Source organism: Halalkalibacter alkalisediminis, assembly GCF_028610705.1.
Classification (GTDB): domain Bacteria; phylum Bacillota; class Bacilli; order Bacillales; family Bacillaceae_D; genus Halalkalibacter; species Halalkalibacter alkalisediminis.
This window is the reverse complement of sequence record NZ_JAQQWT010000001.1, coordinates 173,015-403,700: the sequence shown is the minus strand read 5'-3', so window position 1 is coordinate 403,700 and position 230,686 is coordinate 173,015. Positions and strand designations below refer to the sequence as shown.

Here is a 230,686-nt window from a genome sequence, read left to right as displayed (position 1 = left end):
CCATTCGCTCTTTAACAATGAGAGCCGTTTCATGAGCAATTTCTTGCTCGACCTCACTACGAATGGTTTCACGAGCTTCTTCGCGGGAAAATCCAGAAATACGTTCAAGCTCAGCTTGTTGTCTATTCAAGATTTCCTCCACTTTGCTATCCATCTCTTCAATTTGTCGTTGTTTTTTGGTGAGAGATTCCTCCCTTTTATCCAAAGATTCTTCCTTCTTATCTAAGGTTTCACTCTTTCGGTCAAGAACCTCTTCTTTTTGAACCAAACGATTCTCTTGTTTTTGAATCTCATTTCTACGTTCACGAACCTCACGCTCTGCCTCTGTACGAATTTTATGAGCCTCATCCTTGATTTCAAGAACAGCCTCTTTTTTATTCGCTTCTGCATCACGCTTCGCATCTTCAACAATTTGTTTAGCTGCATGTTCCGCACTCGAAATTTTCGCTTCTGCAATGGATTTTCGAACAAGATATCCAACAACTGCACCAATACCTGCAGAGACAACAAGCAAAATGGAGATGATTAATATATCACCCATACTCTTTCACCTCCCCTTGCTATCTAATTGTTGGTTTCAATTTTGTCATACTTTCACAATTATTAAATACAAACGCATATTACCTTTGATCGCGGAAAAAATAAATATGACATAAAACTCTACCGCACTCTATTTAATTTTAAAGCTCGTTTTCTTTAATGTCAAGTGTTGTCAATTTTAGTAACCTCACTTACACCGTCTCTAATTGACACCTCATAAGCAAGATCCCCTGATTGAGCTAAGTGGTAATTATGAGTAATCATAATAATTTGTCGATTAAACATTGTACTCAACGACTTAAGAAACTCGTATAAATAAAGAACATAGTCGCCTGAAACGTGTTTACCAGGCTCATCTAATAGAAGGGGGCCTTCTCTTCTCGGCTGTACCGTCTCTATCAACGCTACCCTTAAAGCAAGAGTCACTATATCAACGACACCTCCTCCTCTTGAGTCTTGTGGTCTCGTTTTTACTTTTACACCTTCGTATTCAGATACTACATAAAATTCCGCAACCGCTTTGTTTCCGTGCTCTTCAAGTTCAATTTGAAACGAAAAAAGTGGACCAAATACGTATTGCAAGGCATTCGTTACTAAGGTCTCTATTTGTTGTTTTGCTTGTTCCCTCGCATACTCGGCAGATTGTTGCAATAATACCCTTGCTTTTTCATATATGTCAATTGTTTCAAAATAAGAGTCGAGCTCTGAGATTTTCTCCGCCAATTGTTCTTCGAGTAACGCTCTTTTGGCATCTAATCGAGTCCATCTGTTTTCAGCTTTCTTGAAGCGGGACTTAACCTGTTCCAACCGAACGAGATAATTATTCATTTTCAATCAATTCCTTTGGAATCAACTCCCAAGTTTCTTTTAAAGATAAATCTATCTCTCTTTCCAAGCGTTGGATTTCCTGATCTAATTCCTCTGGTTTGACTCCAAGTTCATTCAATTCTGCCAGCAATCGATTCTTTTGATTTTCTAGTTCTTCAAGCTTTGCCTCTGCACGGTAACGCATGTCGCGTGCCTTATCAATCGCTTTTTTAATTTGAGTCAATTGTTGTTCTACAGACATTTATAACACACCTCATTTAGTTATTCTCATGTTTACAGATGGATTGACCGCATGTTGGACAAGTTCCAGCCGTCAACAGCAACTTGTGTAACTCTATTTCAGCTAGTTCTTGTTCCTTCATTTGCTTTTCCATAAAACGTTTACCTTCTTGTATTCTCATCTGGTAGTCTTGTAGTTGGGCCTGGATCGTTTTAATACGTAAAAAGCGCTCTGACGTTTGCTCAACGATTTCTTGTTTTCTTGTAACCTCATTAACATCTGGTAGTTTTTGATAAACTTGTTTAATTTTCATTCTTTGAGTCTGAATCTGTTGTATACCTTCTCGGAGGTGAAGCAATTGTCTTTGAATAACTCTTTTTTTCTCAATTTGGGCCAAGGAGTCAAGGTTAACCGAATGAACAAATGCTGACTTTTTCATGTGGGTCTTTTCTCGATTCATGGAGTAGGAGAGCTCTTTCATTCTCTTATTATTTAAAACCAATTGCCTCAAAAGAGATACATTTTGGTTCGTTCTCTCGTACTGGTCAATAATTCGTTCTATGTGTTTTGTTTTCGCAACCCAATTAAGACAGATCTCAATAGAACGTGTTAACTCTCGCATTCTATTATCTTTCTGCTTAAACATTACATATTGTTGAACCATCGTTTTCATTTCGTCCACTTTTTTTTGCCAGCTTTCGACGTCTTTCACAAGTAAACTTATCTTGATTGTGCGTTCTTCTTCTTGTTTTAATTGTTGCCATTTTAATTTCAAAGCCTCAAGCTTATCTCTCTTAGTAACCTGTGCCTCTACTTTTTTTATCCTAAACTCAGATTCTATAAGTTTTGTTTTTTGCTCATCTAACATCGCATAAGGCTCAAGCTCTACCTTTACCTTCTCAATCACTTCTTGCTCCTGTTTCATTTTAAGATTCAGCTGAGAAAGGTCCTTCGTTGTATTTCGAATGGCCATATCTAAAAAATGTGCTCCACTGATCCTTCCGAGTGTTTTGGCACGAATCGAACTTGTTTGTTCTAACAAGAAAGGTCCATCCAATTGTTGAGATAAATGAATCATTATTTCATTATCTTGGTCAATTCGCATATGCCCCATTCCATGAGCTGCCATTACTTCTTCAGGAACATGGATCCCAAATCCTTCAAGAACCAATTCTTCTTGGTCTGGTCTTTGAACGGTATAACGGTTTTTTGAACCTGTTCGTTCACGGATAATAACGGTTTCATCTTCAAAACGAACCGTTACTCTTACAAAGTCTCCTGACACACGTATGAAATCAGTTCCCCTAGGTTGGTTATATAAGGCCCATCGAATTCCTCTTAAAATCGCTGTTTTCCCACTATCTGACTGACCAACAATTACATTTAATCCCTGATTAAATTCAATATACGTATCTAAGTGTGATTGAAAGTTTTCTAATCTAACAGCTTTAATATTATTCATAATCCTCTTCCTTCCAAAACTCCTCTACAATCGTCATTCTCCTGAGTGCTTCTTGTTTTACTTTTTCTTCTACATTTTTAAGAGAAGCAATTTCTAAAATAATGTCACTCATGTTCAATGATTGAAACTGAGAAGACTCTTTCACTTGTTGCACGAAACTATGCAATTTCTCTTCTTGATGAACAGCTTTTTCTAAAAATGTACGGTCTAGTACTTCTTCCCCCAAACGTGCACATTTAATTGAGACTTCTTTTAATGAGATGTCTCGACCTTTAATTTCACCAATGACCACTTTGGGTTTTCTGCTTATTTCTGACCAGTGATTATTTACACGTGCAAGTGCACCTGGATTGCAAATATATTTACCATTTCGTTCTTTAATACCGAAGCCCCCATGAAAATGACCAGTGAATAAAATATCTGCAGTAGTTCCCCAAATATGATCAATCATCGTATGTGGAACGCCTTCAGGTAAGGCTTTTTCCACCAACATGCTATGAACCATATGAATCAATATATCAGCATCTGTCACATTGGACGGATAATAATCAAGCTTTGGATCTCTTTGGTCTAGATCATAATGATAAGGTTGTCCAGTTATTTGAACACGTAACCCATCTTTTTCAATGAGAACTGGAGTGTTTTGATCTATGACCGTCATGACACCAAACGAATCCATCAATCCAAGCATCGTTCTTGAAATCGTTTCTGGGTTATGTCCAAATGTGTCATGATTGCCGGCCACTACATAAATAGGCATCTTTGCCTTCATAAAAATCTTAGCAAATTGTCCAACAACATTAGGGGACAAGTCAGGTCGGTCAAATACATCTCCTCCATGTAAAATCAGATCAACCTTCTCACTATTTGCTAGATCAACGACTTCCACTAATTTTTCTTTTAATGTATCTACATAGACATCTAAACGATTCTTCGGTGTCGTTCCTCGAATATGCGTATCGGTCACATATAAAAACTTCATCATACACACATCTCCTACTCCCCTTTTACAATTCATTGACTCTAGCCAACTTTTGGCATTATACAGGACGAGCCGATCTTCTCTCCAACCACTTTTGGTTTGCAGATTCTCAAAAACCATTGTCCTTTTATTTTACCCTAAAAAGGAAATAAGCACCTTTAATAAGGTGCTTACTCTTTCCTATTTTACTTTAAGTCAAATGGAACTTCCTCAAATTCTTCGTCTGTTGCAACCGGTACTTCAATCTCTCCGTTCAATCCATGATGATCACGGATAAGTGTCTCGATCTGCTTAGTAAGATGCGGATTTTCTTTCAAGAATTGTTTCGAATTTTCACGACCTTGACCTAAACGCTCTTCATTAAAAGAATACCAAGCCCCACTCTTTTGAACAATATCAAGATCGGAAGCGATATCTAAGATAGAACCTTCACGTGAAATACCTTCTCCATACATGATATCTACTTCTGCCACCTTGAATGGTGGTGCCACTTTATTTTTCACTACTTTAATTTTTGTTTTGCTACCAACAATGTCATTTCCTTGCTTCAGTTGCTCGGCACGACGTACTTCAAGACGAACAGAAGAATAGAATTTTAGAGCTCGACCACCAGGTGTTGTTTCTGGATTTCCAAACATAACACCGATTTTTTCACGAATTTGGTTGATGAAAATCGCGATGGTTTTTGATTTATTAATTGAACCTGAAAGCTTACGTAATGCTTGTGACATTAAACGGGCTTGTAAACCAACATGGCTATCACCCATATCCCCCTCGATTTCTGCTTTTGGAACAAGAGCAGCCACACTATCGACGACGATAATGTCAATTGCTCCACTTCGTACAAGTGCTTCCGCAATTTCAAGCGCTTGCTCACCCGTATCTGGTTGTGAAAGCAATAACTCATCAATGTTTACACCTAATTTTTGTGCATAAACAGGATCAAGCGCATGCTCAGCATCAATAAATGCTGCCTGCCCTCCATTACGTTGAACCTCAGCAATCGCATGTAGAGTTACCGTCGTTTTACCTGAAGATTCAGGGCCGTACACTTCAATAACACGTCCCTTTGGATATCCCCCAACCCCAAGCGCAATATCAAGTGCTAGAGCACCACTTGAGACAGTTGATACTCGTCGCTCTGCTTGTTCTCCTAGCTTCATAATTGAACCTTTACCAAATTGTTTCTCGATTTGACGTAGCGCCATATCAAGGGCAGCCTTACGATCACTCATTTAAATCTCTCCTCTATTATAAAAAAATATTATATATAAATTGGAAAAGCGAATCTATGTTTCCTTCTTTTCTATCATACCTTGTTTTTTCGCTTTTGCCAATAGTTTTTACGAACATTTATTCGCTAAAATGAGTTAAGAAATATAAGGGAAAGGAAATAAGAAAGAGCCCGAGGTGTTAGACTCTTTCTGTTGCAGATTAACTACGCGTAGAGGTTGGGCGACGATCTCCAGTTGGTGGACGTTCTCTTTTCGGACGTGGTTTTGCGGGTTCGAGATTGACTCTCGCCCCATTAATTCTTGAGTAACGGAGAGCCTCGTAGACAAACGGAGCTGCTTCTTCAGGAACTTCAACAAAAGTAAAGTTCTCAAAAATATCAATTTTCCCAACTGATTTACTAGGGATACCAACTAGGTCTGAAATGGCTTCTATTAAAATCTTAGGTGTCATATTTACATTTCGACCTACATTAATAAAGAAACGAACCATACCTTTTGCCGCGCCGGTATCGCCAAAGTTATATCCAGATTCATCTGTTGATGAGGAAGGAGAGAAGTTCATTTTCAAAAGAGCTGAAACTACATCTCGTGCTGAAAATTCATCAAGTACCTCATCTACAAGTGGAGAAAACAATTCCATTTCCTTCCCACCTGTTTCGATTGCATCAGAGATCAACTTTTTCCATGAACCTTGCTGCTTGACCACAACTTCTTCGATCGTCGGGACATCTTGTGATGGGATAGTCATTTTAATTTCTTGTTCAATTGAACGTAAATGCTTCATTTCTCGAGGAGTCACAAGTGTTAATGCTAATCCTTTACGACCCGCGCGCCCTGTCCGCCCAATTCGATGAACATAACTTTCTGGATCTTGGGGGATATCATAGTTAATGACATGCGTTACATTATCTACATCAATACCACGAGCCGCTACATCTGTTGCAATTAAAAACTCAATAGAGGAATCGCGGAACTTTTTCATGACAGAATCACGCTGAGACTGTGTTAGATCCCCATGTAGACCATCCGCTAGATAGCCCCTAGCCTGCAAAGCTTCAGCTAGCTCCGCAACTCCTTTTTTTGTACGGCAAAATAAAATTCCGAGTTCAATATCCTCACTGTCAATGATCCGACAAAGCGACTCAATTTTATTACGTTCAAGAACTTTATAATACATTTGATCAATTAACGGTGCCGTCACCTCACCTTTATTAATTGTAACCATTTTAGGGGTGGTCATATATTTGTGAGATAATTTTTTAATGGCAGGAGGCATGGTTGCTGAGAAGAGAAGTGTTTGTCTGTCCGTGTTAACTTGACGAAGAATAGCCTCAATATCATCAACAAACCCCATATCTAGCATTTCATCAGCCTCATCAAGCACAATCGTATGCACACGATCTAACTGTAATGTTTGACGGCGTAAATGATCTAAAATACGACCTGGAGTTCCAATAACAACCTGTACACCTTGCTTTAAGGCGCGGATTTGATGACCAATTGATTGTCCACCATAGATAGGTAGTGTTCGAATCGGTTTATGAACAGATAGTTTTTGTAATTCTCCTGAAACTTGAATGGCTAGTTCTCTTGTTGGCGTGAGGATTAGCGCTTGGACGAAACGATCCGATGTTACTTTATCAACAACTGGAATTCCAAATGCAGCAGTTTTCCCAGTCCCTGTTTGCGCTTGACCAATTACATCTCCCCCCTCCAATATAACAGGAATTGCTTTTTCCTGAATCGGAGATGGCTCCTCAAAACCCATATCTTTTATAGCTTTTTTAACTGATTCTGAAATCTGAAAATCATTAAAATACATTGTCATTCTGATTTATTCCACCTTTTCAATTCGTTCAATAAGTAAAAACAACCATATTTCACAGCACGGTCTCGGACTGCTTCACGCCCACCAGGTAATTTCAGTTCATAATAAATGGACTCTGCTGCTAAGCCAGCAATACCAATATAAACTAATCCAGGATCTTTATTCTCTTGCTTATTAGGACCAGCAACACCCGTAAAACTTATTGCTATGTCCGCACTATATTGTTTTTTGGCCGCTATTGCCATCTCCATTGCACATTGAAGACTAACAACACCATACTCTCTAATCGTTTCATTCGACACACCCAGAACGTTTTCCTTCACATCTGTCGCATATGATACAATACCACCTCTGTAAACAGAAGACGATCCAGAAAAGGATGTAAGCCCCCCTGAGAATTTGCCTCCAGTTAAGCTTTCAGCTGTAGCGATTGTACAGCCTTTTTCTTTTAATTGCAAAAAGAGTTGCTCCATTAAAGACGTATCGTCATACCCGTATAAATATTGACCTACACGCCCCTTAATAAGCTCCTCGGTTTCATCTAGCAAACGTTTTTGCTCATTTTTATCAGCATGTTTCACCGTAAGCCTTAACGTTACTTCCCCTTCACTTGCAAGTGGTGCTATAGTAGGGTTCGTTTGAGCTTCAATTAAATCTAAAACATCGGTTTCTAATTGAGATTCCCCAATATCAAAAAAACGTAATACCCTTGATGTAATTGCTTCACGCCCTCCGAGTTCTTCTACTAAATAAGGTAGTAACTCATTTTGAAACATAGGTTTCATCTCTTTAGGAGGACCGGGAAGCAAAACAAACTTAACGCCATTGGAGGAAACGACCATCCCTGGTGCCATCCCGTAATGGTTAGGTAACACATGACTTCCTTCGATTACCAATGCTTGTTTTCGATTGTTTTCAGACATTGGACGATCCCTTTTTTTAAAAAAAGCTTCAATATTATGTAGCGATTGGGCATGATGAACGAGCGGCTTACCTACTAAAGCTCCTACTGATTCTTTTGTTAGGTCATCCTTTGTTGGGCCTAACCCTCCAGTTAATATTACTAAATCAGATCTAGATTGTGCTTGTTCTAGTGCAGAAGTTAACCTTAAATGATTATCCCCTACCGTAGTCTGGTAATACACATTCACACCAAGAATAGCCAATTCCTGTGAAAGAAAAGCTGCATTTGTATTGACAATTTGCCCAAGTAATAGTTCGGAACCTACAGAAATAATCTCCGCATTCATCTTATCTACCACCTACTATTTCGATTTAAGAAGGATATGTTGATTCTTTTGAAAATACTCTACTCCAGACACGATTGTTAAAATGGTTGCTACCCATACAGCCATCATATCAAAAGGCAAAGAAATCGCTTGAAAAGGCCAGTTATGTAACATTAAAGCTGAAATTGCCACAATCTGCGTTACTGTCTTTAACTTACCTAATTTACTTGCAGCAATGACGTCCCCATCGGCGGCTGCGACTAGACGTATCCCTGTTACTGCAAACTCGCGACTAATAATAATAATCGCAATCCATGCAGCTAGTAACTGTAACTCAACAAGTGCGACTAGCGCTGCCGTAATAAGTAATTTATCGGCAAGTGGATCTAAAAACTTCCCTAGATTAGTAACAAGTTGATATTTCCTTGCATAGTACCCATCTAAAAAGTCAGTTACTGCTGCAATGATAAAAATGATAGCTCCAATTAAATGAGCAATTGGAATCATTGTCCCTAAAAAGTTCACTTCTCCAAACGAAAAAGGCACCAATAAAAAAATCATAAACAATGGAATAAGAAAAATTCGTGAGATCGTTATTTTATTTGGTAAATTCAACAAGGTTCCCTTCCTTCATTAACGATGATAGCTTTACAATAGTGAAAAAATGATTGGATTGGAATGGCTACATTTGTACAGCTAGTTCTACTTTCCAATACTTTAGACCACATAAATGATTTTATAAACGTACTTTAATAGCTTAGGTTGTTCATTAAACAACCTCTAAAGGATATTGTACCATAATTGCTAGTAATTGATAAATTGAACCAATTATTTATCTTATCAAAAAAAGGACTCGATCACTTACAACGTCATACAAAGTAATATATTAGCCCCTAGCTAGGCTAGGAGCGTCAATTCTTTGTTTGATCGTGCAAGGAATTATGAGTCCCTCTTTACTCTGAAGCTTCATCTAAGATTGTGATATCGACTTTTTGATGCGTAATGTCTAGAGGAAACTCAAATGGTTCCCCATTAATCAATAAGTCAACGTGTTGAGACGCACCGAAGTTAAAGATAACTCGTTCTTCCGCCTCAAGGTCAAGCGTCGGTATATCTTCGGTATTTGAAGGCTCACCACTAAAGAAGACTCTACCTAGAGCATTTTTCACATCAATATAAGTTCTACCTGATAACTCAATACGGACATCTGTCAAACGTCCATTTTCTAATTCATAAAAAGAAGTATTCCCTTCACTCCTAGTAAATGAAAGAGTCGAGCTTGGTTCAGGTACTTCTTCTACTGGTTCCGGCTCAATAGTCTCAACCTCTTCTTCTTCTTCTTCTTCTTCAAGACCTTCTTCAAGTTCGTCTTCCGAATCAGTTCCTACTCCTAGAGAGAATTCTGCATCTAAATTCTCGCTATCATCAGGAGCAATAGCATCGTCGTCCCTCGTTCCACTTCCTTGAGCCATTACCCAAATTCCTACAACAATGAGTACAATAAAAAGAATCGCTACTATTGCTGGTACAAAAGATCCTTTTTTCGTTCTTTTCTTCGGAGACGGTTTCGTTCGTGCTGCACGAGACGGTAAATTTGCAGCTTCTCGTTGAGGGTTGGGAAGCTCGTCTCGATATTGATCAAATAATGGTTCTGGATCTAATCCAATTGCCTCTGCATATGTCTTAACAAATGCCCTCGCATAAAAAATACCTGGCAACGTATCAAATCGACCTTCCTCTATTGCAATTAAATAACGCTTTTGAATTTTCGTCGTTTGTTGAAGATCATCTAATGAAATCTGTTTTTGTTCTCGGGCTTCTTTTAAATGTTGACCTAATTCTGACAATCCTAACACCTGCCTACACCTTTAACTTATATCAAAAGAGGAGAAACCTGATTCCACTACTTCATATGTAATCTCTTCTCCATCATCATTCCTCAACTCAATAATACAATCAAAATCATCTAATTCATATTCTGTTTCACGGACAAAAATATCTGGATGTTCAACTACCTTAACAGCTGGTAATCTCATGATATCACTCACAAGCGTTCGGTGCTTTTCTGTTGACCTCATCGTTGTGACAATTCCATCTATAATAAAAATATGATCTTCACTCATCTCATCTTCCGCCAATGTGCTTCTCACGGTTTGCCTTAATAGTGTTGATGAGATGAACGACCATCTTTTATTTGCACATACACTAGCTGCTACAATGGATTCTGTCTTTCCAACTCGAGGCATTCCTCGAATCCCTACTAAAAAGTGACCTTCACGTTTAAATTGTTCAGCCATGAAGTCTACAAGTAGACCAAGTTCATTCCGTATAAAACGAAACGTTTTCTTATCATCTGCATCCCGCTCAATGTAACGACCATGCCTAATCGCTAAGCGATCACGCAATCTTGGTTCTCTCACTTTTATGACGCTAATGTCTTCAATTGTTTCAACAATCGCTTGAAATCTAGCTACTTGCTCATCGCTAGAACTTCTAATCAACATACCACGTCTCATATTATCAACACCATTTATCGTTACAATGTTAATAGCTAACATACCAAGGAGAGACGAAATATCTCCAAGTAAACCAGGTCTATTTTTATGAATTTGATATTCTAAATACCATTCCTTTAAACTCATTTGCGTCACCCTCTGTATGTATTCAACTATCATGATAATTGATTTTGAATATAAATGAAAGAACTTTGTCGGAAATAATTGTAGGTTGACAGATGAATCATACATATGTTTTACAATCATCATTAAACAGTTTGCTTCCTTGAGGCTAGATTATGTAAAAACAGTATAAATAAAAAACGTCGCGATAGCGACGTTTTTATCATGTTAGCCTTCATTTTGAACAAGCTTTACCATCATGTTTGCAATAGCATGTTGTTCTTGTTCATCTGCCACTTTCCATAGTTCAGCTAGAACACGCTCTTGCTCGTTTTTAGGTTCAACTTGCTGTGCTAGGTACTCACCAACTTGATAAGCAACATCAGACACAACATTTGAGCTCATTCCTTCATTTTCAGCTTGGTTTAATCGGTTACCTAAAAAATCTTTCCATTGTTCCCAATTGTCGAGTACAGACATATTTAGCCCCTCCTTGATAATGTACTTCGCTTTTATTTTTTCTAATTTCAACGAGATTATTCATCATTTCAATTTTTAGGGACTTTTTAAAAATGGCAGGATACAACTTCAGATCTTTTTGTAAAGTTGAAGAGTCATAAATCGTTTACACTTGAAAATGTACAAGTCATTCAGTTCCGATTAACAATGCCAAGCTCCGTTTACGGAGAGAATTTGTCCATTTATATAATGAGCTTTATCTGAAGCTAAAAACATCACTGCATTGGCCACATCTTCTGGGGTTCCTAAAACATTGGCAGGAATCTCATCGATTAATTGCTCATAATCTTCCACGTTTAACATATTTGTAGCTATTGCTCCTGGAGCAACACCATTCACTTGAATACGACTCGGAGCTACTTCCTTTGCTAATCCTTTAACAAAACTATTCAATCCGCCTTTTGCTGCGGAGTAAATTACTTCACAGGAAGCTCCTGTTAATCCCCATATGGATGAAATCATCACAATTTTGCCTTGTTGCTGTTCGATCATCATAGGCAAGAGGTTTCTTGTTACTTTCATTGGATTGAGTAAATGTATATTCATTATCTCAGTTAAATGTTGATCTGTAACATCTGTAAACAAACCAAAGTGAGAGATTCCCGCATTATGTACAATGATCTCGAAGGGAGTGATTGGAAGTTGACTAAGGAGCTCTTTATCACCTTCATCATTAGTTAAATCTGCCTTGACTAAAGTAACTGTTGCTCCTTTTTGACTACATTCATTTGCCACCTTTGTTACAGCTGCCTCGTTCTGACCATAATGCAAAAAAAGAGAGCAGCTAGGAGAAGCCAGCTCTTTTGCAATGGCTGAACCAATCCCTCCTGATGCCCCCGTAATTAAAATTTGTTTCATTCTATTCTTCAAACCCTTCCGCTTTCACTTGACAAACCGTGAATCGATCAAATTGAAAATGATCTTCTAACACTTTCTGCAAATGATCTACTTTAAGGCTTTCTAACATGGAAACGACATCAAATAGATTCATCTCGTTAAACTCATAGCGAGTAAACTGGTTCGCTATATATTCAGGTGAATTTAATGAACGTAAAAATGAACCAATTTTCTTCTTAATTGCACGTTTCACTTGCTCCTCTGTAAGTTTAGTTTCCTTAAATGTTTCAACCATTTCTTTAATTCGTTGAGATAGTTTATCTGGATACATCGTATCTCCACCAATAATGGTGAAACCAAACCCCGCCTCTGCTGAATGGTCAAAAGAAAACGAATCATCGATAAGTCCTTCATCAAATAAGGCTTGATAATTATCTGAACTCTGTCCAAACATGAGATCTAGAAGGATATTCAGTGATAATTCCCTTTCCAAAAGTTCGTTACCTTGACGTGATGCTCCTTTTTCTTTAAATCCCATCAAACATTTCGGAGTCTGTACAGGCATCGTAATGACATTTTTTTCTTTTGCTACAGTATCCGGTTCTTCATCAAAGAAACGCTCGATCTCTACTAACTTCGAAAATTCTTTCTGCGATTGGTTCTTTTTAACTTGAGCCATCACTTCTTCGGGATCAACTGGACCAATAACAAATAATAACATATTTGCAGGATGATAGAAGGTTTCATAACATGTATACAATAGATCCTTTGTAATATGAGAAATAGATTCAATTGTACCTGCAATATCAATCTTTACAGGGTGTGTGTGGAACATATTTTCAATTACGCCAAAATAGGCTCTCCAATCAGGATTATCATCATACATTGTAATTTCTTGATTTATTATTCCCTTTTCTTTTTCAACACTCTCTTCCGTAAAATAAGGATGTTGGACAAAATCTAACAAGGTTTCAAGATTTTTTTCTACGTTCGTCGTACTAGAGAACAAATACGCCGTACGAGTAAAACTCGTGAAGGCATTAGCCGAAGCCCCTTGTTTACTGAAATCTTGAAATACATCTCCTTCTTCATCTTCGAACATTTTATGTTCAAGAAAATGGGCAATCCCGTCAGGAACTTGAACAGGATCCTTTTTCCCTAGAGGTGTAAATTTTTGATCAATTGACCCGTATTTGGTTGTAAAAGTAGCAAATGTTTTGTTGAACCCTTCTTTCGGAAGGATATATACATCCAAACCATTATCTAACTTCTCATGATAAAGAGTTTCTTCTACTTGTGAGAATTGAACTGGTTTCATTGGTTCGCCTCCTTACCTGTTAAGAAATAAATCGTATCCAAACGAACTTTTTCAGCCACTTTTACAATATCTTCTTTTGTTACTGCATCAATTTGTTGCATCCATTCTTCAATCGTTCGTTTTTTTCCACTAACAACTTGATGGTAGGACAATTCAACTAAGCCTCGCGCAACATCGGCTGTCTCGAGAATTTGATTTTTCAACATCGCTTTTGTTTGTTCAACCTCAGCTTCTGTAAAATCACCTTTTTTCATTGCTTCAAATTGTTCTTTTATAATCTCAACCGCTCGGTCATATTTACTAAACTCAATCCCTGACATAACCATCATGACGCCTTTATGGCTTTCAAATCTGGAAGCTGCGTAGTACGCTAGACTTTCTTTTTCACGTACGTTCATAAAAAGCTTCGAATGAGAAAAGGCTCCATAAAGCCCATTGCACACTTGCATGGCTACATAATCATCATCACCATATGTCGTATAAGTACGAAAACCCATATGAAGCTTTCCTTGTTTGACGTCCTGTTCTTCATTTACGATATTAACCTCTGTTACATTCGGACTTGGAGATGTTTGATTAGGTACTACTGCTTGTTTATCTGCTAGCTTTTTAAAGTGGGTTGTAACCAAATTAGCTGCTTTGTCCTCATCAAAAGCTCCTACCATATAAAGGTCGAATTGATTCGTTTGTAGTACATTTTTGTAATATTCGTATATCGATGTAGACGAAACGGCTTCTACTTCCTCTTCTGTTCCAAACGCAGTTAGAGCAAAAGGCTCATTTTTGCACATTTCTTCTGTCACACGGACATTTGCATAACGCATCTTATCATCATACACCGATTTAATCCGTTGCTTTAGCGATCGCTTCTCACTCTCTACCACTGAGTTAACAAACGAATCCCCTTCTACGTTTGGATTAAAAACGACCTCAGCTAATAACTCGATAGCTTTCTCAAATAGTGGAGTAGAATCCGAGAGAAAACGTTCATTGGCTACGTCTAGGCGAATGGTAATTACATGTTCTTCACCTTTTTTCTGGACATCCGTAGCAAGCATAGCTCCGTACATATCATCAAGTCGTTCACGTAACTTTTTTCTCGTCGGGCTTTTTGCCGTACCATTCTGCAAGAGATGGGGAAGTAATGCTCGCATCGCTACAGTTTCTTTCATTAACGGTGCTTTTATCATTAAAATGAGTGAATTGGTTTTGTACTTATTCGTATGCATCGAATGAACGGTTAATCCTTTCAATTCATGAACACGCTCAATTAGTTGTTCCACGTTCATCATCTCCTTTTTACCAATCTTGCTTAGGTTATGCTTACACTCTTTTTCTTACTACGTGAAACTTAAATTTATCTGCACGAAAATAATTTAATGAGTATAACAAAGGCTGTTCTGATTGATCATAATGCATTTGTTTCAGTAACAATAGTGAGGAACCAGGCTCACATTCGAGTAGCTCTGATACGTGTTCATGGTAGCCAATTGGTTCAATATACGTAATCGCATATGTAATGGAATGACCAATTTCTTCTAGGAAGTGAAAGATCGATTTTGTTTCATGGATCGAATGATTTTTTAGTAGATCATTCGGAATTCTGTCCAAACAGTAGACAACAGGTGAGCCATCCGCGGTTCTCACTCGTTCAATTTCCATAATTTCTGCTAATTCCTCTTTTAAAAATTTCTTTCGATCTTCATCTGTCGCCATTTGTACGGCTGATGATAGGAAAATCGTTCCTGGTTCCATATTTGCTTTAACAATCATATCAGTAACACTGTATAATTCTTCAATACCTGCTGAAAATAGTGGTTTAGAGTGAACAAATGTCCCTACTCCATGCCTACGAACGACAACATTTTCTTCTTCTAAAAGTCGTAATGCCTCTCTCAACGTAGCACGACTTACCCCTAAAATTTTTGAGAGCTCAAACTCTGAAGGTAACTTCTCTCCCTCTTCATAAACTTTCTTTTCTATATCGTCCTTTATACGGTCTATCACCTGTAAATATAAAGGTCTGTGGTCTGCTTTGATCACACTCTCCACCCCTTCCACGGTTCCCCAATTTACTTAAATGGAAGCCTCATCTTCTCTAGGTTTTTCAATAAGTACTTCCCTCGGTTTACTGCCTTCATATGGACCAACAATCCCTCTAACTTCCATCTCATCAATGAGTCTTGCTGCTCTTGTATAACCAATTCTAAACCTTCTTTGTAACATTGAGACAGAAGCAGTGTTCATTTCCGTTACAAGCTCAACAGCAGCATCATATAAATCATCTTCTACTTTCTCAGCAACAACTTTTTCTTCCGATGGAGCCATATCTTCTTGATATTGAGCTTTTTGTTGGGAAATAACAAAATTAACGACTTCTTCAACTTCACCATCAGACAAAAATGCCCCTTGAATTCGCTTAGGTTTCGTTGCACCAACTGGCATGTAAAGCATATCTCCACGGCCGAGCAATTTTTCAGCTCCCCCTGAGTCTAAAATAGTCCTTGAGTCGATTTGCGAGGACACCCCAAACGCAATTCTTGAAGGAATATTAGCTTTTATCACACCTGTGATGACATCAACTGAAGGGCGTTGTGTAGCGATAATCATATGAATTCCTGCAGCACGCGCCATCTGTGCAAGTCTAGCAATAGAATCTTCTACATCTCCAGAAGCTACCATCATTAAATCTGCTAACTCGTCCACAATGACAACAATATAAGGTAGTAATGGTTGTTTTGCTTCTTCTGTTTCATTTTGGCGTTTTACGAGATCATTATACCCTTCAATATTTCGAGTTCCACTATGTGAAAATAAATCATACCGTCTTTCCATTTCTGCAACGACCTTTTTCAAGGCTTGTGATGCCTTTTTAGGCTCTGTTACAACAGGGGTTAACAAGTGAGGAATTCCATTGTATATCGTTAACTCCACCATTTTCGGATCAACCATCATTAGTTTTACTTCATGTGGTTTCGCTTTTAATAAAATGCTCGTGATTATGCCATTAATACAAACACTCTTTCCGCTACCGGTTGCTCCAGCAACAAGTAAGTGAGGCATTTTATTTAAGTGCGCTAATACAGGTTCTCCTGAGATGTCACGTCCAAGACCAACAGAAAGGACATTTTCATCCTTCTCAGATTCAGGTGAATCAAGTACTTCTCTTAAAGTTACAATAGCAACTTCTTGGTTAGGCACTTCGATACCAATAGCTGACTTACCAGGAATTGGCGCTTCAATTCGAATATCTTTAGCGGCAAGGGCTAAAGCTAGATCATCTGCCAAATTGACAATTTTACTTACCTTGACCCCAACACTTGGATTCACTTCATATTTTGTAACCGCTGGTCCTAAATGAACTTTTGATACTCGCGCTTTAACACCAAAACTCTCTAACGTCTCTTCAAGTTTTTTTGCATTTGCAGTCAAATGTCTTTTTTCATTTATTTGACTTGGATTATTAGGTAGTTTCAGAATATCAACACTTGGTAGTTTATAAGCCTTATTAGTCTCCTGTGCTGTTACAAGTGGCTGTTGAACATCAACATCCCCTTCTTCAGGTTCACCTTCTATCTGTTGTTTATCTCCTTGCACAGTTTGCTTTTTCTCTTGTTGCACAGCTCGGTAAGCCTTTTGAGTAAAATCTACAATTTCAGGCTCAATTTTATTAGGTGGCTCTTCTTCAACTTCTACTTCATTAAATGACTGCTTTTTTTCTTCTTCACGAGCTTGTTTTTTTGACTTTTGTGCCTCTCTTTCTTCTTGAATTCGTTCTTTAGCTTTCTCTCGCATATGGTTCAATTCTTGAAATAGACTACTGAACGTATCATGTACAAATAAATAAAACTTCCTAAAACCTTTACCAACCAATTCTGAAATAGATTTTCCTGTCATTAAAATGAATCCAACAATGAAAAGAATGAAACATAAAAAGTATGTACCCATTTCCGCAAACAAAAAATGGCTGACAGCAAATGCGATGGAGCCAACCATTCCACCACCTAAGTCTGCAGGAGGCGTTTCTCCTCTCATCTCCATCCAAAACAAGCGCCAAGTATTACGAATAACAGATTGATCAGAGAAACCCTCTCGCCCGCTCAATTGATGAAAAAGCCCAACATGACTAAAGAGAACAAATGAAAGGATTAAAACATATAACCCTGAGATTCTCCTCGACCAAAGCTTTGGATTTTGTCGTTTGATCATTATGTACAAAGAAACAACTAGAAGCCCTATTGCAAGCACGATAAACCATTCACCTAAAAAAAATCGAAATAACCTGACGATCGTTTCCCCGACGGTGCCTATTCGTGCAAATGTTACAACGGCAATGACTAGTAAGCCGAGACCGATCAATTCATACGTTAGCTGCGATTTCCACTCGGTTTTTCTTTTTTTCTTTCGCCTAGCCATACATTTCACCCTTTGCTACTAAATCTAACCAACATATATAAGAAGCAGCCAAAATTGGCTGCTTCGACCATGCTTGGATTAAATTAATTATAGCATAAGACATTCCTTGTCTACATAGCTAAAGTTGAGGTTTTGCTTGAATTATTGACCCTGGTGAATATTTTTCATCGAGATAATTCATTGCATTTCCACTAATTAGTCGAACAACTCGATACTGTGTATGATTTATTTGTTCAACGACTAAATGCCCTGCTTCACATGAGATCACTTGTTGAGAACTCCAGTTGTTTTCATCTTCAGGAAATATATATTCAGGTGGCATCATCGTATAGAGAATCATTGAACAACATCTCCTTGGGGATTAGGTTTATTTTGATCAATTAATTCATTTAGCTTTTTCAGTGCTTGACCAATTCCACCAACTTCATTAATAAGCCCATACTCTACTGCATCTGTCCCAACGACATTCGTACCAATATCTCTAGTCAAATTGCCTTTTGAAAACATTAATTCTTTAAATTTCTCTTCTGTAATACCAGAATTTTTTGTAACAAAATTAATCACACGTTCTTGCATTTTATCTAAATATTCAAACGTTTGCGGTACGCCTATTACTAATCCTGTTAGTCTGACTGGGTGAATGGTCATCGTTGCTGTCTCCGCTATAAAGCTATGATTCGCTGCCACAGCAATAGGTACACCAATAGAATGACCACCTCCTAAAACGAGAGTAACGGAAGGTTTAGACATTGATGCAATCATTTCAGAAATAGCTAATCCAGCTTCTACATCTCCACCGACTGTATTTAGCACTAATAAGAGTCCTTCAATTTTAGGATTCTGTTCAATAGCAACTAACTGAGGAATAATGTGTTCATATTTGGTTGTTTTGTTTTGTGGTGGGAGTTGCATATGACCTTCAATCTGTCCCACTACTGTCATACAATGTATATTAGAGTGTCCCATATCGGGTACATTTGTCTGACCTAATTCTTGAATCTTCTCAATGATTCCTGAGTTTTTTGTATCCTTTTGTGGCATGGCAGGTGCTGGTTGTTGTTCCGGGTTCGGGTTATCCATCGTCATTCACAACTTCCTCCTTTAACATATCTAGGAATAGTATGAACGCGTTCCACCTTTATCATCCAAAAGAAAGATCAACTTCTCATAAAGTTTTCTTATTTCTCTAGTGAAACGCCCATGCATTTCACTAGCCACGTGTTATGTACCTACTTAACAAATTAAAAAAACAAAAAAATCGGATATAAAAATATCCGATTTCTTAGCATTGTACTTTATACTTCCATAATAATTGGCAAAATCATTGGACGTCTCTTTGTTTTTTCAAACAAGAATCGACTTAGTCCTTCTCTGACATTGCTCTTTAATGAAGACCACTCATTCACATTTTCATTCACACATTTTTTCAAAATAACACTGACTAATTCATTTGCATCTTCAAGTAATTTCTCTGATTCTCTCACATAGACAAATCCACGAGAAATAATGTTTGGCCCCGATACAAATTCACCTGTCTTCTTGTTTAGCGTAACAACGACTACAAGTATTCCATCTTTTGAGAGCAAGCGACGGTCTCTTAATACGATATTCCCAACATCGCCAACACCAAGCCCATCAATCAGTACATTGCCAGAAGGAACTTTACCCGTTTTCCTAGCTTGTCCATTCGTGAACTCAACTACTTCTCCTTTGTCCACTAAAAAGATATTTTCCTGCGGAACACCAGTTTGAATGCCAAGCTCGCGATGAGCATGTTGCATTCGGAATTCTCCATGGATTGGAACAAAATATTTAGGCTTCATTAAGTTTAACATGAGCTTTAATTCTTCTTGACTACCGTGTCCAGAAGCATGAACACTTTGCGATCCATAAACCACTTCTGCCCCTAGTCTATACAATTTATCAATAACCGCAGAGACAGAGCGTTCATTACCAGGAATCGCAGAAGCGGCAATAATAACCGTATCTTCAGATGTTATTCTAATTTGGCGATGTGCCCCTTTTGCCATACGTGTTAAAGCAGACATTGGTTCACCTTGTGAGCCAGTTGTCAATATAACTAAACGTTCATCACGATATTTACCAACCTCATCAATTTCAATAAATAAATCCTTTGGAGCATCAATATATCCAAGTTTTGTAGCAATCGTTATCACGCGAATCATGCTTTTTCCTACAATCGCCATTTTACGATTAGCTTTTACTGACGCTTGAATCACTTGTTGAATTCTATGAACATTTGAAGCAAATGTTGTGACAATGATACGCCCTTGTGTATGTTCAAACACTTCAGAAATACCTTGTCCAACTTCTGTTTCAGACTTTGTTAAGCCTGGTCGCTCTGCATTTGTACTATCTGACAAAAGACATAGGACTCCACGCTCACCGATTGCAGCCATCTTACCAATATCAGCTTGTTTCCCATCAACAGGAGTTTGATCAAATTTAAAGTCCCCTGTATGGACGATTGCCCCTTGTGATGTTTCAAAACATACACCAACGGAATCAGGAATACTATGATTTGTACGGAAAAAGCTAACCGATGTCGATCCAGCTGTAATTTTTGAATTTTCATCTATCAATCTTAATGTAGTTTGACGGATAATTCCTGCTTCTTTTAACTTTTCTTCTACTAAGCCAAGGGTTAGTTTTGTTCCGTAAACCGGAACATTAATTTTCTTTAATACATAAGATAGCCCACCAATATGATCTTCATGCCCATGTGTCAGGAAAATTCCTTGTACACGATCTGCATTTTCAACTAAGTAAGATACATCTGGAATAACAATATCAACACCCAACATGTCGTCATCTGGGAACATTAACCCAGCATCTACCACGAGGATATCTTCATCAACCTCAACTACGTACATGTTTTTACCTATTTCACCGACTCCACCTAAGGCAAAAACACGAACTTTCTCTATATAATCTTTTGACAATGGACGTTCCTCCTACTATATGAACTTAACTCATACCGAATTAGCTTTCACTATTACTCTTACTAACGTTCACTCATCCTTGGCATAGATGATCTAACTATCGCTAAAATAACAGACGACCGTATATAAAAAGCCTACGATCAAATCCAACCCGAACAAATCAATTACATTTAGTATACCTTATCAGGTAAACGAAAAACAAGACTGAACTTCCTCGAATGTAAACCTAAGACAAACACTATAAAATTTTCTATTTTTTGAAATAAATAACAATTATTCATATTTGAAAAAAATTTTTCTTAGTACAACAAAAAAAGCTAATCCTATTGGATTAACTTTTTTGTAATAGCTTCTTTACTTCATGTTCTTGACTTACTTTTAAAGGTGTAAGCGGGAGGCGGACCCCTCCAACTTGAATCCCAATTGTATTTAGAGCATATTTGATACAAGTCGGGTTGGGCGCAAGAAACATGGCTTTCATAATTGGTAGCAGTGTCCTATGACACTTCCCTGCTTCATTCACACTTCCACTCTGGAAAAAAGTAATCATTTCTTGCATTTCATTCCCTATCACATGTGCCGCAACAGAAACGACTCCATGCGCACCAATTGCCATTGCCGGTAGCGTATTGGCATCATCTCCTGTGTATAACCGGAAATCAGAATCAGTCGCAGAGACAATGGCTGCCATCTGCTCCAAATCCCCACTTGCCTCTTTAATCGAAACAATGTTTGGTACTTTTGCTAACGCAATAGTTGTTTCAACTGCAAGGTGTGAACCTGTTCTTCCTGGCACGTTATAAAGCATTACTGGCAGTTTTGTTGACTCTGCAATCTTTTTAAAGTGTTCATACATCCCTTCCTGAGAAGGCTTATTGTAATAGGGAACAACGAGCATGATGCCATCTACACCAATGTCCGTTGCTGCTTTTGTTAACTCAATCGATGCCTGCGTATTATTGCTCCCTGTTCCAGCAATAACAGGGACGCGATGATTTACGTAGTCCACACATAACTGAAAAAGCTCTAATTTTTCTTGTGTTGAAAGTGTAGGTGACTCTCCAGTCGTTCCGGCTACAACAAGCGCGTCGGTTCCGTTTGCTATCAGGTGATCAATAAGACTCTTTGTTTTTTCAACATCTATTAAGCCTTTTTGGTTAAAAGGAGTAACCATCGCAGTAAGAATATGGCCAAAGTCCATAACCCTTCAGCTCCTTGTTTTAGGGTATTCTAATCAACTAAAGTCTTGTTGGTGCCCTAGTTGTTCCAAATGAAACATTTGATGGAGTGCGTTTACTGCTTTAACCATATCTTCTTCTTTTACTAAGACCCAAATGGTCGTATGCGAATCTGCTGATTGAAGGATTTGGATGTTGTTCTGCGAGAGTGCACTAACGATTTTCGCTGTTACACCGGGAACCCCAGTCATTCCTGCTCCAACAGCTGAAACTTTTGCACAGCCTCTTGCTACAACAGGTTCATATCCCATTTGGTGAAGGACTTCAATTGCTTTATCTGTTACTTCTTCCATTACGGTATAGACAACACCACGAGGATTAATATTAATAAAGTCAACACTAATCTCCGCTGCTGCCATCGCTTTAAATACTTTTTCTTGTAAGTGATACTCGCCATCTTTGGCAAAAATCTTAATTTGAGAGATGTTCGCTAAGTTTGTTATTCCAGTAATGAGTCGGTCTCTAACTTCTGCGGTCCTCTCTGTAACCTTCACGGTCACAAGAGTTCCTCTACTTTCAGAATACGTCGACCGAACATGAATAGGAATTTTCGCTTGCATGGCAACTTCCACAGCTCTAGGGTGGATTACCTTTGCTCCTTGGTAAGCCATATTACAAATTTCTTCGTAAGACATTGTGTCTAGCGGCTGGGCGTCTTTTACAATACGCGGATCGGCAGTCATAACCCCTTCAACATCAGTAAAAATATCAACCCACTCAGCTTGAAGAGCCGCACCTAGAGCTGTTGCTGACGTATCACTACCACCTCTTCCAAGTGTTGTAATTTCTCCGGTGGAGGTTTGACCTTGAAAGCCAGCAACCACGACAACATCTTGTGTAGTCAGTTGCTCTTTAACAAACTCACAATTCATATCGATGATCTTTGCATTTGCAAAATCGTTATTTGTTTGAAAACCCGCTTGAGCTCCTGTACAAGCTATAGAGGTTAACCCCATTTCCTTTAGGAGATTGGAAAAAACAACGGATGAGATTACTTCTCCACAAGAAACAAGAAGGTCTTGCTCTCGTTTAGTTATATGCTTTTCATTAATCAATTCAAGTAAAGTATCCGTTGCATATGGTTCACCTTTACGTCCCATAGCTGAAACAACAACCACCACTTTATAACCATCTTCTACAGCTTTTTTTACATGATTAGCTGCAAGCGATCTACTTTTTTGATCGCGTACAGAAGTACCGCCAAATTTCTGAACAATAATTTTCATAAGACACCTACTTTGATTACGATAGAAGCTCTAATTTAGCAAGACTTTCAGCAATTTGAACTGAATTCCACGCTGCACCTTTTAGTAGGTTATCTGACACAATCCACATGTGATAGCCGTTATCACGATCAAGGTCATGACGAATACGTCCAACAAATACATCATTTTTGCCTACACACTCTGAAGCAAGTGGGTACACTTGATTCGCTGGATCATCTTGAAGAGTAACTCCAGGAGCTAATGATAGAAGGTCTTTAATTTCAGCAACTGTAGCTCCACCTTTTTCTGTTTCAATATAAACAGATTCAGAATGTCCTGTTTCGATAGGAAGGCGTACACAAGTTGCTGCAACTTCAAGCTCTGCCATATGCATAATTTTCTTTGTTTCGTTAATCATTTTAAGTTCCTCAAATGTATACCCATTGTCTTGGAACAAATCGATTTGTGGAATCGCATTAAAAGCAATTTGATAATGCTTTTTGTCTCCACCTACTGGCAAAATTTCAGGTGTGAATTCATTTCCTTCTAAAATGTCTTTTGTTTGTTGTTTCATTTCTTCAATAGCTTCAAGCCCAGCACCTGAAACAGCTTGATATGTTGAAACGATTACTTTTTTCAGTCCATACTTTTCACGAATTGGTTCTAATGCAACAACCATTTGAATCGTTGAACAATTTGGATTTGCAATAATCCCATTATGAGTGCGTAAGTCTTCTTCATTCACTTCTGGCACGACAAGTGGCACATTAGGGTCCATTCTAAACGCACTCGTATTATCTACAACGATTGCTCCACGCTTTACAGCTTCTGGTGCTAACGCCTTTGAAACAGACCCACCTGCTGAAAACAGAGCAATTTGCACACCCTCAAATGATTCAGGTGTCGCTTCTTCTACTGTATATTCTTTCCCTTTGAAAGTTAAAACCTTCCCCGCTGATCGTTTTGAAGATAATAGTTTTAAACTAGCAATCGGAAAATCTCTTTCTTCTAGTGTTTTTAACATTTGTTGACCAACTGCTCCAGTTGCACCAACTACGGCTACATGATAATTTGACATTTGTCAGTCTCCCCTCGTCTACTTCCAATTTAATAGAGTTTTTTTCTTTAAGATGGAATGATTATAGCACATCCATCTTATTTTGTATCTGCTGTTTCCTCTATTAAACTTTAAGGGAAATATTTCTTTTATGCAACCACGTGAATTGCTTAATCTCTGAATTTTTCAACTAGTACAGGCTGTAATTGCTTACCAGCTATAGCAGACTCAACCGTTTCCACTAATGCTTCCATTCTGGCTACTAACGAGTTCGGTTTTTTAATAGGATCATCTTGACCAAAAGGAATAAAATAAATATTTTTTGTAGCCATGAGCTTCATAATGTTTACACCATTAAGCCCTAATGCATCATTTGTTGAGATCCCAAGAACGACTGGATTGCCACTACGTAATGTCGCTTTTGCGCCCATTAGAACAGGACCATCAGTCATTGCATTTGCTAATTTACTAGTTGAATTACCTGTAATTGGAGCAAGAACCATGCAATCTAATGGGGTTTTAGGACCAAAAGGCTCTGCTTTAACAATGGTATCAACAATTGGTTCTTTTGTAATCTCTTCAATTCTCTTTAACCAGTACGCACTCGTTCCAAATTTTGTATCTGTAGATTTTACATTTCCCGAAACAAATGGAGTAACCTTTGCACCGTGCGCGATTAACTTTTCAATCTGAGGCATTACTTCTTCATAAGTGCAATGTGACGCTGATATACCAAACCCAATATGTTTACCTTTTAAAGACATAACTCATCCTCCTCTAATGATTCGACTCTTTTGTTAATAACACAGCTAAAACATCCGCTAATATTTGACCAGCTGTTTTAGGTGCAACAATACCTGGTAACCCAGGAGCCAAGAGCGCCTTCATTCCCCTTTTTTCTGCATAACGAAAATCAGTTCCACCTGGCTTAGAGGCTAGATCAATAATAAGAGTGTGTAGAGGCATTTCCGCTAACACATTTGCCGTTATAACAAGGGATGGTATCGTATTAATACATAAATCAATGTCTCTTAACTCATCTTTTAAATTGGCTGTGTCAAAAGGCTGCATTCCCATTTCTGTGATTCTAGCTAGTTGATGCGAGGTGTTAGCACCCACTTTTACCTTTGCACCTAGTGCACTAAATGTTCTTGCTACTGACATTCCTACTCTTCCTAACCCTAGAACAGCTACTTTAGCACGATGAATGGTTATATCTGTATGTTGAATCGCCATCATAACGGTTCCTTCCGCTGTCGGAATTGAATTGTAAATAGCCACATCGTCTCGTTCCATTAACTTCACAAGGGACCGATTGGCCTTTTCAATACAATCGTCAAGATAATCATTACTGATCCCGGAATAAACTACACAATGCTTTGGCGTCTCTTTTAATTGGTCTAGTTCGAGTTCTATCGTTTCATTTGAGAAGATGGTTTCAATTTTCCCATCCGTACTCATACCACTAACAGGTAACAAGATAGCATCTACGGTTGACCAATCGATATCATTCATCGTTTGTTTCGATGCACCAATAAAACCATCATTTAGTTGATCGAACCCTACCATTGAGATTTTAGCATCAAGGGTGGATAATTTACGGATGATTTCTAATTGCCGTGCATCTCCTCCAATAATGACTACGTGTTTGTCTGTTAACATCTGCTCTTGTTCTCCTTTCTTTCATGCGAATCTGATATCATCGCAGGCTGCTAAAATAGAAAGAGGTACTTTGATACAAGCCCTAATCCTCTTAAGCAAAGGATGAACAGCAACGATTCACCATAGCATATGTGTTAGGTAATCGATAGGTGAATACCATTTTATATAGACATGAGTCTAATTTATACACACCACAAAAAAGCAGCCTTTAAATAGGCTGCCTGCTTACTTATCCTTTTTAAAAGAAAACTCTCAAAAAGGAAAAACGCTTATTCTTACCGGTTAACATACAAAAATTTCATCCCAACTTATGAGAGAACGGCTGTTATTCATAAGGATCAAGATTAATAATAATCATATCTTCTCCAATTTTTTTAATTTGTTCCCAATAAACCGTTACTTCTCTGTCTTTTTTTCCAAATCCAAACCATTTCATTGTTGGTATAATAAAAGCTTCAATTTCTCCTGTTTCTTGATTGATTAACAAATCCGTCTGACCTAGTATCCCTAATCTCTCACCTTTTTGGTAGTCAATAATTTCTTTGCTACTTATTTCACTTAGTCTCATTATTAAACCTCCCTGACCTGCTTTGTAGTAAAAGAGTATGTGAGAAAAAAGTAAAAAAGACCAGGCTACCGATAAATAGTCTAGTCATTTTCAATTTTACTATTCAGCTAACGTCTTAGGACGAAGATTCTTTAGTTATTCTACTCCAAGGCAGTCGGAAGGATACCTGTAGTGTTAATTAACGAAATAGAAGGCTTTTCTTTAAGGATAGATAATGCTAATTGGTTCACATCAGATAGTGTCACTTGGTCAATTTCATTGACGATATCATCTAAAGTGCGATGCTTCTTTAGCAGCAATTCATTTTTTCCATTTCTACTCATACGGCTATTCGTACTTTCTAGACTAAGCATTAAGCTTCCTTTAAGTTGTTCTTTTCCATTTCTTAATTCTTTGTCTGTCATTCCTTCCTCCGCTAACACAGAGGCCGTTTCTAACAAGGATTTCGTTAATTCATCTAGTTGAGCATGAGCTGTTCCAGCATAAATGGTTAACATTCCACTGTCTTGATAAGAAGAATGGTAGGAGAAAACGGAATAACATAAGCCTCTCTTTTCACGGATCTCTTGAAATAAACGGCTACTCATGCTTCCTCCGAGTAGGTTATTTAAAAGAACAAGTGCATAGACATTTTTTTCTCCAATTGCGAGCCCTGGGTACCCTAGGCAGAGATGTGCTTGTTCCGTTTCTTTTTTTCGAACCATAGTGTTGGCAAGAAACGTTGGACGTTCACCTTGATGTTGGTACGTTGTTGGCTTGACCATTGAAAATGTTTCTTTTAACTGATCTATTACTTCCTCTGTGATGTTTCCAGCAATCGAGATCACGACATGATCTCCTGTATAAAAGCGTGCCATATAATCCCTAAGAGCGTCTCCATTAAACGTTTCTAACGTGTCGACTGTTCCTAAAATAGGATAGCCTAACGCATGATTTCCATAGCTGGCTTCACTAAGTAAGTCATGAACGATATCATCAGGAGTATCATCAACCATTTTTATTTCTTCAAATACAACATTTTTTTCTTTTTTTAATTCTGTTTCATCAAACACAGAGTTAAAGAACATATCCGACAGGACATCAACTGCGTATTCCGCATGATCGTCAAGAACTTTTGCGTAGTAACAAGTATACTCTTTCGACGTAAAGGCATTTACCTGTCCACCAATTCGATCGAAGGATTCTGCAATCTCAGCTGCCGTTCTCTTTTTTGTCCCTTTAAAAAACATATGTTCCAAAAAATGCGAGATCCCATTCTCTTCTTTTTTCTCAAAGCGAGAACCCGTTCCAATCCATACTCCTATGGAAACTGAACGAACGGTTGGAATATTTTCCGCCAAGATTCGAACACCATTATCTAATTCTATTCTAGTTATCAAAATTAGTCCCCCTATTGTCATCAAGGGTTACACCTAACGTGACTCGCTCTTCTGATAAAACTTCAGAAACGGTACCAATCCTATATCCTTTTTCCTGAATACCAGTTATTAAGGCTTCTAGACCTTCTGCTGTTGGTTCTGTTGGATGCATTAAAATCATTGCACCGTTGTGCACTTTCGATAAAACACGGTTCACCATTTCACTAGGATTAGGTTTCCGCCAATCAACGGTGTCAACAGACCAAAGAATGGTATGCATCCCGTGTTTACGAGCTTGATCGACCACTGTCTGGTTAAAACTCCCACTTGGTGGGGCAAACCACTTAGGTGTAACATCTATCGTTGCTTCAATGACAGAATTTGTTTTTTCGATCTCTTCTTGAATCCGACTTACTGTTAACTTGCTCATATCTGGATGAGAATAAGCATGATTCCCAATCTCATGCCCTTCTTCTTTTAGCATCGTGGCAAGGTTAGGATTATTTTTAACCCATGAACCATCTAAAAAAAATGTTGTATGTAGTTCATGCTTTTTCAATGTTTTAAGAATGTCTGGTAAATACTCATTTCCCCATGCAACATTCACAAGGAAAGTCACTACCGGCTTATGTTCATTCCCCTTATATATTGGTGAGGGGGCTAAATCATCTAGATGGACGTTCGGACTCGTTTCTTTAAAGACAAGTCTCTTCTCGTCAAATACATTAAGCTTTTTCATCTTATCATACGAAGCCTCTACGTCAACCTCTAAGCCATTATATCCTGGTATAGCTTTCCATACTTTATCAATCCTTGCATCTCTAGCTGGTTGAAGATAAGACTCAGATCTGGCTACTATCTCCTCGTATAGAGAGTCCTGTTCTTTCAAAACCATTTGACTTTCACTCTTTAGCTCGCCGATATAATTGAGAGTAAATGGATTTTGGACTGCTCCGAACGAGAGGATGATAATGAGACAGAACACACTTACATGAATCACCTTTTTTTTCATCACCTGTCCCTCCTCTAGTGCGATTGTATGCAAATTTAGGACAGGTTAGAACGGGAAATGGATGTTCATATAAACAAGGCTCGTAGACGATAAGTAGTTTATGCAAGACATATAAAGTTTGGTACACATTTCATCCAATATGATTCAAAAAAAGAGACTAGGTCCATTCCCCAGTCTCCTCTTTTTACTTCTGTGCTTGCTGCTTGCGTTCTTTTTCTTCTTTTAGGATGACCTTGCGTGAAAGGTTTACTCTTCCTTGGTTGTCTACTTCTGTAACACGGACAAGCATTTCATCGCCTAGCTTCACTACATCCTCAACTTTTTCAACACGTTCTTCAGCTAATTGAGAAATGTGAACTAAACCATCTTTACCCTTGAATAATTCAACAAAGCAACCAAATTTTTCAATTCGTTTTACTTTACCTAGGTAGGTTTGTCCAACCTCAACTTCACGCACAATATCTTCAATAATTGAACGAGCCTTTTCATTCATTGACATTTCTACAGAAGAAATGTAAACAGTACCGTCTTGTTCAATATCAATTTTAACGCCTGTTTCTTCGATAATCTTATTGATCATTTTTCCACTTGGTCCAATGACATCGCGAATTTTATCAGGGTTAATCTTCATTGTCATAATTTTAGGAGCATAAGTTGAAAGTTCTTTTCTCGTTTCTCCTATAGCCGAAAGCATGTTTTCGAGAATAACCATACGACCTCTTTTAGCTTGCGCTAGTGCTTCTTCTAAAATCTCACGATTAATACCAGAGATTTTAATATCCATTTGCAGTGCTGTAATTCCTTCACTTGTTCCTGCCACTTTAAAGTCCATATCTCCTAACGCATCTTCCATTCCTTGAATATCCGTTAAAACAGAGACATGTTCTTCGTGCTTAACAAGACCCATTGCAATCCCGGCAACTGGCGCTTTAATAGGTACCCCCGCATCCATCATAGCTAACGTACTTGCACAGATACTCGCCTGAGATGTAGAACCATTTGATTCTAACACTTCTGACACTAGTCTAATCGTGTACGGGAAATCATTTTCATTTGGGATTATTGGCTCAAGAGCACGTTCACCTAGTGCACCATGTCCAATTTCACGACGACCTGGGCCACGAATAGGACCTGTTTCCCCAACACTGAATTGAGGGAAATTATAATGATGCATGAATCGTTTTGATTCTTCAATCCCAAGACCATCTAAAATTTGAACATCACCAAGAGCACCTAGTGTACAAATACTTAAAGCTTGAGTCTGACCTCTTGTAAAAAGACCCGATCCATGTGTACGTGGAAGAAGATCTACTTGTGACGCAAGAGGACGAATTTCATCAACTCTACGTCCATCTGGACGAACTTTATCAATTGTAATAAGACGACGTACTTCTTCCTTTACAATTTTATGTAATACTTCTTTCACGTCACCTAGATTAATGTCTTCACGCTCTTCAAATGATTCAACAGTTTTGTTCTTGACAGCATCAATCGCTTCAGCACGTGCATGCTTTTCTTGTACTTGTACCGCTTCTTTTAATTCAGCTTCAGCTAAAGTTCGAACCTCTTGCTCAAGTTCAGAATCAACTTGCTTTAATTGGACTTCTGATTTCTCTTTCCCTACAGCTGTGGCAATTTCCTCTTGGAATGCGATAAGCTTTTTAATTTCTTCATGCCCAAACATAATAGCTTCTAACATGACTTCTTCTGTTACTTGGTCTGCTCCAGCTTCAACCATGTTAATCGCTTCTTTTGTTCCAGCTACTACTAAGTCGATATCACTTTGTTCAAGCTGCTCTGTTGTGGGGTTAATAATGTATTTACCGTCCAATCGTCCCACCGTTACTCCTGCAATTGGTCCATCAAAAGGGATATCTGATACAGAAAGAGCTAATGACGAACCAATCATAGCTGCCATTTCAGACGATGCGTTTGGATCTGAACTCATAACGATACTAATAACTTGCACTTCGTTACGGAAACCATCTGGAAATAGAGGTCGAATAGGACGGTCAATTAGACGGCTTGTTAAAATAGCACGTTCACTAGGACGTCCTTCACGCTTAATAAAACCACCAGGGATTTTCCCTGCTGCATAAAGTCGTTCCTCGTAATTAACCGTTAGAGGGAAGAAATTAAGATCTTTTGGTTCTTTAGAGGCAGTTGCAGTTGATAATACAGCTGAATCACCATAGCGGACTAGGACAGCACCATTAGCTTGTTTAGCTAATTGACCTGTTTCGACTGTTAATTCTCGTCCAGCCCATTCCATTTTAAATACGTGTTTTGTTTGTTCCATTTACGCGTACTCCTCTCGTACACCATTATTCATTTTCATACCTATCATGTATTATTACCTAATTCAATAGAATTTAAAATATTGAACGTTCATTGGTTAGATTTAGAGAAATTTCCAATGTTAAACAATCAAGAAAAAAGCGGGATTATCTCCCGCTTTTATCACGATTATCGGCGTAAGCCAAGCTTGTCAACTAGGTTACGGTAACGTGTTACATCCTTATTACGTAAGTATGTTAACAGATTACGACGTTGACCAACCATTTTTAGAAGACCACGACGTGAATGGTGATCTTTCTTATGAGTACGTAAATGCTCATTTAATGTGTTGATTTGCTCTGTTAGGATAGCAACCTGAACCTCTGGAGAACCAGTGTCCGTGTCATGCGTTTTAAAATCAGCGATTAACTCATTCTTGCGCTCTTGTGTTAAAGCCATCCTATTCACCTCCCTTTTCTTTAACTCCTATTCCCTAGCAAACGTCGGTGACTCGATCTGCCAAGAAACGGATGTGTACTTGACGTACAAGGAATACTATACATTCTTTTGTTGTGAAATGCAAGTTACAATTAAATCTTATAGTGGCAATAAAGACATAGCCTTCTCTTTATCTAGATTAATTTGCTTAATGAGGTCATCTACATTAAGGAATTTTTGTTCATCTCTTATACGATAATGCCAACTTAAACTAACATCTTCTCCGTATATATCTCGATCAAAAGAGAAAAGATGCACCTCAATGGTCGGTTCGTTCGCCTCATTATGGAACGTAGGCTTAAATCCTACATTACAGACTCCAGAAAATTCTTCATCTCGTACCGTTAATGTGACAGCGTATACCCCCGTTTTTGGTATAATGAAGCGATCCTTCGGCTGAATATTTGCTGTTGGAAAACCAATGGTTCTTCCTCTCTTCTCGCCATCCACAACCGTACCCCTAATAAGATAAGTCTCACCTAATAATTCTGTTACTGCTTCGACTTCTCCATTACTTAATAGTTGACGTATTCGAGATGAGCTAACCTTTTCATTATCAGCTTCTAACTTTTCCACAATTGTAGAACGTAGACGATTACGTGCATGAAAAGGAAGAGTCTCCATCGTGCCTTTTCCTAATGAACCATATGTAAAATCAAAACCAGCCACCGCATGAACCACATTCATATCGATTAAATAGTCGTCTACAAATTCCTGTGGAGTTAAATCCGCAAACTCCTTAGTAAAATGCACAATATATAATGTATCCACACCAAGTTGCTTAATCTTTTTTATTTTCTCAGGTAATGGCGTTAAATACTTCATTTGATTTTCTTGTTTTCTTAGTACTTCTTTTGGATGAGGGTTAAAAGTCATCACAGAAGCGGTTGTTCCTAACTCCTTCGCTTTATCGATTGCTGCACTGATAACAGCTTGATGGCCTTTGTGAACGCCATCAAAGAATCCTAATGCCATTACAGTTGGAACAATCTTTAATTTGCCTTTATCTATAGGATGATTTAAATAAATGGTATCCATAAAGAATCCCCTTTTCATTGCGTTTTCTAGACTGACTCGCCAGTCCAAAACATTTTTTCCGGTTTAATGAGCCCCTCCTTTGTTGGATGACGCTTATAAACAGCTAAACATTCTCCTTTTTCATTATAAACGGTAAATCGATTTTGTTCTAATCCTTTCTTGACTGGAATCACTGAACCATTCTTTATTTTCCTCTCTGTTTCCGAATCTACAACTACTTTAGGCAAATAACCAACCGCAGTATCGAATGGAATTAGTACTTCTGTTAATGTGCCTAATTCCTTTTTCAACTCTAGATCTTCAAAAGTAAAACTGTCTTCAAGTTGATATGGTCCAGATAACGTCCGAACTAAATCAGACATATGAGCTGGATAACCCAGTTTCCGACCAATATCAACCGCTAATGTCCGAACATACGTCCCTTTGCTACAATGAACACGAAAACGAAATGACGCAGTGTCGTTTTCATACGTGAGTTCCGAAAGCAATTCAATTGAATGGATCGTTATATTTCTTTCTGGACGTTCTACTTCTTTACCAGCACGAGCATATTCATACAGTTTTTTCCCATTTACTTTTACAGCTGAGTACATAGGAGGTATTTGAACAATGTCACCTTCAAATTCTGCTAATATACCTTTAATAAATGATGTTGACCATTGTTCCACAACTTTCTTCGACTCAACTTTCTCGCCACTCTTATCTTCAGTTGTCGTTGAGAATCCAATCGTCACTTCACCTTCATACTGCTTTGAATAACCGGACATATACTCAACGACTTTTGTTGCTTTTCCGATACAAATCGGAAGCACCCCATTTACATCAGGATCCAACGTACCTGTATGTCCAACTTTCTTTGTTTGAAATAATCGTCTTATTTTCATTACACAATCATGTGAGGTCATTCCTCTTGGTTTGTGAAGAATTAAAATGCCATTTGGGTTCATGTTTTCCTCCGAATTTAATTATGTACGTAAATTGTTAGTATAGTTTAACGCTACACGAATCTGCCTGCAATAGGCTCCGCTCAGTGCATAGCTTTTTTCCAAAAGGGAAAACCACCCTTCTGCCATGATTTCTGCGTACATGGTTTGCACTGGCTACACTCGCCGCGCGCTAGTTACGAAAAGACCACTCGTAACTGGCTTGAAATCCTGCGGCGGCTCCGCTCAGTGCATAGCTTTTTTTCCAAAAGGGAAAACCATCCTTTTGGAAAAAAGCTAAAAGGATAGAAGAGCTTTAGCCCTCCTATCCTACCATTACCTTTGGTTTCTATTTAGATCTTGTAAAAGCGTTTCTATTCGGTTACCGTATTCAATCGATTCATCAAATTCAAAAAAGATATCTGGTGTTTTACGAAGTCGAATTCTTTTTCCGATTTCAGAGCGAATAAATCCTTTGGCTTTTGACAAAGCTTGAAGAGTTGCCTCTTTTTGTTCATCACTTCCAAGCACCGTAATAAATACCTTTGCTTGTTGAAGATCTCCAGTAACATCTACACCTGTTACTGTCACAAAGCTAACACGAGGATCCTTTAATTCACGCATAATAATATCGCTTAGTTCTTTTTTCATTTGTTCACCGACACGGTGTGCTCGAACATTACTCATCTCATTCACCCCTGCTCTTTTGCATTACAGCCATTCATAGTCTGTGACCGTTCTTTCCGCCTCAGGTTGGCTGTCAATCAACGCAAGTGCTTTTTGTAGTTCTCGCTCACAAACAGCACGGTCATTAGAGACAGTCACCATCGTTAGCTCAGCACGTTGCCAAACATCATGATGATCCGTTTCAGCAACTGATATATTAAATCGTTGCTTTAATCTAGTTTGAATACTTTTTAAAACGGAACGCTTTTCTTTTAAGGATTGAGCATCGTAAATAAGAAGTTCTAGACGGACAGAACCTATGATCATTTACGTTCGATTTCCTCCATCACATACGCCTCAATGATGTCGCCTTCTTTAATATCGTTATAGTTCTCAAGCGTGATTCCACACTCGTAACCAGCAGCGACTTCCTTAGCATCATCTTTAAATCGTTTAAGCGCATTGATTGAACCCTCATACACGACAATTCCATCGCGAATAAGACGAACCGTAGAATCTCTAGTTACCTTACCCTCTGTAACATAAGCACCAGCAATTGTACCAACCTTTGATACTTTAAAAGTGGTTCTTACTTCAACTTGACCAATGACTTTCTCTTCAAATTCAGGATCAAGCATTCCCTTCATCGCAGCTTCAATCTCATCGATCGCATTGTAAATGACACGATGAAGTCGGATGTCTACTTTTTCAGCTTCAGCTGTCCGTTTTGCATTAACATCAGGACGTACGTTAAATCCAATCACAATTCCATTCGATGCAGATGCAAGCATAACGTCATATTCAGTAATGGCTCCTACACCCGTATGAATGATATTGACTTTAACACCTTCAACATCAATCTTTTCTAGTGAACCGCGCATAGCCTCAACTGAACCTTGCACATCTGCTTTAATAATGATGTTAATATCTTTAACCTCACCTTGCTGAATCTGATTAAAGAGATCATCTAAGCTAACTTTAGAGTTCTCAGCAAGGTTTGCTTCGCGTTGACGAGAAGACCTAGCTTCACCAATTTGGCGAGCTTTTTTCTCATCAGCAAATGCTTGGAATTGATCACCAGCAAGCGGCACCTCATTAAGTCCTGTAACTTCAACAGGAGTTGATGGCCCTACTTCTTTCACACGACGACCAAGGTCATTAACCATTGCACGAACGCGTCCGAAAGATGATCCAACCACAATTGGATCTCCTACTTTCAACGTACCACTTTGAACGAGAAGTGTTGCAACAGCTCCGCGCCCTTTATCAAGCTCTGCTTCAATAACAGTACCACGAGCTAGTCGATCAGGATTTGCTTTTAATTCTTCTACTTCAGAGACAAGTAGAACCATCTCAAGAAGCTCATCAATACCAGTTCCTGCAAGAGCTGACACATTTACAAAAATCGTTTCACCGCCCCAAGCTTCTGGGACAAGTTCAAATTCTGTTAATTCTTGCATAACTCGATCTGGATTTGCAGCTTCTTTATCAATTTTATTCACAGCTACAATAATTGGTACACCTGCAGCCTTCGCATGACTAATTGCTTCTTTCGTTTGAGGCATCACACCATCATCAGCAGCGACAACAAGAATCGTAATATCGGTAACTTGAGCTCCACGAGCACGCATTGTTGTAAAAGCTGCGTGTCCAGGTGTATCAAGGAAAGTAATTTTCTTACCGTTTGATTCAATTTGATAGGCACCGATGTGTTGCGTGATTCCTCCAGCTTCGCCTTCAGTTACTTTAGTATGACGAATCGAATCAAGTAACGTAGTTTTACCATGGTCAACGTGACCCATAATCGTTACGACAGGAGGTCTCTCTTGTAAGTCTTCCTCTTTATCTTCATCTACATAACTTTCGAAATCCATTTCATCTATAACAATTTCTTCCTCAACTTCAACACCGTAATCACCGGCAATCAATTCAATCGAATCTTTATCTAACTCTTGATTGATCGTAGCCATTACACCAAGGAACATTAATTTTTTAATTAATTCAGATGGTTCCTTATGTAGTTTCTTCGCTAATTCTCCCACGGTTAATGAGCCTACATACGTAATCTTATCCGGTAGTGGTTTTGGTTTTGGTGGCTCTTGCTTCTGTTGTACTTGACCTCCACGTTGTTGTTTATTTCCGCGGTTTTGTTGGCCTTTTTTGTTGTTATTATTATTGTTATTGTTAAACGGCTTTGATGGATTACGTTTCCCATCATTTTTTTGTTGCTTTTGAGGACGAGTGTCGCTCTTGTCTGTTTTCTTTGTATCAGTGGCAACATTAGAATTTGATTTTGTTCCTTCTAACGTTTCCATCATCTTCTCATCAATCACTGACATATGATTGGAAACAGAAAATCCTGAATCAGTCAACTTATCAATAATTACTTTACTCGCCACGTCTTTTTCTTTAGCATACTCATATATTCGCATTTTTTTCATATATTTACCTCCAGAATCATTGGTCCAGTAATGCGTTCATTTTCTTCGCAAATCCATCATCCATTACACCAATGACGACTCTCTCCGCTTTTCCGATAGCTTGCCCTAGCGTTGTACGATCAGACACTATCCGAACCGGTATATTGTAATGAGCGCATTTGTCCAATACCTTTTTCTTTGTTTGTTCTGCAGCATCAGAAGACAAAAGGACAAGCCTTACCGATTTCCTTCTGACCTCTTTTAAGACGAGCTCTTCCCCTGTTACAAGCTTTCTTGCTCGCGCTGCAAGTCCTAGTAATGAAATCCATTTTTCGATCATTTGCGACTCCGTTTACTAGCCGCGTGCAATTCATCGTAAATATGTGGGTCTACTTTGACTTGTAATTGCCTTGATAAAACATCTTTCTTCTTAGCTAATTCAAAACTTTCATCATTATTGCTAATATAAGCGCCTCTACCGTTCTTCTTTCCAGTTAAATCAATAGATACTTCTCCTTCTGGCGAACGAACGATACGAATTAATTCTTGTTTAGGCTTCATTTCATTTGTTACAATGCATTTTCGAAGAGGAACTTTACGTTGTTTCACTTGCTCCATCCCCTTTTTATTCTTCTTCGTTTGAAACAAATACAGCTTCAGACGATGAGTCAGTTAAAATCTCGTCTTCTTCACTCAACAAACCTAGTTCACGTGCATCTGATTCACTCTTAATATCGATTTTCCAGCCTGTCAACTTTGCCGCTAATCTGGCATTTTGACCGCGTTTACCAATCGCAAGCGACAATTGATAATCAGGAACAATAACTTGAGTCATTTTCTCTTCTTCATTCACGTTAACTTTAAGCACCTTTGAAGGACTTAACGCGTTTGCAACATATTCAACTGGATCTTCAGACCAACGAACAATGTCAATCTTTTCACCTTTAAGTTCATTAACAATCGTTTGTACTCGTTGACCACGAGGTCCAACACAGGCACCTACAGGATCTACCTCAGGATTATCTACATGTACAGCTATCTTTGAGCGATCTCCAGCTTCACGAGATACAGACTTAATTTCGACTGTTCCATCATAAATTTCAGGAACTTCAAGTTCAAACAGACGCTTTAACAGACCTGGATGTGTACGTGAAATTAAAATTTGTGGCCCTTTCGTTGTTTTCTCAACTTTTGTAATATAGGCTTTAATCCGGTCATTATGCTTATAGGTTTCATTTGGCATTTGCTCACTTAATGGTAGTAATGCTTCTACTTTCCCTAAATCGACATATATAAAACGATGATCTTGGCGCTGAACAATCCCTGTCATAATATCTTCTTCACGGTCAATAAAGTCCGAGTAAATGATACCACGTTCCGCTTCTCGAACACGTTGTGTAACAACTTGTTTCGCTGTTTGAGCTGCAATTCGGCCGAAGTCCTTAGGTGTCACTTCGATTTCAACAACATCATCAACCTCATAACTCGGATTGATTTTTTGTGCCTCATCAATTGAAATTTCAAGCCTAGCGTCGAACACCTCTTCAACTACAGTTTTTCTTGCAAAGACGCGGATACTTCCGTTGTCTCGATTCACATCAACACGTACATTTTGAACTTGATTAAAGTTGCGTTTGTATCCTGAAATAAGGGCAGCTTCAATAGCCTCAATAATAATATCTTTCTTAATCCCTTTTTCTCTTTCTAACGTTGCTAATGCATCCATAAATTCGCTATTCATGGATTTCGTTTCCCCCTTTCAATTGCCAAGACCTTTAATAACGTCTTGATCTAAAAGATAATCGCTAATCTAGCGTTTGCTACTTTTTCATATGGAATTGAATAAACTTTTTTGCGGGTCTTAATCTTCACTTCTACTTCTAACGTTTCACCATTAAAGCTAACTAATTTGCCTTCAAAGGCTTTTTCGCCATCAATTGGCTCGTATGTTGAAATGTAAACATTTTTCCCAACAGCTTTTTGCAAGTCTTTTTCTTTTTTTAATGGTCGTTCTGCACCTGGAGAAGAAACTTCGAGAAAATAGGCTTGTGGAATTGGATCTAATTCGTCAAGCTTTTCACTCAACTTCTCACTTACTTGTCCGCAGTCCTCAAGATCGACTCCTTTTTCAGAATCAATGAAGATGCGAAGAAACCAATTAGGTCCTTCTTTTTTGAACTCAACATCAACTAACTCCAAATGAAGTTCTTCTAATATCGGTGTAACTATTTCACTTGTTACTTCGGTTACTTTCGTACTCACTCTGTACCCTCCTCGCTGTTCTACTATTCAATATATAAATTAGTAACTGCTAACAGCCAAAGGCTTGTCTTTAGCTACATCTCTTTAAACAAAAAATAAAGTAGAGCGAACAACGAAAGAGTGGGTTCCCCCACTCTTATTGTTTACCATATTCTAAGTATTACCATAAACACAATACCATACTCTGCTATTCATTGCAACAAAGCTACTGTGTTCACAAGCTCTGTAGAGGCAAGGTTTAGAGTATACTTAAACTAAAATAAAGATAGCTGATTGGAGTCAGGCATCCCCTCTAAACAGCCATGCTCATCAAGATGTTCAAGCACTGTTTTTGTTAATTTGCTTCGCTGTTGTAAGTCCTCTTTTGATAAGAATTCTCTTTCCTGTCTCGCTTTAACAATATTATGAGCCGCATTCGTCCCTACCCCAGTCATCGCATTAAATGGAGGAAGCAGTGAATTACCTTCAACGATGAATTCTGTTGCACTTGATCTGTAAAGATCAACTTTTTGGAATGAATAACCTCTCTCACACATTTCTAATGCTAATTCGAGAACCGTGAGGACTGCTTTTTCTTTAGGAGCAGCATCCAACCCTTTTGCATTAATTTCTTGGATCTTTGCTTTGATAGGCGCGGACCCTTTAATCATTGTGTCTAGATCAAAGTCATCGGCCCGGACCGTAAAATAAGATGCATAATACAAAATAGGATGATGTACTTTGAAGTACGCAATTCTTACTGCCATTAATACATAGGCGGCAGCATGGGCTTTTGGGAACATGTACTTAATTTTCAAACATGAGCCAATATACCAATCAGGGACATCTTGTTTCTTCATTTCTTCTATCCATTCTGGCGGCAGCCCTTTCCCTTTACGAACTGATTCCATAATCTTGAAGGCCAATGAAGGTTCTAATCCTTTGTAAATAAGATAGACCATAATATCGTCACGACAACCGATTACGTCTTTTAATTCACACGTACCGTTATAAATCAATTCATTTGCATTGTTAAGCCAAACGTCCGTTCCGTGTGAAAGGCCCGAAATCTGAACCAGTTCTGAGAATGTACTCGGTTTCGTTTCTTCAAGCATTTGACGAACGAACCTTGTACCAAATTCCGGAATACCTAACGTCCCAGTCTTACACATAATCTGTTCTTCATCTACCCCCAACACATCTGGTCCGCTAAATATTTTCATTACTTCAGGATCATCTGTCGGGATCGTTTTCGGATCAATTCCACTTAAATCTTGCAGCATTCGGATAACGGTTGGATCATCATGGCCTAAAATATCAAGTTTTAAAAGATTGTCATGAATCGAATGGAAGTCAAAGTGTGTTGTTTTCCATTCTGAATTTTTATCATCGGCCGGAAATTGGATCGGACTAAAGTCATGAATATCCATATAATCTGGGACAACAATAATTCCCCCTGGATGTTGACCAGTCGTACGTTTAACACCTGTACAACCAGACACTAATCTATCAATTTCTGCACCACGCATTTGTAAATTATGATCATTTTGATAGCCTTTTACGTATCCATAAGCTGTTTTCTCTGCAACCGTTCCAATCGTTCCGGCACGGTACACATATTCTTCACCAAACAATTCTTTTGTATAGTGATGCGCTCTCGGTTGGTATTCCCCTGAGAAGTTCAAATCGATATCTGGTACTTTGTCACCCTTGAACCCTAAGAACGTTTCAAACGGTATATCTTGACCATCTTTTACATACGCGGTTCCACACTCAGGGCAGTCCTTATCAGGCAAGTCAAACCCAGATCCAACAGAACCATCATCAAAGAAATAAGAATGGTGACAGTTCGGGCAAACATAATGTGGTGGCAATGGATTTACTTCTGTTATCTCAGTTAATGTCGCTACAAGAGAAGACCCAACCGAACCACGAGAACCTACTAAATAGCCATCAATCAGTGATTTTTTAACAAGTTTATGAGAGATTAAGTAGATAACAGCAAACCCGTGGCCGATGATACTCTTTAATTCTTTCTCAATTCTAGCCTCAACAATTTCTGGTAACTCTTCACCGTAAATGCTTCTAGCACGCTTGTAACTCATCTCTCTAACTTCTTCATCGGCACCCTCAATTTTTGGAGTGTACAACTGATCTGGAATCGGGTGAATTTCTTCTATTAAGTTTGCCACTTTCTGCGTGTTGGTTACTACCACTTCCTTGGCTTTTTCTTCACCTAAAAACGAAAAGGCTTCTATCATTTGATCCGTCGTCCGGAAATGAACCTCAGGTAACGTCTGTTTATTAAGAGGATTTGCCCCTCCTTGAGAAGCAATTAGTATTTTCCGATAAATATAATCTTCTTCATCGAGGTAATGGGCATTTCCAGTAGCCACAACTGGTTTATTTAGTTTGTCACCTAGCTGTAAAATATTTAAAACAATTTCTTTTAGAGATTCTTCATTTTTAACTAATTCTTTCTCAATTAAGTGTTGATAAGTGGCCAGTGGTTGTATCTCTAAGTAATCATAAAATTTAGCGATTTCTTCCACTTCTTCAGGAGATTTTTGCATCATCCCTTCAAAAACTTCTCCCTTATCACATGCAGAACCTATTAATAGGCCTTTTCTAAGCTTTTGTAATTGAGACCTTGGAATCCTAGGTGTTCGGAAAAAATAATCAACATGAGACATTGAAACAAGTTGATAGAGATTCTTCAACCCCTCTTGTGTCTGTGCTAAAATCGTACAATGAGCGGGACGTTGACGATGAAAATTCCCTTGGCCCATATGCTCATTTAATTGGTCATGATACTCGATCTCTCGTTCATTCGCATCTTTGACCATTTTCCAAAGCAAATAGCCTGTCGCTTCGGCATCATAAATCGCTCTGTGATGACTAACTAGTTCAATATCAAACTTTTTACATAGCGTATTTAGGCGGTGATTTTTAAATTCAGGATATAAAAATCGGCCTAATTCAAGCGTATCAATGACCGGATTCTTGGCTTCTTCTAAGCCAATTTTCTGATACCCTACATTTAAGAACCCCATATCAAAACTAGCATTGTGCGCTACTAATATTGCATCGCCTGTAAATTCTTTGAATTTACGAAGCACATCTCCTACTTCTGGCTGTCCTTTAACCATATCGTCTGTAATACCAGTAAGTTCAATGATTAAATTGGTTAACGGTTCATGTGGGTCTGCAAACGATTCAAACCGATCAATAATTTCGCCACCTTTTATTTTCACAGCTGCAAGCTCAATAATCGTATTATAAACAGCAGATAAGCCCGTGGTCTCAACGTCGAAAACGACATACTCTTCTTCCATTAATAAGCGGTGTGCTTCGTTGTAGACAATAGGAACACCATCGTCCACCACATTGGCTTCAAGACCATAAAGAACCTTAATTCCATGCTTTTTCCCAGCAGAATAAGCCTCAGGGAAAGCTTGTACAATTCCATGGTCTGTAATAGCGACGGCAGGGTGCCCCCATTTGGCTGCTTGCTCAACATATCTCCCCGCTGAAACAATTCCATCCATTTGACTCATTGTCGTATGCAAATGAAGCTCAACACGTTTTTCTCCCTCATCTGCAGTGTCCACTCTTTCTACCGGGCTCAACTGATTAACATCATTTCCAATCATAACCAAATCACGAACGAATGTGTCGTTTTGAATTCCTCCACGAACCTTTACCCACATACCTTTTTTAATGGCTTGTAAAAGAGGAATATCTTCTTTGTCTCGAGAAAACATCTTAACTAAAATAGAATCGGTATAATCTGTAATTTTAAATGTTAGCAACGTTCGTCCACTTCGAAGTTCTCGTGTTTCAGCATTAAATACAAGACCTTGTACTGTAACACGTCTTTCCTCATCCACAATGGCTTCAAGAGGCATCGGATCATCCTTAATCGGATAACCAATCACTAATGGCTTCCCACTTAATTCTTTTTCAGCTTGATTTTCTGCTTTCTTTTTCTCCAATATTGCTTCGACAACTTTCGAGTGATCTTCTTCATTTCGTTTCTCAACAAACTTGTCAAACTCTTGCTTTGATTCTCGAATGTCTGTATCCATTTTAACTATAGGTAAACTTAATGTAGAAAGAGTTTCTTGAAATGGTTCTGAAAGTTTTCGTTTCAAGGCGACTGCTTCTGTTTCATTTCTCACTTGGATAACTAGTCTTTTGCCATCAAACGAAGGAGATTGTTTTGACAATAATTCTCTGATTCCTGTAGATATATTTGAAAGCCTTGAAATAATTAAAGGCCAATACTCAATCCAACCAGCTTCGTTTAGGCTAACGTTCTCGTAATGAAACGAAAATGAAGCACTAGCAATGTGTTCAAATGTTACGCGTAAACGCTCTGAGAACAATTCATACACGGTTGCAGGCACCACAACTGGTAACTCAATATGAAAATGCCAAGCTCTTTTTTCCTTAGAAATGACAAGCTTTCTTATCTTCGCTTCTTGGAAATGTGCTTTTATTATTTGTTCAGGCATTTGTAATTGTTGGAGAAGTAATTGAAGCCGCTCTTTCCTGAGCTGTTCATCTTGTGACATATTTACATTCCTCCCCAATAACTTTCTAGTATTTATTTTAAATCGGATTTCTCCCCATGAAAAGAGATGGTACCTCATTTACATGAGATACCATTCATACATTATAAAGGAATTATCTTAATTCAGTAAGAATATGTTTCAATTTATCCTGCAATTCAGAAACATGTACTTCGAGCATTTCACCTGTTTTACGGATTTTCACTTCAACAACTCCTTCAGAAGCTTTTTTCCCTACTGCTATTCGAACAGGTAAGCCTATTAAATCAGAATCTTTAAATTTAACACCCGCACGTTCAGGACGATCGTCATAAAGAACCTCATATCGCTCCTCTGATAACGTTTGATAAAGTTCTTCACTAAGCTGCTTTTGATCTACATCCTTAACATTAATTGTGACTAAATGCAGATCAAATGGAGCTACTGATGTAGGCCAAACAATACCATTGTCATCATGATTTTGCTCGACAATAGCTGCAATGGTTCTTGTTACCCCAATTCCGTAACATCCCATAATCATTGTTTGAGATTTTCCATTCTCATCAAGGTATTTAGCACCAAGAGCTTCACTGTATTTTGTGCCTAACTTAAATACATGTCCAACCTCGATCCCCATCGCAAATTGAATCGTACCTTTTCCATCTGGGGAAGGGTCACCTTCCTGAATTAATCTCAAATCTTCATAACGACTCACTTTAAAGTCACGATCTGGATTGACATTTTTCAAGTGTTTGTCTTTCTCATTAGCACCACAAACACCATTAACGATCGATTCTATCGCTTTATCAGCAATGACAGTAACTCCTTCAGGAATACCAATTGGTCCAATAAATCCTGTTTCACACCCCAAAATTTCAGCTGTTTGTTCAGGCGTAGCTAATTCTGCTGTTGCCTTATTAAAAGCATTTCTCACCTTAATTTCATTGACTTCATGGTCTCCTCGTACTAGTACAAGGACAGGTTCTTCATTAACTATGAAAAGAAGTGATTTTATTGTAGCCTCCGACTTTATGTTTAAAAAAGCCGTTAATTCTTTAATCGTTTTCACATTTGGCGTCTCAACAGTTTCAAGCTCTAAAGGAGAAACATCTGATTTAATATAGTCTACAAAAACAGGCGCTATTTCCACATTTGCAGCGAAATCAGACGAATCTGAATAGGCAATTGTATCTTCACCAATATCGCTTAGAACCATAAATTCATGGGTGTCCGTACCACCAATTGCTCCTGAATCAGCTTCAACCGCACGAAAATCTAATTGGCACCTTGTAAAAATGTTTTGGTATGCTTGATACATGGATTGATAGCTTTCATTTAAGCCTTCCTGTGAAGTATCAAAAGAATAAGCATCCTTCATGATAAATTCACGAGAACGAAGAACTCCAAATCTAGGTCTGCGTTCATCTCGGAATTTTGTTTGAATTTGATATAAATTCATCGGCAGTTTTTTATATGTTTGAACATCATCACGAACTAAAGTCGTAATGACTTCTTCATGAGTCGCTCCAAGAACAAAATCACGATTATGACGATCCTTTAACCTCATTAATTCGGGACCATAATCCCCTAAACGTCCAGACTCTTCCCAAAGTTCAGCTGGTTGAATCGCTGGTAACAAAACTTCTTGTCCACCTGCTGAATCCATCTCACTACGTATAATGTCTTCTATTTTTCGTAAGACTCTTTTCCCAAGAGGTAAATATGAATAAATACCTGATGCAGTTTGTCTAATAAATCCAGCCCGTAACATCAGTTGGTGACTTGTAATTTCTGCATCTGCTGGGATTTCTCTTAGTGTTGGCGTTAAAAAAGTACGTTGTCTCATTGTTAATGTCCTTTCCAACTCTTCTTTTTTGTTCAAACTTTACCTTTCACAATAAAAAAGAAGATAAAAGTTCGAGCTTTTTTGTTTATAATGGCTGTGCTTTTGCACGCTCATTATTCGAGCAAGTTCAAAAAGGTAAAGTTCAACCTTTTTGAACTTGCTCTTACATAAAGAACTTATTAATGTCGTTCCAGGTAACTACAATCATCAGTAGCATCAGTAAAGCAAACCCAACGAAGTGAACAAGCCCTTCTTTTTGTGGATCCATTGGTTTACCACGAACAGCCTCAATCCCAATAAATATTAGACGTCCTCCATCCATTGCTGGAATCGGCAATAAATTAATAATTCCTAAATTTACGCTTAGCGCAGCAGCCCATTGCATGAGGACAAAAATCCCCATCGCAGCGGCTTCTCCCGTATAATTATATATCCCTACAGGACCTGCAACATAATCTAATGAAAATTGACCTGTTACGATCATGCCTAACACTTCAAAGATCATGGTCATAAATGCATATGTTTGAGTAAAACCAAAAACGATAGAACCTAATAAGGAAAATTCAGTCGGTCTAGCAATTCCTACAAAACCTTCTGGATCTCCAAATTGTCCAATTCTCTCCTCCGGTGTTATAGGAATTGTAACTTGTTGTCCGTTCCGTTCAACTTCAAATACAATAGGTTCGTTGGGATTTTGTTGAATAATGCTTGTCATCTCTTCCCATGTATCAATCGGCTGACCTTCAATCGCGAGTACACGATCACCTTCTAATAATCCCGCTGTAGAAGCCGCGCTATTTGGAGATACATCCCCCACTTGTGCTTCATCAACTGGCATACCTTGAAATAAAGCAAATGCGATTAAAATAACAACAGCTAATACAAAGTTCATTAAGGGACCAGCAAAAATAGCTAATGCGCGCTGTCCTACAGTCTTTGAACCAAATTGTCTATTCCAAGGAGCAATTTGAGTTTCCTGTTCATCTTGAACTAATTTAGCTTGTTCATCAACTTGATACTGGATTCTTTCCCCTTCATCATTGTAAGCTTCAATCGTCAATTTATGTTCAAGATCTATTTTCTCCACTTGTACTACAAGAGCTTCAGGATGTTTTGACTTATTATTTACAATAATTTTGCTTACTTTCCGTTGTTGGTTAAATACAAGCCCAATTTCAAATCCTGGTTTAATATCAATCATTTCAGGATCTTCACCCGCCATTCGAACAAATCCACCTAATGGCAGAAGTCGAATTGTGTAAACTGTTTCATCTCTTTTCCAAGAAAAAATCTTTGGACCAAATCCAATTGCAAACTCTCTACACAAAATTCCTGCTCGTTTTGCAAAGTATAAATGTCCCCATTCATGTATGAACACAAGAAGACCAAATATGATAATGACTGATAATAGAGTTTCCATCGGTTTATCCTTCCACCTTTCCTATTTCATACTAGAGTGGATAAAAGCTCTTGTTTCTGCATCAACTTCTATGATATCTTTTAGAGTTGGTTCTGAAATAGCTTGATGTCTCTCTAGAGCTTGTTCAATTTTTTGTTCAATCTGTAAGAAAGAAAGTTCATTATCAAGAAAATAAGCTACTGCTACCTCATTTGCTGCATTAAGAACTGTCGGCATCGTTCCACCTATTTTACCAGCTTCATAAGCAAATGACATACAGCGATAACGTTCCGTATCTAACTTACTAAAATTCAAAGTCCCTATCTCCCATAGATTTAGACGCTCATTAGAAATAGATTCTAAGCGGTTTGGATAGGTTAACGCATATTGAATAGGGACACGCATATCCGGTGTTCCTAACTGAGCAATCACACTTCCGTCTATGTATTCGACCATCGAGTGGATAATACTTTCTTTATGTAAAACAACATCAATCTTCTCATATGGAATATCAAAAAGCCATCGTGCTTCAATAACTTCTAATCCTTTATTCATCATGGTCGCTGAATCAATCGTTATTTTTGCTCCCATCGACCAATTAGGGTGATTTAAAGCTTCATGAACGGTCACATTTTCTAATTCAGCTCTCGACCGATCCCTAAAACTCCCTCCAGATGCAGTTAAAATCAATTTTTCAATCTCAGTTCTTTTCTCCCCGTTTAACGCTTGAAAGATGGCTGAATGCTCACTATCTACAGGGAGTAGTGGTACACCAAAATCCTTAGCAGCAGATGTCACAAGATGTCCCGCTGTTACCAACGTTTCTTTATTAGCTATTGCTATTGCTTTTCTTTCTTTAATCGCAGCCAATGTAGGTGAAAGTCCCACACTTCCAAGCACCGCATTAACTAGTATATCAGATTTGGGATCAGTTGCGACTTCAACCAAGCCTTCTTCTCCATAAACCACCTTTGTCTGACTCGGAACGTCATGTATGACTTTGTCATAGTCCTCTTTTGTCTGGACTGATAAAAGGTTCGGGGAAAATTCATGAACCTGTTGCAAAGCTAAATCTATATTTCGTCCTACTGACATCGAGTCTAATTTGAAGTGACTCGGATGCTTTCTAATCACATCTAAAGTCTGGGTTCCAATTGAACCTGTTGCCCCTAACAAACTAATATGCTTCAACTTACTCACCTACAATTCAAATTATCACTAAAAGATCGAACTGATGTCATTATGAAAAAAGACACCTGTTTAGTTGCTACTTCACACTAGGTTACTCATTAAATTAATTGTAGCAAGTGAAGAATCGGCATGACATAAATAAGACTGTCAAAACGATCAAGAATTCCTCCATGACCCGGGAGAACGTTCCCCGAATCTTTAACTGCATAATGCCTTTTCAATGCAGATTCTACTAAATCCCCTAGTTGTCCAAAGATAGACGCAACCACAATGACGAATAAAGCTGTCAAATAACTTGGAAAGATCGGTAGAAAACTATAAAAAATGGTTCCCACCACAATTGCAGCTATAATTCCACCAATCGAACCTTCAATCGTTTTCTTTGGGCTTATATCAGGCCAAAGCTTATTTTTCCCCCACTTACGCCCTACAAAATATGCACCAGAGTCGGTTGTCCAAATGAGTAGTAAAACAAAAAAGACAAGATATAAACCATGTTCAGGGATGTCTCGAGTTATAATTAAATAATGAAAGCCAAACCCTACATAAACTGAAGATAAAATAACAAACCCTACCTGGTCGAAAGTAAACGTATTTTTCGTAATAACCGTAAACATTAACAATACCAATATAACAAATATAAAAACTTCTACTTTAGTGAAACTTAGGGGTACAACTAGTTCAAACCAATGAGTAGGTACAAGAAGTAACCACATCGATAATAGACTAACAATCCCCATTAACGAAACAGGTGCTATCTTTTTCATTCTTAAAAGTTCAATCATAGCCACTGAAGCTAGAATAGAAATAAATAATGAAAACACCCATCCTCCAAGTAGAACCATTGTAATGAAAGCAGCCCCACCTATTATTCCAGTAATAATTCGTTGTTTCATGTTACATCGCCCCTTCTAAACGCCACCGTACCTACGCGCTCGTTTTTGATAGACGGCAATGGCTTCCGTTAAGTGTTTTTCATTAAAATCCGGCCACAAAACATCAGTAAACCAAAATTCACTATAGGCTACTTGCCAAAGCATAAAGTTACTCAACCGAATTTCTCCACTTGTGCGGATTAACAAGTCAGGATCCCGTAACTCTGCAGTCATCATATTTTTTTCAAGAATTGACTCGTTTAATTCTTCCGGTGTCAACGTTCCCATCTCAACTTGTTTTGCAATTTTTTTAATTGCATTCATTAATTCAAAGCGGCTTCCGTAATTTAAAGCAAAATTCAAAATCAAACCAGTGTTATTCTCTGTCTCTCTCACTGCTTTCAAAACAGCTTTTTTCGTATGCTCCGGTAATTCTTCAATACTTCCCATTAAACGCACTTTCACATTTTCTTCCATTAATTTAGGCAACTCGTTGTTTAAAAAGCGTTCTGGGAGCTTCATTAAATAGTCCACTTCCGTCTTTGGACGCTTCCAGTTTTCCGTTGAAAATGCGTATAATGTTAAGACCTCCACACCGAGATCATTTGCTTTTTGAACCACTTTATTAACGACTTTCATTCCTTCACGATGCCCGGCAATACGAGGTAAACCTTTGTTTTTCGCCCAACGTCCATTCCCATCCATTATAATGGCAATGTGCTTCGGAATATTCGCTTGATCTAGTTCATCTTTTATTTCTTGGGAAGATAAACTCGATTTCCATTTCGATAACTTTTCAAGCATGTTGACGCCCTCCATCTATCTAGCAGCAGGTTCTCTTACATGTAGCTTTTCCTTTTTTTCTAAGACTCATAACATCTGTGTGTCGTACAATCCGCTAAACTACACATTTAATACATAATCGCTACTAATGTGCTGTTTCAGCATTGCTTATGATCGCTAAGAAAAGGGTAAGTTACTGACTTAGGCAATTCACAAGTAAGAAAGTGTAAAAAACCCCCTAGAAAAAGAGGGTCTTTTTACTATGTCTATTTTACATGGAACTGGCTTATACTTCCATGATTTCTTTTTCTTTCTTTTCAGCTACATCATCAACTCTTACAATCGTCTTATCTGTAAGCTTTTGAACGTCATCTGTACTACGACGAAGTTCGTCTTCAGTCATTTCTCCGTCTTTTTGGAGTTTTTTCAAATCATCATTCGCATCACGACGAACGTTTCGAATCGCAACCTTCGCTTCTTCACCTGCTTTTTTCACAAGTTTAACAAGGTCTTTACGACGCTCTTCTGTTAAAGGCGGTATCGAAATACGAATCACAGTTCCATCATTTGAAGGCGTTAACCCAAGGTCTGACATTTGAATAGCCCGTTCAATGTTTGCAATAGATGATTTATCAAAAGGTTGAATTAATAGCAACCGTGCTTCAGGTACAGAGATGGTAGCCAATTGGTTAAGAGGCGTTTCTGCCCCATAGTACTCAACAGTAATACGATCAAGTAAAGATGGATTTGCTCGTCCCGCTCTTAATTTAGCTAATTCACGAGTTAAGGCATCAATGGCTTTTGACATACGCTGTTCGGTATCTTTTAAAATTTCTGCTGACATTATGAATTCCCCCTTACTAATGTTCCAATTTCTTCACCTAATACGGCCCGTTTAATGTTACCTTCTTCCATAATTGAGAAAACAATAAGTGGAATATCGTTATCCATGCAAAGCGATGATGCTGTTGAGTCCATAACAGCCAATCCTTCTTTTAAGACATCCATATAGGAGATCTTTGTATACTTCTTCGCGTTCGCATCCACAGAAGGGTCAGCACTATAGACGCCGTCTACTTTGTTCTTAGCCATCAAGATGACTTCGGCTTCAATCTCAGCCGCTCTTAGTGCAGCAGTTGTGTCTGTAGAGAAGTAAGGATTTCCTGTTCCTGCAGCGAAGATGACAACTCTCTTCTTTTCTAGATGACGAATGGCTTTTCTACGAATATACGGTTCAGCTACTTGACGCATTTCAATCGATGTTTGAACTCTTGTCTCAACCCCAATGTCTTCCAAACTGTCTTGTAGGGCTAATGAATTCATAACGGTTGCAAGCATCCCCATATAATCCGCTGTAGCACGATCCATTCCTTTGGCGCTACCTGCCATTCCACGCCAAATATTTCCTCCACCTACTACAACAGCTACTTCTACATCTAGTTCCACTATTTCTTGTACTTGCTTAGCTACTGATTGAATCACAACTGGATCGATTCCATAGCCTAGTTCACCTGCTAATGCTTCACCACTAAGCTTTAAAATCACTCGTTTATATGTTTGCATGAAAACCTCCGACATCAGATGAAGTTTTGATTTATATTTCAGGAAAAAAGCAGGACTTACCCACGAGTCTTACCACCTTCTACTTAGAACATCTTCAAGCTATAAGTATAGTTGACTCAAGGTAGAGGCCTAGCCTTTCCTCTATTATCAAAGCCTTTATTCACTCCTCATCAATGAGACGAGGAGGTTTAGATACTTCCGAAAAAAGGGACACATTGTGCCCCTCACTAGTTATTACTTCTTCACTTGAGACATTACTTCTTCTGCAAAGTTGTCTTCACGTTTCTCCATGCCTTCTCCTACTTCATAACGGATAAAGCTCTTTACTTCTGCGCCTTTATTCTTTACATATTTACCAACTTTTTGATCTCCATCTTTAACAAATGCTTGATCTAGTAAGCAAACTTGTTCAAAATATTTACTTAAGCGACCCTCTACCATTTTCTCAACGATGTTTGCAGGCTTTCCTTCATTAAGTGCTTGTTGAGTAAGAACTTCACGCTCACGCTCTACTTCTTCTTGTGATACTTCATCACGAGTTACATATGTTGGGTTAATAGCAGCTACGTGCATAGCAACATCTTTAGCTAATTCAGCATCATTTGAACCACCTACAACAGTTAAGACACCGATACGTCCGCCCATATGTAAGTATTCTCCAAATACGTCTGCATCTGTTTTTTCAACGATTTCAAAACGACGCAATGAAATTTTTTCACCAATTTTAGCAATTGAAGCATTAATGTACTCTTGTACAGTTTGTCCATTTGCAAATGGTTGAGCCAAAGCTTCTTCAACTGATGCCGGAGAATTTGCAAGAACATGTGAAGCTAATTCTTTAACTAAGTTTTGGAAGTTTTCATTTTTTGCAACGAAATCTGTTTCAGAGTTAACTTCTACGATAACGGCTTTATTCCCTTCAGACACAACTAGAGCTAAACCTTCTGCAGCTACACGGTCAGCTTTTTTAGCAGCACTTGCAATTCCTTTTTCGCGTAAGAAATCAACTGCTTTTTCCATATCACCATTTGTTTCTGTTAAAGCCTTTTTACAATCCATCATTCCTGCGCCCGTTTTTTCACGTAATTCTTTTACCATGCTTGCTGTTACTGCCATTAAAAACGCCTCCTTAAAGTGTAAGTATGTACAGGTAAATCATCATATAAACCAAAATCACTTGACAAAGCTATTAGTTTCATAAAAAAAGGTGGTAAAAGGGTAATCCCCCTTTACCACCCTTAGAGTAAATGAAATTAAGCTGTTGTTGTTTCTTCAACTTCCGTAACTTCTTCTTCTTGAGAAGTAGCTTCGATTACTGCATCAGCCATTTTACCAGTTAAAAGTTTAACGGCACGGATTGCATCATCGTTACCTGGAATCACATAATCAATTTCATCAGGATCACAGTTTGTATCTACAATCGCAACAATAGGGATGTTCAACTTGTGAGCTTCCGCAATTGCAATGCGTTCTTTACGTGGGTCAATAACAAAAAGTGCGTCAGGAACACCTTTCATGTCCTTGATACCGCCTAAGAACTTTTCTAAACGATCCATTTCTTTCTTAAGAAGAATAACTTCTTTCTTAGGAAGAACATCAAATGTACCGTCTTCTTGCATTTTTTCAAGGTTCTTAAGACGAGTAATACGCTTTTGAATAGTTTCAAAGTTCGTTAATGTACCACCTAACCAACGTTGATTGATGAAGTACATTCCACAACGCGCAGCTTCTTCTTTAACAGAATCTTGCGCTTGTTTCTTTGTTCCAACGAAAAGGATTTTCCCTCCGTCAGCAGCCAAGTCACGAACAAAGTTATACGCTTCCTCAACCTTTTTAACTGTTTTTTGTAAATCGATAATGTAAATACCGTTACGCTCTGTGAAGATGTAGCGATCCATCTTAGGGTTCCAACGACGAGTCTGATGACCGAAATGTACCCCAGCTTCTAATAATTGCTTCATGGAGATTACTGCCACATCAAACACCTCCTTCAATTTGGTTTTTTTGTTTTCCTCCGCGTTCATCATTTTTGTATAACACTGACAATGTCAGCACCCTCATACAAATTAGAATGCGTGTGTGATTAACACCGTTGTTTAATATATCATATCAAAAAGATGGTTGCAAGCAGATTTAGACATTATTGATGAAATTTCAACATTAATTCTACTTCACCTTTTCCAAGCTTTAATCTTTTTGCAATGTCAGTCGTTGACAAGCCTTGTTTGAAGAGCGCCATAACCTTTGCTGAGTCTGATTGTTCGTAAATAAGTTCTTCATCCATATCAAGAAGCGGAGGTTGATACGCTGTATAATCTTCCTCTACCTTACGCTCATGCTTTGACTCTATATCGTTGATCTTGTCTGGATTTCTACTCAAGTTTCTCGTCAAACCTTTATCGACGGAAGCCTGTTGATTAGCCTTTGTATCTCGATGTTTGACCTCTTGAATTTGTTTTAAGAGGAGTTCATTTTCCTCTTTCATTTCTGCTGTATAAGAGATCAACAAATCTTCTATTTCATTTTTCACCTTTTTTAAATCGGTATCCTGAACTGGTTGTTGTTTCTGTAATAGCGTCATAATCCACAAAAACGTAACTCCATGTAAGAGGAGACTAATGGTCACCAATAATGTCGTCATTCATTAATTCCTTTCCTTAACCAGAAAAATCGATAAATTTACCTTTAAAGGGATGTTTAGAGTCTGACTCGATCTCATTTTCTTCCTTATCACTGGACTTTTGTTCCCTTTTTTGACCTTGTCGATTCTCCCCCTCTTTATTAAACCTAGCTTGGTCTTTCGATTTCGTTTCATGAACTCGCTTTTTTTGTTTCCGTTCTTCTTATAGCTGCTGCTGACCGATTATTTCTTGACTTACTTGCCCTCTTTGTTGCAATTGCTCTTGTAATTTCCCTGTTTTTTGAGAGATTGGAAATGACCCTTGTGCTTCAATTGGACGTAAACTCAATCAACACCTCTCCTCTCGAAAGAACACTACATTAATTTGTATTAATTTTTATCTCAAAGTCAATTAGCGCAATTTGAGCCCTATGAAATTCAGATAAAATCCTTCTTCGGTATTTACCAAAATGGACATCTACATTTTGATAAATCGTACGTGTAAAACTGATAAAACCTTCTTCTTCTTGGCTTTCATCGTCTTCATATACCTTTAACTCTTCCGTCAACTGGTCAATCTTTTGTTTTGCTAGTTGGAATGCATTCAAAATCTTTAATTTGGACAGCTTATCACGACCAACTAATTCACCTGTTTCTTTCTCTTTATCTAACAAAAGTTTTAGCAGTCTCCCTAACTTCGCTAAATCATCTTGTGCTTTCTTTAATTCGGCTTCCATTTCCTTTTGTTGCTTAATAGCATATTCATGCATTCCAATGAATAAGTTCGTCTTTGTATGCATATCATTACCAACTTCGTTCACTTGAATGCTTCGTTTCGCTGAAATAGACCCACCTACTATTAACCCCTTACCTCGTGTACAATTTACAGTAGTCCCAGCTGTACAAGAACTATGTAATATTGCTTGTGCGACTTCAATTGCTCCCTCAACAACAACACTACCTTCATTAATAAAAGTCGTTTGAAGATCCCCGTTCGCTTCAATAAATGAACGATTTTGTCCAACAATTCCAGCTCCTATAAAAATAGACCCACCAGCTTTCAGCTTAGCTGCTTCAACAGTGCCAGATACTCTAATATCCCCACCCGCTTCCACTTCAAAGCCGGTAGGGACATTCCCTGTAATGTTAACGTTACCAACAAAAGATATATTTCCTGTTGCCAGCGATAGATCGCTATTGATCCCATAAGTAGGCTGGACATGGACTGTATATTTATCAATACTGATTTGACCATCAATTAATGAATAGAGGCACTCTTCTTCTTCATCAAGTCGTGTATTCTTTCCTTTTCGTAACGTGAAATCCCTACCCGGTTTTGCAGGCACTTCTTCGCCAAAGACATTATAGCCTGGTTCACCTAATGTCGCGTTTATTTTAGTCGCCACTTTATCTCCAACTGTAACTGAGGGGATCTCTAAAAAATCTTTGAGATTCATATTTTGAACGGATTGATATGGCCGATCTTTTTTCTGAAATATGATGAGCTGAATATAAGACCTTTCTCCCTGAACTGGCTCTTTGCCAGAAGCAATCTTCACCCTCGATTTTAACGTTTCTTTATCAGTTGAAATTTCAGCAACGACCATGTTATCCATTCCATAAGTAACCCCATGTTCGTGAATAAATTGAAGAAGAGATTCCTTTGTTAACACGATCTCCTCTCTAAGTTTTTATGTTGAACGATCGTTGCTTCCATTTTATTTGATGCTACTTGAATTTCGAAAAATCGTTCTAACTCAGACATCACAATCAACCCCATCTACTACTGATATTTTTCGGTTTTTTTCATTTCTTGTTGGAGTCTGAACAATGACTTAGAATGAATTTGTGAAATACGTGATGTGGAAAGGTTTAAGATCTGCCCAATTTCAGTCAAAGTCAATTCTTCATAATAAAATAAACTAATGACTAGTCTTTCTTTCTCAGGTAATTGATCGATCATTTTCGCTAATTCTTTCTTCGTCTCTAAATCACTCGAATGTTGTTCTGGGGTTCTAGTTACTTTATCTTCAATGGTCGCTGCATAAGTCTCGTTTCGTTCTGTATCGTGAGACTGTTCGTCAATAGACAGTGAGCTTGAACTAAAATAATCAGCCTTAATCTTTTCAACTTCTAAAGAATCAATCTCTAGCTCCTTAGCTACTTCTTCACTTTTAACATATCGACCATTTCGCTGTTCAAGCTTTTCCGTAACAGCTTCAACCTTTTTAATCTTGTCGCGCATCGACCTCGGGAGCCAATCCTCCTTCCTTAGCCCATCAATGATAGCACCTCTTACTCGAAAAGAAGCATACGTATCAAATTTCAAATCTCGTTCTGGCTGAAACTTCTCTAATGCATCATATAATCCCACTAATCCATGGCTTGTTAGGTCATCTTTTTGAACATTTTTTGGTAGACCTACTGAAATACGTTGAACATGGTAATGAACGAGTGGCATATAGCGCCTAATTAACTCATCACAAGCATCATGACTTCTCTCTGCAAACCATTTATCCCAGAGTTTTCTGTCTTCTACCGCTGTTACATGTCCCATAATTGCCCCCCGCTTAACTGTTTACTATAAATGAATGAATAATTAGTTTATATTCTATAAAACATTAAATTTCCGTCGTACCTTTGTTCACTGTTCTTATTTGCAACAGTTGAGAGATCGGGTTAAATTCTATCGTACGACCACTTTTACCTCCGACATCTTCTGCTATAATCGGGATACCAAGTTCCTTCAGTTTGTCTTTTGTTGCTTCTACATTACGCGGTCCAATTCGCATCAAATCATTTCCCGTAGAAAACGAAAACATCTGCGCTCCGCCAGCCAATTTTGCTTTTAATGAATATAAGCGAGCCCCTCGTTTTTCTAGTTGTGTAAGTAAAGCTGGAATAGCAGTATCCGCATACTTCGCTTCATTTGTCATAAGGTGTTTACTCAGAGAAGAGCTCGGTAGCATAATGTGCGCCATTCCCGCTATTGCACGTTTGTCATCGTAGATCACAACTCCAACACATGAGCCAAGACCTGATGTTCGAATGGTATCAGGAGCAGAAACGACATTAAGGTCTGCCATTCTGACTTTAATGACGCTACTCATCTTAGATCCACTCCTAAAGCTGTAAAAATTTCTTTAAATGACTGAGGATCAGGCAATAATAAAAAGTGCCCTCGGATTCGCCCTTCTTTAGCATCTAGTTCCATCATCTCTGTATCAATTACTATCGCATAATCACCAACCTCAGAAAGAGGAATTAGACCATAACTTAATATTGCACCTGCCATATCAACACTGAAACCCGGTACAGATGGTTGTAAGGACAATTGGGTGAAATCTGCAAGGGAGCTAAGATACGAACCCGCAAGGATATTTCCTACTTCTAAAAAAGCAGATGTTCCTAATTCATCATACGGTGGTTCTTGTAGTTGAAAGGTCAATTCGTTCGTTAGGTGCTGAATCAGTTTTTCAGTTTCTTCTATATGAGAGATATAAAAAATACTTCCAGGTGCATCTCCTTCTATTCTGAGAAAAATAGCCGCCACCTTTTGATCAGCACCTCCAATTTGATCAGGTAAATCCTGAAAAGAAACGAGCCTGACCGCTGGTACACTCATATCAATCTTTTTATTTAGCAATTTTGATAAAGCAGTAGCTGCATGCCCTGCTCCGATATTTCCTATTTCCTTTAATGCATCTAAATGATGCGGTTTAAGCTTTTGAAAAAACTCCATCATCCATCCCCCCTAGACGTTTCGGCTAAAGTAGTCCCACCCCATTATTCCTTAGTGAGTGGAATCGGACAGAATGCTATTAAAGATGTCTCCCTAATCTACCTTTAAAAAAGCCTGACGATACTATCACTTATTTGTTGTACATGTGCAACCTTATTGACTAATTTCGTTTTAATCGCAGCTTTAGGCATTCCGAAAACAACGCATGATTCTTCTGCTTCTGCTATAGCATAACAATTAGGGGTTTGTTTAAGCTTCATTAATCCTTCTGTGCCGTCTGCTCCCATTCCAGTCATAATAACCGCAATCGTCTCTATCTCTTTTAGTTCGGCAAGGGATTCAAACATCACATCCACAGACGGTCTATGTCCTCTTCTTGGTTCCTCTTTATGTGTATGAATAACATATTGATTCCCCTGTTTTTTCACACTTAAATGAAAGCCTCCTGGTGCAATATAAGCTGTTCCATTTTGTAAAACCTCGCCGTCTTTTGCTTCTTTCACCCTCACATTCGAGAGGGTGTTTAATCTTTCTGCAAGTGAAAGTGTAAAACCAGGTGGCATATGTTGAACAATCAAAATAGGTGCGTTAATTGATGCAGGCAACTTGGGAATAACATCCTTTAGAGCCCGTGGTCCTCCCGTTGATGTACCAATAGCGATTATTTTTTTATTTTTATTTGTTTTCTTTATCTTTTGATTACCTTGATTATTACCCTGTACAGGAGCAAATTTACCTTGCTGACGACAAACATTTGCTTTGGAAGCCTGAATGACTTTATCAACAATTTGCTGCTCCACTTTACCAATATCTAAAGAAATAGCTCCAGATGGTTTAGTGACAAAATCAACCGCACCATACTCCATCGCTAAAAGCGTGTTTTTAGCACCTTCCTTTGTCGTACTACTAACCATCACTACAGGACATGGATCATCCATCAAGCGCTTTAAGGTTTCTAGACCATCCATAATTGGCATCTCAATATCTAGCGTGATGACATCTGGTCTTAATTCTTTTCTTTTACCTAAAGCATCTTGTCCATTACGTGCTGTAGCAATTACTTTGATTCCTGGATGTTTATTGAGCATATCAGATATGACTTTTCTCATAAAAGCTGAATCATCTACAACAAGTACTTGAATCGTATTTCCCACGAATATCCCTAACTTTCTGTCCTGTTCTATTTCCTTAAACTTACCATTTTTCGCATTTTAGAGAGAAATTGGCCATATTTTGTTGACGTTTCCTGTTTCCTTCCTATATAGACGGATGCAAGCCCGGCAACAGCTTTACTCGCCTTCGCAAACTGATCGTATATAACAAACGGGGTTTGTGCTTTAACTGCCTTTGACACGGTTGGATCATTGGGAATGTAACCTAACGCTTTAATGTCCTTTTGTAAAAACTTTAAGGCTACTTTTTTAAAATTCTCAATCGTTCTGTCTCCTTCTTTTTCAGAATCGACACGGTTAACAATAAGATACATCGGTTTATAATCGTCTCTAAGAAAAATGAATTTTATCATTGAATAGGCATCCGTAATAGCTGTAGGTTCCGGAGTCGTTACGACAAACACATCATGTGCTGCCATTACCAATTCAATACTTTCTTTTGTAGCACCAGCACCCATATCTAAAAAGATATAGTCAAAATTTTCTCCAATTAGCTCTAGTTGCGAAAAGAATTTTTTAAGACGTTCATCATTTAATTCGACAAATGACGAAAAGCCAGATCCACCTGCAATATAAGAAATTCCAGCAGGTCCTTCCTCCATAATATCCCAAATGGATAACTGATTATCTAGCAAGTCCATCAAATGATAATTAGGCGTCAACCCCATTAATATATTTAAATTGGCCATTCCGATATCTAAGTCAAAAATGGCAACTTTTTCCCCCAATTTGGAGAGGCTAATCGCAAAATTCAAACATACATTGGATTTACCTACCCCACCTTTCCCACTTACAACAGCAATAACCTTGGCATCTTTTCGTTGATCATTTTGTAACAAACGTCTCAAATTTTCTGCTTGATCATTCATTTATTATTCACCTCGAAAACAAGCAGTCTAATATATAGGAAACGGAAGCTTCCACTATATCATCAGGTACATTTTGTCCAATCGTTACATAAGCAATGCCTTTACCGAGTTCAAGTGGGATGTTTAACATCGCTCCATATGTACTCGTTTCATCCTTTTTCGTTAAGATCACCTTTTTAATCGGAATAAGATCAAATTGGTGTACAATATCTTTCATGTCTTCATATTTAGAAACAAGTGATAAGACTAAATAAGTCTCTGCATTTTCTTTGAAGTCAATTACTTTATTTAATTCCTCTACATACAATTGGTTTCTAAAGTTTCTTCCTGCAGAATCAACTAACACCAGATCATAATGTTCAAATTGACTAATCGCACGCTTGAAATCATCAATCGAGTAAGCAACCTCTAAAGGAATATTTAATATTTTTGCGTATGTTCTTAATTGTTCAACAGCCGCAATCCGATAAGTATCTGTAGTAATTAGCGCTACTTTTTTTTGTTTTTTCAAAACACAGTGAGCAGCTAATTTAGCGATTGTAGTCGTTTTGCCGACTCCGGTTGGACCAACAATATTAATAACCTTTTTATCAAATCCAAGCCCGCCCATAGGCATACTTTCTAGAAAATTTTTAAAATAGGCTATTAGCTCTTGGTTCACATCTACTTGATCGTGTTTTGATGATGTTTGCTCATACCAGTTCTTCATCAGGTGTTTTAAAGCTTTTAGACGTATGGTTGATGTAACACCTTGACTACTCAAATAGTTGTTTATTGTTTGGAAAGGTTCTGGATATTCCTTTTCAACCGTATTACCATTAGCATTAAGTCCTTGTACAAGTTCTTTTAGTTGATTGATTTCCTTGATTAGACTATTTTGAGTTTCAGCGGCAACTGTTTTTTGAACACTAGGTTGAATCGTTTTTTCAAGAATGACCGGTTCTTTTTTTCGAACCGATCTTCTATTTATTGTTGGATCAATAGCTGCAATCACTTCCGTTTGTTTCTTTGTAAAGAAACCTAGAAAACCACCAGTCTCGATTTCTTTTGAGTTTAGGATAACCGCGTCATTACCTAATTCTGACCGAATGGTTTTCATTGCATCATGCATTGTATTTGCTATATATTTCTTTACCTTCATACTACGTTCACCACTCCTACACTTTGCACTTCGACATCTGCTTCAAGCTCGTTATAAGACAAGATCGGTACATGAGGCAAATAACGTTCAAGTAATTGTCTAACATACATTCGTACAGCAGGAGAACAGAGGATAACAGGTACTTGTCCCATTTGTGACAGACGGTCAGTTTCGGATGCTGCCGACTCCAAAATACGTTGCGAATCATTAGGGTCCATAGAGATGAAATTCCCGTGTTCTGTTTGCTGAACCGAATCTGCTACTTTCTTTTCAACTGTTCCACTTAACGTAATGACGTACATTGGTTCTCCAGGTGTCGTCATTTGCTTTGAGATTTGACGAGATAAAGATTGACGAACGTATTCGGTAACCAAATCCATATCTTTTGTCATATGTCCATAATCAGCAAGTGTCTCAAAAATGATTGGTAAATTGCGAATGGATACATTTTCTTTTAGCAAGTTTGTTAGAACTTTTTGAATCTCACCTGTGGATAAAGAACCTGGTGTTACTTCTTCAACAAGTGCCGGATATGTTTCTTTTAGATGATCAACAAGCTGTTTTGTTTCTTGTCTACCTAACAATTCATGAGCGTGACGTTTAATTATTTCAGTTAAATGCGTTGAAACGACAGACGGTGGATCGACAACTGTATATCCTGACAATTCAGCCTGTTCTTTCATCTCTTCTCCAATCCATAGAGCTGGCAACCCAAAAGCTGGTTCTATCGTATCTATCCCGATAATGCTATCATCCTCAACACCTGGACTCATAGCCATATAGTGATCTAAAAACAGTTCACCTTTCGCTATTTCATTACCTTTAATCTTAATTGTATATTCATTTGGTTGAAGCTGTATATTGTCACGAATCCGTATCACTGGCACAATCATTCCAAGTTCAAGTGCCATTTGACGACGTATCATAACGACTCGATCTAATAAATCACCACCTTGATTGGCATCAGCTAACGGAATTAACCCATAACCGAATTCAAATTCAATCGGATCAATCTGAAGAAGATTAACGACACTTTCAGGAGATTTCATCTCGTCAGGTTGTTCTTCCTCCTCCACCAGATCTTCTTCAAGTAATGCTCTTTTTTCATTTCCCCCAAGATAATAGCCACCAAAAATAAGAGCAAATGCAATCGGAAACGTAAATACAGGAGAGATCGGTGTGATGACTCCTAATAAAAAGATCGTTCCTCCTGCAATATATAACATCTTGGGATAAGCAAAAATCTGTTTCGTGATATCGTGTCCTAAGTTTCCTTCTGATGCTGCACGAGTTACAACAATCCCTGTTGCCGTTGAGATTAATAATGCCGGAATCTGACTAACCAAACCATCTCCAACTGTTAATAACGTATAAGTTGCTGCAGATGTAGTCAAATCCATACCCATTTGAGTCATCCCAATAATTAAACCAAAAAGGAGATTAATAATAACAATCACGATTCCTGCGATGGCGTCTCCTTTAACAAATTTACTTGCACCATCCATAGATCCATAAAAGTCAGCTTCTTGCTCAATTTTCTCACGACGCGCTTTTGCTTCAGCATCAGAGATCATCCCTGCATTTAAATCTGCATCAATACTCATCTGCTTCCCTGGCATTGCGTCAAGTGTAAAACGTGCCCCAACTTCAGATACACGTTCAGCTCCTTTTGTAATAACAAGAAACTGAATGACAATCAAGATGAGGAAAACAACAAAACCTACTAAAGCATTTCCCCCTACAACGAAATTTCCAAATGTATCAATGACATTTCCAGCATTCGCCTCTCCTAAGATGGAGCGTGTAGTAGATACATTCAAACCTAGTCTAAATAAGGTGACTAATAATAAGAGCGTTGGAAAAATTGAGAATTGCAATGGTTCTCTCGTATTCATCGCAACAAGAATAATGATTAATGCAAGAGATATATTAATAATAATTAAAAAGTCCAACATCGCCGTAGGTAACGGGATGATGAGCATAATGACGATTAAGATAACACCTAGTAATACAGATAGGTCTCTTATTGCCACACAACTTCTCTCCTATCTTAAGGTACTTATTTTACCTGTTTGTTTTTTTAGACGATACACATAAGCAAGCACTTCTGCTACCGCTTTGAATAGCTCTTCAGGAACTTGATCCCCTATGTCCGCCTGAGCGTATAAAGCTCTAGCTAAAGGTTTGTTCTCAACGGTTATGACTTCGTGGTCTGCCGCGATCCCCTTCATTTTTTGAGCTACAAAATCAAGACCTTTTGCAACTACAAATGGCGCATCCGCCTTTTCTTCATCGTAACGTAAAGCCACCGCGAAATGCGTAGGATTGGTAATAACTACATCCGCTTTCGGAACTTCCTGCATCATCCTTTGCATAGCCATTTCCATTTGTTTCTGCTTACGTTTTGATTTTATTCTAGGGTCCCCTTCCATATTTTTATGCTCATCTTTAATATCTTTCTTTGACATCTTAATTTGCTTTTCATGGTCATATTTTTGATACAAATAGTCTGGTATCGATAAAATTAGTAAAAGAATCGCAACTGAAATCCCCAATGTCACAACGAGCTGTGCAATGATATAAAAGCCATCAGCTACACTTTTTTGCGAAAGAAGCATAACATCCTCAAGCTTATAGTAGATGATTACAAAGACGACTAAGCCAGCTAACCCTATTTTTAATAAAGATTTAACTAATTCGACTAAAGCTCTAACAGAAAAGATACGTTTTGCTCCCTTGATTGGATCAAGTTTTGACAGCTTCATTTTAATCCCCTCAGGTGCAAATAAAACCCCTACTTGCATATAGCTTGAGGCAACACCAGCGAGCAGTGCAATTAACATAATTGGTAATAAAACAATTGCCGCTTCCAATACCAATTCTGTAAATATCCCTGCAAAGTTACTTTCTGTTACATCCATAAGTAAATACGTTTGAAACGTATGTTTTAAAAGATTAAGTAAGGTCCCACCAAGCATGCCACCAAAAAGCCATAAAAATAAAAACACTAACAATAAAATAATCGCTGTGTTTACGTCTGTACTTTTCGCTACTTGTCCTTTTTTTCTTGTGTCTTGGCGTTTCTTCGGGGTTGCTTTTTCAGTTTTTTCTTCAGCAAAAAATTGAAGATTTACTAATAATTTGAACTGACTCAATTTAAGCACCCCCGAGTAATTGTAATAAAGTTCGCATTGCCAAAACCATCTGATCAAATAAATTTTGAACAACCATAAAGAAAACACTCATAAATACCGTTAATAATAGTAGACCAACAAGAATTTTCAATGGCATACCAACAACGAAAACATTCATTTGAGGTACAGCCCTTGATACCATCCCGAGTCCTACATCGACTAAAAATAGAGAACCTACAATCGGTAAAGCCATCTGAAATGCAATAATAAACATAGCATTGAATGTCTTAGCCGCATAGCGGATAATATTTTCCTGTCCGAACGGGAGATGCACTTGATCCATTGGTACAAACTGATAGCTATAATAGATCCCATCTAATAGTAAATGATGGCCATTGACAAGTAGAAGGAACAATAAAGCAAATGTATATAAATAGCTTCCTGTTAAAGGTGTTTGTGCACCCGTCTGTGGATCTACAACGTTCGCAATCATAAAACCCATACTATAATCAATGAACCCTCCTGCAACTTGAATCGCATATAAAAGAATCGCTGCAATGAGACCAACTAATAAGCCTACCATTGCTTCTTTTATAATAAGGAAGTAATACAAGCCATCAATGACTACAACTGGCGATTCGAGTGTAAATACCATAATGTATGCTAAAAAAAGAGCTAGGCCTATTTTCATTGAATTAGGAATAGACCTATGGGCATATATGGGTAATACTGCAAAAAAGGCTAAGACTCGCACAAATACAAGCAAAAAAGCAGGAAATATGTTAACAAACTCCATCATTATCCAATAAACCTATGAAGATTACTAAATATTTGATGTGTAAAATTCGTTACATTAGAGAGCATCCAAGGACCAAAGATAATTAATGCTGCAAAGACACCGACAATTTTGGGAATAAAGGCCAAAGTCTGCTCTTGAATCTGGGTCGTCGCTTGGAAAATACTGACTAATAAACCAAGACCAAGTGCTACAATTAATAGCGGTCCAGCTACAATTAACACCGTCCAAATCCCATTTTCTGCCATACTTATTACAAATTCAGGACTCATCATAATCCCCCATCCTCTAATTAAAGCTAAGAAGCAATGATTGTACGATCAGATACCAACCATCCACCAAAACAAACAATAAAATTTTAAAAGGCAAAGCGATCATAACAGGTGGCAACATCATCATCCCCATCGACATCAGAACGCTTGCTACAATCATATCAATCACTAGAAAAGGAATGAAAATGAGAAATCCAATTTGAAAGGCTGTTTTTAACTCACTAATCGCAAAAGCAGGAACTAAAGCGGTCAATGGAATATCGTCTAATGTTTCTGGTCTTTCTAATCCGGCATACCCCATAAACAAAGCCAAGTCCTTCTCACGTGTGTGATTGGCCATGAACTCTTTCATTGGAAGGGCAGCTAAATAAAAAGCTTCTTCTTGGTCGATTTCTTCATTAATAAATGGAGTAATAGCCGTCTCATTTACTTCAGCGAAAACAGGTGCCATTATAAAAAAAGTAAGAAAAAGAGCTAAACCTATTAGCACTTGGTTCGGAGGCATTGATTGCGTAGCAAGCCCTTGCCTTACAAACGATAAAACAATCACAATTCTTGTAAAACTTGTCATTAAAATCAAAATAGATGGAGCTAAAGATAGAACCGTCAAAAGAATAAGCAATTGAATAGTAGTTGCTACATTTTCAGGTTCATTATTTATAAAGTCTAAATCAACACCAGGGATTGTCGTGACAGCTGAAAGAATGAGTGAATCGAGCATTATTTGTCACGCTCCCTTACAGCATCATATAGTTTCTCTTGTGACTTAGAAACATCTTCTAATTGCTTAGATAGCAAGTTTTTAAATGCGTCCTCGTTTGATTTGCTTGTAAAAGATGGATATGCTTTATTCAAACCTATCTTTTTACTTACAAATGTAAATAATTTATTGATAGGTTGATCCAATTGCTCAAATTGTTCCTTTTGTTGGTTCACAATTAGATTAACTTCCTCTGCATCCTCAATTTCCCTTAACAAATGAATGCTTTCCCCCACCCCTACAACTAAAACGCGATTTCCGACTTTTACTAACTGTACCGACCGGTTCGCTCCAAGGGGGACACCACCTATATTTTGTAACATTTGAGTTGAACGAAATGATTGTGACCTTTTATTTAAAAAACGTAAAAGCAAATAAATCAGAACGATTACAAGAGCTAAGGCACTAATCATCTGCGCAAAAATTAAAAAGGTATTTTGTTCTGGAATGATCTCATCTGATACCGGCTCCGTATCATTTGTCCATGGGTCTGTAACGGCTGGAGCCTCCTCATTGACATTCTCTACAGTAGAATCGTTACCTTTTAACGTTTCATTCACCCTTCGATTCTCATCAGGTGTTTCAGCTGCTACATGTTGCTGCAGTCCGAGTAGACTGCTAAGAATTAGAGCTATAATTAGAAATCTTATCCGCATAGATGATTAGCCCCTCCACTCCTTATATATTAGTTAACTAATTGCTTTTTGAATGGCTTCTAGTACTCGATCTGCCTGAAATGGCTTCACAATGAAGTCTTTTGCACCAGCTTGGATGGCATCAATAACCATAGCCTGTTGCCCCATCGCTGAACACATGATTATCTTAGCACTCGGGTCAATGGTTTTGATTTCCTTCAAAGACGTAATTCCGTCCATTTCGGGCATAGTGATATCCATTGTGACAAGATCTGGTTTTAATTCTTTATATTTTTCAATAGCTTGCGCTCCATCATTTGCCTCGCCAACCACATCAAAACCATTTTTGGATAAAATATCTTTGATCATCATTCTCATAAAAGCAGCATCATCAACAATTAATATTCGTGCAGACATCAGTACTCACACCCTATTTCAAATTTCTAATTCTATCTTCTTGACTAACGATATCCGTGACACGAACACCAAAGTTTTCATCAATGACAACCACTTCGCCTTTAGCAATCAATTTTTGATTGACGAGAATATCCACAGGCTCACCAGCTAATTTATCTAATTCAATGATCGAACCTTGAGTAAATTTAAGTATTTCTTTAATTGAACGTTTCGTACGCCCTAATTCGACTGTTACTTGAAGTGGAATATCTAAAAGCATATTTAAGTTATTTGATTCATTTGGATTCAACTGTGGAGTTTCAAATGTAGAAAATGCTGCAGGTTGAACGTCTACATCACGCTGAGCAAACGTTGACGCCTGTCCTAAATGTTGCTGACCACGTTGTTCATAATGAGGAGGAGCCATCTGTTCTCTTGGCATTTGTTGACTAGCCTGATTCGATTGGTTATGCTGAACAGGCACAACAGGATCAACTTTACCCTCTAGTTTAGGTTGAGGTTCTTCCATATACATGGGAATGTCTTCTTCCATTTCTCCACCTGGATTCATTAATTCATTAACCAAATTCTTTGCAAAGGTAACAGTGACTAACTGCATAATATTTGAGTCAATTAAGTCTCCTACTTTTAAACGGAAAGAAATTTTAACCAACGTATCTTCTTCTGGTAAATTCGTTGTTCCTTCGTCTTTTTTCACATCCATTAAATCAATACCAGGAGGTGAAATATCGACTCGTTTATTAAAGATTGTAGACATTGAAGTAGAAGCAGAACCCATCATTTGGTTCATCGCCTCTTGAACAGCACTTACATGCATTTCAGTCAAATCTAGTGATGGGTTGGTGCCATCTCCTCCAAGCATTAAATCTGCAATAATCGCTGCATCCGTTGTTTTGATAACAAGGAGATTCATGCCTTCGAAACCTTCTGTATACTCTACATGAACAGCCACATGCGGTTGTGGAAAAGCTAGTTCAAGTTCTTTTCTTGTAATAATAGAAAGTAAGGGCGTAGTAATGTCAACTTTCTGATTTAATAAAGTCGACAAGGCTGTAGCTGCACTTCCAAATGATATATTTCCAATTTCTCCTAATGCATCTTGCTCAATTTCAGAAATATAATCAGAAAGCCTTAGAAAGCTATTATCTTCATCCGTTGTTTGTACATCATCATCTCCACCACTGACACCTGCTAAAAGAGCATTGATCTCATCTTGGGAAAGCATATCATCATTCATTTTCTTCTGCCTCCTCAATTATTTCTGTCACCTGGACAGCAATTTGATTCTTCATTTTTCCTGGTTGTGCATTGTATTTATGTTCGCCACCAACGGTAATCGTTAGTGGACGATCAATAGATTGATTTAGTTCAATCACATCTCCAATTCCAAGATGTAAAAATTCTTGAATTGAAATTTCAGATCGCCCTAGTTCGGCCTGAATTATCAATGGTGCTTTTCTGATCTTTTTTTCAATCTTTTCAATTTCATCAGGTTGTCTTTGCTTTTTCTTTTCTTGCATCCAATAATGAATCGAAAGTTTTGGCAAAATTTCTTCTAAGACAACGTGCGGAAGACAAATATTAATCATCCCAGATGTTTCTGCAATGGTCGTTGAAAGGGAAATAACAACAACCGTCTCATTAGGAGAGACCATTTGCAGAAATTGAGGGTTCACTTCTAAATCTTCCATTACTGGATCTAGTTCAATAATGGAACTCCATGCCTCTTGGAAACTATCCAATGTATGTTGAAACAATTGTGACATAATACGTGTTTCTATCTCAGTTAAATTTTCGACTTTATTAACACTGTCACCCTTACCACCTAATAATCGATCAAGCATTGCATAGGCGATATTCGGATTAACTTCCATTAATAACCTTCCCTCAAGGGGATATGGTTCAAATACATTTAAAATCGTCATTTTAGGAATCGAACGGATAAATTCCTCATATGGTAACTGATCAACTGATGTGACAGAAATTTGCACATAGGTTCGAAGTTGAGCTGAAAAATAAGTTGTCAGTAACCTTGCAAAATTCTCATGAATTCTAGACAAACTTCTAATCTGATCTTTTGAAAAGCGAAGAGCTCGCTTAAAATCATATACTTTTACTTTTTTTTCAGTTTCTTCTTTTTTGAGTTCATCAGCATTCATTTCACCAGTAGAAAGTGCCGATAACAGGGCATCAATTTCTCCCTGTGATAAAACGTCAGCCAAGATCTTCACCTCTCAATCTCATTAAACACATACCGTTACTGGATAACCCATGCAGTTGTATAAACCTGAATGACTTCTCCGTCTTGCATGAGTTCGTTAATCTGATTTCGTATATCAGCCTCAAATGCTACTATCCCTTCTGGGCCCGCTAACTCAGATGCCCTTTTACCCGACAGTGCACGTAAAATAATATTATTTACCTGGAAATCTCTTTTTTGTATTTCAGCTAATGCATTTTTATTATCTACATGAATTCGAAAAGAAGCCCTAACAAAATCATTAGAAAGCAAATTGGTTGTGATTTCTTTCGTCTCAAATGATTGAGTTATAATCTCGTCAATTGTTGGTGGAGCGTCGGGGTTAGGTTGGTTTGTATAATTTTTCACTAAAACAAACGCTACCACACCGACAAGGGTCAAAGAAATTAGTATAATTAGCATAATATTAACAAGTTTATTCTTGAACAATCATGACCCCTCCACTTCATTATGAATCCCTATAAGTCCAATTTGTGAAAATTGTTGATTAATTAATAATTTAATCTCTTTCATGTCATTACGTACAACAATTTTTTTACCACTTACTAATGTAATCGTCGCATCTGGGAAAGCTTCTATTTGTTCAATTAACATAACATTTAATAAAAATGGTTGCCCATTTAAGCGAATGAGTTCAATCATAATTTGATTGGACTAGGGGTATTACCCTAGCCCAAACCTCCTAGAAAATTAGTAATATTAATAATTAATAGTGTAGCCAAAGTTGATTATCGTTTTAAGTTAACTAGCTCTTGGAGGATTTCATCTGATGTTGTAATAATTCTTGTATTTGCTTGGAAACCACGTTGCGCAACAATCATCTCAGTAAATTCTTGAGAAAGGTCAACGTTAGACATTTCCAATGTACCAGCAACAAGTGAACCTGTTCCAGCATCACCAAATTGAGGGATTGAAATGTAAGCATTTAAACCTGGTTGATTAAAATCATTAAGAGTGAGATTTGCCCCTTGTAAATTTCCTGAGTTAGCTGATGCAGCATACAAATTATTCCCTACTTTTGCTAAACCTTCAGAATTCGAAAATTTCGCTAATCCAACTTGTCCAGCAACTTGAAGACCGGCATTATTTATAAACATTACCTTACCGTCTGCCCCAATACTAAAACTTTGGGCGTCAGAAGGGATTTTAATCCGACCAAAATTATTTGGGTCCACATTAAAATCATCTACCCCAATATAACCTCCATCCGCTCCTGGTCTTGCTCCCATAAGGTAAAGACCGTCCGAATTAACAATAAATCCTTCTTGGTCTAAATAAAAGTTACCTGCACGAGTGAAAGATAAGTCACCTACACCCGTTGCATTACCTGCAGCATTCGTCGGACTTACAACGAAATAACCATCGCCTGAAATACCTAAATCTAATTCTCTGTTTGTATTTTGCAAACTCCCTTGTGTATGAATTGTATCAATTGAAGCTAACTGCATTCCTAGACCAACTTGTCTCGCATTTACTCCCCCAAGGTTTTGTCCTGGACCAGTAGCACCTGCAATCTGTTGACTGACCATATCTTTAAATGTTGTACGCCCTTTTTTAAAGCCAAACGTATTAACATTTGCTATATTATTACCAATCGTATCTAACTTCGTTTGCATATTTTGCATACCTGAAATACCAGAATACATTGAACGTAACATTTGACATTTCCTCCTCATATTAGCTGCTTCTATCCGTCCACAGCTTCAGACCTCCCCTACGGGTCCAGTCTTATTAATCAATTAATATCGTTCCGTTAATATTGGTGAATATTTGTGATTGCGCTTCATCTCGATTAAGGACTGTAATCACCGTATCATTTTGAACACTTACTACTAGAGCTGCATTATTGGTGATTACAAGAGAATCTTTTACTCCCTTTTGTTTTGCTTCTTTAACCTTTTCTTGAATAGTCAACCATTTCTCCGGGGAAAACTCGATTCCTCTCGTGTCCATCCGATGCTTGGCATGTTTACTTACCTTTAACTGAACTGTGTTGTATATTTCGTTTTTCAGTAAATGATTAAAGGGTTTAGTTTGTATTGGATTGACATTCTTTCGAATCGGCTTTGGAAACGAATGAAGAGAATGAGCAGAAATTCTTGGTTCCATCATACATCATCCTTCCGTAAAGCCATTTTTTAATCGTTTTTCGGATCTGACTCACTAACTTGGACGAGCTGTTCATTACTAATCCAACGGCCATCATCTAGTTGAACTCTTAATTGGCCATCGCTTTCTAGCTTAACGGACGTTACCATGTTCTCAACATATTCCGTTCTAGAACGATACTCATCAATAGGCACTTCCCTTTTCCACTGCACCTTTTTTCCGATTAATTCACTATGTTTCACTAAATTCTGACTGGATTGTATCGATACAAACTTTTGGATAGCTTGATTCATATTCGTCATTTGCTCTAATGAAGAAAACTGAGCCATTTGTGCAATGAATTCACGGTCATCCATTGGATTAGATGGATCTTGGTTTTGAAGCTGTGTAATAAGAATTTTAAGAAAATCATCTTTTCCTAATATCCCTTGATTTTGTGTCTGGGTTGGATTCAGTTGCGTATTTAACCGTAAACCATCATGTATGTTTGTCATTTCATCACCTACACCTGTTCATTAAATAAAGCTTCTTCTAAAAGTACTTGGAAATCACTTTCACTTTCCTGTTTACTTTCTTCTTGCAGAGCCTCATCTTCTTTTGTATTTCTACCAGAAGATTCCTCTTCTTTTTCTTGTCCAAGATAGTGGTGGGCAATTTCAATTTTCTCTACTTGGATTTGTTGCTGATTAAAGGCTTGACGTAATTGAGTAAGTTGCGCTTCAATCAGATCCCTTGCAGTGGTAGATCCCGTCAGAATCCTGGCTGTGATAACTCCATCTATTTGCGTAAGCTGAATATCTAAACGGCCTAGGTGAGCAGGGAACAATTTAATCGATAAGGTATTCATACCTGAAGGACTTTGACTAAGAACACTTCGCTGTATCAAAGTTTGAAGCTGTCTTAAAAATTGCTGTTGCTGCATTTCTTTCGGCAAACGGTCGCCTATATGAATGACTGCTTGTTCAACCTTAGACATTGCTTGACCTAATTCTTGGCCCGTTTGACTAACGTGTAATCCCTGTGACAGGGAATTCTCATGGAATAAAGGAAGTTTCGCTTGTTGAGTTGCTTTATCTGTTTCGTTATTCATCGTTAAATTTAATACTAATTGACCTTCTGCTTTTTTCTGATCTACGAGCTGCTTAAACTTCATAACTAGATCTTCTGTCAAATCAGACTCCACTACATTCCATTCAGTAAAAGCTGTTGCGAACTTATAAAGATGGTCATCTAGCTTAGGAGACTGATCTGCCAAAGCATTCATTAAAACCAACACCACTTGCTGTATCGGTGGCCATGTAAAGACCATATGTAAATCCGGTTCATCCTCTTGAACGAAAGCCATCATTTCTTCTTGTTGCTCAATTGGAAGTACATACAATAACTCTTTTAATTCATCTTTATCATTTAACTCTTCTTCACTAAAGTTAAAATGAGCGAGTAACTTCATTAGTAAGTCTTCATTACTTACCTCCCCTTGAGCGACTGCGGCTTCTTCTGAAACGAACTGTCCAAGGAGTTTTGAGAAATTAGATTCTCCAGTTGTTTGGGACGCATCACTCCTAGACCTAGCTACTACTTGTGGACTACTTGTTAAAAGTACGAGTGTGCTCATTCCAGACATGATTTCACCTCCCTTCCATATACAGCCTTTATTGATTTGCCAACCTCGAAAGCAAATCGGCCGCAACTTCACTATCCATCTTTGATAAAATTCCTGCCCTAACTTCGATTGAAACTAAAGATAAATGCAATAATGCATCTTCGGTATTTAACTGTGAGATAATACCCGCTGCATTTTTCGTCGACATTGACTCATACGTTCTTGCTATATCTTTAAGATCACGCGCTTCCTCTGCATAGAGTTCTTCTTCAATAGACGCTTTATGTTGAGCCTGAGCTTGTTCATTTTTAAGAGATTTAATTTCTTCCTCTCGTTGACTGATGATCACTTGCAGTCGCTCAATTTCAGCTTGTTGTTCCTGTATTGTTGCATCAAGGAGTTGAACATCAACCTCTTCCGCTTCTATTTCCTCCTCTTCAACAAACAATGAAGACACAACTGGAATGCTGCCACCGTATTCCTTCGCTTTATCCATCACATTAATTCCAAGAAAAGATAAAATGACACTGAATAAAATGATAGCAAAGATGACTGGGATGCAAATAACAAGAAAAAACCATTGTAATTTGCTATGTGTTTTTTCATTTTCACTCATAGAATCACCTTACCTCATCTGTTTGCAAATAATCGGATGGACACCTCATCCATTTGCAAGAGTTCAACTCGCTTTATTTCTTCTTTATATTGTTCTTGTTTCAATTGTTTCATTTTTTCATATTTTTTAAGCTCAATAGATTTCAAAATGAAATCTTCTTGTTTTTTGTTCATTTTTTCTCGCGCAAGCTGAGTAGCTCGTTGCTTCACTTGAATTTCATGTTGTAATTGCAAAACTTTCGTTTGGTTTTGTTGTAAATCATAAATCGATGTTCCAGTCGAAATCTGTTCACGCGCATGTGTTTCCAATTCCTCTTTACGCTTAAGTAACTCATATAATTGGGAAGCTACTAGTTCAAACTGATCAACTGCTTCTTGGTATTGAGCTTGTGTCGTATTCTTCTCTTGTTCCTTAAACTGCATGACTTTCTCAAGCGTAAATTGGAATGACATGCTTAACGTTCACCTCTTCCGAACTCATTCAATAGTCTTTGAACCGATTCATCGACATTGGTTGCTTCATCCGTTGCTTGCTTTAGGAAAGAAATAATCTGTGGATGCATTTGAATGGCCTCATCAATCTCTCGTGATGCTCCTCTTTTATAAGCACCTATATTAATCAAATCCTCATTCTCATCAAAGATAGATAATAGGGTTCTCACTCTATCAGCACAAGCACGATGTGTGTCATCTGTGATATCAGCCATTACACGACTAACACTTCTTAATACGTTAATCGCAGGGAATTGCCCTTTATTGGCTAATTTCCGGTCTAGCACCAAATGTCCATCTAAAATGCCTCGGACAGCATCTGCAATAGGCTCATTCATATCATCGCCATCCACTAAGACTGTATAAAATGCTGTAATAGAACCTAATGCATCCGTACCTGATCGCTCTAATAGTTTGGGAAGCATAGCAAAAACAGATGGGGTATACCCTTTTGAAGTAGGAGGTTCTCCAACAGCTAATCCGATTTCTCTTTGTGCCATAGCAAATCTAGTCACAGAATCCATCATTAAATTAACATGAAGCCCTTGATTTCGAAAATACTCAGCTACCGCCGTTGCCGTCATCGCTCCCTTTATTCGCATTAACGCAGGTTGGTCTGACGTCGCAACAACAAGAACCGTTTTCCGTAAACCTTCTTCTCCTAGGTCTCGTTCTATAAAATCTTTCACTTCTCGCCCACGTTCACCAATCAGAGCAATCACGTTGACGTCAGCAGCAGAATTTTTTACCAACATTGAAAGCAGTGTACTTTTACCGACCCCACTTCCTGCAAAGATCCCAATTCGTTGACCTTTACCAACAGTAAAAAGAGAATCAATTGCTCGCACGCCAAGTGACATCTTTTCATGTATACGCGGTCTAGCTAAAGGATTAGGTGGGGTGTTATCCGTTGGAAATGAAGTAAGTCCTTTAGGAAGCGGCCCCTTTGTCATTAGCTCTCCACATCCATCAATGACATGTCCTATTAATCCATTTCCTACTTTTATTTCCAAAGGCTTTCCAGTGGCCTCTACAAGGCTTCCCGGAGAAATTTCCATAGTCCCATCAAGGGGCATTAAGAGAACATTCTCATCTCGAAAGCCTACCACTTCTGCTTTTACCTTTGTTTGTTTTGTTTTTCCAACAATGATGTAGCAAAGGTCTCCAATTGAAGCTTGGGGGCCTTTTGATTCAATTGTTAATCCCACAACCCGTGTAACTTTTCCGTACCATTTATATGGAGATAAAGAAGGGACAGAATTAATAAGAGCTTGTGCCTTCATGATCCCCCTCCTTTAATTTCTCAAGTAACTGCCTTTTCAATTCTTCAAGTTGTTTATCTATCGTTGCCTCAATCCGACCATATTTAGATTCAATGACACAACCGTTTTTCATCAGACCCGCATCAGGATAGATAAAAAGATTCTCCGTATGACTCAATAGTTGTTCAAGTTCCTCTTTTTGGTGTGTTGTTCTTTCAAACCAATCTGGGTGAACATAAATTCTAACATTCTCATGCTCACGTACTTCTGTCATCACTTGCTTTAAAAGAGATGACCAAATTTCTTGATTCTCCGTTAATTGCACATCTATCATACGCCTTGCAACCGCCGTTGCTAGTTCAACAATAACAGGTTCAGCTGAATCTAATGTCTTCTCATATTCCTGTTCAGATTGAGCAATAATAGCTCGAGCCTGTTGAATTAAGTTACTGTAAGATTGAAAGCCCTCACTTTGCCCATGTTCTAAACCTTCTTGGTACCCTTGGTTCATTGCTTCTGCTCTAGCTTCTTCTATTTTCAAATGCGCTTGTTGCCGCTCTAGTTCCGCTTGCTCCAATACCCTACTAGCTTGTTCTTTTGCCTCTGCTAATACCTGTTTTGCTTTTTTTTGAGCTTCTGCAATTTCTATTTCTATTTGTTTCTGACGTTCCTCTAGAATAATCATTTTTTCTGAATCTTTCTTAGTTTCACTATTTATTTCAAGCTTATTGAAAATACCCTCTTCAAAAAGATTTCGAATGGTAATTTGCTTAGTTTCCGTTGAGGCATGAGGAGAATGTAGTGATTTAATAATTTTAGACAATAATATCGTCTCCTCCACCACGAGCTATAACAATTTCACCAGCTTCTTCTAAACGACGAATCACCGCAACAATTCTAGATTGAGCTTCTTCAACATCTCTTAATCTGACAGGACCCATGAATTCCATCTCGTCTTTAAATGTCTCTGCCATACGTTGCGACATGTTATTAAAGACAATTTCCTTCACTTCTTCACTAGCAACTTTTAACGAAAGCTGTAGATCTTCGTTCTCTACATCTCTGATGACACGTTGAATTGAACGATTATCAAGCGTAACAATATCTTCAAAGACAAACATACGCTTTTTAATTTCTTCTGCAAGCTCTGGATCTTGAATTTCTAAGGCATCCAAAATAGTTCTTTCTGTACTACGATCTACACTATTTAACACTTCTACAACTGCCTCAATTCCACCAGCATCTGTATAGTCTTGTGTCACCGTTGACGATAACTTTTGTTCCAAAATAGATTCAACCTCATTCACGATTTCTGGCGATGTACTATCCATTAAGGCAATTCTTTTAGCTACATCTGCTTGTACTTCTTGAGGCAATTCTGATAAAATTTGCCCTGCTTGAACGGACTCTAAATAAGATAAGATAAGAGCAATTGTTTGCGGGTGTTCATTTTGAATAAAATTCAAAATTTGCGATGGATCGGCTTTACGTGCAAAGTCAAAAGGACGCACTTGTAGCGTTGATGTCAGACGGTTTATAATGCCCATTGCATTTTCTTCACCTAACGCTTTTTCAAGAATGCTTTTTGCGTAACCAATCCCACCTTGTGCAATATAGTCTTGAGCTAGCACTAAAGAGTGAAATTGCTCAAGTATTTCCTCTTTCATCCCACTATCCACTTTTCGAACATTTGCAATTTCAAGTGTGAGTTGTTCAATTTCTTCTTCTGACAAATGCTTGTACACTTGTGCTGAAACATCAGGCCCAAGAGAGATGAGGAGGATTGCCGCCTTTTGTTTACCTGTTAATCCTTTGTTTGTTGCTGTAGCCATACTATCCCTCCTAATCTTCAGATAACCATGTTCTTAATAGTTTTGAAAACTCATCTGGCTTTTCCTTTGCCATCTTTTCTAATTGTTTACGCTTTGTCGCGGATAATCCAGTGTCTTCATTTGGAAGGTCTGGTATTTCATAATTAACCTCTTTTACAAACATTTCCTCTGCTGCATGATCTTGTTTCTTCTTTCTTAAAAGCAAGAATATTAATAGCAGTATAACAACTACTAATACTCCACCTACCACATACATCCACATCGGGATCGCCTCGATTGGTTGTTGATAAAATTCCATTTTCCCTTCAAAAGGTTGGGAAGTGATAGCAATCTTCTCATTAATCAATTCAGGAGTAAGCTCATTGGCATAAACTCCTGAAATACTAGTTCTCACAATTGTGCCTAATAGTTGTTGAATATCATCTATACGTTCTTGCGGAAGGACATCTAAGCCTTCTGGCGGCTCTACCATTACTTGAATTCCTAAATCACGTATTTTATAAGGACTTTCCACAATATCTCGGTTAATCCGATTTACTTCATTATTAATTCGATCTTCCGTACGTTCCCATTCAGAAGGTCCTTGTCCCACAGCCGCTGGGAAGTTAGGAATTTCATCACCTACTCCAACTACTCCACCGTCCACGGTTCCCTCTCCGCTATATGTCTCAGCAATTCGTTCAATACTAACCGCAATCCCTTCCATATTCTCAGGATCAACCGGTTCCACTAAAGCTTCTGTACGATTTTCTTGTGTGAAATCAATATCAGTTGTGACTGAAACAAGAACCTTATCTCTCCCAACAACAGTTCCTAGCATTTGTTGTAAGTTTCTCGTTAAATCACGTTCAATATCTCGTTGAATAGCACGTTGCTGTTCATAGACTGAGAGAGTTGAATCACCAGTATTTCCATTATCATATAAATAATCGTTAAACATTTGGTCAGAAATGACGATATTTTCTATTGGAAGGTTCGGAACACTTTTTGAGACTAAATGAAATAATGCTTTAACTTGCGCCGGCTCAAGTTGATAACCCGGAGCTAGATCTAAAACAACTGCAGCTGTTGAGGCTTCTTTAGTTGCGCTTAGCCACACACTCTCTTCTGGTAACGTAATCATGACATTCGCATGATTAACCCCATTAATGTTACGAATTAAACTACCAAGCTCTGTTTGCATCGCAGCACGCTCAATAACTGAGAATTCATTATCAGTCATCCCAAAACCCATTTGATCTTGAAAGAAACTATAATCAATGCTTCCGCTTTTCGGTAAACCCTCTGCAGCTAAATCCACCTTAAGTGAGTCCACAAGTGCCTCTGGAACTAAAATAGCCGTGCCATTATCTGAAATCGTTGATGATATTCCGCGCGCATCTAGTGTTTCTTTTATCTGTCCTGTTTCTTGAAGTGTTAAATTGCTATATAAAGCAGCGTAACTCTGTTTAGTGCTCATAAAAGTTATAAGTATAAGGACCAATAAAATTGCCAAAAAAGTACCGATAAAGATCCCCTTTTGTTTTGCATTCCGCCCATCCCAATATTCTGCCCATTTCGCTTTGTAACTTACTAATTTTTCGTTCATGTGACCTCCCCTTAGAAACGACAATCAAAAAGAGAAAAGCCTAGTCAACTAGACTTTTAAACTTGCATTCGCATAATTTCTTGGTAAGCTTCTACTACTTTATTTCTGACTTCGACTGTTGCCTGGAGAGTAATGCTGGCTTTATGACCAGTTATCATTACATCATGAAGATTATCTATTTCACCTTTTGCAAGTAATTCAGTCTTTTCGGCTGAAGCTTTTTGTAAATGATTAACGTCTTTAATCGCTTGGCTTAAAGCTGATTTAAATGTATCTTGAGCTGCCGCAGGTGTTATTTTAGTTTTAGCGCCGTTAACAGCCGTTTGATTTATTAAAAATGGTAATTGAATGCCTGATATATTCATTTATGATATCCCCTATCTTCCGATTTCTAAAGCTTTTAGAAGCATATTTTTTGATGCATTTAAGGTTGTCACATTCGCTTCATATGACCTTGTTGCACTCATTAAATCAACCATTTCTCTAAGAGGGTCCACATTGGGCATTTGAACATATCCTTCCTCATTAGCATCTGGATGTTCCGGATTGTAAACTAATTTAAATGGAGTTTGATCATTAATGATTCCCGATACCTTCACACCATTTCCAACAGATGATGACTCATTAGACATCGCTTTATTTAGGAAAGGAGCAAACGATTGTTTTTCGTTTGGTTGCATAACGACCATTTTTCTTTGATACGGTTGCCACTCGCCATTTACCATAGTTCCTCTAGTTGTTTCTGCATTAGCCATATTAGCTGATATTACGTCCATACGTAATCGCTGAGAGGTTAATGCTGAGGCACTTGTGTTAAAACCGTGAAATATCGTCATCTTTTATCTCCCTCCTTTTATTACTGTTTGTAGGCTATTAAAGCTTCCATTTATTCGATCAATCAATGCATTATAATAAATTTGATATTTAGCTAACTCAGCCATTTCTAAATCAATATCGACATTATTTTGATTATGGTTGTACATCGTACCCCTATTCGTCACTACAACAGGTGATCGTTTAGTTGTAGTAAATTCAACATGTTGATCATTTGTACGATGTGCTTTCATATTAGAAGCGTTCATTGCTTCTGATAATGTATGTTTAAAGCTAACTTGCTTCGCATTGTAATTCGGTGTATCTACATTTGCAATATTATTAGATATTGCCTTTTGACGTAATTGAGCTCCTTCTAATCCACGTTCTAAAGATTTGATGGTTGAGCTACCAAAAAGATCCAAAAAAATCACCTTCCGACATCATACTTCATTTCGACATTTTTCGCACTCATTACTAACTTTTACACACTTTTTCAAAGTCTCTACGAGAATTGTATTAAAAGTCACGTAAAAAGTCTAACACCGTTTCATGGAATTACAGATTCAAGATAAAAGAACTATAAAACAATGTAGACTTTTGTCTCATTTTACTGCAAGTATGATGTTAATCACCCTAAATTTCGACATTATTCCACGAAATTCATCAGTTGATTTTTGAACTAAACTCATCAGATGAAGTGGAAATCATCGGTCATTCCACTTCATTATCAATATAAAAGTAATTTATCATATTTTTATGCCAAAGTCATTCTTTCTTCCTAGGAAGATCAGAGTGGATCTTGCATAACTTACCTTTAACGTTCTGACTAATACGTTAGCATTGGAGAAAGCGCATTTTAAAGAATGCATATAAAAAGCCGCGCCAAATCGTCAAGTGACTTTGGCGCAGCTTTTATTTTCTTATTTCGTTTTTAATTTATCTAATTCAAGCAAGAACTTGTCATTTAACACTTTAATATAAGTTCCTTTCATTCCAAGGGAGCGCGACTCGATCACACCAGCACTTTCTAGTTTACGAAGGGCATTTACAATAACAGAACGTGTAATCCCTACTCGATCGGCAATCTTACTTGCTACAAGTAATCCTTCTTTTCCATCTAATTCATGGAAGATATGCTCAACAGCTTCTAACTCACTATAAGATAATGAACTGATAGCCATCTGAACAACAGCTTTACTACGTGCTTCTTCTTCAATTTCTTGAGTTTTTTCATGGAGAATTTCCATCCCAACAACAGTTGCACCATATTCAGCTAAAATCAAATCGTCATCACTAAATGATTGATTTAACCTAGCAAGAATTAGAGTACCAAGGCGTTGACCTCCACCTTGAATCGGCACTACTGTTGTAAGACCACTTTTAAATAGATCTTTGTTCTCAACAGGAAACGCCGTATATTCACTTTCAATATCAAGGTTAGCCGATGTTTCTTCAATTTTGAAAAGGCCATCCGTATATTCTTCTGGAAAACGTCGATCTTCTAACATCTTCTTCATTCTTTCATTTTCAATCTCTTGTTTAATTGCAAAACCTAGTAATTTTCCACGACGACTAACTACAAAAATGTTGGCACTAATAGTGTCACGAAGTGTCTCGGCCATATCTTTGAAATTTACGTGTTGTACCCCAGTCTTTTGTAACATTTCATTAATTTTTCTTGTTCTTGATAATAAATCCATAATTCTTTCTCCTCCTACAACTTCACAGAATATATTGGCTAAGATCTCGATTCTTTGCAATAGAAGCTAATTTTTCTTCTACATATTCTGGCGTTATCACAATTTCTTCTAAATTTATATCCGGTGCCTCAAAAGAAAGATCTTCAAGTAACCGTTCAAGTATCGTGTGTAGCCGTCTAGCTCCAATATTCTCGGTCTCTTGATTGACTTCCGTTGCAATAGTCGCAATCTTATGAACAGCTTTGTCCGAAAACGTAACTTTTATACCCTCTGTTTCTAGAAGAGCCACATATTGTTTAATCAAAGCATTATTCGGTTCAATAAGAATACGTACAAAGTCATCGACCGTTAAATTGGAAAGCTCAACACGAATGGGAAAGCGTCCCTGTAATTCTGGTATAAGATCAGAAGGTTTAGCCATATGAAAAGCTCCAGCTCCAATAAAAAGGACGTGATCCGTCTTAACAGGTCCATGCTTCGTTACAACTGTGGAACCTTCAACGATTGGCAATATGTCACGTTGAACGCCTTCCCGAGACACGTCTGCTGACTGCTGACCTTTGCTAGCTACTTTATCAATTTCATCAATAAAGATGATTCCTAATTGTTCAGCTCTCGTTACAGCTTCTTGCGTCACTTCGTCCATATCAATGAGCTTTTGTGCCTCTTCTTCAATTAAAACTTTTCTAGCATCCGATACAGGCAATCGTCTTTTCTTTCTTTTTTTTGGTATCATACCACCGAGCATTTCTTGCATATTCATGCCCATCTGCTCCATACCCGCCCCTTGAAACATATCCATGAAATTTTGAGACTGTTCATCTACTTCAATCGTAACTAGGTGATCCTCAAGTTCACCTAAAGCAAGCTTATGAGCTGTTTGTCTACGTCTTGAGGCAATGTTGGATTCTTCTACTGGTTCAGTTTCCACTTCTTGTGTTCCCTGTTGACCAAAAATCATCTCAAAAGGATTTTTATAATTGGTTTGTTTCTTTGATGTGGGTACAAGCAATTCAACGATGCGTTGATTGGCATTTTCTTCAGCTTGACCACGCACTTGGTGCATTTTCTCTTCCTTTATCATTCGAAAACTTGTTTCAACAAGATCACGAACCATAGATTCTACATCTCGCCCTACATAACCAACCTCAGTGAACTTGGTTGCTTCGACTTTCACAAATGGAGCTCCTACTAATTTAGCAAGTCGACGGGCGATTTCTGTTTTCCCTACACCTGTTGGTCCAATCATTAAAATGTTTTTGGGTGTAATTTCATCTCTCATTTTTTCATCTAGTTTACTACGTCTGAAACGATTACGTAATGCTATTGCAACTGATTTTTTCGCTCCTTCTTGACCAACAATAAATTGGTTAAGGCGATCAACAATTTCACGAGGAGTTAAGTCTGTTCTCACTATCTTCACTCTCCATTTCTGAATCGTTCAATTAGTTAAGTTCTTCTACCACGATATTTAAGTTTGTATATACACAAATTTCACCAGCTGTTTCTAACGATGCCTGCGCGATTTCTTTTGCAGAAAGTGAGGGGGCATGTTTCTTAAGTGCTCTTCCTGCAGAAAGGGCATAGTTACCTCCAGACCCTATAGCTAAGATCCCATCATCAGGTTCAATCACTTCACCTGTTCCAGAAACTAGTAATAGATGATCTTGATTCATAACAATAAGCATGGCTTCAAGTCTTTTTAGAACTTTGTCACTACGCCATTCCTTCGCCAACTCCACTGCTGCTCTTTGCAGGTTACCGTTATACTCTTCCAACCTCGCTTCAAATTTCTCAAATAATGTAAAAGCATCTGCTACAGATCCAGCAAATCCAGCAATAACTTTACCTTGATAAATTTTACGAACTTTTTTTGCTGTATGTTTCATCACAACGGCGTTACCAAACGTAACTTGGCCATCACCGGCCATTGCACATTTACCGTTATGTTGTATAGCAAAGATTGTTGTGGCATGAAATGTATGATTCATTATAAATCCTCCCTTACAAATCCTCTAAGCCCGAGGATGAGCATGTTTGTATACATCACGTAATCGATCTTTTGTAACATGTGTGTATATTTGGGTCGTTGAAAGATGTTCATGACCTAAAAGTTCTTGAACAACCCTTAAATCAGCTCCATTGTTTAACATATGCGTGGCAAACGAATGTCTAATGTCATGCGGTCTTAAACGTTTATTTGAGGATACTTTCTCCATACGCTTCTGAACAATCGTACGAATGCTCCTGTCAGATAATTGTCCCCCACGATAATTTAAAAATAAAGCGGTTGAGCGGTTGTTCGTCTTTGTTAAGAGTTTTTTTCTGCCATCTTCAATATACTCGTGTAATGCGTCACATGCAAAAGCACCCATTGGATTGTAGCGTTCTTTTCGTCCTTTACCGATTACTAGAGCTGTACCAATCGTTAAGTCGATGTCATGGATAGATAGATGTCTACACTCACTTACCCTCATTCCAGTTGCATATAACAACTCTAAAATTGCTCGATCTCGTTGATCAAGTGGTGTTTGACCGTCTAAAGACTCAAATAACTCTTTCATTTCTTCTTCGTACAAAAAAGTGGGCAATCGTTCCCCACTTTTAGGCAGTACTACCGTAGCAAATACATTCTCATCCACGTGCTTTTCTCTCAGATGAAACATGTAAAAGCTTCGTAGTGCAGAAATTTTTCTTGAAACCGTTTTTCTTGCGTATTCTTTTTCGTATAAACACGTTAAATAATCACGTACATCTTGTGTCTTTACGGTCGCAAAGTCATTTATATTTTTTCTTTTTATAAACGATACAAAGTCAACTATATCACGGGAGTAATTACTGATCGTATGTATAGAGCTATTCTTTTCCAACTGTAAATATGTAAGAAATTGATCGATCCAAGCCTGTTCATTCACTATAAACACCACCAATACTCGCAGAGCTACTAAATTCTATCATGATTTAGTAGCTCTTGACAACTGAATTTACGTTTTTTTCACAAAATTCTGAATTGCGCTCAATGCTCGATCAGCTAGTTGTTCGTATCTCTCTTTTTTGTCTTTAATGCGTACCTCAAGAGGTGGTAATAAACCGAAATTGGCATTCATTGGTTGGAAATTCTTCTTAGCAGCTGTTGTGATATAAGAAGCCATGCTACCAATGACTGTCGTTTCAGGAAAAGTGATTAATTCCTTATTTTGTACATAATTAGCTGCGTTTATTCCCGCGACTAGTCCTGCAGCAGCTGATTCGACATACCCTTCAACACCTGTTATCTGACCTGCAAAGAATAGATCATCCCTTCCTCTATACTGGTAAGTTGGATTTAACAGATTAGGGGAATTAATAAATGTATTTCGATGCATCACACCATAACGAACAATTTCTGCATTTTCTAGACCAGGAATTAATTGTAAAACTTCTTTTTGTGGGCCCCATTTCAAATGTGTTTGGAACCCAACAAGGTTATACAACGTTCCTGATGTATTATCTTGCCTTAGCTGAACGACTGCATAAGGACGCTTTCCCGTCTCTGGATGTTCAAGTCCCACTGGCTTCATAGGTCCAAACAACATCGTTTTGCGACCACGCTTTGCCATAACTTCAATTGGCATACATCCTTCAAAAAATACTTCCTTTTCAAACTCTTTTAGAGGTACCGTTTCAGCAGAGACAAGTGCGTCGTAAAATTGATTAAATTCCTCTTCTGTCATTGGACAGTTTAAGTATGCCGCTTCACCTTTATCATACCTTGACTTCAAATAAACTTTATCCATATTTATAGATTCTGTTTCAATAATAGGGGCTGCTGCATCGTAAAAATACAGATATTCTTCTCCTGTTAATTCTTTAAGTTGCTTCGATAAATGTTCCGAAGTTAGCGGTCCGGTTGCAATGATCGTTGGGCCATCAGGAATTGCCGTTATTTCTTCATTAAACACAGTAACATTTGGGTGATTCCTTACACGATCTGTCACTTTGTCAGCAAAATCATGTCGATCAACAGCTAAAGCTCCACCGGCAGGAACCGCGGCATCATCTGCTGAACGAATAATCACTGAGTCTAATTTCCGCATTTCTTCTTTTAAGACGCCAACAGCATTCGTTAACGCATTTCCCCTTAATGAGTTACTACAAACCAATTCTGCAAATTTATCTGTGTGATGTGCCGGCGTTTGTTTAACTGGGCGCATTTCATATAAGTGAACTGTAACGCCTCTCTTAGCAAGTTGCCAAGCTGCTTCGCTGCCTGCTAACCCTGCACCGATAACGTTAACATGTTGATGTGACAAAATAAATCCCTCCAAGTACTTCCATACTATACATTAGAAATGCCTTCACCCATAACAGGTGAAGGCTTTATATATATTATCATAATACGTAAGCAAACTACAAACATTTGTATCAGACTAAAAGTTTTATACTAAATTCTTTGTGTGTACTAGTCACATTTTTTTCACTAATTGCTTCGAAATGTTTCAAAAAGGTAAAAACCGACCTTTTTGAAACATTTCTTCAGTTAGATTCTTCTTTATAGTCGCATGAGGAGCATTCTACGTTGACGCCTTTTTTTGATTTTTTTTCGACTAACATGCTATTACATTTTGGACATGGTCTTGCAATTGGTTTGTCCCACGATAAGAATTCACATTCTGGGTAGCGGTCGCAACCGTAGAAAATTCGGCGCTTTTTACTTTTACGTTCTACGATATTTCCTTCTTTACAAGATGGACACTTCACACCAATGTCTTTAACGATAGCCTTAGTATTTCGACATTCTGGAAAATTAGAGCAGGCCATAAATTTACCATAGCGTCCCATTTTATAGACCATTTCGTGCCCACATTTATCACAATCTTCGCCGGCAGGCTCATCTTTTATTTCTACTTCCTTCATTTCTTCTTCAGCAACTGCTAAGCGCTTTTCAAAGCCGTTATAAAAACCATCGATAATGCGAATCCACTCTTGTTGACCTTCTTCAATGGAGTCTAAATCATCTTCCATTTTAGCGGTGAATTCCACATCGAGGATTTCCGGAAAGAACTCAACAATTAATTCTAAAACGATTGATCCAAGTTCAGTTGGAATAAAACGCTTATCCTCAAGTGCTACATAACCGCGACGTTGAATCGTATCTAAAGTTGGTGCGTAAGTAGAAGGTCTACCTATACCAAGCTCTTCCATTGTCTTAACAAGACGAGCTTCGGTATATCTTGGTGGTGGTTGAGTAAAATGCTGATTCGGTTCGATTTCTAACCTCTCAACCTTTTGACCTTCTTCTAAATTTGGTAACAATCGATCTTCCTCTTTTTTCCCATCATCATTGCCTTCAATATAGACTTTCATGAAACCGGCGAACTTCACTTTAGAGCCTGTCGCTCTGAATTGAACTCCATTTTGTTCTATATCTACTGTCATTGTATCCATTATAGCTGGGGCCATCTCACTTGCTACCATACGTTCCCAAATTAACTTATACAATCTCAGTTGATCACGGGATAAATAACCTTTGACCATTTTCGGATCTTTAAACACTGATGTCGGACGAATTGCTTCATGGGCATCTTGCGCTTTTTTATCTTTCTTAACAGCCCTTTTTTCTTTACGTGTATATTCTTCACCATATGTTTGTTCAATGTATTGCTTTGCTTCTTCTTGAGCTGTTTCTGATATACGCGTTGAATCTGTACGCATATACGTAATGAGACCAACGGCTCCTTCTTTCTTATCAAGTTCAATACCCTCATATAGTTGCTGAGCAATCATCATCGTTTTCTTTGCTCTAAAGTTTAATTTACGAGCAGCCTCTTGTTGCAACGATGACGTGGTAAATGGAGTTACCGGATTTCGTTTGCGCTCCTTCTTTTTTACTGAAGTAACATCAAATTGGCCGTCCTTCAATTTGGAGAGTACTTGCTTCACTTCTTCTTCTGATGAAAGTTCTTTTTTCTTGCCTTCAATCCCATAGAACTTTGCATCAAAAGCTTCACCTTCTAGCGCAAACTGCGCTGGAATACTCCAGTATTCTTCTGGAATAAAACTTTGGATTTCTTTTTCACGTTCAATAATCATTTTAACCGCAACCGATTGAACACGCCCAGCACTTAGTCCTTTTTTTACTTTCTTCCATAATAATGGACTAATGTTATACCCAACTAATCGATCTAAAATTCGCCTTGCTTGTTGAGCATCTACTAGGTCCATATTTATAGGACGTGGGGTTTTAAAAGCATCTTTAATTGCTTGTTTTGTTATTTCGTTAAAAACTACTCTACAATCAGAGTTTTCATCGATATCGAGACTGTGAGCAAGATGCCAAGCGATTGCTTCACCTTCTCTATCGGGGTCAGCCGCGAGATAAATCTTTTTAACTTTTTTGGCAGCTGTTTTTAATTCTTTTAAAACGGGACCTTTTCCACGTATTGTAATGTACTTGGGTTCATAACTTTTTTCTACATCTACTCCCATTTGACTTTTTGGCAAGTCTCTAACATGTCCCATTGAAGCTTTAACAATATATTTTTTCCCTAAATATTTCCCAATGGTCTTTGCTTTGGCGGGAGATTCAACGATTACTAAATAATCGGCCATATAGCAACTCCCTCTCTCGAAGATATAATTAAAATCTTCCCTATTATTAAACACACTTTTGGTATTTGTCAAACAGTAGTTGGTAAAAGAGGGAAAAAGAAAAGAGGGAATTTTGTCGCATTTTGTATTTTAATCTTCTAACTCGAGCAAGATGTCTTCTTCACTTGTTATTAATTTTGCGCCTTGTTGAATAAGATAATTGGTTCCCTTAGATTGCTCTGAAAAGATAGACCCTGGTACAGCAAAGACATCTCTACCTTGCTCCAACGCTTGATCTGCGGTAATAAGTGAACCGCTTTTTTCTTTGGCTTCTATGACTAAAACAGCATGAGATAGACCACTAATTATTCGATTTCGAGCAGGAAAATGCCACTTTCTTGGAGGGGTATGAGGTGGGTATTCGGTGAGAACTAAATGTTTTTGTGACAATTTTAAAAATAGTCCGATATTTTCTTTTGGATACATATAATTAAAACCCGAGCCTAGTACAGCGATTGTATGACCAGATGTATTTATTGTATACGAATGAGTGATTGAATCAATCCCCTTGGCCAAACCACTTACAATTGTCCAACCTTTCTCCGCCAAAGGTGGGACTAATTTAGCAACAGCTGCCACACCGAATTCACTAGGTACTCGAGTACCAATAACGGCTAATCGTCTGTTGTCAAAGAGCACCTCTATTCTACCCATTGCGTATAGAACAAATGGAGGATCAAATATTTGTTTTAATAAAAGTGGATATTCCTGATCTTCTATCGTTATGATGTGAATGTTATTTTTGTGGAAGTAATTTAAAAGTTGTTGTGGCGTACAAGAATGAAGGTGTTTGAACACAGAATTAGCGTTTTTAGGAGAGAGTTGGAACAACGTTTGCCATTGATGAATGGAATAATCATAAATTAATTTTAAGTGATTGTCTCGTTGTAGAATCTTACATAATATATTTCTACTAATCTCTCGACAACTATGGAGATGAATTAATCGTAGGCGAAACTCAGACATTAGGAACCCCCTTTTTTGGAAATTACAAAGAAAGCCCTCAATTTCGAGGACTTTCTATTAAAATGCATTGCTTAGTTTGTTACTTTATGTGTAGTACATTTTTCAAGTAAGCCCTTTTCTTTTAGAACAGAGATAAGAGTCTCACCCATAACAGAAGGAGTTTCTGCTACTTTAATACCGCAGCTCTCCATTGTTTTAATCTTTTCAGCTGCAGTACCTTTTCCACCAGAAATAATCGCACCAGCATGCCCCATACGCTTTCCTGGAGGTGCTGTTTGACCACCGATAAACCCAACCACTGGTTTAGTCATATTGGCTTTTACCCACTCAGCAGCTTCTTCTTCTGCAGTACCACCAATTTCACCAATCATGATAACCGCATAAGTATCTGGATCTTCATTAAATAAGTTTAATACATCAATGAAGTCAGTTCCATTAACTGGGTCTCCACCAATACCAACAGCAGAGGATTGCCCAATTCCATTCGTTGATAATTGATGAACAGCCTCGTACGTAAGGGTACCAGAACGTGAAACAACACCTACATGGCCTTTTTTATGAATGTATCCTGGCATAATACCAATTTTACACTCTTCAGGAGTGATAACACCTGGGCAGTTTGGTCCGATTAAACGAGTCTTCTTCCCTTGCATATAACGCTTAACGTTAACCATATCCATTACTGGAATTCCTTCTGTAATACAAATAGCTAAATCAAGCCCAGCATCAGTTGCTTCCATAATCGCATCTGCAGCAAATGCAGGTGGTACGTAAATAACGGATGCATTTGCACCTGTCGCTTTCACTGCTTGTTCTACTGTATCAAATACAGGAATTCCTTCAACCTCTGTGCCACCTTTACCAGGTGTTACACCACCAACGATATTCGTACCATATTCAACCGCTTGCTTTGTATGGAACAAGCCTGTAGCTCCTGTAATACCTTGTACAATAACTTTTGTATCTTTGTTAATTAGGATACTCATTCTCCACGTCCCGCCTTTCTATTTCACTAATGAAACGATTTTTTGTGCGCCGTCAGCCATTGAATCAGCAGCTGTAATATTTAATCCTGAGTCTTTAAGGATTTGTTTTCCAAGATCGACATTTGTACCTTCTAGACGAACGACAAGTGGAATCTCAAGACCAACTTGCTTAGTAGCTTCAACTACACCTTCTGCAATGATGTCACATTTCATGATACCACCAAAAATGTTGACGAAGATCCCTTTAACACTTTCATCTGAAAGAATAATTTTGAATGCTTCTGTTACTTTTTCAGCAGTTGCACCGCCACCAACATCAAGGAAGTTAGCCGGATCGCCACTGTAATGTTTAATGATATCCATCGTTGCCATTGCAAGTCCAGCACCATTAACCATGCAGCCAATATTTCCGTCTAGAGAAATATAGCTTAAGTCGTATTTAGATGCTTCGATTTCTTTCGCATCTTCTTCTTCAAGATCACGGTATGCAAGAATATCTTTTTGACGATACAGTGCATTAGAATCAAAATTTAATTTTGCATCTAGTGCCATAACCTTCCCGTCACCTGTTGTTACAAGTGGGTTAATTTCTGCGATTGAACAATCTTTATCAACGAAAACTTTATATAGCCCCATCATGAACTTAACTGCTTGACCAACTAGCTCTTTTGGAATATTAATATTAAATGCTAGACGACGAGCTTGGAATCCTTGTAGGCCCACAGCTGGGTCAATTACCTCTTTAAAAATCTTTTCAGGAGTCGCCTCAGCAACCTCTTCAATTTCCGTACCGCCCTCTTCAGAAGCCATTAAGACAACACTTGAAGTAGCACGATCTAGTACTAATCCAATGTAGTACTCATTCTTAATGTCGCAGCCTTCCTCGACAAGTAAGCGCTTTACTTCTTTACCTTCTGGACCTGTTTGATGAGTTACTAATGTTTTACCTAGTATCTCATTTGCATATGTACGAACTTCATCCAAATTCTTTGCAACTTTAACTCCGCCCGCTTTCCCACGGCCACCTGCATGGATTTGTGCTTTCACAACACTTACACTAGAACCTAATTCTTTTGCTGCTTCTACTGCTTCGTCAACTGAGAACGCTACTTTCCCGTTAGGAACAGCAACACCATAATTGCGAAGAAGCTCTTTCCCTTGATACTCGTGGATATTCATTCTCTCTCCAGCCTCCTATCAATTGCATGTAATTTCAGACCACTCAGTCCATTTAATGTTGAATGACTGAATCCTTCTTTTTTATTCTACCATTGTTTTCACAAAATGGGGAGGGGAAATTCCCTCCTCCTATCAAATTAATTATAAAAGTTCGACAAGTCCTCTGTCGAATCACACATGTTCTGCGAATGATCAATTATTTGTTGCTCGTTTGCTATTCCTTTTCTTTTTATAGCCCATATTGATTATTTCAAACTATTTATCAAATTTTCCCTCCGATTGCTCTTTTTTCTTATTTTTCTTATTTTTCTTATTTTTCTTATTTTTCTCACCTTTTTGGCCTAATAAAAATTTAGTTAAATCGATTTTTGCGTCTGACTCTTGTATGGAATGATGGATACCTAATTCATGGGCATATTCTTCAGTTTGTTGATTTCCTTCATTAGCTTTCATATTTCTTGCCTCCTCTTTTATGAATTACAACTCAACACTATTGAGTTTGTCCCAAAAGATAATTATTAAAAAGGATGATGCATAAGTCATTAAAGACTTTCGCATCATCCTTTTTAACTTTCATGTTTAACTGTGGTCCTCATCCCTAGGCTATTTTCCATTTTGATCAATACGATAAATAAAAGCAAAAACTTCTGCTACTACTTCATAAAGCTCCGGCGGAATAGTTTGGTTGACTTCGAGTTGACTCAGCATCCCAACTAACGAAGGATCTTCTTGAATAGGAATTTGATGTTCTTTAGCAAGGGTAATAATTTCTTCTGCAAGTAATCCTTGTCCTTTTCCAATCACTTTAGGTGAATGATCCTTATTTGCCTGATAACGAAGGGCAATTGCCTGTTTTTTCTCTTGGTCTGCTTTCATATTCTTATGTCTACTCCTTGGTAGTTGCTTTTTTGTTGATAGACTGATACCTGCCTATTATTTTGCTGTTCACTTATCTTTTTCCAATTTATCGAAGACAACTGATAATCTTGTTTGACAAGCGCTCTCTTTAATGAGGGTGTTAGAAGATCTATTAAGATTTGCGGTTTATCGTTTTCATTCAAAATCATTACAGTAACAAATCGATTTTGAATTTGCAAGTCAATAACAGTCTCTTGAAGCCGCTCTAAAGTTAAATAAAACAAAACACGACAGAAAGTTGGATCGAGTTCGCCTTCCTCCCTTTTTTTTCCTTCCCACTGCATGGTTAACTCCGTTTGATAGGATCCTAAAGCAATAGGCACATGAAAAAGTATTTGATGAAAGAGTCCATTTTGTTCCTGCATAAGTAACTGTTGTCCCGTTAATCGTTGCAACGTTTGAATGACTTGATCTTTACTAGCCTGAGGTAATTCTTGTTGCTGTAGGGACATAAGCAATGCTTTGAGACGATTCGCTTGTTTTATTTCCCAGCTTCCATCCCCTTGTAAAACACGTGTAACATCATGTTCATATTGGAGACCTAGCATCGTCAAAATGGATTTCAAGTGCGCTCCAGCCGTCTCCTTACTGGAGACATTTGTGCTTGATTCTAAAACTTGCTGAAGAATAGCCTTTTCTTCTTTCCTTAGGGTATTCGTTGGCAGCTGAAGCCACTTTGCATGTACTTGCTCAGCTGACTCTTGAGAACTAACTAAAGTTAGAAGTTGTTCTAATTTATGTAGTCCTTCTTTTCCTCCTGGTATTTGAAGGTTACTCATTAAAGAGTGCACGTCTTGACTGACATGATGAGATAAGCTAGGCCAAAGCCTCTCGACAAGTTGTTGATTCTTGGGGTTAGATAGCACTTGTTTTAATAAACCATATAGTTGCTGAGTAGATGTACCCTCTTTAACGATTCCTAACCTGACTAAAAGTTGCATAGCTCCAGGTTCTTCTTTCATCACAAGTGAAAACAACTGTGCTATAGGTGAATTTGTCGTATGAAAAGAACCAGGTTTCACCATCTTTCCAATTAATTCTTTTACTTCCTGAGCAGTCTCTATATTGACCTGAGCTAGTGAAGCGTCTAGTTTTAGTAATTGTGTTGTTAGCGGTTGTTGATCACTCATTGATTGAAAAGCTAAAAACGACTCTTTTGAGATCGGCAACTGCATTTGCAACATTTTTGCAATAGAATGATAACCTCTTTCATTTAACTCGTTTAATTCTGTTAACACTTGAACACTAATTAGTAATGCCTCTTTTGAAAACGGGATTTTCAGTGCTACTAATTGACCTATGAATTTTTCCATGGCTTTTGATGGAGGTAAACCTAATTGGTGAAGTAATTTTTCCGTTGTTGCAACAGAACCTTCACGCCTCATCTTGTTATCATCTAAAACTTTCAAACGTGGGAGTCCAGTCGCATCTTTTACCTCAAACCAATATCGCTGCCCTACTGTAAGTGCTACTTCCAAACGAGCAGTTAACTGCATTCCATTTGCTGACAATGCAGCAACATTGTTCGGAAAAATCTTTGTGATTCTCCCTTGAAATAACTGTCCAGATGATAAAGAAATAACTCTTGGTTGTCTGACAGTTGCTACAGATTGATTTTGTAATGGAAACATGAACTCCCTCCTCTCTTAATCCATGATAAAGTCTTTAATGGGGCGAAAACTTTTACGATGCTCTTTCGTAATTCCTAGCTTCAAAACAGCCTCTAAATGTTCTTTCGTGCCGTAGCCAACATGTTGCTTAAACCCATAGCCAGGAAATTCCATATCTTTATCTGCCATATATTGATCTCTTGCCACTTTAGCCAATACTGAACTTGCTGCAATCGTTAAACTCTTTTGATCTCCTTTAATAAGTGAAGTTTGAGGCAAGGGCAATTCGAGCTTCATCGCATCAATTAATAGATGGTCTGCTACCATTTCTAAATTCTGAACAGCCCGTTTCATTGCTAGTTTAGTAGATTCATAGATATTGATTTGATCAATCTCCTCGGCATGGACCATTTGTATCGAATAAGCAACAGCTTGTTTTTTTATAACCTCTGCGAACTGTTCTCTTTTTTCTTTCGAGAGCTTTTTTGAATCTGTTAAGCCAAGTAATTTAAAATTCTCAGGTAAGATAACGGCCGCAGCGACGACAGGACCCGCAAGTGGACCTCGACCTACTTCATCAATACCTGCTATATGTGTATATCCTTGAAGTCTTATGTTCACTTCATACTGTGTCATTTCTTCATGCATATCTTCCAACGACTTCATTTTCAACTGAATAGCCTCATATCGCTTTACCAGTTTCTGAACACCTTTTCTCTTATCACTTTTTAACGATACAAATAGCGTTTCATCTAATTCTTCTGTATGTAAAAGTTTCTCTTCTAACTCTTTAATCGAGAGGCTCATAATCTCAACTCCTTATTAAATATATCGGCTTTTTCTCTTTTTTGTATAAGTCGTATTTATATAAATGTTATAAACCGCAGATTTCTCTTAGTGCCCCATTAGTATTTGGAATCGACTGTTACTTATTAGATAATTTATATATAAAAAAAGGTGAAAAAGCACACTGGCTCTTTCACCGGTTTATTCACTTGGGCGTTCTAACGAGATTCGTCCTAGCGTACCTGAACGCATTTCTCGCAATATTATCTCTGCGGCTTTATCATAGTCGACATAGCCACCACCAAGAAGACAACCACGCTTTTTACCAATTTCATCAAAAAGCTCAAGTCCGTCTTCAGGCACGCTTTCTAGCTTATAACGTTCTTGAATTAGACTCGGATAATGGTCTTTTAGGTAGTTCAATAAGAACAATGCGATATCTTGAAAATCAAGAAGTTCATCTTTAATGGCACCAGTAGCAGCAAGACGGTAACCAATAATTTGATCTTCAAACTTAGGCCACAATATCCCCGGAGTATCAAGGAGCTCTAATTCAGTTCCGACTTTAATCCACTGTTGCCTTTTGGTCACCCCTGGACGATCTCCTACCTGCGCTGTACGTTTTGACGCTAATCGGTTAATCAAAGTCGACTTTCCGACATTTGGAATACCTAAAATCATCGCACGAATGGCTCTTGGTTTCATTCCTCTAGAGATCATTTTTTCAATTATAGGTTTAGCTAGATGTTTACAAGCATTTGGAATTTTTTCTGTTCCTTTGCCATTTTGAGCGTTAATGGAAAGCACCGTTGCTCCCTTCGCTTCAAAATACGACTTCCAACTAGCTGTTACAGTTGGATCTGCTAAATCAGCTTTATTAAGTAAGATCAATCTTGGCTTATGCGAGACTAATTCATCAATCATTGGATTACGTGAAGCTAACGGAATACGTGCATCTAGAAGTTCAATGACGACATCGATAAACTTTAGCTTTTCTGTAACTTCTCGGCGAGCCTTCGCCATATGGCCAGGAAACCATTGAATTGTCAAAACCTACCACCTTCCTAATTTGCAATACGAATATTTGAGATAGGCCAGAATACGACATTAGCTTTCCCAATTACTTCATCAATATCAACCGTACCAATATCTCGACTATCTTTGCTTCTCCCACGGTTATCACCGAGTACAAATAATTCACCTTCAGGGACTATTACTTCTTGAAAATCTCTTGTTAACCGGTCTCCATTGTAAGCCTGCTTTAACTCATCTAAATAAGGCTCAAGTATAGCCTCACCGTTTACATATAAAATATCATCACGGTATTCAATTATATCACCTGGTAAGCCTATTACACGCTTAATGTAATCTTTTCCTGCTGGTGCATGAAAAACAATAATATCAAATCGATCTGGTTCACCGAATGTGTAGCTGATTTTGTTCACAATCATCCTGTCATTATGTTCAAGTGTTGGCATCATTGACTCTCCGTCAACAATAACTGGAGCAAACAAAAAATGGCGAATAACAAATGCAAGGACAAGTGCTATAACGACCGCTTTCAGCCACTCCCACGATTCTTTCTTCCCCTTACTCATGCTAGCGCCCTCCATCTATGTAACAATCACAAGGATAAGTTTATCATATTCCCTATAAAAGCTCACCATTTTCTATCTAAGCTGAAGAAAAAAAGAGCTTAGTCTCCTAAGCTCTTTTCTTTGCTCTTTATCGAATTTCTTTAATACGAGCTTTTTTACCACGTAGGCTACGTAGGTAGTAAAGTTTAGCACGACGTACTTTACCGCGACGCTTCACTTCGATCTTAGCGATCTTAGGTGAATGTAATGGGAATGTACGTTCAACTCCTACACCGTACGAAATCTTACGAGCTGTGAAAGTCTCGCTAATACCAGTACCACGACGCTTGATAACAACGCCTTCGAATAACTGAATACGCTCACGAGTTCCCTCAACAACTTTAACGTGGATAACTAAAGTGTCACCAGGGCGAAACGCTGGAAGATCACTACGTAGTTGCTCACTAGTAATTTCACGGATAATGTTGTTCATATAATTCCACTCCTTCCATACAGATGCTCATGTCAGCTTAAACTACAGCGGAACATCGTAATAACAGGCCTTAAGCCACAAAAACTATAATAGCATATTCTAGCAATGAAAACAAGTACTTTCTTTAAAAAGGATGCTCTTCACCTTTTTTTAAAGAAAGTCCAATGCAATGAGTATAGCCAAGTGCCTTCTTTTAAGCCTGCCTGAGCTGGTTTCTTACCGCAGGCTCGTATCGTCCCAAGCCACTGCAAGCTCTTGGACCCACTTTCTTAATCTTAGAGAGAATGGCCCTTTACCTAGTTTCTTTTTCAAAGTCCTCCATCCAGCGCTGTTCCTTTTCACTTAAGTTTTTTTCTTTAAGTAAGTCAGGACGTCGCTCCCATGTTCTTTTAAGTGATTCTTTCTGTCTCCACTCTTCTATATTAGCGTGATGACCGGACAAAAGGATATCTGGCACAGTCATCCCGCGAAACTCAGCAGGTCTTGTGTAATGAGGATGCTCTAATAAACCCGTTGAGTAAGAGTCCGTAACTGCTGATTCTTCATTCCCCAGTACTCCCGGTAGTAACCGCGTCACACTATCTGCAATCACCATTGCTCCGAGTTCTCCACCTGTTAAGACATAATCACCAAGTGACACTTCATCCGTTACTAGAAACTGCCTTACACGCTCGTCATAGCCCTCATAATGGCCACAAAGTAATACCAGATGGTCTTCCCTTGCAAACTCTTCTGCCTTACTTTGTGTGTACCTTTCTCCTTGAGGACAAAGCATGACGACGCGTGGTTGTTTATGACTCTTTTTCTTCAAGTCTTCAACCGCATCAAAAATGGGCTGCGCGCGCAGCACCATCCCAGCCCCTCCACCATATGGATAGTCATCCACTTTTTTATGCTTATTATCTGCGTACTGACGAAAATCGATTACTTCAAATGTAACATGCCCTGCTTCCTTAGCGTGCTTCAAAATCGAAGAACCAAAAACACCTGTGAACATCTCTGGAAAAAGTGACAAGACATCAATCCTCATTCAATCAATCAATCCTTCCATGACGTGAATATGGATAACCTTCTCCTCAATATCAATTTCCTTTACTACATCTTCTATATATGGAATTAAAATATCTTTTCCTGCTCCCGTGCGTTGAATAACCCACACATCATTTGCTCCGGTTTCAATAATTTCCTTAATTTTCCCTAGTTCTTCTCCTGATTCCGTTATCACCTTACAACCAATAATCTCATGATAGTAAAATTCGCCTTCTTCTAATTCCTCTAGTTGTTCCTCTGATACGTAAAGAGTTGCCCCTTTAAAGCGCTCGACTTCATTAATGGAATGGTAATTTTCAAATTGAAGCAAATCAAAGTTTTTATGTTTGCGGTGATGACGAACCACTACAAGGATTTCTTCTTTTGATCCTTCATGTTTGATCATTAATTCGGTACCAATTGCGTATCGTTCTTCTGCAAAATCAGTTGAAGAGATAACACGAATTTCCCCTCTTACTCCATGGGTATTTACAATTTTTCCAACTTTAAACCAATCTGTCATCTTCATTCCTACTTTCTCGTATTTCTTGTATGATTCCATCTTTTATGATAATTTCAGCTACTTGATTGGAACCGGGCCAACGATCTCCAATACTTACATCAATGATGCTATCGACTGTTCCTTCTTGAATCTCCATTCCCTCTTCAAGTTTGTCCAATTGCTCTATTTGAAACGAGATGTTTTTTAATTTATCCTCGCGAGATCGAATATTACTATTATACCTAGCATGGATCTTACTTTGATCAGATTCCTTGTTCTTACGTAATGCCTTATGTAATTGAAACGATAATTGTTCTATTTCACGTTTCGTTTGAGCTATGTCTTCTTTAAATTGCTGAATGATTTGAATTTTCTTTTTATCAGTTACAATATGTTTTACCAAAACAGGTCGTATTAGCCTCATCATTCACCTCGTCTACTATTACTAGGTTGTTCAAAGATAAAACGTCTTAGACATGATTGCCGACTTCTTCACTTAGAAACTTCAGTACTTCCACTTTTGTTTCTAAGTTGACCAAAAAGAGAGGAGTCTTTTTGATCAACCTAGAAAATACAAAAAGGGAGAGGTTATCCCTCACCCTTTTCTGCGTTACTAATCCACGATGTCTAATCGAACTCGCTGCGATGGCGCCGCGGCATATAAAACCGAACGTATTGCTTTTGCGGTTCGACCTTGCTTCCCTATGACCTTACCCATATCATCAGGATGAACAGTTAATCGTAAGTTAAGGGTTTTTCCCTCTTCTACTTCTTCAACTTGTACGTAGTCTGTGTGGTCAACAAGTGCCTTAACAATGTGTTCAACTAACGCTTTCATTTGGAATTCTCCTTTTAAAATCGTCTTAATAAAAAGAGAGGGCGATGGCTCCACTCAGCTAGCGCGTCATATCGGAGAAAACCACTTCCGATATGACTTTAAGACCTTGCAGCGGCTCCGCTCATCGCTTAGATTATTCACAAAAAAGTAAAGATTGACTTTTTTATAAAAAATCTCTTACTTTTGGTTCTTTGCGTTGTGAAGCTTTTCCATTAGACCTTCTTTAGAGAAAAGGTTACGAACTGTATCAGAAGGCTTTGCACCTTTTAACATCCAGTCAAGAGCTTTCTCTTCAGCAATATCAACCTTAGCTGGTTGAGTTAATGGGTTGTACGTTCCAATCTCTTCGATGAAACGACCATCACGCGGTGCGCGTGAATCTGCTACTACTACACGATAAAATGGGGCTTTCTTAGAACCCATACGCTTTAAACGAATTTTTACTGCCATTCGTGGGACACCTCCAAAAATATTTACACAATAGATTATATTATCATCAATTTTTCTAATTATCAACTAGAAAAAACGACTTCTCATTTAAAATGGAAGCTTAAAGCCTCCAAGACCCTTGCCTCTTTTCTTACCTTTACCAGAGGTCATGCTAGTCATTTGTTTCATCATCTTTTTCATATCCTCAAATTGCTTTAAGAGTCGATTGACATCTTGTATCGTTGTTCCACTTCCCTTTGCAATTCGACGACGTCTGCTTGCATTCATCAGACTAGGATCTTGCTTTTCCTTTTTTGTCATTGAGCGCACGATTGCCTCAACTTTACTGATTTGCTTGTCATCAACTTGCAAATCTTTCATGCCTTTTGCTTTATTAAAGCCTGGCATCATTCCAAGCAGCTCATCTAACGGCCCCATGTTCCGGACTTGGTCAAGCTGTTCTAGGAAATCATCGAACGTAAAATCCATTGTTCGCATTTTCTTCTCTAGTTCACGAGCTTTTTCTTCATCCACATTGGATTGAGCTTTTTCAATTAGAGAGAGCACATCGCCCATTCCGAGGATTCTAGACGCCATTCGGTCTGGGTGGAACGGTTCGAGTTGGTCGATTTTTTCTCCCATACCCGCGAATTTAATGGGTGTGTTTGTAACAGCTTTAACTGAAATAGCCGCACCACCACGCGTATCACCATCAAGCTTCGTCAAAACAACCCCTGTTACATCTAGTTGTTCATTAAAACTTTCAGCAACATTAACAGCATCTTGACCGGTCATCGCATCAACAACAAGTAAAATTTCATCGGGCTTAGCGACTTCTTTCACTTCTTGTAATTCCCCCATTAAGGTTTCGTCAATATGCAATCGACCTGCTGTATCAATCAATACATAATCATGATGATCTTCTTTCGCCTTCGCAATCGCTTGTTTTGCAATCTCAACTGGACTAACTTGATCGCCAAGTGAGAAAACGGGCATATTCAATTGCTTCCCAAGAGTTTCTAACTGCTTAATTGCAGCTGGGCGATAAATATCAGCAGCTACTAAAAGCGGCATACGATTATGTTTCTTTCTAAGATGGTTCGCAAGCTTAGCCGTTGTCGTTGTTTTACCTGCCCCTTGCAACCCTACCATCATGACGACTGTAGGTGCTTTGGATGCAACAGCAATTTTACTTTGCTCGCCTCCCATTAAAGCAGTTAACTCTTCATTAACTACTTTTATAACTTGTTGTCCTGGCGTTAAGCTTTTCATCACTTCCTGCCCAAGTGCCTTTTCTTTCACACTTGCAACAAATTGTTTGACAACTTTAAAGTTAACATCCGCTTCAAGTAATGCAAGTCGAACTTCACGCATCATATCCTTAACGTCTTGTTCGCTTACCTTTCCTTTACCACGAATTTTTGTTAATGTGCCTTGCAATCGTTCCGCTAAACCTTCAAAAGCCATGTTGTCGCCTCCTAGTCCAATTTCTCAAGAGAGTCAATCAGTGACATAATCTCCTCAGGAGTCGCGTTATTCTCCATTGCTAATTTCATTTGAGCAACAAGTTCCGTCCGTTTTTCGAATTTCAACAGAAGCGTTAACTTCTCTTCATAGTCTTCTAACATTGCTTCTGTACGCTTAATGTTATCATAGACAGCTTGGCGACTAACTTCAAATTCTTCAGCAATTTCACCTAACGAGAAATCATCAAGATAATATAATGACATATATTTGCGCTGCTTCTGTGTTAGCAAGGACTGATAGAAATCAAATAAATAATTCATCCTTAACGTCTTATCTAACACACAATCAACTCCTTGTTAAGTGATTTCCCTTTACGAGATATCATGTTACAACATCAACAGTTAAGTGTCAAGTTTTTTTCTTAACATCGTTTTTAAATTACTGTTCTTCCACTTCAGCTTCAACCAGTTCACGGAAAAGCCCATAGACAAATTGTTCCGAATCGAACACTTGAAGGTCATCCATTTGTTCACCAAGGCCGACAAACTTAACAGGAATATCTAACTCATGACGAATCGCAAGAACGATTCCACCCTTAGCTGTTCCATCAAGCTTCGTTAACACGATTCCAGATACGTCTGTTGATTGTCCAAACGTTTTGGCCTGTGACATCGCATTTTGACCTGTTGTTGCATCAAGGACTAATAGCACTTCATGTGGCGCTCCTGGAACTTCACGTTCAATCACACGTTTAACCTTCTCAAGCTCATTCATTAAGTTAACTTTATTTTGAAGTCGACCGGCTGTATCACACAACAAAACATCTATATTACGTGACTTAGCAGCTTGAAGAGCGTCATACATGACAGCTGCTGGGTCTGAGCCAGCTTGTTGCTTAATGACTTCAACTCCAACACGGTCTCCCCAAACTTCTAACTGCTCAATTGCCCCTGCTCGGAATGTGTCTCCAGCAGCCATCATTACGGTTTTCCCTTGCTCCTTCAGATGATGAGCCAACTTTCCAATCGAAGTTGTTTTCCCTACCCCGTTTACTCCAACAACTAAAATAACGGTCATACCATTTTCCTGCAGACGAAGCTCTGTGTCGTCTCCATCTTTTTCAAGTAGCTCAGCTAGCTTTTCAGAAATAACCGGTTGAATTTCTTTTGTGTCTTTAATATTTCTGATACGAACTTCATCTTTTAATTGGTCGATTAACTCCATAACGGTAGCCACACCAACATCGGAGCTAATTAACAACTCTTCTAACTCTTCAAAGAAGTCCTCATCCACTTTACGATACTTGTAAACCAGTTCATTCATTTTCCCAACAAAAGAATCACGTGTTTTTTCCAATCCTACTTTAAACTTGTCAGACACTTCTGTTGTTTGACTTGTGATTTTCTCTTTTAATTTCTTAAAAAAACTCATCAGATCCACCTAACTTTCTAAATATTATTGTTCACCATTTTCCAATAACTGTTCCATCAGAAATTGCTTTAGTATTGTTTTTAGGGCCAGATTAACTTTTGGGAACTATGTCTAATAATTCCTTTGTTTCCTCTAATTTAACCGATACGAGCCTAGAAACACCTGACTCCTGCATGGTGATACCATAAAGAACGTCAGCTTCTTCCATCGTTCCTTTTCTGTGCGTAATAACGATAAATTGAGTAGCCTCACTGAAATCCTTTAAAAAATGAGCGAATCGACTTACGTTGGCTTCATCAAGAGCCGCTTCCACTTCATCAAGAACACAAAACGGAACAGGTCTTACTTTTAATATAGCAAAAAGTAAAGCGATGGCAGTCAGAGATCGCTCTCCGCCAGAGAGTAAAGCAAGGTTCTGCATCTTTTTCCCTGGAGGTCTAGCAATAATTTCAACACCTGTAAGTAGCAGGTTTTCAGGCTCTGTTAAGACAAGGTCTGCTTGACCTCCACCAAACAAATCGCTGAAGACCGTTTGAAAATGGTCTCTAATTTGTTGATAGGAATCGTAAAAACGCTTTGTCATTTCCTCATCCATCTCAGAAATAACAGCATGTAAGGTAGATTTAGCTAATTGAAGATCTGTTTGCTGTTCATTTAAGAAATCAAATCTTTCTTTCACTCGCTCAAATTCTTCGATTGCGCCAATGTTCACTGTCCCTAGTTCTTCAATCGCTAACTTGATCAATTTCACCTTTCTTCTCGCTTCTTCTGGGTCCATGGTTAACTGATGCATTTCCTTAGCCGCTTGAAACGAAAGTTCATATTCTTCTTGCAAATGTGTCAGACGATTATCTAGATCAACGTCCATTCGATTTACTTTTACTTCGATTTTACGACATTCTTCAGCTAAATACTGGTGTTCTGCTTGTTGCTCCTTCAGCTTATGCTCTAGCTCTGCATAAGAGTGGTCAACCTGCGAACGTTCGTTCTTCATGTTCGAGATTTCGTCAGCTAATTCATCCTTCTTTTGTCTAGCTAACTTAATTCGCTCATCTAAACTACTTTCACCATCTGAGCGGTCAAACATTTCCCCAACTAGTAAGTCAAAGTGATCTTTTAATTCACTCAACTCTTCTTCGAGTTGCTGTTTCATTAACGATAGTCTTTTTGCTTGACCTTCAACCGCTAGGTACCTTTCTTTAGCTGCTGCTAGATCTATCTTATCGCTCATTAACTCTTCTTGGAGATGATCACGTGATTTACGCTGTTCTAGTCGCTGCTCTTCTAAAAGCTTCACTCGTTGTTCCAAATCGTTCGCTTCTTTAGTAGCAACATGGTACCTTTCTTCTAACTCAACTAACCGTTCTTGGATTCGCGTAATTTCACCGATAAAAGCTTGCTTATCTCGGTCAAATCTAGAGAATTGCTCTTGAGATCTCTCTACCTCACGCTCAAGGTCTCGCGCTTTCTCTTTTGCCTCTTGCACCAATAAACGGTGACGTTCGCCTTGTAATCTAAGTTCTTCTATAATTTGTTCTTCTTCGGCTCTCTTCTGTTTAAGTTGCTTAACCTCTTCTTCAAGTTGTCTAGTTACTTTTGAAAGCTTCGCAAGCTTTTCTTTCAAGTCATCGAGTTCACGCTTACGCCCAAGTAAAGGGGTTTGCTTTTGTTTAACAGACCCTCCGGTCATAGACCCTCCGGGATTAACTACATCTCCCTCAAGTGTCACAATGCGATAACGGTGACCTGATAATTTAGCTAGTTCATTCGCTCCCTGAAGTGTGTTGGCCACAACTACATTCCCTAGTAGGTTAAAGATTATATTTTCATACTTCTTTTCGAACGAAAGAAGTGATGCCGCAATCCCGACAAAGGCCGAATGACTTTTAAGCTGCTCAAACTGAAAATTTGGAATGACCTTTGGCTTCATTACTGGTAAAGGAAGAAATGTTGCACGACCAATTCGACTTTGCTTCAGAAATTGAATCGCTTTACGAGCATCTGATTCAGATTCCATTACAATATGCTGAGAAGCACCACCTAAGGCGATTTCAAGTGCCGTCTCATATTCTTTAGGAACTTGAATTAATTCAGCTACAGCTCCTTGTACACCCGATAATTTCCCTTCACGAGCTTTTAAAACTTCTTTAACACCATGAAAGAATCCTGAGAAATCCGCCTGCATTTCCTCTAATACATCTGCTCTCGACTGCAAACGTTGCGTCATTTGATACGTTTCATAAAGCTGTGACTCTTTTTTATGATAACGTTCTTTAAGCTGCTCAAACTGTTTAGTGCGAGTCCGGTATTTGTCTCCCACTTCTGTGAGTGACGACTCGTGTTTCACCACTTCTGCTTTAGCCTGCTCTAACTCCTTGGTTAACTCCTCACGATTCCCAAGTAAGTCCTTATTTTCTGTTAAAAGACGCCCTTGTTTCCATTCCTGCTGACGCAACTGTTCTTCAAGATAGCGTCTCTCATTGCGGATACTCGCTTGTTCATTTAACCCTTCAATATAATCGGTTTTTAACTGATCAATTTCTTCCTCAACATCCGTATCTGATCTCTCAACAATTTTTTGTTTGGATAAGACAGCCTCTTCAAGCTCTTTCAGTCTTTCTCTCGCTAACTTAAAATCAGCTTGTCCCACTTGCCACTCTCGTTGAATCTTCTCAAGTTGAGTGGACTTATCCTTTATCGAACGTTCTAGTTGTTCTTTGTTTTGAGTTGCATTTTTTTTGCGTTCTTTTAAAACTTCCCGTTTACCTTCTTTTTTTTCTAAATCTTCACTGGCGTGTAAAAGTTCTTCTTGTAAATTAGTGAACTGACTAGAAAGCTGATTCGTTTTATCACGCAACAGCACCCTTTGTTTTTCCATTTCCTCAAGTGCTTTTTGCCTTTCTTGATATGAACCCATAAGTGTTTGAAGCTTTTCTTTTTGCCTCGTCCATGTCTCATGTAACTCATCTATTTCATAAACAAGTAAAGCAATGTCGACTTCTTTTAATTCGTCACGTTTATGTAGATAGTCTTTTGCAATTGAAGCTTGAATTTCAAGAGGTTCCACCTGGCCTTCAAGTTCATGTAAAATATCTTCAACCCGATTTAAGTTTTCTTGAGTTTCCGTTAAGCGTTTTTCTGCTTGTACTTTTCTATTTTTATATTTTAAAACACCGGCAGCTTCTTCAAAAATAACTCGACGATCTTCTGCTTTATTACTTAAGATCTCCTCCACTTTTCCTTGTCCTATAATGGAGTAAGCTTCTCTCCCAAGACCAGAATCCAAAAATAGGTCAACAATGTCTTTTAATCGGCAGGTTTGTTTATTGATCATATATTCGCTCTCACCAGAGCGGTATACTCTTCTTGTTACACTTACCTCACTATAGTCAATGGAAAGATGCTGATCTTCATTATCTAATATCAAACTAACTTCCGCATAGTTCAATGCTTTTCTGCTATCACTGCCCGCGAAGATAATATCTTCCATTTTTGAGCCTCGCAGTGATTTTGCTGATTGTTCTCCTAACACCCAGCGAATACTATCTGAAATATTACTTTTTCCACTTCCGTTTGGTCCAACAACCGCTGTAACACCTGGAACAAAATCAATATTGATTTGTTCAGCAAAAGATTTGAACCCTACGACTTCTAGTCGCTTGAGGAACATATTCCTTCCCCCTATCATTATTAACAACTAAATTATTTTACCATAAGACCTTCCTTAATTACAGGGAATGAGGACAAATGGGCAACACTATGATACGATGAACATATCTAGATATTTAGGAGTGAAATTATGAATCTTGAAACCAATACTCGCGATAATATTGAATACATGCTTGAAGCCATTAAAGCTAAGTTACAAATTGTCAACGCTGGAGCTCTTAATGCCAAAAGCTTTGATACTGATCAATATGAAGATTTACGCGACATTTATGAAATGATTGAGCGTAAGTCCTCCTTTTCAGTAAGTGAACTCGACGCAATTGTTACAGAACTAGGAAAGTTACGCAAATAATTCGTTCAAGCCGACGATAAAAAAATGTCCTCTCTATTCTCGGAGAGGACATTTTTTTATTTTAATTTTTCTTGTTCACTTAATTTCATTAAAGCTTGTTGGGCAGCATGCTGCTCAGCTTCCTTCTTAGATCTTCCGGTTCCTATACCAAGAGCAGACTCATTCAGTTGTACTTCAGAGACAAACTCACGGTTATGAGCAGGCCCTCGTTCCTGGACAATGATATATTGTATTTGTCCAAGATTATCACGTTGAATAAACTCTTGAAGCTGACTTTTGAAATCCATCATATGAGAAAAAGCACCTTCGTTAATTTTCGGGTAGATTGTATCACTTAGAAATTGAAACACCGCATCAAGCCCTTGATCAAGATACAAAGCACCGATAAACGCTTCAAACACATCTGCTAATAAAGCAGGTCTCGCGCGGCCACCAGTCATCTCTTCTCCTTTTCCAAGTAATACGATGTTACCAAAGCTCAGTTCCTCAGCAAATTGAGCTAATGAAGGCTCACAAACAATCGATGCTCGTAGTTTTGTCATATCTCCTTCGCTCATCGCCTTGAATTTCTTGAATAAGAACTGTGATACAGCTAACTCAAGGACAGCATCTCCTAAAAATTCTAAACGTTCATTATCTTGAAAAGAATAAATTCGGTGCTCATTCACATATGATGAATGGGTGAAAGCTTGGATTAGGAGCTTTCTGTTTTCAAAAGTCAACTTCGTTTGTTCCATCAACTCATCAAATTTTCTTTTTTGTTCTTCGGTAAGAATCATTTTTCTGTTTCCCCGTCTCCGATCATTTCCGTGATGGGGTCTAGATTTCCGTTGGTATTTCGAAGATTGTGGCATAGCATCCTCCAACATCATAATTAGCAACTAATGTGTTAAGGTGGTGAAAAATAGTTTTATACAGACTTCTTCCCAACAACCCTTAAATACAATAGTGTAGTGTGGTTTATTCATTTTTTAAAGCAAGTCCCATATGGAATAACCACATGGGACTTTTCATACCTTACTGACGGCTGTTTATGTAATCAACTACATCAGCTACAGTTGAGATTTTTTCTGCTTCTTCATCAGAAATTTCAAGATCAAACTCATCTTCAAGTTCCATTACAAGCTCAACCACATCTAATGAATCTGCGCCTAAATCATCTTTAAAAGAAGCTTCTAGTTTCACTTCAGCCTCTTCAACCCCAAGACGATCAACGACGATTTTAGTAACACGTGATAATGTATCTGCCATGTTCATTCACCCCCTCTCAAGAATAAACATTAAGTCCATTCTTAGTTAATAATTGGACGAAGGCTAGGAAAAGTTTACCGATGATTAACCCCTTCTGTCAAGCAAACATTTTCTACATGTATTATTTTTTATGGCATGACCATGCCACCATCTACATGAAGTGTCTGACCCGTCATGTAATCAGCATCCGCGCTAGCTAAAAAGCGAATCACATTGGCTATGTTTTCAGGCTTACCTAAAGAAGCTAATGGAATCTGTCCTAATAGCTGTGCCTTCATATCTTCTCCCAGTTCATCAGTCATATCTGTTTCAATAAAACCTGGTGCAACTGCATTCACATGAATGTTTCGATTCGCAAGCTCCCTAGCCATTGTTTTCGTTAAACCAATTACACCTGCTTTTGCGGCCACATAATTAGCTTGGCCTGCATTTCCTAATACCCCTACCACAGAGGCTACGTTGATGATGCGACCGTAACGCTGTTTCATCATTTGACGTGTTACAGCTTTTCCGCAATTAAACACACCTTTTAAGTTCGTGTTAATAACTGCATCCCACTCATCTTCTTTCATTCTCATAATCAAGTTATCTTTCGTAATTCCTGCATTATTAACAAGAATGTCAACTCGTCCAAATGCTTCGATTGTTTCTTTTACCATAGCTTGTACTTGTTCACTATTGGCTACATCTGCTTGGATGGCAAGACCATCTACACCCAATGCTTTAATTTCAGCAACAACCTGTTCTGCTCTTTCCTGGCTACCCGCGTAATTTACGACGACAATAGCTCCATTTCGTGCGAGTTCAATTGCCGTTGCTCTTCCGATTCCACGTGATGCACCTGTAACGATGGCTACTTTTCCTTGTAACATTATTCGGTCACTCCTTCTACTAACTCTTTTACTTTTAGAACCCCTTCACGGTTGCTTACTGCAACTACTTTTGCCCGTCTGTCTACTTTACGAACAAGTCCTGTTAATACGTTACCTGAGCCAACCTCTACAAAGGTATCTACTCCAGATTCAAGAAGCGTTCTAATTGTATCTTCCCAAAGAACAGGTGAATAAACTTGTTTAATTAAATTAGAACGAATGGTTGTGGCCTCTTGTACCGCTTCTGCCGAAACGTTTGCGATCACAGGTATTTTCGCATCCATAATCGTCAATTGATCTAATACCTTATCTAATTTATCAGCTGCGGGTTTCATTAAACTAGAATGAAAAGGTCCACTCACTTGCAACGGAATCACCCTCTTAGCCCCAGCCTCCTTGGCCTTATCACTAGCTAACTCGACTCCTTTTGCAGAGCCCGAAATGACAATTTGACCAGGACAGTTTAAATTTGCAAGTTCCGCTGTTTCATTAGAATCGCTAACACTTGCACATACCTCTTCAAGCGTCTCTCTCTCAAGACCAAGAACAGCTGCCATTGCTCCTTCGCCAAACGGAACAGCCTCTTCCATAAACAAGCCACGATTCCTAACTGCTAACACTGCATCCTCAAATGACATCGCTTCTGCTGCCACGAGTGCGCTGTACTCACCTAAGCTATGACCAGCGACATAATCAGGTCGGATTCCTTCTTCTTTAAAAAGCTCTAAAACAGCTGTACTCATAGTCACTAAAGCAGGTTGCGTATGCTCAGTTCGTTTTAACGTTTCTTCAGGGCCTTGAAGCATAATGGAGGACAAGGAATACTCAAGTGTCTCATCCGCTCTTTTAAAAAATGTTTTACATATTTGTTCTTGTTCAACTAAATCTTGTCCCATACCCACTGTTTGTGATCCTTGGCCTGGAAATAGAAAGGCAATCTTCCCCATATGTAAATCCTCCTCTATTCTTTGTCTTCCGTTTTAGCTACTTCATTCTTAATAATTGTAACAACCTGTTGTTCCACCATATCACGAGTCTGACGAATTGCATGAAAAATAGCTGTTGCATCAGAAGATCCATGCGCTTTTATGACTGGTGCCTTTAAACCAAACAATCCCGCTCCACCATATTGTGAATAACTCATCTGGTCTTTAATTCCTTTGAAGCCTGACTTTAAAACACTCGCGGCCAACTTGTTCACGAAAGAACTCGTCAATTCCTTCTTCAACAAAGAAAATAAAGTTCCTGCTGTTCCTTCAATCGATTTTAAGACAAGATTACCAGAAAAACCATCACAAACGACAACATCCGCTACACCAGATAATAAATCGCGAGCCTCAACGTTGCCAATAAAGTGAATATCACTTGACTGAAGTAATGGAAACGCAGCTTTTGTTAATTCACTACCTTTTCCATTTTCCGTTCCAACATTCAAAAGTGCGACACGCGGCTTGCGAACTTTTTTCACCATTTCCATATAGGTATTACCAATAATAGCGTATTGCAAAAGGTGCTCAGGTTTTGCATCCATATTTGCTCCCACATCCAATAACAGAAACCCTTTTCCATCAAGAGTTGGAAGCATAGGAGCAAGTGCAGGGCGATCGATTCCTTTTATTCGCCCAACATATAATAACCCTGCGGTCATTAACGCACCTGTATTGCCTGCAGAGATACAAGCATCGGCACGTCCTTCTTTCACTTCTCGAACAGAAAGAACCATTGAAGAATCTTTTTTACGGCGAACCGCCGTTGTAGGTTGATCTGTATCTTCTATTTTTTCAGTCGTATGTAAGATATTGATTTGCTTATCATTTTTAAGATATTTATTTATTTCTTCTTCATTTCCAACGAGGGTAATATGTAACTCAGGAAAAGCTTGAATTGCTTGCTCGGCAGCTTCAACATGAGCTTGTGGAGCACGTTCTCCCCCCATCGCATCTATTGAGATATTCATTCAGTGTCTCTCCTTTTTTTCTCTCTCTCATTCGTTCGATACATGATAAATTCTCCGGAAAAAACAAGCTCCTGCTCAACATAACTTTTAACGTCAACCGTTGTTCTTTCTTTTTCAATATCGACAACATTCGCCTTGGCAATAACACGTTCACCAGCTTGTACTTGTCTTGTAAATCGGATCATAGCCTTTGCTGTTAAAGCTAGTTCATCATTTATAATAGCAACCGCTAGTGAATTAGCCTGCGCAAATAAATGATGGCCCCTTGCTATTCCGCTCCTTGTAAAGACATGTTCGTTACCGACATCTAAAATGGATATAGCTCGTTCATCTAATTGAAGGTCCACAATCTCCCCAATCACTTCTTCTAGAGATAATGCTTTTACATCATCGAGTTGCTGCTGAGCGACCCCTTTAATCCGTTCTCTTAACTCCGGTATAGCTAACTCTAATCGATCAAGACGAATTGTTTGAATGCTTACAGAAAATTGATCAGCTAAAGCCTCATCTGTCATAAAAGGATTTAACTCTAGTGTTTGTTTAAGAAGATCTTGTCGTTCTTTCTTTTTTCGCTTCATTCCATTCCACCGTCCGCTTATCCTCTTCATCAGATTATATGACTAGGTACTAAGAGTAGTATATAATTGCTTCACGCTGATTTCAACAGTTAATCAATTTTTTGACCATTTAATACACCATGGACTTCAATATAATTTCTTAGACCTCTATATTCTTTCTTTGTCCAAAAGTCATTTGAGTTAATTAATTTCACAGCATCCCGTCTTGCTACTTCTAGTGCCCGATAATCATGAACGACATCAGCTACTTTGAAATCAGGTAAACCACTTTGCTTCGCTCCAAAGAAGTCACCTGGTCCCCTTAGCTCTAAGTCTCTTTCTGAAAGGACAAATCCATCATTTGTTTCAGTCATGATTCTCATTCGTTCTTTTCCAACTTCAGACTTAGGGTCGGCTAATAAAATGCAATATGATTGTTCTTGTCCTCGTCCTACCCTTCCCCTTAATTGGTGAAGTTGCGCTAAGCCAAAACGTTCAGCATCGTAAATAACCATCACTGTTGCATTGGGAACATTTACACCGACCTCAACAACCGTTGTTGATACTAATATCTGTGTCTCATTTTTACTAAACGCATCCATGACTGCATCTTTTTCAGTTGCATGAAGACGACCGTGCATGAGACCCACATTCCACTGACCTTTGTAGTGCTGATTTAGAATCATGTGAACATCAATTGCATTTTGAACATCTAGCTTCTCAGACTCCTCAATTAACGGGCATATTACATAAGCTTGACGTCCCTTTTGTAATTCTTTCTGAATAAAATCAAGAACGCGTTCTAGCATATCAGGCTTTGCCCAATAGGTTTCAATTTTTTTTCTTCCTGCGGGCATCTCATCAATAATAGATACATCCATATCACCAAAAACAGAGATTGCTAACGTTCTTGGGATAGGTGTAGCCGTCATGAAAAGAACGTCTGGATTCTCTCCTTTATCCCGTAACACTCGGCGTTGTTCAACACCAAACCGATGTTGTTCATCTGTTATAACAAGTCCTAACTTTTGAAACCGAACATCCTCTTGAATGAGAGCTTGTGTCCCCACCACTAATCCAAGTTCCCCGTTTTCTAGTGCCGTTAACTTCTCCGCACGCTTTTTTCCTTTTACAGAACCGGAAAGCAACTCAACTCTTATCCCTAAAGGTTCAAATATTTCTTTGAGTGATTGAACATGTTGTTCAGCTAAAATTTCCGTTGGAACCATCAACGCAGCTTGATACCCTGCTTGTATCACTGCATACATACAAATCGCTGCCACGATTGTTTTCCCTGATCCTACATCCCCTTGCAAAAGTCTATTCATCCGATAAGGGGAACTGATATCTTGTATAACTTCATTCACCACTCGTTGTTGGGCGCCCGTTAAGGGAAAAGGAAGCTGATTGATGAAAGTTTTAATTTCACTTTCAGGAATGTCTAACGCTCGTCCATTTGTTCGGTCTCGATTCGCTTTTCTAAACGCCTGCATTTTCAACTGAAAAAGAAGAAATTCTTCATACACCATTCTTCTCCTAGCATGTTTCATAGATTCTGCATTAGGTGGAAAGTGGAGTCTTGAGAGTGCCTCTTTTTTAGTTGGTAGTTTGTAGGATTTAAGCAACTCGTCTGGAATAAGATCTGGAATGTCGTAACCGTATTGATTCATCGCCTGGTAAATATACTTACGCATCGATTTAGTAGTTAATTTACCAGACACTGAATAAATGGGAGCAATCGTTTGCTCCCTCTCTTCTCGACCTTTTCGACACTCACTTCCTGTAATCGTCATTCTATGTTGATCCCACTTCCCCGTAATCGTTAACTCTGTTCCTACACTAATTTGATTTTTCAAGAATGCACGATTAAAAAAAGTAACCGTTACGAGAATTTGGTTTACAAGCAATCTGAAAGAAAGTCGATTTTTTTTCTTCCCAAAATAACGAACTGATGGCTCACTTTGAACCGTACCGACAACCGTGACTCTTTCTTCATGTTTCACTTCATGTAAATCTTTTAGTTGATAGTCTTCGTAGCGGTATGGAAAGTGCTCAAGTAAATCACCAACCGAAAAAATTCTTAGACCTTGTAATAGTTTAGCTGTTTCTTCACCTATGCCTGTTACCACAGTCACTGGTTGATTCATCGTTTCATTCATTTTTTATCTAGCGACAATCCAAATATTTTGGCTTCTAATTCACGGCCTGTTGGTGTCGCTGCTAAGCCTCCTTGAGCGGTCTCTCTCAGTGCTTCTGGCATGGTTTGACCAATCTTGTACATGGCATCGATGACTTCATCACAAGGAATTCGACTTGTAATACCAGCAAGAGCCATATCAGCTGCTACAATAGCAATCGAGGCACCGATCGCATTTCTTTTTACACAAGGCACTTCAACCAACCCTGCAACAGGATCACATACAAGCCCTAGCATGTTTTTCAACGCAATAGCCATTGCTTCGGCAGATTGGCTAGGTGTCCCTCCTGCTAATTCAACGAGTGCGGCAGCTGCCATTCCCGTTGCAGAACCGACCTCAGCTTGACACCCACCAGCAGCTCCAGAAATAGAAGCATTATTAGCCACGACAAAACCAAAAGCCCCAGCAACAAACAAATAATCAACCATTTGTTCGTCTGTTGGTTTTAACTTATTAGCAATCCCAAATAAGACCCCTGGTACTACTCCTGCAGATCCAGCAGTTGGAGTTGCACAAATCGTTCCCATGGCGGCATTCACCTCATTGGTTGCAACCGCCTTACTGACGGCATCCAAAACGGTCTCACTCGATAAGAATTGTCCTTTCTTGATGTACTCTTGTAAAAGAACAGCATCTCCACCAGTTAAACCAGAAACAGAACGTACTTTTTCCGTGATCCCACGTTCGACAGCCTCTTTCATTACGTTTAAGTTTCTCATCATTTGATTAACAATTTCCTCGCGAGAGCGCCCTGTCACCTCGATTTCTTGATCAATCATGACTTGAGATATCGATTTCTCTTCTGTTTCCGCTAGTTCAATTAATTCAGCAACGTTTTTAAACATCATACCCACCTCGCTTAATCATGAATTTTCGTTACTTTCGTTATATTGGCTAAAGCCTCTAACTCCGTTAATAAAGGCCCCTCGACATTTTGATCGACTTCAATCACCATTAAAGCCTCTTTTCCTCTTTCTTTCCTTGACACTTCCATATGGCCAATATTTATTTCATGTTTTGCAAGTATATTGGATACACCTGCAATCACACCATAACGGTCATTATGAACAACAAGGATAGCTGGGTGATTACCAGATAACCGCAGTTGAAAACCATTTAACTCAATGATTTCAATTTTCCCACCGCCAATGGAAATACCTACTAGCTCGAGTCGATCGTTCCCTTTTTGTAGAACGATTTTAGCCGTGTTAGGGTGATCGGTTATGGCTTCTTCTTCATGAAAATAGGTCTTAATCCCTTCTTGCTTAGCTATTTCGATCGACTTTGTAATCCTTATATCAGACGTATCAAAATCCAATATGCCCCCAACAATCGCAACATCAGTTCCGTGTCCTTTATACGTCTTCGCAAACGAACCATAAAAATAAATATTCGCCATTTCAGGTTTTTGACCAAAAAGAGTCCTTGACACTCTTCCAATTCTTGCAGCACCAGCTGTATGTGAACTTGATGGACCAATCATAACTGGTCCGATAATATCAAAAATCGTTCGATACTTCATCAGCTAACCTCCTATCTTATCTCGTAAAAAAGGAGGGTGACTCATAAGTCTCAGGACTTATCCTAGCTAACAATATAATGAAGAAAAAGCAGGGCTTTTACTTTTTATACCGCACACTAGAGGTCTAAGACTTTCTTACTGAGTCACCCTCACATTTTTTTAAGCTTTAGTCATGGCAATAGAAATCGTACCCGGTCCTACATGTGCTCCAATGACCGCACCAATAGAGGAAACGACGTCACTTTTAACGTCAAATTCACCTTTAATACGATTTATCATCTCATTCGCTAATGCTTCATTCACTGCATGTGTAATCCCAACATGCACAGGTTCTGATCCATATTGTTCTATTAGTAGCTCAATCATTCGATTCAATGCTTTCTTCTGCCCTCTTTGCTTCTCAAAAGGGAATACCTCCCCTTCCTTAGACAAAGATAAAATCGGTTTAATTTTAAGCATGGAACCAAAAATCGCTGAAGCTTTTCCTATACGACCATTCTTTTGAAGGTATTCTAATGTATCAACCATGAAGAACACAGTCGTAGTTGAAAGTAATTCATCCAACCTAGCTTTACATTCTTCAAATGACTTTCCTTCTTTAGCTAATTTAGCAATCTCGACAACCATAATGCCTATTGCGTAAGAAGCTCGTTTAGAATCAACTACATAAATAGCATTCTCTTCACCTATTGATTGCTTAGCAATTGTGGCTGCTTGAAACGTGCCACTTAACTTAGAAGATAAGTGAATAGATAAAACCTTATTGTCCTCATTACCCAATAATGAACGGTATACTTCCTCGAATTGATAAGGAGTCGGTTGTGAGGTTGAAGGAATTACTTTGGTTTCCTCGACTTTTTTATAAAACTGATCTGAAGTTAACGTTACACCATCTTCATAGATTTCATCGTCTGAGAAAATAACATTTAAAGGAACAACCGTGATCCCTAATTGCTCAACAAGTTCGGCAGGGATATCAGCTGTACTGTCTGTTACAATTTGTACTTTTGACAATTAGACCACTCCTTTTACTCGACTCTTTACTCAACTGAAATAATATACGAGTAAAGTGGCTGATTTCCTAACTGTACATCCACTTCAACATCTGGATATTCTTGTTCTAAGAATGAAACAAGCAATTCTGTTTGCTCATTCGTAACATCTTCCCCTTGTAAGAGTGTTACCATTTCGCTATCCTCATCAAGCATTTGTGATAGAAGTGATTTAGTTACTTCTAATATCTCGGCACCAGAGCTGACAATTTTCTTTTCAGAAATACCCATAAAATCATTCTTCTTAATATCTATACCATCAATATTCGTATCACGAACTGCGAAGGTTACTTGCCCAGACTGAACTGTAGTCAAAGCATCTTTCATCATTCCTGCATTCACGTCAAGTCCTTGAGTTGGGTTAAACGACAATAATGCAGCTAAACCTTGTGGAACCGTTTTAGAAGGAACGACAACAGCTTTATCTCCAACAACTTGTGCAGCCTGTTCTGCTGCCATAATAATATTCCCGTTATTTGGAAGTATAATCACTTTCTCTGCATGAACTTCCTCTATTGCGTTCACAATGTCTTCCGTACTTGGATTCATCGTTTGTCCACCTTCAATCACGACACCAGCACCTAGACCTTTAAACAGCTTTGCAATTCCATCCCCCATTGCGACCGTTACAATTCCGAACTCGCTCTTTTCTTTAACAGCAGGTTCCTGATTGTCTACTTGTCCATATGCTTCCTTCGTCTCATCAAGGAGATGAGTATGCTGTTCACGCATATTTTCTATCTTAATATTAATTAATTCTCCAAAGCGTTGTGCTTTTGTTAGAACTTCACCTGGTTGCTCAGCATGAATATGTACTTTAATCAAATCCTCGTCTGAGACCACTAAAAGAGAGTCACCAATTTCACTTAGTTCTTGTCTGAATGCGCCCTCATCATAAGGATTGTTTCTCACCTTTTCCTTTTGAATACGAACCATTACCTCTGTACAAAAACCAAACTCAATATCCTCAGTTGCCATATGACTCTGAGCATTATGATGTTCAACCTTAACGAGATTGTCCATTGTCATTTCATCTGATTCTAGCGTATCAGGCAATTTTTCTCCTTTTAGGGCAGCAAGAAACCCTTCATAAATGTATACAAGCCCTTGACCACCTGAATCTACTACACCTACTTCTTTTAAAACAGGTAATAGATCTGGAGTACGTTTCAAGGAAGCCTTAGCTTCTCTCAACGTTTCTTCAAGTACATAAATAACATCATCGTGTTTTTTCGCTGTTTTTAGAGAATGTTTCGCAGCGTCTTTTGCAACTGTAAGAATGGTTCCTTCAACAGGCTTCATTACAGCTTTATAAGCCGTTTCTACCCCGCGTTCAAAAGCCTGCGCTAGATCCGTAGCCGAAATTTCATTTTTTCCTTCCACTTGTTTAGAGAACCCTCTAAATAATTGGGAAAGGATGACACCTGAGTTTCCTCTAGCTCCCATCAACAATCCTTTTGCGAAAGCTTCAGCTACGAAGCTTGCATCGTCTTTGATATTTTGTTTTACTTCTTTCACACCTGAAGTAATCGACAAATTCATATTCGTTCCTGTATCTCCGTCGGGGACAGGGAATACATTTAATGCATCGACCACCTTAACGTGCTTTGATAAATTGGCAGCTCCCTCTATAAACATGTAAGCGAGCTTCTTACCCTCAATTTGTTTTGCCACGAACATTTCCTCCTAACTAGCGCTTACGGGTTCGTGACGCGGACACCTTGAACAAAGATGTTCACGGAATCAACATCAAGCCCTAACATTTGTTCTAGTTGATATTTAACTTTTGTTTGCACATTGTAAGCCACCTCAGAAATTTTTGTACCGTAACTAACAATTATGTACATATCAATATGAATTTGCTCTTCATCTTCTCGAATGACTACGCCACGTCGGAAATTCTCTTTTCCAAGCAAATCGCTAAGGCCATCTTTCAGTTGCTTTTGCGATGCCATACCGACGATTCCATAACAATCAATCGCTGCACCCCCAGCAATTGTCGCAACAACATCCTTTGAAACATCTACAGTCCCTAATTGAGTTTTCATTTCAATTGACATTTCCATTCCTCCTCTGAAGACAAAACTTGATTCATTAACGCCATTTTACTATACTATAGCTGAATTTAAAAGCGTATTCGAATTAGAACACCCTTTCAATTGCTGTCAAGCAACTTTACTTGATAAAGTTTCTACGAAGCTATTGCATTATACCAAGTGCTATGCTACTATATTCAAGTATGATTTAAGGTCTGTATTGGGAATAAGGAGGTGCATATAATGGCACGTAAATGTTATATTACAGGTAAAACTGCTCGTACTGGAAACAAGCGCTCTCACGCACTTAATAAAACGAAGCGCCGTTGGGGTGCTAACGTACAAAAGGTACGTATTTTAGTAGACGGTAAGCCAAAACGTGTATACGTTTCTACTCGCGCACTTAAGTCTGGTAAAGTGGAACGCGTTTAATGTTGATTGAGTAATGAAAGCTCCCGCTTTCATTACTGTACAAAAAAGCACCGTTATACGGTGCTTTTTTGTTTACCCTTTTTTGAATGAGTTCAATACTGCTCTGACAAACCCACCTAAAAATTTAGGTAGCTTGATCGTGTAGAATTTCATAGCTCCTCCTCCTCAACGTGAATAGCCCACGGGGATATTATTCAAGAAACTTAACTCACGACCATAGGACGTGAAGCGAAGTCGCCCCTATCCTTCAAGCCATTTGTTCAGACAAGAATCATGATAAGGATAAAAATAATTGCTCTTAAATTAATATATGCAGATACGACAAACTATTCCTGTTTTTTTTAGGCTCGCCATATCAATTAGAACATTGAGCAACTTATCCTTTTCTCTCTATCATTATGCTTATGCCCTATACCTCAATATATGTCTAATTAAAAAGAATGTTCATCGCTAATAAAAAAAACAACATGCACCTTAAGTCTATTGAAAAGGTCAAATTTCCACCTTCTCAGTAGCTTCGCATGTCGTTCATCATTATCCTCTAATATTTTTTATGGCCAAGCTACGATCAACCTCGTTATAGATCGCTGAGCCCGCAACCAGAACATTTGCTCCAGCTTCGATGCATTTCTTTGCCGTCACCTTGTTTACACCACCATCAACCTCAATCTCAACAGATAGACCACGGCTGCGCACAAGTGCAGAAACTTTCTCAATTTTAGTTAAAACCGAATCAATGAAACGTTGACCGCCAAATCCAGGATTTACCGTCATTAATAAAACTAAATCAATGTCTTCAATAATAGTCTCAATTACCTCTACAGGAGTTGCTGGATTTAATACCACTCCTGCTTTTACACCTTGGTCTTTAATAAGGTGAATCGTACGATGTAGATGGCGACATGCTTCTACATGAACAGAAATAATATCGGCACCGGCTTTAGCAAAGTGTGGAATGTAGGTATCCGGATTCTCAATCATAAGATGAACATCTAAAGGTAGAGTTGTGATTGGGCGTATTGCTTCAACAACGAGTGGCCCAATCGTAATATTAGGAACGAAATGACCATCCATCACATCAACATGAATATAATCAGCTCCAGCTAACTCCACCTCTTTAATATCCTCTCCTAGCTTAGAAAAATCAGCCGAAAGAATAGAGGGCGCAATTTTAATCATTAGTCATATCTCCTTTTTTGACTTTTAATTTCATCTAAGAACTGCATATAATGCTTCATTCTAGACTCACTCACTTCACCTTGTTCTAAAGCTGCTTTCACTGCACATTTCGGTTCTGATGTGTGTGTGCATCCTCTAAATTTACAATCTGATGAAAGGTGAGCCATTTCAGGAAAACAATTTGATAGATCCTCTGCTTCTAAGTCGACAAAATCAAGCGAACTAAAACCAGGTGTATCAGCTACGAGTCCATCACCTATCTGCAGCAACTCGACATGTCTAGTTGTATGTTTTCCTCTTCCCAAATGGGTCGAAATCGCATTTGTCTCAATATTTAACTCGGGTTTTAAGCTATTCAATAATGAAGATTTTCCGACACCCGATTGGCCTGCGACCACACTTACTTTTCCTCTTAAGTGCGGAATAATTTCTTCTATTCCATTACTGTTCGATGTTGAAGTTAATAACACCGTGTAACCTATTTTTTCATACAGCTTTTTATGGATAACTATTTCTTCCAACGATGTTTGTGTAAGCAAATCCACTTTACTAATAATAATAACAGCCTTTAGACCATTACCCTCAATATGTACTAAAAAACGATCGAGAAGTAAAGGACTAAAGTCAGGCTCTAAAGCAGAAAAAACAAGTAGAGCTTGATCAACATTGGCGATTGGTGGCCGTATCAGTTCATTCTTACGTTCAAAGACATCGAGGATATAGCCATCTGTTTTATTTTCCGCTTCAAATTGCACTTCATCCCCAACTAATGGTTTTATTTGTCTTTTGCGAAAATTCCCTCTCCCACGGCATTGAAACACTCCATCTTCAGTCTGAACATAATAAAAACCACTTAATGCTTTTACGATCATTCCTGTTGCCATTCAAAACCTCCTACTTGATTGCAGACAACAAGGGTGATTTATAAATAACCCTTGTCATCCTAAAGTTTAATATTCATATTCTTTTGATTGCTTAATCATTTCATCATTTACATATACTTCAAATAAGCCACTTTGAGAACGACTTACTCGAAGCTCAAAAGAATATTCTTTTGTCTCCTCAATCGTTTCATCAATTAACACTTGTTTCTCTCCACCGGTTGTTGCATCTCGATAAAGGATTCGAATATTAAAGGACTTACCTGCTTCACGATCCTCATCCGAAACACCAACTGGCTGATTTATTTGAAACACACGCGTAGGGTCTGGCTCAGGTTCTAGGTCTGGCTCTGGCCCTTTAGACAGAACCACTCTTACTTCATCCCCTTTATTTAACATCGTAAATGGACTTGGTGATTGTGAAATAACACGACCAGTTGCGACTGAATTTGAATGTTCACTATCAAAACGTGCGATTAAACCAACATCATTTAAATAATTACGTACGGTTGATTCTTCTTGATTTTCAAGGTTATTTAATCGAATTTGACCAGCAACACTATAGGTTAAATACACCGTCGTTTCATCTGCAACTACTGTTGTACCCTCTTTTGGATCTTGCACTAAGACAATACCTGGAGTTTGTGCATCTGTAGACCTTTCCGTTGTTTCAACAGAAAAACCGAGTCGCGTTAACATCGTTTCTGCTTCTTGAACAGGCATTCCTACATAGTCATCTAGTTCCATTTTTTCCTTACCCAAACTTACAAATAATCGAATGACTGCATTCTCTTTTACGGTTGAGTCTGGAAAAGGGTTTTGTCTAACGACGTGATCCTTTGGAACATTCTCGTCTTTAACGTCCTCACGCTCAACCGTTAAACCTTCTTGTTGCAAGATCGCTTCAGCTTCATCAAATGGCAATTCTACAACATTTGGAACGACTACTTCATTAACATGAAATAGGCTAGGTAACAAAGCAAAAGCAGTAATAACGGCTCCAAAAAAGAAAATGGTAATTAGCAATAGGTTCAGAACCCATTTTTTCTTTTTTCCTTTTTTCTTTGTTTTTTCTTTTTTATTATTCTCTTCTGGAGGCGGAGAAGAATTGACTACGGCATTCTTGGTTGTTGGAATTTCAACTGTTTTATCTAAGTCAACTCGATCATGGTCCCTTATAATCGGAATGGCTTTCGTCGCTTCTTCGTCTTCATGAAAAGTAAAAGGAGCTTCATTTCTTCGTTCCGGATTTAAAGCCGTGATGACGTCCTCTTCCATTTCTTGAACAGTTCCATAACGCTTAGTAGGGTCTTTAACGGTTGCTTTACGTATGATGTTTTCTATACTTTGTGGTAATGTAGGGATCAGTTCCTTCGCCGAAGGTACATCGTTTTGAAGATGTTTAATCGCAATTGATACAGCTGTATCACCAGAGAAAGGAAGAACTCCTGTCACCATTTCATAAAAAACAATTCCTAAAGAGTAAATATCTGATTTATAGGTAACGTGACCTCCACGAGCTTGTTCAGGAGATAAATAGTGAACAGAGCCCATAACCGAATTGGTATGAGTTATGGTTGCAGCTGATATCGCGCGAGCAATACCAAAATCAGTAATTTTCAGAACACCTTCACGGCTTATCAAAATATTATGAGGTTTAATATCACGATGAATAATGTGATTAGCATGAGAATGCTCCAGTGCGGCAAGCATCTGTTCCATATAATCGATACAGTCTTCTACAGGAATAGGTCCACTCGATTGAATCAATTCTTTTAGCGTCTGACCTTCCACATATTCCATCACTATGTAATAAGTATTACCCTCTTCACCAACATCATAGATACTCACAATATTTGGATGCGCTAAACTTGTTGCCGCTTGAGCTTCTCTTCTAAATCGCTTGATAAATTGCTCATCATCTGAAAACTGGGGTTGTAGGACCTTTACGGCAACATGTCGATCTAAAATGACATCGAGCGCTTTGTAAACATTAGCCATGCCACCGCCGCCAATGGTTTCGAGGACTTGATAACGACCACTTATGCGCTGCCCAATCATTGTTCAAGTCCTCCGAAATGAACAATCGCTACTGTAATGTTATCCTCTCCACCACGCTCATTCGCCAATTTAATTAACCCTTCTGCTCTTTCAGATAAGGAAACGTCTTTCTCTAATTGCCATTTAAGATCTTCCGTTGATAATTTATTCGTTAAACCATCAGAACACAATAAAAGTAATTGGTCCTCCTCAACTTGTAAAGTTGTCACATCCATTTTAATATCCTTTTCAGTCCCCAATGCTCGTAAAAGTACATTTCTTCTTGGATGATGCTCTGCTTCTTCTTCTGAGATTTGACCGTTGCGAACAAGTTCTTGTACAAGAGAATGATCATTTGTTTTTAAATGGAAACCAAATTCATTAAAAATATAAGCACGGCTATCTCCTATATGTGCAATAGAAATGAATTCTTCTGTACAAAGTGCGACGACTAAAGTCGTTCCCATTCCATAGCATTCTTCATGTTGCTTTGCGTGTACGTATAACTCACTATTTAATTTCTCAAAATGATCAGCTAACCATTTCTCTGCTTCAACTACAGAACCGATCTTTTTTTCTTGCTCCCATTGTTGACGAAAATAATCCGTCGACATCGCACTTGCAACATCTCCAGCACGATGTCCACCCATTCCATCTGCTACAACAGCTAGTATCCCAATTTGATTTTTAAATACACCGCCACTGTCCTCATTATGAGAACGAACTCTCCCTATATCTGTTCGAAATGTAAAGTTCATCACTTTAAAATCACCTCGTCTCCTCTTTTCGCTCCTTTGCACGAAGCTGTCCGCATGCTGCATCAATATCATGACCTTGTTCACGACGAATGGTCACATTAACTTTATGCTTTTTTAAAACTTTTTCAAATGCAAAAATTTGATCTCTTGGCGTTCGCACATAATCCCGTTCAGGTACATAGTTCACTGGGATTAGGTTAACATGGCATTTAATGTCTTTTATTAATTCCGCTAATTGTTCTGCATGTTCTTCCTGATCATTAACACCACCGAATAACCCGTATTCAAACGTGACTCTTCTTCCCGTCGTTTCAATATAGTAGCGAATTGAATCCATTAGTTTTGGTAGGGGCCATGCACGATTTACTGGCATTAATTTACTACGAATTTCTGTTGTTGGTGCATGTAAGGAAATAGCAAAATTAATCTGCATTTTTTCATCAGCGAATTGATAAATTTTAGGTACAACCCCACTTGTCGATACGGTGATATGGCGCGCACCAATATTTAAGCCTTTTTCGTGATTAATGGTTTTTAAGAATGGAATAAGTTCACCATAATTATCAAACGGCTCTCCAATACCCATTACAACAACAGAACTTACTCTTTCTTCTACTTCATCCATGGCACGTTGAGACTCTAATACTTGTGCCACAATTTCTCCAGCTTCAAGATTACGTTTTAATCCACCTAAAGTGGAAGCACAAAATGTGCATCCTAAACGGCAACCTACTTGAGTCGTCACACAAACACTGTTTCCGTAGTCATGACGCATAACGACTGTTTCAATTGAATATCCATCATGTAATTCAAACAAAAACTTAACTGTATTACCATCTGAAGAGATTTGTCTTGTTACTATTTTCAGCGTTGTTAATACAAACGAATTCGATAACTTTTCTCTTAATTCCTTTGAGAGGTTCGTCATCTCTTCAAAATTGGATACTCGGCTTTTATAAAGCCACTCAAAAATTTGCGTCGCTCTAAATTTTGGTTCTTTTTGTTCCACTAGCCATTCTTGTAATTCTGTAAATTGAATGGAATAGATTGAACGAAGTTGACTCGTATTTGGTCGTTCACTAGTTGTTTTTAATTCCTCCATGTTGACACACCTTTCGTTCCCCTTATTGTTTTACAAGACTAGCAATAAAGAAACCGTCTGTTTCAAAGTCTTGCGGTAAAATCGTGATCATTCCCCTTTGATAAAGTTCAGAATTTCTTGCTTTTTCAGGTAGTCTTTCAGCTAACGTTTCATCAAGTTGGAAGTCTGAATGATTCTTTAAAAATGCTTGGACTACTTCTTCATTTTCATCCTTATCTATCGTACATGTACTATAAATAAGTTTGCCCCCAGGCTTAACTAATGTTGCTGCCGTTCTCAAAATATCTTGCTGAATCGCTTGAATCGCTTGAATGTCTTTTAATTCCTTTGACCACTTGATGTCTGGTTTACGCCTTATAACACCAAACCCACTACACGGTGCATCAATTAAGACTCGATCAAATAATTGATTTCCGAGGCGTTCTTTTAACTTCCGTGCATCATGTGCTTCTGCCTTAATAATATCAAGGCCTAGGCGACTAGCTTGTTCGCGAATTAGTTTTACTTTATGTTCATGTAAATCAAACGATAAAACAGTTCCTTGATCATCCATTTGTTCTGCAATATGAGTTGATTTACCGCCAGGAGCCGCGCATGCATCAATCACATGCATTCCAGCCATAGCCCCTACAGCTCGGCCGACCAACATTGAACTTTCATCTTGTGCAGTGATCAAACCTTCTTTATATGCACTCGTTTGAAAAACATTGCCTTTTTTTATAATGATCGCATCCTCAGCTAATACTCCACGTGTTGCTTCTACGCCATCTTGCATTAACAAATCTAGTGCTTGTTCGATTGTCGTTTTTACGCGATTAACACGTACAGTTACAGACGGAGGAACAAGACTTGATTCACACATTGCCTTTGTCCTCTCTACTCCATACTGATCAACCCAACGCTCGACCATCCAGACTGGGAAGCTTGTTTGAAGAGCCACTTTTTCAAGTTCTCCCTTAACCGTATCTATTGATGGTATGCCTTCTCGTAAAAGGGATCTTAATACCCCATTTACCATTCCACTAATTCCTTTATGCCCTCGTTTCTTAGCGATAGTAACCGCTTCATGGACAATAGCTCTGTCAGGAACTCGGTCTAAGTAGACTAATTGATAAACTGATAATCTCAACAAAACTTTCACCCAATCTTGAAGAGAATCAACGCCTTTTTTTATAAATGGTTGTAGGTAAAAATCGATGGTATCTCTTCGTTGAATCGTCCCGTAAACTATTTCAGTTAATAAACCAACATCTCTAGGATCTAGGTTAGCTCGTTTCACTGTTTGATTCAATAAAAGGTTACTGTATGCTTGATTCTTCTCTATTTGTAGTAGCACCTCAAGTGCTACTTCACGAACTGGTTTACTCATTCGATTCTCCTAGCTTCATTCCAGTAGTTAGATGGGACCCTGCCCCACGGATATATGATTTTGCATCCATTTTCTTTTTACCTGATGGCTGTAGTTCCATAATTTTGATAGCAACTTGATTCCCTGTCGCTACAACTATTCCATCTTCTTCTATACGTTCAATAACCCCAGGTCCTACCTCTTGCTTGGATGGTACTTTTTGTCCCCACCAAACTTTTACTGGCTTTCCTTCTAGCAACGTATATGCTACAGGCCACGGATGTAACCCTCGAATTTGATTGTATAACTCTTCTCCAGACCGAGTCCAATCCATTAGCTCCATCTCTCGTGTAATATTGCGAGCAAATGTAATCTTGGAACCATCCTGTTGAACTGGCTCTATCTTGCCACCAATTAAATCGGGAATCGTTTCAATTAAAAGTTTAGCTCCAGCAATACTAAGCTTATCATGCATTGTACCAACATGATCATCCTCTTCAATGGCAACCGCAACGTGAGAGAGCATATCACCAGCATCCAGTTTTTCAACCATATACATAATTGTCACGCCTGCTTCTTTTTCACCATCGATAATTGCTTGGTGGATAGGTGCTCCACCACGGTATTTAGGAAGAAGTGAAGCATGTACATTAATACAGCCATATCGAGGGCTTTCCAACAATTCTTTCGGCAGAATTTGTCCAAAAGCGGCAGTTACAACTAAGTCTGGATTAAGAGCTAAGACTTTTTCCACCTCATCTGAATTCCTAATCTTCTCAGGTTGCAGGACTGGTATTTGATGTTTTTCTGCTTCTACTTTTACAGGGGGTGGTGTTAAAATTCGTTTTCTCCCAACAGGGCGATCAGGTTGCGTAACAACTCCTACAACGTTATATCCTTCTTCTATTAGATTGCGCAGTACAGGAACCGAAAAATCGGGAGTTCCCATAAAAACAATTCTCAAATTAATTACCACCTTTACACTTGCGTCGATTTCAATGAAAAAGGTAAAGTGCGACCTTTTTCAAGTTCTTCCCATAACTCATATGCGGTGCGGCAATGGCTTCTAACGCTGCGTGCTTACTCTTTAGAAACCCACTCAGAGTAAGCTTAAAACATTGCTGCGGTTCCGCTCATTGCGCCGATCTGAATGAAAAAGATAAAGTGCGACCTTTTTCATTTAGATCTATGTAAATAAATATGGGTACATATCTATAGATACTTGTAATTGTCCTTGATTGATTTCTCGCATGAAATGTTGTTGTATTTCTCTTAATGTTTCTCTTAGGCCGGACTCGTTTCTGTATTTTATCATGCATTGATAACGATATCTATCTTTTATCCTTGCTAGTGGTGAAGCGACAGGTCCTAGGATGACCGTTTGATTTGAGACTTCTCTTTTTAAGAAAGTTACAATTTTTTCTGAAACATGGATCACATGCGTTAACTCAGGGTGAGAAATGTTTATTAAAACCATAAAAACATAGGGAGGGTACACTCCTACTTTACGTTGAGACATTTCCATTTGAAAGTACTGCTCATAATCATGTGTTTTAACAAGCTCAATACTGTAATGATCCGGAGTATAGGATTGGATAATTACCTCCCCTTCTAAATCATGTCTTCCTGCTCGTCCGCTCACTTGTTCCATCAACTGAAACGTACGCTCAGCTGATCGAAAGTCTGGTATATGCAACATTGAATCGGCTGCTAATACACCAACTAACGTAATTTTAGGAAAATCAAGGCCTTTTGCAATCATCTGTGTCCCTAGTAAAATATCAGCCTCGCCTCGCCCGAAAGCAGACAACAGTTTTTCGTGAGAACCTTTACGCCTTGTCGTATCAATATCCATTCGTATCACTTTCGCTTGCGGTAGAACTCGAGTAAGCTCTTCTTCCACTTTCTGCGTCCCCGATCCAAAAAAACGAATGTGGTCACTTCCACATGATTCACAAGTGTTTGGCATTTTCTCTTCGTGCCCACAATAATGACATTTTAAAGAATGATGTGTTCTGTGGTAGGTTAGAGAAATATCACAATGATCACACGTAGCTACATATCCGCAGTCTCGACACATTACAAACGTTGAATACCCTCTTCGGTTTAAAAAGAGAACAGATTGTTCACCTTTTTCTAGTCTATCTTTTAACTTATCAAGCAAGGAATACGAAAACATGGATCGGTTTCCTTGACGTAACTCTTCCCGCATGTCAACCACTTCCACTGAAGGCATTGACCTATTATTGACTCTCTCTTTTAAAGGTAATAAATGATATACACCTTTTAAAGCTCTTGCGTAAGATTCAAGTGAAGGCGTTGCACTCCCTAAAATGACAGGGCATTGGTGATATTCGCCTCGGTGAATGGCCACGTCTCTTGCATGATATTTTGGATTTTCTTCTTGCTTGTAACTCGTCTCATGCTCTTCATCTATAATAATAATACCTATATTGGTGAAAGGAGCAAAAATTGCTGAGCGTGCTCCGACAACAACACGAACTTCTTGTCTAAGAATTTTACGCCATTCATCATATTTTTCCCCCATTGACAACCCTGAATGAAGAACGGCTACCATGGACCCAAACCTTCCTTTAAAACGTTGGACCATTTGAGGTGTAAGTGCGATTTCAGGTACAAGTACGATCGCTTCTTTTCCTTGTTGAAGTGCTTTATCTATGGCTTGTAAATACACCTCTGTTTTTCCGCTGCCAGTTACTCCATGAAGTAAAAAAGAACGGTGACTCTTGTCTTCAAGTGAGTGCAAAATAGGGCCTATCACTTCTTGTTGCTTTTCCGTTAATAGTAGTGGAGTTGTACGTTCGTATTGAACACCTGCATTTGGATCACGATACACTTCTTGTTCAAATTCTTCGACAAATCCTTTTTTTATGAGAGTCGTCAATACCTGTCTCGTCATGTTCGTTTCCTGAAGCAGTGCTTGAACGTTTTGTGGCTGTTTTCTATTTTCTATATATGTAAGTAAATCTTTTTGCTTAACAGCTCGAGCAGGCAACGGTTCTAAACGATCAATGTTCGCTGCTATTCTGACATATCGTTCTGTTTTTTTCTTCCCTTTTTCTTCAACTTGATAATCCACTTCTAATAGTTCATCCTTGACTGCTTGATGAATGGATTTTAGTAGCGATTTATTCTCTTCTACTTTAGCCCACTCTATTTGTTTAGTATCTAAAAATAAAGGCTGAATGTTCCCTGGTAACCGAGATAGATCTTCTTTTAAAAGGATCTTCTTTTTTACTTTCGTTCGAAGTGCAGCCGGAATCATTAGTTGATATGCTGATAATTTGAAGGAGAGTGTGTGCTGAGACAACCAGTCTCCTAGATGAACAAGCTCCTCTGTTAACACTGGAATTATATCTAGTACTTCGTAGATTGGTTTTATTTTAGCATGAGACGATTCGCTTACGATCTCTACAACAAAACCTTGAATTTTTCTAGGTCCAAAAGGGACAATAACTCGAATTCCCACTTGAATGACATCTATCCACTCTGCTGGAATTTCATAATCAAATAAACGGTCCGTCTGCGAACTCGGCACATCTACTATGACTTTAGCAATCATTGATTTACTTGCCTTTCGATATAGGATGCTATGTCATTTAAAATCCATTTAGCTGCTTCCGTTTTTGATAGCAACGGATAATCCTTCTTCTTTCCATCTTTTGTCATCGTTGTAATGACATTGGTGTCCCCTTTAAAGCCTGCTCCTTCCATTAAGATGTTATTTGCAACAATTAAATCTAAATTTTTCGTTTGAAGTTTTTTAGCGGCATACTCCTCCACATCTTCCGATTCTGCTGCAAATCCAACTAAAATTTGAGAGGTTTTATGTTCACCCATTGTTTTTAAAATATCGATCGTTCTTTCCATCCCAACAAACCAATCACCATCTTGCTTTTTCTTTTTTTGAGAGAATGTTTCACTAGGACGATAATCAGCCACTGCCGCGGCTTTGATTACAATATCAGCTTCGGCATAATGCTTCATCGCTTTTTCATACATCTCTTGAGCCGAAACAATATGTTCAACATGAATTCCCTGAGGTACTTGAAGCGAGGTCGGACCCGTTACCAATATCACTTCAGCGCCTTGATTTTTAGCAGCTTGAGCAATGGCATATCCCATTTTCCCAGAAGAATGATTCGTAAAGTAGCGAACAGGATCAATTTTCTCTTGTGTAGGTCCTGCGGTAATAAGAATTTTTTTACCCGTAAAGACACCTGTTCGAACCGAAAAATGGTTCACCAACACTTGTAAGAGATCTTCAGGTTCTGCCATCCGGCCCTTACCTGTCCACCCACATGCAAGGAAACCTTCTGACCCATCTACTACAATGAAACCATCCTGTTTTAACGTTTCTACATTGCGCAAAACAGCAGGGTGGTTGTACATATTAACATTCATAGCAGGTGCTAAATAAATAGGTGCTTTCGTTGCCAACAAAGTGGTCGTAATCATATCATCTGCAATACCACTTGCAAGTTTAGCTATTACATTTGCTGTAGCAGGTGCAACAAGAATCACATCAGCCCAATCAGCCAAATCAATATGAGCAATCTTAGTTGGGTCCGGTTCTACAAATGTATTATCGTAAACAGGCTGACGAGAGAGTGCTTGAAACGTCAGGGGTGTAACGAATTCTTTTGCTGACTTTGTCATCATTACTTTTACGTTTACCTCTGCTTGTATGAGTTTACTTACTAATGATGCTGCTTTGAAAGCAGCAATGCCCCCACACACAGCCAGTACAACATTTTTACCTTTTAACATGTCTCCACCTACTCTAAGAATTAGGATAATTTTTAAACCATAAATAGAAAAAGGGCTGACTCAACACATCAGACCCTTTTGCGCTTTATTTCCATTCACTTTCAAACTTAGGTCTGCTTCAGTCAGACTCTTAACTCTTATTCCTCATCCTCTAACGGAGTAATACGTTTAAAATGCAAATGATCGTCAATAATTTCTTCAAGGGCGATCCCGACTGGCTTATATGAGACAGGACGATGAATCATAGGTCCTCGAGACAAATCTTCTTTAATCTCACGAGCTCGTTTTGAAGAAACGGTAACGAGTGTATATTTTGAATCTAATTTCGTTAAAAGGGAATCAATTGATGGATATAGCATTTATTCAACCTCCACAAGTTCTTTGTATTTTTCAATTAAACGCTCTCGTTTACAATGCTCTGCTGTTACGATTGATTTAATACGTTCAACCGCTAAATGAACTTGATCATTCTCTACAACATAATCATATTTTTTCATCATATCTATTTCTTCACGGGCAACCGTCATTCGTTTATTAATAATATCCTCGGTTTCCGTTCCACGACCAACAATTCGACTTCTGAGCTCTGCAAGGCTAGGTGGCATTAAGAAAATAAACACTCCCTCAGGGAAACGTTCTCTAACTTTTAACGCTCCTTGCACCTCAATCTCTAAAATAATGTCTTGACCACTATTAAGTGTTTCTCTGACGTATTCAATAGGCGTGCCATAATAGTTCCCTACATATTCTGCCCATTCTAATAATTGGTCTTGCTCAATCATTTTTTCAAACTGCTCTCTCGTTTTAAAAAAATAATTCACTCCATCTTGTTCTCCCTCTCTAGGAGAACGTGTTGTCGCTGAAACAGAATATTGCACAGATGTGTTTTCTTGGCGTAGAGCCCCACATACCGTTCCTTTTCCAACACCTGCTGGTCCTGATAATACAAGTAATAGACCTTTCTCTTTCTTCATGGAAACCTCCTACACGTTCAATCATTCATGCGTATGTAACAAATTTTGACTAGTCTTCTCCACCGTCATCTTTGCTAGTTAAACGTTGTGCAACCGTTTCAGGTTGGACAGCACTTAGTATAACATGATCACTATCTGCAATGATAACAGCTCGTGTACGTCTACCATATGTAGCATCGACTAGCATATTACGATCACGGGCATCTTGAATAATTCGTTTAATTGGTGCTGACTCTGGACTTACAATGGAAATAATTCGATTAGCTGAGACAATATTTCCAAACCCAATGTTTATTAATTTTATGTTCATACTTTTACCCCCACTTTAGAAGAGCAGCAACACTCTCAACATTGTTATCCAAACTAATCTAACTATATACGAAACTCCGTTCGATTTCTACTTCTATTCTACATTTTGTACTTGTTCTTTTAATTTTTCTAATAAACCTTTCATCTCCACCACATGTTGGCGTATGGAAGTATCGGCTCCTTTTGAACCAATTGTATTCACTTCACGATTCATTTCTTGAATCAGGAAGTCAAGACGTCTACCAACGGCTTCTTCCTTTTCTAGGTACAGTTGAAATTGATGAACGTGGGCTTTTAACCTTACCAATTCCTCACTCACATCAATTTTCTCAGCAAAAATAGCTATTTCTGATAAAAGTCGCGTCTCATCTACATCTATTTCTTCATTAAGAAATGAACGGATACGCAATTCCACTTTCTCACGATAACGGTTGAGTAATTCAGGGGCTAGTATCTCCACTTCCTTACAACTTTTCTCTAAATACGCTAACCACTTTTCCATATCTTGTTGCAAAAAGCGGCCTTCGTTCTGTCTCATATCATTGAAAGACTCTAACGCTTGATCAAGACCTCTCATAATCGTTTGCTGGTCTATATCAACGTTACTATTCATTTCCTCAACTGAGGTAATCATTTTATCCATCAGTAAAGCAGTCACATCTAGGTTCGCCTCTTGCCCTAGCTTTTTCTCAATAATCTTAAAAGCAGACACATACTGATTAAGCAAGTCCTCATCCAACCGTAGCACTCGCTTTTTCTCTATTTCTTCTTCTAAATGAATAGAGATATCTAATTTCCCACGATAAACTTGACCTTTTATACGTTTTCTTAATTGATCTTCTAGCGTTTGCAAGGATTGTGGGAGTTTTATCTGCATATCAAGAAAACGGTGATTCACCGCCTTTACTTCAATGCTCAACTCTCCGAAATCTCCTTTTACTACAGTAGTTCCATAGCCTGTCATACTTCTCATTTTTATCACATCCAACGATTATTTTACCGAAAAATCCCAAACACAACAAGTAATTTACAATGATGCCCCTTTTATTCGTCTTTACGTAAAATAAATAAGGTTGACTTCCATTCCGGACAGCCAACCTTACCCTTTAATTATTTCCTCTTAAATAATTGAAATCCACCAAGTACTACTGTAGGGATAGATGCCATTGCTAAAACAAGCAACCATTCACGTCCACTTAACGCTACTGTATGAAAAACGGTTTGAAGAGGTGGGTAATAAATAACAACAATCATCAACAGGGTCGATAGGATTACAGCACCGACTAAGTATTTATTTTCAAATGGATTTCTATGATAAACCGAATACTCACTTCGACAATCAAATACATGGATGAGCTGGGCCATAACAAGAGTGACAAACGCTACCGTTTGAGCTCTCGTTAAATCGTTTGGATCTACTTGTAACGTCATCCAAAAAGCAAGTAAGGTGACAACACCAATCATAAAACCCCGACTTAATATCTTCCATGTTAATCCACGGGCAAACACCCCTTCATTTGGGTTTCTTGGCGCTCGTTTCATAACATCACCCTCTGCTTGGTCCATCCCAAGAGCCATAGCAGGTAAACCATCAGTAACAAGATTAATCCACAAAATTTGAATAGCTACTAAAGGCAGTGGCATCCCAAGCATCATCGCAAATAACATGACTAAAATTTCACCGACATTTGAAGCCATCATATATCGGATAAATTTACGAATATTCTCGTAGATATTGCGCCCCTCTTTAATCGCTGCTTTAATCGTTGCAAAATTATCATCACTCAATATTAGCGAGGAAGCTTCTTTCGCCACATCCGTTCCTGTTATTCCCATAGCAATACCAATGTTCGCTGCTTTAATAGCTGGTGCATCATTTACACCATCCCCCGTCATTGCCACAATATGTCCTCTTGCTTGAAGCGCTTTGACTATTTTTAATTTATGCTCTGGTGACACCCTTGCGTACACATCAACATCATCTACTACCTCTTCAAGCTCTGATACGCTTAATTTAGATAAAGTTTGACCATCAAGTACCTGACCTTTTTTTGTCAAAATGCCTAATTGACTAGCAATCGCCGAAGCGGTAATTTTATGATCACCTGTAATCATGACTGTTTTAATTCCTGCTTGTCGACACTCTTCAATGGAATCTTTCACTTCAGGTCTTGGAGGATCAATCATTCCTTCAAGACCAATTAATGTCAAACCGCGTTCCGCTTCAAAAGGTTGTTTACAAGATTCTTTTGCACCAAGAGGACGGTAAGCAATGGCAATGGTTCTTAATGCACTACTTGCTAAAGATTCAATGACTAAATTAACCTCTGTCTTTCTCTTTGAAGTCAAAGCCTCTTCATTTCCTCCGTACACAATCTTTGTACACTGACCCAAAACAACATCCGGTGCTCCTTTTGTTATGACAAATGATCGACCTTTTTGATCTTTGACAATGATAGACATCATTTTCCTAGCTGAATCAAAAGGAAACTCATCAATTCTTTTATAATGTTGTTCTAACCCTTTTTTTGAATAACCTGCTTTCATCGCTGCAACGACTAGAGCGCCCTCGGTTGGATCTCCATCCATTACATACTCTGTAACTTCTTTTCTAAGCATTCCTTGTTTTACCTTTTTTTCTAGTAAACTCGCATTATTACAAAGCCAGCCAAAGCTAAGCAATTGTTGAAGCTTACGATCATGATTAGGGTTTATTTTCTTTCCATTTTGCATAAAGTTTCCAACGGGTTCATATCCACCACCAGAAATAGTCCAAAGTTGTCCGCCGCTCCATGCATGAGTTACCGTCATTTTATTTTGAGTTAGCGTGCCTGTTTTGTCTGAACAGATAACAGAAGCGCAGCCAAGCGTCTCAACAGCAGGTAATTTTCGAACAATTGCTTTTCGCTTAATCATACGTTGTACACCTAGAGCAAGAGCCACAGTTACAATAGCTGGAAGTCCTTCAGGGATAGCAGCTACAGCCAAGGATACACCAGATAAAATCATCGTATACACATCATGACCTTGTAACACTCCGATAATGACAACGAGGGCTGTGAGAACTAATGCGACGGCAATAAGTATTTTCCCTAATTGCTCAAGGCGTCGTTGAAGTGGCGTAACTAGTGTTGTTGTGGATTGTAAAAGATGAGCTATTTTCCCCATCTCTGTCTTCATTCCTGTTGCAATGACAACTCCAATAGCACTCCCTTGGGTAACAAGTGTACCCATAAAGGCCATATTGGACTGATCTCCTAACTCCACATCTAATCCGCTTAGCGATTGATGGCTTTTTTGAACGGGAACCGATTCTCCAGTAAGAGAAGATTCCTCTATTCTTAAACCATTAGAATTTAATAAGCGAAGGTCAGCTCCTATTCGATCGCCGCTTTGAATTTTAACAATATCTCCTGGAACCACTTCAGCTGACCAGATTTTTTTCCATGTTCCATTTCTAAGAACTTGCATTTGCGGTGCTGAAAGTTCTTTTAAGGCATCCAGTGATTTTTCCGCCTTTCTCTCTTGAACAAAACCAAGGATCCCATTTAATAAAACAATTACCATAATGGTGATTGCATCAATGTATTCCCCTAACATGCCTGAGATAAAGGTAGCTGCTAGAAGAACAAGTACCATAAAGTCCTTAAACTGACCGAGAAAAACAAATAGGGCAGACGGTCTTTTCCCCTCATTAAGCTTATTAGGTCCGTATTTCTTTAACCGCTTATCTACCTCTTTGTCTGTCAATCCTTTTTCAAGGCTTGTTCCAACAGATGAGGTTACTTCATGTTCCTCTAACTTGTACCAATTCATCTCACACACCCCACATGATCTTCATATGTTTTGACTAAGAGGCTTATCCTCTTCTTTATACAAGCCATCATATTCAGTGAAGTCGCAAAACATGCTATACTCAAGAGAGCAAATCTATAGGGTTTTTAAATAGTTGGTACTTCGTTACTTAGTATCATATCAACAACCTTAATGTGAAAGGATGAAACAGCCATGTCATTTGACGGATTTATGACAAGGGCGATGACACACGAACTTGCAACGTTGTTAACGTCAGGACGGATTTCAAAAATATATCAGCCATATAAAACAGAACTTGTTTTTACCATTCGTGCAAAAGGAAAAAATCATCATTTATTACTATCAGCAAATGCAAGTTTTGCTAGAATTCATTTGACAACAGAGAAATACGATAACCCTTCTAGCCCACCTATGTTTTGCATGTTGCTGCGTAAACATTTAGAAGGCAGTTTAATTGAGAAAATTGAACAGCTCGATATGGAGCGCGTCATTATTTTTCATATAAAAAATAAAGATGAACTTGGGGATGAAACATTTAAGCTTCTTTATGTAGAAATCATGGGGAGGCATAGTAACATTACGTTAGTTGACAAAGAGTCAGGAACGATTTTAGACAGTATCAAACATGTTAGTCTGGCCCAAAGTAGTTATAGAACCGTTCTTCCTGGACATATGTACAAGCGTCCACCTGAGCAAAATAAAGCCAATCCATTTGAGCTTGATGCTGATGGTTTACTCAAACGCATCGATTTTAATGCAGGGAAAATGGACCAACAACTAGTCGAACAGATCGCAGGCCTTTCGCCTCAATTAGCAAAAGAAATCATCTTTCGATCTGGATCGATTGTTAACCGAACTACACTGCCAAAAGCCTTTATAACTGTCATGAATCAATTGAATGAACATCACTACCAACCTGAACTTGTAGTGAATGGAAAAGAACTTTTTTACATCATTCACTTAAAACATCTACAGGGGGAACGTAAATCGTTTGAAACGACAAGTGAATTACTTGACCGATTCTATTACGGAAAAGCCGAGCGAGACCGTGTTAAACAACAGGCTCATGATCTAGAACGATTTCTTCGCAATGAGTGGCAGAAAAACAAGAAGAAAATTAAGAAATTAGAGAAAACGTTAATAAATGCCGAACAAGCGAAAGAATATCAAAAACTTGGCGAGCTTTTAACGGCTAATTTACATATGGTAAAGCGTGGCGACAAATCCATTGAGGTCGTTGATTATTACGACGAAGAAGGACGAACGATTACAATCGAACTCGATCCACAAAAACATCCATCAGATAATGCTCAAGTTTATTTTAAGCGTTACACTAAAGCCAAGAATTCAGTTGCTGTCGTTGAAGAACAAATTGTTAAAGCAAAAGAAGAAGTAGAATATTTTGACCTACTTATTCAACAAATGGAAAGTGCGGCTCCAAAAGACATCGAGGAAATACGCGAAGAATTGATAGAAGAAGGCTACATTAGAAGACGTCAAAAACAACAAAAGAAAAAGAAAGAGATTAAACCTCAAATTGAGCACTATTGCTCAACTACGGGAATTGATTTTTTTGTTGGAAAAAATAATAAACAAAATGATTACATTACAAATAAATTTGCTAGACAAGACGAAATCTGGTTGCATACCAAAGATATTCCTGGTTCTCATGTTGTCATTCGCAGTACGGATCCAGACGAACAGACGTTAACTGAAGCTGCTACCGTTGCGGCGTTTTTTAGTAAAGCGAAACTGTCGAGTTCCGTTCCTGTAGATTACACAAAGGTTCGCCATGTAAAAAAACCAAATGGTGCAAAACCTGGTTACGTCATTTACGAGCAACAGACAACAGTTTATGTCACACCTGATGAAGATCTTATACGTTCATTGAGGAAATAGAAGACAATGAATAAGGGTGACGTTTGTGCAGGATTCACCCTTTATTTCTGCAAAAAAGAACTTTGCCTATCATGTTCGTTACAGAGAAAAACAGCAGATCGGTCTTTTCTAGAAAAAAATACTTTCTTTAAGTCTAATGAAAGTATTTTTTTATCGAATAACCCGGCAACCGTGTTGAGCCATTACCACCCTCGACTAGGTTTTCCAACTTCATAGAAACACATCTTGTAATCCGTTTTAGTTTTATGCTTCCTACTTATAAAAAACAGGCTAGTGAAAAGGGTAAAACGGACCTTTTTCGCTAGCCTCTATTAATATTTAATTATTTTACGGCTACAGTTATCGTTGCCAATCCATCTAAAACAGCGGTATGTTGAATCTTTGACATACCCAAGCTTGTCAATACGTGATTTAAATCAGTGTTCGAATAGCGGTGACGCTTCGTTGAAACATTTGACCACATCAATAATGATTCACTCTCAAAACCAGATAAGTCATGTTTTTTTGCATATTGATCTGCCGTTTCCGGACTCATCTTCGGAGAAGGATTTAACATGGAAATAACTCCACCCACTTTTACTACTCGTCTCATTTCTGCTAATCCTTTTTCTGGTTCAGGGAGAAGAAACATGACACAAGTTGATATTGCTACATCTACATAATTAGCGCTAAGAGGTAAGTCATAGGCATCTGCAACTTCAAATAAACTTTCAGTTGAGTCTGTTTGATGAGCAAATAAATCCTTACTTTTCTCGATCATCTCCTTTGAGAGATCAACTCCAATCAGTTGAATAGCCTCTCCCTTACCACGCTCAAGTAAACGTCCTGTTCCACAGCCGATGTCAAGAATTTTTTTGTTATTCCAACTACCAGATAAATTCTTCAATTGATCATGGACGGCTGCTAACCAATTCGTTTGTGCCATTGCGTCAAAATATTCAACGAGGTTATCAAAGTCAGTTCCAGTCATCTTTCTCATGACATCCCCCTTTTGTTGCTGGTACGATTATACTTGTTCAGTCATCCAAGCTTGAGAAGTTGGATCTTTACGCCACTCGTTCAAACGTTCTACCTGGTCTGCTGTAATCGTTCCTTTTTCCTTTGCAACATTTAAAAGCGTTGAATAAGAAGTTAGAACGTGAGTTGGCAGACTAGCTTCTTCAAGTGCATCATACGCTTTTTGAAACTCGTATGTAAAAATAGCGACGACCGCAACCACTTCCGCTCCACTCTCTTTTAGTGCTTCAGCGGCTTGAATAACACTGCCGCCAGTAGAAATGAGATCCTCAACCAAGACAACTTTTTGTCCTTTTTCAATCTTACCTTCAATTTGATTTTGCTTTCCGTGACCTTTGGCGCTACCTCTTACATAAATCATTGGTAAGTCCATTGCCTCTGCAAGCAAAGCAGCATGCGGAATTCCTGCTGTTGCTGTTCCGGCAATCACGTCGACCTCTTTATTTTTCAACATTTCTACAAAACCTGCAATTATGTCTTTTCTAACATTAGGATAGGAAAGAGTTAATCGATTATCACAGTAAATAGGTGATTTAATACCAGATGTCCAAGTAAATGGATTGGTTGGTTGCAGATGAACAGCCCCTATATCTAATAAATGACTCGCAATTTGTTCTTTCATTATTACCCCTCCCAATCTTGTTTCATGGCTTGATATACTTCAAATGGATTCATTGCATTTGTAATGCTTCTTCCTACTACAATTCCGTAACAACCTAATTCTCTTGCTTGGCCTGGTGTAACGACACGTTTTTGGTCGCCTAGAGCGTCCTCCAACCTGCGGATGCCTGGACATACTGTGTAAAAGGTATCTCCACACACTTCGTGAATAAGCGGTACTTCTTTGGCGGAACACACAACGCCATCAACTCCGCTCTCTTTTGCAAAAGAGGCGTAAGAACGAACCACTTCATTAAGCGGTTGTCTAATCAGTAATTCATTTTGCATCGTCAATTCATCTGTACTTGTTAGTTGAGTAACAGCAATTAATAGTGGGCGCTTTTTACTAGCAATGGTTCCTTGCTCTAACCCTTCACGAGCTGCACTCATCATTTTTTTACCGCCAGCAGCATGGACATTGACAATATCAATATCCAAACTAGCTAGTTCCCTCATCGACCTTTGCACCGTATTCGGAATATCATGTAATTTCAAATCGAGAAAAATTCGATGACCTTCATTTTTTAACTCTTCAATGACTTGTCTGCCTTCTCGGTAAAACAACTCCATCCCTACTTTAACAAAAAGAGATTCACCCTTCAGTTGTTCAAGTAAAGAAAGTCTTTTGGCCCTGTCATCTAAATCTAAAGCAATTATAAATGGACGTTGCATGTTTTCCAGCTCCCTCCAATTAAGTCAGTCACTTTATCGACTCCAAGTTCATCTAATAATCCTGGTAACTCATCAATAATCGTTGGACAAACAAATGGGTCGGTGAAATTCGCCGTTCCGACCGCGACTGCACTTGCACCAGCTAGCATAAATTCAACCACATCTTCAGCTGTTTGAACCCCGCCCATTCCGATGATCGGAATGTCAACTGCCTGACTTACTTGATGAATCATTCGAATGGCTACTGGCTTAATTGCTGGACCAGAAAGTCCGCCATATCCATTTGCTAAAATCGGTTTTCTCTTACGTAAATCAATTCTCATTCCAAGTAACGTATTGATCATTGATAAACCATCTGCACCAGCCTCTTCTACGGCACGTGCGATCTCAATAATATCAGCCACATTTGGAGAAAGCTTTACATAAACAGGTTTATCTGAAACATTTTTCACTTCTCTCGTTAACTCAGCAGCTACATGAGGAATCGTACCAAAAGCAATTCCTCCTTGCTTTACATTCGGACAAGAGATATTTAATTCAATCGCATGGACATTTTCTACTTTTGAAAGCTTAGCTGTCGTTTCCACGTAATCCGCAATTTCAGTTCCCGCTACATTTGCCACAATGGGTGTGTTAAATTGACTTAGCCACGGCAATTCTTTATTCATAACCCCAACAAGACCCGGATTTTGCAAACCAATTGCATTTAGCATACCCGCTGTCGTCTCCGCCACACGAGGTGTAGGATTTCCAAAGCGCGCTTCGGCTGTTGTTGCTTTTATCGCAATGGCACCTAGTAGTTCGAGATCAAAATAATTTGCATATTCTTTTCCGAAACCAAAACACCCTGAAGCAGGCATAATTGGATTTCTCATTGAAAGACCTGGTAATTCAACCTTTAATCGACTCATAGCACAACCTCCCCTACCGGAAAGACTGGACCATCTGTACAGACTTTACGATAACTTGTTCCTGTTTCATCGCCTACAACATGACAAACACAGGCAAAGCATGCTCCTACTCCACAACCCATTCGCTCTTCAAGAGATAGAAACAATCTTCTATCACTATAAGTCGATTGTAGAGCGGAAAGCATGGGAGTTGGTCCACACGTATACATGGTGTCAAAGGAAAGCTGTTTTTCTTTGATTACATCAGTAACAAATCCTTTTTCGCCATAAGTCCCATCTGCAGTGACAACATATGTCTCACCAAGTTCTGAAAATTCCTTTTCATAGAAAACATTTTCTTTACTTTGAAAACCAAGTACATGAATGACATTAACTCCACGATTTTTTAATTGCTTTGATAAGTAATAAAGAGGAGGGACACCGATGCCGCCACCGACGAGGATAGCAGTCTCTCCTCGTTCGGTAGCGTCTAATGGAAACCCATTTCCAAGTGGACCGAGAACATCAATCTTTTCCCCTTCTTGTTTGAGGGAAAGACGTCTCGTCCCCTTTCCTTCGACACGATAGAGCATTGTGACGGTTTCTTTCTCCACGTTAACATCACAGATGCTGATCGGTCTTCTAAGCAAAAGATCATCACCAGAATCTACACGTAAATGTAAGAATTGTCCTGGTTCTGTCATTTGTTTAGCAAGAGGTCCTGAACATGTTAATTCCATGATGTTCGCTGCAATGGTCTCTTGTTTGCTAATTGTTAGCCAATCTTTTTTTATCATAGTCCCTCCACCTCTCTTTACAATTGCATTTGTGGCATACTTTCAGAAGAAAACGTAATTGACTCAAGTACTCTTAAAAGTGCTTCGGCAGTATCAATTGACGTTAAACACACCACACCATTTTCAACCGCTTCACGACGGATTCGGAAACCATCACGTGCTGGTTGTTTTCCACGAGTCAATGTATTAATGACAAATTGAGCTTGTCCCTGCTGAATGACATCTAATAGATGAGGTTTTTCCTCACCAATTTTATTTACAACTGTAACAGGGATATTCGCATCCTTAATATAACTAGCTGTACCTGCAGTTGCCATAATATCAAACCCAAGTGCATGGAAACGTTCAACTAAACTCAATGCTTCACCTTTATCTTTATCAGCAACAGTGAACAAGACGGAACCATGAGTTGGAATACTCATACCTGATGCGACCAAGCCTTTATAAAGGGCTTTTTCTAATGTAACATCTCTTCCCATAACTTCTCCTGTAGATTTCATCTCAGGTCCAAGTGTAATGTCAACACGACGAAGTTTAGCGAATGAAAACACTGGTACTTTAACGGAAACTTCTTTAGCCTCAGGCTGATAACCTGTTTCATAACCTAACTGTGGTAACGTTTGGCCAAGCATCACTTTTGTTGCAAGGTTGGCCATTGGCACGCCAGTAATCTTACTTAAAAATGGAACGGTACGACTTGAGCGCGGATTCACTTCAAGCACATATACTTCATCTTTATGCCAAACGAATTGAATGTTTAGTAACCCAATAATTTTCAATCCTCTTGCAATTGCAATTGTACGATCAATTAATTTTTGCTTTAACTCTTCAGGAACTGTTTGAGGAGGATAGACCGCAATCGAATCTCCAGAGTGAACACCAGCTCGCTCAATATGTTCCATAATTCCAGGAATAAAGACATTTTCTCCATCGGAAATTGCATCTACTTCAAGCTCTTTTCCAGTTAAATAACGGTCAACAAGTACAGGATGCTTCGGATTTACATTTACTGCGTTTGTCATATAGTTAAGAAGCTCTTCTTCTTTGTAGACGATTTCCATCGCACGTCCACCAAGTACGTAAGAAGGACGTACAAGAACTGGATAACCAATTCTATTTGCAATCTCAATCGCCCCTTCAACTGAAGTTGCTGTGCGCCCCAAAGGCTGCGGAATATCTAATGAAAGAAGCTTTTGTTCAAACTTATCGCGATCTTCAGCAAGGTCCATGCTTTCCAGTGATGTTCCGATAATTGGAACACCTCGGGCTTCAAGTTCTCCTGCTAAATTGATCGCCGTTTGCCCACCAAACTGAACAATGACTCCTTCTGGCTGTTCTTGCTCAAAAATATGCATAACATCCTCAACCGTTAATGGTTCAAAATAAAGCTTATCTGACGTACTAAAGTCAGTTGAAACCGTTTCTGGGTTATTGTTAATAATAATCGCTTCATACCCTGCCTCTTTAATAGCCCAAACTGTGTGAACCGTTGCATAATCAAATTCTATTCCTTGACCGATCCGAATTGGACCAGATCCTAGAACTAAAATGCTTTTCTTGTCTGTTTGCATCGCTTCATTTTCTTCTTCGTAAGTACCATAAAAATATGGAGTTTCCGATTCAAATTCGGCTGCACAAGTATCCACCATTTTGTATACGGGGCGAATATTGTTTTCTTTACGGACATCCCAAATCATGCGCTCTTCTTGATTCCATAATCTAGCGATAGCGATGTCTGAGAAACCACGTTCTTTTGCTTTTTGTAGAAGTTCAAGGTCATTCGGAGATTCAGTTAATTCTTGTTCTATTGCAATAATTCGTGCTAATTTCTGCATAAAGAAACGATCGATCTTTGTTAATTCACAAAGTGTTTGAACCTCTTCCCCTCTTCTAAGTAACTCTGCTAACTCAAATAATCTTTCATCGTCCGCTTTTTGAATTCGCTTCAGTAAGTCTTCTGTTTCAAGCTTCGCAATTTTTGCATCATAAATATGATCATAACCAGCCTCTAAAGAACGAACAGCCTTGAGAAGAGATTCTTCTAAATTCCGGCCAATGGCCATAACTTCACCGGTAGCTTTCATTTGTGTACCCAAAGAGCGATTCGCCGCTTCAAATTTATCAAATGGCCAACGAGGAATTTTCGATACGACATAATCTAAAGCTGGTTCAAAGCTAGCATATGTTTTTCCAGTAATTGGATTCATTAACTCATCTAAACTATAACCTACAGCAATTTTTGCAGCCATTTTCGCAATTGGATATCCTGTTGCTTTTGATGCAAGCGCTGATGAACGACTTACACGTGGATTTACTTCGATAATGTAGTATTGGTCACTATCTGCATCATGAGCAAATTGTACGTTACAACCACCTTCAATTCCTAATGCACGAATGATGGTTAATGAAGCATTACGTAAGCGTTGGTAATCGCGGTCTGTTAATGTTTGACTCGGTGCTACTACAATTGAGTCTCCAGTATGGACCCCAACTGGATCGAAGTTTTCCATGTTACAAACAACAATCGCTTGATCTTTTGCGTCACGCATCACTTCATATTCTACTTCTTTAAATCCGGCAATACTTTTCTCGATTAAACACTGTGTCACTGGGCTGTATTTAAGTCCACTTGTCACAATCTCACGTAATTGCTCTTCGTCATGGACAATTCCTCCACCCGTTCCACCTAGTGTATACGCAGGGCGCACGATAATAGGGTAGCCGACAGTTTGAACAAACTGCTCTGCTTCTTCAAGTGTATGAACGATTTCACTCTCAGGAACCGGTTGATTTAATTCATGCATTAATGTTCTAAATAAATCACGATCTTCTGCTTTCTTGATCGCATTAAGATCCGTACCAAGTAATTCAATATTGAATCTTTCAAGGATTCCAGCTTCTTCAAGCTCCATTGCCATATTAAGTCCTGTTTGTCCACCTAGAGTGGCTACAATTCCATCAGGACGTTCTTTTCGAATAATACGACTTACGAAGTCTAATGTGATTGGTTCAATATATACACGATCCGCCATCGTTGTATCTGTCATAATTGTTGCAGGGTTCGAATTAATTAAAATAACCTCATAGCCCTCTTCTTTTAAAGCTTGACATGCTTGCGTTCCGGCATAGTCAAATTCTGCAGCCTGGCCAATCACGATTGGACCAGATCCTATAACTAAAATTTTATTAATATCATTACGTCTACCCATTTTTCTTGTCTCCCCTCGTTTAGGCGTGCACAGTTGCTTTTTTTTCTGTTTCCATCATCGTTACAAATGCATCAAATAAATCATTCGCATCGTGTGGACCTGGTGACGCTTCTGGATGATACTGTACGCAAAATGCTGGATACTCAACATGTCTAAGTCCTTCAACTGTACCATCATTAACAGCCACATGTGTTAATTCGAGGTTCGTTCCCTCTAATGAGTCAAGATCTACTGTATACCCATGATTTTGAGCTGTAATCGCTATTTTTCCTGTTGAAATCTCCCGAACAGGGTGGTTAGAACCACGGTGACCAAATTGCAATTTACTTGTCGTTGCTCCACATGCCAAAGCTAATAGCTGATGTCCGAGACAGATTCCAAACACTGGCACTTTTCCAAGCAATCCTTTTATCGTATCAATGGCACCAGGAACATCTACCGGATCCCCAGGTCCATTACTTAACATGATTCCATCAGGATTTAGTCGTAAAATCTCTTCTGCAGTTGTGTTATATGGAACGACAACAACATCGCACTGTCTTGTAATTAATTCTTGAAGGATGCCGTGCTTCATCCCAAAATCAAGAAGAACGACTCTGTTTCCTCTTCCTGGGGCATGGTATGGATCTTTGGTAGATACTCGATGTACTTGATCTTTTACAAATGTTGTTTGTTTCAACTCTTCAATAACAGCATTTGCGTCAACTTCTAATGAACAAATGCGTCCACGGAAAGTACCTTGTTCTCTTATTAAGCGCGTCAGCTTACGTGTATCTATCCCCGAAAGTCCAGGAATATCCTTCGCACGTAGAAGAGTATCAAGTGACTCTTCTTCACGCCAGTGACTTGGTTCTGGCTCATATTCTTTTACAATAAAACCATTAATAGCTGGAGTAATTGATTCAAAATCATCACGATTAATTCCGTAATTTCCAATTAACGGGTACGTCATCGTTACAATTTGACCACAATAAGACGGATCAGATAAAATCTCTTGATATCCAGTCATTCCTGTATTAAAAACGACTTCTCCACTCATTTCTTTATCTGCTCCAAATCCATTTCCTACAAAAATCGTTCCATCTTCTAAAATTAATTGACGCTTCATACTGTCACCTTTCCTTTCTCCCATACAAGTTTTCCATCTACAAATGTATATACTGGCCAACCTTGGCAAACCCAGCCGTTAAATGGCGTATTTTTTCCTTTAGAAAGAAATGTTTCTTTATCAATTGCGCGCTCTTCTTCCAGATTAATGACCGTAATATCAGCAAGTGCGCCTTCTTCAAGTACTCCTGATTGTAGTCCGAATGTTTTAGCTGGTTTTATTGTTAACCAATCAACTAACTGCTTAAGTGTTGCTTTTTCCGCTTTAACTAAATGTGTATAAAGAAGAGGGAAAGCCGTTTCCAACCCAACAATGCCAAGTGGTGCTCGTTCCATCCCTTGTGCTTTTTCCTCTTCGGTGTGCGGCGCATGGTCTGTTGCGATAAAATCAATCGTTCCATCAAGCAATCCTTCCCATAAAGCTGCTTGGTCCTCTTTCGCTCTTAATGGAGGATTCATTTTAAAGTTTGGATCAAGCCCAGGAATGTCATCCTCACAAAGTAATAGGTGATGTGGGGAAACTTCAGCGGTAACGTTAATTCCAGCTTTTTTCGCATCTCTAATGACTCGGACCGATTCCTTTGTACTAACATGACATACATGGTAGTGTGCTCCTGCAGCTTCTGCTAATAAAACATCCCGTGCAATATGAACAGACTCACATACAGATGGAATACCTGGTAGATTATGTTCTGCTGAAAATTTCCCTTCATGTACACATCCACCATGAATTAGTGTATCTTCTTCACAGTGAGCGACAACCGCCATATTCACTTCTGCTGCTTTTTTCATGGCTTGAAGCATGATGTCAGCTGATTGAACACCCACCCCGTCATCTGTGAAAGCAAAGGCTCCTGCCTCTTTAAGAGCTTTAAAATCTGTCAATTCTTTTCCAAGCTGTCTTGTCGTAATGGAAGCATATGGTCGTACACGAACATGGCCTGTTGTCTTAATTTTTTCTTGCATCCACTCCATTTGCTCTTTTGTGTCAGGTACTGGTCTAGTATTTGGCATTGCTGCTATAGTTGTAAAACCGCCTGCTGCTGCAGCTAATGTTCCTGTTTCAATGGTTTCTTTTTGCTCGCCACCTGGTTCACGCAAATGAACATGAGCATCGACAAGTCCAGCTGATACTAATTTCCCTTGTATCTCAACAACTTTTAAGTCATCTGTAGAGTTCGGTGCAGTAAAACTAATTTTACCATCTATAATGTAAACATCCTTTTCAACCAATTCTCCATTACCATCTAAGATTAATCCACCTTGCAGTTTCAATGTCATAACCATTTCCCCCTCTATTTAAGTTAAAGCTCTTTTGACAACCGCTCTTCTAACAGCAACACCATTTTTCATTTGTTTAAAAATTCTAGAACGATCACATTCCACTAATTCACTTGCTAGCTCTACCCCTCTGTTCACTGGAGCTGGGTGCAAAATAATCGCTTCTTTCTTCATTCGTTTTTCCCGTTCTAGCGTTAACCCAAATTGCTGATGATACCCCTCTTTTGACCACTCCATTGATCCATCATGGCGTTCATGCTGGATTCTAAGTAGCATTACAACATCACACTCAAGAAGTGTGTCATCTAATGACACGTGTTCGTATGTTGTATCAAATCCAGCCATCCATTCTCTTGGCCCAGCAATTTTCACTTTAGCTCCTAGACGTGTTAAGACGTCTGCATTAGACCTAGCGACACGACTATGGCGAAGATCTCCTACTATCACGATATTCAAACCAGAAAAACGCTCGAATTCTTGTTGGATGGTAAGAAGATCTAACAACGACTGGGTTGGATGATGCCCACTTCCATCACCACCGTTAATGATTGGAATAGAAATTTTTCCACGAATTTCTTTAAAATAATTATTCTCTGGATGTCTGATGACAAGGGCGTTGGCTCCAATAGCTTCAAACGTTTTAACCGTATCTAGCAACGATTCACCCTTTTGAACACTTGAATTTTCCTCAGAGAAAGACAAGACATGGAGACCTAACAACTTTTCTGCAACTTCAAAGCTATATCTAGTTCGTGTACTTGGCTCAAAAAATAAGTTTGCGATAAATAAATCTTTGTCTACTTTCCATTGCTTTCCTTGTGCAAAATGCTCAGCCTCTTGTAAAATAGTTGAAATTTCGACTGTTGACATTGTTTCTAATGTAAGTAGTTCCCCTTTGATTGCTTCTTGTTCAGTCATTGTCATCATTCAAAACCAGCCTCCTCATTTTGTTAATATGTACAAGTTTAAGTTGAACGAACACGTTTTTATAAAGAAAAACCCTGAGAAGGAGTCCTCCCAGGGTATAAGGTACCAAAAGAGATGCTATACACACTTCTTCCTGAATCCTTATCCCCTTTGAAGTCTCTCTGTACCTCGTTAAAAGGGTCTAAATTAATCTGCTTGGAACATCGGTTTCTTTCCGTAGCTTTCTTGTTTCTCTGGTAAGATCTGATGAAGAATGATTCCAATAATGGCTGCTAGAGCCATACCTGGTATTTGAACATTTTCGTTGACTTGAATAAAGGCTCCACCAATTCCGATGACTAAGATAACCGATGAAATGATTAAATTTCGTTTTAATCCTATATTAATTTCATTATCAATAAGCATTCTTAATCCAGAGGAAGCAATAACCCCGAATAGAAGGATTGATACACCACCCATTACGGCTGTTGGGATCGTCGAGATGAACGCTGCAAACTTACCAATGAAAGCAAAGGTACATGCTAAGACGGCTGCACCTGCAATCACAAACACACTAAACACTCTTGTAATGGCAAGTACTCCGATGTTTTCTCCATAAGTTGTATTAGGTGGACCACCCATTAGTGATGCAATGACAGTTGCTGCTCCATCGCCAAGAATGGAGCGATGTAAACCTGGTTCCTTAATGAAGTTCTTTCCAACTACTTTGCTTAACACCATTTGGTCACCGATGTGTTCTGCTAGTGTGACAATCGCAATCGGCACCATAATGGCAACAATCTGCCAAGAGAACACTGGTGTGTAGGTGACGAATGGAACGATAACATCTGGTAAGGCAAACCATTTTGCTTCTTGGACAGGTGAGAAATCTACGAGTCCAAAGAAGATTGCGGTTATATACCCTCCAATAATTCCAAACATGATTGGAACAAGACTAAAGAATCCTTTAAAGAACATGGTAGCTAGAATCGTGATTAATAATGTAATAAATGCTACAGCGAAAAACGAAGAACTGTATGTTCCTGTAGCAGGATTATTCATCGCCATATCAATAGCGACAGGTGCCAACCCTAAACCGATTACGATAATTACTGGCCCAACGACGATTGGAGGAAGGATTTTCATAATCCAATTCACTCCGCTTGTCTTTATTAAAAGGGCAACAAGTCCATATACAAGTCCTGCCAAGAAACTACCGACCATCGCGCCTTCAGGGCCATTCGTTGCTGTTGCAGCGATGATAGGACCTATGAAAGCAAAAGATGAACCTAAGTAAGCTGGTATTTGACCTCTTGTAATAAGAAGGTAAGCAAGTGTCCCTAACCCACTTGATAGTAAAGCAACTGCTGGGCTTAACCCTACTAAATAAGGAACCAGAATCGTTGCTCCAAACATGGCGAATAAGTGCTGTAAACTAAATACGATCCATTTATCAAACCTTGGTATTTCTCTAATTCCCACTTCTTTTACTCTAGATGACATGATTCTTCCTCCTAGTACTTATAGAAAAACCTCTTTGCGTAGGCAAAGAGGCCGACATGACCTGTCGTATCCAGTCATGCGAACCTCTTATTAGCCTCACAGGACTAATTTAAAGAGATGTCTTATTATTTTTGTTCAATTGTGACTTCATCAGTCTTATCAACTTCACTTAGTTTAGCCACAATTTTTTCGCTTTTAGATGTAGGCACATTTTTCCCTACATAATCTGGTCTAATTGGCAACTCTCGGTGGCCACGATCAATTAGAACAGCTAATTGAATTTGCTCAGGTCTACCTATATCAACTAAGGCATCAAGTCCAGCTCTTACCGTTCTACCTGTATAAAGGACATCATCCACTAGAATGACTTTTCGATCTCTAATATCGACCGGAATATCGGTTCCTTGTATGATCGGTTCTTTATTACTCGATTTCACCGTTAGATCATCACGATAAAGTGTAATGTCAATTTCTCCGACTGGAATTGTTGCACCTTCGATTTGTTCAATTCTTTCAGCTAACCGTTTTGCTAGGTAAATCCCACGAGTTTTGATTCCGATCAAAACACAATTATCGATTCCTTTATTGTGTTCAATAATCTCATGGGCAATTCGTGTTGTTGCTCGTCGTATAGCCTGCTCATCTAAAATCACTCTCGACATTTTTTCCACCTCCATCATCAATCTCTAGAAAACGAAAAAACCTCTCTGTCCATTTAGACATGAGAGGTAGTGACGCAAGCGAATACAGACAGATCTATTGCCTGTAATTCTTTCCGTTTTCCTTCTCAGCCTCACGGGACTGTAGTTAAAGGACTATTAAATTCTTTTATAGTATGACCGACAAGTTTCGCGCTGTCAACCTTTATTTTGTACGAAGAAGGTGTAACAGATTCTCCATCTCTTCAGGAAGAGGCGCTTCAAATACAACTTCTTCTTCTGTACGGGGATGAACAAAACCTAAAACCGCAGCATGCAAAGCTTGTCCTTCGATATCAAACATTTTCTTTTTCGGTCCGTATTTGGGATCTCCTACTAAAGGATATCCAATGTATTTCATATGGACCCGAATTTGATGAGTTCTACCCGTCTCTAATTCACATTGCACATACGTATGATTATCAAAAGTCTCAAGCACTGTAAAATGAGTCACAGCGTCACGACTATTCTCCTCTGTTACAGTCATGCTTTGTCGATCTTTTTTATCGCGACCAATTGGAGCATCAATTGTTCCAATCTCATGTGGAATGACTCCATGTACCACTGCTTTATATAATCTACGCGTTGTCTTTGCCTTTAATTGCTCAACTAAAGATTCATGCGCATGGTCATTTTTAGCGACCATAATTAATCCAGATGTATCTTTGTCTATTCGGTGAACGATTCCAGGTCTTATCACACCGTTAATTCCAGATAAGTCTTTACAATGATACATTAAAGCATTAACAAGCGTACCAGAGGAATGACCTGGTGCTGGATGAACGACCATCCCTCTAGGTTTATTAACAACAATCACATCTTCATCTTCGTAAGCTATATCTAAAGGAATATTTTCTGCGACTACTTCTAGTTCCTCTGGATCTGGGATATCTAGAGTAATAACATCACCAGTTTCCACTTTATAGTTCGTTTTCACTTCACTATCATTCACTTTAAGATGGCCTTCTTTAATCCAAATTTGCACTTGGGTACGTGACCAATTTTCATTTAAAGTAGTGATCAACTTATCAATTCGTGTACTTTTTTGCTCAGGTGTTACTTTCCATTCAAAACTTTCCATTACTTTGGCTCCTTCTTTTGTTGACGTTCATCTTGAATCATTTTTATAAATAACAGGCCTACACCGATACAAAGAGCTGCATCAGCCACATTAAAGATTGCAAAATTATAACCGAATATATATGTATCAACGAAGTCTACTACTTCTCCTCGGAACAAACGATCAATGAAATTTCCGACCGCTCCACCCAAGATAAGGGCTAATGATACACCAAACAACGCACTATTCTTCGCCTCTTTTTGCATGTAATAAACAATACCGACTATAACAATGATTGTAACAATATAGAAAAACCACATCTGACCTTGAAGAATCCCAAAAGCAGCTCCTTTATTTCGATGAGATGTAAAATAAAGAACTCTCTCAATTAGCGTAATTCTCTCCCCAATCACCATTTGCGTATCTACTATCCACTTACTAATTTGATCAATAACTAAAACAACCAATGCTATCATATAATACTTCATCGTCATCCCCCGATCTCGTCCACATCTTTCCATGAATAGCATTATAGCACAAAAAGAGGGGGATAGCCCCCTACTTTCCGTTCAAGTATTGATCGTAATGGACATTTCGCTGAAAAACAACATCTTCATCACCAGTATAGCCTTCAATCCCAGTGGATAAAAATCCTTCAATTTGCTCAACGTAACCAATTAGCTCCCCTGTCTCTTCTAGAGAAGAATCTTCAAATACCATTGGTAATTCATTAAATTTAGCAACAGATTGGTAAGCATCCTCTGCATCAAATTCGGTTTCATCATCATCTTGATCAAAATTATACTTTCTAAAACCTCCTAATACCGCTTCTTCTGAAGGTCTTCCATCGGTGATGCGATTATCAACTACTTCAACAACAGTACGAGCTGCTGGGCTAGCTTCTAATCGTTCGTATGGGATCGTTTTTCCAGTAACCTCACAAATACCAAACGTTCCTTGATTAAACTTTTCTAATGCATGCTCAATTTCTTCATGTTCTCTTTCAAGCTGTTCCAGTAACGCAAAGTCCTTTTCACGCTCATAAAGGTCAGTCGCAGCATCAGCTGGATGGTTATCATATTGAGACAATTCACCTGTAGAAAAAGACAATGTACGACTTTGCTCCTCTTTAAAATGGTGATTAATTCGTTCATCCACTATCTTCAACCGTTCCTCAAGTGATTGTTTTATCTTTGTATAATCGGTCATTTCATCTCCCCCTAACTAACAACTCACGTCTATAGACGCTCATTCCTTATTGTGACCATGTAAAGCAGATGTAGCCAACACAACTTTTAACAGCATAAAAAAGAAGCTAGCCGTCTTTAAAGCAATGAGTGGAACTGCTTGTTCTTTAAAGTGAACGACAAATAGGCTTCTTGTAGGTCAGCGGATAGTGTGTGGAGCGATTACCTCCAAATTATCCTCATGCTTCTAGGAAACGCTTTTTTATCTATCTCATTTTTAATACATAATTAAAAAACCACTGTATTAAACAGTGGTTCAGCATTCTTATACATAGTATTTTGTAACTGTATCCGCACATGATGAGCATAAGCCAACATGTTCTTCATGTGTACCAACAGATGTTGATACAACCCAGCAACGTTCACATGTTTCTCCGTCAGCAGGTTGAACAACAATCGCTAATTGTTCAAACGTCACTGCCTCTTCAGGGGCTTCGTTCGCTTCTCCAGCGAGTTCCACATGAGAAACAATAAACAACTTCTCAAGAGCCGGAATAGAGCCAAGAAGGGTACGAACCTCTCCACTTGTGTATAACGTAATGGACGCCGTGAGTGATTTACCAATTTTCTTGTCATTTCTCGCTTGTTCGAGAGCTTTTAAAACATCATCTCTTACAGCCATAAAATGACTCCATTTTGCTTTTAACTCTCCAACATCACCGAACGTTTTCCCCTCAGGCATATCGGTAAGTTGCACGCTCTCCTCACTTACACCCGGAATATGTTCCCAAACTTCATCTGCGGTATGACTTAAAATAGGAGACACTAACTTTGTAAGAGCGACAAGCACGTCATACATAACCGTTTGAATCGCACGGCGATTTGGATGATCCGCATGTTCAATATAAAGAGTGTCCTTAGCTAAATCCATATAGAAAGAACTTAAATCAATGGTACAGAAATTATGGATCGCATGGTACACCGTTGAAAATTGATATTGATCATAGGCTTCCTTCACCTTTTCAACGACTTCATTCAACTTGACGACCATGAAAAGATCTACACCTTTTAGATCTGTTACATAATTTGTTTTTGGATCAAAATCATGTAAATTCCCTAATAAGAAACGGAATGTATTACGAATTTTACGATATGATTCTGATACTTGTTTTAATATTTTATCGGATACACGTACATCTGCCTGATAATCAACAGAAGCAACCCATAGACGAAGAATATCTGCACCTAATTGTTTCATAACGTCATTAGGAACTACTACATTCCCAATAGACTTACTCATTTTACGGCCTTGACCATCTAGAGCAAAACCATGACTTAAAATCCCTTTATAAGCAGACTTACCTGTAACGGCAACACTAGTTGAAAGAGATGAGTTAAACCAGCCACGGTATTGATCCGACCCTTCTAAATATAAATCAGCAGGGCGAACTAGATCATCACGTTCTTCTAAGACCGCTTGGTGAGAAGAACCTGAGTCAAACCACACATCCATAATATCCATCTCACGTGTGAAAGTTCCATTTGGACTATGTTCAGATGTAAATCCTTCTGGTAACAATTGATCGGTATCCCACTCAAACCAAATGTTTGAGCCATGTTCGCGGAAAAGCGATGATACGTGATCAATCGTTTCATCAGTGATAATTGGCTCTCCATCTTCACCATAAAATACAGGAATCGGTACTCCCCATGCACGTTGGCGTGAAATACACCAATCACCGCGGTCACGAACCATGTTGAATAGACGAGTTTCTCCCCATTTTGGAACCCACTCCACTTCTTCAATTGCTGCTAACAACTCATTACGGAAGTTTTCAATGGAAGCAAACCATTGAGCAGTCGCACGATAAATGACTGGTTTTTTTGTACGCCAGTCATGCGCGTATGAATGAGTAATAAACGTTAATTTCATTAATGCGCCTACTTCTTCAAGTTTTTCTGTGATAGGCTTGTTGGCAGCATCGTAGAATAACCCTTCAAATCCAGGAGCTTCCGCCGTCATATTTCCTTTATCATCAACCGGACAAAGAACATCTAAACCATACTTTTGACCGACGATAAAGTCTTCTTCACCGTGTCCAGGAGCAGTATGAACACAACCAGTACCAGCATCTAACGTTACATGCTCTCCACACATAACCAATGACTCACGTCCGTAAAGAGGATGTACCGCTTTTACAAATTCTAATTCTGCACCTTTTACAGTTTTTAACACTTCTGAGTTTTCCCAATCGAATTCTTTTTCAAGTGCTTCTTGCAAACCAGCTGCTACGACATACTTTTGATCGTTTACTAACACAACATTATAATCTAGCTCAGGATGAACAGCGATCCCTAAGTTAGCTGGAATGGTCCATGGCGTTGTTGTCCAGATAATCATTTTCTCATCACCATCTAAGACGCCATTTCCTTCACTCACATTAAAAGCAACATATATAGATGCTGAACGCTTATCTTGATATTCAATTTCAGCTTCAGCAAGAGCTGATTCAGAAGAAGGAGACCAGTATACTGGTTTTTTCCCTTTATAAATAAAGCCTTTTTTAGCCATTTCACCAAACACTTTAATTTGTTGAGCCTCATATGATTTATCTAACGTAACATATGGGTTCCACCAATCACCTCGAACACCTAGTCTAATAAACTGTTCACGTTGTCGATCAATCTGTTGTCTAGCGTATTCTTCACAAAGTTTACGAAACTCAGCAACACTCATTGATTTACGGTTAACTTTCCCACTTTTCGTTAGAGCTGTTTCAATTGGCAAACCATGTGTATCCCAACCCGGGACGTAAGGAGCATTAAACCCACTCATTGATTTATAACGAACAATAAAATCTTTCAAAATTTTATTAAGCGCGTGTCCCATATGGATATCCCCATTCGCATATGGAGGACCATCATGCAAAACAAAAGAAGGACGACCCGACGTTCGCTCTTGTACCTTTTTATAGATATCCATCTCAGCCCATTTTCCTTGTCTTTCTGGCTCACGATTTGGTAAATTCCCTCTCATTGGAAATTCTGTTTTTGGCATTAATAATGTGTCTTTATAATCCATCTTTTCTTCCTCCTAAGGATAGCCTACTAAAAAATTTGAATAGCAAAAGGATACCTCATTTCACATTTTGGGTATTCACTAAATCAAATGTTTAAGTGCATGAGAATTCATCACTAAAACACAAAAAAACTCCTCTCCCTAAAAAAGGGACGAGAAGTTAACCCGTGGTACCACCCTGTTGAAAAGGATATACCTTTCCACTCGTAATTCGTAACGTGAATGAATCGTTGCAGCCTACTTTATACTTCAGTGCAAAACTAAAGGGTGATTTTCCAATGTGAACGTGATCAGGCTTACACCATCCCTGAATCGCTTTACACGCTTGCTACACTGTACTCGTCCCTATCATCGTCTTAACATATATTTTAATGAGTATCATTATATGATAGCCCACGAAGAAGTGCAAGTCAGTAAGTAAAAATCGAACTACTAACGTTCCTCAAAAGCTTCCTCTTCTTTCGTAACCTCGTCCCAATCATCTGTTTGTAGCATTTCTAACTGTGCTTCAATCAACATTTTAAAACGCATTTTATAAACAGATGCCTGTTTCTTTAATTCTTCCATATCCATCATTACTTTTCTTGACTTTGACAAAGCATCATTAATAATACGATCAGCATTTTTTTCCGCTTCTTTAACAATTAATTGCGCTTCTTTTTGAGCATTTCTTCTAACTTCTTCAGCCGCTTCTTGTGCAACTAAAATCGATTTATTCAAAGTCTCTTCGATGTTTTTGAAATGACCAAGCTTTTCATCGAGGTCCGTCACTTGTTCAAAAAGTTCCTTTTTTTCACGAAGCACCGCTTCATAGTCTTTTATCACTTGATCTAGGAACTCATTAACCTCATCTTCATCATATCCTCGAAATCCTTTTGTAAATTCTTTATTATGGATATCTAAAGGGGTCAAAGGCATGTTAGCCACCTCCATGTTGTAGTCTCGTTAATATTAAGTACTCTAAGTTGAAGAAAAAATTAACGTTGTTGTCTTATTTCGACAAGAATGGCATAAATCCTTCATTTTTTTTATTTTTTCTTATCGTTTACGTCCTAAACGTAATCGATATTTCTCTTTTTTCGTCATACCCTCAATAGCCAAGACTTTTGACCGTCCATAATGACGAACAGATAGGTAATCGCCCTCTGCAATCAAGAAGTCCGTTTTGTCGACTACTTTCCAGTTTACCTTCACTAATCCTTTTTCAATTAATGGAGTGACTTTTGTTCGTGAAAGCTTGTACATTTGTGCAATAACAACGTCCAATCTCATAGAAGAAGCGGTTACAGTCACTTCATCCCATTCATCTTTAGGCTTAATGTGCTCAGATAATGAAATTCGATTCAATCGAACGGTAGCTTTTCCAATTGTTTGTAAGTTCAATTCTACATAATCGGCTATCTCAGTAGCAACGACTATTTGAGTTGTTTCCTCACTAAGAAAGATGTCACCAAACTTTTCTCTTTTTACTCCAAGGTTCATCATGGCACCCAGAACATCTCGATGTTCTAATGTAACAAATTTAGAAGGATAGACTATGTCAAATAAAGTTAATTGATAATCTTCTATCGCTGTTTCTAAATACGAGGGTACTAACCGCATGCGACATCGCTCTGCATAACGAGAGCCTCCCGAAAATGAGAGGCTCACATCATCATCATGTCCAATTATTCCTCGAACAATTTGTTGTTGTCTCGGATCAAGAAAGTCACTTAACCGCTCCAAGTGGCGAACAGCAACTGCCTCTTGCCATTCGAGCACTTGATCGACAAATGGACGCTCTTCCTCACGAAAGTGCTGATAAATACTAATTGTTGCTCACTCCTAACTGTTAAATACCAAACAGGGCTCGCACGCCACCTCCGGCTAAACGTAAAACAATAATTGCTACGATAGGAGATAAATCAATCATTCCAAGTGGAGGGACAAATTTTCTAAATGGTTCGAGATATGGTTCTACGATTCTTCCAATGAATTGTCCTATGGAAGATTCACGTGCGTTAGGAAACCATGACATTAAAATATAACCAATAATGAAAAAAGAATAAATATAAATCGCATTATAAAGTAATCCACCGATTAACTGCAAAAACATTCACCACCTTCTACTATGCTTCAAAATGCTCTTTCATCATTTCTGTAATGGTACCTGATACGTCTACGTTATCAGGTGTGCAAAGAAAGATGTCAGTACCAATTTTTTGTATATCCCCACCAATAGCATACACTGTTCCACTTAAAAAATCGACTATGCGCTTTGCTTGATCGTAAGAAATTCGTTGTAAATTGATAATAACGGCTTTACGATTTTTCAGATGATCAGCTATTTCTTGGGCCTCATCGTATGTTCGTGGCTCAAGTAAAATTACTTTTGTACCTTTTTGAACACTTTGTAGACTAACTACATTTTGAGGGGTAACCGCTGGCTGTTGCTTTAGCTGTTGACTTCTTGAACGACGTTTCGGTTCATTATCCTCATTCATAAAACGATCATCAACATATTCTTCAACTTCTTCATATTCATCTTCTAGTTCAAAAAAACGTTTAAATCTTGATTTCATGCCCATATATATTCTCCTCTCAAGCTTTTATTCTCGTCCTACTAGTGCCGAACCAAGTCTGATAAAAGTAGCCCCTTCTTCAACAGCCACTGTAAAATCATTAGACATCCCCATCGAAAGCTCTGTACACGGCGCATGTTCTAAATGTAAAGCTTGTACTTCATCCCTTAATTGTCTTAATTGATTGAACACAGGACGAGTTAATTCAGGGTCCTCAACAAAAGGGGCCATTGTCATTAAACCAACAACTTGTATGCCTTTAAACTGAGATAATTGGGCGATAAACGAATGAACATCGCCAGGAGAAAGTCCCGCCTTCGATTCCTCTCCTGAAACATTTACTTGGACAAAGCATTTCATCTTTTCCCCTGACTCTAATCGCTTGTCCACTTCTTCAGCTAGAGAAAGTCTATCTAAAGAGTGTAAGTACTCATATTTACCTATAATGTGTTTTACTTTTCGTGTTTGTAAAGAACCAATGAAATGCCAAATTCCTCTATCATGTAAGGCATCCCACTTTTCTACTGCTCCCTCTGCGCGGTTTTCACCAATATGTATTAAACCGTGATCTAGTGTTTGTTTTGTTGTTTCTAGACTAACGTATTTTGTAACCGCTATTATCTTAACGGAACCACTGTTACGTCCTACTTTTTCACAAGAATGTTCAATTTTTTCTTCAATCTCTTTTAATCTTTCTTGAATAGACATTGTTATTCACCACCTCTAACTCCAATAAAGCTCATCATTCTACCCGTTTTCCCATGTTCAGCACGGTGCGAAAACATTCTTGCATCTGTAGCCGTACAGATTGACGAAACTAATACATTATCAGGTTTGATTCCAACTTGTAGGACAAACTCTTTATTAACCTCACGCAAATCAAGTAAGTATTTATTATTTAGTTGCTTTTTATAAGGCCTATCATTTAAATGTTTAGGCCAGCACCGATCTATCTCTTCAATTACTTTTTGATCTACTTCATATGCCGTCTGACTTATGCAAGGGCCAATAGCAACTTGAATAGCTTCAGGGGGAATTCCTTCTATTTCATGCCAGAGCTTTACCATAGACGCACCAATATTTTGCACAGTACCACGCCAACCAGCATGAGCTAGACCAACAGCTCCATATGAAGGTGCATAAAAATATAAAGGCACACAATCAGCATATAAGCTAGTCAGCAGTAAATTACGTTCTAGTGTATATATACCGTCGGTGTGAGCAATAGCTGACTCCAAATTTTCGCTACCTCTACCAGCATCACTTTTTTCGACTTTTCGGACGGTAGATTCATGTACCTGCTCCGAACCTATCCAGTTACTTAGCGGAATTTGAATGTCATTCGCCAACAAAAATCTGTTCTCTAAAACATCTTTTGGATTGTCTGCCACATGAAATCCCATATTCAAACTATTAAAAGGACTTTGACTTTTTCCACCCTCTCTAGTTGTAAAACCAGCAACGAGGCGTGGCTGATGCTCTATCCACTGCTCTATGGATAAATATCGTTTGGTTTCTTGAACAAACGGTTCCATTTTCCATACCTCCTCATTGCTTCGCAGATATCCAAAAGGGACAAGCATCTTTTTGGGTATCTGCGAACTTCGTCTATCATTATTTTATCACAGGTTCATTGTTACAAGAAACGACTTTCTTTTCGATCATCGTTTTCTTGGTGTCGAAGGTGGTTCAAACTTCAAAGGTTTTCTCTCGAATGTTGTAGGAACTTCTACTAAAATGACATCAGATCCAATCCGGATAATGTTTTTCCACGGAATGATAATTTCCTCTGAATCTCTTCCAAACAACCCCATCATTTTACCAGAAGCATTAATAACTAAAGCTTCGATTTGTCCGGTTGATAAATTAATATCTAAATCAGTTAATTGTCCTAATCGTTTTCCATTGTCCATGTTAACAATATCTTTCACTTGTAGGTCAGATATTTTTATCATTTTTTTCCACCTCATCCCATAGTGTCCGTCTTCTACTATATGCGAGGTTGTATACGTTTTATGAGCAGGAACGAAAAAAGAGAATGACTTAAAGTCATTCTCTCGTTCATTATATTTGAGCATGTTTATTCATTTGTTGAATGGCTGCTTTTTCTAATCGAGATACTTGAGCTTGAGATATCCCTATTTCATCCGCAACTTCCATTTGTGTTTTCCCTTGAAAAAATCTCATATTCAAGATCATTTTCTCTCGATCATTTAACCGAATCATCGCTTCCTTTAAAGCAATTTCTTCTACCCAATTGACATCTTTATTCCGCTCATCACTAATTTGGTCCATGACAAATATCGGATCCCCGCCATCATTATAGATTGGCTCAAATAGAGATACTGGATCTTGTATAGCATCTAATGCAAAGACAACATCCTCCTTTGGTACATCTAATACCTTGGCAATCTCTTGGACAGTAGGTTCTTTCTCACGTTTCTTTTCGGACATGATCTGATCACGTACCTGTAACGCTTTATAAGCGATATCTCGCAACGAACGAGAGACACGGATCGGATTGTTGTCTCGTAAATAGCGCCTGATTTCACCTATGATCATAGGAACCGCGTATGTAGAGAATTTTACGTTTTGGCTTAAATCAAAATTATCAATTGACTTCATTAAACCAATACAACCTACTTGAAATAGGTCGTCCACATATTCTCCGCGATTGTTAAATCGTTGGATAACACTTAGCACCAGACGTAAATTCCCATTTACTAATGTTTCACGTGCACTTGTCTCACCACTTTGCAATCGCTGAAATAGATCACGCATTTCTGTGTTCTTAAGAACAGGTAACTTCGAGGTATCTACACCGCAAATCTCAACTTTATTTCGTGTCAATTCTTTCCCTCCTATCGCGGGAGATGATGTCTAAGAAAAGTATCTCCTCTGGAGGAAAAAATATGCACGAGCCTTGTCGAATAAATCTTCCCTTGACAAGGCTCGTGCATGATATGACAACAAATAACTTGTTTTAAAAAATTTTTTTAAGTTTATTTCTAAAAATTTTACTGAGCAAGCGTAATCCTCTAAACGCTCTACATTTTAAAGTCTTTTAACCCTACAACGGTTCCGCTCACTGCTTCGAGATTGTTCCAAAAGGTTAAGACCGACCTTTTGGCCATAATTTCTGCGTGCAAGTTTGCAATGGCTCCTCACGCTGCGCGCCTTCTGAGAAGATCACTCAGAAGGCTTAAAACCCGGCAACGGTTCCGCTCACTGCTTCGAGATTGTTCCAAAAGGTTAAGACCGACCTTTTGGAACAATCTCTTACACCATCTTATTAAATTCTTTTTGTAGTCGTTTTATGATTCTTTTTTCTAAGCGCGAAATGTACGATTGTGAGATCCCTAACATGTCAGCTACATCTTTTTGTGTTTTTTCTTCGTCTCCAGCTAGTCCGAACCTAAGTTCCATAATTTGTTTTTCACGATCATTTAAAGTATGAAGGGCTTTTACTAAAAGCCTTCTATCTACTTTTTCTTCAATTCCTCTTGTGATGATATCTTCCTCTGTTCCTAATACATCCGATAACAGGAGCTCATTTCCATCCCAATCAATGTTCAATGGTTCATCAAAAGATACTTCTGAACGTGTCTTGTTATTTCTACGCAGATACATAAGAATCTCATTCTCAATACACCTTGATGCGTACGTAGCTAATTTAATTTTCTTTTCTGGATTGAATGTATTTACCGCTTTGATTAAACCAATTGTTCCAATACTAATTAAGTCCTCAATGTTAATTCCTGTATTTTCAAACTTTCGTGCAATGTACACAACTAATCTTAAATTACGTTCAATAAGCATGGAACGAACTGCCTTATCTCCCGATGGCAATTTTTTTAATAGAACCGCTTCTTCTTCTTTAGAAAGTGGAGGTGGTAATGCTTCACTTCCTCCTATGTAATAAATCTCGTCTGCCTTCATTCCTAATCGATACATTAATTTGTACCACAATAAGGTTAACTTTAGTTTTAACATGTTGTGTGCCTCCTAAAATACTCATTTTATGCTAGTTTATCAGTGGAAACACCGAGTACTAACTTTGGATGAACAATACACTTAAATGCCCCATCTGGAGATAATTCCTTATCGTGTAACCCTAGCAATACATTCTTCGTAACAAATTGTTGGTTTTGGTAATAAATGATTACCTGATCTGGTTTAAGACCTGTGATAAAAGGTGAAGATTGTCCAATGACTCGATAAGGGATAATACTTGCACGCTCGAGTAATCGCTCATCAAATCCCTCTTCAACTTCAGGTTGCTCGTGAAAGCTCATGATGTGATCCACTGCTTCCTTATTAAAATAAGAGTAGAGAAGTTGAGCTTCAATAATCATAACCGGTTTTTTGGTTAATGGATCGGATAATTGGTTTCCACTATCAATCAACCCTCTTGCCGTAAAGGTATATCCAGAAATAGTCATTTCAACATCGACAAGTTGATCATATTGAACTTGTTTGACCTCGATGGTTTCAAAACGGTGCTTCGAGAAAAACCAAATTAGTGGAAAGCCAATTACGACGAATACCCAACTAATGCCGCTACCGAAATACCCTGAATTTACATGTGCAATTCCATCTAGTATGGCTACCTCGGTTTGCCAGAAAAAGTGAAGTGCGAATAAACCACCGCCTGTCATAAAAGCAACGAAATAGAACATTAGCAAGCCTTGAATGAAATATCGAAACCGTTTATAGCCAAAAGCAATATAAACGATTACCGCAGAATAAAGGAATTTCATCCAGGGCTCATAAAACAAAGATGCAACAGGACTGAACATTAAAAATACAATGAGCGATGCAAATAATGCTGCTAGGATCATACGAATGTGTTGAAAGCGTCGCTTTAACACTAAAGCTGTTAAAGCAATTAATAAATAATCAATACAAAGGTTCAGTAACCAGATCACATCAATATATAAGGTCATATCCATCCTCACATCCATTGATTTGAAACAAGTATATTACACATTCTATTAAGAAGTCTGTCGCTTCATGACAAGCAAGTGGGGGTTATTTTGAGAGATTTTAAGATAAATTGTCAGCTTTTTTCAAGTTGGGAAATAATAAAAAATGTATACTTGAGAGTATCAATCAGGAGATTCAAAAGAAAGCCTATAATAACGCCTTATTTAACAACTCATTTAATGAACTCCTTATTGATTATTCAGATCATTTCTTATCATCTCATTTTAATCAAAAAAGTGACTTATTTCCAAAAAAAAAGCTGATTCAATTCGTCTCATTTGAGACTCTTGAATCAGCTTTTCCTTTATTTTAGCGATTGCGATTTCGACGATTACGCAAAAATGTTGGAATGTCTAATGTATCTGTTGGTTCTGGTGCAGAATTACTTTGCTGAGGAGCAAAACGATGTTCCTTTTGCTCTTCTTGAATTGGAGCTTGAGTTGTTTGTCCCCTTGAAACCGTTGGAGTTTCTGGACGTTGGTGTTGATGTTGATGCCTCTGTTGATTATTACCTTCAGCAGCAACATCAAACCCTGTAGCAATCACTGTAACGACAATTTCATCTTTTAAATTTTCATTAATGACAGAACCAAAAATCATATTAACTTCAGAATCAGATGCAGCTGAAACGATTTCTGCTGCTTCATGCACTTCATAAAGTGAAAGATTCGAACCACCAGTAATATTCATCAGAACACCTTGTGCTCCATCGACTGACGTTTCAAGCAATGGACTTGAAATAGCTTTTTTAGCAGCTTCACTAGCACGATTCTCTCCTGTAGCAATACCAATCCCCATTAATGCTGATCCTTTTTCACTCATAATGGTCTTAACATCAGCAAAGTCTAAGTTAATTAAACCAGGGACTGCAATTAAATCAGAGATCCCTTGAACCCCTTGGCGTAAAACGTTATCTGCTTCTCTAAAAGCTTCTAACATTGGCGTGTTTTTGTCTACAATTTCTAATAATCGGTCATTCGGAATGACGATTAATGTATCTACTTTATCTTTTAATGCTTGTATACCCGCAGCAGCATGCGTAGAGCGTTTGCGACCTTCAAATGTAAATGGACGTGTGACAACACCAACTGTTAAAGCTCCTAACTCTTTCGCTACTTCAGCAATTACAGGTGCAGCTCCAGTACCAGTTCCACCACCCATACCGGCAGTAATGAATACCATGTCAGCTCCTTGTAGCACTTCTTCTAGTTGCTCGCGGCTTTCTTCAGCTGCTTTTTTCCCGATGTCAGGATTAGCACCTGCCCCTAATCCCCGGGTTAATTTCCCACCCAATTGAAGCTTTGCTTCTGCTTTAGATAGATGAAGCGCTTGAGCATCTGTATTTACTGCGATAAAATCTACACCTTGTAGGCCGTTTTCTATCATTCGGTTAACGGCATTACTTCCACCACCGCCAACTCCTATTACCTTTATTTGTGCTAATTGTTCCATATCCATTTCAAACTCTAACATGTAAGGTCCCCCTAATCAGACTAATCCCACTTCATTTCTATTCAAAAAAGACTTTAAACCAGTTCTTCATTTTACCTTTTGATTTCGGCTTTTCAGTTCTAGGTGCAGATGACTCTTTTTGTTCACGTTTAGGCTCTTGATGCGTTTCAGCTGCGCTTACTGCAGCAGCTACTTCTTTCCCTTGAACCTTCACGTTTTTATAAGCAAATTGGATAAGCCCTACTCCTGCAGTGTACTGTGGCTCTCTAACTCCTAGATAATCAGGAACCGCAATTCGAACATTTCCTTGCAATAATTCACTCGCTAAATCTAACACACCTGGAATCATCACAGTTCCACCAGTTAAAACATATCCACTTGGAAAATCACGATAACCTAACGTAGCAACTTCACGGTAAATCAATTCGAACATTTCCTCTACTCTTGGCTCAATAATGTGAGCAAGATCAAACTGTGAACATTCTTCTGTTTCCGAACGTCCAATTGTTGTCACATTAAATCGCTCATCTTTAGTAGCATCGTCAATGTAAGCATGTCCATGCTTTGTTTTGATTCGCTCTGCTTCCTCTGTCGAAACGCGCAAGCCGATCGCAATATCATTTGTAATATGATCTCCACCGATTTGTAAAACAGATGTCGTTTGCAATGTACCTTGTTCAAAGATTGAAATGGTAATGGAGCCACCACCAATATCAATTAAACAAACACCCAAACTTTTTTCATCTTTCGAAATAGCAACTGAACTAGTTGCTAAAGGCTGCAAGCAAATATCTGCAACTTGAAGCCCTGCACGTTCAACACAACGAAGAAGGTTATGTAAAATCGTTTTCGATCCAGTTATAATCATACCTTCCATTTCAAGCCGAACACCAATCATACCACGAGGGTCATTAATTTCATCAAGACCATCCACAACAAATTGTTTTGGAATTACATCAATAATTTCTCGTTCTGGAGGTATTGATACCACCTGTGCAGCATCAATCACACGAGTAATATCTTCATCGCCTATTTCTCGATCCGGGCTTGAGACCGCAACAACGCCATGACACGGTTGTAATTGAACGTGATTTCCATTGACGCCGACAACTACTTGTTTTATCGAAAGTCCCACCATTCGCTCCGCTTGTTCAACTGCTCTACGAATGGACTGGACCGTTTCGTCAATATCAACGATTGATCCCTTTTTTATTCCTTCAGAGTTCGACTTACCAACTCCGATAATATTCATCGTACCATTTGACATTTCCCCAATTATCACTCTGACATTGGATGTACCGATGTCTAAACTTACGTATATCTCGCTGTTGTTCAATCTGTGGCACCTCCCTGTAATTCATGCGTCCTCTTAAATAACAACGATATTCTCTATCAAATTTAGAATTCACCTGAAAACTTCATAGATTATAAACTAATTCAACATAGGATTCGGTTATCCTTTTTATAAACGCTGAATTTCTTAATTTTTTATATTTTTTCACAAAGCCTTCTCGGTGTTTTTCAAAAATCACCATTTTGCTGGCTTTCTTTCCCATTTTGACAACAATAACCGACGAATTACAGCAATGTTGTTGAATAGCCGAACACCAAAGGCAAAAATTGCTGCTAAGTATAAGTCTACACCAAGATGTACACCTAGAAAAGCTAAACCTGCAGCTAATAAAATATTAAAGAAAAAACCCGTTAAAAAAACATTAGAATCAAATGTTTCTTGTAAATAAGCACGAATTCCTCCAAATAATGTATCAAGTGCTGCTAATACGGCAATTGATAAATAACTTGAGTATTCAGCTGGAACACGAAAGTCTGTCATTAACCCTAATATTACTCCAATTAGCAAACCAATAATCGGTAACCACATCCATTACCCCCCCTTTACTTCTTCCATATAGCGAACCCGTCTCGTTTGGTCATATGCAGGCACTACTACTTCATCAACTATTTCAAATGATAACGAGAAACCCTCAATTTCAAATTCTTCTACTGAAGTAGATACAACCATTTGATTATGTAGTCTCTCGGCCTTATCAGATAAAATCCGTATTTCTATTGGAAGAGGAGGTAATCGACGGTTGTTAAGATACGTTACACCATTTACACTACGAAATGCTGAATTTGCTATAAGGCGTTCATTGCCCACCGAGATTTCATTAGCCCCATAAATATTTAATTCATTAACTAAAAAACGAAATATATCAGGTGAGGGTGTTCTTCTAGCCTGTCCATAAAATTGATCGTTGTATAAGGTATCAACTTTAATGATTAAGCCTTCTCCACTCATTTCACTAAGACCAGCTTCCATTCGAAGGTCTTCTACTTGCTGTGATAATACATCAAGTATGTCCTGATCACGATTATCAACTGCGCTCTCATATTGAGCTAACAAAGTTTGTATTTTCTCTACTTCTGTATTTAGTTGCTGACGACGTTCTTGTTCCGTTAATAAGTCCCTACGGAGCTCTCGAATATCTCTAGTATCTCGGACAACTGGTTCTTGCGTTGATTGAAACTGTACAGCTAGCATCAATCCAATAATAAAAGTAACCACTGTAAATATCCATTTTTTATTCAATTGTGCTCACCCGCTTTCTACAAGATGAGGCTCTAGTGTAACCGTATTTTTCTTTTGAATACGCACGCTGATTTCATCATTAACAAGCTGATAATGAACTCCACCAGGTAAAGTAAGTGCCGATTCCAAGTGGTCCGAGTCACCAATCGCTGTAATAACAAACGGGGCTGAAGATGTATTCCCATCGACCCTAATGACCGGACCTGTGCACTGAATGTAGGATTGATGCGATAATCTAAAACCATTGATCGCAATAGCCTCAGCACCAGCAACAAACAATTCATGGACCACACGTTGAATATGGAACTCATGTACAATATAGTTATTAGGATTATCCCCGTCAGGTACATAGTCTGCATCTTCTAATGAAATTTCAATCCCTGGTCCTTCCACCTGAACTTGGCCAACAAGTTTTCTTAGTCGCTCAATATCCTCTAAAAGGTTTTGAGCCTTTGCTTCTTGTTCTTTGTCAATGGACGCTAAGCTATTCTCAAGTTCCCTTACTTCAGCTTGAAATAATCGTAGATCTTCTTGTAGATTCCGATTAGTCGTTTGCTCCATAATCACTTGATTTCTTAACTCATCTTCAATTTCCCATTGACGTTCATATCCTGGCATTAGTGTTGAACTTCTTTCATTCGTTATTTCATAACTAAGTGCTAAGATAAACCCGGTCACAAGTAAGACGAAGGATAGAATGACGTGTTTACCCTTCACTCTCACTATCGGTTTCCTCCTCTGTTTCAAATTCTTCAAAATATGGACTCATTCTCATATGAAGAATTCCCTTTTTACTTTCGTTCAACTCCTCAACGATGGACGGATAAGGAGCTAAATTTCCTGAGAAATCTCTGATTGAAGTATGAACCTCAATTCCATCTGTCATAAAGAGAACAACAGAGAGAGGGTCATTTTCAGATGGCCGATAAAAAATTTCCGAGATTCTCTCTATTAACTGACTAGATAACTTTTGTAGTTCCGCTGATAACTCAGCTAACTCCTCCCCTTGTAAGAAATCAACTAACAACGGGGCATCTGATGGAAATTCATGCTTAGGCAATTCATCTAAATATTGACCGGTCTCAAGAATAGGGAAGTATTTATCATCTCGATAAAGATACCCAATCCTTGCATACTCTTCAATTTCAATCCTAACCGTGATAGGGAAATCCCTTTCTACACTTACTTTAGCAATTTCTTTATGTGAAAGTATACGCTCTTGGATCTCATCTTTATCTAAATTCCACATGCTTGTCCCATCATCGATCTTACTTAGCTTAATAATGTTTTCATCTGAAACAAAGTGATTATTTTCTACAACCACATTCCTCACATGACTTAGCGGGGATTGAAAATACATCATTAACAATAAAAGTAAGAAAAAGAAAGATAAAAAAAACAGCAAACGCCGGTTAGCACGCTGTTTTCGCTGCTCTTTTAGCGATGGGATTCGTTCATTAATTGTAACTACTTTTTCCCTACTCATGCTTTATTCCCCCGACCCACCTTACATTCTCACATAAAGATCTCCTTCCATCCATATTTTCACCTGTTTAAATGGAAGGAGATACGTAATGGTAGGTTCAATTGTACCATATTTCTGGTTAAAATTAATCTCATTTTTCGTTTTCTTTTGGCCGACCTATCATTTCTACTTCAGTTTCAATTTCAATATCATGCTTAGCCTTGATGGTCTCTTTTACATGAGAAATTAAATCCAACACATCTTGCGCTTTGGCTTCATCTACATTGACAATAAAATTCGCATGCATCGGAGAAATTTGTGCCCCTCCGATTTGAAAACCTTTTAATCCGGCTTCTTCAATTAATTGACCAGCATAGCTTGGCAGTGGGTTTCTAAACACACTACCACATGTAGGATGTTTCCATGGCTGTGATTCTCTTCGATAATCTTTATTTGCTTGCATGTGTTTAACAATTTCTTCTTTTTCGCCCTTTTCTAACTGAAACACAGCCTCTACACAAATACCTTTTTCTTTCTGTAATCTTGACGTTCTATATGAGAAACCCATATCTTCCCCTTTAATCCATTCAAGTCGCCCATCAGGAAATAGGACCAACGCTTGTTTTAAGATGTTTGATATATCGGACCCATGAGCTCCCGCATTCATAAATACAGCCCCACCTACAGATCCAGGAATCCCTCCAGCAAATTCCAGTCCAGAAAGGCCTTCACGACTAATTACCGTCGCTAGTTTAATTAAGGGGTAACCTCCCCCTACCTTTATTTGATCGTCTTCTATTTCAAGATGATCTAAACCTTTTCCTAGTTTAATCACAACCCCTTCAATTCCTCCATCAGCCACTAGTAAATTAGAACCTCTTCCAATTACCCTCCAGGGAATGTTATGAAGTGTAATTAATCGCATGAGACGCTTTAAACTATCCAAATTATTTGGTTCTATTAGTACATCTGCTGGTCCACCAATCTTCCATGTTGTGTGATTTGAAAGATTTTCATTTTCTTTAATGATTCCAATTTGTTCTTTTTTTATTTCCTTTAAAAATGTATCCATTTAAGTTCCCTCATTTCATGCTCTAAGAAGTTACTTCGCGATCGTTTCTTTAATTTATGCGAAAGCCCAGTTAATTGTTCAGAAAGATCAAGATTCCCCTTTTTGAATTACATCTACAAGTGCGTTATATACATTTTCTGAAGCTTTTGGGACACCTAATTTTAGGGCTGCCTCATGCATCGTTTGCCACTTTTCATTTCCATTAAACACATGATCAATATCGTCTAATAAAGTTTGGCCATTCATTTCTTGTTCCTTACGAACGATGGCCGCTCCATTTGTTTTTAAAGAAAGGGCATTTTTCTCTTGATGATTATTCGTTACATATGGACTAGGTATTAAAATACTCGGTAATCCAAGCGCGGTGATCTCAGCTAACGTGGTAGCCCCAGCACGGGCCACAATTAAGTCGACGGCTCCAAGTACGTCGGGCATATTGTGGATGAACGGCTTAATAATAATATTAGGAGATTGATCGACCGCTTTGACCTTCTCCATCACAGCATCATAGTGAACCGCACCTGTAACATATACAACTTGGTAATTTTGTTTTGCCCATTTATCTAAAACGGAACTAAATGCATCATTAATTGGACGAGCGCCTCTACTTCCTCCAACGATTAGAACCGTTCGTTTAGTCGGATTAAGTCCTAAAGATGACCTACCTGCTTCGCGATCAATGTTTAAGACATCGGAAGCTCTCGGGTTACCAGTAAAAACTACTTTTTTTTCCGGAAAGAATGATTTTGCTTCATCGAAGCAAATTGCTACTCGATCTACATACCTACTAAGAAATTTATTCGTTAAACCAGGCACACTATTTTGTTCATGGATGACTGTCGGAATTTTAAGTTTAGCAGCCGCGTAAACAACCGGACCGCATACATAACCTCCTGTTCCGATCACCACATCTGGTTTGAATTGTTTAATTAGCTTTTTGGCACGCTGAGTTCCCATTATGAAGCGAGTGACGGTCTTTACATTTTCCAATGAAAGCTTGCGCTTGAACCCAGAGATACGTATAGTTTCGAATGGAATTCCTTCTCTTGGGACAATATCAGCCTCTAATCCCGTTTCTGTTCCTATGTATAATATTTCAGCATCAGCATGTTTCCGTTTTATTTCTTTAATTAAAGACATGGCTGGATAAATATGACCACCTGTGCCTCCACCACTTACAACTACTCTCATCGGTTTCCTCCCAATACATTGATTAGTACCATTTTATCATGAACAGAACTTGTATTATACACGATTCCTATTTGTTTTTCGCTCATACCAATATCTTTCATATTTCTACATGAATAACAATCTTTATGTCAATGGATTCCCTATGCCATTGTCAAACTATTCAGCCAATAACTCATTCATTCTTAAAACGTATGCGTAGTTTATTAGACAAAAAAACACTGAGCAATGGTTACATCCCACTACTCAGTCTACATCGTATCGTTATCTTACATATCTACTTATATTTAACAATACTCCTATCGAAACAAGCATTAGCGTTAAAGAAGAACCACCATAGCTAAGTAAAGGTAGTGTAATACCTGTTACAGGCATTAAACCCGTTACTACACCAATGTTAATCATTACTTGAATGGCAACCATCGAGATAATTCCAACGGCTAAAAAACTTCCAAACAGGTCAGGAGCACCTAATGCAATTCGAATTCCTCTCCATAGTAAAATACCAAAAAGCAAAAGAACAATAAATCCCCCAATAAACCCAAGCTCTTCTGATAGAATTGCAAATATAAAATCGGTTTGTGGCTCTGGTAGATAAAAATATTTTTGTCTACTCTCACCAAGACCCATGCCCATTAATCCTCCTGGCCCAATTGCATAAAGAGATTGAATAATTTGAAACCCGCTCCCTAAAGGATCTGACCATGGATCCATGAAAGAGGTAATTCGCTTAATTCGATAAGGTGCCGAAGCAATTAATCCGATAAAACCTACTAATCCTGCGACGCCTAACCATGCGAAATGACTAAGACGTGCGCCAGCAACAAAAACAATAATAACACAGGTTCCTACCATCACGGCCCCTGTTCCTAAATCGGGCTGAAGCATAATCATAGCAAATGCTACCATGACGAGAGAAAGTGAAGGAACCAATCCTTTTTTAAAAGAGATGATCTTCTTTTGATTTTCAGATAAATATTTCGCCAGGAAAGCAATCATTGCCATTTTCATAAATTCAGAAGGTTGAATAGAAAAAGCTCCAACCCCAAGCCAACTTCTTGCTCCACCTCTTACAAGTCCAACACCTGGTATTAGTACGATTACTAATAAAATAAAACAGATGATTAAGATAACCTTAGCCCAAGTTCTCCATGTCCAATAATCCACTCGCATCATAATGAGCATGGCGATAACCCCTATTCCAGCAAAAAACATCTGACGTTTTGCAAAGAAAAAAGAATCATCGAACCTATAGTTAGCCCAGGCAGCACTCGCACTATAAACCATAATCAATCCGATTACTAAAAGAGCAATCGTGGCAACCAACAAAACATAGTCTGGTGCTGTTTTCTTTTTTGGCATAGTAATAAACACCTCATCCACCACGAATTAAAGTATACAGAGCCTCCTGTACAACCCCTCACCTTATTCGTATGCTAGAATCAAGTGAAACATGTCCACAAGATGATTTCTCATTGAAGAAGGTAGGTGTATTTATGCAAATTCCATTACCCTAAGTTAAAAAAGACCAAATCCGAATCGATTTGGTCTAAAACGTGCATGATGCTTTTATTAATAAGTTGCACTTACGAATCTAAAGCTTAACGGTTAGACGTTGAACCGCTTCTACAAAGCGTTTACCACGTTCTTCAAACGTTTTATATTGATCCCAACTAGCACAAGCTGGAGAAAGCAAGATAATATCTCCTGATAGAGAATGCTTATATGCAAGTCTCACCGCTTCTTCCATTTGCTCTGCAAATAATATAGTTTCTATACCAGCTTGCTCTGCAACCTTAGCTAACTTATCTTTCGTTTCACCAAATGTAACAAGTACCTTTACATGGACTAAAGATGGCGCTAGTTCACCAAACTCATTCCCTCGGTCTAACCCACCTGCTAGTAATATAGTTGGTTGCGAAAAAGACTCTAATGCTTTTTGCGACGCTAAAATATTCGTTGCTTTAGAATCATTATAAAACCGTCTACCTTGATATTCTTTGACAAATTGCAGTCGGTGTTCAACTCCAGTAAAAGTCTTTAGAACATGCTCAATTTGCTCTCTCTTAGCTCCCATTGTTAGGGCAGCCCCTATGGCAGCCAATATATTTTCTAAATTGTGCTCGCCTGGCAACACAATAGAATCTATTTTAACTAGTGATTCATCATCTACATAAATCCATCCATTCTTTACATACAAACCACTTTTTAAGTCTCTCTTTGTTGAAAAAGGAATTAACTTAGCTTTGCTTGAATGCGCCACTTTAGAGACAGCCTCATCATCTGCATTAAAAACGAGATAATCTTCTGACGTTTGATTAACCGTAATCCTCGCTTTTGCATGCAAATATTCATCTTTCGTTCCATGATAATCAAGGTGGGCGTCAAATAGATTTAAAAATACACTTACTTTTGGTTTAAATGATTTTGTTCCAAGGAGCTGAAAACTAGAAACTTCTAACACGATTACATTTTGCTCCGTCGCATGTTCGGCCACTTCACAAGCGACCGTACCGATGTTTCCTGCTAGTAAAGGAGTCCGCAAACTGTTTTTTAGCATCTCATAAATTAAGGTTGTTGTTGTCGTTTTTCCGTTTGAACCAGTGATGGCCACGATTTCGGCAGGACTAATGGCAGAAGCAAGTTCTATTTCTGTCACCACCGTAATTCCTTTATTTATTGCTTCTGAAACAATTGGGTTACTATAAGGAATTCCCGGATTTTTCACGACCATTTCAAATCCTTCATCTAATAATTCTAATGGATGATGTCCACAAATGACCTTTATTCCTAACTGTTCTAATTTTTGTGCCTGATCATTCTCTTCATAGGGTTTTGAATCATTAACTGTTACGAAAGCCCCTAGTCTATATAACAATCTTGCAGCCGCTTCTCCACTTTTGGCTAGCCCTAGCACTAATATTTTTCTCCCTTTATATTGCATATCCATTTACAACCACACCTCTAAATAAATTCCAATGATCGCGAAAATCATCCCGACAAACCAAAATGTAACAACAACTCGCCATTCGGACCACCCTGACAGTTCATAGTGATGGTGCAATGGACTCATTTTAAATATTCGTTTTCCTCTTGTTTTAAACGATATAACTTGAATAATAACAGATAATGTCTCAATTACGAAAACTCCACCAATAATAATGAGAAGAATCTCCATTTTCGTCATAATGGCAATCGCTGCAATGGCTCCACCTAAAGCAAGAGAACCCGTGTCTCCCATAAAAACTTTCGCTGGGTGCGCATTAAACACTAAAAATCCTAAAACGGCCCCTACAATAGCCGCACTAAAAATAGATACATCTATGTAGCCCAAATGCCAAGCAAGGATCGCAAAAGCACCGAACGCAATCGCTCCTGTCCCAGCTAGTAACCCATCAAGACCATCTGTCAGATTCACCGCATTAGAAGCTCCAACTAACATAATAATGACTAATGGTAAGTAGAACCATCCTAGATCAAAAACAATTCCTGTGGCTGGAATTGAAATTTCAGTTGAAAGATCCATTTGAATAAGGCCAAAATAAAAAAGAAAGGAAATAAGCAATTGACCAACTAACTTTTGTTTTGACGTTAATCCTAGGTTCCTTTTTAAGACTACTTTAATAAAGTCATCTAAAAATCCAACTAAACCAAAACCTACCGTTACTAGCAATAGTAATAGGATTTCTTGGCTAAATGATAGAAAACGAGTAGAAATAAATAGAGTGGTGACTAATATTGAAATGACAATGACAATACCACCCATTGTTGGTGTACCCGTTTTCTTTTGATGTGATTTCGGTCCTTCTTCCCTAATACTTTGCCCAAATTTAAGTCTTCTTAAAAATGGGATGAAAAGTGGTGAAAGTAAGACAGCAATAAGAAATGAAAGCAGTAAAGTAAGAAGTAAAACGCGTTCTAACATCACCGATCATTCCTCCTTTCTCTTCATTTATAACGATTTGTTTTTATTTATGATCGGACGGTGACCTATTCTAAATAAGGCTCTTAATATTGATATTCATCCGTCCGCTTTTTATATGCTTTAAATAGCAAAATTCACCGAACAAACTACAACACTTTTATGATTTATATTTTTTAATAGCCATTCTTGCCACTTCTCTGTCATCAAAGTGATGTTTTTTTCCACCAATGTCTTGATAAGTCTCATGCCCTTTACCAGCAATAACAATTATATCATTCTGGTTGGCCTCTTTAATCGCCTGATTAATCGCCTGTTCACGGTCTAAAATCGTAATATATTCTCCTTTATTAACTCCAGCAATCATATCTTTTATGATTTGTTCAGGATCTTCCGAACGAGGGTTATCAGAAGTAAATATGGCACGATCTGCATAATTTACAGCTATCTTAGCCATGATCGGTCGTTTCGTCTTGTCGCGGTCGCCTCCACAACCAACTATCGCTATTATTTGTTTTTTAGCAAATTCTTTTACAGTTCTTAACACATTTTCTAAACTATCTCCCGTGTGAGCGTAATCAACGATAACCGTAAAGTCTTGACCTTCATCAACCGGTTCAAAACGACCAGCTACCCCTTGGATTTGTTGCAAACTTTCCTTAATTACGGGTAATGAAACATTGGAAACTAAAGCTGCCGCTGTAGCTGCTAATGCATTATAAACACTAAACATTCCAATTAACTTCATTGAGATCGTTTCCCTATTTCCAAAAGCAATTAAGTCAAATTTCGTACCTGCAGGTGTGATACTAATATTCTCAGCCTTTATATCAGCCTGTTCATTAATTCCATATGTAACAACATCTACAGTGGTTAAGCGAGCTAATTCCAAAGAAGCAGGATCATCTGCATTTAGTACAGCTACTTTATCTGAAAAAGTATTACCTAACTGAGCAAATAAAAGACCTTTTGCATATAAGTAAGCTTCCATTGATTGATGATAATCTAAATGATCTTGCGTCAAGTTAGTAAAAACAGCAACATCGAAATCACACCCTCTAACTCTTCCCATATGAAGCGCGTGAGAAGAAACTTCCATCATTACGGTATCTACTTGTTCTTCAAGCATTTGCTTAAATAATCCCTGTAAAGGCAACGATTCAGGTGTCGTATTTCTTGTTTCCTGCTCAATATCACCAATTTTGGTATACATTGTCCCAATTAAACCCGTTTTCTTACTCGCATCTTGCATAATTCTTTCAATTAAATGCGTCACAGTCGTTTTCCCATTTGTCCCAGTTACACCAATTAGGTGCATTTTTTCAGTAGGGTTGCCATAAAAGTGACAAGCGAGCCTGGCCATAGCCCGCTTAGAATCTTTAACGATAATAACAGGTATGGAGACAGAAAGAGGGCGCTCAGCGATAATCGCGACCGCCCCTTGTTTTTCCGCTTGTATCGCAAAGTCATGACCATCTACTGTATACCCTTTAATACAAATAAAAACAGTCCCGTTTGTAATGTTTCTTGAATCCATTTCTAGTGAATAAACCTCTGGATTCTCTTTCAATTGTGTTTTTTGAAAACGCAATGGCTCCAATAGCTCTTGTAACTTCATCATTTAGTAAAACCTCTCTATCCATCCATTTACATAATGGGTTATAGTGCCATTGATTATTTTAGACGTTCTAGTCCGATTTGTCACCCATATAAAGTCGAATTGTAGAACCTTGCGTCACTTTTACACCGGGTTCCGGTGATTGAGCAAGCACATTCTGTCCTTCTCCGTCTATTTCTACTTGTAGTTCATAGTAAGACTCATTAATTTCTCGCATTGTTCGTCCAATTAAATCAGGGACTTCAATTAATGGCTCATCACTCCAAGTTAATTCCTTTTCAATTTGACCTTCTCTTTTTTCAACGCCCATAGCAAGCAGACTATCTCCTATAATATTTCCAACGATTGGCGCTGCTACAACTCCACCGAATTGAACAGTGTTTTTCGGATTATCAATGGCAACATAAACGACAATTTGCGGGTCATCTGCTGGCGCAAATCCGATAAATGAAACAATATGGTTGTTCTCTAAATATCTTCCATCTTTTGCTTTTTGTGCCGTACCCGTTTTGCCACCAACCCGGTACCCATCAATATAAGCACCCTTACCAGATCCAAGCGCAACGACATGCTCAAGAGCATACCGCACTTCTTTAGACGTTTCTTCTGAAACAACGCGACGCTTTAAAATGGACGATTGTCGTTCAACAACCTCTCCTGTCATGGGGTCTAACCATTCTTTTGCCAAATAAGGTTGATATAAATACCCTCCATTAATCGCCGCTGATACCGCTGCAACTTGTTGAATTGGAGTAACAGCGACCCCTTGACCAAAAGCAGTTGTGGCTTGTTCAAGTGGGCCGACCCGATCTCGGTTAAATAAAATCCCTGTCCCTTCTCCTTGCAAATCAATTCCCGTTTTTTTACCAAAACCAAAATCTTCAATGTAATCAAAAAGACGATCTTTTCCAAGTCTTTCTCCTAATACAACAAATCCAGGGTTACAAGAGTTTTGTACGACTTCTAGAAACGTTTGATGTCCATGTCCACCCTTTTTCCAACAACGTAAATGTCGTCCTGCGACCTCTATATAGCCAGGGTCATTAAAGGTATCTTTCTCAAGATCCACTTCTCCTTCTTCCAGAGCTGCAGCAAGCGTAATAATTTTAAACGTTGAACCTGGTTCATATTGCATCCAGACCGGTTTGTTTTGATTATAGATCTCTGGAGATACATTCCTAAAGTTCTCCGGATTATAATGAGGTCTACTGCTCATACCAAGAACTTCACCCGTATTAGGATTCATTGCAATAGCAATGGCTCCATCTGGGTTATATGTTGCTTCAGCAATGTCTAACTCACGCTCCATAATAGTCTGAACTCGACTGTCAATGGTTAAACGTAGATCAAGACCATTTGTTGGTGATGTATATTCATCAGCTAAATTAGGCATCCGGTTTCCTTTTGCTGTTGAGAAAAAAGAAACATGTCCACTATCGCCCTTTAAATAATCATCATAATACGCTTCAAGCCCGGTTAACCCTTGATTATCTATCCCCGCAAAACCTAATACATGCGCAAGATAACTACCATTTGGGTAATGCCTTTTACTATCTTCGGCAATATAAACACCAGCTAAACGCAAGGCCCGTACTTCACTTGCTTTCTCTTTTGTTACTTTACGTCCTTCTGGATTAATTCGAACGATTGATGATTCTTTTGTCACAAATTCGTAGGCTTTTTGACGATCCATATTTAACACTTTAGCTAGTTTCTCTGCAGTATCAACTGGGTCTCTTACTTGACGAGGTACAACAAGAATTGATGGAGCACTTACATTCGTGGCTAGTACAACATCGTTACGATCTCTAATTTCACCTCTTTTTGCTTCAAAAGGGACATCTCTACTCCAAGAATCTTCCGCTCTATCTGTTAGCCAGTCACCTAAAGCAAATTGAACGTACCCTAATCTAAGGGCAATGATTAAGAACATAGCCAGTCCAAAAAACAATACTAAAATGAGTCTTTTCCTTACTGTCACATTAGAAACTCGCACCGTCTATACCTCCTACAAACATTTGTCAGCTTGTTTTAACGTATGCTTGTACGCTTCAGGTTAGAACTGTGCGAGTCCCAATACGACTTTATTCAACTGTTTGTTCTACCTCTTCTTCAGAAGACTCTCCATCGATTTCGCTGAGACTATCCAGTTCAATAACTAAGTACTCCCCTTTTTTAATCTTCGTTCCTGGTTCAATGCTTTGAGTTTTCACATATCCATTACCAAAGAACGTTGGGTTCAATTCCAACACTTTTGCAAATCTACGAACATCGCGATTTGACCAGCCTGTAATATCAGGCATTTTAAACGTATCACTATCTGTCCTCAGAAATAGCCGCTCTCTTGGAAGCATTCCTTTTGCCCCAATCGGCTGTTGAGCTTCTACTTTGCCCCCATCACCAAGTACGACCAATTCTATTTGTTCGCCTGATAATGTCTCTTTTACTTTGTCAATGGATTGCTCACTATAATTCTCTGTCTCAAATCCCTTTTCAGTTTTCTCAACGATCTCTTCTACTGTTGGGGTAATGTTTAAATATTGTAAACTATGTTTCATTATCGTATTGAAAATGAGAGAGGTAGGAGCTGAACCACTTTCCAACTGACCGATCTTAGGTCTTTCAACAGCTACGTACACAATTAATTTCGGGTCATCCTTAGGCGCCATCCCTAAAAAGGAAAAAATATTTTCACCATGACCACGAATATAACCTGTCCCATGTGGATTTCTAATCTGAGCAGTACCAGTTTTTCCTGCAACATCAAAGCCTTCAATATAGTAAGGATGCCCAGTACCTGCTGAAGCCGTAACGACCTGCCCTAATAGTTCCCTTACATGTTTAGCGGTTTCTTTAGAGATGGGTTGTCCTACCACCTCAGGCTCTTTCTTTTCAATAACTTCATTTGTATCTGAATTTATAATTCGATCTATCACATATGGTTTCATCATTTGTCCATCATTAGCAATTGCTGTTGCTGCTTGAATTTGTTGAATCGGTGTAACAGCTGTACCTTGTCCAAAAGAAGTTGCTGCAGCATCCACTCGTCCGTTCCGAGCCATTAGGGATTCTGCTTCGTTAGGTAAATCAATTCCTGTTTTACTATCAAAGCCAAAACGTTGTAAATAATCATATAGTTTTTCGACACCTAATTTTTCAAGTACTAATTTTGACATTGCTACATTAGAGGATCTTAAAAACCCTTCATCATATGTGATCGTTCCCCAACCACGTCCTTCATTATGATCTCCGAATTTTACATCAGCCACTTGAATGGAACCAGATTGATAGGTTTCTTGGCCGTTATAAACGCCTTCTTCAATCGCAGCGGCCACCGTAAAAATTTTCATTGTTGAACCTGGTTCGTATCGATCTGAAACAGCATAATTTAAGTAATTGGTAATCTGTTCATATTGATTAGGATTGAAACTAGGACGATTGCTCATAGCAAGAATCTCCCCCGTTTTAGGGTCTGCTACTATTGCAATCATTTTCTCCGGATCATATTCAGTCTCTACTTGTGTCATGACTTGCTCTAGTGCCGTTTGAATATTCGAATCTAGCGTTAAATAGACATCGTTACCATTTGTAGCAGGCGTAATATGCTGATTCGGATTAGGCAAAGCTAAGCCTCTTCGATCACTTTGATAGTGTAATAATCCGTCTTCTGCTTTTAATAACTCATCAAGACTCCGCTCAAGACCCATTCTAGATTGTCCCATATCTCGTTCTGTATAACCGATCACATGTGAAGCATAGGTTTGCTTCGGATAATAACGCCTTGGCTCATCACGAAAATGAATCCCACTTAACTCTAAATCTTTGATTTCACTCGCTTCTGCAAAAGTTAAGTTTCTAGCTCCGGAACCTAGTTCAATTTGAAATTTCCCCTCTGCTAGTCCCGTACTTAGAGCTTGTTCTAAACGTTCTTCACTCAAGTTTATTAATGGAGCTAATTGCCTAGCTGTCTCTTCAACATCTTCAACAAAGCTAGTTTGATTATTATCTAATACCGCAAAAACAGTGTAAGATTTCAGTTCTTGTGCTAATGCACTTCCAGACCGATCATAGATCGTTCCCCTAACACCTTCTATTACTTCGGATCGTGTCCAGCGATCTTGTGCAATAGCTCGCAAATCTTGCCCATCGACTTCCTTCGTTACTTGGATATAAACAATTCGTCCAAGTAGGACACTAAATAGGACAATAAAAATAGCTAATAATAATACCGCTCGTTTATTCGTTACAGATCGTTTGATTTCCACTTTCCTCCACCTTTCATGATGCGATATATCAGGTGTGATCGCAGACAATATCTCTTAGCCCTGAAAAAACTAGCTCAAATTGAACTAGTTTTGGACGACTTTCACCTTATTATCATCTAGTGACATCCCGAGTCTCTCTGATGCAATATGTAATATCCGATCAGGCGCACTCAGCTCTACCACTTGTAAATTAAGTCCTTCGTTTACTTGGGTTTGCTGCTGCACCACTGCTTCCAATTGACTCACTTCTCGGTTCATACTATAAAGTGTAGCATAATTATTGACCACCAGACATAAAACAGTGAAAGTTACTAAAACAATCATAGCTCCGATAAGCTTTTCGCCTAGAGTAATTGGGTTTCTTACTTGCCTAATCCGTTTCTGTGGTTGTTTGAGAACTTGCCTTTGTTCCTGCTCTTGAATTCTTTGCGCGACCATACTCAAGTTAAATCCCCCTTTAATTTTTCTCTGCTACACGTAGCTTGGCTGATCTTGCTCGATTATTAATATCTAACTCGTTTTCAGAAGGAACAATTGGTTTTCTAGTAATAAGTTTCAAGGTAGGTTCAAACCCCTCTGGAATAACGGGTAAACCTGGTGGTAGATCAGGACCTTTGCTATTTTCCTTAAATATTTCCTTACATAGCCTGTCCTCTAAAGAATGAAAAGTAATTACGGATAACCTTCCACCTTTTTTTAACATCGTAATTGAATCTTCTAACGCTTCTTCAAAAGCACCTAGTTCATCATTCACAGCAATTCTAATTGCTTGAAAAGTTCTTTTTGCCGGGTGACCACCTGTTCTTCTTGCAGGAGCTGGAATCGCTTCTTTTATGACTTCAACAAGCTCTCCAGTCGTTTCTATGCTTTTTTTCTCTCGGTGAGCTTCAATTTTTCTTGCAATCTGTTTAGCAAATTTTTCTTCCCCATATCTTGAAATAATGGAAACCAGTTTAGCAAATGGCCATTCATTTACTACTGTAAACGCTGTAAGTTCTGCAGTTTGATCCATTCTCATATCTAATGCTGCATCTTGATGATAACTAAATCCTCTTTCAGCTTCATCTAGTTGAGGACTAGAGACTCCTAAATCGAACAAAACTCCATCGACTTCATGTATCGCACGATTTTCAAGTTCTTGTTTTAAATATCTGAAATTGCTTCGAATCAAGGTTACTTTATCCGCGAAAGGTTCCAACTGTTGTTTGGCATGGGCAAGAGCTTTATCATCTTGATCAAATGCATAAAGTTGTCCCCCTTCACCTAACATTGAAGCAATTAGGGATGAATGACCTGCGCCACCTAATGTGCAATCAACATAGGTACCATTCGGTTTAATATTTAGTCCGTCTATCGATTCTTGTTTAAGTACTGTCACATGATGAAACATAATTTTACCTCCAACACCCTTTTGCGATTGTGTATTTTCTATAGATGATTTAAACGTGTATTGAGCATATAAAATGTTCGTATTCAATGGCACACTCGCTGTGCGACTGTTTGAGAGACAACTCAGACAGCCTTAAAACCTGCAGCGGTTCCACTCATTGATTCGAGTTATTGAAAAAGGTAAAGGACGACTTTTTTTATAACTCTCTTACAGATCAAAATCAACAATATTTTCTGCAATTTCACTAAATGATTCTTCTGATTCAGCAAAGTAATCTTCCCAATTTGATTTACTCCAAACCTCAACTCGATTAGAAACCCCAATGATGACACATTCTTTGTCTAACTCGGCATATTCCCTAAGGGGTGAGGCTATATTTACTCTCCCCTGTTTATCAAGTTCACATTCAGTCGCGCCAGAAAAGAAAAAACGGGTGAAGGCGCGTGCATCTTTTTTAGTGAAGGGCAGGGTTTTCAGTTGGCTTTCTAGCTTCTTCCATTCTTCCTGTGGATAAACAAATAAACACCGATCCAGGCCTCGGGTCACAACAAAAGACGAGCCTAAATCATCCCGAAACTTAGCCGGAACAATCATACGACCTTTCTCATCTACGTTATGGCGATATTCACCCATAAACATCGCTTACCCAACTCCCCCCACTTGCTACCCTTAAGTTACCACAATCCTCCACTTTACACCACCACAAATTTGCAAATTATCCACAACAAAAAAATCCTGCCCTAAGGCAGGATTTGAATTATCCACATTTCGACGGAAAATCATTACATCAATTTACAAATACACAATTTTATGTGTGTCGTTTAACGACATCTCTTTTGACAATAATCTTTGTAAACCATCCTCACCGATGACATTCATCAACAAAATCGGATGAATTATTCTTTCTTGAGGTCGATTAAACGGGGCTAACCAACGACCTGTTTCATGAAATTTCGAAAGTGTATGTTCGTGACTTTGTCGAACGAAAAAATTCATTTTTCTTTCCATAAAATCAATTTGATTCTTCAAAATAGCTAGGTTCTTTTTACTTAATTCAGCCAAAGTGGGATCCATCTCTTGCGCTAATTGCCTAAGTGGAAGATGATCATCTGTAATTTGAGTTCTAACTCTGTTAATAACTTCTTGGACCGGAAATTGCGTCACGTCCTGTAACCACGATTCTTGAAGTTCAGTCGTTTTACCTTGTATAAACGGCAAAATATCATATTCATTTTCATCCAACCATTTCTTCACAGAAACAGGAACAAACGTAAGCTGAGCTCTTGGGACAACTGGCGGGACCAGAACATTAAAATGCTGAAATACCTTTTTAAGTGTAGCCCAATACAGTAACTCACCAGGACCAGATACGAATGATAATACCGGTAACAACCACTCCTGCATCAATGGTCTAGTTACGACATTATTACTAAATCTATTAGGAAACGCTTTTAGTAGTTCAACCAATTCTTGTTTAGTGAATGTCAAATCCGTTCCTCTAATCATAAAATGGTGATCTTGAAAGTCTAAGCGTCTCCGCTCACCTTCAACCTCTAGAAACAAATGCCCATTTTCTTTGTCAGTCACAATAGGGTCACCATAACCAGCATCTGAAAAAGCTCTTGCTCCTTCTTGTTGGGCAAATTGGACATCTTCTATATTCTCAATTAATAATTGAAAATAGTTTTGTTCTAGTTTTCTAATAGCTGGATCATGAGCGTCTAGCAATAGTAAACCTTCTTTGCCAAAGAACCAATTCATCATTTGTTTGAAAAAGTCTGTTATCGTTTCTGATTTTTGTAATAAATCCGTTGTTTTCGCAATAATTGAATTTGTATGAGCTGTTTCAGGGAATGAAGCAAATACTCCATTAAGCCATTTATCCATTTCCTTCTTATTTATCTGAATACAGGAGGCTGATGCAACTGAAGGTGTATCATTATACATATGTTTCTTCCAACTTGCCTGTTTCTCAATGTATACATATCTTATTTCATCTAAATCATGGTCTTCTCCAGCAATCCAAAATATGGGTACGACAGGGATACCTAATTCTTCTTCTTGTTGCTTAGCTAAACTGATGATAGACATCGCTTTATACACCGTGTAGAGTGGGCCTGTTAACAGTCCTGCTTGCTGCCCTCCAACAACGACAACCGATTCAGGTTGACGCAGCTTTTCAATTTGGACATTCGCTTCCTTTGCATAAGGAAGTGACTCATGCACACTTGAAAAGTAATCTGCTAATGCTATTCGTTGATAGGTACGAGTCAAAATATGGTCTACTCTACTTTTGTATTTCTGGTCGTCCGTATATGTATAATCAAAGAAATGCTCAGATATCTTATGTCCATTGACATAATCATTTAAGAAACCTTTATTTACTTCTAGGTTTATTTCCGTTACTTCCATGTGTCTAGACGTCCCCTTCACATTACTAAATTCTTCTTCATCATAGCAAAGTATATTCATTTGACCAAGCGTTACGAACTGATTATGAACTTAAAATTCTCGATATTAAGCCATATCCACTTAACAATACATAGATACATAAAAATAATAAGAAATTAAAACGCCATATTCCTCTAAATAGTTTCCCTACATGGATATCTCCAGACAGCTTCCAATGTATCCAAGTAAATAAAAGAGCAATGAGAAAGAAAACAGCTAAAATAATCCACAAAAAAGATTTGGCCCATAATTCAGTCATAATAAAATAAACAGCCATCATGAAAAGAATCGTTGTCCAATCAGAGGCAAGACGTATGGATTTGGATTTATTTTTCGATACTTTAACAGTGGTAATGTATATTAGATACCACCCTAATAAAGGAATGGTAACAATCGTTGCAACAAACCAAGCTAATAGATTACTCAATCTACATTCCCCTCCACTTTCGTTTCTTTTGCAAGAATACCTTGGAGTAGAAAAGGTAAAATCGTAACTTCTTGATTCTGCTCCTTAGCTCTCCGAACCAGATAACCAATAATACTATCAATTTCAGTCTTTCGGTTATATTTCAAATCTAACAACATAGAGGAATAATTTTCTGCTGTTTTCAAGCACACGTCTTTTACATGATTCCACATGTCATTTTCTTGCTTAAAGTTGAGTATCATCATTACCTCTTTGAAAATCATTTTCATCATTGAGAGGCAATAGTCATTTTTTACAAGTTCCCCGTTTTTAATATCCAAAAGTCCCGTTAATGGATTCACACATGCATTAACAATCAGCTTCTGTTCAAGCACATTAATCCATTGCATATCATAAGAAATATCAAAATGTAATTGTGTACTTTTCGAGAGTAGATCTTTAATCCTCCCCTGCCCTTCACAGACATAGGACCATTTTAATCGTCCTATTCCCGTGTGCAAAACGGTAAAATCATTTTCCCTTATCGCTCCATGCTCAACAACAGCTACTGCAACTTCTGGAATTTCCAATGTAGAAAGTAACTCTGTATGAGCCATACCATTCTGTAGAAATAATATTGCTCGAATGTTTATATGTAATTGATTTAGCTTTGCCAACACATCTTTTACTTGATGAGATTTTACAGCTAGAATTAAGAGATCAATCGAACCATTTGCCTGTAAATCTTTAAATGTATCCGCTGACACTTTTACACTTTCTCGTTCATTATCATGAATGATCAAATGAATTCCCTTCTCATTTAGAACCCGCGCTTGTTCCTGACGATTTGTGAGCAACGAAATACGATGACCTTTTTTTGTTAAATAGAATGTTACTAACATTCCTATTGAACCTGATCCTATTATCACAATTCTCATAAAGTAACACTCCTTGATTTTTATGAAAATTGTACCACAATCTCCTTCAAAACTAACCGATTATTTAAGAGGATTATGAGCATTCCAAAATTTTTTTAAAATTTTAACCGTTCACAAGAGAAATTGTAGTAAAATAAAAAAGTCTAATGCTCTTTTGAAAGGGGAAGAAAAACATGAACAACTATGAAGTTAAGCGTTTACTTGTTAATTATAAAACGCTAGAAGAGTTTAAGAATTTCCGGGAATTTGGTGCTGCTGAGCTTTCAATGAAAGGTGATTTGGAAGCAAACATTATTGAAAACGATAGTGAATCACCTTTTTACGGTATTTATTACGGAAAAAAACTTGTAGCTAGAATGAGCTTATATCGAATTGAAGGGAAATTTGACCGTTACTTTGATCCACCTCAAGATTACCTTGAACTTTGGAAGCTCGAAGTACTCGAACCATATCGCAAGCAAGGATATGGGAAAGCACTTGTCAACTTCGCTCAATCATTTAACCTTCCTATTAAAACTAATGCTAGACAAGGCTCAAGTGACTTTTGGAGCCATCTAGGATTTGAACCAACCACTTATCTCGCATCTAGAGACCGGGGTGAAAGTCCTTTTGTTTGGTATCCAGCTGGAGTTCAAGAACAAAACAATGAACAAGAGCCTATTAATATAGAAGCCTCAGATGAGACTATTTAAGTAAAGAAACAGATGACATTTTAACAATGTCATCTGTTTTTTTATTGTGGAAATGAAAACCCTAGGCTCGGCCTAGGGTTCTAAAAAGCTTCTAGCGATGTATTAAAAAAACTCCACCGAGGTGCTAAAATATATTTGGTTCGCCAACCAATATATCAAGCAAACGGGAGGAGCTTTATGTCTAAAGACACTAACAGTTTAGCACATACAAAATGGAATTGTAAGTATCACATTGTATTTGCCCCAAAGTACAGAAGGCAAGTGATTTATCGAAAGTTAAAGAAAGATATAGGAGAAATCCTACGCACATTATGTGAAAGGAAAGGAGTTGAGATTATAGAAGCAACTGCATGTAAAGATCATGTACATATGTTAGTGAGTATTCCACCGAAAATAAGTGTGTCATCTTTTGTCGGATACTTAAAAGGGAAAAGTAGTCTCATAACAAAGGCTTCCAGCCGCAGAACAAACCACCCGTTATCACGGGTGGTTTTGATTGGTACTTATATGGACAACTTTCTAGCACGATCCATGATTGATAATAATGCTCGATAATCTTCTGCCATAATTTTCTTCTCTTCTTTTACTTTTTCAAGTTCTTTTCGTAATTGAATATTTTCACTTCTCAGTTGATCTACCTCTTCTTCAGATACTTGCTTTTTTGTATTCTCATGATATTCCTCTAAAAAAGCTAAAACTGTATCCATCGTTAAAGTAGAATTAGGAATAGGAACCGATTCCATTGGGGGTTCCTCAACTTTAGCCAGTTCTGGAACAGATTCAATGACTTCTTCACTGATTTCCTCAGACCACTCCACGGTATCAAGTTGTGCCTTCTTACCTTTTGAACGCTGCTTTTTCGCAAGTGCAATAGCGGATTCATATTTCTTTCGAATAGCCGAATTCCATCTAAATCCACAGGCGGCACTTGTTCTAGACAGCCTCTCTCCAACTTCCTCGAATGCTGATAGTTGCGTACTTCCTTCTCTTATATGTCTGAGGACAACTTCAGCTAGAATTAAATCTTCATCTGTACTCCATGCATCTTGACGAATGGTTGTCATAGAATCCCTCCTCAAAGTTTTATATAGCTAATACATATGCATCTACTAGAGTTAAAAGACTTATTATTTAGCGAAAAAGGATAATATCTTGGAATTATTCAATAGAATCTGTTCAAGAGTTTGTTCAAAAAGGTAGTTTGTTTACCTTTTTGAACAAACCTAAAACAATCAGTACCTATTAGGCAAGCGATTTAGATAGTTCCATTTATTATTAGTCTCGCATCTAGTAATAAATTATTGCCGAATATGGATATATGTATTCAACATTTATTTAGAACGAGTCAAAAAACGGTTAACTGCTTCGTGATGTTCATCAGTTGCCCAAAGTAGGGAACACTCTTCGATTTCTCTTTTTATATTATTTTGGATTGTCAATTGATCAAAACTATCTAATAGTCTCGCTTTATAAGCTTGTAGTACTCCAGCGTTTTGATTTAAGTAAGGTTTAAGCCAGTTTAGTACCCCCTCCTGAAAAGGCCCTGAAATAATTTCTTGAATAATCCCTAAATTAATAAGACTATTAGCAGGATAGATTTTTGCAGATAGCATCATTTCCATCGCATGAGCTTGAGAAATTCTTTGAAGTAGGATTGTGCCCCCTCCCCAACCTGTTGTTATCCCCAGTTTCCCTTGAACAAAACCCATTTTCACATGTGGAGCTGCAACTCTAAAGTCACACGCTACAGACAGTTCACAACCTCCCCCAACGGCTGTACCGTTAAGTGCAGCAACTGTGACCTTGGGGAAAAATAAAATTTTCTCTAAAACCGCTCCCATTTTCATCAACATTTTGTAAGCTTCTTCACTTGTTTTTAGCGATTGAAAAACAGATAAATCCCCACCTGAGCAAAAAGCTTGATCTCCAGCCCCCGTCAAAACAACAATTCGACTCTCATCCTTTTCCGCTATATGCAAAGCATCATTTAATTCATCCATTACATCTAAATTTATAGCATTCCTTATTTTTTCTCGATTAATTCGAATCCACGTTACACCATTCTTCTCTTGTTCAACGACTACAACACCCATGCTAATCACTCCTTCTTTTTTAGTAAGATTCGACAATATCATGCTTACTCCTGTTGTAATAACCTAAAGAATTCTTGCCTGTTGTTTAAACGGCTTATCTCATAAATATTCCAATCAAAAAAAGACGAAGAGTAATCTCTTCGTCTCACTAATCTTATCCAATTACTTGCTAACTACGTCTTGGCCTTTGTAAGAGCCACACTCTTTACAAATACGGTGACTTAGTTTCAATTCTCCACACTCAGGACATTTAACCATACCAGGTACTGCTAATTTGTAGTGAGTACGACGCTTATTTTTGCGAGTTTTAGATGTTCTTCTAAAAGGTACTGCCATCATTCCCACCTCCTTAAAAATCTAATCGTTCCAACCTTTATTTAGTTGGTTATATGAAATGAAGGCCCGAACGTTTTGCCGGTGCTTCGACTTTCCTATTCCTTTTCAAAAAACTTCGCTAAATCGGCTAATCTAGGATCAACCCGTTTTTTGGGCTCATCATGCTTAAAAAGTTCCCAGTCTTTACCGGATTTGGGTGCAGGACCTTCTACATCCTCTTCCGCAAAAACTTGAATTGGAATTTCTAATAAAATCAATTCCGAAATAGCAGGAATTAAATCAATCGTTTCTCCCTCAAAAAAATGAATGTCATCTTGATCAACACTAGCTGTCACATACTCACCCTCTGGATGAAAAAGAACAGTTTCATGAATATCAATAGGAAACTTAACATCTGCAAGTGATCGTGAGCATGGAAGAATTAACTCCCCTGTAACTTCTAGATCAAATGTAAGTAAGGAGCCGCGATAAACGACTTCTCCTTTTATTTTAATTGGAGACACCGATCTAATTTCTGAATTCAACTTTATTAAGCTAGACAAATCAATTGTTTCTTCAAATGTAAATGGTTTACGCTTGGCAATCGATAATTGCTGTAATGACCATTTCATTTTAGATCACCTCTAAGACAACAAAATTAAGTATAGCTCTACAGCTTTTGAATGTCAACCTTTTTTCTTTACACCAGATTGACTATACTTTGTATAGCTAATACTTGTTTAAAGCATGACGTTTATTGTAGCATGACAGAAAAGAAGAGTAAAGCGAACCAACACATTTAGGCTAAATATAAAAAGAAGGTGAATCAATTGAAAGCAGTAGGGATTGTTGTTGAATATAACCCATTTCACAATGGGCATCTTTACCAAATTAATGAAGCAAAAAAAATGACAAATGCAGATGTTGTTATTGCTGTTATGAGTACTTCGTTTTTACAGCGTGGTGAACCAGCCATTGTTTCTAAATGGGTACGAACCCAAATGGCTCTCCTTAACGGTATTGATCTTGTAGTGGAACTCCCATATATATATTCTACCCAAAAAGCCGAAACGTTTGCGCATGGAGCAATTGCTATTTTGGCTGAGCTCGGAGTTGATTTCCTAAACTTCGGCAGTGAATCAGGGAATATCCAAGCTTTTAACCATTTAGTTTCCTTTATGTCTAGTCAAAAAAGTGAGTTTGATCATTTAGTTAAACGTTATATGAAGCTTGGCTACAGTTATCCAAAATCTACATCTGAAGCATTCAATCAACTAAATTTGCAAGAAGAAACACTTCCACTAACTGAACCAAATAATATTCTTGGATTTCATTACGTGAAAGCCATTGACGATCAAAAAGCTCCCATTCAAGCAACAACAACCTTGCGTCGACAAGCTCATTACCATGACCCAACCATAACAACAAATCCGATTGCCAGTGCAACTAGCATTCGTAAAACTTTGAGTGATAACGATTCGATACAAATCAGGCATGTCGTCCCTAAAGAAACATACCAACTCCTCACAACGTATAAAAAAACGTACTCAATTCTACATACTTGGGATGACTATTTCAATTTGTTACAGTATAAAATTCTCTCTACTCCAGTCGAACAATTGAGAGTACTATACGAATGTGAAGAAGGACTTGAATATCGAGTAAAAGAAAAAATACAAACAGCAGCTTCTTTTTCCGAGTGGATGCAACTATTAAAAACCAAACGTTACACTTGGACTCGTCTTCAACGCCTTGCCACTCATCTTTTAACAAACACATCGAAAGTAGAAATGGAAGAAGCTACTGCTACAAAACCTTCTTATATTCGGCTGTTAGGTATGACCAAAAATGGACAAACCTTTATTAATAAAACGAAGCAACACCGACAAATACCTTTAATTACAAAATTAGCAAAGGCGAATGGAATTCAAGCAAAGATTGAGGAACGTATAACAAACGTATATCTCAGTCCACTAAAAAAAGAACAGCAACTAGCTGAGATGAAGCAAGAATATAGCAGGCCCCCCATTATGGTCACATAAAAATTTCTGTTAACGCTTTATTAAAAAGACTGTCACAATCGTATTACGACCTTTGTGACAGCCTTTTTTATCTATCCTTTTTTAGGCAATGATTCTAGGAATGACAATGCTTCATCAAAATAATCAATCGGAATGACCTTCATTGATGTACCAATATCTTCTGCTGCAAGAAGTGCTTCTTGATAATTTGAGTCGCTTGCCCCTTCTTCATTTGGAGCAAAGAAGTAGTCAGCTCCAGCTTTATCTGCTGCCACAATTTTCTGTTTTGCACCGCCGATCCTACCTACTTTCCCTTCTTCATTTATCGTACCTGTACCAGCAATTTGATACCCCTTTGTAATATCTTGTTCTGTGAGCTGATTGTAGATCTCCAAAGAGAACATTAAACCGGCAGAAGGTCCACCAATTTGACTCGTATCAATGGCTACCGCAGGATCAAAGGTAACATCCCTATCCGTCACAGGAGCTGAAATACCAATCCCCACTCTCCCATCTGGTGCATTCATTTCCTCTGGAAAAGCAGAGAAACCAATTTCGACTAATTCGAGATTTCCTTCTCTCATAACGGATAGTTCAACCGTATCCGTTTCTTCCATCCCTTGTAACAAATTAATTAATTGTTCAGCCCTGGTAACCTCCTGCCCATCAACTCCAACAACATGGTCACCTCTTTGTAAAACCGTAGAAGCTGGCATTCCTTCTATAATGGAAGTAACGAGTACACCTTTGTAATCAAAATCAATGAATTTTCCAGCTTTTTCATAAGCCACAATAGAAGCGACTTCTTGTGAACCCGTCATCGCCATTAACTGACGATGCTGATAGTCTTCATCCGTTTCCCCTTCATAACGAATTTGCTCCTCTGGATAAAGCATTCGATATGGACTTAAGTGTGCCCATACATAAAAAAATAAATTGGCCTTTCCCATTTGTACAGTAGTTAGCATAAAGGAACCAGCTTCTTCTTTAAACCCACCCTCTACATCAATGACACTATTTAACACTTTAGCACCACCTGGTTGTGAATAATAAAAGGGTAATTGATAAAAATGTAGAAAAAGAAAGGCAATAATCAGGAAAATCCATCTTTTCTTAATCCTCGATGTCATTTTTGTTCTCCTTCCAATTAGCAATACAGCTTTTTATCTCGTCTAATTTTTCCATAGTCGCTTCTTCGCCACGCCTTATTAGACTATCTACTTCTGTAAAGTCAAGCGAGCTAGAATGTTTTAGAATCGGACGAATCATGACAGAACTATCGAATTCTTGAACTCGAATCATCTCTCTTGCCATAATGTCCATGCTTTGCATGATTACATCATAAATTGTATGTAGTTCAGGTTCTGTCCGAAAATAAGAAACATCTACAGCTATTGTAACATCTGCTCCCATTTCCTTCACTACTGACACTGGAACCCGATCAATAACTCCCCCATCCACTAATAATCGATCCCCTACTTTCTCCGGCACGAATATTCCTGGTATCGCTATACTTGCTCTGACTGCAGTAGCCACGTCACCTTCTGTTAGAACCACTCGTTCGCCATTCTTAATATCAGTGGCAACAATCGCTACCGGAGGATTCAGCTCTTCTAGCTTTTTCCCTTTAGCTAGTAGTCTTATGACTTCCTTCGCTTTTTGACCAGCAATGAAACCTAGCTTAGGTACAATAAAATCAATAAAATATTTTCTTCGAAATAACGTAGCGAATCTTTCCAGATTAGCTGGGCTCTGCCCAACCCCATATAAACTTCCAACAAGAGCACCCATACTACTACCTGCAATATAGTCAATAGGGATGGCCTCTTTTTCTAATGCCTTAAGAACCCCAATATGGGCAAAACCACGAGCCCCTCCTGATCCAAGTGCTAACCCAATTTTCGGACGAGTACTCCCCATATTACCCTCTCCTCACATTTTTTCCTTCCCACTTTAAAGATATGGTCTATTACGAGCTTGTATACGTATAGTTATATTATGGACAGGTTCCATGATGTTTACATAAAAGGAGGCCGCTTTACCATGTCATTATCTATAACTAAAACTCTCATGCTGGCTCTCATGAGTATATTATTAGCTGCCTCGCTAATGGCTTTTCCTCAAGAAGCTCTAGAAGGCTCTATCCGAGGGTTACAAATTTGGTGGGATGTTGTCTTCCCTTCGTTGCTTCCCTTTTTCATTGTGTCAGAGTTATTAATAGGTTTTGGAGTAGTTACCTTTATTGGTGCACTTCTTGAACCACTCATGCGTCCTTTATTTAGAGTGCCAGGAGTGGGAGGGTTCGTTTGGGCAATGGGGCTTGCTTCGGGCAATCCCGCTGGTGCTAAAATTACCGCTCGGTTACGTCAAGAAAATAAAGTAAGTCGAATAGAAGCAGAGAGACTCGTCTCTTTCACCAGTTCTTCCAATCCGCTCTTTATTTTTGGGGCTATTGCAGTTGGTTTCTTTCACAACGCCTCCCTAGGGATTGTCCTAGCACTAGCCCATTACTTAGGAAATATATTCGTTGGGTTAATTATGAGATTTCATGGTAGAGAAGAAGAAGCATCTAGTCCACCTGAAAAAGCAAAAATAACTGGTATTGTTGCGGCCTTTAAACTACTTCATAAAGAACGGATCAAGGATGGACGGCCCATTGGGCAATTATTAGGTGATGCTGTCCAATCATCCGTTCGCACTTTATTAATGATTGGTGGATTTATTATTTTATTTTCCGTTTTAAATAAAATATTAAGCCTAGTTGGCATTGTTGCTGTCTTATCGACTGTCTTCTCTGTAGTTCTAACCTTCTTCCACTTACCAAGTGAGCTAAACGCTTCTCTCATCTCAGGTTTGTTCGAAATGACTCTTGGCGCTCAAATGGCTAGCGAAACAAGTACGGTCGATTTATTCGAACAAGTAGTTGTAGCAAGCTTTATTCTCGCATTTAGTGGTTTCTCTATTCAAGGGCAAGTTGCCAGTTTGTTAGCTGAAACGGATATTCGTTTTAAGCCATTTTTCATTGCTCGCTTAATACATGGTTGCATTTCTGCTTTACTTGTTTATCTATTTTGGCAACCGTTTTATCTTAACCAACAATCAGTAGATAATGAAGGGGCTACAGTTCCCGTCTTTTTAAGAAATACATCAGATACTTGGTTTAATTCAACATGGAATGCAGTCGTTGAATATGGATCCTTGTTTACCTTGCTTATGCTAATGATATTCATAGGTATTTCTACACGAAGAGCCTTAGCAAGAAGTCTTTAAAGTTAAAGAGCTGACGCAAGATCATGTTGACCTATGTGTCAGCCCTTTTGGACGGAAGAATAAACCTTTCACATTCTTCGTTTCAAACCAAATTGGAATGTTTATTCTTTCATCTTACGCATGATTAAATTTCTGCTTCAATGCTTTTGCAACAACATCTGGAACGATATCTGAAACATCGGCATCATATTTAGCCACTTCTTTAACGATACTTGAGCTTAAATACGAGTAATGATTGTTTGTCATCATAAAAAACGTCTCAATCTCTGGTCCTAGCTTCTTGTTAATAGATGCCGCCTGCATCTCATATTCAAAATCTGAAACGGCTCTAAGTCCTCTAATAATGGTGTTCGCTTTCTTTTCCTTCATGTAGTCAATTAGTAGCCCGTTAAAGGAATCAATTTCTACATTCGGAAGATCCTTTGTAGCTTCTTGAAGTAGTGAAACTCGTTCTTCTATCGAAAACATAGGTTGCTTATTACGATTATGTAAAACGGCCACTATGACCTTATCAAACACAGAAGCTCCCCTTGTGATTATATCTAGATGTCCTAAAGTTACCGGATCAAAACTACCTGGGCAAACAGCTATACTTGCCATCATGCCACCCCTTTCATTTTATTTATATGTATAGATTGAAATCGTTGTATCACCATAGGTTTCAGAACGTTGTTTCTTTCCTAAACCAATCTCTTCTGGCAAAACGACAGATGATGCATGTTCACAAATAATCTTACCTTTTTCATCGAGCAAATGATAGTCAAGGATGATACTGATCTCATTGCTGATATTTTGCTCAGCATATGGAGGATCAAGAAATACATACGAAAACGAAATTTCCCGCTTGATTAAAGCTTTCAAGGCTCTAGTTGCATCATTTCGATATACTTCAGCCTTCTCTTCGAAACTGCAGTGACTTAAATTTTGTTTAATTGTTTCAATCGCCTTCCGATTTTGATCAACAAATATTGCTTTCTGTACTCCACGACTAATTGCTTCTATTCCCAAACCCCCACTACCAGCATATAGATCTAAAGCGATTCCTCCATCGAAATACGGACCTATCATATTAAAGATTGATTCCTTTACTTTATCAGTTGTCGGTCTAGTTGAAGACCCTGGAACAGCTTTTAAGGGTAATCCTCTTTTATCACCTGATATGACTCTCATTCATCCACCCATCCTCTTCTGTCTAGTACCTCTATATCCTACCAAAAATCAAAAAAAAAAGCATTTTATCAAAATCATTCATCATTCATAGGTTTCCACCTTTATGTTGATCAAGTAAAAAGTTTTCTAATTTACGTATGGAATAAATTTAAAAAGGTCATACTTCAATTAGTAGCACTCTTAAGGTGTTGCTACAACCGCGGAGAAGGCTTACGTTTCCCCATAAGTTCTTCCTCCGGTTTCTCCTCTCCCATAGCCTCATTACATACAAAGTATGTGTATGGGCACCTCGCAAGGGATTCCTTGCGAGGATTTTTTTTGCTCGACAATTAAAAGTTTTCATGCTACATTTCAATCGAATGCGATATGAAAGTAGGTTATTATATGATTCAACGATTTGTATTACTAGGCGAAGGCTACAACGACTTATATGAGTTACTCGAGATTGCAAGATCCAATCAAACGCGTATTCACATGCTTTTAAGGCTAGATACAAAAATAGATAATGCGGAAAAAACATCTCTTGCTGTTATTTTGCGTCCTGCTGAACCAGGAAAGATGATGCCTCTATATCTGTGCTTAGAAGGAATCCATCTTCCAACTAATAAACCATCTGAACGCTATCGTTTGTTCGAGCAGTTATCTGAAGAACTTGCCAAACCCATTCACAGACTAGAAGTAAAATCATCCACTGCATTTGAAGAAAAAGAACTTTACTACCAATATCTCATTGGTGTTCTAAGAATGAACCGCTATCTCCCCCCCCTACAATAGAGAGGAAATACAAAAAGGCCGCTTTTTACCTTTTTGTATTTCCTCTCAGTAATGAGCGCAGCGCGCGAAGCCATTGCACATCCCTGAGTTAACTAACAAATTCTTTAATAATACAAAAAGGTCACTCCCCTTATTGAGGAACGACCTTTTCGTTTTTTCGCCTCACCTTTTCGGCTTTAAAAACCAAATTAGCAGCAGGTAAAACTTTAACTTTTACAAGAACCACATTTAAGAATAATACGAGAGCACATACAAAAAACAGACCTCTTACACCTACGCTTGAAACAACCAATCCACCTAGTATCGGTCCGATCATAGTTCCTAAATACATGGCACTATTTGAAAATCCATATGTACGACTTTCCATTCCTGACGGAGCGTGCATTCGAATAAGAGTATTAACTGCTGGTAGCAGTCCACCTAAGCATAAACCTATTAAGAAACGCAATATGATTAACTGCCATATGTCAGTTACAAAAGCCTGCGGAATAGAGAATATGGCTACTCCGATCATAGAGTAGGTCAACACATGTTGAGCTCCTTTTTTGTCACTTAATTTTCCAAGTAATGGTGACGTAAGCATATTGGCAAAGCCCATCACAGATAAAGCCACACCAGCGTAAAAAGCAACAGTAGCAGGTGACGTTAATTCTTCTACAAATAATGATAATAGAGGGTTGACTCCCATAACAGCAAATTGAATGAGAAAAATAACTACAAACAAAGACATAACTGGCTTTTTTGCGGTTACAGTTTTAAAATCATCCAGTGTACTCGTTTTCTCTTTTTCTTTAACCTGAGTGAATTGTTCTTTTACAAAGAACAATACAACGAACGTAGCAATAAAAATACACATACCTGTTATAATAAAGACCATACTGTAACCATAGTTTTGTGCTAATACTCCCCCGATTAAAGGGCCACAAATAGCACCTGAAACAGAACCAGACTGCAACAATCCTAACGCATAACCCACTCTATCTTTTGGTGTATTCGTCGAGACAAGTCCTATGGAGGCCGGAATAAAACCAGATACCATTCCATTTAATAACCTCAGAAGCAAAAGGGAGATCGGACCTATTGCAAAAGCAGTTAAGCTAATAACTAAAGCCATCCCAAAGCCTGAACGTAAAATCATCATCTTTCGTCCATATTTATCCCCCATTCGCCCCCAAAATGGCGAAAATAGGAAGGCTGTTAAAAAGTTAGCTCCAAATATAACTCCAGCCCAAATGCTTAATGTTTCTGGATTTTTAACACCTAATTCTTGTAGATATAATGGCAAAAATGGAATAATCATTGTCATTGCACTTATAACAAGAAATTGACTTACAACTAAAATCCATAAATTACGCTTCCAGCCAATCATCCTACCACTTCCTTTAGTCCTCCTATTATATATTTCGCCTGACGAAATAATCAACGTTGATTATCATCTCTTTACACACATTAAAAGCCTATTTTCTACCAAATCATACGTTTTTCTCCTATTTATAAAAAAAACCGAATAAGGGACGTCTACTTGTCCTTTATTCGGGTTTATATTCCCATTTTATAATCATATTCTTTAGCTTTGTCCGGCTTCGCATTTTGAAACTCTGTTGCAATAAAAGGACGCATCGAAGGCTTTACATCACGAACAAAAGAGAATGCTTTTAATTTTTCAATCGTCTCATCTACTTTATCTTGGTCGCAGTAAAAAACAACATATTTCATTTTTTTTGAAACATAATGTACATTACCAAACCTGCGTAATTGCCTAGCAAATTTTAAAGACGTGAGCCAAACAGCGATACCTTGACGCTTTGCACCTAACATATTTTGTCTCCTTTAACGTTAATCTTATTTCAGTCTAGCATGTTCTGACTTTTCCATCAATAGAACGTTCGCTTTCCACCTTCTATCCTTTATAATAAAAGAAGCAATACCTGAGGATGGTGTTTATGGATCTTGAATTGATCTGGGAAAAATTTATTACATTACTCAAAGTAGAACATCAAGTTAACACGATTTCTAAAAAGACATTTACTGGTATTCCCTTTTTATACATTACAGCGCTAAATTTACAGCAGCAACAACTTAATGACCTTCTCATTCAAGCTGCCTCACAAGCGATGAAAGGGAAACAACTCACATGTGATATTACGTTTGTCCGTATGAAATCTCAGACATTTGTTTACCGCATTCGTTTTAAAGTACCACAAGAAAAGTTATTTTGTTGTGGAAATGGCTGTTCGAACTGTATTCGATTAAAAAACTAAATCATGACGCTTTCTGTTGAAAAAAGGTGGCTCAAAAGGGATAATAAATCCTTTTGAACCACCTCTTGTCTAACTGCAACCGCAGCCGCCACCTGAACTACATCCACCACTACATGACATATTATCAAAGAACGGATTACCTGTTGGCACTTTAATCGCGTCAGAAACAGACCTTGCAATCACTTCACAAATTTCAATTAAAAGTGATTCTAGCTCTCTTTCTGCCTTTTTAAAGGTGGCTACAGTAACCGTTAAGTCAACCTCACGTTTTATTTTTCGAATGTCAGAGGAGACTCTATCGTAGTCTGGATGATATTTTCCAAACCTTTGTACTTCTTCATATTGGTCTTTCATTTGGTTGAATTTTCGAATCCGCCCTTGAGCAACTGTATCTGCTTGTAGTTCCTTCTTTGCCTCTAAATAGGCAAGATAAGTCTCAGATTGAATAACTGCTTGACCTAGGTCACTTGCATGATCGATTAACTCAAAAGTTGATATGGTTGCGAGCATCACTCTCACCTCCTAAAAAACAGTATAACACGTCTCCTTCAATTAAGGTAATACTCAACTGCTTAACTTTATGGAAGTTGGTGACTTCACTTCTATTCCTTTCACCTTTTGCAAATCTTCCATTAGTTTTAATAGTGCTGCATCCTTTTGTTTCGCTTCAATCATCACATCCAATTCTTCTACTGAACCCAATATGAACGTTAAAAATTCACGAAATCGCTCTGCATCAATATAATCATGATGCCTACGATCTTCTTTTCCCTCTTTCGGACTTGAAATATGAATTTTCACAGGCAAAGGACTATCCTTCCATGTATTCACCACTCTTTTCCATAACGATTCAAGGTCTGTTGATTCGTGATGAACATCATAGTGATGTAGGTCAAATACCACAGGAATATTTAGCTTTTCTCCCAAATATAGAACATCTTCAATAGGGTAATTAACGTCATCGTTTTCTAGCATAATCATTTTCTGTATTGAGACTGGTATCATTGAGAAATTGGCAACGAATTGTTCTAATCCTTCTTCTCTACCTTGCTTCTTCCCTCCTACATGCAGGACACAGCGATGCACAGGATGAATACCCATTTCTTTCAATAATTTATAGTGCAAAACCAATGTTCTTAAAGATTGCTGGAGGATGTCTTTTGATTTACTATTTAACACAACAAAATGATCTGGGTGAAAGTCCACTCTCATCTGTTCGTTACGCACAAAGTCACCTATCTCCTTTAACAAGGGAGATAGAATCCGTTCAAACTTCCACCCTTCAGTTAAAGGATGATTAGCGAGTGGAATAAGTCTAGATGAAAACCGAAAAAAACGAATATCGTGCGCTTTATTGTGTTTTAATAATCTTAGACAGTTTTGTAAATTTGATGTTGATATGCGTTCTAACCGTCTAAGACCTGCTTCCTTATCGTGATTTGTTCATACTGTTTCACCGTCATCGTTTGTGATGGAGATGCATTTGAGAGGATGACACTCATCGCTACATAACCTAATCGAATTGATAACGTTTTATCCATATTGACTTCCCCCTAAACATTGACTATAATTCACACGACTCTATTTTGGTTACGGAGAGTTGTTAATCGAAGCTACGAGTATCGTTTTATACCGGCTACAAACTATTAAAACGTAAAATGTATCGAAAGAAGAAGGTGTAAAATATAAATGAACATTGTTACCTTTAACCCATTCCGCACAATCGGAATGCCTGGAATTAAGTATGTAAAACCAGAACGCATGTTTGAAGATGAAGAAAAAAGAAAGATTGAAGAAGCTGATGTTTGTCTATTTCCTGAGAACTGGCAAGTGAATGCTCTAGTTTATGGAATGAAAAAGAAGATTTTCCCTAGCATTCAATCAATTCAAATGGGATTTAATAAAATTGAGGTTACTCGTGGTCTCTGGAGTGTTTGTCCTGAGCATGTCCCAAAAACGGTAATATTAGGACGCAATCACGACAATATTAATCGAATCTTTGCTGACTTTCCTTTTCCTTTTGTTGCAAAGGAAATCCGGAATTCAATGGGCAAAGGTGTATTTCTCATTGAGGACCATAAACAGTTCAATGAGTACGCTGAGAATAATCCTTACTTCTACGTACAAGAATACTTACCTATTGATCGTGATTTACGTGTTTGCTTTGTTGGTGACGAGGTCATTGCGGCCTATTGGCGGATAAATGAACGCAATACCTTTAGAAATAATGTCGCACAAGGGGCCCGTATTTCTTTTGACGACATCCCAGAAGATGCGATTGAACTTGTTAGAACGACAGCAAGAAACCTCGGAATTGATCATGCCGGTTTCGATGTTATCTCTGCTGGTGGTAAATTTTACTTTCTTGAATTTAATACACTATTTGGCAATCAAGGTTTCCAACAACTCGGAATCTCTGTTGAACAAAAAATATATGACTATTTAAAAATGTCTATTCACTTATCATGACCGTAAAGGTTTCCTCCATCTCATATGGTGACCTATCATTTTTTACGATCATTACTTTTATTTCATAGTTTCCTTTTGGAAGGTCTTGAACGATAAAAGCAGGTTGATACAAAGTTTCTATATGCTCATCATTAATATAAAGTCGGATATGTCCTTCGTTCTCTTGATGAAGCGACCCGACTTTATTTTCATTAAAATGAAAATCATTGACGAAACACTCCACATACACATTACCACCACTAACTTTGTGATCTACTACTAATTCATTTGTTTTTTGTGATGTATTTACTTGAACCACACCTGTGCTTTGTAAAGGAATAATCGTGAGATCTTGTAACAGCGGCGGTTCTGAAGCTTGTACATATATAGTTGATCCCAGTAGAATAAGAAAACTACCTAATGTGATTAAAAATTTCATCGTTTACCTCCTTTATTTTCCTTATCTATGTCTATCATCCCTCAATCCAATCTGTTTATTCGACCAAAAACAACTAACAAAGACCACCATTACCTAAGGTCACTGAAAAAGGTGAAATGACCTTTCTCAGTACCTCGATTTAGTAACAGTAGCTGTGTACATTGCGCATTTGATACGCTCATGGTTCAAACTACTAAAAAGGTAATGTTTCAATTGCCTAATTAACTTGGCCCTTGGGCTCCTGTGACAGACGCCTGCCCCATTTTTAACATTTCCATCATCATCATGACTAAACCAAGAGAATTCTGTACTTTCTCTACTCTCTGAGGGAGCGTTCTTCCATAAAATTGATTCGCCTCTTTTTCTAATAATGGGACTTGACTAGGATCTCTACTTAATTTACGATACCAATTCGGATGTTGACGAATGTATTGGCGCAACTCTGGTCGTTCAAACAATAATTGTTGTATATCGGCTCTCATTACTTCTCACTCCAATCCTTAATCACGTCTAAATGAAAACGGGTGATCTTGTGGACTCTGATTAGGTGGATTATTGGGTTTTTGAAAGGATTGAATCACATTTTGCACATTGGCTAAAACCGAACTAAATTGTGCTACATGATTTTGTAAGTCTTGAACATTCATCCGTTTAACTAGACCCATTATTTGACTAAGTGTGTCTGATGTATTTTGTGTCGTTTCCTCATTAGCCCTTTCTTCACTTGAATGGTTTTGTGTTGCTTCATCATCGGTAGCTCCGTTAGTCTGAACCCTTTTATATGGAAGCCATTGCTCATTATCACCACCTAAGACAGACCATTCTTCATAGAGTCCTTGTAAGGTCTTTCTTTCTTCCTTTACTTCTTTTAAAAGCAATGGGTGCTCCTTCATAAAATGTTTGAATTGCTGAACCGAAGGATGCAATTCATGCCGTCCGCTCATTTTACTTCATCCTCCTTTTATCTTCTTTCTTTATACTACACAGATGCCCAGTCCAACGTTCTCTATTTTTATTAGCTTAACTAGTTATTTAACTGCTACAATATGTAAGAAGCTAATCAAATGAAGAAAGGAATTTATGAAAACAAATGGAGGAAAAGCAATTACTACATAAGCTTAATACATTTCTAGAGGAGTCAAGTGAAGAAGAACGAACACTACTTGACATAATTGTTGATGGATTTACAAAGAAAAGAAGAGGAGATTACAAAACATATCTTGATGCTATGACCCATATCGAAACAAGAATGCTCGATAGTGGAGAATATGAAATTGTCCTTCCCGTCCAACCACTCATTGAGAATCCGCTCAAAATGGTACACGGAGGGATGACCGCTACACTACTAGATACAACCATGGGTTCCTTAGTAAATCAATCCCTTCCCGCGGATTCAACCGCTTTAACAGCAGAGATGAATGTCCATTACTTAAAACCAGGTCTAGGAAAGCACTTACGCTGTGTTGCTTCTCTTACACATAAAGGAAAACAACTTTGTGTGACTGAGGGAAAAGTCTATGACCAAAACGGAAAATTAGTCGCAATAGCAACGGCTACATTCTTTATCATCACGAAACCAAAAAAATAAAAAAAGACTCAATCTCATCATCTGATTGAAGTCTTTTTTTTATTTATAGTTGCCATGGGGTCATGAAGTTTTGTGTGTAATGCTCTTGAAAAACCCCTACTCCTAAATGGGTAAACTCTTCATGCAATAAATTCACTCTATGCCCCTCACTGTTAAGCCACCCCTCAACTGAAGCGATACCATCTATATATTTTGCCGCAATATTCTCACCAGCTAATCTAAATGGGACATCTCCTTTTTTAAAGCGATCCAACACTTCACCGTATGTTGGTGACGTATGTGAGAAGTAATTATTTTCGCTCATATCCTTACTATGTTGATAAGCAATTTCTGCAACCTCTCCCTCCCATATAAAGGCCTCTAAATTATGACGCGACCGAATCACATTGGTATAATCAAAAATTTGTCTTGCATTACCAGCTTCTATTTTGGCCCATTCTTCTGCTGAAAAACTGGGGCGTTCGGGAGCCGCTCCAATATAAGAAACTGAATACGGTCTTTGCCTTACCAATACATCATCTTTGGTCATTCTAATGCTAGATAATTCGTTCGTATACGTATCAAAATAAAATTGAATCCAATTGCCATCAACCTTTGCTAATGGTCTCATTTTCACATCATCACTAGTTAATTCGAATTGATAAACCCCTCCATCACTTGTACGCACATCGACATAATTTTGAAAGTCTAATTCTTCGTTAATTTCTTCATAAGATTGTCCTAATGAAAAGGTACCTTCTCGAATAACACCAGTCAGAAAGACAGTGACTACTTCTTCATCTTCCATGCCAATTTGCATATATGAATCTTTTGATAGAGAGTAAATCCACCAGTCATAACCATAAGCTGATAAATCGATACGTGTTGGTTCACCAAATTCGTTTTTTATTTCGTTAGCAGATAAACCAAGAAACTGCTCATGCTTCGCTAAAATAGGCGACTGCTGCTCCTTTATTTCATTTACAATTACGGCAACCTCCTCAACTGATTCAATTTCATCCTCCGATTGTTCGGTTTCAATCGGTTGTTGAAACCAATGGTGAATTTGTTGTTCATACAATTTCTCAAAAGTTACGAAAGCTAACATAATAATCAAACTTCCTAAGAACAAATGACTTTTTTTCATACATACCCCTCTCTCTTGTCCCTATTAAAAAGGTTCGTACTGCACCATATAAAATCCTTTCACTAACTATGTAAGGTTCTGTCGCTGAAACAACAAAGCTGTCGAACATCGATATTATATGATCCGTAGTTGAAGATGAACCGTATTCCGTTTTCTTTAGATATGGAGAGATAGTTAACTCTCTTTCCTGTATTACCCCTAAATGGGTACGTCCATTCATCCAGGTGATTGCAAAGTGAAAAGGCTTCATTTCTGAGCCCACCTAACAGGAAATCCATAAAACATTCACGATTATAGATTGCAACTGTAAGCTTTTCATACTATCATAAGTAGAGTACATATTTATGAATTGGAGGCAGATTCAAAGTGAAATTTGAACATATTGAACTTGCGGATAAAGAAATTAAATTTGAAACACTTCGTTACGCAGCAGAATCGATTGGTTTTATTCATGCTGGTCAATGGGACTACTCGCGTGTAACGTTTGACTACAAAATTGTAAACCAAGGTGATATTTATTACCTTCGTTTACCAGCATATGCGATTAAAGGTGATATTCCTAAGGACGATACGATCGTTAAGTTAATGACTCCTATGCTTGGGAAACACTACTATCCTCATGGTGTTGAATATGAAGGAGAAACATTCCCTGAATCTATCGTTAACAAATGTAATAAAAAACTTGAACTTCTTAAAACAACACTAGAATCAAAATAAAACAAAAAATAAGACAACAAGGACTTAATCCTCGTTGTCTTATTTTCTATCTCTTATGGTGACAACTCTTAATGAATCGTCACCACCTCGTACAACTTCAAATCGTACTGATCTTTCAATTTTCTTTTTTTGACCAAACTCAAACATTGTAACGTTCTCATTTACGTCTGCATGGTATTCACCTAGTTCATCTACAAAGACCTTCTCTACAATAAAAGCATCTAGTTCTTTCGTTGTATGATCACTATGCATATCATTAACATAGCGCCTTAATGAATGATAAAAACTATTATTTGTAATCAGATACGTTTCCAATTCATTAAAGTCACCGGAATTGACAGCATCGATCATTGTTTCTTTATAGGAATGTAAAAAAGACTCTATTTCTTTTGCTTCTTGTCCTTCTATTAAGACGAATTGATCAGTATCAGCACCACAAGCCGAAAGCAACAGTATGAAAAAGATAAGGCTTAAACGTTTCATAAAAAAGCTCCTTGTATTTAGTAATTAAATCAAACTAAAAATGATTATACCATAGTGAAGCATATTATGTGTGAACGTCTAATGGAGTTTAAGTTCTTTGCCTGTTAATCTTGCCAGGTTCGTACTATAATAGATAGTAGCATTTCTTTTTATGAGAGAGGAGTCTCAAATTGGCAGCATTTATGAAGAAAAAGACATTTATTATTTTGCTTACCTTAATTGCGATTATTATTGTAGGTTATTTTATCTTACCAATTTCCATCCCACTTATTGCCGCATTCGTAACAGCACTTATTTTGACACCCGCTGTCAATGCTTTACATAAACGCGCGAAAATAAAAAGAAACATAGCCGTTATGATTGTCTTTACATTGTTTATTTTTTTCATCGGTTTAACAGGCTATTTCATTACAACACAGGTCATTACTCAAGGGACACAAATCGTCGAGAACTTTCCACAATATATAAACGATATTAATCGTGCTTGGTGGAATTTTCAACGTAACTGGGAAGAAGAATATGAAACCCTACCTCCAGAACTTGTCCAAGAAATTAATATCCATGTTTCACAAACTCTCTCGACTATTAGAACAACGATAGCCGAACGAAATTTAATAAATGATGTTGCTTCAATTATTACGAGTATACCAGGATATTTGGTTACTTTTATCGTGTATCTTATTGCTCTATTTTTATTTTTACTTGAGCTACCATCTTTAAAACGTAAAACTTTTTCCTATTTTTCTGATCGAACAAAAGAGAAAGTAAACTTTATGACTTCGAGATTGAGTTTTGTCATTTGGGGTTTTTTTAAAGCCCAATTTTTAGTGAGTATAATCATATTCATTGTTTCTTTAATTGGTTTACTCCTAATTGTCCCCGAGGTTGCTTTATTAATGGCGTTTATTATTTGGGTCATTGATTTTATTCCATTAATCGGTTCAATAGCGATATTAGCACCATGGGCTATTTTTCAATTAATAGCCGGTAACGTAAATACAGGCACTCAACTCCTTATACTAGCAGCTGTGCTCTTAATTATTCGCCGAACTGTAGAACCAAAGGTGATGGGGCAACAAATTGGTTTATCACCATTAGCCACTTTAATTGCTATGTATCTAGGGTTAATGTTATTTGGCGTTATGGGCTTTATCATTGGACCTCTAATTGTTATAGCATTCACTTCTGCGAAAGAAGCCGGTATTATTAAATTAAACTTTAAAATTTAAAAAAACGCTCCTAGGAGCGTTTTTTAAATACCTTTGTTATTACACTTTTAAAAATTTAATTCAATATCGACGTGCTCATGAATATGATCATCTTCAATATGAACAATAGCAAAATATGCCCCAGAATAGCCATCTATGTTTAACAGTTCATATTCTCCCCCATCTGCTTCCACTAAATCTATCCACATAACCTCTTCATCTTCAGTGGAAGACATTTCAATTGTTACTTTTGCTCCTTTATAGGGGGAACCCTCTACTTCAACAAAAATAACAAGCTTATCATCCTCTACTCTCTCTTCAATCATCACATCTGAATGTTGATGTTGATGTTGATGTTCATTCTCATGCACTTCTTCATGACTATCGATATTCTCTTTTGCACCACCAACTTGTATTTGAGAAGTAGGCATACGATGTAGCCCACGAGCTGTCACATGTGTTTGTACATGGTACACACCAACTTCAGTAAACGTGTATTTAAGTGAGTAGATATGGCCTTCTTGTTGATCAGCGTCTATGAGTTCACTTTGCTCTCTTTGACCTTCCATCCAAATTTCATATACAACCTCATTAGCATCCTCCACTACATCATCACCTTGCGTAACCGTACTAGTAAACAATACGACTTCATCTACTTCAGCCGTTTCAGGTACCATTAGTTCAACATCAATAGGCGTTAGCTCATCAACGATTTCTTCTGTTCCTGCTCTACTTGGTTCTTCTTCCCCACAAGCAACTAGCCCTATTAGCAACACAAATAAAGCGACAGGCCATAATTTTTTCATTTCTTTCACCTCATCATAAGTTCTTTACTATTCTAAAACGCTAAAATACAATCCCTATTGTAATCTTCTTATCAAAAGAAAAGAAAAAAATTGGTTAATAGTTAAAACCATGTTCACAGTCAAAAAATTACCAAGCTAGATTCATCTATTTACCTTTTTAGTTCGTCCAAAGCCTAATAAAACAATCAATTTTTCAAAAAAAGCTAAATTCTACAGAATTTAGCCTTTCAATTTTCCATATCTCTTAATAATATGGTGAGATCATTAAGTAAACAATAACCCCCGTTAAACTTACATATAACCAGATAGGCATAGTCCAACGTGCAATTTTACGGTGACGTTCATTTTCCATATTCCAAGCACGCGCTACTGATGTTAAAGCAAGTGGTACGATAATTGCTGCTAAAATAATATGGGTAATCAGGATAAAGTAATAAATCGCTGCTATAAGTCCTGTCCCACCATAGGGAGTCGATTCTGATAAAAAGTGATGACCAACATACGTAACAAGAAATAAAGTAGTTGTTATAAAAGCTGCATAAATAAAACGTTTATGAATGGTTACATTCTTCTTCATAATAGCAATTAATGCACCAACTAAAAATAAAAAGGTAAAAGAATTAAAGATTGCATTTAACATTGGAAGGATTTTTACATCAAAAGCCGTAAAATTATCAACTCCAGGTAAACCAGCTAAAAGAGCCACCAATCCATTTATAACAATTGTAATAATAATGATGGCCGGTTTATAGTTACGTTTTCTATGTGACTGTTGCAAAACATCTTGATTTTGATTCAAGACCTTCACTCCTTTAAGTTATTGATCAAACCAATTATATTATACAACAACACTAGACAAAAAAAGCAAACGAGCTCTTACAAACTTATGAACAATAAAAGAGATTAAAAAGGTATTTCCGTTTTTTCATAGCCCTTCTTAATTGCACGCACAAAAAAAAAACAGCTCCCATCTTATGATGAGAGCTGTTTCCAATTATGACCTTAGTACTTCACAACACCGATTAATAACATTAAAGCTGCAATTGTTGGGACAGTAATAAAAATCCCTGAAATCATAAACGCTGTTGCCCATCCATGATCCTTATCTTTCAAATGCATGAAAAAGATCAATTGAAGCGCAAATTGAATCACTGCTAAAAGTAAGATAAAAGGAATCGCAAATGATCTTGGAATAATATCCGCGCCCACTGCTAAGAACGAAATGATTGTTAAGAAAATCATTAAAGCAAAAACAACAATTTGCTTACGAATTTCTTTACTAACCTGACGTTTCTCTTCCTCTGTCATAGCACTTTTATCGAATGGTTGACTTAAGTTATCTGCCATATTAATGACCTCCTACTCCCATAAGATAAACGACTGTGAAGATAAATACCCACACTACGTCAATGAAGTGCCAGTATAAACCAGCAACATAGAACTTAGGAGCATTTGTTAATGTAATACCACTCTTATTGTAACGAATAAGTAAAACAGTAATCCAGCTTAAACCAAATGCAACGTGGGCACCATGTAAGCCAACAAGTGAGAAGAATGAAGAAGAGAATGCACTTGTTGTAAAACCAAAACCTTGGTGAACATACTCATAGAATTCATATACCTCAAATCCTAAGAATCCAAGTCCTAGTAATACCGTAATCCACATCCAGATCTTAAAAGAACGGAAATTGTTCTTTTTCATAGCAAACATTGCTAAGACACTCGTTAAACTACTGGTTAGAAGTAACATCGTCATAATGAAAACTAATGGTAGATGAAACATTTCCTGGGAACTAGGTCCATCTGCAATCCCATTACGAAGTCCTAAATAAGTACCGAAGAAGGTTGCAAATAAAATGGTTTCACCGCCAAGGAAGAACCAGAAACCGAGAAACTTGTTTTTTCCTTCTAATGTGGCTCTCTCAGGATGAGAAGGTAGCCCTTTTGAAGTATCTACATGACCCGCCATTTCTTAGTTCCCTCCTTTCTTAAGCTCAGCTTTTACTTGCTCCACTGGTACATAATATCCATGGTCTTCTTTAATTGAACGAACAAACATAGAACCAAATGTAATAGCTAAGCCACCGATAGCTACAATCCAAGGATTAATAATAGGATTTTCCATGTTCATCATAATGAAACCAAATCCAGCAAAGAAAAGTCCTACAGACATGATTAATGGCAAAATTGAACCATTTGGCATATGAATAGGTGCAATCGGTTCAGCTGGCTTCATCGTACCATCACCATGAATTTTTTCATAGAATAATGGATCTAATGAACGAACTTGTGGTGTTTGAGCAAAGTTATACTCTGGTACTGGTGTAGGAACTGCCCACTCAAGTGTACGAGCATCCCAAGGATCTGCAACCGTCACACGCTCACCTTTAAACGCAGAATAGATGACATTAATTACTAGCAAGATGACACCCGCCGACATGAAAAATGTTCCGATTGTACTAATAAGGTTAAAAGCATCTAAACCTTGATCGCCAAGATACGTGTAAACACGACGAGGCATACCCATTAAACCTAATAAATGTTGAACAAAGAAAGTTAAATGGAAACCGATATAAAAGATCCAGAAAAAGAGTTTTCCAAGCGTTTCATTCAACATATGTCCAAACATTTTCGGATACCAATAGAATAGACCTGCAAATAGCGCCAATACAATACCACCAACAATAATATAGTGGAAATGGGCTACTACAAAGTACGTATCATGGTACAGATAGTCAACTGGTGCCATTGCAAGCATGACCCCTGTTACCCCACCAAGTACAAATGTCGGTACAAATGAAGATGCAAACAACATTGATGTATTGAATGTAATCTTACCGCCCCACATCGTAAAGAGCCAGTTAAAGATTTTAATCCCTGTCGGAACAGCAATTGTCATTGTCGCAATAGCGAAAATGGAGTTAGCTACTGGTCCCATACCTACTGTGAACATATGGTGAGCCCATACCATGAAACCTAAGAAAGCGATAATCATTGTTGCAAATACCATTGCTGTATAACCAAAAAGACGCTTTCTTGAGAATGCAGGAATAACCTCAGAAATGATACCAAAAGCAGGTAGAACTAGAATATAAACTTCAGGGTGTCCGAAGATCCAGAAAATATGTTGCCATAAAACTGTATTACCACCCATGCTTGGAATGAAGAACTGAGCTCCAAATATCCGATCTAACATAAGAAGAGCAAGTCCTGCAGCAAGTGGTGTAAAAGCAAATAAAATTAGTGTTGAAGAAATGAATGATGTCCACACAAATAATGGTAAACGCATCATTGTCATACCAGGTGCACGCATATTAACAATTGTAACAAGGAAGTTAATAGCAGAAATCAATGTACCGATACCAGAAACCTGTAAACCTAGTACATAAAAGTCTAGTCCAACTCCTGCGTAATCACGGCTCGATAACGGAACATAAGCTGTCCACCCTGCATCAGGGCCTCCACCAAAGAACCAACTCATACTTAATAACAGACCACCAGCAAAGAAAATCCAGAAACCAAGTGCATTTACAAATGGAAATGCAACATCTCGGGCTCCAATTTGCAATGGTATGACATAGTTCATAAATGCAAATAATAACGGTGTGGCAGCTAAGAATAGCATAATCGTACCATGCATCGTAATGAATTCGTTAAATGTTTGACCACTTATGAAATTCATCTCTGGATACATGAGCTGGATACGCATGAATAGCGCCATCACACCAGCTTTTACAAAGAAAAGCGTCCCTGCAATCAAATACATGATTCCAAGCTTTTTATGGTCAACCGTTGTTAACCAATCCCAAATAACGCTTTTTTCCTGTTTTTGTGCAGCCAAAGGGTTTACCTCCTTTTTAGTCAATTAAATTAATTCTGTACGTCTAAAGAACGTAAATAAGCAATAAGCGCTTCCATATCCTCATTACTGATTTGTGGAAATGCCGGCATGTTATTTCCTTGTTTAAGTGACTCAGGATCACGAATCCAAGCTTCTAAATTCTCATCCGTATTTTCTAAATAACCTGCAACTACTTCACGGTTTGCATAATCAGATAATGCAGGACCAGCTGCTGTACCCATACCACCAATTGCGTGACATCCGATACAACCATTAGCTTCAAATACGGCACGGCCTTGTTGAGCTAATGTTTCAGTAGGTTCTTCTACTTCTGCTTGCATACCAGCTACCCAAGCATCATACTCATCACGCTCAAGTGCAATTAGTTTAAAGTCCATTAAAGCATGAGCAGGACCGCATAGTTCCGCACACTTCCCTTTAAAGACTCCTGGCTCATCAGCTTCTAGCCAAAGGTGATTGGTGATTCCTGGAATTGTATCCACTTTACCACCAAGTGCTGGTACCCAGAATGAATGTTGCACATCTTGTGCATGTAATTCGAAAATGACCTTTTCTCCAACTGGCATATAAACTTCTTGACCAGCAGTAAATCCTTCATTTTCATAGTCAAACTGCCACCAGAATTGGTGACCTGTAACTTTGATATAGACTGTATCTTCACCGACCTCAGGGTCCGGTTCTGTATCAGCTAACATAAATTGTCCAGTAATCGTTGGAACAGCTAAAATAGTTAACAAGATAATTGGGATAACAGTCCAAGTAATTTCAAGTGCCGTATTTCCGTGTACTTGCTTAGGAATTGTATCGTCTCCAGGAGCGCGACGGTACTTTGCAAGAATAATGAAAAAGATTGCAAATACGACAATTGTCACGAAGGCCATGATGTACAACGATAATAACATGTTGTCAAATAACCATTGTGATTGTGGTCCCTTTGGATCAAGGGCAGTTAAGTTCGTCTCTCCACAGGCTGTAAGCACTAAAGCTAACAGGGAAAGAGGTAGAAAACGCCATGCAGTTTTCCAAAGTTTCATCTGACAATCCAACCTCACTTTCATAACGTAGTATTATACTACTAATAAATATATCTACAATTATTATTCATATCGGATTAAAAGAGTTTAATATGAACAATAACCATAAGAACAAATAAAATAGTTAAATAGTTGAGCGAATAGACAAACATTAGTCTTGCCCATTTAATATCGTCCTTCATTTTAAAACCTGCAAAACCAAGAACAACCCAACCTAAACCTAAAATTGCAGCTACTATTGTATAAACTAATCCAAAAGGATACAACATGAGTGAAACAGGTAATAAGGCAATTACATAAACGACCATTTGGCGTTTTGTCATTTCAAAACCTGCCACAACTGGCAACATTGGAATTCCAGCAGCACGATATTCTTCCACACGCTTCATTGCTAATGCAAGGAAATGTGGAGGCTGCCAAAAGAACATAATAAAGAATAAAACCCATGCATATGTGTGTAACCCTCCATCAATTGCTGCCCAACCAATTAAAGGCGGAACGGCTCCAGAGAAACTACCTACTATCGTATTTAAAGTCGTAGTACGCTTTGTCCACATGGTATAAAGCACTACGTATATAAATAACCCAACTAATCCAATTACAGCTGCAGTGGCAGTCGTAAGTGCAAGAAAACCAATTCCAACTGCGGCTTGCAATAAACCTACTAACAAGACATGATTAGCAGAAAAGCGACCTGTCACTGTTGGACGATCCTTTGTTCTCTCCATTATATGGTCAATATCTCGATCAATATAGTTATTTAATGTACATCCACCTGCCATGACAAGCGCGGCTCCAATTAAAGCAAACATCATTGTCCACAAGTGTGAACCGATTCCTGTACTTGTATAAACAGCCGCTAAGTAAATACCGGCAAATGTAGTAATTAAATTAGACGTAACAATCCCCTGCTTAGCAAGCACAAGATAGTCTTTCCATGATTTTTGCTGACTAGCAGCAACTGATGAATCAGGACTAGTAATGACCTCTGCTGCTTCAAACGCTGTATTAGTCTTATTCATCCATTCTTCACCTCCTTTATAGAGTCAACCAATACGAGCACATTTACAAAAAAATAATTAGATGGTTGTTTCTCACCTACTGTGCTACAAATCACATTATATCTTAAAATCTAGTTAGTTTCATTAAAATCCTGAGTTTCACATTATCTTCACATTTATACATGTCCATAAAATATTCTTGTGAGTTAAATTGACTTTTATCCTGGTTCTTTTTAAGATCAATAGGAAAGGTTTTTAGATTCCTTTGCTAACTCTAGCATAAATCTACACAACTTTATAGAAGGAAAGGTGAATTGAATGCATAAAAGATTAAAAATCTACGGCATTCTGACCTCCATTGGAGTTCTAATCGTTCTCTTACAAGGTGCACTCGTGACAAAGACTGGATCTGGAGAAGGTTGCGGTGCAACTTGGCCATTATGCTTTGGTGAAGTCATTCCTACGAATCCAGCTATTGAAACGATTATTGAATACAGTCATCGAATCGTCTCTGGCTTAGTCGGAGCGATGATTATCATTCTGGCTATCTGGTCATGGAAGCAGTTAAAACACGTGAAAGAAGTCCGATTTATGGCGACAGCTGCAGTTATTTTGATTATTTTTCAGGGTTTACTTGGAGCAGGTGCTGTTGTTTTTGGACAATCTAAAGCGATCTTAGCCTTGCATTTTGGTATATCAGCTATGTCTTTAGCTGCTGTTGTTTTATTAACCATTTTAGCTTTTGAGGATGGCAGGGTACAAAAAATCACTGCTAGGGTTTCTACGGCCTATAAAGCCTATTTCTTTTTTACCATCACATACTGCTATGTAGTCATCTATACTGGCGCTTATGTGAAACACATGAAAGCAACTTTGGCTTGTGCTGGCTTTCCTACATGTAACGGTGTTTTATTCCCTGGCTTTTCGGGACCTGTTGGCGTTCAATTTCTTCATCGACTTGCAGGGATCGTTTTAGTCCTTGTTTTACTTGTATTAATGATTTGGACAATCGCTCGTTTCAAGAAAGAAATGATCCTTGTTTGGACAAGCGTAGTAGCCTTTTGTTTAATTATCTTGCAAATGATTAGTGGGATTTCCGTTGTGTTCACGCAAAATGAACTTCTCTCGGTTGGTCTACTACACGCACTAATAATTTCAGTATTATTTTCTAATTTAAGTTATATGGCCATGATTTTGCTTCGCAAACCACAATAGCACATACAGAAAAAAAGACAGCCTCTGCTGTCATTTTTTCATTTATGTCCTATTTTTTATTAATTATACAAAAAATCATAAACCCCATAAAATCTCTTTCCCTCCTCGCATGATCAAAGAAGGTTGAAGGAAATGATTTCCTTCAACCTATTGGATTACGCTAATTCTATTAATAAATCTCCTGTTAAGATCGGATCCCCATCACTTACAAAAACATCTTTAACAATTCCATCAAATTGCGCTTGTACAGTGGTTTCCATCTTCATTGCTTCGGTAATCATTAAATGATCACCTTTCTTAACTTTATCGCCCTTAACAACTAATGTTTTTACAACAGTTCCAGGCATAGAGGCTCCTATTTGATTAACATTATCTTTATCTACCTTCGGACGAGAGATCGTAGATGATTTAACATTTAAATCCTTTATAATGACTTCACGAGGTTGTCCATTAAGTTCGAAGTAAACAATTCTTGTACCATCTTCTTTTGGTTTTGAAATAGAGACAAGCTTTACAATTAAAGTTTTTCCTTTTTCAATCTCAACTTCAATTTCTTCTCCAAGACGTAAACCGTAGAAGAATGTAGGTGTATCTAGAACCGAAACATCACCAAACTGCTGACGGAACTGTTCAAAGTCCAAGAAAACTTTTGGATAGAGTGCATAAGAAAGCATGTCATGACTCGTCACTTGGCGTTCTAATTTCTTAAATAGCTCTTCTTTTATGGCTTGGAAATCTACTGATTCCATAGTTTCTCCTGGGCGTCCTTCGATAGGTACTCTTCCCTTTAAAACAATGTCTTGAAGTTTTTTAGGAAATCCTTGATATGGTTGACCTAACTGACCTTGGAATAATTCAACAACAGAATCAGGAAAGTCTAATTTATCTCCTTTTTCATAGACATCTTCTTCTGTTAAATTATTTTGTACCATGTATAAAGCCATGTCGCCAACTACTTTAGAAGACGGAGTTACTTTTACGACATCACCAAACATATCATTAACCGTTCTATACATTTTTTTCACTTCATTCCAACGAGAACTAAGTCCAACAGCTTTTGCTTGTTGTTGCAAGTTGCTATATTGACCACCTGGCATCTCGTGCTCATACACTTCTGTATGCGGTGCATTCATTCCACTTTCAAACCCAGCATAATATTTACGAGTGTAATCCCAGAATTCACCTAATTGTTCTAGCGATTCAATATTTGCATTAGGTTGTCGTTCAGAGCCACTCATCGCATAATAAAGGCTATTTGCACTTGGCTGTGAGGTTAATCCCGCCATGGAACTTACTGCTACATCAACAATATCAACACCCGCTTCGATTGCACGTGCATAAGTAAAGATCCCGTTACCACTTGTATCATGCGTGTGCAAGTGAATTGGAATATCTACTGAACTTTTAAGTTCAGTCACTAGTTGATAAGCGGCTTCTGGTTTTAATAACCCAGCCATATCTTTTATTCCAAGGATATGAGATCCAGCTTGTTCTAGTTCCTTAGCTAAATTTTTATAATAGGTTAAATCGTATTTAGAACGAGACGGATCTAAAATGTCTCCTGTATAACAAATAGATGCCTCAGCAATTTTTCCGCTTTTGCGGACAGAATCAATGGCAAGCGTCATTCCTTTTACCCAGTTTAAACTATCGAATATACGGAAAACGTCTATTCCTGCATCTGCAGACTTCTCCACGAACTCCTCAATTACGTTATCTGGGTAGTTTGTATAACCGACCGCATTTGAAGCGCGAAGCAACATCTGAAACAATACATTAGGAGCTTGTTTTCTTAATGTTAACAAACGCTCCCACGGATCTTCATGTAAGAAGCGCATCGTCACATCAAATGTCGCTCCCCCCCACATTTCTAGAGAGAATAAATTAGGTAGAAGTCTCGCAGTTGGTTCAGCAATCTGCTTCAGGTCATGTGTCCTAATTCTCGTTGCAAGTAACGACTGATGTGCATCGCGAAAAGTCGTATCTGTCAGTAAAACCTGTTTTTGTTCCTTTACCCAATTTGCTAAACCTTCTGGTCCTCTTTCATCAAGAATCTGTTTCGTTCCTGTTGGAATCGGATCGGTTAATTTTAATTTTGGAATAGGTGCTTTATCAAAAATTGGTTTTTTAGATTGTTCTAAGCCTGGATAACCATTTACAATCGTTTCACCAATGAAGGAAAGCATTTTTGTTCCACGGTCTTTTCTTTTTGGAAAAACAAACAATTCAGGTGTTCGATCAATAAAGGAAGTATTATATTCGCCATTTAGAAACTTTGGATGTTGAACTACATTTTCAAGGAAGGCAATGTTCGTTTTAATTCCACGGATGCGAAATTCTCTTAAGTTTCTTAACATTTTTGCAGCGGCACTTTCAAACGTCAGAGCCCAAGTGGATACCTTCACAAGCAAAGAATCGTAATAAGGAGTGATTACCGCACCTTGAAATCCGTTACCAGCGTCTAAACGAACGCCAAACCCACCACCTGAACGGTATGCATTAATACGACCAGTGTCAGGCATAAAACCATTACTTGGATCTTCTGTTGTTACACGTGATTGTATCGCAAATCCATTACAAACGATTTTATCCTGAGCTGGAATACCTAGCTTAGCACCATGCAAAGGTTCACCATCGGCAATAAATAATTGTGATTGAACAATGTCAATACCCGTCACCATTTCAGTAATAGTGTGTTCGACTTGGACACGAGGATTTACTTCAATAAAGAAGAATTCACCCGAATCGGTAACTAAGAATTCAACCGTTCCTGCATTGACATAGTTAATATGTTCCATTAGCTGAACGGCAGCATCACAAATTCTCTCTCTAACACCTTCTCCTAAGGAAACGCTAGGAGCTATTTCTACAACCTTTTGATGTCTTCGTTGAACCGAACAGTCTCGGTCATATAAATGAACAATATTTCCATGCTTATCAGCTAAGATCTGAACTTCTATATGCTTAGGGTTTTCAATAAATTTCTCTACATATACTTCATCGTTACCAAATGCCGACTTAGCTTCGGACTTCGCTCGATCATAAGATTCTTTAAGGTCTTCTGCAGTGCGAACAATACGCATCCCGCGTCCACCCCCACCAAGAGAAGCCTTGATGATAAATGGAAATCCATGTTGATCAGCAAATGACTGTACATCTTCCACACTTTCAACTGGACCATCACTACCAGGTATTACAGGCAACTTCGCTTTCAATGCTTGCTCACGAGCTTGTACCTTATCACCAAACATAACCAAGTGTTCTAATTCTGGGCCAATAAAAATAATGCCTTCTTCTTGACAACGTCTAGCAAATTCAATGTTTTCTGATAGGAATCCATAACCAGGATGAATAGCATCTATGTCATGAAGCTTAGCGATTTCTAGGATCCCTTCAATATCTAAGTATGCCTCAATCGGCTTTTTTCCTTCCCCGACTAAGTAAGCTTCATCCGCCTTATAACGGTGGTAGGCTCCTGAATCTTCTTTGGAATAAATCGCTACCGTTCGAATATGCAACTCTGTACAAGCTCGGAAGATACGAATGGCAATCTCCCCACGATTTGCAACTAGTACCTTTTTGATATTTGTTAAACCGTTCATAAAAGCACTCCTCATCACTTTCTAAATTGTCTGCACTCATAGCACATGTGTTTTTTTATTTTTATTAAAACACTGTTTATTACTAAATTCTAGTATAGATAAAAGGGGGACCCTTTGGCAACGTATTTTTAGATTGTTCGGATTTATCGAAATTCAAAAAGTGCTTCCTCACATTGAAATACAAAATAAAAAATCAAGCTATATAATATAGCTTGATTTTTATTTTTGTACAGATGCCTCATGTAAGTCATCTAGTTTACGCTGTAGTTCACCTAAGATTCGTTTGCCACTATCTTCGTTCACTAGACCTAAGCGAACAGCAAAGTCTATCTCTCTTGATAATCCAAACATCTGTGTATCGAGAACCTCTTCGTAAAGAGGACACTGAGGCATTGTTAAATTCTCCAACTGAACTTCAATAAGCTGCCGAATTTTATCCGCATCTGATTTCAGAAGGGCAAATGCTTTTTCTTTATCTCCAGTCACCATTTCTGCTGACATGTGACCCCTCCTTCAAGTGAATTTTCCTTGTCTTAATAGTATCTTTTTCAACTAAAAATTGCAACGATTTTCACATTGTTGAAGTTGAGATGTCAAATGAACTTAGAAAATACTTAACTGATAGCGGGAAGATAACAGTTCTAATAATTTCATTCCCGCTATGCTATTTCCTTTATCATCTAAGGCCGGACCATAAATACCAATTCCGATGTTTCCTGGAACAGCACCAACGACCCCTCCTGAAACCCCACTCTTAGCAGGGATTCCAACACGAATAGCAAATTCGCCAGAAGCATTATACATTCCGCAAGTAACCATGAATGTTTTAACTAAACGTGCAATTTCTGAAGGAATGATCGAATACTTATCATTAGGATGTTCCCCTTGATGAGCTAAAGCATAACCTATCTTTGCTAAATCTTCACAATTTACCTCAATCGCACACTGCTTCGTATATAAATCAAGAAGTTCATCCACATCACCTGAAATAACGCCATGCTGTTTCATAAAGTAGGACAAGGCACGATTCAAATCTGCCGTTTCAAATTCAGATTGCGCTACTTCTTTATTAAATTGAATGCTTCTGTTTCCGCTTAATTCCCTAACAAAATCTAATAGCCGCGACAATTTTTCTTCATTCGAGCTCCCTTTAATAAGAGAAGTAACCGCTAAAGCTCCTGCATTTATCATAGGATTTAAAGGTTTTGATGGGATTTGCGACTCTAATTTTGATATAGAATTAAACGGATCTCCAGTTGGTTCCATCCCTACTTTCGAAAATACAACTTCTTCGCCATGGTCCATTAGTGCTAAGGCAAGCGTAAGTACTTTTGAAATGCTTTGAAGTGTAAATAATTGATTATGATTGCCTTCACTAAAGCAAGTATTTGTTCCATCATAAATAGAAACAGCTACATCTGCTGGATTGGCTAATGATAAGGCTGGAATATAATCAGCTACTTTCCCTTTCTTCGTAAATTGTTTTACCTTGTTCAACCATTCCTTTCAAGTCATCACCGTAACGACAAACCAAATTAAATCACTCCATATATATTATTATTGAAAAAACTAGTACTCCAATAGCTACAGGTTTTAAAAGTTAATAATCTTCGTTCACAATAGTTGGCTATAAACCTATACTTACTTATAGCATTTACCAGAAGTGACAAAAACATTGAAACACTTTATACTTTAAGAGGAATTTGTTTAGGGAGGGAACGCTATGCAAGAGTTTGTCTTTTTTATCGAGGGAGATGTGTCCCATCCTCTCACTGTTGATCCTACTGTATGGATTTTCGATGAGAGAAAGGTTGACCTGGATACATATTTTGATGAAGTAAAGTCTTTAGACGACGAAGAAACCGCTTATAAAAAAGCGATATCTGCCCAATGGGATAAAGAAATTACAGAAGGTTCTGAACCACCACGTCCAGATTCAAATGATAATAAGTTAAAATATGATAAGCAAAAGCTTCAGCAGGGATCTTTTGGTATGCCTTTGAAACCATTTTTCTTAAATGCAGAACCGCATTCGGAGATAACAAAAGTTGAGATTATACAAGCTGATGGTCAAAGCCAATCTTTTGAATATTCGCTTGTTCAATCTAGTATCGTTGGTTTCTCCCATAAAGGGAAACCACTTAGAACAGATGGACCTATTCATTTTTACTTCGGGGATGGCTCTAACCGAAGCGAACCCATTAAAAATGTAATTAAATTCATTCTTCATGTGCAAAAGTAATATTTTAAAAAGGATGGCTCAAAACGGAGCCATCCTGTTCTTTACAATAAATCTGCTGCGAGTTGAGCTAATCCAGAGCGCTCACCTTTCACTAATTTAACATGTCCACTCACAGTTTGATCTTTAAACCTTTCCACAACATAGGTTAGCCCATTATTGTATTCATCCAAATAAGGGTGGTCAATTTGTTGAGGATCTCCCATTAGCACTAGTTTACTTCTTTCACCTACACGGGTTAAGATCGTCTTCACTTCATGTTTCGTTAAATTCTGCGCTTCATCAATAATAATAAACTGATCTGGAATACTTCGACCTCTTATATAAGTTAGTGCTTCAACTTGAATGGAACCCATTCCTGCAAGAATAGAATCTAATTCACCCGGTTTCTTTGTATCAAAGAGAAATTCTAAGTTATCGTAAATAGGTTGCATCCAAGGTCTTAACTTTTCTTCTTTCTCCCCAGGTAAATAACCGATATCTTTACCAAGAGGAACAACAGGCCTAGCAACGACAAGCTTTTTATATTTACCTAAGTCTTCTGTTTGCATAAGACCAGCAGCCAAAGAAAGCAGTGTTTTTCCAGTACCAGCCTTCCCTACCATCGTCACCAAGCTGATATCATCTCTTAATAAAAGTTCAAGCGCCATCTTTTGCTGAACATTACGCGGTCGAATGCCCCAAACATGATCCGGTTCACTCACAAATTTCTTTACTTTCTTTCCATCCGGTTCTACCTTTCCTATCGCTGAACTAGAGCTCCCTAGAGCATCTTTCATTATAATAAATTGATGTGGATAAAAAGGATGCTTAGTTAATTCCGATATGGCTAGTTCCCCATTTGTATAAAATTTCTGCATCACATCAGCATCGACATAAACCTCCACATAGCCTGGATATACATGATCGAACTCTACAACACGATCACTAAGAAAGTCTTCAGCAGGTAGCCCGAGGGCATCAGCCTTCACTCTGACGAGGGCATCTTTACTTACTAAAATAACTTGTCTGCCATCTACTTTTTCCTCTTCTTCAAGCATTAAATTTAAAGCAACGGCAATTATACGATTATCATTTGTCATTTCAGCAAAAGAATCTTTCAACCTAAGAAATGACCTATGATTTAATTCAACTCTTAATTTACCTCCTGATTCAACAGGGACACCTTCATGTAATTTTCCCATCCCTCTTAAATTATCTATAATTTTTGAAAACTGACGTGCGTTTCGCCCAATCTCGTCCATATTTCGTTTTTTAGAATCGACCTCTTCAAGTACAACCGCTGGTATGACCACTTCATTATCCTGAAATGAATTGATAGAGTATGGATCCTGTAAGAGTACGTTCGTGTCCAATACGTAGATTTTTTTCAACATTCCGCCTCCTGACTTAAGAATCGTTTGTCAACTACTTACTATAAACTTATGCAATTTTCAAAAGTTTGTTCAAGTACCTCTACTAAGAATGTATGTATAAGTTCTTGAAGTTAGACGACCGAATCATTAATCCATGCCAATATCACAAAAAAGACAATAACTCACTATAAAGAAGGCCACTAAAAAGGTGTATTTAACCTTTTTAGTGGCTCCTCCCAATTACCGTCTTTTTAAAGCATCCATCACTTGACGATCTAATTTCGCTGCTGCTTGTGCATCATATACTTTTACATATTTAGGTTCAGAGGACATTTTTGAACCGTAGAACATGACATCACGAACCTCAGTTACCTTCATTTCCAACAGAGATAATTTCAACGGAACCTCTTCCATTTTTTCATTTAAAACTTCCGCGTTTCCTGCAATGGAATAAGTAGAACCTTTAGCAATTAACGTAATAACAATCCCTTTATTTGCTTTGATATTTTTAATAATTCTAGATCGATTATCGACAGAAAATCGAATGGTTTGTAAATCTGGTGCGTAAACCCACGAGATTGCATTGACATTAGGGGCTCCCGTTTCAAAATCAACAGTTGAAATCGTAACATATTGTTCTTTCTGGAGAAGTGGTAACAGTTCCTCTGTTAAACCTTGTTCAACTTGATTGGCCATTTTCTATCCTCCATTTCAGTTATAGTTTAAATATATTCATTACTATCATAACGTAAAACTGGATTCATTTGAAAGCTTTCTCATCAGAAAAGGAAAGAAGATAGCTTTTTATCATGATATTGCTTACAATAAAAAGAGACTGGAGTGTGGTATGATGAGAGTCAAGTGTGTTTTATGCGATAAGATTGATAAATTAGATGATCAACTACCGTTAGCAAAACGATTACGAAATCGCCCAATTCATACATATATGTGTGAATCATGTAATGAACGAATTAAAGAAAAGACAGAAGCTCGTAAAGAAACAGGATCGTTTCAAGTAGCTTTCGAAAAAAAAGAAGAGAGCGATTGGTTTTAAAAACCGACCGCTCTCTTTACTTGTATTGCACAGTGCATACATTTATGCTATCTCTTTTTCCTTCCGGTGACGATGAAGGCGGAATCTATATAATCCAAGAATGATTCCTGAAATAACCAAAACAGCCATAATAGGTGCTCCGAAGGCGAATTCTAGGAACCACATGACGAAGCTTCCAACCAACAGCATCATGTAGACAATCACCTTCTTGAGCACAGGAAGCTCTCTAGCAAATCCTAAATTAAACACAACAAGCGTAAGAACTACGACAGCAAGAAAAGAATAAAAACCATACCATGGATTTTGTAACGCGGCTTGCATTAGCCACGTTAACCCCTCCACTTCCTGTTCTGTTAACTGTTCGTTGTTCATCATAAATCACCCTCTTACTTTGCTGCTAATTTTCTACGTTTCTCTTCACGTTCACGTTCCGATTTAACAAGAATTTTCTTGCGTAATCGAATTGATTCCGGTGTAAGTTCACAATATTCATCTTCATTTAAATACTCAAGTGCTTCTTCAAGTGTCATGATTCTAGGCTTCTTCATTGTAACAGTAAAATCCTTATTCGCAGAACGAACATTCGTTTGTTGCTTCATTTTCGTGATATTTACAGCTAGATCGTTATCACGAGTATGCTCACCAACAATCATTCCTTCGTAAATTTCAGTACCTGGTTCAACAAAAATCGTTCCTCGATCTTCAACACCCATTATTCCATATTGACTCGCTTTACCTGTTTCCATTGAAACAAGAACTCCTTGACGGCGTCCACCAACTTGACCTGGAGCCATTGGGGCATAACTGTCAAATGAGTGATTGATGATTCCATAACCACGTGTTTGCGATAGAAATTCTGTTGTATAACCAATTAAACCACGAGCAGGAACTAAGAACTCAAGACGGACTTGTCCACTACCGTTGTTAGTCATATTAATCATTTCACCTTTACGTTCACCAATTGATTCCATTACAGATCCGGTATATTCTTCTGGAACATCAATTTGAACACGTTCCATTGGCTCTGATTTTACTCCATCAATCACACGGATAATTACTTCCGGTTTAGAGACTTGCAATTCGAAGCCTTGACGACGCATATTTTCAATAAGAATTGATAAATGTAGCTCACCACGTCCAGAAACAATCCACACATCTGGGGATTCTGTATCTTCAACACGAAGACTTACATCTGTCTCTAGCTCTGACTTTAAGCGTTCTTCAATTTTTCTGCTTGTAACATATTTCCCTTCACGCCCAGCAAAAGGACTGTTATTTACTAGGAATGTCATTTGAAGCGTTGGCTCATCAATACGCAAAATCGGAAGTGCCTCTTGGTGATCAACTGGGCAGACCGTTTCTCCAACGTTAATTTCTTCCATTCCGGACACCGCAATTAAATCCCCGGCTTTAGCTTCTTGAATTTCTGTACGTTTTAAACCTAAGAAACCGAACATTTTTGTTACTCGGTATTGCTTAACGGAACCGTCTAGCTTCATCAATGCTACTTGTTGTCCAACATTAATGGTTCCTCTGAATACACGACCAATCCCAATACGACCAACGTAATCGTTATAGTCAAGCATTGTTACTTGGAATTGTAAAGGCTCATCGCTATTATCAATTGGTGCAGGGATTGTTTCAATAATAGTATCAAATAAAGAAGACATATTTTCATCTTGCTTATCTGCATCCATACTTGCTGTTCCGTTGATAGCTGATGCATATACAACCGGGAATTCAAGTTGATCTTCATTTGCTCCAAGATCAATAAAAAGATCAATGACTTCATCTACAACCTCTGCAGGTCGAGCAAAGTCACGGTCAATTTTATTAACAACAACAATAGGAGTCAGATTTTGCTCTAGCGCTTTCTTTAAAACGAAACGTGTTTGCGGCATACAGCCCTCATAAGCATCAACAACTAAAAGAACTCCATCAACCATTTTCATGATACGTTCTACTTCTCCACCGAAATCAGCATGTCCTGGTGTATCCATAATGTTAATGCGTTTATCGCCATAATTAATTGCTGTATTTTTAGCTAGGATCGTAATTCCTCGCTCTTTTTCAAGCGCATTTGAGTCCATTGCTCTCTCTTCAACTTGCTCATTTTCACGAAATGTACCCGATTGTTTAAGTAACTGGTCAACCAATGTAGTCTTTCCGTGGTCAACGTGGGCAATGATCGCAATATTACGTATATCGTTACGAATTTTCATTTTTTTCTCTCCTTATTCGTTCATTAACTGTACAAGTATATCATAAAATCTTTTTAAAGCTACAATTATCGACGTAATCTCATTTTTATTATTTCACATTTTATTCTTACCTTAACCTTTTTATCCCGCAGTAAATCATGGTATTTTTACTATGCAAAGCATGTTTACTTTATTTGTCACAATGTAAGGGTTTTTCTTTTTGCCAATTAGAGTTAAACTTAGAACAGTGAAATGATCGTTATAGGGGGATTCTTTAGTGAAAAAGGAGAACGTACTATTTTTATTAATTGCTATTATTAGTGTCATTTGCATTATGAGTATTGGGGTAGCTATTGCTGAAAGAAGTATCCTAATAGCTGTGTTATCGATTGCAGGCGTGGTTATTGCCACAGGACTCGGCTTCACCCTTCGTAAAAAACTTAGAGAAACAAGTGAATTATAAAAGGAAGTCAAGAGTACTCTCTCAACTTCCTTTTTAACGAGTGACGTAAATAAGTGGATTTACGTTACTCGTTTTTACTTTCGCTTAAGCGTAATTCCTGTCTTCTCTTCAAGAGGTCTTACAATGGCACTCACATCTTTATTCCCGTACTTTTCTTTTGCTTCAGCTACTTTTTGTTCTCCTAACTTAACCAAATCAAGTGGCATATCAATTTGCTCAGCAAGGTCTAATGCGAGTCGGATATCTTTATGTAATAAATTAATTGAAAAGCGTGGTTCAAACGCACGGTCAAGTATGGCGTCAACCGACCAGTCCATACTTTTAGAGAATCCCGCACTTCTTTTAATCAGGTCATAAGCAATTGCAGGGTCTACACCAGCTTTTTCAGCCATTACATAGCATTCCGCCAGAGCAGCCTGGTGAACGCCTATTAACATATTATTTAACAATTTTACAACCGTTCCACTCCCAGTTGGTCCCACATAGACAATATATTCTCCAAATGCTTTTATGATTGGTTTAGCGCGTTCGAAAATCTCTTGTTCACCACCACACATAATGGTTAATGTCCCAGCTTGTGCACCCATTGGCCCCCCACTTACAGGCGCATCCAAAAACATGGCTCCTTTTTCCGCTAATAATCTAGAAACAGAGACATTCGTTTCCGGACTGACTGTTGAGTGGTCAATAACGATCTTTCCTATGCTTGCCCCAGCAATTAAACCATTATCCCCCTCGTAAACTTCAACAATTGACTCAGGTACTGGTAAACACGTCATCACTACATCCACTTGTTCTATTAATTGTCTAGGTGTGTTCACTTCGTGTGCTCCAAATGAGACTGCGGCTTCAATAGGACCTCTACTACGACTAACTACATATGTTTCATAACCTGCATCAATAAGATGTTTAGTCATAGGCAATCCCATCGTACCTAGGCCCACAAAACCGACCTTTTTTTTCATACTTATAACTCCTCTCCAACATATGAAGATACCATTTCTTTATGTAGTTGTGGTTTGCCGACAATAACTGTGCTTGCTGATAAAAAGTCAAGAGGTTCTCCTCTAAATGTTGAAGCTTTGCATCCAACTTCTTCTAATAAAATGATGCCAGCTGCATAGTCCCATGGCGAAAGATTAACACTTATATAACCGTCAAGTCGGTCTGCTGCCACATAAGCAATTTCAATGGCGGCTGAGCCATATGAACGAATACTTCTTACATCACGCACCAGCGCCATTAACGGGTTTTTGTATGGATTTTTCTCTTCAATTAGCCACTTTGCATTTAATCCTATAATGGACTCATGTAGTGGACGTTCTTTAACTGGGACAATCGCCTCATTATTTATGTATGCTCCGTGATCTCGAACAGCGTGAAATAATTCGTCGTTCATTACATCATAGATCAATCCAATCATTCCCTGACCTTCATGGAATATTCCAAGCGAAATAGCAAAATTGTACTTTTGATGAATGAAATTCATAGTTCCATCAATTGGATCTAGAATCCACACCGTTCCAGTTAATGAGTCGAGTTCATCAGCAATTCCCTCTTCCCCCAAAAAATAATGCGAAGGGAATTCAGCTTGTATTTTTTGGTAGAAGAACGATTCAATGGCCCTGTCAACCTCCGTTACTAAATCATTTGGATTAGACTTACATTCAATTTGAATAGGGTTTGCTAAAGCTTGTTTAACCATCCCAGCAGCTTCATAGATCCATGCTTTTGCTTTTTTTTCAAGCGCTAACCAGTCCACCGACATTAACATGACCTCCTAATTAGGAACTTTAACTTACTTTTCCCATTATGACATAGATTTTCCAAATAGAAAAATAGTTCATCTCCTTTACTTATAGACTAATTCTATTGTTTCAAAACACCTACCATTACAAATAGGAACTAACTTTACGGCTTTTGCACCGTTGTCCTTATTTTAGAAGACAAAAAAGAGGGGATTCAGACCAATGAATCACCCTCTTTTCACCTCATGAATTAAGGACTTGCTTTTTTTTGAAAATTCACTCAGACTTCTAACTGGATTAATTCTTGTCGAAGCTTTTCAAGGCGTTGCTTGGTTTTTTTGATCATTACCAAATCTTCATCAAGCATTGCATCATGTAGAGTTGCGAGCTCATAATCAATTTCAAGGCGTAATACAGGAATTCTCAATTCTCCATCTTTACGAATAAACGTTTGCACCAATTGTTCCATACGGCTTCACTCCCCTAGCTTTTTTAAAAGAATCACCAACCACTTAGTATAAGACTAAATTTTCAGTTATTTTAACTAATTTTATTATAGCATATGAAAGAAAAGAATTAAATGCAAATAAAAATACAAATTGTTACAAGATCCTATCCCATTTATCCTTGATATAAGCACGATTATCTAACTGAGGGCACAAAGGCCTTTAAATTCGAGATCAGCAAACGACTATGATAAAATAAGGATATAAATGAAAAAGTGAGGTTGAGTATATGAGTTTAAAAGGTTTTACTCAAGCAGATTTTGACGTATTTACAATTGACGGATTAGAGGAAAGAATGAAAGCCATTCAAACACAAATACAACCAACATTTAAGCAATTGGGTGACACATTAACAAATGATTTAGCTATTTTGCTCGGAAATGAAATGTATCTTCATATTGCCAAACACGCTAGAAGAAAAGTAAATCCACCCAAGGACACATGGATGGCTGTTTGTCATGATAAACGAGGTTACAAAAAACATCCTCATTTTCAATTAGGATTGTTTGATGATCACTTATTTATCTGGTTTGCATTAATTTATGAGGCTCCTAATAAATCATCCATTGCTTCTGCATTACTAGAAGACCTTGATCTTTTTTCAACATTACCAACTGATTTTGTGATCTCATTAGACCATATGAAAAAAGACGCTACTGCTATTGGAGATAAAAATGCTGATGATTTAAAAGCAGACTTAGTACGCTTACGCGATGTAAAAAAAGCTGAATTCTTAGTCGGTCGCCACTTAAAACCTAATGACCCATTATTAAAAGATGGACAAACCTTAGTTGAATTTACTAAAGAAACCTATGAGCAATTGCTCCCTATCTATCAAAAAGCTATGCAGCACTCTTAATTGGAGAAGACCAGCAAAGAAAGCGTATTGAATGTTAAAAACAATTCAATACGCTTTACATGTTGAGAGTACAGTTGTTACATTTTTATTTTTGAAGAACTTTCTTCACGTGCCTTTTTAATAACTTGATAGCTAGAAATACCCAATTCCTCATCATATTGTTTAAATAATTGCTTTTCTTCACTCTTGCTTGGAACTATTTCCTTAAAACGACGATATTGTGCTAGTAGTTGCTCTCGATCTACTCCATGTTTATATGCTTTTTCTACAATTTCAAAAAATCGGATCACGTCAACTACCTCATCTGTTGACCAATCTAGTGAAATTGGCAATTTAGAGTCCATTCTAATGCCTCCCTTCTATACCTTCCATCGCAAACGAATTTGCTCAGCCTCCTCCATTATTTTAGTTATTAAATTCGCAACTGGCAACTCCTCATTAATACGTCCAACCACTTGTCCTGCCCAACCAAAGCCTCTATCTGGATTTCCTTCATAAATATAGTTTTTGTTAGCCTCACCACTAATATACTCTTTTAGCGCCTTATAAGTAGGTTCTTTCTTCTCAATCGCGAGAATCTTTTCTGTCCAACTATTTGTTAGAGCTCTTGCCGGCGTACCTAAAGAACGCTTGATTACGGTTGTATCGTTTTCAGTTGCTGCAATCAGTTGTTCCTTGTATAGAGGATGCGCATGCACACATTCTTTCGTAGCGATAAATCTCGTCCCCATCTCAATCCCCTCTGCTCCTAAGGCTAATGCTGCCATTAAGCCTCGTCCATCTCCAATCCCACCCGATGCAATTACTGGAATCGAAACCGCATCTACAACCTGTGGTACTAAAACCATTGTGCCTGTATCAGCTCTACCCAAATGCCCTCCTCCTTCATGTCCTACAACCATGACTGCGTCTGCACCGAGCTCTTCCGCTTTTATTGCTTGTCTCTTTGCAGCTACTAATACTAACTTTTTTATAGTGGTTCCCTTAAGCATATCAAAAATCGGCGCAGGATTGCCTCCAGTCATTGAGACTACAGGAACGTCCTCTTCAATAGCTACCTGTAACATATGTTCAAATGCACGTCCATGCTGACCAATTGCAAAGTTAACACCAAATGGGTTTTTTGTACCTGCTTTAACCTGTTTTATTTCGTTTCTGAGTGCCTCAGGAGAAGGAAGGGACATCGCTGTGATTTGACCGAGCCCTCCTGCTTCTGAAACAGCTGACGCTAGCTCAGAATAAGCAAGATAAGCTAACCCTCCTTGTATGATCGGATATTGTATACCTAGTAAATCAGTAACTCTCGTTCTCATTTGAACTCCTCCTTTAAAAAATTCATTCTCATTTATATAATTTTTAACTATTGCCATTATTGATTCTTTGCTTTCAGCTTCATTTTTGATATACTCAAATTTGTTTTACAGTTTCTTTTAGTATCTTAAAAAATGAGGTGAACCTGTTGTCACGACAACATCTTACTCCGTTGTTCACCGGTGTTCGTAATCACGCCGAAAAACAACCTATCCAATTTCATATCCCTGGACATAAACAAGGAAAAGGCATGGACCCTGATTTCAGACATTTTATTGGTGAAAATGCACTTTCTATTGATCTAATAAATATTGAACCATTAGACGACCTTCATCACCCACATGGCATAATAAAAGAAGCGCAAGAACTTGCGGCTGAAGCATTCGGTGCTGATCATACGTTTTTTTCTGTACAAGGTACAAGTGGTGCGATTATGACTATGATCATGTCTGTTTGCGGGCCTGGGGATAAGATTATTGTCCCAAGAAATGTACACAAGTCGATCATGTCTGCGATCATTTTCTCAGGTGCAACCCCCATCTTCATTCATCCAGAGATTGATCCCAATCTAGGAATTTCTCACGGAATTACTACGGAATCTGTTGAAAGAGCATTGGCTGCACACCCCGATGCTAAGGGTCTTCTCGTAATTAACCCAACGTATTTTGGGATTTCGGGTAACCTGAAGAAAATTGTTGAGATTGCTCACTCTTACGATGTTCCTGTCCTGGTTGATGAAGCACACGGCGTCCATATCCATTTCCATAATCAATTGCCCATTTCTGCTATGCAAGCAGGGGCTGATATGGCAGCAACAAGCGTTCACAAATTAGGGGGTTCTATGACCCAAAGTTCCATCTTAAATGTTAAAGAAGGTCTAGTGTCACCTAAACGAGTTCAATCCATTATAAGTATGCTGACTACGACCTCAACATCCTATTTATTACTTTCTTCACTTGATGTTGCAAGAAAACAATTAGCCACAAAAGGAGAAGAATTAATTTCTAACGTCATTGACTTAGCCGAATCAACTAGACGTGAGATTAATCAAATTGAAGGTCTTTCTTGTGTTGGTAAAGAAATATTAGGCACTAAAGCTACTTACGATATGGATCCAACTAAACTAATTATTACCGTAAAGGATTTAGGGATTAACGGACATGAAGTCGAAATGTGGTTACGTAAAAACCATTCGATAGAAGTCGAAATGTCTGATCTTTATAACATTCTTTGTATTGTTACTTTAGGTGATACACAAGAGAAAATGGACATCTTAATAACAGCTTTAAAACAACTTGCCAATGAGCACGCTTCTAATGTAAAGAGTAATCAAATTTCATCGGTAAACGTTCCTGATATCCCTACGCTCGCTTTGTCACCACGTGACGCATTCTATGCAGAGACAGAGGTCGT

The 230,686-nt window shown here is 38.2% G+C and carries 233 protein-coding genes, 2 pseudogenes and 1 other annotated feature (2 of these 236 cut by a window edge); of the genes and pseudogenes, 20 read left to right on the top strand and 215 right to left on the bottom strand.

Translation table 11 applies throughout. From position 1 onward, the window contains the following. The 107 genes from rny to smc all read right to left on the bottom strand — a co-directional run. Positions 1-541, bottom strand: partial view of a ribonuclease Y gene (rny, locus tag PQ474_RS01990; RefSeq protein ID WP_273840108.1) — the beginning only. The gene continues 1,025 nt to the left of window position 1, outside the view; the window shows 541 of its 1,566 coding nt (coding positions 1-541); the start codon lies at positions 539-541; its stop codon lies off the left edge, out of view. A 161-nt stretch (positions 542-702) separates the two neighbouring features. Next, on the bottom strand, positions 703-1,368 hold the full coding sequence (locus tag PQ474_RS01985) for an OLD family protein (RefSeq protein WP_273840106.1): 666 nt from the start codon (positions 1,366-1,368) through the stop codon (positions 703-705). Then, positions 1,361-1,609 carry a hypothetical protein gene (locus PQ474_RS01980; protein WP_273840105.1) on the bottom strand — a complete coding sequence of 83 codons (249 nt, stop codon included), beginning with the start codon at positions 1,607-1,609 and terminating at the stop codon, positions 1,361-1,363. The genes PQ474_RS01985 and PQ474_RS01980 overlap by 8 nt, the downstream gene beginning before the upstream one ends. Before the next feature lie 16 nt (positions 1,610-1,625). Further along, positions 1,626-3,050 (bottom strand): AAA family ATPase, encoded by a 1,425-nt coding sequence (locus PQ474_RS01975; protein WP_273840103.1) that lies wholly within the window; start codon positions 3,048-3,050, stop codon positions 1,626-1,628. Then, positions 3,043-4,035: a metallophosphoesterase family protein gene (locus PQ474_RS01970; protein WP_337956297.1), complete on the bottom strand. Its 993-nt coding sequence runs from the start codon at positions 4,033-4,035 to the stop codon at positions 3,043-3,045. The genes PQ474_RS01975 and PQ474_RS01970 overlap by 8 nt, the downstream gene beginning before the upstream one ends. A 182-nt stretch (positions 4,036-4,217) precedes the next feature. Then, positions 4,218-5,267: a recombinase RecA gene (gene recA, locus PQ474_RS01965; protein WP_273840101.1), complete on the bottom strand. Its 1,050-nt coding sequence runs from the start codon at positions 5,265-5,267 to the stop codon at positions 4,218-4,220. A 199-nt stretch (positions 5,268-5,466) separates the two neighbouring features. After that, positions 5,467-7,095, bottom strand: a complete 1,629-nt coding sequence (locus PQ474_RS01960; protein ID WP_273840099.1) for a DEAD/DEAH box helicase — start codon at positions 7,093-7,095, stop codon at positions 5,467-5,469. Further along, entirely contained in the window at positions 7,092-8,345 is a 1,254-nt protein-coding gene (locus PQ474_RS01955; protein WP_273840097.1) for a competence/damage-inducible protein A, read from the bottom strand. The genes PQ474_RS01960 and PQ474_RS01955 overlap by 4 nt, the downstream gene beginning before the upstream one ends. Before the next feature lie 15 nt (positions 8,346-8,360). Beyond that, the gene (gene pgsA, locus PQ474_RS01950) at positions 8,361-8,939 is read right to left on the bottom strand and encodes a CDP-diacylglycerol--glycerol-3-phosphate 3-phosphatidyltransferase (RefSeq protein WP_273840095.1); all 579 of its coding nucleotides are present in this window, start codon (positions 8,937-8,939) and stop codon (positions 8,361-8,363) included. A gap of 338 nt (positions 8,940-9,277) precedes the next feature. Beyond that, positions 9,278-10,180 carry a helix-turn-helix domain-containing protein gene (locus PQ474_RS01945; protein ID WP_273840093.1) on the bottom strand — a complete coding sequence of 301 codons (903 nt, stop codon included), beginning with the start codon at positions 10,178-10,180 and terminating at the stop codon, positions 9,278-9,280. A gap of 12 nt (positions 10,181-10,192) precedes the next feature. Beyond that, entirely contained in the window at positions 10,193-10,966 is a 774-nt protein-coding gene (locus PQ474_RS01940) for a DUF3388 domain-containing protein (RefSeq protein WP_273840091.1), read from the bottom strand. Between the two features lie 204 nt (positions 10,967-11,170). After that, complete coding sequence (locus tag PQ474_RS01935; RefSeq protein ID WP_273840090.1) at positions 11,171-11,422, bottom strand: DUF3243 domain-containing protein; 252 nt, start codon at positions 11,420-11,422, stop codon at positions 11,171-11,173. A 180-nt stretch (positions 11,423-11,602) separates the two neighbouring features. Beyond that, on the bottom strand, positions 11,603-12,319 hold the full coding sequence (ymfI, locus tag PQ474_RS01930; protein WP_273840089.1) for an elongation factor P 5-aminopentanone reductase: 717 nt from the start codon (positions 12,317-12,319) through the stop codon (positions 11,603-11,605). A 1-nt stretch (position 12,320) separates the two neighbouring features. Then, the gene (gene yfmH, locus PQ474_RS01925) at positions 12,321-13,616 is read right to left on the bottom strand and encodes an EF-P 5-aminopentanol modification-associated protein YfmH (RefSeq protein WP_273840087.1); all 1,296 of its coding nucleotides are present in this window, start codon (positions 13,614-13,616) and stop codon (positions 12,321-12,323) included. Continuing rightward, positions 13,613-14,899 (bottom strand): EF-P 5-aminopentanol modification-associated protein YfmF, encoded by a 1,287-nt coding sequence (yfmF, locus tag PQ474_RS01920; protein WP_390186007.1) that lies wholly within the window; start codon positions 14,897-14,899, stop codon positions 13,613-13,615. The genes yfmH and yfmF overlap by 4 nt, the downstream gene beginning before the upstream one ends. A 40-nt stretch (positions 14,900-14,939) precedes the next feature. Next, positions 14,940-15,659 carry a GntR family transcriptional regulator gene (locus PQ474_RS01915; RefSeq protein WP_273840083.1) on the bottom strand — a complete coding sequence of 240 codons (720 nt, stop codon included), beginning with the start codon at positions 15,657-15,659 and terminating at the stop codon, positions 14,940-14,942. A gap of 33 nt (positions 15,660-15,692) precedes the next feature. Beyond that, positions 15,693-18,032 (bottom strand): FtsK/SpoIIIE family DNA translocase, encoded by a 2,340-nt coding sequence (locus PQ474_RS01910; RefSeq protein WP_273840081.1) that lies wholly within the window; start codon positions 18,030-18,032, stop codon positions 15,693-15,695. 118 nt (positions 18,033-18,150) lie between these two features. Next, positions 18,151-18,372: a YlzJ-like family protein gene (locus PQ474_RS01905; protein ID WP_273840079.1), complete on the bottom strand. Its 222-nt coding sequence runs from the start codon at positions 18,370-18,372 to the stop codon at positions 18,151-18,153. Next, positions 18,369-19,073, bottom strand: a complete 705-nt coding sequence (locus tag PQ474_RS01900) for a ClpP family protease (RefSeq protein ID WP_390186141.1) — start codon at positions 19,071-19,073, stop codon at positions 18,369-18,371. The genes PQ474_RS01905 and PQ474_RS01900 overlap by 4 nt, the downstream gene beginning before the upstream one ends. A gap of 254 nt (positions 19,074-19,327) precedes the next feature. Then, the gene (locus PQ474_RS01895; protein WP_273840076.1) at positions 19,328-20,995 is read right to left on the bottom strand and encodes a ribonuclease J; all 1,668 of its coding nucleotides are present in this window, start codon (positions 20,993-20,995) and stop codon (positions 19,328-19,330) included. Between the two features lie 331 nt (positions 20,996-21,326). Next, the gene (gene dapA, locus PQ474_RS01890; RefSeq protein WP_273840073.1) at positions 21,327-22,196 is read right to left on the bottom strand and encodes a 4-hydroxy-tetrahydrodipicolinate synthase; all 870 of its coding nucleotides are present in this window, start codon (positions 22,194-22,196) and stop codon (positions 21,327-21,329) included. Between the two features lie 33 nt (positions 22,197-22,229). After that, entirely contained in the window at positions 22,230-23,459 is a 1,230-nt protein-coding gene (gene dapG / locus PQ474_RS01885) for an aspartate kinase (protein WP_273840070.1), read from the bottom strand. 16 nt (positions 23,460-23,475) lie between these two features. Next, entirely contained in the window at positions 23,476-24,516 is a 1,041-nt protein-coding gene (asd, locus tag PQ474_RS01880; RefSeq protein ID WP_273840067.1) for an aspartate-semialdehyde dehydrogenase, read from the bottom strand. Positions 24,517-24,665: 149 nt separating this feature from the next. Beyond that, on the bottom strand, positions 24,666-25,259 hold the full coding sequence (locus PQ474_RS01875; RefSeq protein ID WP_273840065.1) for a dipicolinate synthase subunit B: 594 nt from the start codon (positions 25,257-25,259) through the stop codon (positions 24,666-24,668). Between the two features lie 13 nt (positions 25,260-25,272). Beyond that, positions 25,273-26,157, bottom strand: coding sequence for a dipicolinic acid synthetase subunit A (gene dpaA, locus PQ474_RS01870; RefSeq protein ID WP_273840062.1), 885 nt, complete (start codon positions 26,155-26,157; stop codon positions 25,273-25,275). Between the two features lie 325 nt (positions 26,158-26,482). Further along, the gene (locus PQ474_RS01865; RefSeq protein ID WP_273840059.1) at positions 26,483-26,725 is read right to left on the bottom strand and encodes a YlmC/YmxH family sporulation protein; all 243 of its coding nucleotides are present in this window, start codon (positions 26,723-26,725) and stop codon (positions 26,483-26,485) included. A 140-nt stretch (positions 26,726-26,865) separates the two neighbouring features. After that, the gene (locus PQ474_RS01860) at positions 26,866-28,104 is read right to left on the bottom strand and encodes a M16 family metallopeptidase (RefSeq protein ID WP_390186011.1); all 1,239 of its coding nucleotides are present in this window, start codon (positions 28,102-28,104) and stop codon (positions 26,866-26,868) included. Then, positions 28,094-29,095, bottom strand: a complete 1,002-nt coding sequence (locus PQ474_RS01855; protein ID WP_273840056.1) for a polysaccharide deacetylase family protein — start codon at positions 29,093-29,095, stop codon at positions 28,094-28,096. Before PQ474_RS01855 ends, PQ474_RS01860 begins: the two co-directional genes overlap by 11 nt. A gap of 184 nt (positions 29,096-29,279) precedes the next feature. Further along, complete coding sequence (gene pnp / locus PQ474_RS01850) at positions 29,280-31,394, bottom strand: polyribonucleotide nucleotidyltransferase (RefSeq protein ID WP_273840054.1); 2,115 nt, start codon at positions 31,392-31,394, stop codon at positions 29,280-29,282. A 167-nt stretch (positions 31,395-31,561) separates the two neighbouring features. Then, positions 31,562-31,831, bottom strand: a complete 270-nt coding sequence (rpsO, locus tag PQ474_RS01845) for a 30S ribosomal protein S15 (RefSeq protein WP_035665773.1) — start codon at positions 31,829-31,831, stop codon at positions 31,562-31,564. Between the two features lie 138 nt (positions 31,832-31,969). Next, positions 31,970-32,908, bottom strand: a complete 939-nt coding sequence (gene ribF, locus PQ474_RS01840; RefSeq protein ID WP_273840052.1) for a bifunctional riboflavin kinase/FAD synthetase — start codon at positions 32,906-32,908, stop codon at positions 31,970-31,972. Between the two features lie 26 nt (positions 32,909-32,934). Next, a complete protein-coding gene (gene truB, locus PQ474_RS01835) occupies positions 32,935-33,855 on the bottom strand; it encodes a tRNA pseudouridine(55) synthase TruB (RefSeq protein ID WP_273840051.1) in 921 nt (306 codons plus the stop codon). 312 nt (positions 33,856-34,167) lie between these two features. After that, on the bottom strand, positions 34,168-34,518 hold the full coding sequence (rbfA, locus tag PQ474_RS01830) for a 30S ribosome-binding factor RbfA (protein ID WP_035665768.1): 351 nt from the start codon (positions 34,516-34,518) through the stop codon (positions 34,168-34,170). 24 nt (positions 34,519-34,542) lie between these two features. After that, complete coding sequence (locus PQ474_RS01825) at positions 34,543-34,824, bottom strand: DUF503 domain-containing protein (RefSeq protein WP_273840043.1); 282 nt, start codon at positions 34,822-34,824, stop codon at positions 34,543-34,545. Further along, a complete protein-coding gene (infB, locus tag PQ474_RS01820) occupies positions 34,821-36,938 on the bottom strand; it encodes a translation initiation factor IF-2 (RefSeq protein WP_273840041.1) in 2,118 nt (705 codons plus the stop codon). The genes PQ474_RS01825 and infB overlap by 4 nt, the downstream gene beginning before the upstream one ends. A gap of 16 nt (positions 36,939-36,954) precedes the next feature. Beyond that, positions 36,955-37,257 carry a YlxQ family RNA-binding protein gene (locus PQ474_RS01815; RefSeq protein WP_273840040.1) on the bottom strand — a complete coding sequence of 101 codons (303 nt, stop codon included), beginning with the start codon at positions 37,255-37,257 and terminating at the stop codon, positions 36,955-36,957. Beyond that, entirely contained in the window at positions 37,254-37,526 is a 273-nt protein-coding gene (gene rnpM / locus PQ474_RS01810; RefSeq protein WP_273840038.1) for an RNase P modulator RnpM, read from the bottom strand. The genes PQ474_RS01815 and rnpM overlap by 4 nt, the downstream gene beginning before the upstream one ends. A gap of 16 nt (positions 37,527-37,542) precedes the next feature. Next, positions 37,543-38,658: a transcription termination factor NusA gene (nusA, locus tag PQ474_RS01805; protein ID WP_273840037.1), complete on the bottom strand. Its 1,116-nt coding sequence runs from the start codon at positions 38,656-38,658 to the stop codon at positions 37,543-37,545. Between the two features lie 50 nt (positions 38,659-38,708). Beyond that, positions 38,709-39,179 (bottom strand): ribosome maturation factor RimP, encoded by a 471-nt coding sequence (rimP, locus tag PQ474_RS01800; protein WP_273840035.1) that lies wholly within the window; start codon positions 39,177-39,179, stop codon positions 38,709-38,711. Positions 39,180-39,433: 254 nt separating this feature from the next. Continuing rightward, positions 39,434-43,735 (bottom strand): PolC-type DNA polymerase III, encoded by a 4,302-nt coding sequence (locus PQ474_RS01795; protein ID WP_273840033.1) that lies wholly within the window; start codon positions 43,733-43,735, stop codon positions 39,434-39,436. 112 nt (positions 43,736-43,847) lie between these two features. Continuing rightward, the gene (locus PQ474_RS01790; RefSeq protein WP_273840032.1) at positions 43,848-45,557 is read right to left on the bottom strand and encodes a proline--tRNA ligase; all 1,710 of its coding nucleotides are present in this window, start codon (positions 45,555-45,557) and stop codon (positions 43,848-43,850) included. A 163-nt stretch (positions 45,558-45,720) separates the two neighbouring features. Next, positions 45,721-46,977 (bottom strand): RIP metalloprotease RseP, encoded by a 1,257-nt coding sequence (gene rseP / locus PQ474_RS01785; RefSeq protein ID WP_273840030.1) that lies wholly within the window; start codon positions 46,975-46,977, stop codon positions 45,721-45,723. 21 nt (positions 46,978-46,998) lie between these two features. After that, positions 46,999-48,147: a 1-deoxy-D-xylulose-5-phosphate reductoisomerase gene (locus PQ474_RS01780; protein WP_273840027.1), complete on the bottom strand. Its 1,149-nt coding sequence runs from the start codon at positions 48,145-48,147 to the stop codon at positions 46,999-47,001. A 98-nt stretch (positions 48,148-48,245) separates the two neighbouring features. After that, on the bottom strand, positions 48,246-49,043 hold the full coding sequence (locus PQ474_RS01775; RefSeq protein ID WP_273840025.1) for a phosphatidate cytidylyltransferase: 798 nt from the start codon (positions 49,041-49,043) through the stop codon (positions 48,246-48,248). A gap of 15 nt (positions 49,044-49,058) precedes the next feature. After that, positions 49,059-49,826, bottom strand: a complete 768-nt coding sequence (locus PQ474_RS01770) for an isoprenyl transferase (RefSeq protein WP_273840024.1) — start codon at positions 49,824-49,826, stop codon at positions 49,059-49,061. Positions 49,827-50,091: 265 nt separating this feature from the next. Then, the gene (frr, locus tag PQ474_RS01765) at positions 50,092-50,649 is read right to left on the bottom strand and encodes a ribosome recycling factor (RefSeq protein WP_273840022.1); all 558 of its coding nucleotides are present in this window, start codon (positions 50,647-50,649) and stop codon (positions 50,092-50,094) included. Continuing rightward, positions 50,649-51,368 (bottom strand): UMP kinase, encoded by a 720-nt coding sequence (gene pyrH / locus PQ474_RS01760; RefSeq protein WP_273840020.1) that lies wholly within the window; start codon positions 51,366-51,368, stop codon positions 50,649-50,651. Before pyrH ends, frr begins: the two co-directional genes overlap by 1 nt. 234 nt (positions 51,369-51,602) lie before the next feature. After that, positions 51,603-52,484 (bottom strand): translation elongation factor Ts, encoded by an 882-nt coding sequence (tsf, locus tag PQ474_RS01755; RefSeq protein WP_273840018.1) that lies wholly within the window; start codon positions 52,482-52,484, stop codon positions 51,603-51,605. A gap of 137 nt (positions 52,485-52,621) precedes the next feature. Beyond that, entirely contained in the window at positions 52,622-53,344 is a 723-nt protein-coding gene (rpsB, locus tag PQ474_RS01750; RefSeq protein ID WP_227935835.1) for a 30S ribosomal protein S2, read from the bottom strand. Between the two features lie 164 nt (positions 53,345-53,508). After that, positions 53,509-54,009 (bottom strand): DUF6115 domain-containing protein, encoded by a 501-nt coding sequence (locus PQ474_RS01745; RefSeq protein ID WP_273840012.1) that lies wholly within the window; start codon positions 54,007-54,009, stop codon positions 53,509-53,511. Between the two features lie 202 nt (positions 54,010-54,211). Then, on the bottom strand, positions 54,212-54,337 hold the full coding sequence (locus PQ474_RS01740; protein WP_273840010.1) for a hypothetical protein: 126 nt from the start codon (positions 54,335-54,337) through the stop codon (positions 54,212-54,214). Positions 54,338-54,368: 31 nt separating this feature from the next. Further along, positions 54,369-55,661, bottom strand: coding sequence for a DUF342 domain-containing protein (locus PQ474_RS01735; protein ID WP_273840008.1), 1,293 nt, complete (start codon positions 55,659-55,661; stop codon positions 54,369-54,371). 110 nt (positions 55,662-55,771) lie between these two features. After that, positions 55,772-56,545 carry a FliA/WhiG family RNA polymerase sigma factor gene (locus tag PQ474_RS01730; RefSeq protein ID WP_273840005.1) on the bottom strand — a complete coding sequence of 258 codons (774 nt, stop codon included), beginning with the start codon at positions 56,543-56,545 and terminating at the stop codon, positions 55,772-55,774. Positions 56,546-56,609: 64 nt separating this feature from the next. Beyond that, a complete protein-coding gene (locus tag PQ474_RS01725) occupies positions 56,610-57,098 on the bottom strand; it encodes a chemotaxis protein CheD (RefSeq protein WP_273840002.1) in 489 nt (162 codons plus the stop codon). Then, complete coding sequence (locus PQ474_RS01720) at positions 57,095-57,730, bottom strand: chemotaxis protein CheC (RefSeq protein WP_273840299.1); 636 nt, start codon at positions 57,728-57,730, stop codon at positions 57,095-57,097. The genes PQ474_RS01725 and PQ474_RS01720 overlap by 4 nt, the downstream gene beginning before the upstream one ends. Positions 57,731-57,834: 104 nt before the next feature. Continuing rightward, complete coding sequence (locus PQ474_RS01715; RefSeq protein WP_273839999.1) at positions 57,835-58,884, bottom strand: protein-glutamate methylesterase/protein-glutamine glutaminase; 1,050 nt, start codon at positions 58,882-58,884, stop codon at positions 57,835-57,837. A 26-nt stretch (positions 58,885-58,910) separates the two neighbouring features. Then, on the bottom strand, positions 58,911-59,771 hold the full coding sequence (locus tag PQ474_RS01710) for a MinD/ParA family protein (protein WP_273839997.1): 861 nt from the start codon (positions 59,769-59,771) through the stop codon (positions 58,911-58,913). A 7-nt stretch (positions 59,772-59,778) separates the two neighbouring features. Continuing rightward, the gene (flhF, locus tag PQ474_RS01705) at positions 59,779-60,912 is read right to left on the bottom strand and encodes a flagellar biosynthesis GTPase FlhF (RefSeq protein ID WP_273839995.1); all 1,134 of its coding nucleotides are present in this window, start codon (positions 60,910-60,912) and stop codon (positions 59,779-59,781) included. Continuing rightward, positions 60,909-62,945, bottom strand: coding sequence for a flagellar biosynthesis protein FlhA (gene flhA / locus PQ474_RS01700; RefSeq protein WP_273839993.1), 2,037 nt, complete (start codon positions 62,943-62,945; stop codon positions 60,909-60,911). Before flhA ends, flhF begins: the two co-directional genes overlap by 4 nt. 12 nt (positions 62,946-62,957) lie before the next feature. Beyond that, positions 62,958-64,067, bottom strand: coding sequence for a flagellar biosynthesis protein FlhB (gene flhB / locus PQ474_RS01695; RefSeq protein WP_273839990.1), 1,110 nt, complete (start codon positions 64,065-64,067; stop codon positions 62,958-62,960). A gap of 1 nt (position 64,068) precedes the next feature. Next, positions 64,069-64,845 (bottom strand): flagellar biosynthetic protein FliR, encoded by a 777-nt coding sequence (fliR, locus tag PQ474_RS01690; protein ID WP_273839988.1) that lies wholly within the window; start codon positions 64,843-64,845, stop codon positions 64,069-64,071. Further along, positions 64,845-65,114: a flagellar biosynthesis protein FliQ gene (gene fliQ / locus PQ474_RS01685; RefSeq protein WP_273840297.1), complete on the bottom strand. Its 270-nt coding sequence runs from the start codon at positions 65,112-65,114 to the stop codon at positions 64,845-64,847. The genes fliR and fliQ overlap by 1 nt, the downstream gene beginning before the upstream one ends. 16 nt (positions 65,115-65,130) lie before the next feature. Then, complete coding sequence (gene fliP, locus PQ474_RS01680; protein WP_273839986.1) at positions 65,131-65,835, bottom strand: flagellar type III secretion system pore protein FliP; 705 nt, start codon at positions 65,833-65,835, stop codon at positions 65,131-65,133. Next, positions 65,835-66,530, bottom strand: a complete 696-nt coding sequence (gene fliO, locus PQ474_RS01675) for a flagellar biosynthetic protein FliO (RefSeq protein ID WP_273839983.1) — start codon at positions 66,528-66,530, stop codon at positions 65,835-65,837. Before fliO ends, fliP begins: the two co-directional genes overlap by 1 nt. A 33-nt stretch (positions 66,531-66,563) precedes the next feature. Beyond that, positions 66,564-66,926: a response regulator gene (locus PQ474_RS01670; protein WP_273839979.1), complete on the bottom strand. Its 363-nt coding sequence runs from the start codon at positions 66,924-66,926 to the stop codon at positions 66,564-66,566. A gap of 13 nt (positions 66,927-66,939) precedes the next feature. Further along, positions 66,940-68,163 carry a flagellar motor switch phosphatase FliY gene (gene fliY / locus PQ474_RS01665; protein ID WP_273839977.1) on the bottom strand — a complete coding sequence of 408 codons (1,224 nt, stop codon included), beginning with the start codon at positions 68,161-68,163 and terminating at the stop codon, positions 66,940-66,942. Continuing rightward, entirely contained in the window at positions 68,156-69,148 is a 993-nt protein-coding gene (gene fliM / locus PQ474_RS01660) for a flagellar motor switch protein FliM (RefSeq protein WP_273839975.1), read from the bottom strand. The genes fliY and fliM overlap by 8 nt, the downstream gene beginning before the upstream one ends. Positions 69,149-69,183: 35 nt before the next feature. Beyond that, complete coding sequence (gene fliL, locus PQ474_RS01655) at positions 69,184-69,615, bottom strand: flagellar basal body-associated protein FliL (protein WP_273839973.1); 432 nt, start codon at positions 69,613-69,615, stop codon at positions 69,184-69,186. Continuing rightward, positions 69,616-69,828, bottom strand: coding sequence for a flagellar FlbD family protein (locus PQ474_RS01650; RefSeq protein WP_273839971.1), 213 nt, complete (start codon positions 69,826-69,828; stop codon positions 69,616-69,618). A gap of 86 nt (positions 69,829-69,914) precedes the next feature. Next, positions 69,915-70,844: a flagellar basal body rod protein FlgG gene (gene flgG / locus PQ474_RS01645; RefSeq protein WP_273839969.1), complete on the bottom strand. Its 930-nt coding sequence runs from the start codon at positions 70,842-70,844 to the stop codon at positions 69,915-69,917. Between the two features lie 73 nt (positions 70,845-70,917). Continuing rightward, entirely contained in the window at positions 70,918-71,295 is a 378-nt protein-coding gene (locus PQ474_RS01640; RefSeq protein WP_273839966.1) for a TIGR02530 family flagellar biosynthesis protein, read from the bottom strand. Between the two features lie 29 nt (positions 71,296-71,324). After that, the gene (gene flgD / locus PQ474_RS01635) at positions 71,325-71,789 is read right to left on the bottom strand and encodes a flagellar hook assembly protein FlgD (RefSeq protein WP_273839964.1); all 465 of its coding nucleotides are present in this window, start codon (positions 71,787-71,789) and stop codon (positions 71,325-71,327) included. Between the two features lie 8 nt (positions 71,790-71,797). After that, a complete protein-coding gene (locus PQ474_RS01630; RefSeq protein ID WP_273839962.1) occupies positions 71,798-72,919 on the bottom strand; it encodes a flagellar hook-length control protein FliK in 1,122 nt (373 codons plus the stop codon). A gap of 28 nt (positions 72,920-72,947) precedes the next feature. Beyond that, positions 72,948-73,514, bottom strand: coding sequence for a MotE family protein (locus PQ474_RS01625; protein ID WP_273839961.1), 567 nt, complete (start codon positions 73,512-73,514; stop codon positions 72,948-72,950). A 14-nt stretch (positions 73,515-73,528) separates the two neighbouring features. After that, the gene (fliJ, locus tag PQ474_RS01620) at positions 73,529-73,966 is read right to left on the bottom strand and encodes a flagellar export protein FliJ (protein ID WP_273839959.1); all 438 of its coding nucleotides are present in this window, start codon (positions 73,964-73,966) and stop codon (positions 73,529-73,531) included. Positions 73,967-73,968: 2 nt separating this feature from the next. Further along, positions 73,969-75,288 (bottom strand): flagellar protein export ATPase FliI, encoded by a 1,320-nt coding sequence (gene fliI / locus PQ474_RS01615; protein WP_273839956.1) that lies wholly within the window; start codon positions 75,286-75,288, stop codon positions 73,969-73,971. Then, positions 75,266-76,090, bottom strand: coding sequence for a flagellar assembly protein FliH (gene fliH / locus PQ474_RS01610; RefSeq protein WP_273839954.1), 825 nt, complete (start codon positions 76,088-76,090; stop codon positions 75,266-75,268). The genes fliI and fliH overlap by 23 nt, the downstream gene beginning before the upstream one ends. Next, positions 76,083-77,099, bottom strand: a complete 1,017-nt coding sequence (fliG, locus tag PQ474_RS01605; protein ID WP_273839951.1) for a flagellar motor switch protein FliG — start codon at positions 77,097-77,099, stop codon at positions 76,083-76,085. Before fliG ends, fliH begins: the two co-directional genes overlap by 8 nt. 10 nt (positions 77,100-77,109) lie before the next feature. Beyond that, a complete protein-coding gene (gene fliF, locus PQ474_RS01600; protein ID WP_273839949.1) occupies positions 77,110-78,687 on the bottom strand; it encodes a flagellar basal-body MS-ring/collar protein FliF in 1,578 nt (525 codons plus the stop codon). A gap of 56 nt (positions 78,688-78,743) precedes the next feature. Further along, entirely contained in the window at positions 78,744-79,052 is a 309-nt protein-coding gene (fliE, locus tag PQ474_RS01595; RefSeq protein WP_273839948.1) for a flagellar hook-basal body complex protein FliE, read from the bottom strand. 12 nt (positions 79,053-79,064) lie between these two features. Continuing rightward, on the bottom strand, positions 79,065-79,523 hold the full coding sequence (flgC, locus tag PQ474_RS01590; RefSeq protein WP_273839945.1) for a flagellar basal body rod protein FlgC: 459 nt from the start codon (positions 79,521-79,523) through the stop codon (positions 79,065-79,067). Between the two features lie 3 nt (positions 79,524-79,526). Further along, a complete protein-coding gene (gene flgB / locus PQ474_RS01585) occupies positions 79,527-79,925 on the bottom strand; it encodes a flagellar basal body rod protein FlgB (RefSeq protein WP_273839943.1) in 399 nt (132 codons plus the stop codon). A 498-nt stretch (positions 79,926-80,423) separates the two neighbouring features. Next, the gene (gene codY / locus PQ474_RS01580; RefSeq protein ID WP_273839939.1) at positions 80,424-81,203 is read right to left on the bottom strand and encodes a GTP-sensing pleiotropic transcriptional regulator CodY; all 780 of its coding nucleotides are present in this window, start codon (positions 81,201-81,203) and stop codon (positions 80,424-80,426) included. Between the two features lie 22 nt (positions 81,204-81,225). Next, on the bottom strand, positions 81,226-82,617 hold the full coding sequence (hslU, locus tag PQ474_RS01575; RefSeq protein ID WP_390186033.1) for an ATP-dependent protease ATPase subunit HslU: 1,392 nt from the start codon (positions 82,615-82,617) through the stop codon (positions 81,226-81,228). A 31-nt stretch (positions 82,618-82,648) separates the two neighbouring features. Next, complete coding sequence (gene hslV / locus PQ474_RS01570) at positions 82,649-83,194, bottom strand: ATP-dependent protease subunit HslV (RefSeq protein WP_273839937.1); 546 nt, start codon at positions 83,192-83,194, stop codon at positions 82,649-82,651. 24 nt (positions 83,195-83,218) lie between these two features. After that, entirely contained in the window at positions 83,219-84,121 is a 903-nt protein-coding gene (gene xerC, locus PQ474_RS01565; protein WP_390186144.1) for a tyrosine recombinase XerC, read from the bottom strand. 66 nt (positions 84,122-84,187) lie between these two features. Continuing rightward, a complete protein-coding gene (gene trmFO / locus PQ474_RS01560; protein ID WP_273839933.1) occupies positions 84,188-85,495 on the bottom strand; it encodes an FADH(2)-oxidizing methylenetetrahydrofolate--tRNA-(uracil(54)-C(5))-methyltransferase TrmFO in 1,308 nt (435 codons plus the stop codon). 223 nt (positions 85,496-85,718) lie between these two features. Continuing rightward, positions 85,719-87,794 (bottom strand): type I DNA topoisomerase, encoded by a 2,076-nt coding sequence (gene topA / locus PQ474_RS01555; protein ID WP_273839931.1) that lies wholly within the window; start codon positions 87,792-87,794, stop codon positions 85,719-85,721. A gap of 129 nt (positions 87,795-87,923) precedes the next feature. Beyond that, entirely contained in the window at positions 87,924-88,799 is an 876-nt protein-coding gene (dprA, locus tag PQ474_RS01550) for a DNA-processing protein DprA (RefSeq protein WP_273839929.1), read from the bottom strand. A gap of 71 nt (positions 88,800-88,870) precedes the next feature. Continuing rightward, positions 88,871-89,785, bottom strand: coding sequence for a succinate--CoA ligase subunit alpha (gene sucD / locus PQ474_RS01545; protein ID WP_035662613.1), 915 nt, complete (start codon positions 89,783-89,785; stop codon positions 88,871-88,873). A gap of 18 nt (positions 89,786-89,803) precedes the next feature. Next, the gene (gene sucC / locus PQ474_RS01540) at positions 89,804-90,964 is read right to left on the bottom strand and encodes an ADP-forming succinate--CoA ligase subunit beta (RefSeq protein ID WP_273839926.1); all 1,161 of its coding nucleotides are present in this window, start codon (positions 90,962-90,964) and stop codon (positions 89,804-89,806) included. Between the two features lie 255 nt (positions 90,965-91,219). Further along, the gene (locus PQ474_RS01535; RefSeq protein ID WP_273839924.1) at positions 91,220-91,417 is read right to left on the bottom strand and encodes a hypothetical protein; all 198 of its coding nucleotides are present in this window, start codon (positions 91,415-91,417) and stop codon (positions 91,220-91,222) included. Between the two features lie 150 nt (positions 91,418-91,567). Further along, positions 91,568-91,840 (bottom strand): EscU/YscU/HrcU family type III secretion system export apparatus switch protein, encoded by a 273-nt coding sequence (locus PQ474_RS01530; protein ID WP_273839922.1) that lies wholly within the window; start codon positions 91,838-91,840, stop codon positions 91,568-91,570. After that, positions 91,837-93,513: a hypothetical protein gene (locus tag PQ474_RS01525; RefSeq protein ID WP_273839920.1), complete on the bottom strand. Its 1,677-nt coding sequence runs from the start codon at positions 93,511-93,513 to the stop codon at positions 91,837-91,839. Before PQ474_RS01525 ends, PQ474_RS01530 begins: the two co-directional genes overlap by 4 nt. 15 nt (positions 93,514-93,528) lie before the next feature. Further along, the gene (locus tag PQ474_RS01520) at positions 93,529-94,302 is read right to left on the bottom strand and encodes a ribonuclease HII (RefSeq protein WP_390186146.1); all 774 of its coding nucleotides are present in this window, start codon (positions 94,300-94,302) and stop codon (positions 93,529-93,531) included. 177 nt (positions 94,303-94,479) lie between these two features. Then, positions 94,480-95,328 (bottom strand): ribosome biogenesis GTPase YlqF, encoded by an 849-nt coding sequence (ylqF, locus tag PQ474_RS01515; protein ID WP_273839915.1) that lies wholly within the window; start codon positions 95,326-95,328, stop codon positions 94,480-94,482. Positions 95,329-95,342: 14 nt separating this feature from the next. Further along, on the bottom strand, positions 95,343-95,876 hold the full coding sequence (lepB, locus tag PQ474_RS01510) for a signal peptidase I (RefSeq protein WP_273839912.1): 534 nt from the start codon (positions 95,874-95,876) through the stop codon (positions 95,343-95,345). A 127-nt stretch (positions 95,877-96,003) separates the two neighbouring features. Further along, complete coding sequence (gene rplS / locus PQ474_RS01505) at positions 96,004-96,348, bottom strand: 50S ribosomal protein L19 (protein WP_034629686.1); 345 nt, start codon at positions 96,346-96,348, stop codon at positions 96,004-96,006. A 292-nt stretch (positions 96,349-96,640) separates the two neighbouring features. Further along, positions 96,641-97,378, bottom strand: a complete 738-nt coding sequence (gene trmD, locus PQ474_RS01500; protein ID WP_273839907.1) for a tRNA (guanosine(37)-N1)-methyltransferase TrmD — start codon at positions 97,376-97,378, stop codon at positions 96,641-96,643. Next, positions 97,379-97,900, bottom strand: coding sequence for a ribosome maturation factor RimM (gene rimM / locus PQ474_RS01495; protein WP_273839906.1), 522 nt, complete (start codon positions 97,898-97,900; stop codon positions 97,379-97,381). It lies immediately after the preceding gene. Beyond that, complete coding sequence (locus PQ474_RS01490; protein ID WP_273839904.1) at positions 97,884-98,303, bottom strand: YlqD family protein; 420 nt, start codon at positions 98,301-98,303, stop codon at positions 97,884-97,886. Before PQ474_RS01490 ends, rimM begins: the two co-directional genes overlap by 17 nt. Positions 98,304-98,492: 189 nt before the next feature. Next, complete coding sequence (locus PQ474_RS01485) at positions 98,493-98,717, bottom strand: KH domain-containing protein (protein WP_273839902.1); 225 nt, start codon at positions 98,715-98,717, stop codon at positions 98,493-98,495. A 177-nt stretch (positions 98,718-98,894) separates the two neighbouring features. Continuing rightward, positions 98,895-99,167: a 30S ribosomal protein S16 gene (gene rpsP, locus PQ474_RS01480; RefSeq protein WP_034629696.1), complete on the bottom strand. Its 273-nt coding sequence runs from the start codon at positions 99,165-99,167 to the stop codon at positions 98,895-98,897. Between the two features lie 87 nt (positions 99,168-99,254). Then, positions 99,255-100,613 carry a signal recognition particle protein gene (gene ffh / locus PQ474_RS01475; RefSeq protein WP_273839895.1) on the bottom strand — a complete coding sequence of 453 codons (1,359 nt, stop codon included), beginning with the start codon at positions 100,611-100,613 and terminating at the stop codon, positions 99,255-99,257. 11 nt (positions 100,614-100,624) lie between these two features. Continuing rightward, a complete protein-coding gene (locus PQ474_RS01470; protein ID WP_273839892.1) occupies positions 100,625-100,954 on the bottom strand; it encodes a putative DNA-binding protein in 330 nt (109 codons plus the stop codon). A gap of 97 nt (positions 100,955-101,051) precedes the next feature. Continuing rightward, on the bottom strand, positions 101,052-102,044 hold the full coding sequence (gene ftsY / locus PQ474_RS01465; protein ID WP_273839890.1) for a signal recognition particle-docking protein FtsY: 993 nt from the start codon (positions 102,042-102,044) through the stop codon (positions 101,052-101,054). 91 nt (positions 102,045-102,135) lie between these two features. After that, positions 102,136-105,714 carry a chromosome segregation protein SMC gene (smc, locus tag PQ474_RS01460; RefSeq protein ID WP_273839887.1) on the bottom strand — a complete coding sequence of 1,193 codons (3,579 nt, stop codon included), beginning with the start codon at positions 105,712-105,714 and terminating at the stop codon, positions 102,136-102,138. Positions 105,715-105,843: 129 nt separating this feature from the next. Between smc and PQ474_RS01455 the strand changes: the two genes are divergently transcribed. Next, on the top strand, positions 105,844-106,065 hold the full coding sequence (locus PQ474_RS01455; RefSeq protein WP_273839884.1) for a DUF1128 domain-containing protein: 222 nt from the start codon (positions 105,844-105,846) through the stop codon (positions 106,063-106,065). Positions 106,066-106,121: 56 nt separating this feature from the next. Here PQ474_RS01455 and rnc read toward each other — a convergent pair whose 3' ends face one another. From rnc to PQ474_RS01395, 12 genes are all read right to left on the bottom strand, one after another. Beyond that, positions 106,122-106,844 carry a ribonuclease III gene (gene rnc / locus PQ474_RS01450; protein WP_337956302.1) on the bottom strand — a complete coding sequence of 241 codons (723 nt, stop codon included), beginning with the start codon at positions 106,842-106,844 and terminating at the stop codon, positions 106,122-106,124. 238 nt (positions 106,845-107,082) lie between these two features. Beyond that, positions 107,083-107,316, bottom strand: coding sequence for an acyl carrier protein (gene acpP / locus PQ474_RS01445; protein WP_034629715.1), 234 nt, complete (start codon positions 107,314-107,316; stop codon positions 107,083-107,085). 128 nt (positions 107,317-107,444) lie between these two features. Next, the gene (gene fabG / locus PQ474_RS01440; RefSeq protein ID WP_273839873.1) at positions 107,445-108,188 is read right to left on the bottom strand and encodes a 3-oxoacyl-[acyl-carrier-protein] reductase; all 744 of its coding nucleotides are present in this window, start codon (positions 108,186-108,188) and stop codon (positions 107,445-107,447) included. Further along, complete coding sequence (gene fabD / locus PQ474_RS01435) at positions 108,188-109,135, bottom strand: ACP S-malonyltransferase (protein WP_273839870.1); 948 nt, start codon at positions 109,133-109,135, stop codon at positions 108,188-108,190. Before fabD ends, fabG begins: the two co-directional genes overlap by 1 nt. 14 nt (positions 109,136-109,149) lie before the next feature. Then, a complete protein-coding gene (gene plsX, locus PQ474_RS01430; protein ID WP_273839869.1) occupies positions 109,150-110,145 on the bottom strand; it encodes a phosphate acyltransferase PlsX in 996 nt (331 codons plus the stop codon). Then, positions 110,142-110,723: a transcription factor FapR gene (gene fapR, locus PQ474_RS01425; RefSeq protein ID WP_273839867.1), complete on the bottom strand. Its 582-nt coding sequence runs from the start codon at positions 110,721-110,723 to the stop codon at positions 110,142-110,144. The genes plsX and fapR overlap by 4 nt, the downstream gene beginning before the upstream one ends. Positions 110,724-110,812: 89 nt before the next feature. Beyond that, entirely contained in the window at positions 110,813-112,861 is a 2,049-nt protein-coding gene (recG, locus tag PQ474_RS01420) for an ATP-dependent DNA helicase RecG (RefSeq protein ID WP_273839866.1), read from the bottom strand. Continuing rightward, positions 112,858-113,745 carry an L-serine ammonia-lyase, iron-sulfur-dependent, subunit alpha gene (gene sdaAA, locus PQ474_RS01415; RefSeq protein WP_273839864.1) on the bottom strand — a complete coding sequence of 296 codons (888 nt, stop codon included), beginning with the start codon at positions 113,743-113,745 and terminating at the stop codon, positions 112,858-112,860. The genes recG and sdaAA overlap by 4 nt, the downstream gene beginning before the upstream one ends. A gap of 14 nt (positions 113,746-113,759) precedes the next feature. After that, positions 113,760-114,422, bottom strand: coding sequence for an L-serine ammonia-lyase, iron-sulfur-dependent subunit beta (gene sdaAB / locus PQ474_RS01410; protein WP_273839862.1), 663 nt, complete (start codon positions 114,420-114,422; stop codon positions 113,760-113,762). Between the two features lie 159 nt (positions 114,423-114,581). Then, positions 114,582-115,436, bottom strand: a complete 855-nt coding sequence (locus PQ474_RS01405) for a DegV family protein (RefSeq protein ID WP_273839860.1) — start codon at positions 115,434-115,436, stop codon at positions 114,582-114,584. Between the two features lie 26 nt (positions 115,437-115,462). Continuing rightward, positions 115,463-117,154, bottom strand: a complete 1,692-nt coding sequence (locus PQ474_RS01400) for a DAK2 domain-containing protein (RefSeq protein WP_390292443.1) — start codon at positions 117,152-117,154, stop codon at positions 115,463-115,465. Between the two features lie 17 nt (positions 117,155-117,171). Next, positions 117,172-117,534, bottom strand: a complete 363-nt coding sequence (locus PQ474_RS01395) for an Asp23/Gls24 family envelope stress response protein (RefSeq protein WP_273839858.1) — start codon at positions 117,532-117,534, stop codon at positions 117,172-117,174. A gap of 219 nt (positions 117,535-117,753) precedes the next feature. Between PQ474_RS01395 and rpmB the strand changes: the two genes are divergently transcribed. After that, the gene (rpmB, locus tag PQ474_RS01390) at positions 117,754-117,942 is read left to right on the top strand and encodes a 50S ribosomal protein L28 (protein ID WP_035662559.1); all 189 of its coding nucleotides are present in this window, start codon (positions 117,754-117,756) and stop codon (positions 117,940-117,942) included. 72 nt (positions 117,943-118,014) lie between these two features. On the opposite strand, the gene spoVM is transcribed toward rpmB, so the two are convergent. The 15 genes from spoVM to PQ474_RS01315 all read right to left on the bottom strand — a co-directional run bounded on the left by spoVM (position 118,015) and on the right by PQ474_RS01315 (position 135,140). Beyond that, entirely contained in the window at positions 118,015-118,095 is an 81-nt protein-coding gene (gene spoVM, locus PQ474_RS01385) for a stage V sporulation protein SpoVM (RefSeq protein ID WP_017727263.1), read from the bottom strand. A gap of 381 nt (positions 118,096-118,476) precedes the next feature. Further along, positions 118,477-119,121: a ribulose-phosphate 3-epimerase gene (gene rpe, locus PQ474_RS01380; RefSeq protein ID WP_273839852.1), complete on the bottom strand. Its 645-nt coding sequence runs from the start codon at positions 119,119-119,121 to the stop codon at positions 118,477-118,479. Beyond that, positions 119,121-120,005, bottom strand: a complete 885-nt coding sequence (gene rsgA / locus PQ474_RS01375) for a ribosome small subunit-dependent GTPase A (protein ID WP_273839851.1) — start codon at positions 120,003-120,005, stop codon at positions 119,121-119,123. Before rsgA ends, rpe begins: the two co-directional genes overlap by 1 nt. A gap of 66 nt (positions 120,006-120,071) precedes the next feature. Then, entirely contained in the window at positions 120,072-122,063 is a 1,992-nt protein-coding gene (gene pknB, locus PQ474_RS01370) for a Stk1 family PASTA domain-containing Ser/Thr kinase (protein WP_273839849.1), read from the bottom strand. Next, the gene (locus PQ474_RS01365; RefSeq protein WP_273840288.1) at positions 122,060-122,800 is read right to left on the bottom strand and encodes a Stp1/IreP family PP2C-type Ser/Thr phosphatase; all 741 of its coding nucleotides are present in this window, start codon (positions 122,798-122,800) and stop codon (positions 122,060-122,062) included. The genes pknB and PQ474_RS01365 overlap by 4 nt, the downstream gene beginning before the upstream one ends. Positions 122,801-122,810: 10 nt before the next feature. Beyond that, positions 122,811-123,902: a dual-specificity RNA methyltransferase RlmN gene (gene rlmN, locus PQ474_RS01360; RefSeq protein ID WP_273839846.1), complete on the bottom strand. Its 1,092-nt coding sequence runs from the start codon at positions 123,900-123,902 to the stop codon at positions 122,811-122,813. A gap of 22 nt (positions 123,903-123,924) precedes the next feature. Next, positions 123,925-125,271: a 16S rRNA (cytosine(967)-C(5))-methyltransferase RsmB gene (gene rsmB / locus PQ474_RS01355; RefSeq protein WP_273839845.1), complete on the bottom strand. Its 1,347-nt coding sequence runs from the start codon at positions 125,269-125,271 to the stop codon at positions 123,925-123,927. Then, positions 125,264-126,214 carry a methionyl-tRNA formyltransferase gene (gene fmt / locus PQ474_RS01350; RefSeq protein ID WP_273839843.1) on the bottom strand — a complete coding sequence of 317 codons (951 nt, stop codon included), beginning with the start codon at positions 126,212-126,214 and terminating at the stop codon, positions 125,264-125,266. Before fmt ends, rsmB begins: the two co-directional genes overlap by 8 nt. 222 nt (positions 126,215-126,436) lie before the next feature. Next, entirely contained in the window at positions 126,437-128,833 is a 2,397-nt protein-coding gene (gene priA, locus PQ474_RS01345; protein ID WP_273839841.1) for a primosomal protein N', read from the bottom strand. After that, positions 128,830-130,041, bottom strand: coding sequence for a bifunctional phosphopantothenoylcysteine decarboxylase/phosphopantothenate--cysteine ligase CoaBC (coaBC, locus tag PQ474_RS01340; protein ID WP_273839839.1), 1,212 nt, complete (start codon positions 130,039-130,041; stop codon positions 128,830-128,832). The genes priA and coaBC overlap by 4 nt, the downstream gene beginning before the upstream one ends. 137 nt (positions 130,042-130,178) lie before the next feature. Continuing rightward, complete coding sequence (gene rpoZ, locus PQ474_RS01335; protein WP_273839836.1) at positions 130,179-130,400, bottom strand: DNA-directed RNA polymerase subunit omega; 222 nt, start codon at positions 130,398-130,400, stop codon at positions 130,179-130,181. Further along, on the bottom strand, positions 130,401-131,015 hold the full coding sequence (gmk, locus tag PQ474_RS01330) for a guanylate kinase (RefSeq protein ID WP_273839835.1): 615 nt from the start codon (positions 131,013-131,015) through the stop codon (positions 130,401-130,403). It lies immediately after the preceding gene. A gap of 49 nt (positions 131,016-131,064) precedes the next feature. Beyond that, positions 131,065-131,325, bottom strand: coding sequence for an extracellular matrix/biofilm regulator RemA (gene remA, locus PQ474_RS01325; protein ID WP_227935758.1), 261 nt, complete (start codon positions 131,323-131,325; stop codon positions 131,065-131,067). Between the two features lie 93 nt (positions 131,326-131,418). Then, complete coding sequence (locus PQ474_RS01320; protein WP_273839832.1) at positions 131,419-132,297, bottom strand: YicC/YloC family endoribonuclease; 879 nt, start codon at positions 132,295-132,297, stop codon at positions 131,419-131,421. A gap of 137 nt (positions 132,298-132,434) precedes the next feature. After that, positions 132,435-135,140 (bottom strand): calcium-translocating P-type ATPase, SERCA-type, encoded by a 2,706-nt coding sequence (locus PQ474_RS01315; protein WP_273839830.1) that lies wholly within the window; start codon positions 135,138-135,140, stop codon positions 132,435-132,437. Between the two features lie 192 nt (positions 135,141-135,332). Here PQ474_RS01315 and PQ474_RS01310 point away from each other — a divergent pair, with 192 nt between their 5' ends. Further along, the gene (locus PQ474_RS01310) at positions 135,333-137,039 is read left to right on the top strand and encodes an Rqc2 family fibronectin-binding protein (protein ID WP_273839828.1); all 1,707 of its coding nucleotides are present in this window, start codon (positions 135,333-135,335) and stop codon (positions 137,037-137,039) included. 322 nt (positions 137,040-137,361) lie between these two features. On the opposite strand, the gene PQ474_RS01305 is transcribed toward PQ474_RS01310, so the two are convergent. From PQ474_RS01305 to PQ474_RS01225, 17 genes are all read right to left on the bottom strand, one after another. Next, complete coding sequence (locus PQ474_RS01305; RefSeq protein ID WP_273839827.1) at positions 137,362-138,018, bottom strand: class I SAM-dependent methyltransferase; 657 nt, start codon at positions 138,016-138,018, stop codon at positions 137,362-137,364. A 27-nt stretch (positions 138,019-138,045) separates the two neighbouring features. Further along, positions 138,046-138,678, bottom strand: a complete 633-nt coding sequence (gene pyrE, locus PQ474_RS01300) for an orotate phosphoribosyltransferase (protein WP_273839824.1) — start codon at positions 138,676-138,678, stop codon at positions 138,046-138,048. A 2-nt stretch (positions 138,679-138,680) separates the two neighbouring features. After that, positions 138,681-139,388 (bottom strand): orotidine-5'-phosphate decarboxylase, encoded by a 708-nt coding sequence (pyrF, locus tag PQ474_RS01295; protein WP_273839822.1) that lies wholly within the window; start codon positions 139,386-139,388, stop codon positions 138,681-138,683. Beyond that, the gene (locus PQ474_RS01290) at positions 139,370-140,299 is read right to left on the bottom strand and encodes a dihydroorotate dehydrogenase (RefSeq protein ID WP_273839820.1); all 930 of its coding nucleotides are present in this window, start codon (positions 140,297-140,299) and stop codon (positions 139,370-139,372) included. Before PQ474_RS01290 ends, pyrF begins: the two co-directional genes overlap by 19 nt. Then, the gene (locus PQ474_RS01285; protein WP_273839819.1) at positions 140,296-141,075 is read right to left on the bottom strand and encodes a dihydroorotate dehydrogenase electron transfer subunit; all 780 of its coding nucleotides are present in this window, start codon (positions 141,073-141,075) and stop codon (positions 140,296-140,298) included. The genes PQ474_RS01290 and PQ474_RS01285 overlap by 4 nt, the downstream gene beginning before the upstream one ends. Positions 141,076-141,092: 17 nt before the next feature. Then, a complete protein-coding gene (gene carB, locus PQ474_RS01280; protein WP_273839817.1) occupies positions 141,093-144,284 on the bottom strand; it encodes a carbamoyl-phosphate synthase large subunit in 3,192 nt (1,063 codons plus the stop codon). Positions 144,285-144,303: 19 nt separating this feature from the next. Continuing rightward, complete coding sequence (locus tag PQ474_RS01275) at positions 144,304-145,392, bottom strand: carbamoyl phosphate synthase small subunit (protein WP_273840286.1); 1,089 nt, start codon at positions 145,390-145,392, stop codon at positions 144,304-144,306. Then, positions 145,389-146,672 carry a dihydroorotase gene (locus PQ474_RS01270; RefSeq protein ID WP_273839815.1) on the bottom strand — a complete coding sequence of 428 codons (1,284 nt, stop codon included), beginning with the start codon at positions 146,670-146,672 and terminating at the stop codon, positions 145,389-145,391. The genes PQ474_RS01275 and PQ474_RS01270 overlap by 4 nt, the downstream gene beginning before the upstream one ends. An 18-nt stretch (positions 146,673-146,690) precedes the next feature. After that, positions 146,691-147,599 carry an aspartate carbamoyltransferase catalytic subunit gene (locus PQ474_RS01265; protein ID WP_273839813.1) on the bottom strand — a complete coding sequence of 303 codons (909 nt, stop codon included), beginning with the start codon at positions 147,597-147,599 and terminating at the stop codon, positions 146,691-146,693. A 186-nt stretch (positions 147,600-147,785) separates the two neighbouring features. Then, positions 147,786-149,081, bottom strand: coding sequence for a solute carrier family 23 protein (locus PQ474_RS01260; RefSeq protein WP_273839811.1), 1,296 nt, complete (start codon positions 149,079-149,081; stop codon positions 147,786-147,788). A 125-nt stretch (positions 149,082-149,206) separates the two neighbouring features. Continuing rightward, positions 149,207-149,743 carry a bifunctional pyr operon transcriptional regulator/uracil phosphoribosyltransferase PyrR gene (gene pyrR, locus PQ474_RS01255; protein ID WP_273839809.1) on the bottom strand — a complete coding sequence of 179 codons (537 nt, stop codon included), beginning with the start codon at positions 149,741-149,743 and terminating at the stop codon, positions 149,207-149,209. Positions 149,744-149,945: 202 nt separating this feature from the next. After that, on the bottom strand, positions 149,946-150,860 hold the full coding sequence (locus PQ474_RS01250; protein WP_273839808.1) for an RluA family pseudouridine synthase: 915 nt from the start codon (positions 150,858-150,860) through the stop codon (positions 149,946-149,948). Beyond that, entirely contained in the window at positions 150,860-151,327 is a 468-nt protein-coding gene (gene lspA / locus PQ474_RS01245) for a signal peptidase II (RefSeq protein ID WP_273839806.1), read from the bottom strand. The genes PQ474_RS01250 and lspA overlap by 1 nt, the downstream gene beginning before the upstream one ends. 70 nt (positions 151,328-151,397) lie before the next feature. Continuing rightward, entirely contained in the window at positions 151,398-152,048 is a 651-nt protein-coding gene (locus PQ474_RS01240; protein ID WP_273839803.1) for a TraR/DksA C4-type zinc finger protein, read from the bottom strand. Between the two features lie 303 nt (positions 152,049-152,351). Then, positions 152,352-155,108 (bottom strand): isoleucine--tRNA ligase, encoded by a 2,757-nt coding sequence (gene ileS / locus PQ474_RS01235; protein ID WP_273839801.1) that lies wholly within the window; start codon positions 155,106-155,108, stop codon positions 152,352-152,354. A gap of 142 nt (positions 155,109-155,250) precedes the next feature. Next, positions 155,251-155,466, bottom strand: a binding site (T-box leader). 71 nt (positions 155,467-155,537) lie between these two features. Further along, positions 155,538-156,023, bottom strand: a complete 486-nt coding sequence (locus PQ474_RS01230) for a DivIVA domain-containing protein (RefSeq protein ID WP_273839800.1) — start codon at positions 156,021-156,023, stop codon at positions 155,538-155,540. 120 nt (positions 156,024-156,143) lie between these two features. Then, positions 156,144-156,707 carry a YlmH family RNA-binding protein gene (locus PQ474_RS01225; protein WP_337956295.1) on the bottom strand — a complete coding sequence of 188 codons (564 nt, stop codon included), beginning with the start codon at positions 156,705-156,707 and terminating at the stop codon, positions 156,144-156,146. 35 nt (positions 156,708-156,742) lie between these two features. Here PQ474_RS01225 and PQ474_RS26285 point away from each other — a divergent pair, with 35 nt between their 5' ends. Further along, on the top strand, positions 156,743-156,916 hold the full coding sequence (locus PQ474_RS26285) for a hypothetical protein (RefSeq protein ID WP_337956294.1): 174 nt from the start codon (positions 156,743-156,745) through the stop codon (positions 156,914-156,916). Positions 156,917-156,936: 20 nt separating this feature from the next. Here the strand turns inward: PQ474_RS26285 and PQ474_RS01220 are convergent, their stop codons facing one another. The 28 genes from PQ474_RS01220 to PQ474_RS01085 form a co-directional block, all read right to left on the bottom strand. Further along, positions 156,937-157,200, bottom strand: a complete 264-nt coding sequence (locus PQ474_RS01220) for a YggT family protein (RefSeq protein ID WP_390186058.1) — start codon at positions 157,198-157,200, stop codon at positions 156,937-156,939. A 13-nt stretch (positions 157,201-157,213) separates the two neighbouring features. Continuing rightward, positions 157,214-157,588 (bottom strand): cell division protein SepF, encoded by a 375-nt coding sequence (locus tag PQ474_RS01215; protein WP_390186149.1) that lies wholly within the window; start codon positions 157,586-157,588, stop codon positions 157,214-157,216. Positions 157,589-157,693: 105 nt separating this feature from the next. Continuing rightward, positions 157,694-158,374: a YggS family pyridoxal phosphate-dependent enzyme gene (locus tag PQ474_RS01210; protein ID WP_273839796.1), complete on the bottom strand. Its 681-nt coding sequence runs from the start codon at positions 158,372-158,374 to the stop codon at positions 157,694-157,696. A gap of 2 nt (positions 158,375-158,376) precedes the next feature. Further along, positions 158,377-159,201 carry a peptidoglycan editing factor PgeF gene (gene pgeF / locus PQ474_RS01205; RefSeq protein ID WP_273839794.1) on the bottom strand — a complete coding sequence of 275 codons (825 nt, stop codon included), beginning with the start codon at positions 159,199-159,201 and terminating at the stop codon, positions 158,377-158,379. A 126-nt stretch (positions 159,202-159,327) separates the two neighbouring features. After that, positions 159,328-159,621 carry a YlmC/YmxH family sporulation protein gene (locus PQ474_RS01200; protein WP_273839793.1) on the bottom strand — a complete coding sequence of 98 codons (294 nt, stop codon included), beginning with the start codon at positions 159,619-159,621 and terminating at the stop codon, positions 159,328-159,330. A gap of 109 nt (positions 159,622-159,730) precedes the next feature. After that, entirely contained in the window at positions 159,731-160,516 is a 786-nt protein-coding gene (gene sigG, locus PQ474_RS01195) for an RNA polymerase sporulation sigma factor SigG (RefSeq protein WP_227935736.1), read from the bottom strand. 429 nt (positions 160,517-160,945) lie between these two features. Then, on the bottom strand, positions 160,946-161,659 hold the full coding sequence (gene sigE, locus PQ474_RS01190) for an RNA polymerase sporulation sigma factor SigE (RefSeq protein ID WP_035662472.1): 714 nt from the start codon (positions 161,657-161,659) through the stop codon (positions 160,946-160,948). A 26-nt stretch (positions 161,660-161,685) separates the two neighbouring features. Beyond that, entirely contained in the window at positions 161,686-162,618 is a 933-nt protein-coding gene (spoIIGA, locus tag PQ474_RS01185) for a sigma-E processing peptidase SpoIIGA (RefSeq protein WP_273839785.1), read from the bottom strand. Between the two features lie 343 nt (positions 162,619-162,961). Further along, positions 162,962-164,125, bottom strand: coding sequence for a cell division protein FtsZ (gene ftsZ, locus PQ474_RS01180; protein WP_273839783.1), 1,164 nt, complete (start codon positions 164,123-164,125; stop codon positions 162,962-162,964). Between the two features lie 37 nt (positions 164,126-164,162). Next, positions 164,163-165,440 (bottom strand): cell division protein FtsA, encoded by a 1,278-nt coding sequence (gene ftsA / locus PQ474_RS01175; RefSeq protein WP_273839781.1) that lies wholly within the window; start codon positions 165,438-165,440, stop codon positions 164,163-164,165. Between the two features lie 192 nt (positions 165,441-165,632). After that, complete coding sequence (locus tag PQ474_RS01170; RefSeq protein WP_273839779.1) at positions 165,633-165,986, bottom strand: small basic family protein; 354 nt, start codon at positions 165,984-165,986, stop codon at positions 165,633-165,635. Positions 165,987-165,989: 3 nt separating this feature from the next. Beyond that, entirely contained in the window at positions 165,990-166,697 is a 708-nt protein-coding gene (locus PQ474_RS01165) for a DUF881 domain-containing protein (protein ID WP_273839778.1), read from the bottom strand. Positions 166,698-166,703: 6 nt separating this feature from the next. After that, entirely contained in the window at positions 166,704-167,420 is a 717-nt protein-coding gene (locus PQ474_RS01160) for a DUF881 domain-containing protein (RefSeq protein ID WP_273839776.1), read from the bottom strand. Next, complete coding sequence (locus PQ474_RS01155; RefSeq protein ID WP_273839774.1) at positions 167,404-168,183, bottom strand: cell division protein FtsQ/DivIB; 780 nt, start codon at positions 168,181-168,183, stop codon at positions 167,404-167,406. Before PQ474_RS01155 ends, PQ474_RS01160 begins: the two co-directional genes overlap by 17 nt. A 130-nt stretch (positions 168,184-168,313) precedes the next feature. Then, on the bottom strand, positions 168,314-169,234 hold the full coding sequence (gene murB / locus PQ474_RS01150; RefSeq protein WP_273839772.1) for a UDP-N-acetylmuramate dehydrogenase: 921 nt from the start codon (positions 169,232-169,234) through the stop codon (positions 168,314-168,316). Positions 169,235-169,321: 87 nt separating this feature from the next. Beyond that, positions 169,322-170,425: an undecaprenyldiphospho-muramoylpentapeptide beta-N-acetylglucosaminyltransferase gene (murG, locus tag PQ474_RS01145; RefSeq protein WP_273839771.1), complete on the bottom strand. Its 1,104-nt coding sequence runs from the start codon at positions 170,423-170,425 to the stop codon at positions 169,322-169,324. A gap of 261 nt (positions 170,426-170,686) precedes the next feature. Further along, positions 170,687-171,784, bottom strand: coding sequence for a stage V sporulation protein E (gene spoVE / locus PQ474_RS01140; protein ID WP_273839769.1), 1,098 nt, complete (start codon positions 171,782-171,784; stop codon positions 170,687-170,689). A gap of 232 nt (positions 171,785-172,016) precedes the next feature. Beyond that, complete coding sequence (gene murD, locus PQ474_RS01135) at positions 172,017-173,372, bottom strand: UDP-N-acetylmuramoyl-L-alanine--D-glutamate ligase (RefSeq protein ID WP_390186066.1); 1,356 nt, start codon at positions 173,370-173,372, stop codon at positions 172,017-172,019. Further along, a complete protein-coding gene (mraY, locus tag PQ474_RS01130) occupies positions 173,373-174,347 on the bottom strand; it encodes a phospho-N-acetylmuramoyl-pentapeptide-transferase (RefSeq protein WP_273840279.1) in 975 nt (324 codons plus the stop codon). It abuts the gene before it with no gap. A 157-nt stretch (positions 174,348-174,504) separates the two neighbouring features. Continuing rightward, positions 174,505-175,962, bottom strand: coding sequence for a UDP-N-acetylmuramoyl-L-alanyl-D-glutamate--2,6-diaminopimelate ligase (locus PQ474_RS01125; protein ID WP_273840277.1), 1,458 nt, complete (start codon positions 175,960-175,962; stop codon positions 174,505-174,507). A 70-nt stretch (positions 175,963-176,032) separates the two neighbouring features. Then, positions 176,033-177,958 (bottom strand): stage V sporulation protein D, encoded by a 1,926-nt coding sequence (locus PQ474_RS01120; protein ID WP_273839767.1) that lies wholly within the window; start codon positions 177,956-177,958, stop codon positions 176,033-176,035. Positions 177,959-178,046: 88 nt separating this feature from the next. After that, positions 178,047-180,227, bottom strand: coding sequence for a penicillin-binding transpeptidase domain-containing protein (locus tag PQ474_RS01115; RefSeq protein ID WP_273839764.1), 2,181 nt, complete (start codon positions 180,225-180,227; stop codon positions 178,047-178,049). Between the two features lie 84 nt (positions 180,228-180,311). Continuing rightward, positions 180,312-180,665: a cell division protein FtsL gene (gene ftsL / locus PQ474_RS01110; RefSeq protein WP_273840275.1), complete on the bottom strand. Its 354-nt coding sequence runs from the start codon at positions 180,663-180,665 to the stop codon at positions 180,312-180,314. A gap of 19 nt (positions 180,666-180,684) precedes the next feature. Next, positions 180,685-181,617, bottom strand: coding sequence for a 16S rRNA (cytosine(1402)-N(4))-methyltransferase RsmH (gene rsmH / locus PQ474_RS01105; protein WP_273839763.1), 933 nt, complete (start codon positions 181,615-181,617; stop codon positions 180,685-180,687). 207 nt (positions 181,618-181,824) lie between these two features. Beyond that, entirely contained in the window at positions 181,825-182,256 is a 432-nt protein-coding gene (gene mraZ, locus PQ474_RS01100; protein WP_273839760.1) for a division/cell wall cluster transcriptional repressor MraZ, read from the bottom strand. 153 nt (positions 182,257-182,409) lie between these two features. Then, on the bottom strand, positions 182,410-184,029 hold the full coding sequence (bshC, locus tag PQ474_RS01095; RefSeq protein ID WP_273839757.1) for a bacillithiol biosynthesis cysteine-adding enzyme BshC: 1,620 nt from the start codon (positions 184,027-184,029) through the stop codon (positions 182,410-182,412). A gap of 82 nt (positions 184,030-184,111) precedes the next feature. Further along, positions 184,112-184,495, bottom strand: coding sequence for a DUF3397 domain-containing protein (locus tag PQ474_RS01090; RefSeq protein ID WP_273839756.1), 384 nt, complete (start codon positions 184,493-184,495; stop codon positions 184,112-184,114). Further along, the gene (locus tag PQ474_RS01085) at positions 184,492-185,412 is read right to left on the bottom strand and encodes a 2-dehydropantoate 2-reductase (protein ID WP_273839754.1); all 921 of its coding nucleotides are present in this window, start codon (positions 185,410-185,412) and stop codon (positions 184,492-184,494) included. The genes PQ474_RS01090 and PQ474_RS01085 overlap by 4 nt, the downstream gene beginning before the upstream one ends. 173 nt (positions 185,413-185,585) lie before the next feature. On the opposite strand from PQ474_RS01085, the gene PQ474_RS01080 reads away from it, so the two are divergent. Both PQ474_RS01080 and tnpA read left to right on the top strand, forming a co-directional pair. Then, a complete protein-coding gene (locus tag PQ474_RS01080) occupies positions 185,586-186,104 on the top strand; it encodes an N-acetyltransferase (protein ID WP_273839752.1) in 519 nt (172 codons plus the stop codon). Positions 186,105-186,281: 177 nt separating this feature from the next. After that, positions 186,282-186,548 (top strand): annotated as a pseudogene (tnpA, locus tag PQ474_RS01075) (IS200/IS605 family transposase); the annotation flags it as partial. 59 nt (positions 186,549-186,607) lie between these two features. Here the strand turns inward: tnpA and PQ474_RS01070 are convergent. The 4 genes from PQ474_RS01070 to PQ474_RS01055 form a co-directional block, all read right to left on the bottom strand. Continuing rightward, positions 186,608-187,168: an RsfA family transcriptional regulator gene (locus PQ474_RS01070; protein ID WP_273839750.1), complete on the bottom strand. Its 561-nt coding sequence runs from the start codon at positions 187,166-187,168 to the stop codon at positions 186,608-186,610. Positions 187,169-187,435: 267 nt separating this feature from the next. After that, a complete protein-coding gene (locus PQ474_RS01065; protein ID WP_273839748.1) occupies positions 187,436-188,233 on the bottom strand; it encodes an enoyl-CoA hydratase/isomerase family protein in 798 nt (265 codons plus the stop codon). 126 nt (positions 188,234-188,359) lie between these two features. After that, entirely contained in the window at positions 188,360-188,533 is a 174-nt protein-coding gene (gene rpmF / locus PQ474_RS01060; protein WP_227935712.1) for a 50S ribosomal protein L32, read from the bottom strand. A gap of 95 nt (positions 188,534-188,628) precedes the next feature. Beyond that, on the bottom strand, positions 188,629-189,144 hold the full coding sequence (locus tag PQ474_RS01055; RefSeq protein WP_273839741.1) for a YceD family protein: 516 nt from the start codon (positions 189,142-189,144) through the stop codon (positions 188,629-188,631). 198 nt (positions 189,145-189,342) lie between these two features. Here PQ474_RS01055 and PQ474_RS01050 point away from each other — a divergent pair, with 198 nt between their 5' ends. After that, a complete protein-coding gene (locus tag PQ474_RS01050) occupies positions 189,343-190,554 on the top strand; it encodes a nucleotidyltransferase (protein WP_273839738.1) in 1,212 nt (403 codons plus the stop codon). Between the two features lie 71 nt (positions 190,555-190,625). Here PQ474_RS01050 and PQ474_RS01045 read toward each other — a convergent pair whose 3' ends face one another. Continuing rightward, positions 190,626-191,663 carry a SepM family pheromone-processing serine protease gene (locus tag PQ474_RS01045; protein ID WP_273839736.1) on the bottom strand — a complete coding sequence of 346 codons (1,038 nt, stop codon included), beginning with the start codon at positions 191,661-191,663 and terminating at the stop codon, positions 190,626-190,628. Further along, complete coding sequence (locus tag PQ474_RS01040) at positions 191,647-192,453, bottom strand: patatin-like phospholipase family protein (RefSeq protein ID WP_273839734.1); 807 nt, start codon at positions 192,451-192,453, stop codon at positions 191,647-191,649. Before PQ474_RS01040 ends, PQ474_RS01045 begins: the two co-directional genes overlap by 17 nt. A gap of 123 nt (positions 192,454-192,576) precedes the next feature. Between PQ474_RS01040 and ylbJ the strand changes: the two genes are divergently transcribed. After that, complete coding sequence (gene ylbJ, locus PQ474_RS01035) at positions 192,577-193,803, top strand: sporulation integral membrane protein YlbJ (RefSeq protein ID WP_273839733.1); 1,227 nt, start codon at positions 192,577-192,579, stop codon at positions 193,801-193,803. 114 nt (positions 193,804-193,917) lie between these two features. Here ylbJ and coaD read toward each other — a convergent pair whose 3' ends face one another. Then, positions 193,918-194,403 (bottom strand): pantetheine-phosphate adenylyltransferase, encoded by a 486-nt coding sequence (gene coaD, locus PQ474_RS01030; protein WP_273839730.1) that lies wholly within the window; start codon positions 194,401-194,403, stop codon positions 193,918-193,920. Positions 194,404-194,421: 18 nt separating this feature from the next. Beyond that, complete coding sequence (gene rsmD, locus PQ474_RS01025) at positions 194,422-194,973, bottom strand: 16S rRNA (guanine(966)-N(2))-methyltransferase RsmD (protein WP_273839728.1); 552 nt, start codon at positions 194,971-194,973, stop codon at positions 194,422-194,424. A 384-nt stretch (positions 194,974-195,357) separates the two neighbouring features. Here rsmD and PQ474_RS01020 point away from each other — a divergent pair, with 384 nt between their 5' ends. Then, the gene (locus PQ474_RS01020) at positions 195,358-195,747 is read left to right on the top strand and encodes a DUF7147 family protein (protein WP_273839726.1); all 390 of its coding nucleotides are present in this window, start codon (positions 195,358-195,360) and stop codon (positions 195,745-195,747) included. A gap of 130 nt (positions 195,748-195,877) precedes the next feature. Here the strand turns inward: PQ474_RS01020 and PQ474_RS01015 are convergent, their stop codons facing one another. Further along, the gene (locus tag PQ474_RS01015) at positions 195,878-197,116 is read right to left on the bottom strand and encodes an MFS transporter (protein ID WP_273839724.1); all 1,239 of its coding nucleotides are present in this window, start codon (positions 197,114-197,116) and stop codon (positions 195,878-195,880) included. A 170-nt stretch (positions 197,117-197,286) separates the two neighbouring features. Continuing rightward, the gene (locus PQ474_RS01010) at positions 197,287-197,565 is read right to left on the bottom strand and encodes a YlbG family protein (RefSeq protein ID WP_273839722.1); all 279 of its coding nucleotides are present in this window, start codon (positions 197,563-197,565) and stop codon (positions 197,287-197,289) included. A 125-nt stretch (positions 197,566-197,690) separates the two neighbouring features. Here PQ474_RS01010 and PQ474_RS01005 point away from each other — a divergent pair, with 125 nt between their 5' ends. Further along, complete coding sequence (locus PQ474_RS01005; RefSeq protein WP_273839720.1) at positions 197,691-198,008, top strand: hypothetical protein; 318 nt, start codon at positions 197,691-197,693, stop codon at positions 198,006-198,008. 69 nt (positions 198,009-198,077) lie between these two features. On the opposite strand, the gene PQ474_RS01000 is transcribed toward PQ474_RS01005, so the two are convergent. Together PQ474_RS01000 and uvsE are read right to left on the bottom strand one after the other, a co-directional pair. Further along, the gene (locus PQ474_RS01000; RefSeq protein WP_273839719.1) at positions 198,078-198,518 is read right to left on the bottom strand and encodes a YlbF/YmcA family competence regulator; all 441 of its coding nucleotides are present in this window, start codon (positions 198,516-198,518) and stop codon (positions 198,078-198,080) included. 54 nt (positions 198,519-198,572) lie between these two features. Next, positions 198,573-199,549: pseudogene (gene uvsE / locus PQ474_RS00995) on the bottom strand (UV DNA damage repair endonuclease UvsE). Between the two features lie 148 nt (positions 199,550-199,697). On the opposite strand from uvsE, the gene PQ474_RS00990 reads away from it, so the two are divergent. After that, a complete protein-coding gene (locus PQ474_RS00990) occupies positions 199,698-200,477 on the top strand; it encodes an ATP-grasp domain-containing protein (RefSeq protein ID WP_273839718.1) in 780 nt (259 codons plus the stop codon). Here the strand turns inward: PQ474_RS00990 and PQ474_RS00985 are convergent. The 3 genes from PQ474_RS00985 to PQ474_RS00975 all read right to left on the bottom strand — a co-directional run bounded on the left by PQ474_RS00985 (position 200,461) and on the right by PQ474_RS00975 (position 201,839). Then, a complete protein-coding gene (locus PQ474_RS00985; RefSeq protein ID WP_273839716.1) occupies positions 200,461-200,895 on the bottom strand; it encodes a hypothetical protein in 435 nt (144 codons plus the stop codon). The genes PQ474_RS00990 and PQ474_RS00985 overlap by 17 nt on opposite strands. 221 nt (positions 200,896-201,116) lie before the next feature. Next, positions 201,117-201,377, bottom strand: coding sequence for a YlbE-like family protein (locus PQ474_RS00980; protein ID WP_273839715.1), 261 nt, complete (start codon positions 201,375-201,377; stop codon positions 201,117-201,119). 18 nt (positions 201,378-201,395) lie between these two features. Further along, entirely contained in the window at positions 201,396-201,839 is a 444-nt protein-coding gene (locus PQ474_RS00975) for a YlbD family protein (RefSeq protein ID WP_273839713.1), read from the bottom strand. Between the two features lie 146 nt (positions 201,840-201,985). Between PQ474_RS00975 and PQ474_RS00970 the strand changes: the two genes are divergently transcribed. After that, positions 201,986-202,483 carry a PaaI family thioesterase gene (locus tag PQ474_RS00970; protein WP_273839711.1) on the top strand — a complete coding sequence of 166 codons (498 nt, stop codon included), beginning with the start codon at positions 201,986-201,988 and terminating at the stop codon, positions 202,481-202,483. Positions 202,484-202,526: 43 nt separating this feature from the next. On the opposite strand, the gene PQ474_RS00965 is transcribed toward PQ474_RS00970, so the two are convergent. Next, positions 202,527-203,609 (bottom strand): CAP domain-containing protein, encoded by a 1,083-nt coding sequence (locus tag PQ474_RS00965; protein ID WP_273839709.1) that lies wholly within the window; start codon positions 203,607-203,609, stop codon positions 202,527-202,529. Between the two features lie 366 nt (positions 203,610-203,975). Here PQ474_RS00965 and PQ474_RS00960 point away from each other — a divergent pair, with 366 nt between their 5' ends. Continuing rightward, positions 203,976-204,326: a YugN family protein gene (locus PQ474_RS00960; RefSeq protein WP_273839707.1), complete on the top strand. Its 351-nt coding sequence runs from the start codon at positions 203,976-203,978 to the stop codon at positions 204,324-204,326. A 39-nt stretch (positions 204,327-204,365) separates the two neighbouring features. Here PQ474_RS00960 and PQ474_RS00955 read toward each other — a convergent pair whose 3' ends face one another. Continuing rightward, entirely contained in the window at positions 204,366-204,809 is a 444-nt protein-coding gene (locus PQ474_RS00955; RefSeq protein WP_273839705.1) for a TcaA NTF2-like domain-containing protein, read from the bottom strand. 170 nt (positions 204,810-204,979) lie between these two features. Between PQ474_RS00955 and ytvI the strand changes: the two genes are divergently transcribed. Next, positions 204,980-206,038, top strand: a complete 1,059-nt coding sequence (gene ytvI / locus PQ474_RS00950) for a sporulation integral membrane protein YtvI (protein WP_273839703.1) — start codon at positions 204,980-204,982, stop codon at positions 206,036-206,038. Positions 206,039-206,085: 47 nt separating this feature from the next. Here ytvI and PQ474_RS00945 read toward each other — a convergent pair whose 3' ends face one another. The 7 genes from PQ474_RS00945 to cyoE form a co-directional block, all read right to left on the bottom strand. Next, entirely contained in the window at positions 206,086-206,823 is a 738-nt protein-coding gene (locus PQ474_RS00945) for a FixH family protein (RefSeq protein WP_273839702.1), read from the bottom strand. A gap of 244 nt (positions 206,824-207,067) precedes the next feature. Continuing rightward, positions 207,068-207,622 (bottom strand): DUF420 domain-containing protein, encoded by a 555-nt coding sequence (locus PQ474_RS00940; protein ID WP_273839700.1) that lies wholly within the window; start codon positions 207,620-207,622, stop codon positions 207,068-207,070. 203 nt (positions 207,623-207,825) lie between these two features. After that, positions 207,826-208,170 carry a cytochrome C oxidase subunit IV family protein gene (locus PQ474_RS00935; RefSeq protein WP_273839699.1) on the bottom strand — a complete coding sequence of 115 codons (345 nt, stop codon included), beginning with the start codon at positions 208,168-208,170 and terminating at the stop codon, positions 207,826-207,828. A 1-nt stretch (position 208,171) separates the two neighbouring features. Beyond that, a complete protein-coding gene (locus PQ474_RS00930; protein WP_273839696.1) occupies positions 208,172-208,792 on the bottom strand; it encodes a cytochrome c oxidase subunit 3 in 621 nt (206 codons plus the stop codon). Between the two features lie 3 nt (positions 208,793-208,795). After that, positions 208,796-210,664, bottom strand: a complete 1,869-nt coding sequence (gene ctaD, locus PQ474_RS00925) for a cytochrome c oxidase subunit I (protein WP_273839694.1) — start codon at positions 210,662-210,664, stop codon at positions 208,796-208,798. A 29-nt stretch (positions 210,665-210,693) separates the two neighbouring features. Next, positions 210,694-211,719, bottom strand: a complete 1,026-nt coding sequence (coxB, locus tag PQ474_RS00920; protein ID WP_273839692.1) for a cytochrome c oxidase subunit II — start codon at positions 211,717-211,719, stop codon at positions 210,694-210,696. 77 nt (positions 211,720-211,796) lie between these two features. After that, positions 211,797-212,741 carry a heme o synthase gene (cyoE, locus tag PQ474_RS00915; RefSeq protein ID WP_273839691.1) on the bottom strand — a complete coding sequence of 315 codons (945 nt, stop codon included), beginning with the start codon at positions 212,739-212,741 and terminating at the stop codon, positions 211,797-211,799. Positions 212,742-213,038: 297 nt separating this feature from the next. Between cyoE and PQ474_RS00910 the strand changes: the two genes are divergently transcribed. Continuing rightward, complete coding sequence (locus tag PQ474_RS00910) at positions 213,039-213,935, top strand: COX15/CtaA family protein (protein ID WP_273839690.1); 897 nt, start codon at positions 213,039-213,041, stop codon at positions 213,933-213,935. 155 nt (positions 213,936-214,090) lie between these two features. On the opposite strand, the gene pyc is transcribed toward PQ474_RS00910, so the two are convergent. From pyc to glsA, 3 genes are all read right to left on the bottom strand, one after another. Then, the gene (gene pyc, locus PQ474_RS00905; protein ID WP_273839689.1) at positions 214,091-217,537 is read right to left on the bottom strand and encodes a pyruvate carboxylase; all 3,447 of its coding nucleotides are present in this window, start codon (positions 217,535-217,537) and stop codon (positions 214,091-214,093) included. Between the two features lie 219 nt (positions 217,538-217,756). Continuing rightward, positions 217,757-218,038 carry an Fpa/YlaN family protein gene (locus PQ474_RS00900; protein WP_273839688.1) on the bottom strand — a complete coding sequence of 94 codons (282 nt, stop codon included), beginning with the start codon at positions 218,036-218,038 and terminating at the stop codon, positions 217,757-217,759. A gap of 102 nt (positions 218,039-218,140) precedes the next feature. After that, positions 218,141-219,034 carry a glutaminase A gene (gene glsA / locus PQ474_RS00895; protein WP_273839687.1) on the bottom strand — a complete coding sequence of 298 codons (894 nt, stop codon included), beginning with the start codon at positions 219,032-219,034 and terminating at the stop codon, positions 218,141-218,143. A gap of 226 nt (positions 219,035-219,260) precedes the next feature. Here glsA and PQ474_RS00890 point away from each other — a divergent pair, with 226 nt between their 5' ends. Beyond that, positions 219,261-219,779, top strand: a complete 519-nt coding sequence (locus PQ474_RS00890; protein ID WP_273839686.1) for a peptidyl-prolyl cis-trans isomerase — start codon at positions 219,261-219,263, stop codon at positions 219,777-219,779. Between the two features lie 41 nt (positions 219,780-219,820). Here PQ474_RS00890 and PQ474_RS00885 read toward each other — a convergent pair whose 3' ends face one another. Both PQ474_RS00885 and PQ474_RS00880 read right to left on the bottom strand, forming a co-directional pair. Beyond that, positions 219,821-221,152, bottom strand: a complete 1,332-nt coding sequence (locus PQ474_RS00885; protein WP_273839684.1) for a PhoH family protein — start codon at positions 221,150-221,152, stop codon at positions 219,821-219,823. Positions 221,153-221,371: 219 nt separating this feature from the next. After that, positions 221,372-221,827 (bottom strand): pyridoxamine 5'-phosphate oxidase family protein, encoded by a 456-nt coding sequence (locus tag PQ474_RS00880; protein ID WP_273839682.1) that lies wholly within the window; start codon positions 221,825-221,827, stop codon positions 221,372-221,374. Positions 221,828-221,981: 154 nt separating this feature from the next. On the opposite strand from PQ474_RS00880, the gene PQ474_RS00875 reads away from it, so the two are divergent. After that, entirely contained in the window at positions 221,982-222,185 is a 204-nt protein-coding gene (locus PQ474_RS00875) for a YlaI family protein (RefSeq protein WP_273840274.1), read from the top strand. A gap of 42 nt (positions 222,186-222,227) precedes the next feature. Here PQ474_RS00875 and PQ474_RS00870 read toward each other — a convergent pair whose 3' ends face one another. Together PQ474_RS00870 and typA are read right to left on the bottom strand one after the other, a co-directional pair. Then, positions 222,228-222,560 (bottom strand): YlaH-like family protein, encoded by a 333-nt coding sequence (locus tag PQ474_RS00870; protein ID WP_273839681.1) that lies wholly within the window; start codon positions 222,558-222,560, stop codon positions 222,228-222,230. Between the two features lie 11 nt (positions 222,561-222,571). Beyond that, positions 222,572-224,407, bottom strand: a complete 1,836-nt coding sequence (gene typA, locus PQ474_RS00865) for a translational GTPase TypA (protein WP_273839680.1) — start codon at positions 224,405-224,407, stop codon at positions 222,572-222,574. A gap of 256 nt (positions 224,408-224,663) precedes the next feature. Here typA and PQ474_RS00860 point away from each other — a divergent pair, with 256 nt between their 5' ends. Next, entirely contained in the window at positions 224,664-224,849 is a 186-nt protein-coding gene (locus tag PQ474_RS00860) for a DUF5325 family protein (protein WP_273839679.1), read from the top strand. Between the two features lie 74 nt (positions 224,850-224,923). Here the strand turns inward: PQ474_RS00860 and PQ474_RS00855 are convergent, their stop codons facing one another. The 3 genes from PQ474_RS00855 to PQ474_RS00845 form a co-directional block, all read right to left on the bottom strand. Continuing rightward, entirely contained in the window at positions 224,924-225,814 is an 891-nt protein-coding gene (locus PQ474_RS00855; protein WP_273839678.1) for an NAD(P)-dependent oxidoreductase, read from the bottom strand. A 2-nt stretch (positions 225,815-225,816) separates the two neighbouring features. Then, positions 225,817-226,617, bottom strand: coding sequence for an inositol monophosphatase family protein (locus PQ474_RS00850; RefSeq protein WP_273839677.1), 801 nt, complete (start codon positions 226,615-226,617; stop codon positions 225,817-225,819). 260 nt (positions 226,618-226,877) lie between these two features. Continuing rightward, positions 226,878-227,066, bottom strand: a complete 189-nt coding sequence (locus PQ474_RS00845; protein ID WP_273839676.1) for a hypothetical protein — start codon at positions 227,064-227,066, stop codon at positions 226,878-226,880. Positions 227,067-227,332: 266 nt separating this feature from the next. Here PQ474_RS00845 and PQ474_RS00840 point away from each other — a divergent pair, with 266 nt between their 5' ends. Next, positions 227,333-227,962, top strand: a complete 630-nt coding sequence (locus PQ474_RS00840; protein ID WP_273839675.1) for a YktB family protein — start codon at positions 227,333-227,335, stop codon at positions 227,960-227,962. Between the two features lie 77 nt (positions 227,963-228,039). Here PQ474_RS00840 and PQ474_RS00835 read toward each other — a convergent pair whose 3' ends face one another. Continuing rightward, positions 228,040-228,306: a UPF0223 family protein gene (locus PQ474_RS00835; protein ID WP_273839674.1), complete on the bottom strand. Its 267-nt coding sequence runs from the start codon at positions 228,304-228,306 to the stop codon at positions 228,040-228,042. A gap of 15 nt (positions 228,307-228,321) precedes the next feature. After that, complete coding sequence (locus PQ474_RS00830) at positions 228,322-229,332, bottom strand: NAD(P)H-dependent flavin oxidoreductase (protein WP_273839673.1); 1,011 nt, start codon at positions 229,330-229,332, stop codon at positions 228,322-228,324. An 89-nt stretch (positions 229,333-229,421) separates the two neighbouring features. Between PQ474_RS00830 and PQ474_RS00825 the strand changes: the two genes are divergently transcribed. Then, positions 229,422-230,686, top strand: partial view of an aminotransferase class I/II-fold pyridoxal phosphate-dependent enzyme gene (locus tag PQ474_RS00825; RefSeq protein WP_273839672.1) — the 5' portion only. The gene runs 211 nt beyond the window's last position; the window shows 1,265 of its 1,476 coding nt (coding positions 1-1,265); the start codon lies at positions 229,422-229,424; the stop codon falls past the right edge of the window.

Coding starts and splice junctions, on each gene's coding strand:
- rpe (WP_273839852.1), bottom strand. CDS start 119,121: ATGATTAAAATTGCGCCCTCTATTCTTTCGGCTGATTTTTCTAAGCTA.
- PQ474_RS01775 (WP_273840025.1), bottom strand. CDS start 49,043: ATGAAACAACGAATTATTACTGGAATAATAGGTGGGGCTGCTTTCATT.
- PQ474_RS01285 (WP_273839819.1), bottom strand. CDS start 141,075: ATGATAAAAAAAGATTGGCTAACAATTAGCAAACAAGAGACCATTGCA.
- remA (WP_227935758.1), bottom strand. CDS start 131,325: ATGAACATAAAATTAATAAACATTGGGTTTGGAAATATTGTCTCAGCT.
- PQ474_RS01215 (WP_390186149.1), bottom strand. CDS start 157,588: ATGAATGAGGATAATGAACCGAAACGTCGTTCAAGAAGTCAACAGCTA.
- PQ474_RS01310 (WP_273839828.1), top strand. CDS start 135,333: ATGTCATTTGACGGATTTATGACAAGGGCGATGACACACGAACTTGCA.
- cyoE (WP_273839691.1), bottom strand. CDS start 212,741: ATGAATAAGACTAATACAGCGTTTGAAGCAGCAGAGGTCATTACTAGT.
- PQ474_RS01525 (WP_273839920.1), bottom strand. CDS start 93,513: ATGTTTCCATTACAAAATCAATCTGTAGCAACTGTCAGACAACCAAGA.
- plsX (WP_273839869.1), bottom strand. CDS start 110,145: ATGAATATCTCAATAGATGCGATGGGGGGAGAACGTGCTCCACAAGCT.
- rsgA (WP_273839851.1), bottom strand. CDS start 120,005: ATGGCAACAGGAATGATCGTAAAAGCATTAAGTGGTTTTTATTATGTT.
- PQ474_RS00845 (WP_273839676.1), bottom strand. CDS start 227,066: ATGGAACAATTGGTGCAAACGTTTATTCGTAAAGATGGAGAATTGAGA.
- mraY (WP_273840279.1), bottom strand. CDS start 174,347: ATGTTAGAACGCGTTTTACTTCTTACTTTACTGCTTTCATTTCTTATT.
- PQ474_RS01980 (WP_273840105.1), bottom strand. CDS start 1,609: ATGTCTGTAGAACAACAATTGACTCAAATTAAAAAAGCGATTGATAAG.
- ftsZ (WP_273839783.1), bottom strand. CDS start 164,125: ATGTTAGAGTTTGAAATGGATATGGAACAATTAGCACAAATAAAGGTA.
- PQ474_RS00850 (WP_273839677.1), bottom strand. CDS start 226,617: ATGTCGGTGGACTGGTTAGCGCTTGAAAAAAAAGCAAAAGCATGGATC.
- PQ474_RS01745 (WP_273840012.1), bottom strand. CDS start 54,009: ATGACGACATTATTGGTGACCATTAGTCTCCTCTTACATGGAGTTACG.
- truB (WP_273840051.1), bottom strand. CDS start 33,855: ATGAACCCAAATGGCATTTTAATTCTTCACAAACCAAGAGGAATGACC.
- PQ474_RS00930 (WP_273839696.1), bottom strand. CDS start 208,792: ATGGCGGGTCATGTAGATACTTCAAAAGGGCTACCTTCTCATCCTGAG.
- rpsO (WP_035665773.1), bottom strand. CDS start 31,831: ATGGCTTTAACACAAGAGCGCAAGAATGAGTTAATCGCTGATTTTAAA.
- PQ474_RS01975 (WP_273840103.1), bottom strand. CDS start 3,050: ATGAATAATATTAAAGCTGTTAGATTAGAAAACTTTCAATCACACTTA.
- PQ474_RS01005 (WP_273839720.1), top strand. CDS start 197,691: ATGGATCTTGAATTGATCTGGGAAAAATTTATTACATTACTCAAAGTA.
- PQ474_RS01865 (WP_273840059.1), bottom strand. CDS start 26,725: ATGAGACTAAGTGAAATAAGTAGCAAAGAAATTATTGACTACCAAAAA.
- PQ474_RS01055 (WP_273839741.1), bottom strand. CDS start 189,144: ATGAAATGGTCATTACAGCAATTATCGATTGCCAAGCGTAAACCATTT.
- frr (WP_273840022.1), bottom strand. CDS start 50,649: ATGTCAGCAGAAATTTTAAAAGATACCGAACAGCGTATGTCAAAAGCC.
- PQ474_RS01815 (WP_273840040.1), bottom strand. CDS start 37,257: ATGATCGAAAAATGGATTTCATTACTAGGACTTGCAGCGCGAGCAAGA.
- PQ474_RS00955 (WP_273839705.1), bottom strand. CDS start 204,809: ATGAAACGTTTAAGCCTTATCTTTTTCATACTGTTGCTTTCGGCTTGT.
- PQ474_RS01085 (WP_273839754.1), bottom strand. CDS start 185,412: ATGAGAATTGTGATAATAGGATCAGGTTCAATAGGAATGTTAGTAACA.
- rsmH (WP_273839763.1), bottom strand. CDS start 181,617: ATGTTTCATCATGTGACAGTACTTAAACAAGAATCGATAGACGGACTA.
- recG (WP_273839866.1), bottom strand. CDS start 112,861: ATGAATGAAACGATGAATCAACCAGTGACTGTGGTAACAGGCATAGGT.
- hslV (WP_273839937.1), bottom strand. CDS start 83,194: ATGAATCATACATTTCATGCCACAACAATCTTTGCTATACAACATAAC.
- PQ474_RS00830 (WP_273839673.1), bottom strand. CDS start 229,332: ATGGCAATAGTTAAAAATTATATAAATGAGAATGAATTTTTTAAAGGA.
- smc (WP_273839887.1), bottom strand. CDS start 105,714: ATGTTCCTCAAGCGACTAGAAGTCGTAGGGTTCAAATCTTTTGCTGAA.
- carB (WP_273839817.1), bottom strand. CDS start 144,284: ATGGGTAGACGTAATGATATTAATAAAATTTTAGTTATAGGATCTGGT.
- pyrE (WP_273839824.1), bottom strand. CDS start 138,678: ATGAAAGAACAAATTGCGAGTCATTTATTAGATATAGGGGCTGTTCAT.
- PQ474_RS00965 (WP_273839709.1), bottom strand. CDS start 203,609: ATGAAAAAAAGTCATTTGTTCTTAGGAAGTTTGATTATTATGTTAGCT.
- pnp (WP_273840054.1), bottom strand. CDS start 31,394: ATGGAACAAACAAAACACGTATTTAAAATGGAATGGGCTGGACGAGAA.
- fliE (WP_273839948.1), bottom strand. CDS start 79,052: ATGAATATATCAGGCATTCAATTACCATTTTTAATAAATCAAACGGCT.
- rpmF (WP_227935712.1), bottom strand. CDS start 188,533: ATGGCAGTACCTTTTAGAAGAACATCTAAAACTCGCAAAAATAAGCGT.
- PQ474_RS00855 (WP_273839678.1), bottom strand. CDS start 225,814: ATGAAAAAAAAGGTCGGTTTTGTGGGCCTAGGTACGATGGGATTGCCT.
- PQ474_RS01305 (WP_273839827.1), bottom strand. CDS start 138,018: ATGAGAAAGATGACTGGAACTGACTTTGATAACCTCGTTGAATATTTT.
- PQ474_RS01670 (WP_273839979.1), bottom strand. CDS start 66,926: ATGTCTGCACGAATATTAATTGTTGATGATGCTGCTTTTATGAGAATG.
- PQ474_RS00875 (WP_273840274.1), top strand. CDS start 221,982: ATGAGAGTCAAGTGTGTTTTATGCGATAAGATTGATAAATTAGATGAT.
- PQ474_RS01265 (WP_273839813.1), bottom strand. CDS start 147,599: ATGATGACAATGACTGAACAAGAAGCAATCAAAGGGGAACTACTTACA.
- rpmB (WP_035662559.1), top strand. CDS start 117,754: ATGGCACGTAAATGTTATATTACAGGTAAAACTGCTCGTACTGGAAAC.
- fliI (WP_273839956.1), bottom strand. CDS start 75,288: ATGAAGGCACAAGCTCTTATTAATTCTGTCCCTTCTTTATCTCCATAT.
- rlmN (WP_273839846.1), bottom strand. CDS start 123,902: ATGGAGGAATTAAAAACAACTAGTGAACGACCAAATACGAGTCAACTT.
- murG (WP_273839771.1), bottom strand. CDS start 170,425: ATGAGAGTAGTTGTAAGTGGTGGAGGCACAGGTGGTCATATTTATCCA.
- PQ474_RS01225 (WP_337956295.1), bottom strand. CDS start 156,707: ATGCGGTTAGTACCCTCGTATTTAGAAACAGCGATAGAAGATTATCAA.
- PQ474_RS01070 (WP_273839750.1), bottom strand. CDS start 187,168: ATGACAACCATTCGTCAAGATGCATGGAGTACAGATGAAGATTTAATT.
- PQ474_RS00840 (WP_273839675.1), top strand. CDS start 227,333: ATGAGTTTAAAAGGTTTTACTCAAGCAGATTTTGACGTATTTACAATT.
- PQ474_RS01650 (WP_273839971.1), bottom strand. CDS start 69,828: ATGATTGAACTCATTCGCTTAAATGGGCAACCATTTTTATTAAATGTT.
- fliO (WP_273839983.1), bottom strand. CDS start 66,530: ATGCGGATAAGATTTCTAATTATAGCTCTAATTCTTAGCAGTCTACTC.
- rpsP (WP_034629696.1), bottom strand. CDS start 99,167: ATGGCAGTAAAAATTCGTTTAAAGCGTATGGGTTCTAAGAAAGCCCCA.
- fabD (WP_273839870.1), bottom strand. CDS start 109,135: ATGGGGAAGATTGCCTTTCTATTTCCAGGCCAAGGATCACAAACAGTG.
- rsmD (WP_273839728.1), bottom strand. CDS start 194,973: ATGAGAGTCATATCAGGTGATAAAAGAGGATTACCCTTAAAAGCTGTT.
- PQ474_RS01220 (WP_390186058.1), bottom strand. CDS start 157,200: ATGTTTTTGCAGTTAATCGGTGGATTACTTTATAATGCGATTTATATT.
- asd (WP_273840067.1), bottom strand. CDS start 24,516: ATGTCAAATTATCATGTAGCCGTAGTTGGTGCAACTGGAGCAGTTGGT.
- PQ474_RS01170 (WP_273839779.1), bottom strand. CDS start 165,986: ATGTGGTTACCGATTATTGGTTTGCTAATTGGAGTAATATTAGGGTTA.
- PQ474_RS01910 (WP_273840081.1), bottom strand. CDS start 18,032: ATGGCTAGGCGAAAGAAAAAAAGAAAAACCGAGTGGAAATCGCAGCTA.
- PQ474_RS01725 (WP_273840002.1), bottom strand. CDS start 57,098: ATGAGTAGCGTCATTAAAGTCAGAATGGCAGACCTTAATGTCGTTTCT.
- lepB (WP_273839912.1), bottom strand. CDS start 95,876: ATGAGTAAGGGGAAGAAAGAATCGTGGGAGTGGCTGAAAGCGGTCGTT.
- PQ474_RS01905 (WP_273840079.1), bottom strand. CDS start 18,372: ATGATTCTCTATACGATGATGCCACCTGAATATATATTTCCTGAAGAT.
- PQ474_RS01970 (WP_337956297.1), bottom strand. CDS start 4,035: ATGATGAAGTTTTTATATGTGACCGATACGCATATTCGAGGAACGACA.
- PQ474_RS01395 (WP_273839858.1), bottom strand. CDS start 117,534: ATGTCAATTGAAATGAAAACTCAATTAGGGACTGTAGATGTTTCAAAG.
- fliJ (WP_273839959.1), bottom strand. CDS start 73,966: ATGTCATTCCAATTTACGCTTGAGAAAGTCATGCAGTTTAAGGAACAA.
- PQ474_RS01000 (WP_273839719.1), bottom strand. CDS start 198,518: ATGCTCGCAACCATATCAACTTTTGAGTTAATCGATCATGCAAGTGAC.
- PQ474_RS01320 (WP_273839832.1), bottom strand. CDS start 132,297: ATGAGAAGTATGACAGGCTATGGAACTACTGTAGTAAAAGGAGATTTC.
- flgG (WP_273839969.1), bottom strand. CDS start 70,844: ATGTTACGTTCAATGTATTCTGGTATTTCAGGTATGCAAAATATGCAA.
- PQ474_RS01270 (WP_273839815.1), bottom strand. CDS start 146,672: ATGACATTGAAACTGCAAGGTGGATTAATCTTAGATGGTAATGGAGAA.
- dapA (WP_273840073.1), bottom strand. CDS start 22,196: ATGGACTTTGGCCATATTCTTACTGCGATGGTTACTCCTTTTAACCAA.
- PQ474_RS01010 (WP_273839722.1), bottom strand. CDS start 197,565: ATGTTAGGTGCAAAGCGTCAAGGTATCGCTGTTTGGCTCACGTCTTTA.
- infB (WP_273840041.1), bottom strand. CDS start 36,938: ATGAAAAAAATGCGAATATATGAGTATGCTAAAGAAAAAGACGTGGCG.
- ylbJ (WP_273839733.1), top strand. CDS start 192,577: ATGTCATTATCTATAACTAAAACTCTCATGCTGGCTCTCATGAGTATA.
- PQ474_RS01855 (WP_273840056.1), bottom strand. CDS start 29,095: ATGAAAAAAAAGGTGATTCATGTAAGTGTGTTCTGTCTCATTATCATC.
- PQ474_RS01365 (WP_273840288.1), bottom strand. CDS start 122,800: ATGAACTTTACATTTCGAACAGATATAGGGAGAGTTCGTTCTCATAAT.
- PQ474_RS01935 (WP_273840090.1), bottom strand. CDS start 11,422: ATGTCTGTACTCGACAATTGGGAACAATGGAAAGATTTTTTAGGTAAC.
- PQ474_RS01455 (WP_273839884.1), top strand. CDS start 105,844: ATGAATCTTGAAACCAATACTCGCGATAATATTGAATACATGCTTGAA.
- fliR (WP_273839988.1), bottom strand. CDS start 64,845: ATGATGGAGTTTGTTAACATATTTCCTGCTTTTTTGCTTGTATTTGTG.
- coaBC (WP_273839839.1), bottom strand. CDS start 130,041: ATGTTAAAAGGTAAAAATGTTGTACTGGCTGTGTGTGGGGGCATTGCT.
- PQ474_RS01230 (WP_273839800.1), bottom strand. CDS start 156,023: ATGCCTTTGACCCCTTTAGATATCCATAATAAAGAATTTACAAAAGGA.
- acpP (WP_034629715.1), bottom strand. CDS start 107,316: ATGGCAGATACATTATCACGTGTTACTAAAATCGTCGTTGATCGTCTT.
- PQ474_RS01155 (WP_273839774.1), bottom strand. CDS start 168,183: ATGAGTAGGGAAAAAGTAGTTACAATTAATGAACGAATCCCATCGCTA.
- fliP (WP_273839986.1), bottom strand. CDS start 65,835: ATGCTCGATTCACTCATTCTTTCAGCTGTCACGACAATCCCTGGTGTT.
- fapR (WP_273839867.1), bottom strand. CDS start 110,723: ATGAAGCGAAAAAAGAAAGAACGACAAGATCTTCTTAAACAAACACTA.
- fliQ (WP_273840297.1), bottom strand. CDS start 65,114: ATGAGTCCTGAATTTGTAATAAGTATGGCAGAAAATGGGATTTGGACG.
- PQ474_RS01490 (WP_273839904.1), bottom strand. CDS start 98,303: ATGAGGCTAATACGACCTGTTTTGGTAAAACATATTGTAACTGATAAA.
- ileS (WP_273839801.1), bottom strand. CDS start 155,108: ATGGATTATAAAGACACATTATTAATGCCAAAAACAGAATTTCCAATG.
- PQ474_RS01770 (WP_273840024.1), bottom strand. CDS start 49,826: ATGCTTGAAAAGTTATCGAAATGGAAATCGAGTTTATCTTCCCAAGAA.
- priA (WP_273839841.1), bottom strand. CDS start 128,833: ATGATTGCTAAAGTCATAGTAGATGTGCCGAGTTCGCAGACGGACCGT.
- mraZ (WP_273839760.1), bottom strand. CDS start 182,256: ATGTTTATGGGTGAATATCGCCATAACGTAGATGAGAAAGGTCGTATG.
- PQ474_RS01825 (WP_273840043.1), bottom strand. CDS start 34,824: ATGATCATAGGTTCTGTCCGTCTAGAACTTCTTATTTACGATGCTCAA.
- PQ474_RS00880 (WP_273839682.1), bottom strand. CDS start 221,827: ATGGCCAATCAAGTTGAACAAGGTTTAACAGAGGAACTGTTACCACTT.
- ribF (WP_273840052.1), bottom strand. CDS start 32,908: ATGGATACCATTTATTTAAATCATCCTATAGATAAAGGCAAATTAAAG.
- PQ474_RS00910 (WP_273839690.1), top strand. CDS start 213,039: ATGCATAAAAGATTAAAAATCTACGGCATTCTGACCTCCATTGGAGTT.
- PQ474_RS01630 (WP_273839962.1), bottom strand. CDS start 72,919: ATGTCTGGAATGAGCACACTCGTACTTTTAACAAGTAGTCCACAAGTA.
- PQ474_RS01015 (WP_273839724.1), bottom strand. CDS start 197,116: ATGATTGGCTGGAAGCGTAATTTATGGATTTTAGTTGTAAGTCAATTT.
- coxB (WP_273839692.1), bottom strand. CDS start 211,719: ATGAAACTTTGGAAAACTGCATGGCGTTTTCTACCTCTTTCCCTGTTA.
- rnc (WP_337956302.1), bottom strand. CDS start 106,844: ATGATTCTTACCGAAGAACAAAAAAGAAAATTTGATGAGTTGATGGAA.
- PQ474_RS00945 (WP_273839702.1), bottom strand. CDS start 206,823: ATGAAAAAATTATGGCCTGTCGCTTTATTTGTGTTGCTAATAGGGCTA.
- ffh (WP_273839895.1), bottom strand. CDS start 100,613: ATGGCTTTTGAAGGTTTAGCGGAACGATTGCAAGGCACATTAACAAAA.
- PQ474_RS00975 (WP_273839713.1), bottom strand. CDS start 201,839: ATGAGCGGACGGCATGAATTGCATCCTTCGGTTCAGCAATTCAAACAT.
- PQ474_RS01210 (WP_273839796.1), bottom strand. CDS start 158,374: ATGTCTATTCAAGAAAGATTAAAAGAGATTGAAGAAAAAATTGAACAT.
- pyrF (WP_273839822.1), bottom strand. CDS start 139,388: ATGCAACGTCCATTTATAATTGCTTTAGATTTAGATGACAGGGCCAAA.
- pyrR (WP_273839809.1), bottom strand. CDS start 149,743: ATGTCGAGAGTGATTTTAGATGAGCAGGCTATACGACGAGCAACAACA.
- PQ474_RS00985 (WP_273839716.1), bottom strand. CDS start 200,895: ATGAAATTTTTAATCACATTAGGTAGTTTTCTTATTCTACTGGGATCA.
- topA (WP_273839931.1), bottom strand. CDS start 87,794: ATGGCCGATTATTTAGTAATCGTTGAATCTCCCGCCAAAGCAAAGACC.
- spoIIGA (WP_273839785.1), bottom strand. CDS start 162,618: ATGGATATGACCTTATATATTGATGTGATCTGGTTACTGAACCTTTGT.
- PQ474_RS01640 (WP_273839966.1), bottom strand. CDS start 71,295: ATGGAACCAAGAATTTCTGCTCATTCTCTTCATTCGTTTCCAAAGCCG.
- PQ474_RS01045 (WP_273839736.1), bottom strand. CDS start 191,663: ATGACATCGAGGATTAAGAAAAGATGGATTTTCCTGATTATTGCCTTT.
- flgC (WP_273839945.1), bottom strand. CDS start 79,523: ATGACGATATTTCACGGTTTTAACACAAGTGCCTCAGCATTAACCTCT.
- PQ474_RS01730 (WP_273840005.1), bottom strand. CDS start 56,545: ATGGGACATGTAACAGCGGTAGAAGACAGAAAACTCTGGGATAAATGG.
- PQ474_RS01985 (WP_273840106.1), bottom strand. CDS start 1,368: ATGAATAATTATCTCGTTCGGTTGGAACAGGTTAAGTCCCGCTTCAAG.
- sucD (WP_035662613.1), bottom strand. CDS start 89,785: ATGAGTATCCTAATTAACAAAGATACAAAAGTTATTGTACAAGGTATT.
- PQ474_RS00900 (WP_273839688.1), bottom strand. CDS start 218,038: ATGTCAGCAGAAATGGTGACTGGAGATAAAGAAAAAGCATTTGCCCTT.
- ymfI (WP_273840089.1), bottom strand. CDS start 12,319: ATGAAACAAATTTTAATTACGGGGGCATCAGGAGGGATTGGTTCAGCC.
- yfmH (WP_273840087.1), bottom strand. CDS start 13,616: ATGAAACCAGTTCAATTCTCACAAGTAGAAGAAACTCTTTATCATGAG.
- PQ474_RS00890 (WP_273839686.1), top strand. CDS start 219,261: ATGCAAGAGTTTGTCTTTTTTATCGAGGGAGATGTGTCCCATCCTCTC.
- PQ474_RS01795 (WP_273840033.1), bottom strand. CDS start 43,735: ATGTCACAAGATGAACAGCTCAGGAAAGAGCGGCTTCAATTACTTCTC.
- PQ474_RS01720 (WP_273840299.1), bottom strand. CDS start 57,730: ATGGAGTTTTTTCAAAAGCTTAAACCGCATCATTTAGATGCATTAAAG.
- PQ474_RS01240 (WP_273839803.1), bottom strand. CDS start 152,048: ATGACCGATTATACAAAGATAAAACAATCACTTGAGGAACGGTTGAAG.
- rsmB (WP_273839845.1), bottom strand. CDS start 125,271: ATGAGTAAACCAGTTCGTGAAGTAGCACTTGAGGTGCTACTACAAATA.
- PQ474_RS01290 (WP_273839820.1), bottom strand. CDS start 140,299: ATGAGTCGATTAAAGGTTGAATTACCAGGTCTTTCAATGAGAAATCCA.
- PQ474_RS01250 (WP_273839808.1), bottom strand. CDS start 150,860: ATGGAAAGTTTTGAATGGAAAGTAACACCTGAGCAAAAAAGTACACGA.
- PQ474_RS01125 (WP_273840277.1), bottom strand. CDS start 175,962: ATGAAGTTACAAGAGCTATTGGAGCCATTGCGTTTTCAAAAAACACAA.
- coaD (WP_273839730.1), bottom strand. CDS start 194,403: ATGGCAAGTATAGCTGTTTGCCCAGGTAGTTTTGATCCGGTAACTTTA.
- sigE (WP_035662472.1), bottom strand. CDS start 161,659: ATGTTAAAACTAAAGTTAACCTTATTGTGGTACAAATTAATGTATCGA.
- PQ474_RS01900 (WP_390186141.1), bottom strand. CDS start 19,073: ATGCCACAAAAGGATACAAAAAACTCAGGAATCATTGAGAAGATTCAA.
- PQ474_RS01040 (WP_273839734.1), bottom strand. CDS start 192,453: ATGGGGAGTACTCGTCCGAAAATTGGGTTAGCACTTGGATCAGGAGGG.
- tsf (WP_273840018.1), bottom strand. CDS start 52,484: ATGGCAGTAACAGCAAGCATGGTAAAAGAATTACGTGAAAAAACGGGC.
- trmD (WP_273839907.1), bottom strand. CDS start 97,378: ATGAGGATTGATGTCTTGTCACTTTTTCCAGAGATGTTCACAGGTGTT.
- PQ474_RS01400 (WP_390292443.1), bottom strand. CDS start 117,154: ATGTTCGTGGCAAAACAAATTGAGGGTAAGAAGCTCGCTTACATGTTT.
- PQ474_RS01955 (WP_273840097.1), bottom strand. CDS start 8,345: ATGAATGCGGAGATTATTTCTGTAGGTTCCGAACTATTACTTGGGCAA.
- fliF (WP_273839949.1), bottom strand. CDS start 78,687: ATGAACGAAAAATTAGTAAGTTACAAAGCGAAATGGGCAGAATATTGG.
- sdaAA (WP_273839864.1), bottom strand. CDS start 113,745: ATGTTTAAAAACGTTGCTGAATTAATTGAACTAGCGGAAACAGAAGAG.
- pyc (WP_273839689.1), bottom strand. CDS start 217,537: ATGAACGGTTTAACAAATATCAAAAAGGTACTAGTTGCAAATCGTGGG.
- PQ474_RS01790 (WP_273840032.1), bottom strand. CDS start 45,557: ATGAGACAACGTACTTTTTTAACGCCAACACTAAGAGAAATCCCAGCA.
- lspA (WP_273839806.1), bottom strand. CDS start 151,327: ATGAAGTATTATATGATAGCATTGGTTGTTTTAGTTATTGATCAAATT.
- recA (WP_273840101.1), bottom strand. CDS start 5,267: ATGAGTGATCGTAAGGCTGCCCTTGATATGGCGCTACGTCAAATCGAG.
- gmk (WP_273839835.1), bottom strand. CDS start 131,015: ATGAAGAAAGAGAAAGGTCTATTACTTGTATTATCAGGACCAGCAGGT.
- dprA (WP_273839929.1), bottom strand. CDS start 88,799: ATGTCTGAGTTTCGCCTACGATTAATTCATCTCCATAGTTGTCGAGAG.
- flgD (WP_273839964.1), bottom strand. CDS start 71,789: ATGACAAACATACATGATGGTTTACGGTTAAATACGCAACTGAATCCA.
- pknB (WP_273839849.1), bottom strand. CDS start 122,063: ATGATTGGGCAGCGCATAAGTGGTCGTTATCAAGTCCTCGAAACCATT.
- murD (WP_390186066.1), bottom strand. CDS start 173,372: ATGGATATGCAATATAAAGGGAGAAAAATATTAGTGCTAGGGCTAGCC.
- PQ474_RS01080 (WP_273839752.1), top strand. CDS start 185,586: ATGAACAACTATGAAGTTAAGCGTTTACTTGTTAATTATAAAACGCTA.
- PQ474_RS01200 (WP_273839793.1), bottom strand. CDS start 159,621: ATGATAAAAATATCTGACCTACAAGTGAAAGATATTGTTAACATGGAC.
- fliY (WP_273839977.1), bottom strand. CDS start 68,163: ATGAATGATGATATGCTTTCCCAAGATGAGATCAATGCTCTTTTAGCA.
- dpaA (WP_273840062.1), bottom strand. CDS start 26,157: ATGTTAACAGACAAACACGTAGTCATTATTGGAGGAGATGCACGGCAA.
- nusA (WP_273840037.1), bottom strand. CDS start 38,658: ATGAATAGCGAATTTATGGATGCATTAGCAACGTTAGAAAGAGAAAAA.
- PQ474_RS00835 (WP_273839674.1), bottom strand. CDS start 228,306: ATGGACTCTAAATTGCCAATTTCACTAGATTGGTCAACAGATGAGGTA.
- PQ474_RS00990 (WP_273839718.1), top strand. CDS start 199,698: ATGAACATTGTTACCTTTAACCCATTCCGCACAATCGGAATGCCTGGA.
- PQ474_RS01875 (WP_273840065.1), bottom strand. CDS start 25,259: ATGTCTTTAAAAGGTAAACATATTGGGTTTGGTATATCAGCGTCACAT.
- PQ474_RS00935 (WP_273839699.1), bottom strand. CDS start 208,170: ATGGCAGATAACTTAAGTCAACCATTCGATAAAAGTGCTATGACAGAG.
- murB (WP_273839772.1), bottom strand. CDS start 169,234: ATGGATACATTTTTAAAGGAAATAAAAAAAGAACAAATTGGAATCATT.
- typA (WP_273839680.1), bottom strand. CDS start 224,407: ATGAAAATTCGTAACGATATACGTAATATTGCGATCATTGCCCACGTT.
- PQ474_RS01020 (WP_273839726.1), top strand. CDS start 195,358: ATGATTCAACGATTTGTATTACTAGGCGAAGGCTACAACGACTTATAT.
- ftsY (WP_273839890.1), bottom strand. CDS start 102,044: ATGAGTTTTTTTAAGAAATTAAAAGAGAAAATCACAAGTCAAACAACA.
- rimM (WP_273839906.1), bottom strand. CDS start 97,900: ATGACAGATTGGTTTAAAGTTGGAAAAATTGTAAATACCCATGGAGTA.
- PQ474_RS00870 (WP_273839681.1), bottom strand. CDS start 222,560: ATGATGAACAACGAACAGTTAACAGAACAGGAAGTGGAGGGGTTAACG.
- PQ474_RS00980 (WP_273839715.1), bottom strand. CDS start 201,377: ATGAGAGCCGATATACAACAATTATTGTTTGAACGACCAGAGTTGCGC.
- fabG (WP_273839873.1), bottom strand. CDS start 108,188: ATGTTACAAGGAAAAGTAGCCATCGTTACAGGTGCATCACGTGGAATC.
- fliG (WP_273839951.1), bottom strand. CDS start 77,099: ATGGCTACAGCAACAAACAAAGGATTAACAGGTAAACAAAAGGCGGCA.
- PQ474_RS01260 (WP_273839811.1), bottom strand. CDS start 149,081: ATGTCATCTAGAGTAAAAGAAGTGGGAATTAGAGAAATACCAAGGTTT.
- PQ474_RS01535 (WP_273839924.1), bottom strand. CDS start 91,417: ATGAAAGCTAATGAAGGAAATCAACAAACTGAAGAATATGCCCATGAA.
- PQ474_RS01315 (WP_273839830.1), bottom strand. CDS start 135,140: ATGAATTGGTACAAGTTAGAGGAACATGAAGTAACCTCATCTGTTGGA.
- rseP (WP_273840030.1), bottom strand. CDS start 46,977: ATGGAAACTCTATTATCAGTCATTATCATATTTGGTCTTCTTGTGTTC.
- bshC (WP_273839757.1), bottom strand. CDS start 184,029: ATGGAAGTAACGGAAATAAACCTAGAAGTAAATAAAGGTTTCTTAAAT.
- dapG (WP_273840070.1), bottom strand. CDS start 23,459: ATGAAAATTATTGTTCAGAAATTTGGCGGTACTTCTGTACGCGATCAA.
- PQ474_RS01275 (WP_273840286.1), bottom strand. CDS start 145,392: ATGAAGCGTCAATTAATTTTAGAAGATGGAACGATTTTTGTAGGAAAT.
- flhF (WP_273839995.1), bottom strand. CDS start 60,912: ATGAAGGTAAAGAAATATATAGCAAATACAATGCATGATGCAATGAAA.
- PQ474_RS01940 (WP_273840091.1), bottom strand. CDS start 10,966: ATGAGTTTAAAGGAATGGTATTTAGAATATCAAATTCATAAAAATAGA.
- codY (WP_273839939.1), bottom strand. CDS start 81,203: ATGGATTTATTATCAAGAACAAGAAAAATTAATGAAATGTTACAAAAG.
- rpoZ (WP_273839836.1), bottom strand. CDS start 130,400: ATGCTATATCCATCAATTGATTCCCTTTTAACGAAATTAGATTCAAAA.
- ftsL (WP_273840275.1), bottom strand. CDS start 180,665: ATGGTCGCGCAAAGAATTCAAGAGCAGGAACAAAGGCAAGTTCTCAAA.
- PQ474_RS01485 (WP_273839902.1), bottom strand. CDS start 98,717: ATGAAAGCGTTAGTTGAACACATTGTTAAGGCACTTGTTGACCACACA.
- spoVE (WP_273839769.1), bottom strand. CDS start 171,784: ATGCCAAAAAAGAAAACAGCACCAGACTATGTTTTGTTGGTTGCCACG.
- PQ474_RS01960 (WP_273840099.1), bottom strand. CDS start 7,095: ATGACAATGTATTTTAATGATTTTCAGATTTCAGAATCAGTTAAAAAA.
- PQ474_RS00970 (WP_273839711.1), top strand. CDS start 201,986: ATGGAGGAAAAGCAATTACTACATAAGCTTAATACATTTCTAGAGGAG.
- PQ474_RS26285 (WP_337956294.1), top strand. CDS start 156,743: ATGAGAGGCTCACATCATCATCATGTCCAATTATTCCTCGAACAATTT.
- pyrH (WP_273840020.1), bottom strand. CDS start 51,368: ATGCAAACATATAAACGAGTGATTTTAAAGCTTAGTGGTGAAGCATTA.
- PQ474_RS01530 (WP_273839922.1), bottom strand. CDS start 91,840: ATGAAAGCAGACCAAGAGAAAAAACAGGCAATTGCCCTTCGTTATCAG.
- PQ474_RS00885 (WP_273839684.1), bottom strand. CDS start 221,152: ATGTTGAAAAAAATCTACGTATTGGACACGAACGTACTCTTACAGGAT.
- PQ474_RS01710 (WP_273839997.1), bottom strand. CDS start 59,771: ATGAATGATCAAGCAGAAAATTTGAGACGTTTGTTACAAAATGATCAA.
- rbfA (WP_035665768.1), bottom strand. CDS start 34,518: ATGAGTAATGTTCGAGCACACCGTGTCGGTGAACAAATGAAAAAAGAA.
- rplS (WP_034629686.1), bottom strand. CDS start 96,348: ATGAACAACATTATCCGTGAAATTACTAGTGAGCAACTACGTAGTGAT.
- spoVM (WP_017727263.1), bottom strand. CDS start 118,095: ATGAAATTCTACACGATCAAGCTACCTAAATTTTTAGGTGGGTTTGTC.
- pgeF (WP_273839794.1), bottom strand. CDS start 159,201: ATGGAACCGTTTGTTCAAGAAACCAAACGATATTTATCCATAGAGCAG.
- sucC (WP_273839926.1), bottom strand. CDS start 90,964: ATGAATATCCACGAGTATCAAGGGAAAGAGCTTCTTCGCAATTATGGT.
- sdaAB (WP_273839862.1), bottom strand. CDS start 114,422: ATGAAGTATCGAACGATTTTTGATATTATCGGACCAGTTATGATTGGT.
- PQ474_RS01625 (WP_273839961.1), bottom strand. CDS start 73,514: ATGAGTGAAAATGAAAAAACACATAGCAAATTACAATGGTTTTTTCTT.